General features: G+C 60.0%; 210 protein-coding genes and 3 tRNA genes (2 of these 213 running past the window's edge). 95 read left to right on the plus strand and 118 right to left on the minus strand.

What is annotated here, in order from left to right; all coding sequences use genetic code 11:
• Positions 1–738, minus strand: partial view of a histidinol-phosphatase gene (hisN, locus tag QDY28_RS11040; RefSeq protein ID WP_331381717.1) — the 5' portion only. Its footprint begins 36 nt before the window's first position; the window shows 738 of its 774 coding nt (coding positions 1–738); it begins with the start codon at positions 736–738; the stop codon falls past the left edge of the window.
• Between the two features lie 576 nt (positions 739–1314).
• Positions 1315–2199, minus strand: coding sequence for an N-formylglutamate amidohydrolase (locus tag QDY28_RS11045; RefSeq protein WP_331381718.1), 885 nt, complete (start codon positions 2197–2199; stop codon positions 1315–1317).
• 286 nt (positions 2200–2485) lie between these two features.
• On the opposite strand from QDY28_RS11045, the gene cpdR1 reads away from it, so the two are divergent.
• Together cpdR1 and QDY28_RS11055 are read left to right on the plus strand one after the other, a co-directional pair.
• A complete protein-coding gene (gene cpdR1, locus QDY28_RS11050) occupies positions 2486–2848 on the plus strand; it encodes a response regulator CpdR1 (protein WP_004117561.1) in 363 nt (120 codons plus the stop codon).
• An 84-nt stretch (positions 2849–2932) separates the two neighbouring features.
• Positions 2933–3007 (plus strand) — tRNA-Val (locus QDY28_RS11055).
• A gap of 142 nt (positions 3008–3149) precedes the next feature.
• On the opposite strand, the gene QDY28_RS11060 is transcribed toward QDY28_RS11055, so the two are convergent.
• Entirely contained in the window at positions 3150–3458 is a 309-nt protein-coding gene (locus QDY28_RS11060; protein WP_331381719.1) for a hypothetical protein, read from the minus strand.
• 215 nt (positions 3459–3673) lie between these two features.
• Between QDY28_RS11060 and QDY28_RS11065 the strand changes: the two genes are divergently transcribed.
• Positions 3674–3904 carry a hypothetical protein gene (locus QDY28_RS11065; protein WP_331381720.1) on the plus strand — a complete coding sequence of 77 codons (231 nt, stop codon included), beginning with the start codon at positions 3674–3676 and terminating at the stop codon, positions 3902–3904.
• Between the two features lie 92 nt (positions 3905–3996).
• Positions 3997–4467 carry a hypothetical protein gene (locus QDY28_RS11070; protein WP_331381721.1) on the plus strand — a complete coding sequence of 157 codons (471 nt, stop codon included), beginning with the start codon at positions 3997–3999 and terminating at the stop codon, positions 4465–4467.
• A gap of 63 nt (positions 4468–4530) precedes the next feature.
• Here the strand turns inward: QDY28_RS11070 and QDY28_RS11075 are convergent, their stop codons facing one another.
• Positions 4531–4767 carry a hypothetical protein gene (locus tag QDY28_RS11075; protein ID WP_331381722.1) on the minus strand — a complete coding sequence of 79 codons (237 nt, stop codon included), beginning with the start codon at positions 4765–4767 and terminating at the stop codon, positions 4531–4533.
• 426 nt (positions 4768–5193) lie between these two features.
• On the opposite strand from QDY28_RS11075, the gene QDY28_RS11080 reads away from it, so the two are divergent.
• The 13 genes from QDY28_RS11080 to QDY28_RS11140 all read left to right on the plus strand — a co-directional run bounded on the left by QDY28_RS11080 (position 5194) and on the right by QDY28_RS11140 (position 28339).
• Entirely contained in the window at positions 5194–6291 is a 1098-nt protein-coding gene (locus QDY28_RS11080) for a DUF475 domain-containing protein (protein WP_331381723.1), read from the plus strand.
• A gap of 385 nt (positions 6292–6676) precedes the next feature.
• Positions 6677–8104 (plus strand): mannose-1-phosphate guanylyltransferase/mannose-6-phosphate isomerase, encoded by a 1428-nt coding sequence (locus tag QDY28_RS11085; RefSeq protein ID WP_331381724.1) that lies wholly within the window; start codon positions 6677–6679, stop codon positions 8102–8104.
• A 179-nt stretch (positions 8105–8283) separates the two neighbouring features.
• Complete coding sequence (locus QDY28_RS11090) at positions 8284–11604, plus strand: transglutaminase family protein (RefSeq protein ID WP_331381725.1); 3321 nt, start codon at positions 8284–8286, stop codon at positions 11602–11604.
• 13 nt (positions 11605–11617) lie between these two features.
• Positions 11618–14035: a circularly permuted type 2 ATP-grasp protein gene (locus tag QDY28_RS11095; protein ID WP_331381726.1), complete on the plus strand. Its 2418-nt coding sequence runs from the start codon at positions 11618–11620 to the stop codon at positions 14033–14035.
• Between the two features lie 4 nt (positions 14036–14039).
• A complete protein-coding gene (locus tag QDY28_RS11100; protein ID WP_331381727.1) occupies positions 14040–14921 on the plus strand; it encodes a transglutaminase family protein in 882 nt (293 codons plus the stop codon).
• Positions 14922–15052: 131 nt separating this feature from the next.
• The gene (locus tag QDY28_RS11105; protein ID WP_331381728.1) at positions 15053–16273 is read left to right on the plus strand and encodes a vWA domain-containing protein; all 1221 of its coding nucleotides are present in this window, start codon (positions 15053–15055) and stop codon (positions 16271–16273) included.
• Between the two features lie 299 nt (positions 16274–16572).
• Complete coding sequence (locus QDY28_RS11110) at positions 16573–19035, plus strand: glycogen/starch/alpha-glucan phosphorylase (RefSeq protein WP_331381729.1); 2463 nt, start codon at positions 16573–16575, stop codon at positions 19033–19035.
• Positions 19032–21239 (plus strand): 1,4-alpha-glucan branching protein GlgB, encoded by a 2208-nt coding sequence (glgB, locus tag QDY28_RS11115; RefSeq protein ID WP_331381730.1) that lies wholly within the window; start codon positions 19032–19034, stop codon positions 21237–21239. Before QDY28_RS11110 ends, glgB begins: the two co-directional genes overlap by 4 nt.
• A gap of 23 nt (positions 21240–21262) precedes the next feature.
• The gene (gene glgC, locus QDY28_RS11120) at positions 21263–22525 is read left to right on the plus strand and encodes a glucose-1-phosphate adenylyltransferase (protein ID WP_331381731.1); all 1263 of its coding nucleotides are present in this window, start codon (positions 21263–21265) and stop codon (positions 22523–22525) included.
• 3 nt (positions 22526–22528) lie between these two features.
• Positions 22529–23971, plus strand: a complete 1443-nt coding sequence (glgA, locus tag QDY28_RS11125) for a glycogen synthase GlgA (protein WP_331381732.1) — start codon at positions 22529–22531, stop codon at positions 23969–23971.
• A gap of 4 nt (positions 23972–23975) precedes the next feature.
• Positions 23976–25604 (plus strand): alpha-D-glucose phosphate-specific phosphoglucomutase, encoded by a 1629-nt coding sequence (locus QDY28_RS11130; RefSeq protein ID WP_331381733.1) that lies wholly within the window; start codon positions 23976–23978, stop codon positions 25602–25604.
• Between the two features lie 207 nt (positions 25605–25811).
• Positions 25812–27785, plus strand: a complete 1974-nt coding sequence (gene glgX / locus QDY28_RS11135; protein WP_331381734.1) for a glycogen debranching protein GlgX — start codon at positions 25812–25814, stop codon at positions 27783–27785.
• Positions 27786–27853: 68 nt separating this feature from the next.
• Positions 27854–28339: a MaoC family dehydratase gene (locus tag QDY28_RS11140; protein WP_331381735.1), complete on the plus strand. Its 486-nt coding sequence runs from the start codon at positions 27854–27856 to the stop codon at positions 28337–28339.
• A gap of 103 nt (positions 28340–28442) precedes the next feature.
• Here QDY28_RS11140 and QDY28_RS11145 read toward each other — a convergent pair whose 3' ends face one another.
• The 4 genes from QDY28_RS11145 to QDY28_RS11160 form a co-directional block, all read right to left on the minus strand.
• Entirely contained in the window at positions 28443–29003 is a 561-nt protein-coding gene (locus tag QDY28_RS11145; RefSeq protein WP_331381736.1) for a sarcosine oxidase subunit gamma, read from the minus strand.
• A complete protein-coding gene (locus QDY28_RS11150) occupies positions 28996–31992 on the minus strand; it encodes a sarcosine oxidase subunit alpha (protein WP_331381737.1) in 2997 nt (998 codons plus the stop codon). The genes QDY28_RS11145 and QDY28_RS11150 overlap by 8 nt, the downstream gene beginning before the upstream one ends.
• Entirely contained in the window at positions 31989–32384 is a 396-nt protein-coding gene (locus QDY28_RS11155) for a sarcosine oxidase subunit delta (protein WP_331381738.1), read from the minus strand. The genes QDY28_RS11150 and QDY28_RS11155 overlap by 4 nt, the downstream gene beginning before the upstream one ends.
• Positions 32385–32502: 118 nt before the next feature.
• Entirely contained in the window at positions 32503–33756 is a 1254-nt protein-coding gene (locus QDY28_RS11160; RefSeq protein ID WP_331381739.1) for a sarcosine oxidase subunit beta family protein, read from the minus strand.
• 448 nt (positions 33757–34204) lie between these two features.
• Between QDY28_RS11160 and rpsU the strand changes: the two genes are divergently transcribed.
• The 5 genes from rpsU to QDY28_RS11185 all read left to right on the plus strand — a co-directional run bounded on the left by rpsU (position 34205) and on the right by QDY28_RS11185 (position 39099).
• The gene (gene rpsU, locus QDY28_RS11165; RefSeq protein WP_003585885.1) at positions 34205–34417 is read left to right on the plus strand and encodes a 30S ribosomal protein S21; all 213 of its coding nucleotides are present in this window, start codon (positions 34205–34207) and stop codon (positions 34415–34417) included.
• Positions 34418–34554: 137 nt separating this feature from the next.
• Complete coding sequence (locus QDY28_RS11170) at positions 34555–35430, plus strand: tetratricopeptide repeat protein (RefSeq protein WP_331381740.1); 876 nt, start codon at positions 34555–34557, stop codon at positions 35428–35430.
• A 152-nt stretch (positions 35431–35582) separates the two neighbouring features.
• Positions 35583–36665 carry an NAD(P)/FAD-dependent oxidoreductase gene (locus tag QDY28_RS11175; RefSeq protein ID WP_331381741.1) on the plus strand — a complete coding sequence of 361 codons (1083 nt, stop codon included), beginning with the start codon at positions 35583–35585 and terminating at the stop codon, positions 36663–36665.
• Positions 36666–36879: 214 nt separating this feature from the next.
• Positions 36880–38541: a sensor histidine kinase gene (locus QDY28_RS11180; protein WP_331381742.1), complete on the plus strand. Its 1662-nt coding sequence runs from the start codon at positions 36880–36882 to the stop codon at positions 38539–38541.
• A gap of 75 nt (positions 38542–38616) precedes the next feature.
• Positions 38617–39099: a DUF992 domain-containing protein gene (locus tag QDY28_RS11185; RefSeq protein WP_331381743.1), complete on the plus strand. Its 483-nt coding sequence runs from the start codon at positions 38617–38619 to the stop codon at positions 39097–39099.
• A gap of 8 nt (positions 39100–39107) precedes the next feature.
• On the opposite strand, the gene QDY28_RS11190 is transcribed toward QDY28_RS11185, so the two are convergent.
• The 9 genes from QDY28_RS11190 to QDY28_RS11230 all read right to left on the minus strand — a co-directional run bounded on the left by QDY28_RS11190 (position 39108) and on the right by QDY28_RS11230 (position 48109).
• Complete coding sequence (locus QDY28_RS11190; protein WP_331381744.1) at positions 39108–39551, minus strand: hypothetical protein; 444 nt, start codon at positions 39549–39551, stop codon at positions 39108–39110.
• A complete protein-coding gene (locus QDY28_RS11195) occupies positions 39548–39802 on the minus strand; it encodes a hypothetical protein (RefSeq protein WP_331381745.1) in 255 nt (84 codons plus the stop codon). Before QDY28_RS11195 ends, QDY28_RS11190 begins: the two co-directional genes overlap by 4 nt.
• A gap of 71 nt (positions 39803–39873) precedes the next feature.
• Entirely contained in the window at positions 39874–41268 is a 1395-nt protein-coding gene (locus QDY28_RS11200) for an NAD(P)(+) transhydrogenase (Re/Si-specific) subunit beta (RefSeq protein ID WP_331381943.1), read from the minus strand.
• Between the two features lie 10 nt (positions 41269–41278).
• On the minus strand, positions 41279–41677 hold the full coding sequence (locus QDY28_RS11205) for an NAD(P) transhydrogenase subunit alpha (protein ID WP_331381746.1): 399 nt from the start codon (positions 41675–41677) through the stop codon (positions 41279–41281).
• Positions 41678–42841: a Re/Si-specific NAD(P)(+) transhydrogenase subunit alpha gene (locus tag QDY28_RS11210; protein ID WP_331381747.1), complete on the minus strand. Its 1164-nt coding sequence runs from the start codon at positions 42839–42841 to the stop codon at positions 41678–41680. It lies immediately after the preceding gene.
• 125 nt (positions 42842–42966) lie between these two features.
• A complete protein-coding gene (locus QDY28_RS11215; protein ID WP_331381748.1) occupies positions 42967–43191 on the minus strand; it encodes an aa3-type cytochrome c oxidase subunit IV in 225 nt (74 codons plus the stop codon).
• A 180-nt stretch (positions 43192–43371) separates the two neighbouring features.
• The gene (locus QDY28_RS11220) at positions 43372–44127 is read right to left on the minus strand and encodes an N-acyl amino acid synthase FeeM domain-containing protein (protein ID WP_331381749.1); all 756 of its coding nucleotides are present in this window, start codon (positions 44125–44127) and stop codon (positions 43372–43374) included.
• A gap of 342 nt (positions 44128–44469) precedes the next feature.
• Entirely contained in the window at positions 44470–46773 is a 2304-nt protein-coding gene (locus QDY28_RS11225; RefSeq protein WP_331381750.1) for an EAL domain-containing protein, read from the minus strand.
• A gap of 229 nt (positions 46774–47002) precedes the next feature.
• The gene (locus tag QDY28_RS11230; protein WP_331381751.1) at positions 47003–48109 is read right to left on the minus strand and encodes a TRAP transporter substrate-binding protein; all 1107 of its coding nucleotides are present in this window, start codon (positions 48107–48109) and stop codon (positions 47003–47005) included.
• A gap of 284 nt (positions 48110–48393) precedes the next feature.
• Between QDY28_RS11230 and QDY28_RS11235 the strand changes: the two genes are divergently transcribed.
• Positions 48394–49182 carry a gamma-glutamyl-gamma-aminobutyrate hydrolase family protein gene (locus QDY28_RS11235; RefSeq protein ID WP_331381752.1) on the plus strand — a complete coding sequence of 263 codons (789 nt, stop codon included), beginning with the start codon at positions 48394–48396 and terminating at the stop codon, positions 49180–49182.
• Here QDY28_RS11235 and QDY28_RS11240 read toward each other — a convergent pair whose 3' ends face one another.
• The 3 genes from QDY28_RS11240 to QDY28_RS11250 form a co-directional block, all read right to left on the minus strand.
• Entirely contained in the window at positions 49183–50151 is a 969-nt protein-coding gene (locus tag QDY28_RS11240; RefSeq protein ID WP_331381753.1) for a 2-hydroxyacid dehydrogenase, read from the minus strand. It lies immediately after the preceding gene.
• 30 nt (positions 50152–50181) lie between these two features.
• Positions 50182–51204, minus strand: a complete 1023-nt coding sequence (locus QDY28_RS11245) for a LacI family DNA-binding transcriptional regulator (RefSeq protein WP_331381754.1) — start codon at positions 51202–51204, stop codon at positions 50182–50184.
• 119 nt (positions 51205–51323) lie between these two features.
• Positions 51324–51836 (minus strand): MarR family winged helix-turn-helix transcriptional regulator, encoded by a 513-nt coding sequence (locus QDY28_RS11250; RefSeq protein ID WP_331381755.1) that lies wholly within the window; start codon positions 51834–51836, stop codon positions 51324–51326.
• 86 nt (positions 51837–51922) lie between these two features.
• Here QDY28_RS11250 and QDY28_RS11255 point away from each other — a divergent pair, with 86 nt between their 5' ends.
• From QDY28_RS11255 to QDY28_RS11290, 8 genes are all read left to right on the plus strand, one after another.
• A complete protein-coding gene (locus QDY28_RS11255) occupies positions 51923–52714 on the plus strand; it encodes a creatininase family protein (protein WP_331381756.1) in 792 nt (263 codons plus the stop codon).
• A 71-nt stretch (positions 52715–52785) separates the two neighbouring features.
• A complete protein-coding gene (locus QDY28_RS11260) occupies positions 52786–53046 on the plus strand; it encodes a type II toxin-antitoxin system Phd/YefM family antitoxin (protein WP_331381757.1) in 261 nt (86 codons plus the stop codon).
• Positions 53043–53438: a type II toxin-antitoxin system VapC family toxin gene (locus tag QDY28_RS11265; RefSeq protein WP_331381758.1), complete on the plus strand. Its 396-nt coding sequence runs from the start codon at positions 53043–53045 to the stop codon at positions 53436–53438. Before QDY28_RS11260 ends, QDY28_RS11265 begins: the two co-directional genes overlap by 4 nt.
• Positions 53439–53541: 103 nt before the next feature.
• The gene (locus tag QDY28_RS11270; protein WP_331381759.1) at positions 53542–54645 is read left to right on the plus strand and encodes a CobW family GTP-binding protein; all 1104 of its coding nucleotides are present in this window, start codon (positions 53542–53544) and stop codon (positions 54643–54645) included.
• A complete protein-coding gene (locus QDY28_RS11275; RefSeq protein WP_331381760.1) occupies positions 54645–55634 on the plus strand; it encodes a WD40 repeat domain-containing protein in 990 nt (329 codons plus the stop codon). The genes QDY28_RS11270 and QDY28_RS11275 overlap by 1 nt, the downstream gene beginning before the upstream one ends.
• A 16-nt stretch (positions 55635–55650) precedes the next feature.
• On the plus strand, positions 55651–56466 hold the full coding sequence (gene cysE / locus QDY28_RS11280; protein ID WP_331381761.1) for a serine O-acetyltransferase: 816 nt from the start codon (positions 55651–55653) through the stop codon (positions 56464–56466).
• A 483-nt stretch (positions 56467–56949) separates the two neighbouring features.
• Positions 56950–58578, plus strand: coding sequence for a phospholipase C (locus tag QDY28_RS11285; RefSeq protein ID WP_331381762.1), 1629 nt, complete (start codon positions 56950–56952; stop codon positions 58576–58578).
• Positions 58579–58600: 22 nt separating this feature from the next.
• The gene (locus tag QDY28_RS11290) at positions 58601–59980 is read left to right on the plus strand and encodes a cytochrome-c peroxidase (RefSeq protein ID WP_331381763.1); all 1380 of its coding nucleotides are present in this window, start codon (positions 58601–58603) and stop codon (positions 59978–59980) included.
• A gap of 90 nt (positions 59981–60070) precedes the next feature.
• On the opposite strand, the gene QDY28_RS11295 is transcribed toward QDY28_RS11290, so the two are convergent.
• Positions 60071–60661: a GNAT family N-acetyltransferase gene (locus tag QDY28_RS11295; RefSeq protein ID WP_331381764.1), complete on the minus strand. Its 591-nt coding sequence runs from the start codon at positions 60659–60661 to the stop codon at positions 60071–60073.
• Positions 60662–60752: 91 nt separating this feature from the next.
• Entirely contained in the window at positions 60753–61886 is a 1134-nt protein-coding gene (odc2, locus tag QDY28_RS11300) for an ornithine/lysine decarboxylase (RefSeq protein WP_331381765.1), read from the minus strand.
• Between the two features lie 529 nt (positions 61887–62415).
• Between odc2 and QDY28_RS11305 the strand changes: the two genes are divergently transcribed.
• The 3 genes from QDY28_RS11305 to QDY28_RS11315 all read left to right on the plus strand — a co-directional run bounded on the left by QDY28_RS11305 (position 62416) and on the right by QDY28_RS11315 (position 65160).
• A complete protein-coding gene (locus QDY28_RS11305; RefSeq protein ID WP_331381766.1) occupies positions 62416–63309 on the plus strand; it encodes a LysR family transcriptional regulator in 894 nt (297 codons plus the stop codon).
• Positions 63310–63397: 88 nt separating this feature from the next.
• The gene (locus QDY28_RS11310; protein WP_331381944.1) at positions 63398–64054 is read left to right on the plus strand and encodes a DUF1007 family protein; all 657 of its coding nucleotides are present in this window, start codon (positions 63398–63400) and stop codon (positions 64052–64054) included.
• Positions 64048–65160 (plus strand): nickel/cobalt transporter, encoded by a 1113-nt coding sequence (locus QDY28_RS11315; protein ID WP_331381767.1) that lies wholly within the window; start codon positions 64048–64050, stop codon positions 65158–65160. The genes QDY28_RS11310 and QDY28_RS11315 overlap by 7 nt, the downstream gene beginning before the upstream one ends.
• Positions 65161–65169: 9 nt before the next feature.
• On the opposite strand, the gene QDY28_RS11320 is transcribed toward QDY28_RS11315, so the two are convergent.
• From QDY28_RS11320 to QDY28_RS11330, 3 genes are all read right to left on the minus strand, one after another.
• A complete protein-coding gene (locus QDY28_RS11320; protein ID WP_331381768.1) occupies positions 65170–65385 on the minus strand; it encodes a hypothetical protein in 216 nt (71 codons plus the stop codon).
• Between the two features lie 93 nt (positions 65386–65478).
• On the minus strand, positions 65479–66174 hold the full coding sequence (locus QDY28_RS11325; protein WP_331381769.1) for a tellurite resistance TerB family protein: 696 nt from the start codon (positions 66172–66174) through the stop codon (positions 65479–65481).
• Positions 66175–66360: 186 nt separating this feature from the next.
• Positions 66361–66999, minus strand: a complete 639-nt coding sequence (locus QDY28_RS11330) for a 2-dehydro-3-deoxy-phosphogluconate aldolase (RefSeq protein WP_331381770.1) — start codon at positions 66997–66999, stop codon at positions 66361–66363.
• A 159-nt stretch (positions 67000–67158) separates the two neighbouring features.
• Between QDY28_RS11330 and QDY28_RS11335 the strand changes: the two genes are divergently transcribed.
• Together QDY28_RS11335 and QDY28_RS11340 are read left to right on the plus strand one after the other, a co-directional pair.
• Complete coding sequence (locus QDY28_RS11335) at positions 67159–67644, plus strand: CYTH domain-containing protein (RefSeq protein WP_331381771.1); 486 nt, start codon at positions 67159–67161, stop codon at positions 67642–67644.
• The gene (locus tag QDY28_RS11340) at positions 67622–68530 is read left to right on the plus strand and encodes a CHAD domain-containing protein (protein WP_331381772.1); all 909 of its coding nucleotides are present in this window, start codon (positions 67622–67624) and stop codon (positions 68528–68530) included. Before QDY28_RS11335 ends, QDY28_RS11340 begins: the two co-directional genes overlap by 23 nt.
• Before the next feature lie 18 nt (positions 68531–68548).
• Here the strand turns inward: QDY28_RS11340 and QDY28_RS11345 are convergent, their stop codons facing one another.
• Positions 68549–69031 (minus strand): GNAT family N-acetyltransferase, encoded by a 483-nt coding sequence (locus QDY28_RS11345; RefSeq protein WP_331381773.1) that lies wholly within the window; start codon positions 69029–69031, stop codon positions 68549–68551.
• Positions 69032–69186: 155 nt separating this feature from the next.
• On the opposite strand from QDY28_RS11345, the gene trhO reads away from it, so the two are divergent.
• Positions 69187–70131 carry an oxygen-dependent tRNA uridine(34) hydroxylase TrhO gene (trhO, locus tag QDY28_RS11350; protein WP_331381774.1) on the plus strand — a complete coding sequence of 315 codons (945 nt, stop codon included), beginning with the start codon at positions 69187–69189 and terminating at the stop codon, positions 70129–70131.
• A gap of 97 nt (positions 70132–70228) precedes the next feature.
• Here the strand turns inward: trhO and QDY28_RS11355 are convergent, their stop codons facing one another.
• The 8 genes from QDY28_RS11355 to QDY28_RS11390 form a co-directional block, all read right to left on the minus strand.
• A complete protein-coding gene (locus QDY28_RS11355) occupies positions 70229–72442 on the minus strand; it encodes a bifunctional diguanylate cyclase/phosphodiesterase (RefSeq protein WP_331381775.1) in 2214 nt (737 codons plus the stop codon).
• A gap of 109 nt (positions 72443–72551) precedes the next feature.
• Positions 72552–73097, minus strand: a complete 546-nt coding sequence (locus QDY28_RS11360) for an NADPH-dependent FMN reductase (protein ID WP_331381945.1) — start codon at positions 73095–73097, stop codon at positions 72552–72554.
• Positions 73098–73152: 55 nt separating this feature from the next.
• On the minus strand, positions 73153–74526 hold the full coding sequence (locus tag QDY28_RS11365) for a GH1 family beta-glucosidase (protein WP_331381776.1): 1374 nt from the start codon (positions 74524–74526) through the stop codon (positions 73153–73155).
• A 188-nt stretch (positions 74527–74714) separates the two neighbouring features.
• Entirely contained in the window at positions 74715–75902 is a 1188-nt protein-coding gene (locus QDY28_RS11370) for a Gfo/Idh/MocA family protein (protein WP_331381777.1), read from the minus strand.
• Between the two features lie 188 nt (positions 75903–76090).
• Complete coding sequence (locus QDY28_RS11375; protein WP_331381778.1) at positions 76091–77146, minus strand: sugar phosphate isomerase/epimerase family protein; 1056 nt, start codon at positions 77144–77146, stop codon at positions 76091–76093.
• A gap of 259 nt (positions 77147–77405) precedes the next feature.
• Complete coding sequence (locus QDY28_RS11380) at positions 77406–78353, minus strand: substrate-binding domain-containing protein (protein ID WP_331381779.1); 948 nt, start codon at positions 78351–78353, stop codon at positions 77406–77408.
• Between the two features lie 69 nt (positions 78354–78422).
• A complete protein-coding gene (locus QDY28_RS11385) occupies positions 78423–79433 on the minus strand; it encodes an ABC transporter permease (RefSeq protein WP_331381946.1) in 1011 nt (336 codons plus the stop codon).
• 63 nt (positions 79434–79496) lie between these two features.
• Positions 79497–81020: a sugar ABC transporter ATP-binding protein gene (locus QDY28_RS11390; RefSeq protein ID WP_331381780.1), complete on the minus strand. Its 1524-nt coding sequence runs from the start codon at positions 81018–81020 to the stop codon at positions 79497–79499.
• A gap of 166 nt (positions 81021–81186) precedes the next feature.
• Here QDY28_RS11390 and QDY28_RS11395 point away from each other — a divergent pair, with 166 nt between their 5' ends.
• Positions 81187–82212 (plus strand): LacI family DNA-binding transcriptional regulator, encoded by a 1026-nt coding sequence (locus tag QDY28_RS11395; RefSeq protein ID WP_331381781.1) that lies wholly within the window; start codon positions 81187–81189, stop codon positions 82210–82212.
• Between the two features lie 12 nt (positions 82213–82224).
• Entirely contained in the window at positions 82225–82632 is a 408-nt protein-coding gene (locus QDY28_RS11400; RefSeq protein ID WP_331381782.1) for a VOC family protein, read from the plus strand.
• Here the strand turns inward: QDY28_RS11400 and xylA are convergent.
• The 5 genes from xylA to QDY28_RS11425 form a co-directional block, all read right to left on the minus strand.
• A complete protein-coding gene (gene xylA / locus QDY28_RS11405; protein ID WP_331381783.1) occupies positions 82623–83933 on the minus strand; it encodes a xylose isomerase in 1311 nt (436 codons plus the stop codon). The genes QDY28_RS11400 and xylA overlap by 10 nt on opposite strands.
• A gap of 161 nt (positions 83934–84094) precedes the next feature.
• Complete coding sequence (gene xylB / locus QDY28_RS11410) at positions 84095–85552, minus strand: xylulokinase (RefSeq protein WP_331381784.1); 1458 nt, start codon at positions 85550–85552, stop codon at positions 84095–84097.
• Positions 85553–85591: 39 nt separating this feature from the next.
• On the minus strand, positions 85592–86617 hold the full coding sequence (locus QDY28_RS11415) for a LacI family DNA-binding transcriptional regulator (protein WP_331381785.1): 1026 nt from the start codon (positions 86615–86617) through the stop codon (positions 85592–85594).
• Positions 86618–86773: 156 nt separating this feature from the next.
• On the minus strand, positions 86774–88372 hold the full coding sequence (locus QDY28_RS11420; protein ID WP_331381786.1) for a DHA2 family efflux MFS transporter permease subunit: 1599 nt from the start codon (positions 88370–88372) through the stop codon (positions 86774–86776).
• A 117-nt stretch (positions 88373–88489) separates the two neighbouring features.
• Positions 88490–89719, minus strand: a complete 1230-nt coding sequence (locus tag QDY28_RS11425; protein WP_331381787.1) for an HlyD family secretion protein — start codon at positions 89717–89719, stop codon at positions 88490–88492.
• A gap of 164 nt (positions 89720–89883) precedes the next feature.
• On the opposite strand from QDY28_RS11425, the gene QDY28_RS11430 reads away from it, so the two are divergent.
• The 7 genes from QDY28_RS11430 to QDY28_RS11460 all read left to right on the plus strand — a co-directional run bounded on the left by QDY28_RS11430 (position 89884) and on the right by QDY28_RS11460 (position 97895).
• Positions 89884–90564 carry a TetR/AcrR family transcriptional regulator gene (locus tag QDY28_RS11430; RefSeq protein WP_331381788.1) on the plus strand — a complete coding sequence of 227 codons (681 nt, stop codon included), beginning with the start codon at positions 89884–89886 and terminating at the stop codon, positions 90562–90564.
• Between the two features lie 104 nt (positions 90565–90668).
• The gene (locus QDY28_RS11435; RefSeq protein ID WP_331381789.1) at positions 90669–91508 is read left to right on the plus strand and encodes an AraC family transcriptional regulator; all 840 of its coding nucleotides are present in this window, start codon (positions 90669–90671) and stop codon (positions 91506–91508) included.
• A 133-nt stretch (positions 91509–91641) separates the two neighbouring features.
• Positions 91642–92385 carry a TerC family protein gene (locus QDY28_RS11440; RefSeq protein ID WP_331381790.1) on the plus strand — a complete coding sequence of 248 codons (744 nt, stop codon included), beginning with the start codon at positions 91642–91644 and terminating at the stop codon, positions 92383–92385.
• Between the two features lie 176 nt (positions 92386–92561).
• Positions 92562–94334 (plus strand): SLC13 family permease, encoded by a 1773-nt coding sequence (locus QDY28_RS11445; protein WP_331381791.1) that lies wholly within the window; start codon positions 92562–92564, stop codon positions 94332–94334.
• A 175-nt stretch (positions 94335–94509) separates the two neighbouring features.
• Entirely contained in the window at positions 94510–95967 is a 1458-nt protein-coding gene (gene gltX, locus QDY28_RS11450; protein WP_331381792.1) for a glutamate--tRNA ligase, read from the plus strand.
• A 15-nt stretch (positions 95968–95982) separates the two neighbouring features.
• Positions 95983–97479: a lysine--tRNA ligase gene (gene lysS, locus QDY28_RS11455; RefSeq protein WP_331381793.1), complete on the plus strand. Its 1497-nt coding sequence runs from the start codon at positions 95983–95985 to the stop codon at positions 97477–97479.
• 131 nt (positions 97480–97610) lie between these two features.
• Positions 97611–97895 (plus strand): hypothetical protein, encoded by a 285-nt coding sequence (locus QDY28_RS11460; RefSeq protein WP_331381794.1) that lies wholly within the window; start codon positions 97611–97613, stop codon positions 97893–97895.
• Between the two features lie 40 nt (positions 97896–97935).
• On the opposite strand, the gene QDY28_RS11465 is transcribed toward QDY28_RS11460, so the two are convergent.
• Positions 97936–98784, minus strand: a complete 849-nt coding sequence (locus QDY28_RS11465) for a hypothetical protein (protein WP_331381795.1) — start codon at positions 98782–98784, stop codon at positions 97936–97938.
• A 193-nt stretch (positions 98785–98977) separates the two neighbouring features.
• On the opposite strand from QDY28_RS11465, the gene QDY28_RS11470 reads away from it, so the two are divergent.
• From QDY28_RS11470 to QDY28_RS11500, 7 genes are all read left to right on the plus strand, one after another.
• Positions 98978–99886: a LysR family transcriptional regulator gene (locus tag QDY28_RS11470; protein WP_104824340.1), complete on the plus strand. Its 909-nt coding sequence runs from the start codon at positions 98978–98980 to the stop codon at positions 99884–99886.
• 138 nt (positions 99887–100024) lie between these two features.
• Entirely contained in the window at positions 100025–101185 is a 1161-nt protein-coding gene (locus QDY28_RS11475) for an ABC transporter substrate-binding protein (RefSeq protein ID WP_331381796.1), read from the plus strand.
• A gap of 167 nt (positions 101186–101352) precedes the next feature.
• Positions 101353–102339, plus strand: a complete 987-nt coding sequence (locus tag QDY28_RS11480; RefSeq protein ID WP_331381797.1) for an ABC transporter ATP-binding protein — start codon at positions 101353–101355, stop codon at positions 102337–102339.
• The gene (locus tag QDY28_RS11485) at positions 102336–103307 is read left to right on the plus strand and encodes an ABC transporter permease (RefSeq protein ID WP_331381798.1); all 972 of its coding nucleotides are present in this window, start codon (positions 102336–102338) and stop codon (positions 103305–103307) included. The genes QDY28_RS11480 and QDY28_RS11485 overlap by 4 nt, the downstream gene beginning before the upstream one ends.
• The gene (locus tag QDY28_RS11490; protein ID WP_331381799.1) at positions 103297–104112 is read left to right on the plus strand and encodes an ABC transporter permease; all 816 of its coding nucleotides are present in this window, start codon (positions 103297–103299) and stop codon (positions 104110–104112) included. The genes QDY28_RS11485 and QDY28_RS11490 overlap by 11 nt, the downstream gene beginning before the upstream one ends.
• A gap of 13 nt (positions 104113–104125) precedes the next feature.
• Positions 104126–105553, plus strand: a complete 1428-nt coding sequence (locus QDY28_RS11495; protein ID WP_331381800.1) for a gamma-aminobutyraldehyde dehydrogenase — start codon at positions 104126–104128, stop codon at positions 105551–105553.
• A 205-nt stretch (positions 105554–105758) separates the two neighbouring features.
• Positions 105759–105932, plus strand: a complete 174-nt coding sequence (locus QDY28_RS11500; RefSeq protein WP_028752766.1) for a DUF1328 domain-containing protein — start codon at positions 105759–105761, stop codon at positions 105930–105932.
• Between the two features lie 37 nt (positions 105933–105969).
• On the opposite strand, the gene QDY28_RS11505 is transcribed toward QDY28_RS11500, so the two are convergent.
• The 11 genes from QDY28_RS11505 to QDY28_RS11555 all read right to left on the minus strand — a co-directional run bounded on the left by QDY28_RS11505 (position 105970) and on the right by QDY28_RS11555 (position 116303).
• Positions 105970–106638, minus strand: coding sequence for a DUF1345 domain-containing protein (locus QDY28_RS11505; RefSeq protein WP_442967506.1), 669 nt, complete (start codon positions 106636–106638; stop codon positions 105970–105972).
• Between the two features lie 116 nt (positions 106639–106754).
• Complete coding sequence (locus tag QDY28_RS11510) at positions 106755–107486, minus strand: SDR family oxidoreductase (protein WP_331381802.1); 732 nt, start codon at positions 107484–107486, stop codon at positions 106755–106757.
• 113 nt (positions 107487–107599) lie between these two features.
• Entirely contained in the window at positions 107600–108733 is a 1134-nt protein-coding gene (locus QDY28_RS11515) for an extracellular solute-binding protein (protein WP_331381803.1), read from the minus strand.
• A 6-nt stretch (positions 108734–108739) separates the two neighbouring features.
• Positions 108740–109192, minus strand: a complete 453-nt coding sequence (locus tag QDY28_RS11520; RefSeq protein ID WP_331381804.1) for a MaoC family dehydratase — start codon at positions 109190–109192, stop codon at positions 108740–108742.
• A 3-nt stretch (positions 109193–109195) separates the two neighbouring features.
• Entirely contained in the window at positions 109196–110269 is a 1074-nt protein-coding gene (locus QDY28_RS11525) for a Gfo/Idh/MocA family protein (RefSeq protein WP_331381805.1), read from the minus strand.
• Between the two features lie 201 nt (positions 110270–110470).
• Positions 110471–110800, minus strand: a complete 330-nt coding sequence (locus QDY28_RS11530; protein ID WP_331381806.1) for an L-rhamnose mutarotase — start codon at positions 110798–110800, stop codon at positions 110471–110473.
• A gap of 14 nt (positions 110801–110814) precedes the next feature.
• Positions 110815–111927, minus strand: a complete 1113-nt coding sequence (locus QDY28_RS11535; RefSeq protein ID WP_331381807.1) for a mandelate racemase/muconate lactonizing enzyme family protein — start codon at positions 111925–111927, stop codon at positions 110815–110817.
• 16 nt (positions 111928–111943) lie between these two features.
• Positions 111944–113041, minus strand: coding sequence for an ABC transporter ATP-binding protein (locus tag QDY28_RS11540; RefSeq protein WP_331381808.1), 1098 nt, complete (start codon positions 113039–113041; stop codon positions 111944–111946).
• Positions 113042–113045: 4 nt separating this feature from the next.
• The gene (locus QDY28_RS11545) at positions 113046–113912 is read right to left on the minus strand and encodes a carbohydrate ABC transporter permease (RefSeq protein WP_331381809.1); all 867 of its coding nucleotides are present in this window, start codon (positions 113910–113912) and stop codon (positions 113046–113048) included.
• A 2-nt stretch (positions 113913–113914) separates the two neighbouring features.
• Positions 113915–114808, minus strand: a complete 894-nt coding sequence (locus tag QDY28_RS11550) for a carbohydrate ABC transporter permease (RefSeq protein WP_331381810.1) — start codon at positions 114806–114808, stop codon at positions 113915–113917.
• A 178-nt stretch (positions 114809–114986) separates the two neighbouring features.
• Positions 114987–116303, minus strand: coding sequence for an ABC transporter substrate-binding protein (locus QDY28_RS11555; protein WP_331381811.1), 1317 nt, complete (start codon positions 116301–116303; stop codon positions 114987–114989).
• Between the two features lie 177 nt (positions 116304–116480).
• Between QDY28_RS11555 and QDY28_RS11560 the strand changes: the two genes are divergently transcribed.
• The 4 genes from QDY28_RS11560 to QDY28_RS11575 all read left to right on the plus strand — a co-directional run bounded on the left by QDY28_RS11560 (position 116481) and on the right by QDY28_RS11575 (position 119914).
• Positions 116481–117272, plus strand: a complete 792-nt coding sequence (locus tag QDY28_RS11560; RefSeq protein WP_331381812.1) for an IclR family transcriptional regulator — start codon at positions 116481–116483, stop codon at positions 117270–117272.
• 63 nt (positions 117273–117335) lie between these two features.
• Complete coding sequence (locus QDY28_RS11565) at positions 117336–118172, plus strand: amidohydrolase family protein (RefSeq protein ID WP_331381813.1); 837 nt, start codon at positions 117336–117338, stop codon at positions 118170–118172.
• 31 nt (positions 118173–118203) lie between these two features.
• Positions 118204–118749: a MaoC family dehydratase gene (locus QDY28_RS11570; protein WP_028752752.1), complete on the plus strand. Its 546-nt coding sequence runs from the start codon at positions 118204–118206 to the stop codon at positions 118747–118749.
• A gap of 1 nt (position 118750) precedes the next feature.
• On the plus strand, positions 118751–119914 hold the full coding sequence (locus tag QDY28_RS11575) for a CaiB/BaiF CoA transferase family protein (RefSeq protein ID WP_331381814.1): 1164 nt from the start codon (positions 118751–118753) through the stop codon (positions 119912–119914).
• A 339-nt stretch (positions 119915–120253) separates the two neighbouring features.
• Here QDY28_RS11575 and tal read toward each other — a convergent pair whose 3' ends face one another.
• Positions 120254–121219: a transaldolase gene (tal, locus tag QDY28_RS11580; protein WP_331381815.1), complete on the minus strand. Its 966-nt coding sequence runs from the start codon at positions 121217–121219 to the stop codon at positions 120254–120256.
• Between the two features lie 495 nt (positions 121220–121714).
• Here tal and QDY28_RS11585 point away from each other — a divergent pair, with 495 nt between their 5' ends.
• A complete protein-coding gene (locus tag QDY28_RS11585; protein ID WP_331381816.1) occupies positions 121715–122704 on the plus strand; it encodes a sugar-binding transcriptional regulator in 990 nt (329 codons plus the stop codon).
• Between the two features lie 144 nt (positions 122705–122848).
• On the opposite strand, the gene QDY28_RS11590 is transcribed toward QDY28_RS11585, so the two are convergent.
• Together QDY28_RS11590 and QDY28_RS11595 are read right to left on the minus strand one after the other, a co-directional pair.
• On the minus strand, positions 122849–123721 hold the full coding sequence (locus QDY28_RS11590) for a bifunctional helix-turn-helix domain-containing protein/methylated-DNA--[protein]-cysteine S-methyltransferase (RefSeq protein WP_331381817.1): 873 nt from the start codon (positions 123719–123721) through the stop codon (positions 122849–122851).
• Between the two features lie 69 nt (positions 123722–123790).
• Positions 123791–124294, minus strand: coding sequence for a DUF2244 domain-containing protein (locus QDY28_RS11595; protein ID WP_331381947.1), 504 nt, complete (start codon positions 124292–124294; stop codon positions 123791–123793).
• A 22-nt stretch (positions 124295–124316) separates the two neighbouring features.
• On the opposite strand from QDY28_RS11595, the gene nth reads away from it, so the two are divergent.
• Positions 124317–125090: an endonuclease III gene (nth, locus tag QDY28_RS11600; protein ID WP_331381818.1), complete on the plus strand. Its 774-nt coding sequence runs from the start codon at positions 124317–124319 to the stop codon at positions 125088–125090.
• 38 nt (positions 125091–125128) lie between these two features.
• Here the strand turns inward: nth and QDY28_RS11605 are convergent, their stop codons facing one another.
• Positions 125129–125842, minus strand: coding sequence for a sulfate transporter family protein (locus QDY28_RS11605; protein WP_331381819.1), 714 nt, complete (start codon positions 125840–125842; stop codon positions 125129–125131).
• A gap of 252 nt (positions 125843–126094) precedes the next feature.
• On the opposite strand from QDY28_RS11605, the gene QDY28_RS11610 reads away from it, so the two are divergent.
• Positions 126095–126946 carry a MurR/RpiR family transcriptional regulator gene (locus QDY28_RS11610; protein WP_331381820.1) on the plus strand — a complete coding sequence of 284 codons (852 nt, stop codon included), beginning with the start codon at positions 126095–126097 and terminating at the stop codon, positions 126944–126946.
• A gap of 46 nt (positions 126947–126992) precedes the next feature.
• On the opposite strand, the gene QDY28_RS11615 is transcribed toward QDY28_RS11610, so the two are convergent.
• From QDY28_RS11615 to QDY28_RS11655, 9 genes are all read right to left on the minus strand, one after another.
• Positions 126993–128576, minus strand: coding sequence for an FGGY-family carbohydrate kinase (locus QDY28_RS11615; protein WP_331381821.1), 1584 nt, complete (start codon positions 128574–128576; stop codon positions 126993–126995).
• A gap of 20 nt (positions 128577–128596) precedes the next feature.
• Positions 128597–129271, minus strand: a complete 675-nt coding sequence (locus QDY28_RS11620) for an HAD family hydrolase (protein WP_331381822.1) — start codon at positions 129269–129271, stop codon at positions 128597–128599.
• 100 nt (positions 129272–129371) lie between these two features.
• A complete protein-coding gene (locus QDY28_RS11625) occupies positions 129372–130853 on the minus strand; it encodes a mannitol dehydrogenase family protein (protein ID WP_331381823.1) in 1482 nt (493 codons plus the stop codon).
• A gap of 146 nt (positions 130854–130999) precedes the next feature.
• Complete coding sequence (locus QDY28_RS11630) at positions 131000–131998, minus strand: ABC transporter ATP-binding protein (RefSeq protein ID WP_331381824.1); 999 nt, start codon at positions 131996–131998, stop codon at positions 131000–131002.
• A gap of 11 nt (positions 131999–132009) precedes the next feature.
• Positions 132010–132852 carry a carbohydrate ABC transporter permease gene (locus QDY28_RS11635; RefSeq protein WP_331381825.1) on the minus strand — a complete coding sequence of 281 codons (843 nt, stop codon included), beginning with the start codon at positions 132850–132852 and terminating at the stop codon, positions 132010–132012.
• A gap of 1 nt (position 132853) precedes the next feature.
• A complete protein-coding gene (locus tag QDY28_RS11640; protein WP_331381826.1) occupies positions 132854–133726 on the minus strand; it encodes a carbohydrate ABC transporter permease in 873 nt (290 codons plus the stop codon).
• A 146-nt stretch (positions 133727–133872) separates the two neighbouring features.
• Positions 133873–135189: an ABC transporter substrate-binding protein gene (locus QDY28_RS11645; protein ID WP_331381827.1), complete on the minus strand. Its 1317-nt coding sequence runs from the start codon at positions 135187–135189 to the stop codon at positions 133873–133875.
• A gap of 149 nt (positions 135190–135338) precedes the next feature.
• Positions 135339–136292 (minus strand): sugar-binding transcriptional regulator, encoded by a 954-nt coding sequence (locus tag QDY28_RS11650; protein WP_331381828.1) that lies wholly within the window; start codon positions 136290–136292, stop codon positions 135339–135341.
• Between the two features lie 56 nt (positions 136293–136348).
• On the minus strand, positions 136349–136804 hold the full coding sequence (locus QDY28_RS11655) for an RbsD/FucU family protein (RefSeq protein WP_331381829.1): 456 nt from the start codon (positions 136802–136804) through the stop codon (positions 136349–136351).
• A gap of 232 nt (positions 136805–137036) precedes the next feature.
• On the opposite strand from QDY28_RS11655, the gene QDY28_RS11660 reads away from it, so the two are divergent.
• The 6 genes from QDY28_RS11660 to QDY28_RS11685 all read left to right on the plus strand — a co-directional run bounded on the left by QDY28_RS11660 (position 137037) and on the right by QDY28_RS11685 (position 143525).
• On the plus strand, positions 137037–137696 hold the full coding sequence (locus QDY28_RS11660; protein ID WP_331381830.1) for a response regulator transcription factor: 660 nt from the start codon (positions 137037–137039) through the stop codon (positions 137694–137696).
• Positions 137693–139045, plus strand: coding sequence for an ATP-binding protein (locus tag QDY28_RS11665; protein WP_331381831.1), 1353 nt, complete (start codon positions 137693–137695; stop codon positions 139043–139045). Before QDY28_RS11660 ends, QDY28_RS11665 begins: the two co-directional genes overlap by 4 nt.
• A 92-nt stretch (positions 139046–139137) precedes the next feature.
• The gene (locus QDY28_RS11670) at positions 139138–140064 is read left to right on the plus strand and encodes an ROK family protein (protein ID WP_331381832.1); all 927 of its coding nucleotides are present in this window, start codon (positions 139138–139140) and stop codon (positions 140062–140064) included.
• Entirely contained in the window at positions 140054–140764 is a 711-nt protein-coding gene (locus QDY28_RS11675; protein WP_331381948.1) for a copper homeostasis protein CutC, read from the plus strand. Before QDY28_RS11670 ends, QDY28_RS11675 begins: the two co-directional genes overlap by 11 nt.
• A gap of 139 nt (positions 140765–140903) precedes the next feature.
• Complete coding sequence (locus QDY28_RS11680; protein ID WP_331381833.1) at positions 140904–141821, plus strand: DUF6030 family protein; 918 nt, start codon at positions 140904–140906, stop codon at positions 141819–141821.
• Between the two features lie 252 nt (positions 141822–142073).
• Entirely contained in the window at positions 142074–143525 is a 1452-nt protein-coding gene (locus tag QDY28_RS11685) for a DHA2 family efflux MFS transporter permease subunit (protein ID WP_331381834.1), read from the plus strand.
• Between the two features lie 12 nt (positions 143526–143537).
• Here the strand turns inward: QDY28_RS11685 and QDY28_RS11690 are convergent, their stop codons facing one another.
• The 13 genes from QDY28_RS11690 to QDY28_RS11750 all read right to left on the minus strand — a co-directional run bounded on the left by QDY28_RS11690 (position 143538) and on the right by QDY28_RS11750 (position 155085).
• On the minus strand, positions 143538–145085 hold the full coding sequence (locus tag QDY28_RS11690; RefSeq protein ID WP_331381835.1) for a SpoVR family protein: 1548 nt from the start codon (positions 145083–145085) through the stop codon (positions 143538–143540).
• Positions 145085–146356: a YeaH/YhbH family protein gene (locus tag QDY28_RS11695; protein ID WP_331381836.1), complete on the minus strand. Its 1272-nt coding sequence runs from the start codon at positions 146354–146356 to the stop codon at positions 145085–145087. Before QDY28_RS11695 ends, QDY28_RS11690 begins: the two co-directional genes overlap by 1 nt.
• Positions 146357–146374: 18 nt before the next feature.
• Positions 146375–148321, minus strand: a complete 1947-nt coding sequence (locus QDY28_RS11700; RefSeq protein WP_331381837.1) for a PrkA family serine protein kinase — start codon at positions 148319–148321, stop codon at positions 146375–146377.
• Between the two features lie 467 nt (positions 148322–148788).
• Positions 148789–148864 (minus strand) — tRNA-Phe (locus QDY28_RS11705).
• 184 nt (positions 148865–149048) lie between these two features.
• Positions 149049–149258 (minus strand): DNA gyrase inhibitor YacG, encoded by a 210-nt coding sequence (gene yacG, locus QDY28_RS11710; protein WP_331381838.1) that lies wholly within the window; start codon positions 149256–149258, stop codon positions 149049–149051.
• Between the two features lie 5 nt (positions 149259–149263).
• On the minus strand, positions 149264–149884 hold the full coding sequence (locus QDY28_RS11715; protein WP_331381839.1) for a Maf-like protein: 621 nt from the start codon (positions 149882–149884) through the stop codon (positions 149264–149266).
• A 57-nt stretch (positions 149885–149941) separates the two neighbouring features.
• The gene (gene infA, locus QDY28_RS11720) at positions 149942–150160 is read right to left on the minus strand and encodes a translation initiation factor IF-1 (protein WP_004117876.1); all 219 of its coding nucleotides are present in this window, start codon (positions 150158–150160) and stop codon (positions 149942–149944) included.
• 143 nt (positions 150161–150303) lie between these two features.
• Positions 150304–150771, minus strand: a complete 468-nt coding sequence (locus QDY28_RS11725; protein ID WP_331381840.1) for an arsenate-mycothiol transferase ArsC — start codon at positions 150769–150771, stop codon at positions 150304–150306.
• A 5-nt stretch (positions 150772–150776) separates the two neighbouring features.
• Positions 150777–151250, minus strand: a complete 474-nt coding sequence (locus QDY28_RS11730; protein ID WP_331381841.1) for a UPF0262 family protein — start codon at positions 151248–151250, stop codon at positions 150777–150779.
• 3 nt (positions 151251–151253) lie between these two features.
• Positions 151254–152552: a histidinol dehydrogenase gene (hisD, locus tag QDY28_RS11735; protein WP_331381842.1), complete on the minus strand. Its 1299-nt coding sequence runs from the start codon at positions 152550–152552 to the stop codon at positions 151254–151256.
• A gap of 253 nt (positions 152553–152805) precedes the next feature.
• Positions 152806–153249, minus strand: coding sequence for a DUF2948 family protein (locus QDY28_RS11740; RefSeq protein ID WP_331381843.1), 444 nt, complete (start codon positions 153247–153249; stop codon positions 152806–152808).
• A 131-nt stretch (positions 153250–153380) separates the two neighbouring features.
• Positions 153381–154673 (minus strand): UDP-N-acetylglucosamine 1-carboxyvinyltransferase, encoded by a 1293-nt coding sequence (murA, locus tag QDY28_RS11745; protein ID WP_331381844.1) that lies wholly within the window; start codon positions 154671–154673, stop codon positions 153381–153383.
• A gap of 142 nt (positions 154674–154815) precedes the next feature.
• On the minus strand, positions 154816–155085 hold the full coding sequence (locus tag QDY28_RS11750) for a hypothetical protein (protein ID WP_331381845.1): 270 nt from the start codon (positions 155083–155085) through the stop codon (positions 154816–154818).
• Positions 155086–155239: 154 nt separating this feature from the next.
• Between QDY28_RS11750 and QDY28_RS11755 the strand changes: the two genes are divergently transcribed.
• The 7 genes from QDY28_RS11755 to QDY28_RS11785 all read left to right on the plus strand — a co-directional run bounded on the left by QDY28_RS11755 (position 155240) and on the right by QDY28_RS11785 (position 166385).
• Positions 155240–155314, plus strand: a tRNA-Thr gene (locus tag QDY28_RS11755).
• An 85-nt stretch (positions 155315–155399) separates the two neighbouring features.
• A complete protein-coding gene (locus tag QDY28_RS11760; RefSeq protein WP_331381846.1) occupies positions 155400–157118 on the plus strand; it encodes a site-specific integrase in 1719 nt (572 codons plus the stop codon).
• Positions 157119–157226: 108 nt separating this feature from the next.
• Positions 157227–158774 (plus strand): type I restriction-modification system subunit M, encoded by a 1548-nt coding sequence (locus QDY28_RS11765; protein ID WP_331381847.1) that lies wholly within the window; start codon positions 157227–157229, stop codon positions 158772–158774.
• A 2-nt stretch (positions 158775–158776) separates the two neighbouring features.
• Complete coding sequence (locus QDY28_RS11770) at positions 158777–160186, plus strand: restriction endonuclease subunit S (protein WP_331381848.1); 1410 nt, start codon at positions 158777–158779, stop codon at positions 160184–160186.
• Positions 160183–160974 (plus strand): DUF6615 family protein, encoded by a 792-nt coding sequence (locus QDY28_RS11775; protein WP_331381849.1) that lies wholly within the window; start codon positions 160183–160185, stop codon positions 160972–160974. The genes QDY28_RS11770 and QDY28_RS11775 overlap by 4 nt, the downstream gene beginning before the upstream one ends.
• 56 nt (positions 160975–161030) lie before the next feature.
• On the plus strand, positions 161031–163163 hold the full coding sequence (locus tag QDY28_RS11780; RefSeq protein WP_331381850.1) for a GmrSD restriction endonuclease domain-containing protein: 2133 nt from the start codon (positions 161031–161033) through the stop codon (positions 163161–163163).
• A 21-nt stretch (positions 163164–163184) separates the two neighbouring features.
• Positions 163185–166385, plus strand: coding sequence for a type I restriction endonuclease subunit R (locus tag QDY28_RS11785; protein ID WP_331381851.1), 3201 nt, complete (start codon positions 163185–163187; stop codon positions 166383–166385).
• Between the two features lie 74 nt (positions 166386–166459).
• Here the strand turns inward: QDY28_RS11785 and QDY28_RS11790 are convergent, their stop codons facing one another.
• The 6 genes from QDY28_RS11790 to QDY28_RS11815 all read right to left on the minus strand — a co-directional run bounded on the left by QDY28_RS11790 (position 166460) and on the right by QDY28_RS11815 (position 173942).
• Positions 166460–166738, minus strand: a complete 279-nt coding sequence (locus QDY28_RS11790; protein ID WP_331381852.1) for a hypothetical protein — start codon at positions 166736–166738, stop codon at positions 166460–166462.
• A gap of 771 nt (positions 166739–167509) precedes the next feature.
• Complete coding sequence (locus tag QDY28_RS11795) at positions 167510–168253, minus strand: hypothetical protein (RefSeq protein WP_331381853.1); 744 nt, start codon at positions 168251–168253, stop codon at positions 167510–167512.
• Between the two features lie 214 nt (positions 168254–168467).
• Positions 168468–169148, minus strand: coding sequence for a hypothetical protein (locus tag QDY28_RS11800; protein ID WP_331381854.1), 681 nt, complete (start codon positions 169146–169148; stop codon positions 168468–168470).
• A 580-nt stretch (positions 169149–169728) separates the two neighbouring features.
• Positions 169729–170427 carry a recombinase family protein gene (locus QDY28_RS11805; protein ID WP_331381855.1) on the minus strand — a complete coding sequence of 233 codons (699 nt, stop codon included), beginning with the start codon at positions 170425–170427 and terminating at the stop codon, positions 169729–169731.
• A gap of 677 nt (positions 170428–171104) precedes the next feature.
• On the minus strand, positions 171105–171929 hold the full coding sequence (locus QDY28_RS11810) for a hypothetical protein (RefSeq protein WP_331381856.1): 825 nt from the start codon (positions 171927–171929) through the stop codon (positions 171105–171107).
• A gap of 486 nt (positions 171930–172415) precedes the next feature.
• Complete coding sequence (locus QDY28_RS11815) at positions 172416–173942, minus strand: hypothetical protein (protein ID WP_331381857.1); 1527 nt, start codon at positions 173940–173942, stop codon at positions 172416–172418.
• Positions 173943–175829: 1887 nt separating this feature from the next.
• Between QDY28_RS11815 and QDY28_RS11820 the strand changes: the two genes are divergently transcribed.
• Positions 175830–176348, plus strand: coding sequence for a class I SAM-dependent methyltransferase (locus QDY28_RS11820; protein ID WP_331381858.1), 519 nt, complete (start codon positions 175830–175832; stop codon positions 176346–176348).
• A gap of 100 nt (positions 176349–176448) precedes the next feature.
• Here the strand turns inward: QDY28_RS11820 and QDY28_RS11825 are convergent, their stop codons facing one another.
• Positions 176449–176796 (minus strand): CAP-Gly domain protein, encoded by a 348-nt coding sequence (locus QDY28_RS11825; RefSeq protein ID WP_331381859.1) that lies wholly within the window; start codon positions 176794–176796, stop codon positions 176449–176451.
• A gap of 67 nt (positions 176797–176863) precedes the next feature.
• On the opposite strand from QDY28_RS11825, the gene QDY28_RS11830 reads away from it, so the two are divergent.
• From QDY28_RS11830 to pdxA, 3 genes are read left to right on the plus strand one after another with little or no spacing between them, the layout of a single operon-like run.
• A complete protein-coding gene (locus QDY28_RS11830; RefSeq protein ID WP_331381860.1) occupies positions 176864–177028 on the plus strand; it encodes a hypothetical protein in 165 nt (54 codons plus the stop codon).
• Positions 177029–177043: 15 nt separating this feature from the next.
• The gene (locus QDY28_RS11835) at positions 177044–178246 is read left to right on the plus strand and encodes a four-carbon acid sugar kinase family protein (RefSeq protein WP_331381861.1); all 1203 of its coding nucleotides are present in this window, start codon (positions 177044–177046) and stop codon (positions 178244–178246) included.
• Positions 178243–179259 carry a 4-hydroxythreonine-4-phosphate dehydrogenase PdxA gene (gene pdxA, locus QDY28_RS11840; protein ID WP_331381862.1) on the plus strand — a complete coding sequence of 339 codons (1017 nt, stop codon included), beginning with the start codon at positions 178243–178245 and terminating at the stop codon, positions 179257–179259. The genes QDY28_RS11835 and pdxA overlap by 4 nt, the downstream gene beginning before the upstream one ends.
• 106 nt (positions 179260–179365) lie before the next feature.
• Here the strand turns inward: pdxA and QDY28_RS11845 are convergent, their stop codons facing one another.
• Complete coding sequence (locus tag QDY28_RS11845; protein ID WP_331381863.1) at positions 179366–180274, minus strand: LysR family transcriptional regulator; 909 nt, start codon at positions 180272–180274, stop codon at positions 179366–179368.
• A 112-nt stretch (positions 180275–180386) separates the two neighbouring features.
• Between QDY28_RS11845 and QDY28_RS11850 the strand changes: the two genes are divergently transcribed.
• Together QDY28_RS11850 and QDY28_RS11855 are read left to right on the plus strand one after the other, a co-directional pair.
• Complete coding sequence (locus QDY28_RS11850) at positions 180387–181133, plus strand: SDR family oxidoreductase (RefSeq protein ID WP_331381864.1); 747 nt, start codon at positions 180387–180389, stop codon at positions 181131–181133.
• A gap of 244 nt (positions 181134–181377) precedes the next feature.
• A complete protein-coding gene (locus tag QDY28_RS11855; protein ID WP_331381865.1) occupies positions 181378–182181 on the plus strand; it encodes a metallophosphoesterase in 804 nt (267 codons plus the stop codon).
• Between the two features lie 55 nt (positions 182182–182236).
• On the opposite strand, the gene QDY28_RS11860 is transcribed toward QDY28_RS11855, so the two are convergent.
• From QDY28_RS11860 to QDY28_RS11880, 5 genes are all read right to left on the minus strand, one after another.
• Positions 182237–185386, minus strand: coding sequence for an efflux RND transporter permease subunit (locus QDY28_RS11860; protein ID WP_442967503.1), 3150 nt, complete (start codon positions 185384–185386; stop codon positions 182237–182239).
• Positions 185387–185406: 20 nt separating this feature from the next.
• Complete coding sequence (locus tag QDY28_RS11865) at positions 185407–186558, minus strand: efflux RND transporter periplasmic adaptor subunit (RefSeq protein WP_331381866.1); 1152 nt, start codon at positions 186556–186558, stop codon at positions 185407–185409.
• Between the two features lie 75 nt (positions 186559–186633).
• A complete protein-coding gene (locus QDY28_RS11870) occupies positions 186634–187242 on the minus strand; it encodes a TetR family transcriptional regulator (protein ID WP_331381867.1) in 609 nt (202 codons plus the stop codon).
• A 129-nt stretch (positions 187243–187371) separates the two neighbouring features.
• Positions 187372–187851, minus strand: coding sequence for a hypothetical protein (locus QDY28_RS11875; RefSeq protein WP_331381868.1), 480 nt, complete (start codon positions 187849–187851; stop codon positions 187372–187374).
• Between the two features lie 182 nt (positions 187852–188033).
• The gene (locus QDY28_RS11880; protein WP_331381951.1) at positions 188034–188606 is read right to left on the minus strand and encodes a TetR/AcrR family transcriptional regulator; all 573 of its coding nucleotides are present in this window, start codon (positions 188604–188606) and stop codon (positions 188034–188036) included.
• 148 nt (positions 188607–188754) lie between these two features.
• Here QDY28_RS11880 and QDY28_RS11885 point away from each other — a divergent pair, with 148 nt between their 5' ends.
• Positions 188755–189105 (plus strand): DoxX family protein, encoded by a 351-nt coding sequence (locus tag QDY28_RS11885; RefSeq protein WP_331381869.1) that lies wholly within the window; start codon positions 188755–188757, stop codon positions 189103–189105.
• 179 nt (positions 189106–189284) lie between these two features.
• Entirely contained in the window at positions 189285–189863 is a 579-nt protein-coding gene (locus tag QDY28_RS11890) for a flavodoxin family protein (protein WP_331381870.1), read from the plus strand.
• 137 nt (positions 189864–190000) lie between these two features.
• Here QDY28_RS11890 and QDY28_RS11895 read toward each other — a convergent pair whose 3' ends face one another.
• The 4 genes from QDY28_RS11895 to QDY28_RS11910 form a co-directional block, all read right to left on the minus strand.
• Complete coding sequence (locus QDY28_RS11895) at positions 190001–190432, minus strand: OsmC family protein (RefSeq protein WP_331381871.1); 432 nt, start codon at positions 190430–190432, stop codon at positions 190001–190003.
• 210 nt (positions 190433–190642) lie between these two features.
• Positions 190643–191608, minus strand: a complete 966-nt coding sequence (gene araH / locus QDY28_RS11900; protein ID WP_331381872.1) for an L-arabinose ABC transporter permease AraH — start codon at positions 191606–191608, stop codon at positions 190643–190645.
• A 17-nt stretch (positions 191609–191625) separates the two neighbouring features.
• A complete protein-coding gene (gene araG, locus QDY28_RS11905; RefSeq protein WP_331381873.1) occupies positions 191626–193131 on the minus strand; it encodes an L-arabinose ABC transporter ATP-binding protein AraG in 1506 nt (501 codons plus the stop codon).
• 69 nt (positions 193132–193200) lie between these two features.
• Positions 193201–194184 carry an arabinose ABC transporter substrate-binding protein gene (locus QDY28_RS11910; protein ID WP_331381874.1) on the minus strand — a complete coding sequence of 328 codons (984 nt, stop codon included), beginning with the start codon at positions 194182–194184 and terminating at the stop codon, positions 193201–193203.
• Between the two features lie 221 nt (positions 194185–194405).
• On the opposite strand from QDY28_RS11910, the gene QDY28_RS11915 reads away from it, so the two are divergent.
• Positions 194406–195173 (plus strand): FadR/GntR family transcriptional regulator, encoded by a 768-nt coding sequence (locus QDY28_RS11915; protein ID WP_331381875.1) that lies wholly within the window; start codon positions 194406–194408, stop codon positions 195171–195173.
• 32 nt (positions 195174–195205) lie between these two features.
• Positions 195206–196384: a galactonate dehydratase gene (gene dgoD, locus QDY28_RS11920; RefSeq protein WP_331381876.1), complete on the plus strand. Its 1179-nt coding sequence runs from the start codon at positions 195206–195208 to the stop codon at positions 196382–196384.
• A gap of 171 nt (positions 196385–196555) precedes the next feature.
• On the opposite strand, the gene QDY28_RS11925 is transcribed toward dgoD, so the two are convergent.
• The 12 genes from QDY28_RS11925 to QDY28_RS11980 form a co-directional block, all read right to left on the minus strand.
• Positions 196556–198211, minus strand: a complete 1656-nt coding sequence (locus QDY28_RS11925; protein ID WP_331381877.1) for a GMC family oxidoreductase — start codon at positions 198209–198211, stop codon at positions 196556–196558.
• A gap of 76 nt (positions 198212–198287) precedes the next feature.
• Entirely contained in the window at positions 198288–199058 is a 771-nt protein-coding gene (locus QDY28_RS11930; RefSeq protein ID WP_331381878.1) for a 3-ketoacyl-ACP reductase, read from the minus strand.
• Positions 199055–200560 carry a GMC family oxidoreductase gene (locus tag QDY28_RS11935; protein ID WP_331381879.1) on the minus strand — a complete coding sequence of 502 codons (1506 nt, stop codon included), beginning with the start codon at positions 200558–200560 and terminating at the stop codon, positions 199055–199057. Before QDY28_RS11935 ends, QDY28_RS11930 begins: the two co-directional genes overlap by 4 nt.
• A gap of 8 nt (positions 200561–200568) precedes the next feature.
• Positions 200569–201687 (minus strand): ABC transporter ATP-binding protein, encoded by a 1119-nt coding sequence (locus tag QDY28_RS11940; RefSeq protein WP_331381880.1) that lies wholly within the window; start codon positions 201685–201687, stop codon positions 200569–200571.
• A 4-nt stretch (positions 201688–201691) separates the two neighbouring features.
• Complete coding sequence (locus tag QDY28_RS11945) at positions 201692–202573, minus strand: carbohydrate ABC transporter permease (protein WP_331381881.1); 882 nt, start codon at positions 202571–202573, stop codon at positions 201692–201694.
• Entirely contained in the window at positions 202570–203451 is an 882-nt protein-coding gene (locus QDY28_RS11950; protein ID WP_331381882.1) for a carbohydrate ABC transporter permease, read from the minus strand. Before QDY28_RS11950 ends, QDY28_RS11945 begins: the two co-directional genes overlap by 4 nt.
• A gap of 255 nt (positions 203452–203706) precedes the next feature.
• Positions 203707–204957: an ABC transporter substrate-binding protein gene (locus QDY28_RS11955; protein WP_331381883.1), complete on the minus strand. Its 1251-nt coding sequence runs from the start codon at positions 204955–204957 to the stop codon at positions 203707–203709.
• Between the two features lie 198 nt (positions 204958–205155).
• A complete protein-coding gene (locus QDY28_RS11960; protein ID WP_331381884.1) occupies positions 205156–206664 on the minus strand; it encodes an aldehyde dehydrogenase family protein in 1509 nt (502 codons plus the stop codon).
• Entirely contained in the window at positions 206664–207437 is a 774-nt protein-coding gene (locus QDY28_RS11965; RefSeq protein WP_331381885.1) for an enoyl-CoA hydratase/isomerase family protein, read from the minus strand. The genes QDY28_RS11960 and QDY28_RS11965 overlap by 1 nt, the downstream gene beginning before the upstream one ends.
• Positions 207430–209043 (minus strand): acyl CoA:acetate/3-ketoacid CoA transferase, encoded by a 1614-nt coding sequence (locus QDY28_RS11970; protein ID WP_331381886.1) that lies wholly within the window; start codon positions 209041–209043, stop codon positions 207430–207432. Before QDY28_RS11970 ends, QDY28_RS11965 begins: the two co-directional genes overlap by 8 nt.
• A gap of 8 nt (positions 209044–209051) precedes the next feature.
• The gene (locus QDY28_RS11975) at positions 209052–210062 is read right to left on the minus strand and encodes a Gfo/Idh/MocA family protein (protein ID WP_331381887.1); all 1011 of its coding nucleotides are present in this window, start codon (positions 210060–210062) and stop codon (positions 209052–209054) included.
• Positions 210059–211102, minus strand: coding sequence for a LacI family DNA-binding transcriptional regulator (locus tag QDY28_RS11980; protein ID WP_331381888.1), 1044 nt, complete (start codon positions 211100–211102; stop codon positions 210059–210061). The genes QDY28_RS11975 and QDY28_RS11980 overlap by 4 nt, the downstream gene beginning before the upstream one ends.
• Here QDY28_RS11980 and QDY28_RS11985 point away from each other — a divergent pair.
• Positions 211077–211385: a hypothetical protein gene (locus QDY28_RS11985; protein WP_331381889.1), complete on the plus strand. Its 309-nt coding sequence runs from the start codon at positions 211077–211079 to the stop codon at positions 211383–211385. The two genes, QDY28_RS11980 and QDY28_RS11985, sit on opposite strands and share 26 nt — an antisense overlap.
• A gap of 11 nt (positions 211386–211396) precedes the next feature.
• Here the strand turns inward: QDY28_RS11985 and QDY28_RS11990 are convergent, their stop codons facing one another.
• From QDY28_RS11990 to QDY28_RS12015, 6 genes are read right to left on the minus strand one after another with little or no spacing between them, the layout of a single operon-like run.
• Positions 211397–212659: an ABC transporter substrate-binding protein gene (locus QDY28_RS11990; protein WP_331381890.1), complete on the minus strand. Its 1263-nt coding sequence runs from the start codon at positions 212657–212659 to the stop codon at positions 211397–211399.
• A 34-nt stretch (positions 212660–212693) separates the two neighbouring features.
• Positions 212694–213140 carry a hypothetical protein gene (locus tag QDY28_RS11995; protein ID WP_331381891.1) on the minus strand — a complete coding sequence of 149 codons (447 nt, stop codon included), beginning with the start codon at positions 213138–213140 and terminating at the stop codon, positions 212694–212696.
• The gene (locus tag QDY28_RS12000; RefSeq protein ID WP_331381892.1) at positions 213137–214192 is read right to left on the minus strand and encodes an aldo/keto reductase; all 1056 of its coding nucleotides are present in this window, start codon (positions 214190–214192) and stop codon (positions 213137–213139) included. Before QDY28_RS12000 ends, QDY28_RS11995 begins: the two co-directional genes overlap by 4 nt.
• Positions 214193–214546 carry a TIGR04076 family protein gene (locus QDY28_RS12005; RefSeq protein ID WP_331381893.1) on the minus strand — a complete coding sequence of 118 codons (354 nt, stop codon included), beginning with the start codon at positions 214544–214546 and terminating at the stop codon, positions 214193–214195. It lies immediately after the preceding gene.
• A 1-nt stretch (position 214547) separates the two neighbouring features.
• On the minus strand, positions 214548–215039 hold the full coding sequence (locus tag QDY28_RS12010) for a DUF3830 family protein (RefSeq protein WP_331381894.1): 492 nt from the start codon (positions 215037–215039) through the stop codon (positions 214548–214550).
• Positions 215036–215773 (minus strand): GntR family transcriptional regulator, encoded by a 738-nt coding sequence (locus QDY28_RS12015; protein WP_331381895.1) that lies wholly within the window; start codon positions 215771–215773, stop codon positions 215036–215038. The genes QDY28_RS12010 and QDY28_RS12015 overlap by 4 nt, the downstream gene beginning before the upstream one ends.
• Positions 215774–215891: 118 nt before the next feature.
• Here QDY28_RS12015 and QDY28_RS12020 point away from each other — a divergent pair, with 118 nt between their 5' ends.
• The 5 genes from QDY28_RS12020 to QDY28_RS12040 all read left to right on the plus strand — a co-directional run bounded on the left by QDY28_RS12020 (position 215892) and on the right by QDY28_RS12040 (position 220828).
• Positions 215892–216692: an ABC transporter ATP-binding protein gene (locus tag QDY28_RS12020; protein WP_331381896.1), complete on the plus strand. Its 801-nt coding sequence runs from the start codon at positions 215892–215894 to the stop codon at positions 216690–216692.
• Positions 216689–217438 (plus strand): ABC transporter ATP-binding protein, encoded by a 750-nt coding sequence (locus tag QDY28_RS12025; protein ID WP_331381897.1) that lies wholly within the window; start codon positions 216689–216691, stop codon positions 217436–217438. Before QDY28_RS12020 ends, QDY28_RS12025 begins: the two co-directional genes overlap by 4 nt.
• Entirely contained in the window at positions 217435–218343 is a 909-nt protein-coding gene (locus tag QDY28_RS12030) for a branched-chain amino acid ABC transporter permease (protein WP_331381898.1), read from the plus strand. Before QDY28_RS12025 ends, QDY28_RS12030 begins: the two co-directional genes overlap by 4 nt.
• Complete coding sequence (locus QDY28_RS12035; protein WP_331381899.1) at positions 218340–219326, plus strand: branched-chain amino acid ABC transporter permease; 987 nt, start codon at positions 218340–218342, stop codon at positions 219324–219326. The genes QDY28_RS12030 and QDY28_RS12035 overlap by 4 nt, the downstream gene beginning before the upstream one ends.
• A 173-nt stretch (positions 219327–219499) precedes the next feature.
• Positions 219500–220828 carry an NAD(P)/FAD-dependent oxidoreductase gene (locus QDY28_RS12040; protein ID WP_331381900.1) on the plus strand — a complete coding sequence of 443 codons (1329 nt, stop codon included), beginning with the start codon at positions 219500–219502 and terminating at the stop codon, positions 220826–220828.
• A gap of 96 nt (positions 220829–220924) precedes the next feature.
• On the opposite strand, the gene QDY28_RS12045 is transcribed toward QDY28_RS12040, so the two are convergent.
• The 4 genes from QDY28_RS12045 to msrA all read right to left on the minus strand — a co-directional run bounded on the left by QDY28_RS12045 (position 220925) and on the right by msrA (position 223821).
• Positions 220925–221641: a Bax inhibitor-1/YccA family protein gene (locus QDY28_RS12045; RefSeq protein WP_104824422.1), complete on the minus strand. Its 717-nt coding sequence runs from the start codon at positions 221639–221641 to the stop codon at positions 220925–220927.
• A 23-nt stretch (positions 221642–221664) separates the two neighbouring features.
• Positions 221665–222435, minus strand: coding sequence for an anti-sigma factor family protein (locus tag QDY28_RS12050; protein WP_331381901.1), 771 nt, complete (start codon positions 222433–222435; stop codon positions 221665–221667).
• Positions 222422–222961 (minus strand): sigma-70 family RNA polymerase sigma factor, encoded by a 540-nt coding sequence (locus QDY28_RS12055; RefSeq protein WP_331381902.1) that lies wholly within the window; start codon positions 222959–222961, stop codon positions 222422–222424. Before QDY28_RS12055 ends, QDY28_RS12050 begins: the two co-directional genes overlap by 14 nt.
• Positions 222962–223068: 107 nt before the next feature.
• On the minus strand, positions 223069–223821 hold the full coding sequence (gene msrA, locus QDY28_RS12060; protein WP_331381903.1) for a peptide-methionine (S)-S-oxide reductase MsrA: 753 nt from the start codon (positions 223819–223821) through the stop codon (positions 223069–223071).
• A 203-nt stretch (positions 223822–224024) separates the two neighbouring features.
• Here msrA and QDY28_RS12065 point away from each other — a divergent pair, with 203 nt between their 5' ends.
• Positions 224025–224807, plus strand: coding sequence for an SDR family oxidoreductase (locus tag QDY28_RS12065; protein ID WP_331381904.1), 783 nt, complete (start codon positions 224025–224027; stop codon positions 224805–224807).
• 16 nt (positions 224808–224823) lie between these two features.
• Here the strand turns inward: QDY28_RS12065 and QDY28_RS12070 are convergent, their stop codons facing one another.
• Positions 224824–225033 (minus strand): SlyX family protein, encoded by a 210-nt coding sequence (locus QDY28_RS12070; RefSeq protein WP_331381905.1) that lies wholly within the window; start codon positions 225031–225033, stop codon positions 224824–224826.
• Between the two features lie 235 nt (positions 225034–225268).
• Here QDY28_RS12070 and QDY28_RS12075 point away from each other — a divergent pair, with 235 nt between their 5' ends.
• From QDY28_RS12075 to QDY28_RS12095, 5 genes are read left to right on the plus strand one after another with little or no spacing between them, the layout of a single operon-like run.
• Positions 225269–226105 carry a metallophosphoesterase family protein gene (locus QDY28_RS12075; protein ID WP_331381906.1) on the plus strand — a complete coding sequence of 279 codons (837 nt, stop codon included), beginning with the start codon at positions 225269–225271 and terminating at the stop codon, positions 226103–226105.
• On the plus strand, positions 226102–227265 hold the full coding sequence (locus tag QDY28_RS12080) for an ABC transporter ATP-binding protein (protein ID WP_331381907.1): 1164 nt from the start codon (positions 226102–226104) through the stop codon (positions 227263–227265). Before QDY28_RS12075 ends, QDY28_RS12080 begins: the two co-directional genes overlap by 4 nt.
• The gene (locus tag QDY28_RS12085) at positions 227258–228181 is read left to right on the plus strand and encodes a carbohydrate ABC transporter permease (RefSeq protein ID WP_331381908.1); all 924 of its coding nucleotides are present in this window, start codon (positions 227258–227260) and stop codon (positions 228179–228181) included. Before QDY28_RS12080 ends, QDY28_RS12085 begins: the two co-directional genes overlap by 8 nt.
• Complete coding sequence (locus QDY28_RS12090) at positions 228178–229014, plus strand: carbohydrate ABC transporter permease (protein WP_331381909.1); 837 nt, start codon at positions 228178–228180, stop codon at positions 229012–229014. The genes QDY28_RS12085 and QDY28_RS12090 overlap by 4 nt, the downstream gene beginning before the upstream one ends.
• A 32-nt stretch (positions 229015–229046) precedes the next feature.
• On the plus strand, positions 229047–230312 hold the full coding sequence (locus tag QDY28_RS12095; RefSeq protein WP_331381910.1) for an ABC transporter substrate-binding protein: 1266 nt from the start codon (positions 229047–229049) through the stop codon (positions 230310–230312).
• 71 nt (positions 230313–230383) lie between these two features.
• Here QDY28_RS12095 and QDY28_RS12100 read toward each other — a convergent pair whose 3' ends face one another.
• Positions 230384–230686, minus strand: the end of a protein-coding gene (locus QDY28_RS12100) for a substrate-binding domain-containing protein (RefSeq protein ID WP_331381911.1). It continues 681 nt past the right edge of the window; only the last 303 of its 984 coding nucleotides appear in the window; its start codon lies beyond the right edge, outside the window — the gene reads right to left on this strand; its stop codon occupies positions 230384–230386.

Genomic DNA, 230686 nt, shown 5'->3' on the forward strand with positions numbered 1-230686 from the left:
GGCGCGGCTACCGGCGGCGATGATGGTGCCACCCATTTCCGGCCGGCCGCCGTCCCAGGTGGTGATGATGCCGCCCGCCTGTTCGATGACGGGGATGATGCCGCCGACATCATACGGCTTGAGCGAACTTTCGACGACGAGATCGACGTGACCGGCCGCGAGCAGCGCATAGGCATAGCAATCCGTGCCGTAGCGGAAGAGGCGCACCTGGCTCTCGATCTCGCGGTATTTCGCCAACTCGTCGCCGACGAAAATATGCGGCGAAGTGGTGAAGAGAACGGCGTTCGACAGGCTGCCGCAGTCGCGGACCTGCAGCCGCTTTTCGCCATCCGGGCCGGAATAGGTCGAGCCATTGCCGTCGGCAAAATAGCGCTCGCCGGTAAACGGCTGATCGATCATGCCCATGACGGCGCGGCCATTCTTCTGCAGGCCGATCAGAGTCCCCCAGACGGGAACGCCGGAAATGAAGGCGCGGGTGCCGTCGATCGGATCGATCACCCAGACATGCTCGCGGTCGAGGCCGACGCTGCCGTGCTCTTCGCCCAGGATACCATGGTCCGGAAATTCCGTCTCGATCAAGGCGCGAATCGCCACTTCGGCGGCGCGGTCTCCTTCGGTCACCGGATCGAACCCCTGAGCCTCCTTGTTGACCACATCAACGCCGGCGCGAAAACGCGGCAGGGTCTCGGCCTTAGCCGCCTCGGCCAGACGGTAGAAGAAAGCGCGATCAGGAAGCATGGTCGATCCGGATTAAATGACGGGGCGGCGAAGTCATAGCGCATAAACTCGACGAAGCAAACCAGATGCCGATGCGAGAGGCTGATTGCGCGGAGATCAGGCAGAAATCCGGCGACCGCCTAAATATTTTGCAGCGCAATAAACTGCTTGACATTTGTGCAATGCAATAGCAATATCTCCTTGCAGTCTTCCGACTGTAAATACCCTCCTTGGGTGTTTCCTCCCTAGACTTAGCCGCGCCACAAGCGCGGTTCTTTTTTGAGGGGCTATTTGTCTCATGGGAGTGGCGCAGTAGATGCGCTCTATCTCGCCCTTGGCGGGCGAGAAAGCAATTTCATTGGTTTAGGAATTGCGATAGGGAACATGCCGCATATTCAAAAGCCTAGCGCAATTTCTAAGCCATTGAAATTGCCAGAGCGGGGTCCATTTCTTGCTGACCCTATTCGGAGATTGGGTGCGCCCTGACCTACCCCTCTCTTGCAAAATCTAGCACTTAGCCAAAGCTAACATGCTGATTTTGCTTTCTCGCCCGCCCCTTCGACAAGCTCAGGGGGCGAGATAGCCTCGGGCTTTGCCCTATTCCGCCGCCAGCGCCGGATCGCCTGCATAGGACTCCACATGCTCGGCCATACGCTTCATGAACAGGGTGATGGCCGCGGCGACTGCACCGAAATCCGACCGTTTCTCCAATGTCGCTTCATCGACATAGAGTGAGCGGTTGACCTCGATCTGCAGGGCATGAAGTCCGCGGGAGGGCCGGCCGTAATGCTCGGTGATGAAGCCGCCCGCATAGGGCTTGTTGCGCACGGCGTTGAAGCCGAGTTCGTCGAGGATTTGCATGGCCGCGCGCGACAGGTCCGCCGAGGCGCTGGTTCCGTAACGGTCGCCAAGGATGAAATCGGGCCGCATGTTGCTGCCGGCGATGCGGATGTTGCCCGGCATGGAATGGCAGTCGACCAGGACGCCGAAGCCGAATTTGACATGGGTGCGGGCAATCAGCCGCCGCAGAGTCGCGTGATAAGGCTTGTAGATCGTCTCGATGCGCTGCAGCGCGTCTTCGACCGGCACCCGGCGGGCATAGATTTCCATGTTTTCGGCGACGATGCGCGGAATGGTACCCAAGCCGCCGGCGACTCGCAGCGAATTGATGTTGGCATAGGGCGGCAGCACGCCGTCGAACATACGTGGGTCGAGCTCATAGGGCTCGCGGTTGACGTCGATATAGGCGCGCGGGAAATTGGCAAGCAGCAGCGGCGCACCGAGAGCGCTTGCCGCCGAAAACAGCTCATCGACGTAATGATCTTCCGAGCGGCGGATGGCGATGCCTTGCAAGCGGGACTGGGCGATGAAATCCGGGGGATAGATGCGGCCGCTATGGGGCGAACTGTAGACAAAGGGAATTGTCTGAGAGACGGGCTCCGATACCTCAAAAATCTCGAAATTACGCATTTCTGCGGACATAAACGTCTTTACCATGTCAACAACTTGTCGCAGCATCCATGTTGCCAGTTGCTCGCCCGCAAGTCCATACTAACTTAAGCAAAATGGCCTTATACAAAGGGCCGCAACGGAAATGCCCGAAAGCACGATCCCGAGATAGGCCATGCGGTCTTCGGGTGCGTTCGTGCTGCAACGGACGAACAGAACGGCTTTGTCCTTAACGATCATTCACCGCTTGTTTACGGCCAACGACTAAGTTGGACGCTGGACAAGTCCAACACGACAAAAGTTGATTAGCGAACAGATGATGACCCAGAAGATACTCCTTGCCGAAGATGACAACGACATGCGTCGCTTCCTTGTGAAGGCGCTCGAAAAGGCCGGCTACAAGGTCTTGTCCTTTGACAATGGAGCAAGCGCCTATGACCGGCTGCGCGAGGAGCCCTTTTCGCTCCTGCTCACCGACATCGTCATGCCGGAGATGGATGGCATCGAACTGGCGCGCCGCGCCACCGAACTCGATCCCGACCTGAAGGTGATGTTCATCACTGGCTTCGCCGCCGTAGCGCTGAACCCCGATTCGAAAGCGCCGAAGGATGCCAAGGTGCTTTCCAAGCCTTTCCACCTGCGCGAGCTGGTCGATGAGGTCAACAAACTCCTTGCCGCCTAAGGCTTCCGGCGGCAACGTCATAAAACCGAAAAAAAGCCTATTGACGGCCACCAAGGTTTTGTGATCTATGCGCCGCCATCGGATGGGCGTGTAGCTCAGCGGGAGAGCACTACGTTGACATCGTAGGGGTCACAAGTTCGATCCTTGTCACGCCCACCATCCAGTTTCGGAAAAAGGCCTTTCGAGAAATCGAGAGGCCTTTTCTCATAATTGGCTTGCCGAGTCGCTCCATTCCCAGACGAGAAAAGCGCCTTCCCCAGCTAGGAAAAGGCGCTCCGGATGCAGAGATGACGGTCGGCCTTCAGCGATCCAGGAAATGCTGGAATACGGCCGACGTCGGATAGGCGTAGGCGCCGCGGTCGACAAAGCTGTGCCGATACAGACACGCTCTCAATGCCAGGATGTACATGCTGCTGTTGGGATCGGGTGATCCCCGATACCAGGAATACGCCTCGGGTTCGCAGTAGTGCAGAGCCCTGTCGTATCTCGCTAACAGCACGGGATCGCTATCGGCGCGAATACCCTGGTATGACTGGTAGTTTGAGGGCGCTTCGCCTGCAGAGACGCAAGCGAGGCTTAGGAGAGCCCCTAACGCTAACATCATTCTCATTGCTTTGACCTCTCGCTCATGGCGTGTCGATTTTCGAACGCACGAGTTGAGGATAATGGTCTTTTCGCCGATATCCAATCACATGCTGCTGTCCAGCGCTTGAACGCCGCACGGGGTGGGCGGGTTAGCCCAACTTCTGCTACATGCCGCTTGACTTCCGGTCGCGCTGTCACACTACTGTCATGCTAAAGCATTGATCGTACGGGAGGACGAGAATGGCGATCGTGAAGAAGCAGTTCTATAAAAATCATAAGCCCAATGGCGACGAATATATGTTTCACCTCGCCCGGGACACCGACAGCGGCGAAGTCTTCGTCATCCGCCAATCCGACTACCTCGTCGACGGCGGCAGCGAAAAGAAGATGACGCTTTACGAGTTCCTGGCCGGCGGCGGCAACCGGCAGAATGCGCTGCTGGAGCTGATCGGCACACTCGTACCGGGGTGACGGGCGCTTGGCCGGACCGCGCATTGGCGCTCCGGGATTGACTGCCACATTTCCATCGGCGAACCTGCGAAGGCTTTGAAAGGACTCCATTCATGCGATTCGCAGGCCTTGCTATTGGATTGACAGTGATGACCGTTGCGGCTAGTGCCGCCGCGCAGAATTTTCCGGCACCGGGTGCGGTGGTGGTCAGCGGCACATGCTCCAAGCTGGTCGTCGGCAAGCTGGACGCTTCGAAAGGCTGCAAGGCTGAGATCGCCAGCGTGACAGGGCCGGATGGCTCCGTGACGTTCATCTTTTCGTCCGGCGGCAAGATGCTCGGTTTCCAGGGCAACGGCCGCGGAATCAAGCCCGGCGCCAAGAAGGGTACCGCGCAATTGCCGATCGAGGTCATCTCCACGGGCGCGGGCAACAAGATGACTGGTCAGGTCGAGGCCAAGGGCACCTGCACCTTCGCCAATCCTTATGCGGGTAAACCGGCCGCCATCGAATGCTCGGCAAAATCGACGGAATTGAGCTTCACCGGCAGTTTCCTGTCGAATGGCAAACCGCCCCGCGGCAAATAGGCAAGCTCCTGCGCCCGAGACCATTGGGCCTCTGGCCTTCGAAAAACGTCCGGCTTTCAGCTTCTATTTCGAGCGGCCTTTGTTTTTCCCGCCGTGATTGGCATCGCCGGGTGCTTCCCGCGACAGGTCCGCGCCGCTGACATGAGCCGGCACATGAACATCTTCATGGGTCGCCGGCTGCAGCGTCAGATCGACATTATGCGGCGGCAATACCTGTGCCTGACGCAGGACGTTCGAACGCGTCCGTTTCTGACCGGGTTTCTGTTCTTTTGGTCTATGATGAATAGGATGGGGGCTCATGAGAGGTCCTCCTTGTCCGCTGCTCTCTATCCGACAATCAAATCCGCTCTGGGATCTGCCTTGCAACGGACATCGCCCTGCCCGCGTGGAGGCCAAACGCGTCTCTTTCCGGTTTGGTTCCGGAAATTCCTATCCTGGTGATGACGGCGGCATCGAACCAGCGCGGCTCTTGACGGGCGCCGCAATTTCACTAACTAATGGTGGCATCTCCGCGCCTTCTGACATCGGCTGCGGATTGAACTTTGGTGCCGGGCCCCTCTGGCGAGAGTTTTAACGGCGCTCTCGCGATGTCGGTACCGCCTGCAGATGAGCCGGCGGATTTCTTTTCATGAATACCCTGACCATGCCTCGCACGCATGCCGTCTCTGGCATGCGGCTATGCCTCGAGTCCGAATACATTTTCTCCGCTTTTGAGAAGGTGCGTTCATGACGTCCTCCTCCTCCAAATCAATGCTCGGCTATTTCGGCTGGGCTTTCATCGTGACCATCGGCGGCCTCATCCTTGGGGGACTGCTCGGCTGGAACATGAGCGGCACCTTCGGCGGCTTGGCGACGGCCTTTTTCATCTGCCTGGTGCTGGCCGTATTGGAGATATCGCTTTCGTTCGACAACGCCATCGTCAATGCCAACAAGCTGAAAGAGATGACGCCCGTCTGGCAGCATCGCTTTCTGACCTGGGGCATCATCATTGCCGTTTTCGGCATGCGCATCGTCTTTCCGCTGGCGATCGTCGCAATTGCCGCCCACATCAACCCCTGGGAAGCGCTGAAGCTCGCTGCCGCCGAGCCGGAGCAGTATGCCGCGATCATGCACGACGCACATCTGCCCATTGCCGCTTTCGGCGGCACCTTCCTGATGATGGTCGGCCTCACCTATTTCTTCGATCGCGAGAAGGATGTGCATTGGATCGCCTTCGTCGAGAAGGCGATGGCGCATTTCGCCACCGTCAAGGGCATCGAGATCGCCTTCGTGCTGATCATCGTTCTGGTCTTCACTTCCCTTCTCGATGGTGAGGATGCGACGACATTCCTCTATGCCTCCGTCTACGGTCTCCTGACCTTTCTTCTGGTGGAGGTTCTGAGCGGTTTTCTGGATGCTTCTCAAAAGACGATGAGCGCGGCGGCCAGGGGCGGCCTCGGAGCCTTCCTTTATCTGGAAATTCTCGATGCCAGCTTCTCCTTCGACGGCGTCATCGGCGCTTTCGCCCTTACTCAGAACCTCTTCATCATCGCCATCGGTCTCGGCATCGGTGCCATGTATGTTCGCTCGATGACGATCATGCTGGTGGAAAAAGGCACGCTCGCCCACTATCGCTACCTGGAACACGGGGCCTTCTACGCCATCCTGATTCTTTCGGTGATCATGTATGTCCAAACGCTCATGCATATTCCCGAGGTCATTACCGGTCTCGGCGGCGCGGCTTTGATCGGCATCTCGCTCGTGTCGTCGATCCGCTATAACAAACGCAACGGTGCGGGGCATGATCCGGCCGATGAAGAGCCGCGCGACAGGGCGGAAGCCTGACGAATGATCGAAGCATGTCGCGCAAAACTGCGTCGCAGGTTTGCGACAACGACATGCGAAAGCCAAGGACCCGAAGCGCAAGGGGCGAATCCCAGAGATCGCCCTGCGCTTTTGGGCGTTGCCGCGCCCGAAATGGCGGCAGCGCCTACGTCTTTCGGTGAAAATCCCCGCAACACGGACTTGGTCTCTCGACCGAAGCATGACTGTGTCTATTAGAATTTCCCAACTAAGATCGGCGAATGTTCGCAATCTCTGGCATTTCGCACTGGTGTTTTTCTAAAAAATATCGCAATGGCGAAGTCCAGTTGTTCAAAGGACGAACGCGGCGATCGCATATGTTGCAGATGTTCGCGTTCTTGAATGGGTGTGTAAAAGAGAGGCAGATATGGCAGCCAAAATCGTCCCAGTGATCATGGCCGGAGGCAAGGGAACACGGTTGTGGCCGCTGTCGCGCGCTTCCGCGCCGAAGCAGTTCATCCAGTTCATCGGCGACAAGACGCTCTTTCAGAGCACGCTGACGCGCGTCTCCGATCCCGAGCTATACGAAGCCCCGATCGTACTCACCAACGAAGAATTCCGCTTCCTCGTTGCCGAACAGGCGCGTGAGCTTGGTCTAAAGCTGACTGCCGTGCTGCTGGAGCCGGTTGCCCGCAATACCGCCGCCGCCGTTGCCGCCGCCGCCACGCTCGTCGCTGAGCTCTTCGGCAAGGACGCGACGATGCACGTCCTTGGATCCGACTACGAGATCGACGCCAACGCCACCTATTTCGATTGCGTTCGCATCGCCCGCGATACCGCACTGGAAGGCAAGCTCGTAACCTTCGGCATTGCGCCGACCGAACCGGCGACTGGCTACGGCTATATCGAGAGCGGCAAGGAACTGTCGACCGGCGCGCATGCCGTCCAGCGTTTCGTCGAAAAGCCCGCCCTGGAAAAGGCGGAGGCGATGGTCGCCAGCGGCGGGTTCTACTGGAACTCCGGCATGTTCATGTTCTCCGCCGGCCAGCTTCTCGCGGAAATGAATGAATACGCACCCGAAGTCGAAAAGGCCGCCGCCAAGGCCGTTTCGAAGTCGACGCGAGACCTTGATTTCACCCGCCTCGACACCGACTCCTTCGTCAAGAGCCCCGATATCTCCATCGACTACGCATTGATGGAAAAGACCGAAAATGCCGCGGTTGTCCCATCGCCCTTCACCTGGTCGGATCTCGGAAGCTGGGATTCGGTCTGGAAGGTCGGCAAGCGCGACGAAAACGGCAACGTGGCTGCCGGTGATGCGACGCTGGTCAACACCAAGAATTCGCTTGTCATGACGCATGGCGTCCATCTCGCCGTGCAGGGAATGGAAGACGTCGCCGTCATCGCCAGCGAAGATGCCGTCTATGTCGGTCATCTCAAGGACAGCCAGGAGGTCGGCAAGCTGGTCAAGCTGCTGGCGAGTGAAAAGAAGACCGCCAAGCTCACCGAGACGCATCCGACCTCCTATCGTCCTTGGGGCGGCTACACGTCCGTGCTGAACGGCGAGCGCTTCCAGGTGAAGCGCATCTTCGTGCTTCCCGGCAAGAAGCTGTCGCTGCAGAAGCATCACCATCGCTCCGAGCATTGGATCGTCGTCAAGGGCACGGCTGAAGTCACGGTCGGCGAACACGTGCAGATGTTGCGCGAAAACGAGTCTGTTTATATCCCGCTCGGCGAAGTGCACCGCCTTTCCAACCCCGGCAAGATCCTGCTGGAGCTCATCGAAGTGCAGACGGGCTCCTACCTCGGCGAAGACGACATCATTCGCCTGGTCGATGAATTCGGCAGAAGCTGAGATCTTCGACGGGATCGATTTCAGAGCGGTGGGCGAAAGCCCGCCGCTTTTACTTTGCCACCCTATGGAATGGCTCTTGATAGAGCGCCGAGACGCCTTGCTTTCTTCCGCTGCATTGCACACACTGCCGGGGGAACAGCAAATGCCGCACAACGATGCGAGCTAGGCAAAGAGAAAATATGGCGATCAAGGCAAGCATTTATCATCTCACCCATTACACATACGACAATCCGGTCCGCCTCGGCCCCCAAATCATTCGCCTGAAACCCGCTCCACATTCCAAGACGCGCGTCCTCAGCCACTCGCTGAAGGTGACGCCATCCAATCATTTCGTGAATCTGCAGCAGGACCCCTACGGCAACTACCTCGCCCGATTCGTCTTTCCCGATCCGGTGACCGAGTTGAAGATCGAGGTCGATCTCGTTGCCGACATGACGGTCTACAATCCCTTCGACTTCTTCGTCGAAGAGGAAGCCACCAAATGGCCCTTTGACTATCCCGAGACCATCCGTGAGGACCTTTCCATCTATATAAAGCCGGAAGAACCCGGCCCCAGGCTGAAAGCCTTCCTCGCCACGCTCGACCGCTCCGAGCAGCCGACCGTCGACATGATCGTCGGCCTTAATACGCGTCTGCAGAAAGAGATCGGCTACGTCATCCGCATGGAAACCGGCGTGCAGACGCCCGAAGAGACGTTGGAAAAGGCCAAGGGTTCCTGCCGCGACACGAGCTGGCTGCTGGTCCAGATTCTCCGCCATCTCGGCCTCGCCGCCCGTTTCGTCTCCGGCTACCTTATCCAGCTCACGCCGGATCTGAAGGCGCTGGACGGCCCTTCCGGCACGGAATACGACTTTACCGATCTGCATGCCTGGGCGGAGGTCTATCTCCCCGGCGCCGGCTGGGTCGGCCTCGACCCAACCTCGGGCCTGTTGACCGGCGAAAGCCATATCCCGCTCGCCGCCACACCACATTTCCGCAACGCAGCGCCGATTTCCGGCGGCTATTTCGGCGAGGCCAAGACCAAATTCGACTTCGACATGAAGGTCGCCCGCGTCGCCGAGCATCCACGCATTACCAAGCCCTTCTCCGACGAAAGCTGGGAGGCGCTGAACGCGCTCGGGGAAAAGGTGGACACCATCCTCAAGCAGGACGACGTGCGCCTGACCATGGGCGGAGAGCCGACCTTCGTTTCGATCGATGACCTCCAGTCCGATGAATGGAACACTGCGGCCGTCGGCCCGACCAAGCGCGAAAAGGCCGATACGCTGATCCGCCGCCTGCGCGAACGCTTCGCACCCAACGGCTTCCTGCATTACGGCCAGGGCAAATGGTATCCCGGCGAAAGCCTGCCACGCTGGACCTTCTCCCTCTATTGGCGCCGCGACGGTCTGCCGATCTGGTCGAACCCGGACCTCATCGCCAACGAGGGCCGCAACTACAGCGTCAACGAGGACGATGCCGGCCGTCTGCTGACGGCCATCGCCGGCGAACTCGACATCGAACCGGACTATGTGGCGCCCGCCTTCGAAGATCCGGCCGAATGGCTGGTCAAGGAAGCGAACCTGCCGGACAATGTCGACCCTTCCAACTCGAAGCTGAAGGATCCGGAGGAACGCTCGCGCATGGCCCGCGTCTTCGAACGCGGACTGACGCGCCCCACGGGCTATATCCTGCCCGTACAGGCCTGGAATGCGCGCGCCAGCGGCAGCCGCTGGGTCAGCGAGAAGTGGCGCACGCGCCGCGGCCGCATCTTCCTCGTGCCCGGCGACAGCCCGGTCGGCTATCGCCTGCCCCTGAATTCGCTCGGCTGGATACCGCCATCTCAATACCCCTACATCAATCCGCTCGACCCCACGATCGCGCGCGAGGCACTGCCGAACTACAGTGAGGACAAGGGCCGGCCGCTGCAGGCCGCTCACTTCCAGCCCTTCGCCGGCCAGCAGCCGACCGTGCCGCAATCGATCGATGAGATCGGCGGCTATGTGCGCACCGCCATCAGCGTCGAGCCACGCGACGGTCGCCTTTGCATCTTCATGCCGCCGACGGTCAGCGTCGAAGATTACCTCGATCTGGTCGCCTCCGCCGAGCGCGCTGCCGCAGCCCTGAACCTGCCTGTTCATATCGAAGGTTATCCGCCGCCGCAGGACGAGCGCATCAACGTCATCCGCGTCGCTCCGGATCCCGGCGTCATCGAGGTGAACATCCATCCGGCGTCGAGCTGGAAGGAAGCCGTCGATATCACTACCGCGATCTACGAGGAGGCGCGGGCCAGCCGGCTTGGCACCGACAAATTCATGATCGACGGCCGCCACACCGGCACCGGCGGCGGCAACCACGTTGTCGTCGGCGGCCGCAACACCATGGACAGCCCCTTCCTGCGCCGTCCCGACCTGTTGAAGAGCCTGGTGCTGCACTGGCAGCGCCATCCCTCGCTCTCCTATCTTTTCTCCGGCATGTTCATCGGGCCGACCAGCCAGGCGCCGCGCATTGACGAAGCCCGTCACGACAGCCTCTACGAACTGGAAATCGCGTTGGCGCAGGTGCCGGCGCCCGGCCGCGGCATCCCGCCGCTGCCCTGGCTCGTCGACCGCCTGTTCCGCAACCTTCTGACCGATGTGACCGGCAATACCCACCGCTCGGAAATCTGCATCGACAAGCTGTTCTCACCGGATGGCCCGACGGGACGCCTTGGCCTCGTCGAATTCCGCGGCTTCGAAATGCCGCCGAATGCCCGCATGAGCCTTGCCCAGCAATTGCTGGTCCGCGCCCTCATTGCCCGCTTCTGGCGCAATCCGATCGATGGGAGGTTCGTGCGCTGGGGCACGGCGCTGCACGACCGGTTCATGCTGCCGCATCACATCTGGCAGGATTTCCTCGATGTGCTCGCGGATCTGCAGGAAAACGGCTTCGATCTTCGCCCGGAATGGTTCCAGGCGCAGCTCGAATTCCGATTCCCCTTCTGCGGCGAAGTCGAATACGAAGGCAGCAAGCTGGAACTGCGCCAAGCTCTGGAGCCTTGGCATGTCATGGGCGAAGAAGGCGCAATCGGCGGCACCGTCCGTTATGTCGATTCATCGGTGGAGCGGCTGCAGGTACGGTTCGAAACCAATAATCCATCGCGCTACAAGGTTACCTGCAACGGCCGCGCCGTGCCGCTGGCGCCGACGGGCATGTCAGGCGTTTCCGTTGCCGGCGTCCGTTACAAGGCCTGGCATCCGGCTTCGGGCCTGCATCCCGTTCTGCCGATCGACACGCCGCTGACCTTCGATATTTATGATACATGGTCGAAGCGTTCGATCGGCGGCTGCATCTACCATGTTGCCCATCCGGGCGGCCGCAACTATGACACCTTCCCTGTCAACGGCAATGAGGCCGAAGCGCGGCGCCTGGCGCGATTCGAACCTTGGGGACATACGGCAGGCGGCTATAATCTGCGCACGGAATCGGTGTCGGGAGAATTTCCGTTGACGCTCGATCTCAGGCGCCCGATCGGAGTTTGAAACAGGCATACGCATGGGCAAGACACCAGCGACGGAACGGCGGGACGAGGTAAGGGCTGGCATCGGCAACGATCCGGCATTTGCCTATTCCGCTTTGCCCGGCATCGCCGACGAGATGGTCGACAATACCGGTGCGGTTCGGCCGGTCTGGCAAAATCTGCTCGCCGCACTCAGCCGCATGCCGGAAAAGGAGCTCCTGGAGCGTTTCGCGCGAGCCGATCGCTATCTGCGCGACGCCGGTGTTTTCTATCGCGCCTATGGAGCGACGGGCGTCAGCGAACGCAACTGGCCGATCTCGCATATTCCCGTTCTGATCGACGAGCGCGAATGGCAGACGCTGTCGGCCGGCTTGCAGCAGCGCGCCGACCTGCTCGAAGAGGTCATCGCCGATATCTACGGCGACAACAGGCTGATCAACGAAGGCTTGCTGCCGCCGGCGCTGATTGCCGCCAATCCGGAATTCCTGCGGCCGCTCGCCGGCGTCAAACCGGCAAACGGACACTATCTCCACTTCCTCGCCTTCGAGATCGGCCGTGGTCCGGACGGCAATTGGTGGGTGCTGGCCGACCGCGCCCAGGCACCATCGGGCGCCGGTTTCGCGCTGGAAACCCGCGTCGCCACCACGCGCGCTTTCTCTGATATCTATGCCGAGACCAAAGTACATCGCCTCGCATCCTTCTTCGGCGCCTTTCGCGATGCCTTGCAGGGCGTAAAACGCGGCGCTGCCGACCGCATCGCCGTCCTGACGCCGGGGCCGGCCAACGAGACCTATTACGAACACGCCTATATCGCCCGCTACCTCGGCTTCATGCTGCTCGAAGGCGAGGACATCACAGTCGTCAACGATCAACTGATGGTGCGCACCGTCGCGGGCCTCAGGCCGATCAGCGTGCTCTGGCGCCGCCTCGATGCATCCTATGCGGACCCTCTGGAGCTCAACCAGCAATCCCATATCGGCACGCCCGGCATGGTCGAGGCGCTGAGGGCACAGACGGTCACGATCGTCAACGCGCTCGGTTCGGGCATTCTCGAAACCCGCGCGCTTCTCGCTTTCATGCCCACCATCTGCCGACATCTGCGGGGCGAGGATCTGAAGCTGCCATCGATCGCCACCTGGTGGTGCGGACAGAAGGCCGAGCGTGAGCATGTGGCCGCCCATATCGAAAAAATGGTGATCGGCCCGGCCTATTCCTGCATGCCCTTCTTCGACGACAATGGTCAGTCGGTGCTGGGTTCGACGCTGCGCACCACCGCCAAGGAATCGATTGCCGACTGGCTGACAAGAGACGGAAACAAGCTGGTCGGCCAAGAGGTCGTCACGCTTTCGACCACTCCCGCCTGGGTAAACGGCAAGCTGCTGCCGCGGCCGATGAGCTTGCGCGTCTTTGCCGCCCGCACCGAAAAAGGCTGGCAGATCATGCCGGGCGGCTTTGCCCGCATCGGCAGCGGCGACGATGTTGCCGCCATAGCCATGCAGGCCGGCGGTTCGGCAGCCGATGTCTGGATCGTCTCCGACAAGCCGGTGGAGCGCCACACGCTATTGCCGACCGAGGAGACCTTCACCCGCAACATGCCCGGCAGCCTGCCTAGCCGCGCCGCCGACAACCTTTTTTGGCTCGGGCGCTATATCGAGCGCGCCGAAGGGGCGTTGCGCATCCTGCGAGCCTGGCATGGGCGTTTTGCGGAAGCTGCCGATCCCACCCAGCCGCTGCTCGCCGACGTCAGCGCCTATCTCGCAGCCATCGATATCGACACCAGGGAAGCCGTGCCGGAAAGTCTGCTGCGCAATATCGACAGCGCCGTCTATTCCGCGAGCAACATTCGCGACCGCTTTTCGCCGGACGGCTGGCTGGCGCTGAACGACCTCGCCAAGACCGCCCGCCGCTTCAAGGAAAGGGTCAAATCCGGTGACGACGCCAGCCACGCCATGACGATTCTTCTGCGTAAGCTCGCGGGCTTTGCGGGTCTTGTGCATGAAAACATGTATCGTTTCACCGGCTGGCGCTTCCTGTCGCTCGGCCGCTATATCGAACGCGGATTGCATATGACGCGCCTGCTTGGTCACATGTCCGGCCCGGAAGCGCCCGATGGCGCGCTCGACATGCTGCTCGAAATCGGCGACAGCGTCATGACCCATCGCCGTCGCTACAACGTCAATACTGCCCGCCTGACGGTGACCGATCTTTTGGCGCTCGATCCGCTCAACCCGCGCTCGATTCTCTTCCAGATGAACGAGATCCACCGGGAAGTGGAGCAATTGCCGAACGCCTTCGTCAACGGCCAGATGTCGCCCTTCTATCGCGAAGCCATGCGGCTGCATTCGGGCCTGGCCGTCATGACGCCGGAGACGATGAACGACGAGGTCTATAAGCGGCTGGAACGCGAGCTGGAGCGCCTCTCCGATCTCCTCGCCCAGACCTATCTCGGATGATGTGATGCTCTACGACCTGTCGCTGCACATGGGCTATATCTACGACGTGCCGGCGAGCGGCGCCCGTCATATCGTGCGCGTGCTGCCGCTGTCGCTCACCAACCGCCAGCGCCTGATTGCCGGCTCGCTGAAGGTCACCCCCCATCCGGACGAACAGTCGAACTTCACCGACTTTTTCCAGCATCCCGCAACCTCGATCCTGGTGCGCAATCCGCATGAAAAGCTTGACATTCGCATGCAGGCCCGGGTCCAGGTGGAGAGCCAGCCGGTTTCCGCCGACTTTTCACCCGTGCTTGCCAAACTGCCGGATGAGTTAAGCGACTGCTGGTCGATCGAGCCCTCCGCGCCGCATCATTTCATCGGCACCAGCCCGCGCCTGCCGGAGCCGCCGGAGATCGCCGACTACGCCCGGCAATGGGCAGCGACCGGTCTGACGGTCATGCAGATCGCCCACGCCGTCTGCGCGCAGATCCACAAGGACTTCGTCTACGATCCCAAGGCGACGACGGTCGACACCACGCCGAAGGAGGCATTCCGCCTGAAACGCGGCGTCTGTCAGGATTTTGCGCATGTGATGATCCTCGCATTGCGCAGCCTCGGTATTCCGGCAGGTTATGTCAGCGGCTTCCTGCGCACCATTCCGCCGCCCGGAAGGGAACGGCTGGAAGGAGCCGATGCCATGCATGCCTGGGTGCGCATCTGGTGCGGTGAAACGGCGGGCTGGATCGAACTCGATCCGACCAACAATATCGCCGCCGGAACCGACCACATCGTCGTCGCCTACGGCCGCGACTATTCCGATGTGGCCCCTGTCATCGGCGTGCTGAAGAGCTATGGAAGCCAGAAGACGGTCCAAGCCGTCGATGTTATCCCGTTAAAGCAGTAATTTCCAATACAACTTTAAATTATGAATATTCGCGTCATTCGCTAAAAATCGAATGATCATCTCAACGGCCCACTCAGAGTTTTCGCGGATAGTCACGTTCATCTGGGGCTTATATATTTTGGGCGGACGTGATGATCACTTGTTCGAGCAAATTCCGTGTCATTCAACACCTGTTGCGTGATCGCGCAGGCAATTTCGGCATATTAACCGCGCTCGCCATTCCCGTGGTGGCCGCGGCTGCAGGCGTTGCGGTCGATGTTTCCAATATGGCGGTTTCCGACAGCCAATTGCAGGAAGCAACCGATGCCGCGGCCCTTGCCACGGCAACGGCGCTTGCCAATGGCAGCGCGACGACTTCCAACGCTCAGCAATTGGCCACCGACTTCGTGACCGGGCAAATGTCGAACTATCTTGCCGGCGATACGAGTGCCATCAGCGCGTTGAAGGCCGGCACCACGGCAACGGTGACGAAAACGACCGATTCTTCGGGCAATGCCAGCTATTCCGTCGTCGTGAACGCATCCTACGCAATGCAGGTGAACGGCATGACCCGCATGCTCGGCCTCACCACGATGAACGTCGGCGCATCGAGCACCTCGGTCAGCGGCAACGACACATCCGCGCAAGCTCAAAAGAGCCCGCTGTCCATGTATTTTGTTCTCGACCGTTCCGGCTCGATGGATGAGGCAACGGATACGGTCAATGCCGAGCAGCCGACCACGACGACCCCCTGCGGTAACAACAACAAAAAAACCTGCACAGTCACCAATTACTATACGAAGATCCAATCGCTGAAGATCGCCACCGCGAACCTGGCGGCGCAACTGAACACCGCTGACCCGAACAGCATGTATGTTCGCACTGGCGCCGACTCCTATAATTCCAACGCCCAGACGCCGACGGCGCTGGCCTGGGGCACCAGCGGCGTCACCAGCTACGTCAACAACTTGACGGCAAGCGGCACGACGAACTCGGCGCCCGCGTTCACGGCTGCGGTGACCGCTCTCACGATGGCATCGACAACGCCGGGGCTTACGAACGAACAGTTGCAGCATAAGAATAAGAATGGCCAAACAAACCCGGCCACATACATCGTCTTCATGACCGACGGCGACAACAACGTGGCAAGCGCCGATACGAACACCAAAGCTCAGTGCGACATCGCACGCAACGCCGGCATCCACGTCTATACAATCGCCTTCATGGCACCTGCAAACGGCCAAGCTCTGCTGAAGTATTGCGCGACGTCAGCCGCCGACTACTTCACACCTCAAAACGCCTCAGACTTATTCAAGGCATTTTCGTCGATCGCTACGCAGGCGCAGAAGAAAATGACGCTCCTGACCAAATAACAACCGGAGCGCGACCTGTCGAAAACTACGAACAGATCGTAAAAAACGAAAGCCGCCCCAGAATAATTGGATGCGGCTTTCGCTCGTTAACTAATCGGCTGATAAAAGCCGGAAAAACAATTGGAATCAAGTCTTTTTAGCGCTTTGAGGGGGTTTGCCCGGTATTTTCGCGTCTGCCTAATTCACTTGTTGCAACGCCTTTACATCGGTGCATAAACTGCTAGGTAAAGGCGATGGCAAATTGATTTAATCAGGCGTAACGCCCTGAATATAAATCACAAATGGCGAGACTTGATAGTATGAATAACTTGACCAAGGCCAATCTCCCCGTTCCGGCCCCCCGCAGTTCCCGCCCCGAAATCCTTGCGGAAGAAATCATCGAGCGCCTGACCTATCGCATCGGCAAAGATGCGAAAGTGGCCAAGCCGCACGATTGGCTGACGGCGACCATCCTTGTCATTCGAGACCGCGTCATCGACAAATGGATGGAATCGACCCGCAAGGCGTACGAGACCGGTGCCAAGCGCGTCTACTATCTCTCGCTCGAATTCCTCATCGGCCGCCTGATGCGTGATGCCGTATCGAATCTCGGCCTTATCGAGGAGATCACCAATGCGCTCTCCTCGCTCGGCGTCGACATCCGCGTCATCGCCGGCCTCGAGCCCGACGCAGCGCTCGGCAATGGCGGCCTTGGCCGTCTCGCCGCCTGTTTCATGGAATCGATGGCAACGGTTGACGTGCCGGCCTACGGCTACGGCATCCGTTATGTCCACGGCCTGTTCCGCCAGCAGATGGCCGATGGCTGGCAGGTGGAACTGCCGGAAACCTGGCTTGCCCACGGCAACCCTTGGGAATTCGAACGGCAGGAAAGCGCCTATGAAATCGGTTTCGGCGGCGCCGTCGAATTCGTCAGCGGCCATGACGACCAGCCGCGCTATGTCTGGAAGCCGGCCGAGCGCGTCATTGCCGCTGCCTTCGACACGCCCGTCGTCGGCTGGCGCGCCAAGCGCGTCAATACGCTGCGCCTCTGGTCGGCGCAGCCGATCGACCCGATCCTGCTCGACGCCTTCAATGCCGGCGACCATATCGGCGCGCTGCGCGAAAGCAACAAGGCCGAAAGCCTGACCCGCGTTCTTTATCCGGCCGATGCGACGCCCGCCGGCCAGGAACTGCGCCTGCGTCAGGAGTTCTTCTTCTCGTCGGCCTCGCTGCAGGACATCCTGCGCCGTCATCTGCAGCAGTATGACGATCTCACCAATCTTGCCGACAAGGTTGCGATCCAACTGAACGACACCCATCCGGCTGTCTCCGTTGCCGAAATGATGCGCCTTCTGGTGGATGTTCACGGTCTCGACTTCGACGCCGCCTGGGACATCACGCGCAACACCTTCGGCTACACCAACCACACGCTTCTCCCCGAAGCGCTGGAAAGCTGGCCCGTGCCGTTGTTCGAACGGCTGCTGCCCCGCCACATGCAGATCGTCTATGCGATCAATGCCAAGATCCTGGTCGAAGCCCGCAAGGCCCGCAATTTCAGCGACGCTGAAATCCGCTCCATCTCGCTGATCGATGAAAACGGCGATCGCCGCCTGCGCATGGGCAATCTCGCCTTCGTCGGCTCTCACTCGATCAATGGCGTCTCGGCGCTCCATACCGATCTGATGAAGGTCACCGTCTTCGCTGACCTTCACAAGCTTTATCCCGACCGCATCAACAATAAGACCAACGGCATCACGCCGCGCCGCTGGCTGATGCAGTGCAATCCCGGCCTGACCGGTCTCATTCGCGAAACCATCGGCGATGCGTTTCTCGACGATGCGGAGAAGCTGAAGCCGCTCGACCAATTCGCCCGCGACAGCGCCTTCCAGGAAAAGTTCGCCGCCGTCAAACGCTCCAACAAGGTGCAGCTTTCCAACTTGGTCGCCAGCCGCATGGGCATCAAGCTCGATCCCGATGCGATGTTCGACATCCAGATCAAGCGTATCCATGAATACAAGCGCCAGCTTCTGAACATCATCGAAGCCATCGCGCTTTACGATCAGATCCGCTCGCACCCGGAACTCGACTGGCAGCCGCGCGTAAAACTGTTCGCCGGCAAGGCGGCGCCGAGCTATCACAACGCCAAGCTTATCATCAAGCTGATCAACGACGTCGCCCGCGTCATCAATCACGACCCGTCGGTGCGCGGCCTGCTGAAGGTCGTCTTCGTTCCGAACTACAATGTTTCGCTGGCCGAAGTCATGGTTCCGGCCGCCGACCTCTCCGAGCAGATTTCGACTGCCGGCATGGAGGCATCCGGCACCGGCAACATGAAATTCGGCCTCAATGGCGCCCTCACCATCGGCACGCTGGACGGCGCCAATGTCGAAATGCGGGACAATGTCGGTGAAGACAACATCGTCATCTTCGGTCTGAAGGCCGACGAGGTCGCCAATCTGCGCAGCGACGGCCACGACCCACGCGCCGTCATCGAACGTTCGCGCGAATTGGCGCAGGCGCTTTCGGCCATCGCCTCGGGCGTCTTCTCTCCAGACGACCGGGGCCGTTATGCCAGCCTGATCGACGGCATTTACGCTCATGACTGGTTCATGGTCGCGGCCGATTTCGACGCTTATGCCGCCGCCCAGCGCGAGGTCGATGCCCTCTGGGCCAAGCCCTCCGAGTGGTATGCGAAAACAATCAACAACACTGCTCGGATGGGCTGGTTCTCCTCCGATCGGACGATCCGTCAATATGCCAAGGAAATCTGGAGAGCCGGATGAAAAAGCCGAAAAGACCCGCTGACGGCATCGCCTTGAGGGACATTTCGGCAGACGAGATTGCTGCAATTCTCGCAGGCACACATTCCGATCCATTCGCCGTTCTCGGCGTACATCGCACGGACGACGGGTTCATCGCCCGCTGCTTCATTCTCGGCGCAGAAGCCGTCACCGCCACCGCGCTGGACGGCTCCGTCATCGGTGAACTGGATTGTCTCGATCCAGCCGGGTTCTTTTCCGGAAATATCACGGTCACCAAACAACAGCCGGTGCGCTACCGCGCCCGGCGCGGCGATGCCGAATGGGCGGTGACCGATCCCTACAGCTTCGGCCCGGTCCTCGGCCCGATGGACGACTATTTCGTCCGCGAGGGCACGCATCTGCGTCTGTTCGATAAGATGGGCGCACACCCATTGAAGCATGAGGGCGTGCAGGGCTTTCACTTCGCCGTATGGGCGCCGAATGCCCAGCGCGTGTCAGTGGTCGGCGACTTCAACGGTTGGGACGGCCGGCGGCATGTCATGCGCTTTCGCTCGGACTCCGGCATCTGGGAAATTTTCGCGCCGGACGTTCCGGCCGGCGTCGCCTATAAGTTCGAAATCCGCGGCCATGATGGCGTGCTTTTGCCGCTGAAGGCCGATCCCTTCGCCCGGCGCAGCGAACTGCGGCCGAAAACCGCCTCGGTCACCGCCAACGAAATGGACCAGGTCTGGGAAGACGCGGCGCACCTCGACCATTGGGCCAGCGTCGATAAGCGCCGGCAGCCGATTTCGATCTACGAAGTGCATGCCAGCTCCTGGCAGCGCCGCGACGATGGCTCGATGCTCTCCTGGGACGAGCTTGCCTCGCGCCTTATTCCCTATTGCGCCGATATGGGCTTCACCCATATCGAATTCCTGCCGATCACCGAGCACCCCTACGATCCGTCCTGGGGCTATCAGACCACCGGGCTTTATGCGCCGACCGCCCGCTTCGGCGAACCGGAAGGCTTTGCCCGCTTCGTAAACGGCTGTCACAAGGTCGGCATCGGCGTCATCCTCGATTGGGTGCCAGCCCATTTCCCGACCGACGAACACGGCCTGGGATGGTTCGACGGCACCGCGCTTTACGAGCACGAAGATCCGCGCAAGGGCTTTCATCCAGACTGGAATACGGCGATCTACAATTTCGGCCGCACCGAAGTTCTCGCCTACCTGCAGAACAACGCACTTTATTGGGCCGAGAAGTTTCATCTCGACGGCCTGCGCGTCGATGCCGTCGCCTCGATGCTTTATCTCGACTATTCCCGCAAGCACGGCGAATGGATCCCGAACGAATATGGCGGCAACGAGAATCTCGAGGCGGTCCGCTTCCTGCAGTCGATGAATACCAGGCTCTATGGATCGCACCCGGGCGTGATGACGATCGCCGAGGAATCGACCTCCTGGCCGAAAGTCTCGCAGCCGGTCCACGAAGGCGGTCTCGGCTTCGGCTTCAAGTGGAATATGGGCTTCATGCACGATACGCTGAGCTATCTTGCCCGCGAGCCAGTGCACCGCAAATATCACCACAACGAGCTGACATTCGGCCTGATCTACGCTTTTTCCGAAAATTTCGTTCTGCCGCTCTCCCATGACGAAGTCGTGCACGGAAAAGGTTCGCTGATCGCTAAAATGGGGGGCGATGACTGGCAGAAGTTCGCCAACCTGCGCGCCTACTACGCTTTCATGTGGGGCTATCCGGGCAAGAAGCTGTTGTTCATGGGCCAGGAATTCGCGCAATGGAGCGAGTGGAGCGAAGCCCGTGCGCTGGACTGGAATCTCCTGCAATATCGCATGCATGAGGGCATGCGGCGCCTCGTGCGTGATCTCAACTTCACCTATCGCAGCAAACCGGCATTGCATGCCCGGGACTGCGAAGGCGAAGGTTTCGAGTGGCTGATCGTCGATGACTTCGAGAATTCGGTCTTTGCCTGGCTGCGCAAGGCGCCCGGCGAGAAGCCGGTTGCGGTCATCACCAATTTCACGCCGGTTTACCGTGAGAATTACACCTTGCGCCTGCCAGCAGAGGGGCGGTGGCGCGAGATACTGAATACCGATGCCGACATTTACGGCGGCAGCGGCAAGGGCAATGGCGGGCGCGTGCAGGCCGTCAGTGCGGGCGGGGGCATACAAGCGACGATAACGCTACCTCCCCTGGCGACGATCATGCTTGAGCCGGAATTCTGACATCACAGACAGGGAGGACTGAAATGGTAGAAAAACGTATCCAGCCACTGGCCCGCGACGCCATGGCTTACGTTCTTGCCGGTGGCCGAGGCAGCCGCCTGAAAGAGCTGACCGACCGCCGCGCCAAACCTGCCGTCTATTTCGGCGGTAAGGCTCGCATCATCGATTTCGCGCTCTCCAACGCGTTGAACTCCGGTATCCGCCGCATTGGCGTCGCCACGCAATACAAGGCGCACTCCCTCATTCGCCACCTGCAACGCGGCTGGAACTTCCTGCGACCGGAGCGTAATGAAAGCTTCGACATTCTGCCGGCCAGCCAGCGCGTTTCCGAAACGCAATGGTACGAAGGCACGGCCGACGCCGTCTACCAGAACATCGACATCATCGAGCCCTACGGTCCGGAATACATGGTCATCCTCGCCGGCGACCATATCTACAAGATGGACTATGAATGGATGCTGCAGCAGCACGTCGATTCCGGCGCCGACGTCACTATCGGCTGCCTCGAAGTGCCGCGCATGGAGGCCGTCGGCTTCGGCGTCATGCATGTTGACGAGAAGGACCGGATCATCGATTTCGTCGAGAAGCCAGCCGATCCGCCGGGTATTCCGGGCAACCCCGATTTCGCGCTGGCGTCGATGGGCATCTACGTCTTCCACACGAAATTCCTGATCGAATGCCTGCGCCGCGATGCGGCCGACCCGAATTCCAGCCGCGATTTCGGCAAGGACATCATTCCCTACATCGTCAAGAACGGCAAAGCCGTCGCCCACCGCTTCACGCAATCCTGCGTTCGCTCCGATTTCGAGCGCGAAGCCTATTGGCGCGATGTCGGTACCGTCGACGCCTATTGGCAGGCCAACATCGACCTCACCGCCGTGGTGCCGGAACTTGACATCTACGATAAGTCCTGGCCGATCTGGACCTATGCCGAGATCACTCCGCCGGCCAAGTTCGTCCACGACGACGAGGACCGCCGCGGTTCGGCCGTCTCTTCCGTCGTCGCCGGCGACTGCATCATTTCGGGTGCCAGCCTGTCGAACAGCCTGCTGTTTACCGGCGTGCGTGCCAATTCCTACTCCAAGCTGGAAGGGGCCGTGGTGCTGCCAAGCGTCAAGATCGGCCGCCGCGCCCAGCTAAAGAATGTCGTCATCGACCATGGCGTCACCATTCCGGAAGGCCTGGTGGTCGGCGAGGATCCCGAGCTGGACGGCAAACGCTTCCGACGGACGGAAAGTGGTATCTGCCTGATCACCCAGACGATGATCGACAAGCTGGATATCTGACATATGAAAGTTCTTTCGGTTTCGTCCGAAGTCTTCCCTTTGATTAAGACAGGGGGCTTGGCCGATGTGGCCGGCGCCCTGCCCATCGCCCTCAAGCCCTATGGTGTCGACACGAAAACCCTGATCCCGGGTTATCCCGCGGTCATGAAGGCCATTCGCAATCCGGTGGCCTGTCTCGAGTTTTCCGATCTGCTTGGCGAGAAAGCCACTGTCTTCGAAGCCGAGCAGGACGGGATTTCCCTCCTCGTGCTCGACGCGCCGGCCTACTACAACCGCAGCGGCGGTCCCTATGTCGACGCCACCGGCAAGGACTATCCCGACAACTGGCAGCGTTTCGCCGCCCTGTCGCTCGCCGGCGCGGAAATTGCCGCCGGCCTGCTGCCCGGCTGGCGGCCAGATCTGGTGCATGTGCATGACTGGCAATCGGCCATGGTGCCGGTCTACATGCGTTATTATCCGACGCCGGAACTGCCGAGCGTACTCACCGTTCACAACATCGCCTTCCAGGGCCAATTCGGCTCCGATATCTTTCCCGGGCTGCGCCTGCCTCCGCACGCCTTTTCGATCGAAGGTGTCGAGTATTACGGCGATGTCGGCTTCCTGAAAGGCGGGCTTCAGACCGCCCATGCGCTTACCACAGTCAGCCCTTCCTATGCGGAGGAAATCCTGACGCCGGAATTCGGCATGGGTCTGGAAGGCGTCATCGCCAGCCGCGCGGACAGCCTGCACGGAATTGTGAACGGTATCGACGATGGCATTTGGAATCCCGAAACCGATCCGATGATTGCGCAGACCTATGGAACCGCGACGCTGAAAGATCGCGCCGCGAACCGCAAACTCGTGGTCGAGCATTTTGGTCTGGACGACGATGACGGCCCGATTTTCTGCGTCGTCAGCCGTCTGACCTGGCAGAAGGGCATGGACCTGCTTGCCCGCATTTCCAGCGATATCGTCCGCATGGGCGGCAAGCTCGCCATCCTCGGGGCTGGCGACGCCGCCCTCGAAGGCGCGCTTTTTTCCGCCGCCGGCCGCCATCGCGGCCGCGTCGGTGTTTCCGCCGGCTATAACGAACCGATGTCGCATCTGATGCAGGCCGGTTGCGACGCCATCATCATTCCATCCCGCTTCGAACCCTGTGGCCTCACGCAGCTTTATGGCTTACGCTATGGCTGCTTGCCGATCGTTGCGCGTACGGGTGGCCTCAACGACACCATCATAGATGCCAACCACGCCGCGCTGCAGGCAAAAGTCGCGACCGGCATTCAGTTTTCGCCCATCACTGCCGAAGGGCTGCTGCAAGCCGTACGCCGCGCCATGCACCTTTTCCAGGATCGAAAGGTCTGGACGCAGATGCAAAAGCAGGGCATGAAATCCGACGTATCCTGGGGCAAGAGCGCAGAACGCTATGCAGCCCTCTACTCCAGCCTTGTCTCGAGAGGCGCTTAATCAAATGATTAAAACCATTCCCACCAAACCCTATGCGGATCAGAAGCCTGGCACGTCCGGCCTCCGGAAGAAAGTTCCCGTATTTCAGCAGCCGAACTACGCCGAGAACTTCATCCAGTCGATTTTCGATTCGCTTGAAGGCTATCAGGGCAAGTGCCTGGTTATCGGCGGCGATGGCCGCTTCTACAATCGCGAAGTCATCCAGAAGGCTATCAAAATGGCCGCCGCCAATGGCTTCGGCAAAGTGATGGTCGGCAAGGGCGGCATTCTCTCCACGCCCGCCGCCTCGAATATCATCCGCAAATACAAGGCGTTCGGCGGTATCGTGCTGTCGGCGAGCCACAATCCCGGCGGCCCGACCGAGGATTTCGGCATCAAGTACAATATCGGCAATGGCGGCCCCGCGCCGGAAAAGATCACCGATGCGATCTATGAGCGCACCAAGGTCATCGAAAGCTATAAGATCGCCGATTTCGCCGACATCAATCTCGATCGCATCGGCCGCGAAGACGTTGGCGGCATGATCGTCTCGGTCATCGACCCGGTCGAAGACTATGCCGCTCTGATGGAAGAGCTGTTCGATTTCGGGGCCATCCGCAACCTCGTCAGCCTCGGCTTCCGCCTCTGCTTCGACGCAATGAGCGCCGTGACCGGCCCCTATGCCAAGGAAATCTTTGAAATCCGTCTCGGCGCGCCGGGCGGTTCGGTCCGCAATTTCCTGCCGCTGCCGGATTTCGGCGGCCATCACCCCGATCCGAATCTCGTCTACTGCAAAGAACTCTACGACGAGATGATGGGCGACGATGCACCCGATTTCGGCGCGGCATCCGATGGCGACGGCGACCGCAACCTGATTATCGGTAAGGGCATCTACGTCACGCCGTCGGACAGCCTGGCGATCCTGGCCGCCAATGCCAATCTGGCGCCCGGCTATTCGCACGGCATTGCCGGCATCGCCCGCTCCATGCCGACCAGCGGTGCCGCCGACCGCGTTGCAGAAAAGCGCGGCATCGGCATTTACGAGACACCGACCGGCTGGAAATTCTTCGGCAATCTGCTCGACGCCGGCATGGCCACGATCTGCGGCGAGGAAAGCTCCGGCACGGGTTCCAACCACGTCCGCGAAAAGGACGGCCTCTGGGCCGTGCTGCTCTGGCTCAACATCCTCGCAGTGCGCGGCGAAAGCGTCATCGATATCGTCACCCAGCATTGGGCGACCTACGGCCGCAACTATTATTCGCGCCATGACTACGAAGGCGTCGATACCGATGCCGCCAATGGCCTAATCGACGCTCTGCGCGAAAAGCTGCCGACCCTGCCGGGCACGAAGTTCGGCGATCTCACCGTTTCCGCCGCCGACGACTTTGCCTATCACGATCCGGTCGACAAATCGGTCAGCCAGCATCAGGGCATTCGCATCCTGTTCGAAGGCGGCTCCCGCGTCGTATTCCGCCTGTCCGGCACCGGCACGACGGGAGCGACGCTCCGCGTCTATATCGAGCGCTACGAGCCGGATTCGACCCGCCATAACATCGAGACACAGGAAGCGCTCGCTGACCTCATCGCTGCCGCGCAGGATATCGCCGATATCAAGGGCCGCACCGGCCGCGATGCGCCGACAGTGATTACCTGATTGCCGCCAGGCGCCTTCGCCCCGCGATGCGGGGGAGAAGGTGGCCAGGAGCTGCCCAAACGAAGTTTGGCGGCGACTGGTCGGATGAGGGGCCTTCTCGAAATTTACCGCGACTGCGCAATTGCCGGACGCGCCGCCCCTCACCCTAGCCCTCTCCCCGCGTGCGGGGAGAGGGGACGACCTCTAGCCATCCGGAAAGCCCGAGAGATGTCCGAGCCGACAACCCGCCGCCTGGGCGCAACCCTGACCGAGACGGGCGTCGAATTTATTGTCCTGTCCAAACATGCCGAGCGCATAGAGCTCTGCCTGTTCGACGCCGAAGGCCACAAGGAGATCGCGCGTCTGCCGCTCACCCGCGAGGGCGACGAGCATCGTCTTTTTATGAAGGAGGCCAAGGAAGGCACGCGTTACGGCTTTCGCGCTTTTGGTTCATACGATCCGGATCAGGGCCTGTGGTTCGATCCGTCGAAGCTGCTTGTCGATCCCTATGCCAAAGAAATCGACAGGCCCTTCCGCTACGATCCACGCCTTGGCACATTCGGCGAGGATACGAAGGATCTGGTGCCGAAGGCGATCGTCTCGCGCGACATACCAGTGAAGCCGGCCAAACCATTGTTCAAGCCGGGCGGCCTGATTTACGAAATCGCCGTCAAACCTTTCACCATACTGCATCCGGACGTGCCGGCAAAGCAGCGCGGCACGCTGGGCGCCCTCGCCCATCCGGCCATCATCGCCCATCTCAAGCGGCTGCATGTCGACGCCGTAGAGCTGATGCCGATCGCCGCATGGATTGACGAACGGCACCTGCCGCCACTCGGCCTCACCAATGGCTGGGGCTACAATCCCGTCGCCTTCATGGCCCTCGATCCCCGCCTCGCGCCCGGTGGTGTCAAGGAATTGCGCGAGACGGTGGCAGCGCTGCATGCGGAGGGCATCGGCGTCATCCTCGATCTCGTCTTCAATCACACCGGCGAGAGCGACCGCTATGGCTCGACGCTGTCATTGCGTGGCTTCGACAATCCCGTATATTTCCACCATGACCCGAACCAGCCAGTTATGCTGATCAACGACACCGGCACCGGCAATACGGTTGCCTGCGATCAGCCGGCGACACGCCAGCTCATCATCGACAGCCTGCGCCATTTCGTGCTCCACGCCGGCATTGACGGCTTCCGTTTCGATCTGGCCACCGTGCTCGGCCGCACCGCCAAGGGTTTCGACCCAGAAAGCCTCACGCTGCGCTCCCTCTTTGCCGATGAGGTCCTTCAGGATCGCATCATGATTGCCGAACCCTGGGACATCGGTCCTGGCGGCTACCAACTCGGCAATTTTCCGGCGCCCTTCCTCGAATGGAACGATCGCGCCCGCGACGATCTGCGCTGCTTCTGGCGCGGCGATGACCACAAGATCGGCGATATCGCCACCATCTTTGCCGGCTCTTCCTCCGCTTTCGGCCGCGACGGCCGCACCCAGACCCGCAGCGTCAATTTCCTCGCGGCCCATGACGGCTTTACCCTGATGGACATCGTCTCCTACGCACACAAGCACAATGAGGCGAACGGCGAACACAATCGCGATGGCCATAACGAAAATTTCTCCTGGAACAACGGCGTCGAGGGCAAGACGGACGATCCGAACATCCTCGGCAAACGCCGCACCGACATCGAAGCGCTGCTGTCGACGCTCTTTTCCACGCGCGGCACGATCATGCTGACGGCCGGCGACGAAGGCGGACGCACCCAGCGCGGCAACAACAACGCCTATTGCCAGGACAACGACATCACGTGGATGGACTGGGCGACGCTGGACGAAGAGCTGATTGGCCATACCGCCTGGCTCGCAAGCCTCCGCCGCCGCTTTAGCGCCTTCAGCGAGATGGAATTTTTCAACGGCAACGGCGATGTCCTCTGGTTCTCTGCGAAGGGCACGGCAATGACCGTACCCGACTGGGAGACGCCGGATGCGAGCGTGCTCGGTATGGCGATCGGCACGCAGGACCGCGGCAGCGGCAAAAAGACCCGTCTCGCCGTGCTGCTGAACCGCACGAGAGAGGAACAACGCATCAAGCTGCCGGACTCAGGCAAAGCCGGCTGGTCGCTGCTGAACCCGAAGGAAACGACGACGGTTCAAGACGAGATCACCGTGCCGGCGCGTTCGGTCTGTTTCCTCATCGAAAACTGAGCCCGTTGACTTTCCGGTTTTATTCACCAGAAAGGTCGCAAGAAGCAGCAAAACCTGACGAGGATGAAATGCCCGGCGATATTTCGCTTGTTGAGATCATGAAGCTTGTCGGAACCGAGATCGGCGTTTCCGACTGGATCACGGTCGACCAGACGATGATTGATACTTTCGCCGACGCGACGCTCGACCACCAGTTCATCCATGTCGATCCCGAGCGCGCCAGGGCGGAAACGCCCTATGGCGGCACCATCGCCCACGGCTTTCTGACGCTCTCCCTGCTTTCGGCGATGAACTACAGCGGCCTGCCGAAAATTCGCGAGCAGACGATGGGCATCAACTACGGCTTCGAAAAGGTCCGCTTCATGTCGCCGGTCAAATGCGGCGCACGGGTGCGCGGCCATTTCGTGCTCGCCGAAACCCGGCTGCGCGGCGCCAACATGCTGATGCTGACCTATGACATCAGCGTCGAAATCGAGAACGAGCGCAAACCGGCCCTGACCGCGACCTGGACAACCATTTCACAGTTCGACCCGAAGGATCGGCCGGAAGCGTAAAGCCTCTTTCCACCTTCACCCCAACAGGGTCCGAAGGTCTTCCGCTTGCTGCGCTCGAAGCTATCGCTTTTCGCCCCTCGTCCCGCCTATTGGCGCCTTCTCCTCAAGGAGAAAAGGTATTTTGCGCATCCTCCGCGCCTTCGGCCAACAAACCGAAGGCGTAGTCGGAGAAGGAACGCCAGACTTCGAGGCGGAACGTCTCGTCATCAAGGCGGAGCAGCACGACTTCCGCCTTGCCGAACAGCGTGCGCGAGCAGCCCCCAACCGGGAAAACCTGCAGCGACAGATCCTGCGGGCAACCGGCGGCGAGGGTCGCTTCCGCGCCCGGGCCGGAAACGATGATCGCCGTGTTTCGGTGAGAGACATCGGCAGCCGAATGTAGAACGCCGGCGGAAGCGGCGAGGCGGACAAGGTCCGTGCCGTTCTCGTCGATGACCAGCCATTCGTCCGGTCCCAGCCACAAAGCATAGCGGCTATCGCTGCGGGCCGATGTCTTCGGCCGGCGCGGCAGGCTGAAACCGAGCACTGACGAGAGACCGTCGAGCGACTCCGCCGGTGCGCGCAGCGAAATACGGCTTGCGGGTACCGCGGGCGTCAGCCGGACTGTGGAGGAGCCGCCGTGGCGGCCGGCGAGCGGCAGTTTACGGGTTGCAACATCAGCCATTGATCCGGCCTCCTTCCTTGTCAAAGAACACCAGATCCGTCACTTCGACGGCAATTGTCTTATCGGGCATCGGCACGTAAAGCGTCTTGCCCATGCGCTCGCGCCCGCCGGCGACCAGCGCGAAGGCTATGGAGCGGCCAAGATTTTCCGACCAATAGGCCGAGGTGACATGGCCGAGCATGGTCATCGGCTTCGGCTCGTTCGGATCGGCGACGATCTGCGCGCCTTCCTCCAGCACCACCTTCGGATCGCGGGTAACGAGACCAACGAGCTGCTTGCGGCCTTCCTTGACGAGATCCGGCCGCTTCAGGCCGCGAATGCCGACAAAGTCCGTCTTCTTCTTCGAAACCGCCCAGGAAAGCCCGGCGTCATCAGGCGTCACCGTGCCGTCGGTATCCTGGCCGACAATGATGTAGCCCTTTTCTGCGCGCAGCACGTGCATGGTCTCGGTGCCGTAGGCGCAGGCGCCCATCGGCTCGGCCCGGGCCCAGACGGCTTCGAGCACCGACTGCCCGTAGTCCGCAGGCACGTTGATTTCGTAGCCGACTTCGCCCGTGAAGGAGACGCGGAACAGCCGGGCGGGCACGCCGCAGACCTTGCACTCGGCCACGCTCATATGCGGGAAGGCCTCGTCGGAAAGATCCTGCCCCTCGACCAGCGGCTCGACGATTTCACGCGCCTTCGGTCCCTGCACGGCGATAACAGCCCACTGCTCGGTGGTGGACGTCAGCCATACTTTGAGATGCGGGAACTCCGTCTGCAGATAGTCTTCCATGTGTTGCAGCACGCGCGGCGCACCACCGGTGGTGGTCGTCACATGGAACCGGTCGTCCGCCAGACGGCCGACGACGCCGTCGTCATAAACGAAGCCGTCCTCGCGCGTCATGATGCCGTAGCGGCAGCGGCCGGGCTTCAGCGTATCCCAGGCATTGGTGTAGAGCAGGTTCAGGAACTGCGCCGCATCCGGCCCGACCACTTCGATCTTGCCGAGCGTCGAGGCGTCGAATACGCCAGCCACTTCGCGTGCCGTTTTGCATTCGCGATTGACAGCCTGGTGCATCGTCTCACCGGCGCGCGGATAGAACCAGGCGCGTTTCCAGTTGCCGACATCCTCGAATATGGCGCCATGCGCCTCTTCCCAGGCATGCATCGGCGTCTTGCGGGCGGGGTCGAAGAGCGATCCGCGCGAATGGCTGATCAGCGTGCCGTAGGTCACCGGCGTATAAGGCGCGCGGAACGTTGTAAGGCCGACCTTCGGGATGTCTTTGTTGAGCATTTCCGCGGCAATTGCCAGGCCATGCATGTTGGAGAGCTTGCCCTGGTCGGAGGCCATACCGTTGGTGGTGAAGCGCTTGATATGTTCGATGGAATGCATGCCCTCGCGCACGGCAAGGCGAATATCCTTGGCGCAGACGTCGTGCTGGAAATCGACGAAAGCCTTGGCATTGGTATCGGGTCCCGCCCCCTCGGCCGCACCGATCATGCCGCCGGTCCATTCGAAGTCCTGTTCGGCCTGCAGCAGGATCTTCCCGCCCTCGCCGCTTGCTCCCGCAGCCCGCGCCATTAATTCGCCGGCGGCAAGCGATTCCTCGATCGCCGCCTGCAGCCCGTCCGTGCCATTGCAAGCACCGACGGAAAGACAATCCTGAACATAGGTGCCCGGCAGGAAACGCTGCTTCTCCGTATCGAATTTCAGCTTGCCGCGCGATTGCGAGAACAGATGCACCGAGGGCGTCCAGCCGGCGGATACGAGCAGCGCATCGATCGCGATCTTGCGCGAGCCCCTGCTGCCATTGCGCGCCACCGTCATCGAGGCGATGCGGAGCTTGCCGGAGGTGTCGATAACGGCATAGTCGGTCAGCACCTCGATGCCGAGCCGCTTCGCCTCGGCAAGCACAGCCTCACCGGGACGCGCGCGGCTGTCGACGATCGCCGCGACGGAGACGCCGGCGCGCTTCAGGTCGAAGGCGGCTTCATAAGCAGAGTCATGGGCCGTGTAGACGCCGATCCTGGCACCGACGGCAACACCGTAATGATTGAGATAGGTGCGCGCCGCAGATGCCAGCATGATGCCCGGGCGGTCATTGTTCGGGAACACCATGTGCCGTTCGATCGCACCCGTCGCCATGATGACGCGCTTGGCGCGGACCTGCCACAGGCGCTCGCGCGGCAGATGCCGGCCTGGCCTTGCGAGATGATCGGTGACACGCTCGGCGAGACCGATGAAATTGTGGTTGTAATAGCCGAACGCCGTCGTGCGGGTCAGCACTTCGACATTGTCCATCGACTTGAGCTTGGCGGCGACATCCTGAGCCCAGTCATAGCCCTGGACACCGTCGATCTTGACGCTGGCATCGAAGCGCAGCGCCCCGCCCGCTTCCGACTGTTCGTCGCAGAGGATGACTTTGGCGCCTGTCTCGGCTGCTGCGAGTGCGGCGGAAAGACCGGCAATGCCGGCTCCGACCACTAGCACGTCGCAATGCGCGTAGCGGCCGGCATAGTGATCCGGATCCTCCTCCGTCGGCGCAACGCCGAGACCGGCGGCGCGGCGAATGAAAGGCTCGTAGATGCTCTTCCAGGCGGCCTTCGGCCACATGAAGGTCTTGTAGTAGAAACCCGCGGCGAAGAAGGGCGACATGAGATTGTTGACGCCGCCGACATCGAAGGCGAGAGACGGCCAGCGATTCTGCGACTGCGCCTTCATGCCGTCGAAGACCTCCTGGACGCTGGCGCGCACGTTCGGCTGGCGGCGCGCGGAATCGCGGGAGATGTCGAGCAGTGCATTCGGCTCTTCCGCGCCGGCCGACAGGATGCCGCGCGGACGGTGATACTTGAACGAGCGGCCGACGAGATGAATGCCGTTGGCTAACAGCGCCGAAGCGACGGTGTCGCCCTCGAGCGCCGTGTAGCTTTTGCCGTCGAAGGTGAAGCGAGCGGTTCTGGCCGGCGTCAGACGGCCCTTGCCCGCAATACGGTTGGCGCCGCTCATTTCGCAAATCCCTCTTCTTGTGGTGCTTGTTCTTGTGGTGCTTGTTCTTGTGCCGGTTGTTCTTGCAGTTTGTGCTCTTGCACCACCGGCTCAGGGGCCGCGGGCAGCAGCGTCGAAATATCCGGCTTCGGCTCGCCGGCCTTGTAAGTCTTGTAAAAGCGGTCGCTCACCGTGTCGCGCGCAGCGTTGAAGAAGCGCCCGCAACCGTGGATATGCCGCCAGCGCTCGAAGATCAGACCCTTCGGATTGTCGCGCAGGAAGAAATATTCCTCGAATTCCTCATCCGAGATTTGGGCAATATTGGCCGGCCGCACAATATGCGCGTCGCCGGCGTTGCGGAATTCGAGTTCCGAACGCTCTTCCTCGCAATAGGGGCAGTAAATCAGCAGCATCGTTTTCTACCTGTGTTAAAGCTCGGAGCCGGAGATATTTGTCCCGGCAGGCTGGGCGCAGAACCGGCCCGGAAACGGGACCCTGTCACAACAGCTATCCCGAGAACCGTTGCCAGCATCAATGCGCCACGGCGGCCGCTGCCGCCTCGTCGATCAAACGACCGGTGCGGAAGCGTTCCAGATTCAGCCCGGCATTGAACCGATGCGGCTCATCGCGGGCGATGAGATGGGCGAAGAGATTGGCCGAACCCGGCGTCGCCTTGAAACCGCCCGTGCCCCAGCCGCAATTGACATAGAGCCCCGGCACCGGCGTCTTCGACTGGATCGCCGAACGATCCGGCGTGTTGTCGACGATACCGCCCCAGGAGCGCATCATCTTGACGCGACGGAACATCGGGAAGAGCTCGCAGATCGCATCCAGCGTATGGGTGATGATCTGCAGGCCGCCGGTCTGGCTATAGGAATTATACTGGTCGGTACCGGCGCCGATCACGAGTTCGCCCTTGTCGGACTGTGAAATATAGGCATGCACCGTGTTCGACATGACGACGCAGGGGAAGATCGGCTTCAGCGGCTCGGAAACCAGCGCCTGCAGCGGGCTCGACTGCAGCGGCACGCGGACGCCGGCCATCTGCATGACGACCGTCGTGTGCCCGGCGGCGGAAACACCGATCTTCTTGGCGGCAATAAAGCCCTTGGTCGTGTCGACACCGGTGACGCGGCCATCCGGTCCGCGACGAATGCCGGTCACTTCGCAATTCTGGATGATGTGCACGCCACGATCCGAGGCAGCACGGGCAAAGCCCCAGGCGACCGCATCGTGACGGGCCGTGCCGCCGCGCCGCTGCAGGGCGGCACCATTGATCGGGTAGCGCGCCGTCTTCGAAATATCGAGCGGCGGACAGTAGGCCTTGGCCTGCTCCGGCGTCAGCCATTCATTGTCGATGCCATAGAGGCGGTTGGCATGGATATGCCGCTTGAAGGACTGCTGATCGTGGATATTGTGCGACAGCATCATCACGCCGCGCGGCGAATACATGACATTGTAATTGAGATCCTGAGAAAGCCCCTCCCAGAGCTTCATGGAATGCTCATAGATGTGCATGCTCTCTTCGTAGAGATAGTTCGAGCGGATGATCGTCGTGTTGCGGCCCGTATTGCCGCCGCCGAGCCAGCCCTTCTCGATAACGGCGACATTGGTGATGCCGTGCTCCTTGGCAAGATAGTAGGCTGCACCGAGGCCATGACCGCCAGCGCCGACGATGATGACGTCATACTCCTTGCGCGGCTCAGGCGAGGTCCATTGAGCCTCCCAGCCCTTGTGAGCCCGCATCGCTTCCCTTGCCACGGCAAAAACCGAGTATTTACGCATTCGCCCTCAACTCCTTCAGGCAAGACGCCCTTTTCTGGGCCATACAAATCGCAAATCAAAAACCGACACAACGGCTCTTTTGCGACGCATTCACGACCGGCTTTCGACACGGTTAAAAAGAATAATAAAACCGCCGCCGCATTCCATAGGATTCTCGGATGATTTCGCCGTCAGCTATGGATGTGGAGGAACAAGCGCCGGGTCTCCGAGGGGACATTCTTGCCGGCTCGCGTCCCCGCCTGCTACGCGGGTGCGGCGGCGCCGTCTCAATTCACGCTCGACAAACTGCTTTTTCCTCTGCAAACTCACGATCTGGCTAGACTTTGACAAACCGATCTGCTATCCCGCCTTACCAATCGCAAGGCTGCGGCCGCGCGAACGTTATTGTTTTGCCTCCTGGCGCTGCAGTCGCCGCTGGCATCAACCAAACCAAAGGAACGTGATTCTCGTGCAGGTACTTGTCCGCGATAACAATGTCGATCAGGCTCTCCGCGCTCTCAAGAAGAAGATGCAGCGCGAAGGTATTTTCCGCGAAATGAAGATGCGCGACTATTACGAAAAGCCGTCGCAGAAGCGTGCTCGCGAGAAGGCAGAAGCTGTTCGCCGTGTTCGCAAGCTGGCGCGCAAGCGTGCACAGCGCGAAGGTCTGGTCGCACGCTAATCGTCGTTTTTTCGACGTTTTCAGATGCATGTCTGGCGGGGGCGAGTCGTTCGCCGCCGCCTTTTTGATTTATTGTCCGGGCAAACGGAATTAATCAAAACAGCCTGATATAACGCATGGGGAAAGCGAACCCGATAATGGCAATCACGACGTCCAAACAGTTCCGCTCTTCGAAACTGTCTGTTTTTGTTTTGAAGCGCGCTACTGCCTTGCCCGCTTTGGCTCTTCTCACTGCAATCGGCCTTTCCGGCTGCCAGACCGCCTCCACCGATACGGTGATCCGCATCGACAAGGCGCAGGGCTCTTCGGAAAACATCGCCTCGCTGACTTCGGTCATCAATGCCAATCCACAGGATCCGGAAGGCTATAACGTCCGCGGCACGGCCTATGGCCGCGGTGGCGAATTCAGCCGTGCCCTTGCGGACTTCAACCAGGCAATCCAGCTCAATCCGAAGTTCTATCAGGCCTACGCCAACCGCGCGCTCATCTATCGCAATATGGGCAAGCTGCCGGAAGCGGTCGCCGACTATAACGCCGCGCTGCAGATCAATCCCAATTATGATGTCGCCTATATCGGCCGCGGCAATCTCTACCGCCAGTCCGGCCGTGACAACGATGCTTTCAGCGACTACTCCAAGGCAATCAGCCTCGGCACGACGGACGGCCGCGCCTATAACGGCCGCGGCGTAATCTATCAGAAGCGTAATCAGCAGGATAAGGCGATCGACGACTTCTCCAAGGCAATCTCGCTGTCGCCGAACTCGCCCGAGCCCTATAACAGCCGCGGCATCTCCTATCTCGCGCAGAACGACGACGACAACGCGTTTGCCGATTTCAACCACGCGATCGACCTTAACAACAAGGTCGCCGAATCCTGGGCCAACCAGGCTTTCGTGTATGAGCGTCGGGGCGACAAGGCGAAAGCCCGCCGTTCCTATCAGCACGCCGTTAATCTCGATCCGAGCTACCAGCCGGCCAAGGATGGCCTGGCGCGTGTCGGAGCCGGCGCCTAAAATATTTGCAGGAAAAGCGCATGGCGCTTTTTCTGCCACAATTGCCAGAGAACAACAGTGGGCTGCCGCGCGATCACACGCCCGGCGGCTTTTCTTTGCGCTGTTGAACGCTTAGTCTCCCTCCGGCCCAACCTTCGGATAAGAGACACCGCATGCCTTCTCCCCAAGACATTATCGTCGTCGGCGCCGGCATCATCGGCGCTTCCATCGCCTGGCATTTGACGCGCAAGGGCGCATCCGTCACCGTGATCGCGGCAAAGGCCGGAGGCGAGGCAACGCCGAGTTCTTTCGCCTGGATCAATGCCAGTTGGGGCAATCCGGAATTCTATTTCCATTTCCGACGCCGCTCGATGGCAGAATGGTCGCGGCTGGCGACTGATCTTCCCGGCCTGCCGCTTTCCTGGTGCGGCGGGCTCTGCTGGGATCTACCGGAAGCCGAATTGGAGGCCTATGCCGCGCGGCAGCGCGGCTGGGGCTATGGCATAAAGCGGATCGATCGCGAAACAAGCGCTGCCCTCGAGCCCAATCTCGCCAATCCGCCCGCTTTTGCGCTTCACGTTGCCGAAGAAGGCGCCGTCGAACCGGTTGCCGCCGCCAATTTGCTGTTGGAGGACGCCGCCCGCCATGGCGCGACCCTGTCCTATGGCACGGCGGTCAAACGGCTCCTGCGGGAAAATGGCAGGATTACGGGCGTCGAAACGACGGGCGGAGTGCTGCTTTCCGATCATGTCGTTCTTGCCGCCGGCGCCGGCACCGCGGCACTCGCCGCATCCGTCGGCACCGATGTGCCCATCGAAACGCCGCCGGGCCTGATCGTTCATTCCCGTCCCAGCCTCCGATTGCTGAATGGCCTCGTTATGGCGCCTGAGTTGCACATGCGCCAGACGATGGAAGGCAGGGTCATTGCCGGCAGTGATTTCGGCGGTACCGATCCGGGCGAAAAGCCGCAAGAAGCCGCGGACGAACTTTTTGCCAAGGTCAAAGCCACGCTGCGTGGCGGCGACAAGCTCGAACTCGATTTTTATACGATCGGCTATCGTCCCACGCCGAAAGATGGCTTCCCGATCATCGGCGGCGTCGATGGCGCGCCCGGCCTTTATCTCGCGGTCCTGCATTCCGGCGTTACATTGGCGCCGCTCGTCGGATCGGTTGCGGCGGCGGAGATTGTCGGAGGCGATCCCGACCCTCAGCTTGCGCCATTTCGCCTGTCGCGATTCGCGCCCACAAGCGAATGACTGCTCAGCTTCAAAGTGTCTGGTATCACTTACGATTTAACGGCGGTGACTTTTCATATGTTGCAACGCAATTTACCGAGCCCTAACATGGCACTTTCGAGAGCATGCTGCTCGGGTAAAAGCATGGGGGCGCTCGACATGATGATCAAGACCGTTATTCCCCTTTCGGTGGACGCTTTTTATTCCTGTGGTGGTCCGATCGGTTGATCGCACCATGAGAAAGCCACGTTTCCCAAAGGCTTCCATTGGGGCTTATCTGATCGCCATAGCACTGGCGATTGCTTTGCCGATTCTCGCTTTCGTGGCATTGCTGCTGGTGCAGCTCGAGAACAACGAACGCGATGTTCTGAAGCGCGATACGGTTCAGGACGCCCAGGCTCTGGCGCGTACCATCGACCGGCAATTGCAGGACATGGCGACGACCCTGCGTCTGCTCTCATCCTCGCCGGAATTGGAGCGCAATGATATCGTCACTTTCTTCGACCGAACAGAGACGGTGCTGCGTACCGATTCGTTGTTCGTCCTGCTTTTGGACAAGGACGGTCAGATGCGGCTAAATACACGCTGGCCGCTCAGCAAGCCGCTCGGTAAGACCGGCAACCCGGCCGCCCTGCAATCGGCGCTGAATTCGGGCCGCATCGAGGCGTCGGACGTCTTTGTCGGATCGATCGTCCGCCGCTGGGTCTACAATGTCACCCTGCCGCTCGATCATTCGCCGGCCGGTGCGGCCCTCGCCATGACCCAGGATGCCGATGAACTCGCCAAGCTCGTGACGACCGATGCCCTCGCGCCGGGCTGGTCGGCGGCCGTCATCGATAGTTCCGGCCACATCGTTGCCGGCAGCGGCCCGGCCAATCATTCCCCCGGCGATCCGTTCAACAAGGATATTCTCCCGAAACTGATTGCCTCAAGCGGCGTCTATCAGGATGAGAAGGTCCTGCCGCACTCCCTGCTTGGTTATGCGCAAATTCCCGGCTGGTCGTGGAAAGCCGTTGTGTGGGGTCCTATTGCCCCGGCGCAGGCTTCGCTGATGAGCACTTGGCGCTTTCTGATCTATGGTGGCGTAACCCTGTTGTTGATCGCGCTGATCGCGGTCTACGCGCTGGCGCGCCAGGTGCGCACCACTATCCAGAACATCGCCGATATGGCAGACCGCATGGGGCGGGGCGAAATCGTCTCGCCGATCGAGACCAGTGTCATCGAGGCCAATCAGATGGCGATGGCACTTTCCAACGCATCCTTCGATCGCAGCGAAACGGAAGACCGGCTGCATTTCGTCATGCACGAGCTTGTTCACCGCACCAAGAATCTGCTTGCGCTCGCCCAGGCAATGACCCGCCAGCTCGCCCGGCAAACCGACAGTGTCGACACTTTTCAACGCGCCGTCGCCGACCGGCTGGAAGGGCTGGCACGCTCGATAGAGGTGCTGACCAGCGAACAATGGTCCGGCGTGTCGCTGCGCCGGGTGATCGATATTCATCTCGCCACCTTCCTTCAGGGACCGCAGCAACTCGACATAAGGGGCCGAGATTTCCTGCTGAAGCCGGAAGCCGTGCAGAACCTCGGCTTGATTCTGCACGAGCTGGCGACGAATTCGGTGAAATACGGCGCGCTCTCCGCTCCCGAAGGCAAGATCACCATCGAATGGACCGCCGCCGACGGCGAAATCGGGCAAATGCTTCGCTTCACCTGGACGGAAAGCGGCGGCCCGACTGTCAAGACGCCGACAATCACCGGCTTCGGCACGACCGTCACCAAGGCGCACGCGGCCGCCGCTTTCAGCGGCAGCGTCGAGATCGATTTCCGTGCGACAGGGCTCGTCTGGGTGCTGAACGCGCTGCGCAGCACCATGGAACGCGAGCGCGAGCGGACATAACTCGCCGCGCCCGGAACATTCAACCGATAGCAACCGTTCCAGCTTCGTCATTGGTCAATCCAGAGGAGAAAGACCATGCTGAAGCACGTTCTACTGGCCTCCGCAGCACTATCCGCCGCGGTATGGGCTGCCCCTGCAAATTCAGCGGACTACGCTACCCTCGGCACGCTCACCTGCACGTCGGAAGGTTCCACCGGTATGATCATCATGTCGCAGAAGAACCTGATGTGCACGTTTGAACCGAGCGGCGGCGGGCCGATTGCGCGTTATGCCGGCATGATCCAGAAATACGGCGTCGATCTCGGCATTACCGGCCGCAGCGTTATGATCTGGGCCGTACTTGCCAAAACCGGCACGCCATTCACCGACATCGCACTGGCCGGCGAATATTACGGCGTCGGCGCCGATGCCAGCGTCGCAGCCGGTGGCGGCGCCAAGGTCATTGCCGGCGGCACCAACAGGGCCTTTATGCTGCAACCTCTCAACGTTCAGGCCCAGGAAGGCGTAAATGTCGCCATTGGCGTTGAGAAGATGACGCTGGCACCTGCTTCCATTTGAGCAGCTTTCTATTGATCTCTTGGCGTGAATCGCAGTCTCAGCATTTTGCTTCTCGCCACGATGGCCGACCTTATCTGCTCGAAAAAAGCTTCGGGCAGAAATCCGTAGTCAACACGGCCGGATGCGTCCGGCCGTTCACGGAGATCATATCCCGGCCAGACAAATCGATTAAGCTCGGTGAGACGCACCCAGTGCCTCTCTCCATCGAGACCGAGTTTTTTGCAGATTTCCCTCGGAATTTCTAGGGATGCCGTTGGATCACCATCAGCAGGTTTGGAATGGGTTATTGGAACAACGACGGTTTGAACGAGAAAGCTATCTTTGATTTTCGCAGCTAATACGATCGCGCAAGGCCGATCCTTTGCTGCTTCGTAGATAGCTTGCTCGTGCTCACTGCTCCAGAGAAACGCATAACGGATGACAAGGCCCGGCGCCGGATCGGGATATTTCACTTCGGAACGACACCATATTGAGCATTCTCAATATCGGATATCGTTTCATCATCCAGTTCGCCGACGATCAGAACTTCACGCTCCCTGCGCTTCAGCAGCTCATAATGAGCGAGTTCACTGGCAGAGAGATAGCCACCAACCACACGGCCATGACTAGTGATCTCGATGACCTTGGCGGCAATCGCTTCATCTTGATATTTTGCGAAACTTCTCGAAAAATCTGTTGCGGAAACTCTCAAAACCTCAGCCATGCCAGTATCCTTCCTCTAATGTGTAAAATACGAATTTTACACATTTCGTCAAGGTTTGGCGAGCTGGATCACTACTCATTCATCGCCTTGACGATCTCCTCGGTGACCTTTTTGGCGTCACCGAGCAGCATCATCGTGCCGTCCTTGTAGAACAGCGTGTTGTCGATACCGGCATAGCCGGAGCCGAGCGAACGTTTGACGAAGAGGCAGGTCTTGGCCTTGTCGACGTCAAGGATCGGCATGCCGTAGATCGGCGACGTCTTGTCGTCGCGTGCAGCCGGATTGGTGACGTCGTTGGCGCCGATGACATAGGCGACATCGGCCTGGGCAAATTCAGAATTGATGTCTTCCAGCTCGAAGACTTCGTCATAGGGAACATTCGCCTCGGCCAGCAGCACGTTCATATGGCCCGGCATGCGGCCGGCGACGGGATGAATAGCGTATTTCACGTCGACGCCATTCGCCTTCAGCTTGTCCGCCATTTCGCGCAACGCATGCTGCGCCTGCGCCACTGCCATGCCATAGCCCGGCACGATGATGACTTTTGATGCATTGGCCATCAGATAAGCGGCATCTTCCGCCGAACCGAGTTTCACCGTCTTGTCGCTGTTATCGACGCCGCTAGAAGCCGTCTCCCCGCCGAAACCGCCGAGAATGACGGAGATGAAGGAGCGGTTCATGCCCTTGCACATGATATAGCTGAGGATCGCGCCCGATGAGCCGACCAAAGCGCCGGTGATGATCAGCGCCAGATTGCCGAGTGTGAAACCAATGCCAGCCGCGGCCCAGCCGGAATAGGAGTTCAGCATCGAGACAACGACCGGCATGTCAGCGCCGCCGATCGGCACGATCAGCAACACGCCAAGCGCCAGAGCTAGGGCGACGATTGCCCAAAAATGGAAGTGGCTTTCGCTGATTGCCAAGCCGACGATAAAGAACAGGATCAGCGCCAGCAGCACGGCGTTGATGATATGCCGGTTCGGCAGCAGGATCGGCTTGCCGGACATGCGGCCGTCGAGCTTCAGGAATGCGATGATCGAGCCGGTGAAGGTCAGCGCGCCGATCGCAACGCCGATCGCCATCTCGACGCGTGCCTCATGGTGGATCGAACCGATCGCGCCGATGCCAAAGGAGGACGGCGTATAGAGCGCCGCGGCGGCGACCAGCACGGCCGCCAGACCGACCAGCGAATGGAAACCGGCGACGAGTTGCGGCATCGAGGTCATCGGGATGACGCGGGCAATATAGGCCCCTGCCCCGCCGCCGATGGCGAGGCCGAGGATAATCAGCACGAAGCCGCCGAAGGAGGGTGTCGCGAGAACCAGCGTCGTCGCAATGGCGATACCCATGCCGATCATGCCGTAGAGATTGCCACGGCGGCTGGTGGCCGGATGCGACAGGCCGCGCAACGCCAGGATGAACAACACGCCGGAGACGAGATAGAGGAAGGCCGCGATATTGCTCAGCATGCCGCCCTCACTTGTCTTTCTTCTTGTACATCGCCAGCATGCGCTGGGTGACAAGGAAGCCGCCGACGATGTTGACCGAGACGAGCACCAGCGCCACGAAGCCGAAACCGGTGGCAAGCCCGCTGGCGGAAATGCCGACCGCCAGAAGCGCCCCGACGACGATGACCGAAGAAATCGCATTCGTCACGGCCATCAGCGGCGTATGCAAGGCGGGAGTGACCGACCACACGACGTAATAACCGACGAAGATTGCCAATGCGAAGATCGCCAGCTCGAATACGAAGGGATCGATCGCACCGCCCGAGGCAGCGCTGACGGATTCCGGCGCCTGCGCAGCAGCGGTCGTCACGGCGGTGACGGCGTCATTCAATTGCTGGAGCGCTTGATCCATTGCTTGGCTGGCCATCTACAGATCTCCCTTGTTGACCGTCGGCTGATCCGGGTCGACGAAATTCGGGTGTACGACTTCGCCGCCATCGGTCAGCATCGTCGCCTTGATCAGCTCATCGGCCCGGTTAAGCCCGAGGCTCTTGCTGTTCTTGTCGACCATCGTTTCCAGAAAGGTGACGAGGTTCTTGGCATAGAGAGCGGACGCGCTTGCCGGAATGCGGCCGGCCAGGTTGGGATATCCGATCACCTTGACCCCCTCTACATCGGCGACGGACCCGAATTCGACGCCTTCAATATTGCCGCCGCGTTCGACGGCGAGGTCGACGGCAACGGCACCGGGGCGCATCGCCTTCAGCATCTCGTGGCTGACAAGCCGCGGCGCCGGTCGTCCGGGAATCAAGGCCGTGGTGATGACGATATCCTGCTTGGAGATATGTTCGGCCACCAGCGCAGCCTGCTTGGCCTGATAGTCTTTCGACATCTCCTTGGCATAGCCGCCGGCCGTTTCCGCCGCCTTGAACTCTTCATCCTCGACGGCAATGAATTTGGCGCCGAGCGAGGCGACCTGCTCCTTGGCGGCAGGACGAACGTCCGTCGCCGACACCTGCGCGCCCAATCGTCTCGCTGTTGCGATCGCCTGCAGCCCGGCGACGCCGGCACCCATGACGAAGACCTTTGCCGCCGGCACGGTACCGGCTGCCGTCATCATCATCGGCAAGGCCCGGTCATAAACCGCGGCTGCCTCGATCACCGCCTGATAGCCGGCAAGATTGGCCTGCGATGACAATACGTCCATCGACTGCGCACGGGTGATGCGCGGCATCAGCTCCATGGCAAAGCCCGTCAGCCCGGCGCGCGCCATGTCGGCAAGCGCTGCTTCGTTGCCGTAGGGATCCATGATGGCGATAACGATCGCGCCACTCCTGTAACCGGCGATCTCTTCGCTGGTCGGCCGGCGCACTTTGAGAATGACATCGGCCCGGGCGGCATCCTGAGCGAAGCCGATACGCGCGCCGACAGCTTCGTATTCGCTATCCGGAATGCGCGACAGAACGCCGGCGCCGGCTTCGACCACGATGTCAAAGCCAAGGCCCTTCATTTTTTTCACCGTTTCGATGGACGCCGCGACACGCGCCTCATCAGCCACCGTCTCCTTGGCGACGAAAACCAGATTGCCCAACGATACCACCTCGCGTCAAACGACAGCGCCACTGGATGCAGCGGCGCAATAGCCTGCAGAATCAGGCTGGGATTCCGGGAAAGGCGCGGGCCGAATGGCCCTGCATCGATCAGCGCGCTGGAAAATCAGCGCACAAGTATGGTGCCGACGACTGAAAGAACGATGAAAATAAGCAGGCCGCCGAGGAAGCCGGCATGACCGAAGAAACCGGCTGCCATTGCGATCAAAAGCGCGGCGATGATCGCAGATCCGACCCTGGCGACGAGAAGAAACCCATGATAGGTCTTGTCATGCTCCCTGTAATCCATCGGAGCACCGGTTTCGACCGGTCCGGCTTGATGTTCGGCCATTTAAAATCTCCCCTCAATGCACTCCCCGACCGGCCTTGCAATCGCCCGTCGGCTGGAGTTCGGCCTCGAAAGCTGCGGTGATTCTCGAAGAAGCACCGCAGCCAAATTTCCTCAATCGAGGCGTTACACAAAGCGGCGAAAAATGCAATGCACGAGAACGCCGCAGAGGCCCGATAAGGCTCAGCCGAATTGCTGCCGGCCAACGGTGCGGCCGCCCGCGGCCAATCGCGCCGTTGGCAAGATCGTCAACGGGTGCGTGCCGCCGTCGGCGCCGCGGGAGAACATCATCCGCCGCTCATAGGGTTCCGAATTGAAAAAGGCATATCGTTGCATCAGCTTGCCGCGAATTTCCTTCGACCGCGAAGCAAGCAACGTCAGTTCGAAACCATAGGTTTCCGTCATGCGCGGCGGCACGATGGTATCGGCATAAAAGACACGCTTGTAGAAGGCGGCATGCGCCGGGCGGATGTGCTGCATGACGCGATCTGTGTCGAAATAGATCGCGCCGACGATTGCCGGTCTCAGCGTCAAATAAGGCAAAGCGGGCATTTCGAGCTCGAAATCAGGATCGATGGCGAAGCGCGCCGGATCGATCAACGTCATGCCGGCATCGAGAAAGGCATGGATTTCATCGGGAAAAATGCCGGTCGACTGGCAAACGCGATGATCCGGCGTGACATGGTGTATCCGCACCGTACTCACCAGCTCTTCGTAATAATAGACGCCGAAAACGTAGGCCTGCTCGTCGAAATCGATGTCGTCGATCATGCTCTTGGCAGCAACCGGCAAAACCGCACGCGCTTTATAGGCTTTGTAACGCAGGCGGGCGACATCCTCCATGTCCTCGCTGCTCTCAATCCGGCGGTATTCAACATGATCAAGCACCTCCATTAGCTTGCCGGCGAAGCTATTTTGCAAAGTACTCATATAAGACATGATCCGTTATCCATTAACTTTAACGGATCATTATTGGTATTAACTGAAAAATTGATCAATATTAGATTTAATTTTTATTAATTATTTGTTCGTTAAGGTTAATTTTTCATCTAATGATACCGGTATAGATTCGAATATTCAAAGGTTCTTATTTATTAATTATTGCAGCTAAACTGGCCGTTCTATTCGCGGCGCAGCGAAGAACCTGACGTTACGTGAAGCAAAGAAGTATCGGTCACAGAACATCTACCCGCGGTCAAAACTGCGGAGTTCTACTAAGAGCTTGAGTTCGGTTGAAAGGCCGCGGCGAGCACGAAGAATGCGGACGCCCCCTGACGAAGTCTAGGCCACATTATCCTGCCGCATGGCCGGCTGGTGGCGGCGGAGATTATCCACCATCTCGGCGATGCTATCCCGCGGCACGGGGACTGAAAACACGTAGCCTTGGATGATGTCGGCTAAATCATACTGTTCAATGAGCGATAGTTGCTCCGGCGTTTCCACGCCCTCGATGACGATTTCCAGACTGAGAGCCCGTGAAAGATCGGCAATGCCGCACAGGAGCTTGAAACGGCGGCTGTCCGTGGTGATGTCCCGTACGAAGGAGCGGTCGATCTTGACGATATCCACAGGCAGCGTATCGAGGTAGCTGAGGCTGGAGAAGCCGGTACCGAAGTCATCGATGGCGATAGTGATGCCTTTGGCGCGCAGATCGGTAAGGATGGATCGCACGGTCGCAAGTTCGTCCATCAAGCAGCTTTCGGTGACTTCCAGATGCAGCCGCGAGGGGTCCAGTCCCGATGCATCGAGCGCTTCCATGACCATGGTGACGATTTCGTTGCTGCGCAGGTCCTGCGCCGAGAGGTTGACGGAAACCGAGATCGACTGCGGCCAGGTGGCGCAGTCACGGCATGCCTGGTTGAGCATGAAGCGGGTGATGCCGGTCACGATGCCCATTTCCTCTGCGATCTGCACGAACACATTAGGCGGAATCGAGCCCTTTTCCGGATGCACCCACCGCGACAGGGCTTCGCAGCAATCGATGCGACTGCCATCCGGCTTGAACATCGGCTGATAGACGGCATGCAGCTTGCCGCCCTCGATTGCCTCGCGCAGATCCTCTTTCAGTTTCTGCCGCTCGACGTAGCGGGCATCCATCTCCTGCTCAAAGGCCGAGCAGCCACCCTTCATCCGCGACTTGGTCTCGAACAGCGCCAGGTCGGCCTTGATCTGCCATTCCTCCGGACGGAACTCGCGGCTGGACATGGTCACATAGCCGCCGCTGAAGGAAACGCGGAGACTATTGCGGTCGACATCGTAGAGACCGGCCATGGCGGCGTGCAGCGCCCGCATGCGGCTGTCCAGATCCGGCTCGCCATCTTCGTTCGGGAAAAACAATACAAATTGATCCCCGACGAGGCGAGCGGAAAGCGCCATGTCTCCCGCCCTCTCCTTCAGCCGCGCGGCGATGGCGACCAGCAGCCGATCGCCAATAAAATGTCCCTTGGTATCATTGACGTGCTTGAAGTCGTCCACATCGAGAACCATAAGGCCGATCTGGCCCTCTTGGGCGCGAGTGGCCAGCTTTTCTTTCACCATATCGACGAAATATTCGCGGTTGGGCAAACCGGTCAGCGGGTCGAAGCGCACCATATGCAGGATCTTGCGCTCGGCGCGAATACGTGGCGTCACATCTTCGAAAATCAGAATGACAATGCCATCTGCGCGACGGCTTGCCGAAAATTCCAAAAACAGATCCTCATTGAACTGAATGAGGGTGCGCGATAGCGAGCCGCTGACGAGCTGCGCCATCTGCCGTTGGATCAGGCCGGGCAGCGAGCCGTCGATGAAGGCATGGCGGGCGCCGTAGCGCAGCACGACATCGAACTCGCAATCCCGGAGCTGCTCCTGATGCGCAAGGTTCAAGAGCTCGCAAGCCTTGCGGTTCACGACCAGGATGCGATTGTCGGCATCCAGCATGAACAGACCATGCGTCATATTGTTGAGCGCCGTGTCGAACCGGTCGGCAATCAACGATATCTCGCGCGAAGCGATGACATTCTTGTAAAGGAATTCGCGCACGCCATTGGCCATTGAGCGCGTGGTCAACCCGAAGGGCACGAGCATGATCGAGACGATGGACTTGTAGAGCTGTTCCGACATCAGGCAGGCGACGATAATCGGCAGGCAGCAGGCCATGGTCTGCAAATCGATCGCCTTTTGCGAACCATAATTGCGGCCGACGATCGACACCATCGATGCCATGGTAACCGCGATGCAGATGAACTCTGCCAATGGGTCCTGGACGATCAGGATCGCATAGCCGCTGCCAATGCCGAGAATACCTGCCGTTGCGGCGGCACCGAGCACATAGCGCGTTTCCCAATGAGCGATATCGGCGCGCGAAAAGGCGTGTTTATTGGCAGCGTCGAACTGCCAGAACGAATGCATGCGGAAAGCGAAAACGGCGGCAAAGGCGAGACAAAGACCGAGATAGATGCCGGCACCCGTGCTCAGAAACACGATGACATAAGTCAGGATGTGAACGAACACACCCGTAAACAGCGTTTTACGGTTTCCGAAAAGCGAACTTACGAACGACAGATAAACATCTGTCGGCACGGTGTCCGGGCTTTGAGGCTTCATTCAGAGTTCCCCTGATGCGGCAGGCACTCTAGTTGAAACTTTTTAAAATTTGATTGCCCAAATAGGGGCTATCTGGACGGATTTTCTAATCATCTCGGTTACTTACACTTATTTTGAGTGAGATTTTGCATCGTATTCGTGCAATCAGCTAAAACTGATTCTACTCAGGCTATATTTCTTCAATCATTAATTACTAAAACAACAGGTAGTGAAGTAAGGACGCGGACGACTAGAGTTTGCCCGCTCTCTGCTGGATCATCATAAAAGTATCGAAAGTGTATTCCGAAAGTTGCATCCAAAGATAGGCGTCCTTCTTGTAAGCAACTTGATCGTCATAGATCCGCTTGAAATAATTGTTCGATTTCGAAAGATCACTATAGATTCCCATCGCCGCCTGGAAGCAGGCCTCGAGAATTTCCTGGCTGAACGGCCGCAGCGTCACGCCCTGTTTGACGATCTCCTTCAATGCCTGCGGATTTTTCAGATCATACTTGGCCAGCATGTTGGTATTGGCGAAGGCGCAGGCGTCCGCAAGGATCGTCTGATAGGTCTTCGGCAGCGCGTTCCATTTTTCCAGATTGAAGAAGGCGTGCACGACAGCGCCTCCCTCCCACCATCCCGGGTAGTAATAATATTTGGCGATCTTCTGAAAGCCGAGTTTCAGATCGTCATAAGGGCCGACCCACTCAACCACGTCGATCGTACCCTTCTCGAGTGCGGCATAGATGTCATTGATGGGAATATCCTGTTGCGGCACGACGCCGATCTTTTCGATGACCTTTCCGGCAAGGCCGGCAATACGCATCTTCAGGCCCTTGAGATCATCAAGCGTATTGATCTCCTTGCGAAACCAGCCGCCCATCTGCACCCCGGTATTGCCCGCCGGCAGGCCGAAAATGCCTTGCGTGGCGTAAAACTCGTTCATCAGCTTGTTGCCGTTGCCCTGGTAGAACCAGGCATTGGTGAGCCGGGCATTGAGGCCGAAGGGAAGAGCGGTGCCGATGGCATAGGTCGGGTCCTTGGTCCAGAAATAATAGGAACAGGTGTGCGCCGCATCGACCGTCCCGGCGCTCACCGCGTCGGCCGCCTGCGCGCCGGGCACGATCTCACCGGCTTCAAAGGTCTGGATGACGAAATTGCCGCCGGTCGCGTCCGAAACATGCGTCGCAATGTCCTCCGCACCGCCATAGATCGTATCGAGGCTCTTCGGAAAGGAGGAGGTCATCTTCCAGTTGATCTTCGGATATTCCTGCGCCACGGCGGGACTGGCAAGCGCCGAGGCTGCCGCGCCCGCGCCAAGCGCTCCGGCCTGCCTGATGAACGAACGGCGATCCATCGAAACCTCCCGTACAGATGGCGTTGCGGGAAAGATGCTCTCCCGATCATGGCGCAAGCGATGGAGCTAATCACGCCATGCCTTGTCTTTCAAGGTTGCTTTTGCACTGCATTATGGCGATTCCTGTACATCGTCATGACGAACGGAAACAAAGCCTGCCCGCAACCAATCCGCGTTGCCGAAGGATGGCCTTTTGCGTAGATTTGACCGCCCTCGGCATTGACACCATATTCATGCTTGGGGTTCAACGATCCCCACAGTTTCGCATTTCTCCGGAGCCTTTCATGCCCAGACCGATCGTCGCCATTCCTGCCGATTTCCGCGAATTCGATGGAGTGACTTGGCATGCGGTGCAACAGCAGTACATCCGGGCGGCCATGAAAGCTGCGGAAGTGACGGTACTGATCGTCCCGGCGCTGGAAGACGGCAATGACATCGACGCCATTCTCGACCGCGTCGACGGCCTGCTTGTCTCCGGATCTGCTAGTAACGTCCATCCCTCGCTTTATGGCAAGGAAGCGCGGGAGAGCGACGGCCCCTTCGATCAGGCCCGTGACGCCACGTCGCTGCCGCTCATTCGCCGCGCCATCGATCGTGCCATTCCGATGCTCGCAATCTGTCGCGGCATTCAGGAATTAAATGTTGCGCTGGGCGGCACGCTCGCCAGCGAAATCCAGGAGCAGCCGGGCATCTGGGATCACCGCAAGCTACAGAATGTCGATCGCGACACGATGTATTCGATCCGCCAAAGCGTGTTCGTCAAGGAAGGCTCCTGCATCGCTGGCGTCATCGGCCCCGGCGAAGTGCGCGTAAACTCGCTGCACCGCCAGGCAATTGCCGAAACGGCGCCGCGGCTGCAAGTGGAAGCCATCGCCGAGGACGGCACGATCGAAGCCGTCTCGGTCATCGCCGCCAAGGCCTTCGCGGTTGGCGTCCAGTGGCATCCGGAATATTGGGCGGAAACGGATTCGTCCTCACGCAAGCTGTTCGCCGCCTTCGGTGATGCGGTGCGCGATTATGCGGCGCGCAAGGAGCAGTGTTTAGCTGCCCCTCTCCACCACCAGGCCGTTTAATCAGCCTCTTGCCTTCACGGGGGTTTCCGGCACCGGCGTCGGGACGTTGCCGTTGCCGAACCATGCAATGATATTCTCCGTCACGAGATCTGCCATGGCGTTGCGCGTCGGCACGGAGGCGGACGCAACATGCGGCAGCAGCGAGACATGCGGCAGAGAAAGATAGGCTGCAGGGACGTGCGGCTCATCGTAGAAAACATCGAGGCCGGCGGCACCAAGCGTGCCGTTCCGAAGAGCTGCGATCAGCGCGTCGTCATCCACCGACCAGCCCCGGCCGACATTGATGAACACGCCCTGGGGTCCCAGCGCCGACAGGATCTCCGCGTTGATGACCTTGTGCGTTTCCGGCGTCCTCGGAACGATGGAGATCAGCGTATCCACCGATTGCGCCATCTCCTTGAGGGTCGGATAATAGTCGTAAGGCAACGAGTCGCGCGGCGAGCGCGTGTGATAGCCGATCTTCACCTTGAAAGGCTCCAGCCGTCTGGCAATCTCCAGACCGATGCGGCCGAGACCGTAGATGCCGACGCGACGCCCCTTCAGGGAGAAGGGCGAGAGCGGAAAGGCCCCCTCCTTCGCCCAGCGTCCCTCGCGCAGCCAGGTTTCCGCATTCGGAAACTGCCGCAGTGTGTTCAGCAGCAAGGCGATGGCCGTATCGGCCACCTCATCGTTGAGCACGTCGGGCGTGTTCGTGACCACGATGCCTTTCGAGGCCGCATGCCTGACGTCGATGCCATCGTAGCCAACCCCGAAATTGGCGATGACCTCGATATTCGGGAAGGCATCCATCCAAACGGCATTGAAACCGCCAGCCACCGCCACACCACGCACACGCGCCGCCGTTTCGGCATCGATCTTTGGGCTCTCGTCCTGGTCGAGCGCGATGATATCGAAGCGGCCTTTGAGGGTTTCGAGAACGCGCGGATGTATCTTCCCCGGAACGAGGACGGCGATTCGATTATCGGGCATGATCTTTCCTCTTGAAGATGCGGTTCGGCGCTATTGGCGCGCCTGGTAGGGAGATGTCGATTGACGAATGCGCATTTCCGGCTTGATGAGATGAATACCGTCCGGCTCGTGGCTGCCCGCCAGCCTATCCAAAAGCGCGCGCGCCGCAAGCCTTCCGACTTCCGCCTGGCCGTTCCACACCGTCGTCAGCGCCGGCGTCGCGATCGCGGCTTCCTCCAGATCGTCATAGCCGGTCACCGAAATATCCTTGCCGGGGACAAGGCCGGCGCGGGAAATGCCGTTCATCAAGCCGATGGCCACGAGATCGTTCCAGCAGACGGCGGCCGTCGGCTTCTGCGGCAATGACAGGAGATTAACCGCGGCCTCGAACCCGCCCTGTTTCGAGCGGGCACCGGGAATGCGCAGGTCGGGATCGACCTCGATACCCGCCTTGCGCAGAGCGTTCACATAGCCTTGATAGCGGTCGCGGCCGGTCGAGGTCTGATCCGTGCCGCCGATCATCGCGATGGTGCGGTGACCGAGGCTGATCAGGTGATTCGTCGCCAATGAAATGCCGTAGCTGTCGTCGCCGCGAAAGGTTGGCAGGTCTAGCCCTTCCATCGAACGGGCGACGAGAATGGCGGGCATGCCATTTTCCTCCGCCATATCGAAATCCTCCGGCGGCGTGCCGATTGCCGGCGACATGATGATGCCATCGCCGCCGAGCTGCAGCAGGGTTTCGACGAAGGTCCGCTGCTTCTCGACGGAATCGTAATGGTTGGAAAGGATAAAGGTGTGACGGCTGCGGTCGAGCTCGCTCTCGATCGCCTTCAGGATCTCGCCGTAGAACGGGTTCATGATGTCGTGAACGACGACGCCGATGATCCCAGACCGCGATGTCCTCAGACTCGCAGCGCGGCGGTTATAGATATAACCGAGCGTGCGCGCCTGGTCCTTGATCTTCTCGCGCGTGTTCACCGCCACCAGCGGACTGTCGCGTAAGGCAAGGGATACGGTCGCCGTTGAAATACCCAGCGTTTCTGCAATGGTTGAAAGCTTTATCTTTTGCGCCATGCGCTCCTCCCCTCGTGAAACGCAGCAAATATGCAATCCCGACATCTCACGATATCGAAATTTAAAAACTTTAATTAAAAGCTTAAATCGCGCCGCGCAACTCGAATCCTCAAGGATTCTCAGAATTCCCCATCATCTTCGTTATGATCGCCGGCCTGAAGATTGCCGTCGATCGCCTTTAATAGGCGCACGAGCGAACGGACATCCTTCTCTGAAAAACCGCGGGTAGCGAGCTCGTCGCAAGCCGCCGCCGAGCTGGTGATCTCCGTGACGCTGTTGCGTCCGGTCTCGGTCAGATAGACTTTTGTCAACCGGGCATCCCCTGCATCGGGTCGGCGCTCGACGAAGCCCTGCGCTTCCATGCGCCCGATCGTGCGGGTCATGGTCGGCGCCTTGACTCCGAGCTTCTGCGCCAAAGTCCCCGCTGGCAGGCCATCGCTCTCCGCCAACGCGAGGATCACGCCATCCTGGCCCGCATAAAGACCGCTTGCCGTCAGGTTGCGCGTCAGAACCGTACGCATCGACCGTGCCGCCTGCGTCAATGCCGGCGACAGATCGGCAAGCGAATAGTCGCCATGATCCTTCTTCTTACCCGACTTACCTTTTTTTCCGTCCTTGTTCTTCTTACCCATTGTGTTTCCGTTGATCTTTCCGCCGCTGCAGCATCAGGGTATGACATTGCGCAGCTAATTGACATAAACAAGAGGCACATCCGCAGATGGCACAGCCTATGCCGCGTTTCGATGACAATGATAGGACGCTGACGCCTGCGGACCGGGCAAACTGGATCGCCGTCCTGCCGCTTGGCGCCCATGAACAGCACGGGCCCCACCTTCCTTTCGAAACCGACACTTTGATTGCGGCAGGCATTGTCGCCCGCCTGCAGACGGCGCTGCCTGCCGATTTGCCGGTCACCTTTTTACCCGTGGAGCCAATCGGTTATTCCATCGAGCATATGGATATCGCCGGCACCAAGACACTCGCCTTCGACGAAGCTGTCAACCGATGGCTCGGCATTGCCGAGCACATGCACCATCTCGGCATCCGCAAATTCGTCATGTTGAACGCCCATGGCGGCAATTCGCCCCTGATGACCATCGTCGCGACGGAAGCGCGCGTGCGCTTCGACATGCTGGCGATCGCGACCAGTTGGACACGTTTCGGCGTACCGGAAGGGGTGATCGCGCAGGAGGACAAGGCTATCGATATCCACGGCGGCGATATCGAGACGTCGGTGATGCTGGCGCTCCACCCGGAGAAAGTCGACATGACGAAGGCTGCGGATTTTCCCTCCCGGCAATCCGATTTCATCAGACGCTTCAAACATCTGCGCGCCTATGGACCCCATGCCTTTGGCTGGAAGATGTCGGATCTCAGCGCACAAGGGGTTACGGGCAATGCGGCGGCTGCAACGGCGGAGAAGGGCGAGCGGCTAATTTCCCATGCGGTGAAGGGATTGGTGGAACTGTTGAAGGATGTCGATGAATTTGATGTCGGAGCGCTTAAATAGGCTGAGACTTGTAGGCAGCCGAGGAATACACCATAATATTCGAGTATTGATTGTCCCTCGGGAAACAGAGCATGCGTATTTCTATGGCAGATGCAGCAGGACAGTTGGCTGAGCTGTCACGCCTTGCCAATCAAGGAGAAGAAATCGTTTTGACGCAGGACGGTTATCCCGAAGTGCGCTTACAGCCGATGCGCAGGATTCTCACCCCGGAAGAGCGGGACGAGGCCATCAAGGAGATTCAACGCCGGGTGAAGGAAAAAAATCTTCCGCCAGGACCTGACGCGGCTCGAAGCCAAGATTTTCTCTATGATGAATATGGTCTTCCGAAGTGATCGTTGTCGATACGTCGGCTCTGATGGCGCTAGTACAGGACGAACCCGCTGCCAAGCAGTGCCACGCAGCAATGCGAAGCCAGGATCGAATAATCATTTCCGCTGGCACATACGCCGAGGCCCTGATCGTGGCAACCATGCGTGGTCTCAGAAAAGACATGGATGATCTGCTCCAGGTCTTCAGCATCGAAATCATTCCGGTCACTCCGGAACGCGCCCGTCTTACGGCCCAAGCCTACAGTATCTGGGGTAAGGGCATCCACCCGGCCAAGCTGAACTACGGCGATTGTTTCGCCTATGCGACCGCCAAGGAATATGGCTGTCCTCTTCTCTTCATTGGCAACGATTTCTCCCAGACCGACATCGAACCTGCCGCCCCGAACCTAATGTGATCTTATAACATACAAAAGCCTTTGAACTGACGCCGCCAACTCCTTATATGGAACCCGATCACTTTCCGCTCTCCGGGGCAAACTCCCGTATTTCGAGGCTCCCATGACCGAAACAGCCACGCAGAAGCCCATTCCCGTCACCGTTCTGACCGGCTATCTCGGCGCCGGCAAGACGACGCTGCTGAACCGTATCCTCTCCGAAAACCACGGCAAGAAATACGCCGTCATCGTCAATGAGTTCGGCGAGATCGGCATCGACAACGATCTGATCGTGGAATCCGACGAGGAAATCTACGAGATGAACAATGGCTGCGTCTGTTGCACGGTGCGCGGCGACCTTATCCGCGTCGTCGAGGGCCTGATGCGCCGTCCCGGCCGTTTCGACGGCATCATCGTCGAGACCACCGGCCTTGCCGATCCGGTTCCCGTCGCTCAAACCTTCTTCATGGATGACGATGTCCGTGCCAAGACCGAACTCGACGCTGTCGTAGCACTTGTCGATGCCAAGCACCTACCACTGCGGCTGAAGGACAGCCGCGAGGCGGAAGACCAGATCGCCTTTGCCGACGTCGTCGTCATCAACAAGTCCGACCTCGTTTCTCCGGACGAGCTGGCTCAGATCGAAGACATCGTCCGCGCCATCAATCCGGCCGCCCGCGTCTATAAGACCACGCGCTCCGGCGTCGATCTCGCTCGCGTTCTGAACCAGGGCGCTTTCAACCTCGAGCGCGCGTTGGAAAACGATCCGCATTTTCTCGAGCACGGCCATGAAGATCATGTCTGCGGCCCGGATTGCGACCATCACGACCATGATCACCATCATCATGACCACGATCACGATCATCACCACCATGATCATGATCATGATCACGACCACCATCACCACGCCCCGTCGCCGATTCACGACGTGACCGTGCAGTCGGTTTCGTTGCGCGGCGGCGAAATGAATCCGGAGCGTTTCTTCCCGTGGATCCAGAAGGTCACGCAGACAGACGGCCCGAATATTCTGCGCCTCAAGGGCATCATCGCCTTCAAGGGTGACGCGGAGCGCTATGTCGTCCAGGGCGTCCACATGATCATCGAAGGCGATCATCAGCGTCCCTGGAAAGACGGCGAAAAGCATGAGAGCCGCCTGGTCTTCATCGGCCGCGAGCTCGACCGCGAAAAGCTGGAAAAGAGCTTCAAGGCCTGCGAGGCGGCCGCCTGATGCCGACTGTTGCTCCGCTTGATATCGACGGCCACGTTCTGGCCGTCGAATTTTTAGGTGAGACCCCCTTCTTCGCCAGCGCCGCCGGCGCGATCCATCGTCTGGAAGGCGGCGAGAAGGTGACCGAAGCCCATCAGGGCATGCTCACCTGCATTCGGGATCCGCACAGCGACAGCCTGATTTCCGGCGGCGAGGACGGCAAGGTTCTCCGGATCACTGCGGATGGCGGCGTCACCATGCTTGCCGAAGCGCCGCGCAAATGGATCACCCAGGTCGCCGCCGGCCCGCAGGGCGCAGTTGCTTACGCCTATGGGAAAAGCAGCTTCGTGCGGCTGGCGGACGGCTCGGTCAAGGAATTTGCCGAGGAGCGCACCGTCGAAGGCATCGCGTTTGCGCCGAAGGGCCTGCGCATCGCGGTCGCCCGCTATAACGGCGTGTCGCTGCATTGGGTCGGCATGGCCGCGCAGCCGATCAATCTGGAATGGAAGGGCGCCCATACCGGCGTCACCTTCTCGCCCGACGGTCAGTTCGTCGTCACCACCATGCAGGAAAACGCACTGCACGGCTGGAAGATGGACTCAAAGCCCGGCGCCGAGGCCAGGCATATGCGTATGACCGGCTACCCCGCCAAGGTGAAATCGCTCTCCTGGTCCAACAAGGGCAAGTGGCTCGCCTCCTCCGGCGCACCGGCGGCGATCGTCTGGCCGTTTCAAAGCAAGGATGGTCCGATGGGCAAGGCGCCGCTGGAACTCGGCACCCGCGGCAACATCATGGCGACCTCGGTCAAGTTTCATCCGGTGGAAGAGATCCTGGCGATCGGCTTTATTGACGGCATGATCCTGGCGGTGCGCATCGGCGACGCCAAGGAAGCGCTCTTGCGCCGTCCTGGCAAGGGTGCGATCACCTCAATGAGCTGGAGCAAATCCGGCAAGCTGCTCGCCTTTGCCTCCGAGGCCGGCGATTGCGGCGTGGTTGACGTTTCCGCTTGAAGAGAAAGATAGGCCCATGTCCCAGACAGGAACGGCAATCGCCGGACATTCCCCTGCCGCAGCCGGCAGCGTCTGGGACGTGATCCGCCATGACGCGGCCGATCTCGCCGGCCGCGAACCGACGCTGCGCCCGCTGCTCGCGGCGCAGATCATCGCGGCGCAATCGAATGCCGAAAGCCTCGCTAATGTGCTGGTCGCCCGGCTTTCTGTCGCAAAGATCGAAACCGGGGATCTCTTCGCCCTGTTTCATGACGTACTGACGCGACACGCGGCAATCTTGCAGGCGACCGAGGCAGACCTCGTCGCTGTCCGTACTCGTGACCCCGCCTGCACGACCTATCTGCACGCGCTGTTGAACCTGAAGGGCTTCCACGCCCTGCAGACCCATCGCATCGCCCATGCGCTCTGGACGGAAGGCCGGCCGGAAATTGCCAGTTGGCTTTCCAATCTGGCCTCCCTCGTCTTCGGCCCGGATATTCATCCGGCGGCAAGGATCGGCTCGTCCATCATGCTCGATCACGGCTCCGGTATCGTCATCGGCGAAACTGCCGTTATCGAGGATGAAGTCTCGATCCTGCAGAACGTCACGCTCGGCGGCACCGGCAAGGAAACCGGCGATCGCCATCCGAAGATCCGACACGGCGTGATGATCGGCGCAGGCGCAAAAATCCTCGGCAACATTGAAGTCGGCGCCTTCAGCAAGGTAGCGGCGGGCAGCGTCGTCGTGAAGCCGGTCCCGGCCCACTGCACCGTCGCCGGCGTTCCCGCCACGGTTGTCCGCATCCACCGCGCCGATGAGATTCCGGCCGAGACGATGGATCAGAATATTTAATTGAAGTGCCGCAGCCCTGTGGCCGACCCTCGTCCTTCGAGGCTCCGCCGCGATCGCTGCGCTCAGGCGTCAGCGCACCTCACCATGAGGGCGGAACGAGCGCCAGTATTCGAAAATCAAATTGTTTTCTCCGCCTCAAGCAGGGAACTACTTGGGCGGCGGAGCGAGAGGAACAGCCCTCATGGTGAGGAGGTCCGCAGCCGTCTCGAACCACGAGGGCGGGTGATGAAAATACCATTTGCCTCGAAAGCCGTGACATAAGGTAGCAGACCACATGCCTCCGCCGCATCTGCCTGCGAGCCCCTCCTTCACGTCAGTAAAATCAATAACTTGACTGCGTCTTTCATAGGCAACGCCTTCCTCTTCCGACGCGACCTTCACAGAACTGTCATGGACGCTTGATAGCTCGAAATGGTTCTTTCCGCCTCGGCGCGGCGCATTTTAAGCGTCGGGGCGCAGCCCCCCACTCGAGAGGATATGACAATGATCTGTCTTTCGCGTCGCGCCGCCCTCGCCGCCGGCAGCGCGCTTACCCTTATTTCGCTCAGTTCCACCGCCGGTGCCGCTGACAACGCGCCGCCGACCAATACCGCGACGCCGATCAAGCATCTGGTCGTCATCTTCCAGGAAAACGTTTCCTTCGACCATTATTTCGCGACCTACCCCAAGGCCGCAAATCTCGACGGTGAGCCCGCATTCAAGCCCGCCGACAACACGCCGAGCGATATCAACACCCTCGCCCATGCCGGTTTCCTCGACAATAATCCCAACAAGACCAACACCGCGAACGGTGCCGATGCCGCCGCTCCCTTCCGGCTCGACCGCACACAGGCGGCGACCCAATCGCAAAACCATGGCTATACCGCCGAACAGGCCGCCTATAACAACTTCGCGATGGACCTTTTCCCGGCCAACACCGGGAAGGGCACCAAGGGTGCTGCCGGCGCTTTCGGCACCAAGGGCCAGGTCATGGGCTATTATGACGGCAACACCGTCACGGCGCTCTGGAATTATGCCCAGCACTATGCGCTGAACGACAACTCTTTCTCCACCAATTTCGGCCCTTCGACTCCCGGTGCCCTGAATCTCATCTCCGGCCAAACCAACGGCGCTATCCTGCCGCCCGGCTACACGCTGGAAAGCGACGGCACCTACTCCAAGGGCCGCATCGTGCCCGACGGCAACGGCGGCTGGACTGTCATCAGCGACTTCGATCCGACCGGCGACGTCTGCTCGGTTGGCCAGACGGCGCTGATGTACGGCAAGAACATCGGCGACATGCTGAACGAACACAAGATCACCTGGGGCTTCTTCGAAGGCGGTTTCGATCTGACGGCGACCAATGCGGACGGCACGACGGGCTGCAAGCGCGCGACCACCTCGGCCATCACCAAGGTCAATTACGGCGACTACATCCCCCATCACCAGCCGTTCCAGTACTACGCCTCGACCGCCAATCCGACGCATGCACGCCCATCTTCCGTTGCAGCGATCGGCACCACGGACGCAGCAAACCACCAGTATGACATGACCGACTTCTATGCGGCCCTGAAAAACGGCAACATGCCGACCGTCAGCTTCCTGAAGGCATCAGCCTATCAGGACGGTCATGCCGGCTATTCCGATCCGCTCGATGAGCAGGAATTCGTGACGCAAGTGGTCAATACCGTCCAGGATTCGCCGGACTGGAAGGACACCGCCATCATCATCCTCTATGACGATTCCGACGGCTGGTACGACCATGCGCACGCCGTCGTCAATCCGTCCAAGCTCGGGGTCAAAGGCTACGACGTACTGAACGGGGACGGCTGCTCCACCGGCACACCGCTGCCGGGCGTCAACGGCCAGCCGGCCCAGGGCCGTTGCGGCTACGGCACGCGCCAGCCGCTGCTGGTCATCTCGCCCTATGCCAAGGTCAACTTCGTCGACCATACTTTGACAGACCAGACCTCCGTCATGCGCTTCATCGAAGACAATTGGATGGGCGGCGAACGCCTCGGCGGCGGCTCGTTCGATGCCATCTCCGGCCCGCTGAACAACATGTTCGACTGGTCGAAGGGCGATGCGCCAAAGCTGATCCTCGACACGAAGACCGGTAACAGCGCTTCCTAAGCTAAGAAAGAGGGGATGGACAATGTCCTTGAAGAAGCAGCATTTCCTTCCCCCGATCGCACTCGCGGGCATCTCGCTCGCGGGGGCGACCATCGGCTTGGCAAACGAACCCGCTGCCAATGCCGTCGCCGCAAATACCTATGACAATACGGCTTCGCTGAGCGCCGTCGCGCAGCTCGGCAAGAAACTGTTCTTCGATCCGTCGCTCTCAGGCGGCGGCCAGATGTCCTGCGCAACCTGCCATGATCCCGCAAATCACTATGCGCCGGCTAATGACCGCGCCGTGCAGCTTGGCGGCCCGCATCTCGACCAGCCGGGCATCCGCGCTGTCCCGAGCCTAGCCTACAAGATGTCGACGCCTTCCTTCTCCGTCGGCGCGGAAAGTGCCGCCGACGAAGCGGCCGAAGCAGCACCGATGACCGAAGCCTCGGGCGTGGCGCTCGCCAACGCCCCGACGCCCGTCGCTGGGCCGCTGACCGCGCAGGCGGTCGTCAAGGCCGATTCGAACGCGCCCGATCTGGTGCCACAAGGCGGCATGTTTTGGGACGGCCGCGTCGATTCGCTGGAAGAACAAGCGCTGCAGCCGATGATCTCGCCCTTCGAGATGGCCAATGCCGATGCCGCCGGCGTCTATGTCAAGCTGAAGCAGAACTACTGCAAGGACATCGGCACCCTCTTCGGCAACAATGTCCTCGACGATCAGGATATGACGATCGCCGAAGCCGGTTTTGCGATCGCGCGTTATCAGATCGAAGAGCCCTCATTCCATCCCTATTCGAGCAAATACGACTACTATCTGCGCGGCAAGGCGCTGCTCTCCGACGCCGAAATGCGCGGGCTGAAACTGTTCGACGACCCGAACAAAGGCAACTGCGCCTCCTGCCACCTCGACAAGGTGACCGGCGACGGCCAGATGCCGAACTTCACCGATTTTGAATTCGAGGCGCTTGGAGCGCCCCGCAACCCTGATATCCCGGCCAATGCCGATCCGCATTATTACGACACCGGCATCTGCGGTCCGCTGCGCAACGACACCTACTCCGCCCAGCCGCAGAATTGCGGGCTCTTCAAGACCCCGACGCTGCGCAACGTCGCCGCCCGCCACGTCTTCTTCCACAATGGCGTCTACCGCTCGCTGGAGGACGTCACCCGCTTCTACGTCAAGCGAGACACCAATCCGGCCGAAATCTATCCGAAGGATGCGAGTGGCAAGGTGCTGAAATACACCGACCTGCCGGCGCAATATCAGGCCAATATCGACATCATCGACGCGCCGATGAACCGCAAGCTCGGCGATGCGCCGGCTCTGAACGATACGGAAATCGCCGATGTCGTCGCGTTTCTGAAGACGCTGACGGATGGCTACGACCCGGCGAAGGACAGCGTAAAGGCAGCCAAATAGAAAGGCCTTCGCCTGGATGGGCGAAGGCGGATCGAAACCTTGGAGCGGTTTGGCGTTTCACAGAGCGGCCAAACCGCTTTATTCGTTTGTTTATGCAGCCTTGGCGATCGGCGGCTGAGCGAGCTTGCGGCCGCTGGCAACGATCATACCGGCAGCGCCGTCGAGCCAGCCTTCCTTGAGCTCGAGAGCAAGGAAACGCTCGCGCTGGAACGGGCCCGGCATCACCAGATGGCGGGTCTTTGCGGCAAAGAAGCCGAAACGCTCGTAATATGGCGCGTCGCCGACGAGCAGGATCGCGCCATGACCGCGCTTCTTGGCTTCGAGAATGGCGGCGCGCATCAGCGCCGAGCCCATACCCTTGCCTTCATAGGCGGGATCGACGGCCAGTGGGCCGAGCAGCAGCGCATCGACCGGACGAGTCTCACGATTGACACCGGCTTCGACGTTCCACAAGCGTACCGTGCCGATGACATGGCCGGAACGATCGCGGGCGACGAGCGCCAAGCCTTCAGCCGGAACACGGCCGCGGCGGAGCTTCTCGGACGACTTCTTGCGGCGGTCGGCGCCCATGGCGCGATCCAGCAGATTTTCGCGCGCAACGACATCGCCTGCATTTTCCAGGTCGAGGGTGAAAGTGGAAGGCGCAAAAAATGCGCGGACAGAATCAAGAACAGCGGCCATCTCGGCCTCCCGTGCCCAATACCGTTATCAGCGGTGCTAAAGGGAATTGTGAGTGTGCCGCCCCGGCTGATTACGGGGCAGGCATTGGCTTTTAAATGATGTAGGCCTTCAGCGGATCGAAACCGTTGAACGCTACAGCCGAGTAGGTCGTCGTATAGGCCCCGGTGCCTTCGATCAGGACCTCGTCGCCAATGGTGAGCGTCACCGGCAGCGGATAGAGGTTCTTCTCATAAAGAACGTCGGCCGAATCGCAGGTCGGACCGGCAATGACGCAGGGCTCCATGTCGTCGCCGTCCCGCTCGGTGCGGATCGGGTAGCGAATCGCCTCGTCCATGGTTTCAGCCAGACCGCCGAACTTGCCGATGTCGAGGAAGACCCAGCGGGCGGCATCGTTGTCCGACTTCTTCGAAATCAGGACGACTTCAGCCTTGATCACGCCGGCATTGCCGACCATGCCGCGGCCCGGCTCGATGATCGTGTGCGGGATCTGGTTGCCGAAATGAGCGCGCAGAGCCGCAAAGATCGCCTTGCCATAGGCTTCCGCCGACGGAACATCGCGCAGGTACTTGGTCGGGAAACCACCGCCCATGTTGACCATCTGCAGGTGGATGCCCTGCTTGGCGAGCGAGACGAAAACGCGCTTGGCATCGGCAAGAGCCGCATCCCAGGCATCGACCTTGGTCATCTGCGAGCCGACATGGAAAGACACGCCGTAGGATTGCAGGCCAAGCTGATGGGCATAGACGAGAACGTCGACAGCCATCTGCGGGACACAGCCGAACTTGCGCGACAGCGGCCATTCGGCGCCTTCGCCGTCCGTCAGGACGCGGCAGAACACGCGAGCGCCGGGAGCGGCACGCGAGATCTTCTCGACTTCCTCGTGGCTGTCGACGGCGAAGAGGTTGATACCGAGCGCATGCGCGCGGGCGATATCGCGCTCCTTCTTGATCGTGTTGCCATAGGAGATGCGGGCAGCGGTCGCACCGGCATCGAGCGCCATTTCGATTTCTGCGACGGACGCGCAATCGAAGTTGGAACCGAGGCTTGCGAGCAGGCGCAGCACTTCCGGAGCCGGGTTGGCCTTGACGGCATAATAGATGGCGCTGTCGGGCATGGCATGACGGAAGGCGTGAAAATTGTCGCGAACGACATCGAGATCGACGACGAGGCAGGGACCGTCCGGACGTCGGGTAGCGAGGAAGTCGCGAATACGTTGCGTGGTCATGTCAAATCCCTTTCAATTCCAAAAGCTCCGGGAGAAAGACCCAGAGGACAAAGGGCGACGCTCATTCGCTCAGGTACCAGCCGGTGGAGACCCCGGAACCATGCAAATGCGCGAAGCGCGGATGATGAACCAGTGCCGCAAGCGGCGCTAATTCGCTTTGTCTGCCATGGATTGGAGGGAAGATCCCAACCGCACTTCCGGCAATGAAGGTGTGCCTCTTCAGTAACCCCGGCTGATGGAAAGCCGGGAGAGAACAAAAAGGCCCGCACCGTCGTTGCTTCAGATGTCCTCGCATTTTCCGGTTGGCCGGAATAGCGACTGGAGGGGTTAATTCCAGGTACCTTACCGATTTTCTCACCACATCGAGGATCGGCGGACACCCACGGGCACGTGCGACTTTGGGCTGAACCCGAAATAGGAATATTCGCCGTAATAATCAAGAATTTTTTTGGCCTATGCCCGAAAAAAATAATTGAACAAATCAACGCATTTTGTTCAATAACTTGCGACAGTTAACGAGGGCTTCGGTATGGACACTTTGACCCGGATTCGCGCCTTCATCGACGTGGTCGAAGCTGAAGGTTTCTCCGCGGCTGCCAGGAAAACCGGGCGCTCCAAGGCGCTGCTGTCCAAATATGTCCGAGAACTCGAGGACGAGCTTGGCGCTCTCTTGCTCAATCGCACGACCCGGCAATTCTCAATGACCGAAGCCGGCCATACCTATTATCGCACGGCTTCCGACATATTGAAGGAAATCGATAACCTCGCCGACCTCGTGCGCGAGAGCAATCAGCAGCTCAAGGGCCGCCTGCGCGTATCTGTACCGCGTACCTTCGTCGACGCCGATGTCGGGCAATCGCTGATCGACTTCGCCAAGGAGAATCCCGACCTCTCGCTGGAAATCGCCGCCGACGACCGTTTCGTCGACCTGATCGAAGAAGGCTTCGATGTCGCCGTGCGCATCACCAAGCTCGAAGATTCCGGCATGATCGCCCGCAAGATCTCGGACTTCCGCGTCCATCTTTGCGCAACGCAGGAATTCCTCGACCGCCACCCCGCCTTGGAACGTCCAGCCGATCTTACGCACGTGCCTTTCATCATTGACTCCAATAACCGCTCGCAGGGGAGTATTCGTTTCGTCGACGCAGACAGCACCGCCTTCAACGTTGCCATCAACGGCACACTCGAAGTCAACAGCCCGCACGCGACGCTACGCGCTGCCCTCGCCGGCCTCGGCATCGCCGTTGTTCCGGATTTCATCGGCCGCAAGGCGATCGAAAGCGGGCAACTGCTGACGCTGTTCAACGACTATCTTCCGACCGACCGCGGAATCTACGCTGTTTATCCGCACCGCCGCTATCTTCCGGCCAAGGTGCGCATCTTCGTCGACTACCTGCATAACTGGTTCCGCAAGCACGGCTGAGCATTTCGGCTCTGCCGCCGGTCCCAATTCCGTCTCATTTCCTGACCAGAAACGCGGCGAATCAATGCTCACGAAACACATCGGACGCATGAGAAAATTCACGACCGCCTATGCCATTGCCCTGATCGGCGGCCTGTTGCTTGTGCCGGCCGCAGCATCCGCGCATCCGCATATCTTCGTGGAGGCCCGCCTGGAAGTACTCGCGGGCTCGGACGGCAGCGTGCAGGAACTGCGCAATGTCTGGCGCTTCGACGAGGTCTTCTCCTCCTCTGTCCTGATGGATTTCGACAAGAACACCAATCTGAAGCTCGATCCCGATGAGCTCAAGGAAGTCGGAAAAACCGTCCGCGATTCGCTTGCCGACTATGACTACTACACAAATCTGACGTTCAACGGCAAAGCCATCAAGGTGAACAAGCCCGACGTCATCAATGTCGACTACAGGGACGGCCAGCTCCTGATGTTCTTCGCCGTGAAACCGTCCGAGCCGATGCCGCTGAAGGGCAACAAGCTGAGCTTCGGCATCTACGATCCCACGCTCTACACCTCAATCGATTTCCCCAGTGACAACGAGCTGGTGACGGAGGGCGATGCCTTCAAAAGCTGCACGCAGAAGGTCGTGCGCCCCAATCCGGACGAGGTCATCGCCGAAAACAAGGCGACCTTAACGGATGCCTTCTTCAACGATCCGACGGGAACGACCATGTCGAAGCTCTTTGCAACGCGGATAGACGTCCAATGCTGACGTTCCGGACGGCGAAGCTGCTTCCGGTAATGGCTCTCGCCTTCCTGGCGACGGCAAGCCTTGCCCATGCCACCGGATCGCCGCTTGGCATCGGCACTGCGGAGCCGAGCTTTCAGCCGGTCGGCGGGCCGCTGGCGCCGGTCTTCCTCTATGTGAATTACGAGCAGCAGGCCTTCTATCGGGCGCTGACCAAATCCATCGAGGCTATGCGCGGGGATCCCTGGCAGCTCTGGACGCTGATCGGCCTTTCCTTTGCCTACGGCATCTTCCATGCCGCCGGCCCCGGCCATGGCAAGGCCGTCATCTCCTCTTACATGGTCGCAAACGAGATCGAGCTGAAGCGCGGCATCGTTATCTCGTTCATCTCGGCTTTCATCCAGGGCCTTGTTGCCGTCCTCGTCGTCGGTGCGGCCTATTTCGTGTTGCGCGGCTCGGGCATCACCATGACGATGGCCACCAATGCGATGGAGATCACCAGCTTCGTCATGGTGATCATCTTCGGCGGCTGGCTGTTGTTTCGCAAGCTGCGCTCGATGCTCCAAAACCGGCCACGGCGTGGAGAAGTGCAGCTCGCGACATCGGCCGGCCCGATCAGCATGTCGCTGTTCGAAGATGCGTCGAACGGTTCCGCTCCCGCCCAAAGGCTCTCCCACTTCCGCGCCGCACCGCAAACGGGCAACCGGTATAATTGCGACGATCCGACCCACGATGCAGGCAATGGCATGGTCTGCGAGACCTGCGGCCATTCGCACCTGCCCGACCCGAAAATGCTGTCGAACGAGAAATTCAGCGTCCGAGAAGCCTGGTCGGCCATCATCACCGTCGGTCTGCGCCCCTGCTCGGGCGCGCTGCTCGTTATGACCTTCTCGATGCTGAATGGGCTCTATCTCGGCGGCCTCCTCTCCGTCATTGCCATGTCTGTCGGCACCGCGCTCACCGTATCGCTGCTCGCCACTATCGCCGTCTTCGCCAAGGGCACTGCCGTGCATTTCACCGGTCGCGGCTCAACGCTCTCGACATGGGTCGGCAATGGCATCGAGATTCTCGGCGCACTGCTGGTCATCTGCACCGGCATTGTGCTGCTCGGCGCGTCGCTACAGACCTGATCTCGGGGATTACCGGCTCTTGCGCCTCTGGTAGCGGGCTCTCAGCCAGAAGACCAGGAAGAAGGCCAGAATAACAAGAACGCCGAAACCGGTGCCGAGCCAGGGCGAAATATTGCCGAGCCAAACGATCGCGTTGGGCATCAGGTACAGCAGCACCATCGCGGCCAGCAGAATGATGGCGGCGGCGATCGCAGTAGAGCGGGTTTCACTGTTTTTATCCGTCAAGATGGGCATTCCTTCGCGCGCCGCTACTCGTTGTCCGGCGAAGGCTTAGGCCAGCCGCCCGCGAAAGGCAACCGGCCCTTTTCTGGGCGAGGGTCAGACCTTAGCGCTCGCGACCGTTGCCTCGATATGGTCGACCAGCGCATCAGCTAGACCAAGCCGGCCGGCGAGAAGATCGAGATAACCGCGTTCCGCCCGCGAATCCGGTTCGATCGCCAGGCGCGAAGCGGTGTAGACCTGTACGCGCTGCTCTTCCGTTTGCGCCGATGCGACGATAGCGTCGAGATCGACGGGGTTGGCAAGCTCGCGCGCGAAAAAGGCTTCTGCTTCCGCGCCGACGCCCGCTTCCTGCACCTTGCCAAGAATATGCCGCCGCTCCGCATCATCGATATGTCCATCGGCTCGGGCTGCTGCGATCATGGCGCGGACAAGAGAAAGCGCGAAATCATTGCTGGCAATCGCGGGCGCAGTGCTGAAGCCGGAGTTGGACGGCGGCGGCAGAAATTGCGGCTCCGCCTGCTGGGCGGGCTGCGGCGCATTGCCGGCCTGATAGTTCTTGTAGGCCTGGTAGCCGAGCCCGGCGATGGCGGCGAGACCGCCAAGCGTCAGAACGTTCCCGGCAATGTCGCGGCCTGTCTTCGTGCCCAATAGCACGCCGGCAATGGCGCTGGTCGCCAGCGGATTGTCTCTGGCGAGATTGATGGCCTCGCTCGCCTTGTCTCTCACGCTTCCCTGCATTCCTGGAACTTGCGATCCGAGGAACTGGTCCAGAAGCTTGCGGGCGTCGATCATGTCGATGGTCCTCCGTCCTTTCTGAAGCATGATCCCAAAAACTACGCAGCGGTTTTTGGACGAGATCATGCGCAAACAAAATTGCGGAATGGAGATAGGAAGGTGTGACCGCAAATACAAATCCGCTGAAAAGCAAAAGGGCGCGCATGAGACCATGCGCGCCCCTTGATCGACTTTGCGGAAGGCTCAGCCCTTCAGCGCAGCGGCTTCAGCAGCAAGCTTGGTAATCCCTGCCCAATCGCCGGCCGCGACCAGTTCCTTCGGCGCAACCCAAGAGCCGCCGACGCAGATAACGTTCGGCAGCGACAGGTAATCATGGGCATTCTTCAACGAGATGCCGCCGGTCGGGCAGAACAGCGTACCTGCCAGCGGTGAAGACAGCGCCTTCAGATAGGCAGCGCCGCCAGCCTGTTCGGCCGGGAAAAACTTCAGCACCTTGTAGCCCTCCTCGCGCAGCGCCATGACTTCGCTCGCCGTCGCAGCACCCGGCAGCAGCGGCACGTCGGAGGTGCGGGCAACGTCCAGCAGCTCCTGCGTCGTGCCGGGGCTGACGATGAACTTGGAGCCTGCCTGAACGGCCGCTTCCCATTGCGCAACATTCAAGATGGTGCCGGCGCCGACTTCGGCGCCTTCGACTTCCTCGGCAACGGCGCGAACGGCATCGAGCGCGCCGGCAGTCCGCAGCGTGATCTCGATAGCCTTCAAGCCGCCGGCGACGAGCGCCCGGGCGAGCGGCACGGCCGACTTGGCATCTTCGACGATGAGGACGGGGACGACGGGCTGCAATTTCAGGATGGAAAGAAGCTTTTCGGTTTTCTCGCCCATATCGGCGTGCTCCCTTAAAACGATTGAAATCCGGTCTCGGAATAGCCTCCCGGAGGGTCCTTGTCGAGACAAAAGCTAAGTTTGAACATGACGGGTAGGAAATGCCAAAAACTTCCGTTAGTCTACCTCGATATGATGCTGGCGGAGCATGTCGGGCACATGGCAAAAGAGATCGAGCGAAAGTTTCTGGTCCGGGGGGATCATTGGCGCGACCTCGTTTCCGAGAAACTCATCTTACGGCAGGCCTATGTCGCCTCCATGGACGACCGTTCCGTTCGCGTTCGCCTGACGAACCACACGGTCGCGACCCTGACGATGAAGATCGGCAGGGCGATGACGCGGGATGAATTCGAATATGAAATCCCCGTCGCCGATGCCGAAGAGCTGCTCGGCAACGCCATCGGCCTAGTCATAGAAAAAATTCGCCACAAGATTCCCTACAAGGGCTTCGTCTGGGAAGTCGACGTTTTTCGAGGCGTGCATCGCGGCCTGGTAATCGCTGAGGTCGAAATGGAGGACGAAAGCGACGATCCGGAATTGCCGGATTGGGTCGGCCGCGAGGTGACCGGCGAATACCGCTACTCCAACCAGGCGCTCGCGACGCAATTCGAACAGGAATACGATGAGTTATCGCATTCGGCCTGACAGGGCCCTTGATGACGAGGTGCAAGCCGCCGCCGCGAAGCAGCTCGGTAAGGCTATTGCGGCTCTCACCGACCGGCCGGATGGATTGCATGAGGCGGTGCATACGGCACGCAAGCATATCAAACGCGCCCGCGCGCTCTATCGGCTGGTTGCCCTGCGGGCGCCGGAGTTCCAGCAACAGGAAAACGACAGGCTGCGGGAGATGGCGCGAACGCTCTCTGGCGTTCGCGACGCCACGGCCTTGATCGAGGCCGGCCGCTATCTACAGGAAACGGCGACATCCGAGGACGAGGCCCAGGCGCTTGCCCGGATCATCGATGTGCTAACGGCCCGGCGTGACCGGCTATCGGCGGAGGAAACCGATCTCGAAGAGAAGGCGGAAAAAGCTGTCGCCACCTGCCGCGAAGCATTGGATGCGCTGAACGCCACCTCCTTCGGCAGCGGCCGGCGCGCGACCGCGCGTATCTTCCAGGAGAGTTGGCGCAAGACTGGGCGCAAGGCGACGAAGGCGCTCTCCGAATGCCACGCCGAAGGCCATACCGACCAGTTTCACGAGTTGCGCAAACGCAGCCAGGATTGCTGGATGCATCATGCGCTGCTGCGCGACATCTGGCCGGCGGCCATGCGCGCAAAACAGCTCGAAGCCAAGGAACTGGTCGACATACTCGGACGCTATCTCGACCTGTCGATGCTATCCGAGGTCACCGATCGCGAGCCGCATCTCTTCAACGGCAGCGACGACCGCGCCCGCCTACTGGAGGCAATCATCTCCCGCCAACAATCCGCCCGCCAGGAAGCACTCACCAAAGCCCGCTGGGTTTTCGCCGACGAGCCGCAGCGTGAAGCGCGGACGATCAAGCGGCTTTGGCTGGAAGCAGGAGAGTGAAGTAAATCGCGATGACTTTCAGCTTGTTGCGGCCGTCTCTCCGAGAAATTTCTCCATCTTGAAATTTTCGAGCGTCTGCCCGCGCTTTTCCACTGTCTGCGATGCCAGGACGCGAAAGCCTCTTCGTTCGAAGAACGGTCTGGCGGTAAGGCTCGCCTCTGTGAAAATGCGCTGGATTCCTTGCTTTCTTGCCTCTGCCTCGATCGTCGCCAGGAGCAAACTGGCTGCGCCGATACCTTGATAATCGGGATGAACGAACATCATATCCAGGAGCCCGTCGGGCACCAGATCCGCAAATCCGATTGACACATTCCCGTACTGAACGATCCAGGCCGGCCTGCTTGACCGTCGTTTCGCCCAGGCTTCTCTGTCTTCCACCCTGGCCCAAGCGTCGACTTGAGCTTGAGTGTAGTCCTTCGACGCCACCTCTCGGATTGCTCTCAGGAATATGTGTATGGTCAGATCGGCATCCGCCGGGACATATTGTCTTACGGTCAGCATGTTTCTCGGCACCTCATCGCGGCGTCGCTTTTGCGCGCATTCTTATAGGCTCGTGCAGAACAGGGAACTCCCCGCTGGCGAGGGTGAACCGATAGCGCCACGTCAAAATACGAATCCCGATTGCTTGCCGGCGCGCAAAATTGTATTTCCGCGGCATGACCGACATCCTTTCTACTCCACGGCATGAGGCAGGAGGCGCGTTCCTCGTTGCCGCCCTCTATCATTTCGCTTCCTTCCCGCGCTTCAAGGCCCTGCGGGAACCGCTGCTTGCGCTCTGCGAGGCAAGCGAGGTCAAGGGTACGCTGCTCCTCGCTCAGGAAGGCATCAACGGCACGATCGCCGGGACGGATGACGGCATTGGCGCAGTCCTCTCTTTTCTGCGCGCTCAGGCGAAGTTTTCGAGCCTGGAGCATAAGGAAAGCCGGGCATCGAAAATGCCATTCGTACGCATGAAGGTGAAGCTGAAGAAAGAGATTGTCACCATGGGCGTCGAGAACATTGACCCCAACAGGATCGTCGGCACCTATGTCGCGCCGAAGGACTGGAATGCGCTGATCTCCGATCCCGATACGATCGTCATCGACACCCGCAACGACTATGAGACCGCCATCGGCGTCTTTAAGGGCGCAGTCGATCCGAAGACCAAAACGTTCCGCGAATTTCCGGAATGGGTGCGCCAGAACGAGGGCCTGCACAACAAGCCGAAGATCGCCATGTATTGCACCGGCGGCATCCGCTGCGAAAAGGCGACCGCCTTCATGAAGGAGCAGGGTTTCGACGAGGTTTACCACCTCAAGGGCGGCATCCTGAAATATCTCGAGGAAGTGCCCGCCGAGGAAAGCCTGTGGGAAGGCGCCTGCTTCGTCTTCGACGAGCGCGTCTCCATCGAACATGGTCTGAAGGAAGGCAATCACAAGCTCTGCCACGCCTGCCGCAACCCGATCACCGCAGAAGAGGTCACCTCGCCCTTCTACGAAGCCGGCGTCTCCTGCAGCCATTGCTACCACGAGCGAACCGAGGCAGACCGCGAGCGTTACCGCGAACGGCAGCGTCAGATCTCGCTCGCCCGCAAGCGCGGCCAGGAGCATATTGGCGGCTGAATTGAGAGCAATTCCAGGAAAGTGCGAAGCGGTTTCCGTCCGCAATTGCGTAAAACAAAGGGATAGAGCGGGAAAGCGACGGAAACGCTGAACCGCTCTAGGCGGCGGCGTCACGCTCGACATCGAGTACCCGGGCCATCTGTGCCTTCAGCCGCTTGCTGATCTCGGCTTCCGGCAGCGGCTTGCCGAAGAAATAACCCTGCAGCTCGTCGCAGCCGAAGAGCTCCAGGGCATTCCCCTGCTCTTCCGTTTCGATGCCTTCCGCTGTCACTGGAATGTCGAGCGAACGCGCCAAAGCGACCGTCGCCTGCAGCATCTCGCGGGCGCGGTTATCCTCCAGCACATCCATGGTCAGCGACCGGTCGATCTTGATACGGTCGAAGCCGAACTGGCGGAGATAGCCGATCGAGGAGAAACCAGAGCCGAAATCATCCAGCGCCACCTTGACGCCGAGCCGCTTCAGCCGCTCGATCGACTGACGGGTACGCTCGGGATTCTGGATAATGTAGCCTTCGGTGATCTCCAGCGTGACGCGCTCGGCTTCGATCTCGGTATGGTTCAGGACATGCCGGACATAATCGGCAAAGGCAGGATTGCGGAATTGTCCGGGCGAAACGTTGACGGCAATCCGCAGGTCCGGCCATTGCCGCGCCGCCTCGCAGGCCTTGCGCAACACGAACAGCCCAAGCGCCTCGATCAAGCCGCTCGTTTCGGCAATGGGAATGAAGGTTTCGGGCGAAATCGGCCCATGGCCGGGCCTGTTCCAGCGCACCAAAGCCTCGACGCCGGTGATCTCATGGCTCGTGGCGTCGACCAGCGGCTGATAGGCGAGCGTCAGCTCTTCCTTTTCGATCGCATTGCGCAGATCGAGTTCCAGCGCGTTGCGCTCTTCGCGGTCGGCATCCATCGCTGTCTCGTAGCAGGCCATACGGGCGCGTCCGGCTTCCTTGGCCTTGTACATGGCAAGATCGGCGCGGCGCACCAGCTCCTCGCGGCCAATGCGGCCCTCCGGCGAGCTGGCAATGCCGATACTGGCGCCGACGACCACCACGCGGCGCCCGATCTCCAGCGGCTCGGCAAAGAAATCCAGCACCTGCTCGGCAAGTCTGAGCGCCGGCGCATCGTTCAGTTCCTTGGTCGGAAAGGCGACGGCGAATTCATCGCCGCCCAGCCGCGCAAGGATGGCCTTCGGCGGAATAAGCACATTCAGCCCGGCCGCGACAGCGCGGATCAATTGGTCGCCGGTGCCGTGCCCGTAGGAGTCGTTGATCTCCTTGAAACCGTCGAGGTCGAGATAGAGCAACAGCACATTGCTGCCGTCGGCCCGGGCATTCTCGACCAAGCGGTCGACATCGAGACGAAGGCCCTCGCGATTGAGAAGGCCGCTGAGCCGGTCTCTGAGCGAGCCCTGCCGTGCCAGCGCCTCTTCCGCCCTCAGCCGCCGTCCCGCCAGCGACCCGAGGATCAGCAACACGACGAAGAACATGCCGACCAGGCCGAGTGCACCGAGCACCAGCGGGCGGGCCCGCTGATAGCTTACGTCACCCGGACCGCGTGAGTTCCAGACCAGCCGTCCGACCGGCTTGCCGAGCGGATCGACGATCGAAACGGCATAACGCGCAACGGTGTCGGGCGGCACCAGCCTGAGGCCACTGATAACATAAGTAGTGGAAAGCATTTTGATCTTGGCTGCATCGAGGTGCCGGACGAAGATCAGATAGCGGCGCTTGCCTTCCGGCACGGGGATATGGCCGGAGCTTTCGCGGATTGTCCCGACGCCAACAGCGGCGATCCCCTTACTGGTCATCACGTAACCGCTCGCCTCGGGAACGCCGGTCACCCGGGTCTTGCGCACCTGATCCACCAAGGCCCAGAGCGACGGACCGAAGACATCCTCGATCCTGTCGGTCATCGGCTTGCCGTCCTGATAGGCAATGATCGGCTTATTGTTGTCGTCGACGACCAGTGCCATGTCGAACAGCGCGCCGTCGGAGGACATCTCGCCGTAGTTGCCGGCGATCCAATCCTGGTCGTTTTCGTCATAGACATTCCTGGCGGCGGCGTTGCGCGCTGCATAGTCATGCAGCGTGGCATCGAGCAGACCTTCAAAGGTCTTCAGCGCACCGGCGGTGGTTTCCCAGGAGCGCTCGTCGTCCAATTTGTTGGAATAGTCTGCGACCCGGCCGATCGCCGTCAGCACCATCAATGTAACGACAGTGACCACCAGGGCGAACGAAAACAAAACGGCCGTCACGATAGAATGACGACCGAATTGCGTATTCCGCCGAATTGACCCGAAAACTGCTCCCAACGCACTTCTCCTTGCCTGGGAAGTCTGCCGTCAGGTCTTCAAGAAACGGTTAAAGCGAGCCTATGATTATTGCAGTAAAGGGTTGTATTTTTGACACTGTTGCAGCTGTTCACATGTGTGCGCGGATCGCCTGCACGAAACGATCGAGGCTCGCTTGCAAGGCGCCGGTCCGTTGGGCCTCCGCCAGGGTCGTCCCCTGGGCTTCATCGCTCTTGCCGGCGAGCGGCACGCGCAGAAAAGCTTCCGGCACGATCCGCAGCGACATCGTCTTCAGGACCTCGATCAGTTGTTCCAGAACAAGATCGCCGCGATGCGAGGCATGCGCAAACATCAGCGGCTTGAACGGCACTTCGTCGCGCGATACAAGCCAGTCCAATGCGTTCTTGAACCCGCCGGGAATGCCGTGGGCATATTCCGGGCAGGAGACGATCAGCCCATCCGCATCGCGGATCTTCGCCGCAAAGCTTTGGACGACCGGCGGCGTCCTGTCGCCCTCATGATCCGGATTGAAGATCGGCAGACTGCCGATCAAATCGCAGACTTCGATGGAAACTCCGTCAGGCGATATCAGCCGCAGGGCTTCCAGCAGCCGAAGGCTAGTCGAAGCCTGCCTTTGGCTGCCGCAGAGTGCGTAAAGGGAGAGCGGGCGCTGGATCATGTGCGAAACCTATCAAGCGCCGACGATTCGGGCGACCCATCGTCTCCCTAAATCAAACCGCCTTATGGTTCCCCTTTGGGAACTGGGCGGCGAGTTCGCGGTACCACTTACCGCTCTTCTTCACGGTACGCACCTGCGTCTCGTAATCGACATGTACGAGGCCGAAGCGCATGCGGTAGCCTTCCGCCCATTCGAAATTATCCATCAGGCTCCAGGCGAAATAGCCGCGCATGGGATAGCCATCCTTGATCAGGTCCCCAACCATACCAAGATGATCGATGTAGTAATCGAGGCGCGGCTGGTCGTCGACTTCACCATTGACGACCCCCATATTGTAGCAGGCGCCGTTTTCCGTGATGTAGCATTCCGGCAGCTCGTAGCGCTTGTAGAGGTCTTGCACGACGTGCTTCAGGCCCGGCGCGTAGATTTCCCAGCCGATGTCGGTCTTGGCAGTGCCGACCGGTGGCGCTTCCCTCGTCCAAGGAAAATCGCCGCTCTTGGACGGGTCATCGAAGACGCGCATCGGCATATAGTAGTTCAGACCCCACCAGTCGAGCTTCTGATTGATGATCTTCAGATCGCCATCCTCGACAACAGGCATGCGGTCGCCCAGCGCCTCGATGAATTCCTTCGGATATTGACCCTTGAAGATCGGATCGAAGAAGGCGCCGTTGTGGAACTGATGAGCGCGCTCGACGGCAGCCTGATCTTCGGCGCTATCGGAGCCGGGAAGGATCGATGCGGCATTGAGCACGATGCCGACCGGCACCTTCGGCGCTTCCGCGCGGATCGCCTCGACACCGAGACCATGCGCAAGGTTCATATAATGCATGGCATGAAGTGCTGCCTGCATGTTACGTTCGCCGGGCGCATGGATGCCATAGAGGTGGCTAAGCCAGACGATGCACCACGGCTCGTTGAAGGTGGCGACCGAATCCAGCCGATCGCCGAGGCGCGCCATGACGGTCTTGGCATAACGCTGATAGGCATAAGCCGTTGAACGCGCCGTCCAGCCGCCGTCGCCCGCAAGCGTCAGCGGCAGATCCCAGTGATAGAGCGTCGCGAAAGTCTTGATGCCGCGCGCCTTGCAGCCATCGACGAGACGATCGTAGAAATCGAGACCGGCCTCGTTCACCGGACCAATGCCATCGGGAATGATGCGCGGCCAGGCGATCGAGAAACGATAGGCCTCGACACCCATCTCCTTGATCAGATCGAGATCCTGTTCCAGCCGGTTGTAGTGATCGCATGCGACATCGCCGTTGTGGCGGTGATAGACGCGGCCCGGCATGTTGGCGAAGGCATCCCAGATCGACGGCTTGCGGCCATCCGCCTTGGTGGCGCCTTCGATCTGAAAGGCGGCCGTGGCGACGCCGAACGTGAAATCGCCCGGGAAACGGGCGGCGAAGCTCTTTGGATCAATCATGACTAATCTCGTTTCTTTCAAACGGCGGGACGGTCGAATAGCAGCGAACCGCGCTCACGAATTAGGCCCGAGCGCGGTGTAAACCAACGAAAACGTCCTTGTACAGTCCTGAAATGACAAGTCTGCAACGTTGCAGCCAGAAGTCGAAAAGGATGGGGCAGCAGACAACCCGCCGCCCCGCACCTAGATCAGACCTTCACCCAGGCACCATTGCGCTTCGAAGAGGCAACGCAGGCTTCGACAAAAGCCACACCCTTTACACCGTCATCGACGGTCGGATAGACCACGGCCGGATCGATCGCCACGCCCTTCTTCTGGGCATTGATGGCACGCGCAGCCTCGGTGTAGATCGTGGCGAAGGCTTCAAGATAGCCTTCTGGATGACCCGACGGAATGCGCGAGACGCGGGCCGCGGCCGCACCGGAACCGGCGCCGTTGCGGGTGATCAGGCGCTTCGGCTCGCCGAACGGCGTGTACCACAGATAGTTCGGATCGGCCTGCGTCCACTCGATGCCGCCCTTGGTGCCGTAGACGCGAACCTTAAGGCCGTTCTCATGGCCCGGCGCCACCTGGCTGCACCACAGCATGCCCTTGGCCGGCTTCTCCTTGCCCTTTGCCTTGAAGCGCAGCAGCAGATGACCATTGTCATCGAGACGGCGGCCTTCCACGAAACTGTCGAGATCGGCGGCGAGGCTATCGAGTTCCAGGCCGCTGACGAAGCAGGCGAGATTATAGGCATGGGTGCCGATATCACCCGTGGAGCCGCCGGCGCCGGATTGCGCCGGATCGGTGCGCCAGGCGGCCTGCTTCTGGCCGGATTGCTCGATATTTTCAGTCAGCCAATCCTGCGGATATTCCGCATGCACGAGGCGGATATCGCCGAGCTCGCCGTTGGCGATCATCTCGCGCGCCTGGCGGACCATCGGGTAACCAGTGTAATTGTGCGTCAGGATGAACAGCGCACCACTTTCGTCGGCCACCTTCTTCAGCTTCTTGGCATCGGCAAGATTGGAGGTCAGCGGCTTGTCGCAGATGACATGAATGCCGCGCTTCAGGAATTCCTTGGCGGCGTCATAGTGAACATGGTTCGGCGTGACGATCGAAACCGCTTCGATGCCGTTCTTCAGCTTGGCTTCACGGATCGCCATATCGCGATAGCTGGAATAGGTGCGGGCGGGATCGAGGCCGAGATCGCGGCCCGAAGCGACAGCCTTGTCCGGTGAAGCCGACAGCGCGCCAGCGACGAGATCGAACTGGTCGTCAATGCGCGCGGCGATACGGTGCACCGCGCCGATAAAGGCTCCCGCGCCGCCGCCCACCATGCCAAGCCGAATGCGCGGCTCCCGCGTCTGCTCCGATGATCCTTCAATTGCCATATGGTCCTCCTGAGAAACTAATTTGAACTTCCTTCTCCCCAGCGGGGAGAAGGTGGCCCGAAGGGTCGGATGAGGGGGATTTCAGCGAACATAGCCTTTCGCTTGCCGCTCAAGGCACTCGTCGCGACGCTCCTCGTCCCCCTCATCTGTCCTTCGGACATCTTCTCCCCGCTGGGGAGAAGAGGAGATTATGACAGCCCCAGCATGCGGCGGTTGGCAGCCTGATCCGTGCCGCCGGCAGCGAAATCGTCGAAGGCCTTCTCCGTCACGCGGATAATGTGAGCCTTGACGAACTCGGCGCCTTCGCGGGCACCGTCTTCGGGATGCTTCAGTGCGCATTCCCATTCGACCACGGCCCAGCCGTCGAAATTATTGGCGGTCATCTTCGAGAATACGGCACCGAAATCGACCTGGCCATCGCCCAGCGAACGGAAGCGGCCGGCGCGCTCGACCCAGCCCTGATAGCCGCCATAAACGCCCTGGCGCCCGGTCGGATTGAACTCCGCATCCTTGACGTGAAACATCTTGATGCGGTCCTTGTAGATGTCGATGTTCTGCAGATAGTCGAGGCACTGCAGCACGTAGTGCGAGGGATCGTAGAGCATGTTGGCGCGCGGATGGTTCTTCACCCGTTCCAGGAACATCTCGAAGGTGATGCCGTCATGCAGGTCTTCGCCCGGATGGATTTCGTAGCAGACGTCGACGCCGTTTTCGTCGGCATGGTTGAGGATCGGCGTCCAGCGGCGGGCAAGTTCCTCAAAGGCGGTTTCGACGAGGCCGGCCGGACGCTGCGGCCAGGGATAGACGAAGGGCCAGGCGAGCGCGCCGGAGAAGGTCGCATGCGCCTTAATGCCGAGATGCTTCGAAGCCGTCAGTGCCATTTTTACCTGCTCGACGGCCCATTCCTGCCGCGCCTTCGGGTTGCCGCGCACTTCCGGCGCCGCAAATCCGTCGAAGGCTTCGTCATAGGCCGGATGCACGGCAACGAGCTGGCCCTGCAGATGCGTCGAAAGCTCGGTGACTTCGACGCCGTTTTCGCGGGCGACGCCGGCAAATTCGTCGCAATAGTCCTTGGAGGTAGCGGCCTTCTTCAGATCGATGAGCTGGCTCGCCCAAGTCGGAACCTGCACGCCGATATAGCCGGCATTGGCAGCCCATTTGGTGATCGAATCCCACGAGTTGAACGGTGCCGCATCACCGGCGAACTGGCCAAGAAACAGACCCGGACCCTTGATCGTCTTCATCAGTAATTCCTCCCTAATCGCGTTCTGTAAACGTTTCCGATACCCTTCCAACCCTTATGAGAGGCGGCTGGGATTGCCGTAGCCTCAAAAAATTATAGGGTCGTCGGGCTGAAAGTCGAATGCCTCGTGACCTAATCACGGCCCGCCGCGGACGGCAAGAGGTACGTGCCGCAAAAAATGCCGGGGACTGCGAACGGAACGGCAGCCGCATAAAAAACGCCCGCCGGCACCGGCGGGCGCATCTGTCTAAATCAACCGATCAGAAGGGTGAATCGGGGAAGTAGAAATCCTTGGCATTGTCCTTGGTGACCAAGGTCGCATCCAGGATATAGTTGCCGCGAACCGGAACCTGATCGTAGAAATTGGCAGCGGTCAGCTCCATGGCCGTCCCGACCATGGCCGGCGGATAGAGCACATCGACCGGGATCAGTTTGTCGCCGTCCATGACCTTCTTGACCATGTCCTTGGAACCGGCGCCGGCGATGACATACTGGATGTCGGTGCGCTTGGCCTGATCGATCGCCTGCAGCACGCCAACGGCCATGTCGTCATCCTGACACCATACGACGTCGATCTTCGGGAACTTCGTCAGATAATCCTGCATGACCTTGAAAGCGTCGTCGCGGTTCCAGTTGCCGTATTGCCGGTCGAGAACCTTGACGTTGGAGCCAGCGATACCCTTGTCGAAACCATCCTGACGCTGCTGGTCGATCGGAATCGGCAAGCCGCGGATGACGACGACCTGAGCATTCGGCGTATGGGCCTTGATGTATTCGCCCGCCGTTTGGCCGAGAGCAGGATTGTTGCCGGCGACATAGAGATCACGGACGGAATTGTCGTTGTTGCTCGGCGCGCGGTCGACGAGAGCGACGAACTTGCCCTTGTCCTTGACTTCCTTGATCGCATTGACCAGCGGATCGGGATCCGACGGCAGGATCACGAGAGCGTCGATGCCCTGGGTCTCAAGGTCCTGTACCGCATTTGCCTGGCTTGCCGCGTCCGGCGAGGTCTTGACGATGACATTCAGCCCCGGATGTTCCGCCATCAAGAGTTTGGCGACGCGTTCGGCATGGAAGACGACGCCCGAGGTCCAGCCATGGTCCGCCGCCGGAATGGAAACGCCAATCGTGACCTTTTTGTCCTCGGCATGAACCGTCCCGGCGAGAGCCGCCAGCACGACAGCCAGACCAATTAGTCTTTTACGCATATTTCATCCTCCCAGATAGAAGCAGGGCATTGTCATAAAGACCGGGCGCCCCCTAGACCCGGTTATTCGCTATCTGCGAGCAAGCGAGCGCTGAACCAGCATGGCGATGATGATGATCGCGCCCTGGATAGCACTGAGCAGATACTCGCTGATGAAATTGGAAAGCAGCATGATATTGCCGACCAGTTCCAGGATGAAGGCACCGCAAATGGTCCCCCATACCCTGCCCGCTCCACCCTTCAGGGCAGTGCCGCCAACGACGACGGCCGTGATCGCCTGCAATTCCCAGAGGTTACCGGTCGTTGCCGATGTCGAACCAAGCCGCGGCACATAGAGAAGCACGGCGATCGCCACACACAGACCTTGAATGACGAAGGCGATGGTACGCACACGATTGACCGCCACGCCGGAATAACGCGCAACATCGCGATTGGAACCGACCGCGATGACATGCCGTCCGTAGCGGGTGCGATAAAGAATGAAGGCGGCGACGCAGGTCACGAGAAGGATGACCGCGATCGGCACCGGCACGCCGAGCACGGAGCCATAATAGGCGGGCTTGTAGAGCGTCTGTATATCCGCCGCGCGCAAGGTGATGGCGCCGCCCTGCGACAACCAGGTCGTCAAGCCGCGATAGACGCCCATCGTGCCCAGGGTCGCAATGAACGGCTCGATCTTGCCCATGGTCGTGATCAGACCATTGGCGAGGCCGCATAGCAGACCGGCGACGATCGAGAACAACACCGCCGCCACCAGCATCAGGGCAGGATCGGCGATGACGCCTGAATTCAGCAGGAGGATCATCAGGCTTGCGACGAAGGCCACCATGGCGCCAACGGACAAATCGAGATCGCCCGCCGAGATGACGAAGGTGGCGCCGACCGCGATGATCGCAATATAGGCACATCTCGTCGCGACATTGGTGAGATTGGTCATGCCGATGAAGTTCGGATTGACCAACGCCCCGACGATGAGAAGCAGCACCAACGCCGCAAACGGCGCAACGGCCCTGAGATCGACATCCCGCCAGGACCGGCCTCGCCGGCCTGCCTTCCCGCTGCTGTCTTCGCCCACGCTCATATCCAAAACCAACCTCCCGTTCCCATCATGGCTGGGAATTCGCCTTGCTCTCGTGCCGCCCGTTCAGGCCGCCGTCTTTTTCTTCAGGCCCGCCGCATAACGCATGATTTCCTGCTCGGAGATCTCGTCTCCTTCGAGCACGCCGACGATCCGGCCTTCGCGCATCACGGCGATCCGCGTGCAAAGCCCGATGACCTCGGGCATCTCCGACGAGACCACGATGATCGAATGACCGTCGCGCGCCAGTGCCGAAATGAAATGGTAGATCTGCTGCTTCGTGCCGACATCGATACCGCGGGTCGGCTCGTCGATGATGATGATCTGCGGCTCGGTCTCCATGACCTTCGCGAGTAGCAATTTCTGCTGATTGCCGCCGGACATGCGGCCAGCGATGATATTTCCGTCGCGCACGCGAATGTCGAAACGGCGGCGTGCCCGCGCCAACGCGCTGGCTTCGCTAGAGGCGCTGAGATAGCCGAACTTGCCGTGCCGATCCAGGGACTGGAGGGTCAGGTTGACGGCCATGCCCGAATTCAGAAGCAGACCTTTGGACTTGCGGTCCTTGGTCATATAGGCAAGACCGGCGTCGATAGCGGCATGCACATCATGCGGCGGCACGGGCTGTCCGTTGGCGATGACCTCGCCGCCAGCGCGCGAGCGCAGGCCGACGACCGCTTCCATCAGTTCGGTGCGGCCCGATCCGATCATGCCGGAAAAGCCCAATATCTCGCCCTTGCGCAGTTCAAAACTCGCATCGCGGACGTAACCTGTCGAAATAGCACTGACGCTGAGCACCACCTTTTCATCGACATCGGGTTCGTTCTTGGCGGGATAGAGGCTCGAAAGCTCACGCCCGACCATCAACTGCGCAATCGATTCGCCATCGAGCAGCGAGGTCTGCGACGTCTTCACCCATTGGCCGTCACGCAGGACCGTGACCCGGTCTGTCAGTTCCATGACCTCGTCGAGCTTGTGAGACACGAATACGAAGCTTGTCCCCTGATCGCGGAGCTTGCGCACCTGTTTGAACAGGAAGTTTGTTTCCTCCCGCGACAGAACGGCGGTCGGCTCGTCCATGAAAACGATTCTTGCGTCCCGGCTGATCGCCTTGGCGATCTCCACCATCTGCTTGTCGGCGATGGAAAGCGTACCGATCAACGCATTCACGTCGACATGCGACCCGAGGAGATCGAGGACACGCCGTGTCTCCGCTCTCATATATTTGCGGTCGAGCACGCCGAAGCGCGTGACTTCTCGGCCGAGAAACAGGCTCTCGGTAACCGTCAGATGTTCGGCTAGATTGAATTCCTGATGGATGATGACAATGCCAAGCGCCTCGGCAGCGCCATTGGGCGGCAGCTTTACCGGCTGACCATCCAGCAGGATCTCGCCCGAGCTTGGCTGCTCAAAACCGGAGAGAATCTTGACGAGCGTCGACTTGCCGGCGCCGTTCTCGCCCATGAGCGCATGGATTTCCCCGGCCCGAAGATCGAAATTGACGCTGAACAGCACCTGCACGCCGCTGAAGGACTTGGAAATTCGCCTCGCGGACAGCACCACCGCACCGTCGACGGCCTCCGAACTCATTGCCTTCCTCCCTGTGGCCCCACACCACTTCTATGTTGTGTAAACCTTTACATATCGTGTGTAAAGGTTTACATGGTGGTATGTTGCAGAATTTATCGCGGTCGCCTTTGATCTCCGCGGAAGTCTGTGTAGTGTCCGGTCCGAGACGAGACCAAGGCAGAGCGCAGTGTCTAATTCCACGCCCGCAACTATCGAAGACGTCGCCCGAATTGCCAATGTTTCGATCGCAACGGTCTCTCGTGCAATCCATATGCCTGAAAAGGTCGCGAACTCGACGCGGCTGAAAGTCAACCAGGCGATTGCCATCACCGGTTATACCACCAATGCCATGGCGCGCAGCCTGCGGCTCGGTCGGTCGAACATGATTCTCGTCGTCGCACCTGACATCGGCGATCCGAATTTCTCCAATATTCTGATAGGATTGGAGAACGAGGCGCGCTCGCATGGATATGGCATTCTGATCGGCCACACGCAGAACGATGCGCAACGCGGCTTGGAATATCTGAAGTTCCTCAACTCCAACCAGGCGGCCGGGTTGATCCTATTCACCGGCATCCTGCCCTTCGGACACCAAACGATGACGGCGCGGCTTCCCCCGAGCGTCGGCGTCTTTGAGCCCGTCTTCAACGGCGGCATTCCCTATGTCGGCGTGGACGATATCGCCGGAGCGCGCAAAGCCGTCGACCTCCTCATCGCCGAGGGTCATCGGAAGATCGCGTTCATCGGCGATTCGCGCACCCGCCTCGCCTATAGCCGACGGCGCATGGGCTACGAAGCCGGACTGGATGCCGCCCATATCGGTGCCGACCTCCGCATCGTATTCGAGGGCGACGGCACCATCGAGAGCGGCAGGCTCGCCGTCGAGCAGCTTTTCATGCGCGACACGCTGCCGACAGCCTTCATGTGCGTCAACGACCAGACGGCCATCGGCGTGATGATCGGGCTAAAAGCGCGGGGCTACGACATTCCAGGGGATTTTTCAGTGACCGGCTTCGACGATGTGCCGCAAGCCGTTTTCATGTCGCCCTCGCTGACGACCATCAGGCAGCCGCGCACCGCGATCGGCAAGCATGCGATGTCGCTCCTGCTGGAGCTCTTATCGGATGGCCAGCCGGCTGAGACGGAAATCCTGCTGCGGCCGGATCTCGTGGTGCGCAACTCGGTCTCGGCACCGTCGCGCGCCCGGCGATAGGGACGCTTTGCCATGCCGCTCGGCAGACTCGTCCTTTACGCCCGCGATGTGGAAGAGACGATCGGCTTTTACGAGAGACATTTTGGCTTCAAGCCGCTCCAGCAGGCGGGCGATCGGATTGTCGAGCTGCTGGCACCGGATGGCGGCGCCAATCTGATGATCCATCCGGCGGGAAAGGCTCAGAAGATGGGCCAAGTGCTGATAAAGTTGGTCTTCGATATCGAGCATGTCGAAGCTTTCCGCGCCAAATGCGCGAGCGAGGGGCTTGAATTCGGACCGTTGCATCAAGCCGATGGCTATGTGTTCGCCAATGCCAAGGACCCCTGCGGAAATTCCATATCCATTTCGAGCCGCGCATTTCGGCGACAGTCGCGGGAGGCGATGGATCACCGCCTCCCGCCTTCTCGTGATCAAACGTAACGATTGACGATGTTTTCCAGGAGTTCCTGCTTGCCGGACTTCGGCTGCGGGTTGATGTCCTTGCTTTCGACCCACTGGGCGATCTGGTCGAGCGAATATTCGCCGCGCAGCAGCTTCTGTCCCTCAGCAGAATCCCAGCCGGCGTAACGATCGGCGAGCGGCTTGGAGAGCGCCTTGTCTTCGATCATCTTGGCAGCGGCCTTCAGGCCACGAGCGCAGCAGTCCATCCCGCCGATATGGCCGATCAAGAGGTCTTCCGCATCGAGCGACTGACGGCGCAGCTTGGCGTCGAAGTTGGTGCCGCCGGTCTTGAAGCCGCCGCCGGCCAGAACGTGGTAGTAGGCCAGGGACATTTCCGGAACGTTGTTCGGGAACTGGTCGGTATCCCAACCGGACTGATAGTCGTTGCGGTTCATATCGATGGAACCGAAGATGCCAAGCGCATTGGCAAGCGCCAGTTCATGTTCGAAGGAATGGCCGGCAAGGATCGCGTGACCCTGCTCGATGTTGACCTTCACTTCGTTTTCGAGGCCGTTCTTCTTCAGGAAACCGTAGACCGTCGCGACGTCGTAGTCGTACTGATGCTTGGTCGGCTCCTGCGGCTTCGGCTCGATCAGGATCGTGCCCTTGAAGCCGATCTTGTGCTTGTACTCGACCACAAGGTTGAGGAAGCGGCCCATCTGGTCGAGCTCACGCTTCAGATCGGTGTTTAGCAGGGTTTCGTAACCTTCGCGGCCGCCCCAAAGCACGTAGTTTTCACCGCCGAGCTTATGCGTTGCGTCCATGCAGGTCTTCACGGTCGCGGCCGAAAACGCGAAGACATCCGGATCCGGGTTGGTCGCGGCACCCGACATGAAGCGGCGGTTGGAGAAGAGGTTCGCCGTGCCCCACAGCAGCTTGACGCCCGTTTCGGCCTGCTTTTCAGCAAAGTAATCGACGATCTCGTTGAGGTTCCTGGTATTCTCGGCAAAATTCTTGCCTTCGGGACGCACGTCGGCGTCATGGAAACAGTAATAGGGCGAACCGAGCAGGGTGAAGAACTCGAAGGCAACATCGGCCTTCAGCTTGGCCGCTTCCATCGTGTCCTGGAACCAGGGACGGAGAAAGGTCTGGCCGCCGAAGGGGTCACCGCCCGGCCACGTGAAGGTGTGCCAATAGGCAACGGCAAAACGCAGATGGTCTTCCATGCGCTTGCCGAGAATCACCTCGTCCTTGTTATAGTGCCGGAACGCCAGCGGATTGGTGCTGTCGGGGCCTTCGTATTTCACTTTCTTGATGTCACCAAAAAATCCGGTGCCCATAACTCATCTCCTTGCGTTTGGTATTCGGTATTGTGGTTCGTGCCGGTAACGCCCCCTCATCCGCCCCTTCGGGGCACCTTCTCCTCGTTGGGGCGAAGGTAGAGCGGCATCCTCCGTCTCCCCTCTTCCCTCGGGGAGAGGGCAGGGTGAGGGGGTTCCCCTCAACCTGTGCTCAGCGACTTGAGCGCCGGATAAAGCGCGCGGTAGCGCTTGTAGGCATCCTCATAAGCGCCGGTCAGCGCTGCTACCGGTTCGATCGTGCCGGCCGTTTTCGGCGGCGTGCAGATCTCGATCGGGTCGGCGCCGGTTGCCGCGATCAAGCCGAGACGGGCAGCGCCGAAAGCAGCCCCGAAATCGCCCTCGGCCGGCACATCGACGGGAACGCCGAGCGCGGTCGCGATCGAGGCCAGCCAGTAGCGCGAGCGCGAGCCTCCGCCGATGGCGGTGACACGGGCGATATCGGTCCCTGCCGAGCGCAGCGCTTCGAGATTGTCGCGAATGGCGAAGCTAACGCCTTCGAGTACGGCCTGCGTCAGCACGGCACGGCCACTCTCATGGCCAAGACCGATGAAAGCGCCGCGGATGGTCGCATCGTTATGGGGCGTGCGTTCGCCGGAAAGATAGGGAAGAAAGGTGACGCTCGATGGTGCCTTCAGCGCATCCCCCAATTCGCCGGTAAGTTCGGCCGCGGATTTGCCGGTGGCGTTCGAATGCCAGTTCAAAGCGTCGGTCGCCGAGAGGATGACGCCCATCTGATGCCAGGTGTTCGGCAGCGCATGACAGAACGCATGAACGGCGCTTTCCGGCTTCGGCAGGTATGAGCCGTTGGCGGCAAAGAGCACGCCCGAAGTCCCGAGCGACACGAAGGCGGAGCCATCGCTGACCGTACCCATGCCGCAAGCCGAGGCCGCGTTGTCCCCTGCCCCACCGGCGACGACGACGTCGCCGGCAATACCCCACTTCGAGGCGAGTTCGCCGCGCAGCCTGCCGGCGGCTTCCGTCCCTTCCACCAGCGTCGGCATCTGCTTTTCGTCGAGCTTGGTGGCGGCGAGCAGCTCGGAAGACCATTTGCGCTTGCCGGTGTCCAGCCAGGACGTTCCGGCCGAATCGGACATTTCAGACATATGTTCGCCCGTCAGCCATAGGCGCAGATAGTCCTTCGGCAACAGCACCCAGCGCACCCTGGCGAAGATATCCGGCTCGTGCTTCGCGACCCAGGCGAGCTTCGGTGCGGTGAAACCGGGGAAAACGATGTTGCCCGTCAGAGCGCGGAAGCGCGGATCGGCGTCGAGAGCGGCAGCTTCCTGATGGCTGCGCGTATCATTCCAGAGAATGCAGGGACGCAGCACCTTGTCGTCGGCATCGAGCAGCGTCGCGCCATGCATCTGGCCGGAGAGGCCGATGCCACGCACCCCCGCCAACTCCTTCGGATGAGCCGCCTGCAGGTCAGCGACCGCCTCCTCCGTGGCGCGAATCCAGTGCGCCGGCTCCTGTTCCGACCAGCCCGGATGCGGACGCGATACGTCGAGCCCGCCATTGGCCGATCCGATGATCTTCTGGTTGCCGTCGATCAGCATCGCTTTGACGCCGGACGTTCCGAGATCAAGACCCAAATACATCAGATGGTACTCCTCATGCTCCGCCGCAGGTTTTGATGCTCAGGGCAGATTGTCCTTCAAGAAAATGTCGAGGCGGATGCGCTCCTGGCCGGCGATGACCTCCTGGCCGTCCGCCGTCGCCTTCATGACGCGTATGGCGCTGCGCACCTCATGACCGGCGTCCTGGTTGAGAACGGCATCGATGGTGCCGTCCTGCAGCGCCGCGCGGGTGTGTTCGGTCAGCTCGTGCACGACGACCGTCAGCTCGCGCCCCTGCCCGGTCTCCTTCAGCGCCTTGAGCAGGCCGCGATTGCCGGCACCGAGGCTATAGATGCCGATGATGCTGTTGCTGCCGGAAAGCGCTTCGGAGATCAGTCCATTGGCGATTTCCGGATCATCGCGGCCTTCGAGCACCGGCAGCAGGCGCAGTTGCGGAAACTCCGCCGCCATGACCGAGGAAAATCCTTCCAGGCGCTCACGATGGTCGCGCACCAGCATGGATCCGGCGAGAATGGTGATATCGCCTTTGCAGCCGCCGAGGAAACGGCCAAGCAGGCGAGCGGCCGTCCGGCCAGCGCCAATATTGTCGACACCGGCATAGTGGTGCCGGGTCGAGCCGGTGAGATCGGACACGAGCGTGACCACGGGAATCCCTGCCGTTACCAGCCGGTCGACGGCGGCGCGTACCTCCGGCGCGTCGGTTGCCACCAGGGCCACACCGGCGAGGTCCAGCCCCTGCAGCGCATCGAGCGCGGCAACCAGCGCCGGCGCGTCGAAGGCGGGCACTTCCACGATGCGAATTTCAGTGCGATCGAAGGTCGAGCGCGTCATCGCCTGGCGCACCTCGGCATAGAGGCCATGCATGAAGGAATTGTCGCCCGTCGGCAGAATGAAGACGAGCGGATAGATGCGGCCCTTGGCAAGATTGGCCGCCGCCACATCCCGGACATAGCCGATATCGCGGATTGCTGCTTCCACCTTCTCGCGCGTTACGAGGCGCACGCCAGGGCGCCGGTTCAGCACCCTGTCAACGGTCGCAAGGCTGACGCCCGCGGCAGCGGCGATATCGTAAACGGTGGGTCTCATCAGCTCCTCCTGACGAAATCCTTACTGCGAATTCTGATGTACGTAAATCAAGAATTTTCGAAGCCTGAAATTTCCTGTCGATCGGCACAAAAAGAAAAAGGCCTCCCGAGCCGAGAAGCCTTTAATAACAGACGGATAATGGAAAAACGGTTAAGCCTAGTGACCGCCGCCGCCCGCACCCCTGGGTGGAGCATTCGGCTTACTGAGCATCAACACGCCAAAGATCATCGCCAGGAACAATACCGTCAGCATCAGGAACACGTCGCCGAAGGACATGATGATCGCCTGTTGCTCCGCCATGTTGACCAACTGCTTTAATGCCGCCTGCGGACCGTCCAGGCCATTGGCATTGAAATTCGCCGTCATATTGTTCATCTGATCGACGGCGGCGGGACTCCCCCAGTGCACATGATCGCGCAGATGCATGTAGTGGGCGTCCTGACGGGTGGTGAGGACCGTGTTGATGATGGCAAGCCCGACGGCACCGCCGAGATTGCGGGTCAGGTTGAACAGGCCGGACGCGCCGCGCATGCGGGCAGGAGGCATGGTTCCGAGCGCGATGTTATTGATCGGCACCATGCACAACATAAGCCCGAAACCGCGAAGAATCTGCGGAATGAAAAGCTCCCAGAAATCCCAGTCCGTCGTCAAGCCGGTCATGATCCAGGTACCGGTCGCAAAACTGCAGAAGCCGATGATCATCATGATCCGAAGATCCATCTTGCCGGAAAGGAAACCGGCGAGAGGGGCGGTGAAGAACATCGCCAGACCCGAGACGAACATCGTCTCGCCAATCATCAGCGAATCATATCCGCGGATACGGCCGAGATAGACGGGATAGATATAGGTCAAACCATAAAGCCCGATGCCCATGACGAAAGAGAACATCGAACCGAACGCGAAATTCTTATTGGCGAAGGCCCTCAGATCGACGACGGGGAAATCGACGGTAAATGCCCGATAAAAGAAGATGATCGCGCCAATGGCCGAAGCGATTGCGGCGATCACAATATAGTTGTCGTTGAACCAGTCGTTGGTGTTGCCTTCTTCGAGCACATATTCCAGCGCGCCGAGAAACAGCCCCATGGAAAACAATCCCCACCAGTCGAACTTCTTCATCAACGACAGCTCCGGCTTGTCGAAGTCGATGAAATTCCAGGTGACGATGGTGACGATGACACCGGGGCCAATGTTGACGAGGAACAGCCAGTGCCAGGAAAACGCGTGGCTGAGATAGCCGCCGACCGTCGGGCCGATGGTCGGGGCAAGCGTTGCGATCAGACCAATGATCGGCGACACCACGTTGCGTTTCGACGGCGGGAAAATGGTGAAGGCAGCCGCGAAAACCGAGGGAATCATGCCGCCGCCGATAAAGCCCTGCAGCGCACGATAAACGATCATCTGATCAATGTTGGTCGCCGTCGCGCAAAGGCCGCTGGCGATGGTGAAACCGGCAGCCGAAGCCGCGAAAAGATATCGCGTGGAGATGATGCGGGCCAGCGTTCCCGAAAGCGGAATCATGATCACTTCCGCGATCAGATAGGCCGTCTGCACCCAGGGAATTTCATCCGAGCCGGCACTAAGGCCCGCCTGGATTTCGCTGAGGGAGGCGGAAACCACCTGAATGTCCAGGATCGACATGAACATGCCAAGCACCATCGCGAAGAATGCGATGAGCTTACGGGGGTCCATGTGGTCCGCCGCTGGCACGACGGGACCGGCTGTCGAACCTGCGGTCGCGGCTGTCGAGGCCATCGGCGCTCTCCGAACTTAGAGCAATTCCAGGAAAAGTGCGAAGCGGTTTTCCGTCCGGAATTGCGTAAAAACAAAGGGATAGAGCGGGAGAGCGCTTCCTTGAAACGCTGAACCGCTCTAGTTGCTGGCCAATCCGGCGCGATCGGGCGCGGTGCGGGTATCGACATCGACGACGACACTCAGACCGGCACGCAGACGACCGCTGTCAAGCGCTTCCTGCGGCAACGCGATACGAACCGGCACGCGCTGGACCACCTTGGTGAAATTGCCCGTCGCATTTTCAGGCGGCAGCAGCGAGAACACGGAACCCGAGGCCGGCGAAATCGACGCGACCGTGCCGACGATCGGATGATCGCTGTAGGCGTCGACATGCACGTTGACCTTGGAACCGGCAACCAGATGCTGGATCTGCGTTTCCTTGAAGTTGGCATCGATATAGAGCTGGCGGGTCGGAACGATCGCCATCAGCTTCTGGCCGGGCGAAACGAGATCGCCTTCCTGAACCGAGCGATTGCCGACGACACCGTCATAAGGCGCCTTCAGCACCGTGAAGGAGAGATCGCGGGCAGCCTTGTCGCGAGCGGCTTCCAGGCCCTTGATCGTGCTTTCGGCCTGACGGCGCTGCGCCTGCAGCAGGTTGATATTGGCCTGAGCCGACGCGATGGCGGCATCGCCGCCGACGAGATTGGCTTTGGCCTGATCGAGGGCGATATTGGCGCTGTCCAGCGAAGCCGTGGTGCCGACCGACTTCGATTGAAGTTCGGCAGCACGCGTCTGGGTGATCTGCGCGCCGCGGACCGTCGCTTCCAAAGCGACCTTCTGTGCCTGCGACTGGGCAAGCGCAGCCTGGCCGGCGGCAATCTGCGCATCGATGGTGTGCAGCGACAATTGCTCGGTATCGAGCGAAGCCTGGGCCTGCTGCAATGCCAGCTTGTAATCGCCGTCATCGAGCGTGGCGAGTACATCGCCCGCCTTGACCAACTGGTTGGCAACGACGTTCACCTTGGCGACATAGCCCGTCACCTTCGGCTGGATGGTCGCGATGTCGCCTTCGATATAGGCGTCGTCCGTCGAGACCATGAAACGGCCGTTCGTCCACCAGTCATAGCCGTACCAGCCGCCCCCAACCAGCGCCAGAACGACAATGATGGGCAGTACCAGGCTGCGCCGCTTCTTCTCGGCCGGCGGTGGGGCCGCTTGGACCGAGTGAGCAGGCGCAGCCTGGGCGGGGGGCGGGGCGTTAGGCTTTTCCGCGGCAGGAGCCTCGGCGGATGCGCCGGCGTGCGGAGCCTCCACTTCGACATCATCAACGATGCGCGCTACATTGTTACTGTGACCTGACGACATAGTCCTACCATTTGGAAATTTGAATAATATAATCGAACCGAACGGTTCAGTTCAGTTGACATAGATCGTTTTTCATTCCATATCAAGTCATATCGAACCACCCGGTTCGATTTAATTAACGAATCTGATTAAGATTCTGAAAAAGTGATCGAGCGAAGGAGACGATGAAACACGAACCGCAAAATACCGCCGTCCTGAACGCACCTGCTTCAGGGGGGCGTTGGGCCGCTGGAGAAGACCCCGTCAAGCGCCAGCAGATTCTGGATGGTGCCACACGTGTCTTCATGAAAATGGGGTTCGATGCCGCGAGCATGAACGACGTCACGCGCGAAGCGGGCGTCTCCAAGGGCACGCTCTATGTCTATTTCGCCAATAAGGAAGACCTGTTCTCCGCCATGATCGACAGCGAGCGGGCGCGTTTCGTCGAGACCGTACGCACCGCGCTTGCCGACGACGTCGATGTGGCCACCAGTCTTTATGAATTCGGCATGGTCTTCGTAACCCATGTCACATCGGACAAGACCATCAGCGCCATGCGCACCGTCATCGGTGTGCGCGAACGCATGCCATCGCTCTGTCAACGCTTCTTCACCGGCCCGGAAAACCTGCGCACCGTTCTGCGCAGCTTCCTCCAACGTCAGGTCGCCGCCGGTCGCCTCAGCATCGAGGACTTCGACCTGGCCGCGCGCCATTTCCTCGACATGGCCAGCGGCAGCTACTTCAAGCTCAGACTGTTCGGTGACATGGATTTCGCCCCCTCGAAAGAGGAGATCGACTATGTCGTGCGCGGTGCCGTTCGCGTCTTCATGGCCGCTTATGGTATCAATCGGAAAGATCAGGCCTGACCGCCTTCCGATAGGCAGCGGATATCCATCTCAATCCCGCAATTGCGATCAAACCCGATAGCCGGTCGGCGCCTAACAATGGGCGGGCAACCAGGGAATCGAACATGAGCGCGATCGGAAAAGCGATATGGTTCATAGAAAGCCATTTCTCGTCCGATATCTCGCTTGACGAGATTGCAGATACTGCCGGCCTGTCGCGCTATCATCTGTCGCGCGTCTTTGGCCTCACCACCGGCCATTCGATCAGCGGCTATATTAGAGGCCGACGCCTCAGCGGGGCGGCTCTTGCGCTGATCAACAGCTCATCGACCATTCTCGAGGTTGCCCTCGATGCGGGCTACGGCTCGCATGAGGCTTTCACTCGTGCCTTTCGCGAGCAATTCGGCATGACGCCGGACAGTGTGCGCAAACAGGGGCACGCCCGAAACCTTGTTTTACTGGAGCCGATCAGAATGGACGACACCCGCCTTCCCAAACTCGACGCGCCGCGTTTCGAGACCCGCCCCGCAATGCTGCTCGCCGGCCTTGCGGAAACCTATGCCTATGAAGCCACGCAGGGGATTCCCTCGCTCTGGCAGAAATTCAACCAGTATTTCGGCCATATTCCCGGGCAAGTGGGCAACGTCGCCTATGGCGTCTGCACCCAGACCGAAGGCGAGAGCGAGAGCTTCCGCTATATGTCCGCCGCCGAAGTCACCGCGGCCGACGATCTGCCGGAAGGCTTTACGACCCTGAAACTGCCGCAGCAGCGCTATGCCGTCTTTACCCATCCCGGTCATGTTTCCGGCATCTCCGCGACCGTGCATCAGATCTTCGGTGACTGGCTGCCGCAATCCGGCCACCAGCACGGTGGTGTGCCCGATATGATGGAACGCTACGATGACCGCTTCGATCCCCACACCGGCATGGGGGTGACGGAGATCTGGATTCCGCTGAAGGCCTAGAAATTTGCGCGCCAGCCGCGAAAATACTTCTGGCGCTTGCACCTGCGATTTCGCTCCTTACATAACCGACACTATTGAGGAGCCGGAGCTGGGGGTCAGCGTCGGCAGACGCTGACCAGAGGAAATTTCGGCGATGGACATTGTTGGTTTGATGCAGGATCCGAGCGCATGGATTGCGCTCGTCACGCTCGTCGTCATGGAGGTGGTCCTCGGTATCGACAACCTCATCTTCATTTCGATCCTGACCAACAAGCTGCCGGTCGAACACCGTGAAAAAGCACGCAAGATCGGCATCGGCCTTGCCTTGCTCATGCGTCTTGCCCTGCTCGGCACCGTCGCCTGGATCGTGCAGCTCACACAGCCGGTCTTCGAAGTCTTCGGTCAGGGCTTCTCCTGGAAGGATATGATCCTGATCGGCGGCGGCCTGTTCCTGGTCTGGAAGGCGACCAAGGAAATCCATCACAATGTCGATCCGCAGGAACATGGCCAAGATTTCATTGCGAAATCGACCACGACAGGCTTTGCCTCGGCCATTGGCCAGATCCTGTTGCTCGATCTCGTCTTTTCGATCGACAGCATCATCACGGCCGTCGGCATGACGCCGCATCTGCCGATCATGTTCATCGCCGTCATCGCCGCAGTTACGGTCATGTTGGTAGCCGCCACGCCGCTTGCCAACTTCATCGAAAAGAACCCGACCATCGTCATGCTGGCCCTGGCCTTCCTGCTGATGATCGGCACGACGCTGATCGCCGAAGGCATGGGCTTCCATGTGCCCAAGGGCTACGTCTACGCCGCCATGGCCTTCTCGGCTGTCGTCGAGGTGCTCAACATGCTGGCGCGGAACCGGCGAAAAAAGGCGGCCGCCGGGCACTGAAAACGTGGGCCATCCGTCATCATGTTTATGGCTGGATAGGCCTATCGCCGGCGGGCGTTATATCAGGGGAACTTTGCGGCGAACGCCGCATTGATTCACCTCGGTGATATCTATCGGCAAAAGCTGGCGGCCACGATCCGATCTCGGGTCCTCGGCAACAACATCATCGGAGCGGCATGTCCACTCAGCAAGCACTTGCATTTGGTGTTATTGCCCTGATGATGGCGGCCTTCATCTGGGGCAGGATCCGTTACGATATTGTCGCGTGTTCGGTGCTCGTCCTTGCCGTAGCGCTCGGCCTTGTCCCTGCGGAAAACGCCTTCTCCGGCTTCAGCGATGATATCGTCATTATCGTCGGCAGCGCGCTGGTAGTCAGCGCCGGGGTCGCGCGATCCGGCATAATCGATTCGGCCATCAGACGCTTCTTTCCTAAGCTTGAATCCCCTCATCTGCAGCTCGCGCTGCTGACTGTCGTGGTCGCCGTGCTTTCAGCTTTCATCAAGAACATTGGCGCGTTGGCGATCATGATGCCGGTTGCCTTTCAGTTTTCGAAAAAAACGGGGGTTTCACCCTCGCGCTACCTGATGCCGATGAGCTTCGCCGCGCTTCTCGGCGGCCTGATGACGCAAATCGGCACTTCACCGAACATCGTGGTATCGCGGCTCCGGCAGGAAATTAACGGAACATCCTTCTCCATGTTCGACTTCACGCCGACAGGCGCGCTTCTGACCGTCGTCGGTGTTCTCTTCCTGATTTTCTTCCACCGCCTCGTGCCCGAACGCAGCAAGCAAAATCCTACCTTGGAAGACGCACTGGACATCAAGGCCTATTTCTCGGAAGCGACGGTGCCCAAAGGGTCAGGTGCCGTCGGCAAAACTCTGCACGAAGTTCTCCGCAGCGGAGATGGAGAGGTTGTAGCGACCGCGATCTTGCGCGGTGACCTGCGTCTTTCACCGGTTCCCGACGTCGTGCTCCAGGCAGAGGACACTATCCTGCTGGAAGGCGGCCCAAAGGCCTTGGATCTGGTTGTCTCCGGCGCCAGCTTGAAGCTTTCCGGCAAGCCGATGACCGAGGTGCATGAGGAGAACGAGGACATTATCGCGGTTGAGGCCGTCATCGCGCAGGATTCCAGCTTGGACGGCGTATCGGCCCGCGATCTTTCGCTGTTCCACACCCGCGGTATCAACCTGCTGGCGGTCAGCCGCAAAGGCGAGCGCCTCGGCGAAAGGCTCGCCGGCATCTCGTTGCAGGCAGGCGACGTCGTGGTCCTGCAGGGCAGCCGCAACGCCATGCCAGCCTTCTTGCAGGAAAATGGTTGTCTGCCGCTAGCCGAACGGGAGATCATGCTCGGAACGAGACGGCGTGCCTATATACCGCTTCTGATCCTGGTCGCAGCCATGGGGACGACTGCCACCGGCCTGGCTCCCGTATCGGTTGGTTTCTTTGCCGCGGCTCTGGCCATGCTGCTTTTTAGGGTCATTCCATTGGCCGACGTCTACAAAGCCGTCGACGGGCCGATCCTTGTCATGCTTGCGGCATTGATCCCTGTCTCGGATACGCTTCGCACAACTGGCGGCAGCGAACTGATTGCCCACTGGCTTGGACACTTTGCCACTCAGTTGCCACCCTATGGCGCGCTTGCCCTGATCCTCGTCACTGCCATGGCGGTTACGCCTTTTCTCAACAACGCTGCCACGGTGTTGGTCATGGCGCCGATCACCATCAGCTTTGCCCAGACGCTGGGTTACCGCCCGGAGGCATTTCTCATGGCGGTTGCCATCGGCGCCGGTTGCGATTTCCTCACGCCGATCGGCCATCAATGCAATACGCTGGTGATGGGACCCGGCGGCTATAAATTCAGCGATTATCCGCGTCTCGGACTGCCGCTGTCGTTTATCATCATCCTCGTCAGCGTGCCGGCCCTGCTTTATATCTGGCCAGTCGGCTGAGCAGTTTCCCTTGACGTTATCCGTTGAATATGGCCTAAGGCCTGCCAAACGGAAAACGCGGGATTGAAGCGGCAAGGCGCCCTTTTCCGGCCGGTTTCCTGATCCAGATAAACATCTCCGGCCGGGCAGCGCTTATCCCAAGCAGCGGCCTGGCTTTTTCTGACGGGCAAACAAGATGACAACATCAGGCGTTCGCGTCCGCATCGCACCCTCCCCGACCGGCGAGCCGCATGTCGGCACCGCTTATATCGCGCTGTTCAACTATCTCTTCGCCAAGAAGCATGGCGGCGAGTTCATCCTGCGCATCGAAGACACGGACGCGACGCGCTCCACTCTAGAATTCGAGACCAAGGTGCTCGATGCATTGAAGTGGTGCGGCCTGAAGTGGTCCGAAGGCCCCGACATCGGTGGCCCCTATGGCCCCTATCGCCAGAGCGACCGCAAGGACATCTACAGGCCCTTCGTCGAAAAGATCGTCGACGCCGGCCATGGCTTTCGCTGTTTCTGCACGCCCGAGCGCCTGGAAAAGATGCGCGAAGCCCAGCGTGCCGCCGGCCTGCCGCCGAAATATGACGGCCACTGTTTGAACCTTTCGGCAGAGGAAGTCTCCACGCGCGTTGCCGCCGGCGAGCCGCATGTCGTGCGCATGAAGATCCCGACCGAAGGCTCCTGCAAGTTCCATGACGGCGTCTACGGCGATGTCGAAATCCCGTGGGATGCGGTCGACATGCAGGTCCTGCTCAAGGCCGACGGCATGCCGACCTATCACATGGCCAACGTCGTCGACGACCATCTGATGAAGATCACCCATGTGGCGCGCGGCGAGGAATGGCTCGCCTCCGTGCCGAAGCACATTCTGATCTATCAGTATCTCGGCCTCGAACCGCCGCAGTTCCTGCATCTGTCGCTGATGCGCAACGCCGACAAGTCGAAGCTGTCGAAGCGCAAGAACCCGACGTCGATCTCTTACTATACGGCACTCGGCTATATCCCCGAAGCGCTGATGAACTTCCTCGGCCTGTTCTTCATCCAGATCGCCGAAGGCGAAGAACTGTTGACCATGGACGAGCTTGCCGAAAAGTTCGATCCGGAAAACCTCTCCAAGGCCGGCGCGATCTTCGATATTCAGAAGCTCGACTGGCTGAACGGCCGCTGGATCCGCGAGAAGCTGTCGGAGGAAGAATTCCAGCATCGGGTGCTGACCTGGGCGATGGAAAATAACCGCCTGAAGGAAGGCCTGAAGCTGTCGCAGTCGCGCATTTCAAAGCTTGGCGAGCTGGCCGACCTTACCGGTTTCCTCTTCAAGTCCGACCTCAACCTCGATCCCTCGGCTTTTGCCAAGATCAAGTCGACGCCGGAAGAGCTGCTGGAAATCCTGAACACGGTGCAGCCTGATCTCGAAAAGATCCTCGAATGGAATGTCGAGACAATCGAAGCCGAGCTGCGCGCCATCGCCGACCGCATGGGCAAGAAGCTGAAGGTCGTGGTCGCTCCGCTCTTCGTCGCCGTCTCGGGCTCGTCGCGCTCTCTGCCGCTCTTCGACAGCATGGCAATCCTTGGCCGCTCCGTCGTGCGCCAGCGGCTGAAACTTGCCGCCCAGACCGTTGCGACCCTCGTCGGCCCGAAGAATTGAACCGGACTTAGAACCATGAACGACAAGACCGAAGCATCCGCCCTCTCCTCCGACGCAACGGAGGTCCGCCGCCAAAAGCTGAAGCTGCTGCGCGAGCAGATCGGCGACGTCTATCCGGCCCACTTTCACCGGACGCTGACCAATGCCGAGCTGGCAGCGAAATACGAGGGTCTGGAGCCGGATACCGAGACAGGCGACGTCGTTATCGTCGCCGGCCGCGTCTATTCCTCGCGCAATTCGGGCATGTTCATGGATATCCATGATGCGTCGGGCAAGATCCAGATCTTCAGCCACAAGGACGTGACCGGCGAAGAGGCTCGCGCTTTGCTGCCGATGATCGATATTGGCGACATCATCGGCGTCACCGGTATCGTGCGCCGCACCAAGCGCGGTGAGCTGACGATCAATGCCCAGCAGATCACGATGCTCACCAAATCGCTGCTGCCGATGCCGGAAAAGTGGCATGGCCTATCCGATATCGAGCTGCGCTACCGCAAGCGCCATCTCGACATCATGACCAACGAAGAATCGAAGCTTCGTTTCCAGCAGCGCAGCCGCATCGTCTCCGGCATCCGCCGCTTCATGGAAAATGACGGCTTCATGGAAGTCGAGACGCCGATGCTGCATTCGGTCTATGGCGGCGCCACCGCCGAGCCCTTCAAGACGCATCACAACACGCTGAAGCTCGACATGTATCTGCGCATCGCGCCGGAACTGTTCCTGAAGCGCACGCTGGTTTCGGCCCTTGCAGACAAGGTGTTCGAGATCAACCGCAACTTCCGCAACGAAGGCGTCTCCACCCGGCACAATCCGGAATTCACCATGATGGAGTGCTACTGGGCCTATGCCGACTACGAGGACATGATGGATCTCGTGGAACGGCTGTTCTCGACGCTGGCGATGTCCATCCACGGCACCACCGAATTCGCTTTCGGCGACAAGCAGATCTCCTTCAAAGGCCCGTTCCGCCGCGTGCCGATGCCCGATGCCGTCAAGGAAGCGACCGGCATCGATTTCCTGGCGATCAAGACCGATGAGGAAGCCCGCGCCGCCGCCAAAGCCGCAGGCTTTGCCGTCGAGAAGGATGCCACCTGGGGCGAATGCCTCGCCTTCATCTTCGAAGAGAAGGTCGAGGGTACGCTGATCCAGCCGGCACACGTCACGCATTTCCCGAAGGACATCTCGCCCTTCGCCAAGGAAGTGCCGGGCGAACCGCGCCTTGTCGAACGCTTCGAGACCTATTGCAACACCTGGGAACTCGGCAACGCCTTCTCGGAGCTCAACGATCCGGAAGAGCAGCGCGCCCGCATGGTCGAACAGCTCGAACAGGCCCATGCCCGCGGCGAGAAGCAGAAGGAACTGGACGAGGAATTCCTCGACGCCATCGACCAGGGCATGCCCCCCGCCGGCGGCCTCGGTATCGGCGTCGACCGCCTGATCATGTTGCTTACCAACTCCGCATCGATCCGCGACATCATCCTGTTCCCGGCGCGGCGCAGCAAGGCGGACTGAAACGGTTTCGCATCAACGACGGGCCGCGGATTAAACCCCGCGGCCTTTTTCGTTGGGCCATTGCTTGCGGATTGCGTATAAGTGCCGCCAACGCGGCGAATCCTCGCCCGCCGGAACCAAGAGGCACGAAAATGACCGAGAAAGAAAACCCGACCACGGATGCCGATCACGAGCAGCAGCGTCTCGCCGATCTTGCCGAAATGGGCGATGTCGATCTGACGCAATTCGCGCCGGGTACATTCGGTTGCCACGAGGCGATGCATACGACCTCGCTCATGCTCGACATGACCGACGATCATCTCCTGCAACACCCCGCCATCCTCGCCGATCCGGAATTCTACCGTCTCGCCGGTGAGGTCCACGAGGCAATATTCGCGCTTTATCAGGCTATCGGCGAGAAACATCTGGCGGATTGAGACAATCCCTTGGTCCCTTTAAGGCCAAGGACCCCTGCCCTCAATTCGTAACCGGCGACCGCCGGTTGCTGGCGCCTGTCATGGTCGGGTCCAGACCCGGCGATGGTGCCGCATGCGGTTCAGCGGCATCGGCGCCAATGAAGCTGCCGGTATTGTTGCCCTCTGGCGGGAGATTGCGCGTGGACGCCGGAGGATTCTGTTCCGGCGGCGTCGCGGGCGCTTCCTCTTTTTCCTCGCGGGCGACGGCTTTCTGTTCTGCCGCTTCGGCCGCCTTCTGTTTGTCCTTTTTGGCGCTGCCGCCGGCCCCGTTCTCCGCCGCCAGAGGATCATCGCAATCGCTGTGATCGTTCAGCGCCGCCAGCGCGTCATCGATATCTTTCGGCAGCATGTTGATCTGCTCGCCATAAAACAGGCCTTCCGCGCTCGCGCCGCCATTGTAGTAACGCGCCGTCACCGGTGCCTCGGCCGCACCGTCGGCAACCTTGTCCGGATGCGGCACGTAGACGACATCGGCTCCCAGCGCTCGGCCGCGAATGTCCGAGCGCAGTGTCGGGCCGTTCTGATCGAGAACGACCACCTGGACGAGATCGGGCCTTTGCTCATCATAAACTGCCTTTGCAACGCGAAGCGCCGTTCTGACACGCGTCAGGCCGTCGGTCGGATCGGTGCGGATATATTTGCGCACCCAGAACCGGTTGTCCTTGCGGATGGTAACGAGGTTGACGTCGCTGCATTTCAGGCCGTTCGGAGAGGCTGCGGCAAAGCCCAAAAGCCGCTCTTTGCCGATATAAAGCGCGAAGACGCCGGAGCAGCCTATCAACAAGGCCACTCCGCCGATGATGGCGACAAGCTTCCGGGACGGCCGGAAAATGTGCAGTAAGGCGCTCACCCTAACTGCTCCACCATAAAGCACTCCAACGCGACAAAATGATCAACTCTCACGTTAGGGATATCGCGTTTCGGAATACTTAAAGAAGAGATGAATCTTGTCTCGCTCGCATTTCCGTTACCAAAAAAGGTCCAAGCCTTTCAGAACGATGCCGGTTCTTGCCTTGAACGGCATAGCCATGCTCTAACCGGGCATGGCCTTCACTTTGAGACAGCTTCAATATTTCGTCGCCGTGGCGGAACAGGGCTCCATTACCCGTGCGGCGCAGAACCTGTCGATCTCGCAATCCTCGGTCACCGAAGCCCTGAAGGAGCTGGAAAGCGACCTTGGCGTCGAGCTTTTCGACCGCCATCCCCGCGGCCTCTCCATCACCCATAACGGTCATCAGTTCCTGCGCCACGCCACAAAAATCCTCGCGACCGTTTCTGACGCGCGCACCAGTTTTTCCAGCCAGCAGAACGCGGCCGGCGGCACGTTGAACATAGGGGTCACCTCGCTCGTCGCCGGTTATGTGCTGTCCGACCTGCTGGCCCGCTACCGCCGCGCCTGCCCGGGCGTCGAAGTCAGCGCCATCGAAGACAATGGCGGCTATCTCGAACACCTTTTGGTCGGCGGCGAACTCGATGTCGCAGTCATGGTCATTTCCAATCTGCGCGACCGCATGGCACTGCAGGCCGAAATCCTTGAGACATCCCCCTATCGCCTGTGGCTGCCCATGGGTCATCCCCTGGTCTCCGCCGATATTATCAGCGTTGCCGACATCACCCGCGAACCGCTGATCATGCTGACCATCGACGAAATCGAGGAGAATACCGGCAAGCTGCTGACGGCGCTCGGTGCCCGCCCGCATGTCGCCTTCCGCACCCGCTCTGTCGAAGCTGTGCGCAGCTTGGTCGCCACCGGTGCCGGCGTTGCGCTGCTGCCGGACCTCGTCTACCGCCCCTGGTCGCTGGAAGGTGACCGGATTGAAAGCCGCGACGTTTCAGGCTCGCTCCCGGTCGTGCAAGTTGGCATGGTCTGGCGCAAGGGTTCCAGCCTGCCGCAGGCCGCCCGCGATTTCGTTGGCATCGCCGAAGCCATGCGATCGGGGCGCCAAAGGTAGCTTCTATCGGAAATTCCGATACCGTCTTTCTGATAAATGAATTTGCGAATACGGCAAAATAGCGTCACCTTTTTCTCCGGGAACAAAACGCCAGAAACTGGCTCCAACACCAACTGGCTCAAGAACCGGGAGAGTTTGATGAAGCATCTGCTGAAATCATGCACGGCTGCGCTCGCATGCTTAAGTTTCGCCACGCAGGGCATCGCCGCTGAGCCGCTGAAGGCGCTCGGTAAAGGCGAAGGCGCCGTCAGCATCGTTGCTTGGGCCGGCTATATCGAACGCGGCGAGAGCGACAAGAATTACGATTGGGTGACCCAATTCGAGAAGGACACGGGTTGCAAGGTCAGCGTCAAGACCGCCGCCACTTCCGATGAAATGGTGGCGCTGATGAACGAAGGCGGCTTCGATCTCGTCACGGCCTCAGGCGACGCGTCGCTGCGCCTCGTTGCCGGCAAGCGCGTCCAGCCGATCAACGTCGATCTGATCCCGAGCTGGAAAAATCTCGATGAACGTCTGAAAAATGCCCCGTGGCATACGGTCAACGGCGTCCACTACGGCGTGCCCTATCTCTGGGGACCGAACGTGCTGATGTACAACACCGACGCCTTCAAGGATCAGGCACCGAAGAGCTGGAAAGTCGTTTTCGAGGAAATGACCCTGCCGGATGGCAAGTCCAACAAGGGGCGTGTTCAGGCCTATGACGGCCCGATCTATATCGCCGATGCTGCGCTTTACCTGATGGCGCACAAGCCGGAACTCGGCATCAAGGACCCCTACGAACTCAATGAAGACCAATACAAGGCCGCCCTCGACCTTCTGCGTGGCCAGCGAAAGCTCGTCAGCCGCTATTGGCACGACGCGATGATCCAGACGGATGACTTCAAGAACGAAGGCGTCGTCGCCTCCGGCTCCTGGCCGTTCCAGGTCAACCTGTTGCAGGCGGACAAGCAAAAGATCGGCTCGACCTTCCCGGACGAAGGCACGACCGGATGGGCCGATACCACCATGCTGCATGCCGACAGCGAGCATCCGAACTGCGCCTATATGTGGATGGAACATTCGCTGCAGGCCAAGGTACAGGGTGATGCCGCCGCCTGGTTCGGCGCCGTGCCCTCGGTTCCGGCCGCCTGCAAGGGCGACGAGCTTCTGACCGACAGCGGCTGCGCCACCAACGGCTACGACCATTTCGACAAGATCAAGTTCTGGAAAACCCCGGTCGCCAAGTGCACGACCGAGAGCGAATGCGTGCCCTACCACCGCTGGGTTTCCGACTATATCGGCGTGATTGGGGGCAGATAGTTCACGCCGATCGTGGCGACCGCCTCTTTATCCGAATGAGCGCGATCGCATCGGGACGATGGGGGGCCTGATATTTGAAGCCCCTCATCGCCTCACCAAGCCCTCTTCCAAACGAAGAGGGCGACGGAACAATATGCCCTTCACCTCTGCATGCCCGGGAGCATCCCATGACCGCCGTTCGTTTCCAGCAGGTGTCCCGCCATTTCGGCCAGGTCCGCGCCGTAGACCGCGTCGATCTGGAGATCGCGTCCGGTGAATTCTTCGCCATGCTCGGTCCCTCCGGCTCCGGCAAGACCACATGCCTCCGGCTGATCGCCGGTTTCGAGCAGCCGACCGGCGGCCATATCGAGATCTTCGGCGAAACCGCCGAGGGCGTGCCGCCCTATCGTCGCAACGTCAACACGGTCTTTCAGGACTATGCGCTCTTCCCGCATCTCAATATTCTCGACAACGTCGCCTATGGGCTGATGGTGAAGGGCATCGGCAAGACAGAAAGGCTAAGAGCCGCTGAGCAGGCGCTCGAACTGGTGAAATTGCCTGGTTATGGCATCCGCCGCCCCGGCCAACTCTCCGGCGGCCAGCGCCAGCGCGTGGCACTCGCCCGCGCCCTCGTCAACAAGCCGAAAGTGCTGCTGCTCGACGAACCGCTTGGCGCGCTGGACCTGAAACTGCGCGAGCAGATGCAAGAGGAACTCAAGAGCCTGCAGCGAGCGCTCGGCATCACCTTCGTCTTCGTCACCCACGATCAAGGCGAAGCACTCTCCATGGCCGACCGCGTCGCCGTCTTCAACAATGGCCGGATCGTGCAGGAGGGCACGCCGCACGACATTTACCAGCGGCCAAAGACCCGGTTCGTCGCCGATTTCGTCGGCTCTTCCAATGTGATCGCCCCCGAGACGATGTCATCGCTCGGCGGCGAACGACGCTGGGCGAGCCTGCGGCCGGAGGCGATACGCCTGACTGAGGATGCCGGCGTTCCGGCGACGGTGCAAGCGACCAGCTTCCTCGGCGCCGCCACCCGGCTTTCGGTCGAAGCGCAGGGCACGCGCATGCATGTCACCGTGCCGGCCGGCCAGCCTATTCCCGACACCGGCGCCTCGGTGCGCATCGCCTGGCTGCCTGCCGACATCCATTACATGGACGACGCCGCATGATGTCAGCCGCCATCTCGACGGCCGCACCTGCGGCCACCTCGATCCTTCCACGTCGCGGCGGCTTCTTCGGTCGCCTCTCCGATCTCTTCTGGCGCCGCCCGAAACTGCTGCTCTTCCTGATGCTGACGCCGCCGCTGCTCTGGCTTGGCATCATTTATATCGGCTCACTGATCGCCCTGCTGCTGCAGAGCTTCTTCTCGATCGACGACTTCTCCGGAATGGTGAATTACGAATTCACGCTCGCGACCTATGCGCAGCTTTTGAATTCCGCCAATTTCGACATCATCATCCGCACGGTCGTCATGGCGGCGCTGGTCACCATCGCGTCCTCCTTCGTCGCCTTTCCGATCGCCTATTATGCGGCGCGCTATGCCAAGGGGAAATGGAAGGCGCTGTTCTATCTCGGCGTCATGCTGCCGCTCTGGTCGAGCTATCTGGTCAAGGTCTATGCCTGGAAGCTGATCCTCGCCAAGGAAGGCATTTTGACCTGGCTTTTCGAGAAGCTCTATCTCGGCTGGTTGCTCGACGGCGTGCTCAATCTGCCCATTGTCGGCGGCAATTCGCTGTCGGTGAGCTACATCGGCACCTTCCTGGTCTTCGTCTATATCTGGCTGCCCTATATGATCCTGCCGACGCAGGCGGCTCTCGAGCGCGTGCCCGCCAATCTCCTCGAAGCCTCAGCCGATCTCGGCGCGACCCCGAACCAGACCTTCCGCACCGTGCTGCTGCCGCTGGCATTGCCCGGCGTCGTCGCCGGCTCGATCTTCACCTTCTCGCTGACGCTTGGCGACTACATCATCCCGCAGATCATCGGCTCGTCGCGCCTCTTCATCGGCCAGGCCGTCTATGCGCAGCAGGGCACTGCCGGCAACGTGCCGCTCGCCGCCGCTTTCTCGGTCGTGCCGATCGTCATCATGGCCATCTATCTCTGGATCGCCAAGAAACAGGGGGCTTTCGATGCGCTCTGATCGCAGCCAACAAGCTTCCCTGCCCTTGAAGATCGCCGCCGCCTGCGGGCTGCTCTTCCTGCATCTGCCGATCCTGCTGATCTTCGTCTATGCCTTCACGACCGAGGAAAAAAGCTATCAATGGCCGCCGCCGGGCCTCACGCTGCAGTGGTTCGGCATTGCCTGGAACCGGCCGGATGTCTGGTCGTCGCTCGCGCTATCGGTGCAGGTGGCGACTATCGCAACGGCAACTGCCCTCGTGCTCGGCACACTCTGCGCCGCCGCCGTCAGCCAGACGAAATTCTTTGGCCGCGAGGCGATCTCGCTGCTGGTGATCCTGCCGATCGCCCTTCCCGGCATCATCACCGGCATAGCGCTGCGCTCCGCCTTCAGCCTGTTCGATATTCCCTTCTCCGTCTGGACGATCGTTCTCGGCCACGCCACCTTCTGCGTCGTCGTGGTCTATAACAACGCCGTCGCCCGCTTCCGCCGCACCTCCGGCTCGCTGATCGAAGCCTCGATGGACCTCGGCGCCGACGGTTTCCAGACCTTCCGCCATATCATCCTGCCGAATATCGGCACGGCGCTGCTTGCCGGCGGCATGCTCGCTTTTGCGCTTTCCTTCGACGAAGTCATCGTCACCACCTTCACCGGCGGCCAGCAGATGACCTTGCCGATCTGGATGCTTGAGGAACTGATCCGCCCGCGCCAGCGCCCCGTTACCAATGTCGTCGCCATGGTCGTGGTGCTCGTCACCTTCCTGCCGATCCTGGCGGCCTACTATCTTACCCGCGACGGCGACCAGATCGCCGGCGGCGGCAAATGAAAGGGAGATTATTATGGATACCCAAATGCTGATCGGCTCGCGCTTCGAAGCCGGCACGGAAACGGAAGAGCACATCCTCAACCCGAAGACGGGCGAGACGGTGCTCAACCTGCCGGAGGCCTCGCTCAGCCAGATCGACATTGCCGTCGACGCCGCCGAAAAGGCCTTCACGAGCTGGTCGCAAACGACACCGGCCCAGCGCTCCACCTATCTCCTGAAGATTGCCGATGCCATCGAGAAGGATGCCGAGGGCTTTGCAACGCTGGAAGCGCTGAATTGCGGCAAGCCGATCAATGCCGTGCTCAACGACGAAATCCCGGCCATCGTCGATTGCTACCGCTTCTTCGCCGGCGCGGTGCGCAATCTGCACGGCCCGGTCGCCGGCGAATACCTGCCTGGCCACACGTCGATGATCCGCCGCGATCCGATCGGCATCGTCGGTTCCATCGCGCCATGGAATTATCCGCTGATGATGATGGCCTGGAAGCTGGCACCGGCGATTGCCGGCGGCAACACCGTCGTCTTCAAGCCCTCGGAGCAGACGCCGCTGACGGCGCTGAAGATGGCGAAGCTGCTTTCGGACATCCTGCCCGAAGGCGTCGTCAACGTCATTCTCGGCCGCGGCGAAAGCGTCGGCAATGCGCTGATCAACCATCCGAAAATCAACATGGTGTCGATCACCGGCGATGTCGCCACCGGCAAAAAAGTGCTGCAGGCGGCCGCGAAAACGGTGAAGCGCACTCATCTCGAACTCGGCGGCAAGGCCCCGGTCATCGTCTTCGACGATGCCGACATCGATGCCGTCGTCGCCGGCATCCGGACCTTCGGCTATTACAATGCCGGCCAGGACTGCACCGCCGCCTGCCGCATCTATGCCGATGCCAAGGTCTATGACAATTTCGTCGCCGACCTCACCTCAGCCGTCTCCAGCATCAAGTTCAATCTGAGCGATGACACGGAGAACGAGATCGGTCCGCTGATCTCCAAGCGCCAGCGCGATAGGGTCGAAAGCTTCGTCACCCGCGCCGCCGAACACAAACACATGGAAATCACCACCGGCGGCAACACCTCGGGCGATCGCGGCTTCTTCTATGCCCCGACCGTGGTTGCCGGCGCCACGCAGGATGATGAGATCGTCCGGCGCGAAGTGTTCGGCCCGGTCGTTTCCGTCACCCGCTTCACCAACACCGACGATGCGGTCGCCTGGGCCAACGACAGCGATTACGGCCTTGCCTCCTCGGTCTGGACCAGGGACATCAGCCGCGGCATGCAGACCGCCGCCCGCCTGCAATATGGCTGCACCTGGATCAACACCCACTTCATGCTGGTCAACGAAATGCCGCATGGCGGTCTGAAGCAATCCGGCTATGGCAAGGACATGTCCGTCTACGCTATCGAAGACTACACGGCCGTCCGGCATGTCATGATCAATCATGGGTGAGGAAGGGCCGGCTTAGCCGAGCAATCGATCCGGTGGGTCGATTGCAGCGCCGGCTGACGCAGGATATTCGAACTCCATTTTTTCCTTTTGGATGAGATGGACTCTCTTAAAGCGATAGGTCCATCACTGCCGGCAATCAAAACGGCATCGGAACAATTTCCCATTTTCTGCGTCTTCATTAGGCGCAACGCAGAGGAGATTTCTAATGCTGAAATGGGCTCTCATATTCTTCGTGATTTCCCTGATCGCGGGCTTTTTCGGCTTTTCCGGCGTCTCGGCCGCGACAGCGACGATTGCCCGCGTGCTGTTCGCGATCTTCCTGATCATCTTCATAGTATTCTTGATCATGGCGGTAATGGCCGGCAACGCCGTGCTCTAGGTAGGGGACACCTCGACGAGGTTTTACAAGGGGCGAGCTACACTAGGCTCGCCCCGACATTGATGGCAAGCGCCAGGATCGTAGTGTTGAAGAGGAACGAGAGGATGGCATGCAGCAGCACCAGCTTGCGCATGCTGACGGTAGATACCCCGATATCGGCGGTCTGGGCGGCGACGCCGATGGTGAAGGAGAAATAGAGGAAATCCCAATAGATGGGTTCATCGAGCGGCTCGGCGAATTTCAATCCCTGTCCCTTGCCCGAACCGCGGTAGAAGCGGTGTGCATAGTGGACAGTGAATAGGATGTGCAGGAACACCCAGGAAACCAAGATCGTCACGATCGCCATTGCCACGCGGAACAGCGCCACCTGCGCCGGCGCTTCCTTGACGTCGAGCAGGTTGAGGGCGATGCCGCCGATACTGGCAAGGGCAGCGGCGATGGACAGGAACAGCAGAACCGCATCCGAAAAATCGAGATCAGCCGAACGCTTTCGGATGCGACGCACATCGGAGGTCAGCATTCGGTAGAGGCTGAACCCGATATAGACGATGGCGGTGGCATTCCAGCCGATGAGCACGTTGTTCGCATTGAAGGCACGCGAGGTCACAAGCAGGAAGAACACGATGCCGGCCGCAACGCTGACCAGAATTACCTGATGCTTGTGCAACAGCATGGCGGCCCCGGAACGATGGTGGTGTTCGTCCATGCGCATGCCGCACTCCCATTCGCTAAATATCCATCAGATATAGATTCTCTGGCGAAACAGGCAAACGAAAAGAGGCCCCGCAATGCGGGGCCTCTGCTCTTGGAAAAGACGCTAAGTCAAGCTGTCCAGCCGCCGTCGATGACATGGATCTGACCGGTGGTGAAGCCCGCCTCGTCGCCGGCGAGATAGGTCACGAGCGCCGCGATCTCCTTGGCGTCGGCGATACGGCCCATCGGCTGGCGGGCGATGAAGTCGGTCATGGCCTTCTCATAATCGCCAGTGGCGCGCAGACGCTCATGCAGCGACGGGCTGTCGACTGTGCCGGGGCAAATGGCATTGGCGCGAATACCCTTGGCGACGAAATCGGCGGCGATCGCCTTGGTGAGGCCGATCACGGCTGCCTTGGAGGCGCAATAGGCGAAGCGATTCGGCACGCCTTTCACGCTGGAGGCGACCGAGGACATATTGACGATCGAGCCCTTGCCCTTCTCGAGCATGCCCGGCAGGAAGGTGCGGCAGGTCGTGTACATCGCCTTGGCGTTGAGGTTGAAAGAGAAATCCCAATCCTTCTCTTCGCAGTCGAGGATGGTGCCGGCATGCACGAAGCCGGCGCAATTGAAAAGCACGTCGATCGGTCCGAGTTCGTCGGCGTAAGCCTTCACTGCGGCGCTGTCGAGTACGTTCAGCACATGCTTGCTGGCGCCTTCCAGCGTCGAAAGCGTCTGCTCGTTGATGTCGGTGGCGAATACATGCGCCCCGAGCGAGATGAAGCGCTCCGCCGTTGCACGGCCGATACCCTGTCCTGCCGCTGTGATGACGACCTTTTTGCCTTCCAATCCGTGACTCATAATCCTGATCCTTTCCTCCAGGGCATGATCCCCGAACCGAAAGGCCACGAAGCTGAAATGCGTGGTTGCTTGCGGATAAGGCCATGCGAAAACAAACAGCTAGAGCCGCTGCCCTAGCTTTCGAACGATTGTGCGAAGAGCCGGTTGAGCTTGTCGACGAGGACTGTATGCCGCTCGGCCGTGCGCAGTCCATTGCTAATAATGTCAGACGCTTCGCTCTGGAAAGCCATGTAGCCGTCATGGCGCGGCCGGACGTAGGCGCCCTCCAGCGTGGCGCGCGTATTGCGGTAGAAATCGAGTGCCGGCGCGTTGACGGCATCGCTAATCCAGGCGTCGGCGTGGCCGGGCTGGCCATTGCCGCCTGCATAAGCGCCCGCCTGCACCGGCCCGCTGGCAATCCAGCGCGCAAAGGCCTTGGCTTCCTCCGGCGTCTGCGTCCGGGCCGAAACGGCAATACCTGTGCCGCCAAGGGCCGAGCCAATCGGCGGACGGCCGTCGATCACCGGCATGTCGGCAAAGGCTATGCGCGCCGGTCGGAATCCGGCGAAGGAATAGCTGACATAGCCATAGGCGAAAGGAACGACGTCATAGGGGCAATCCGGCCGGCCGAGGAGATCGAAAACGGCGATCGGGTCCATCTCGTAGCATTTAGCATCCATGCCGCCGACAATCCGCGCCATCCAGTCGAGCACGGCTTCCCCATCTGCCCTGGCGATACACTCCGGCCCTTCGACGCTGCAGGGCGTGCCGAGATGCGCCGCAAGCGTGAAAAACGTCATCAGCGAATGCGGCGGCCGCATCGGCAGGATCGCCCTGCCCTTGGCCGCCAGCGATACGATCTCGGTAAGATCGGTGATCGGGCCACGCAACCGGTCGGGCCGGTAAGCCTGAACCTGCGTTGCCGCGTCGATCGGGAATCCCCATTGCCGGCCCTGCCAATTGTAACTCGGATAGGAGCGCCCGACCGTGCCGGCGGCGATTGCAGCGAGCTCATCCGCGTGCGCGGCATCGTCAAGCGGCAGCAGGCAGTTCTCGCGGGTGATCTGGCCGACATGCGGATGATCGATAACGATAAGGTCATAGGCGGCCGCCAGCTCTTCGACAGGAAAGGATTCGAAATCCTGCAGCGAGCGCTTTTCCCAGACCACCTCGATGCCGGTCTTTTCCTTCCAGATAGCCGAGCAAGCCATCATCGGATCGTAGCCGCGCGGATGCGACCAGGTCATTCCCTTGAGTTTCACCATCATTCTCTCTCAGTTTGCCGCTTTGCGCTCGACGATCAGGATGTGATCGGCGGCGAGCACGACCTCGCCGCGCTGGTTCAGCACTTCGCATCGCTCGACAACGCGACCGGACGCCGGGCGCTTCGGATCGTCCTCTTTCGCCGAAATCGTCACCCGCGTGCGGATCGTGTCGCCGATATGGACTGGGCGGATGAAGCGCAGCCGGTCGTAGCCATAGGAAAAGGCGACGGGATTGATGAGTGACGCGGTCAGCCCGACGCCGATCGAAAAGATCATGGTGCCATGGGCGATGCGTTGACCGCCCGGCAAGGTCTTGGCGAATTCCGCATCCATATGATGCGGAAAGAAATCGCCGGTATGGCCGGCATGGACGACGAAATCGGTCTCGGTGATCGTCCGCCCGGTCGTCGTGCGGACGTGGCCGAGCTCATAGTCTTCGAAATAGATGGTTTGTTCTGCCATTCCTCAAGCCTTCGGAAGTTCTGCAATCGGCGTTGCCGGAGCGGCGCTCGATTGATAGGCGGCCTCGACCAGCGCCATGGTCTGCCATGCATCCTCGACGGAGCCGACCAATGTCTCGTCCTCGCCAGAGGCAAAGCGCTGCAAGTTGGCCATGCGATTGAGGAAGGCATCCGGGAACCAGGCGCCTTCGAGCTTCACCTCGACCCACTCACTGCCGCCGGCCGGCCGAATCCACAGCTCATCCGGCTCGCCGCGCGGATAGTCGAGATTGACGCCGAGCTTGATATAGGCCGCCCCCTTGGTACCGGAGATGCGGAATTCGCACGCCTGGAACTTGCGGCCGAAATCATGGTCATGATTGACCGAGAGTACGCAGCGCACCTTGTTGCCATAATCCAAGATCGCCGCGGTTCGCGTCTGGGCGACGTCATGGTTGGGATGGCCGATAGTCTTGGCATGTACGCCCTTAGGATTGCCAAGCAGGCCGCGGATGAAGTCGAGATAATGGATCGAGTGCATGGCAATCTCGATGCGCGGCAGGCCCTTGAGAAATGGCCAGAGGCCCCAGGGCGTTGCGAGCGCCAGCCATGCGTCGAAATCGACGACCTCGCCGAGATACCCCTTATCGACGGCATCATAGAGTGCCAGCATCATCGGCGCGAATCGAAGCTGGAAATTGACCGCCGCCTTGATGTCGCGTTCGCGGCACACCCGCAGAATTTCCGTCGCCCCGGCAAGATCGCTGCCCATCGGCTTCTGGATCAGCGCGAAAGAGCCGCGCGGCAGCTTGCCGAGGATAGAGGCGTGGGCAGCGGGTGGTGTCGCCAGATCGAAGATCGCACCTTCGACGGCCAACGCCTCGGCCTCCGACGCGAAGGCGCGAATGCCCCATTGATCCGCCAAGGCCTTCGCCTTTTCTGCGTTCGGATCATAGAGGCCGGCGACCGGAAAGCCTGCCTTGTTGTAGGCGGGCGAGTGCGCGTCGCCGACAATGCTGCCTGCGCCGAAGATGACGATCGGGCGCGGATGGCTGGGTTTCGGCCACCATTGGCGAAGGGATGTGGGATCGAAGGTCATTGGGTGTCTCCGGCGTTTGCGGCAACCTTCCCTTCTCCCCTCGGGGAGAAGGTGGCCCGAAGGGTCGGATGAGGGGGTGGCGCGGCATATTTGGAGCTGCAGTGAGCGGAGAGCAAAAGGCGAGGTTCTCCTGGTAACGCCCCCTCAACCCGCGCTCCGCGCGTCCTTCTCCCCGACGGGGAGAAGGTGAGAACTTCCACCTCAGTCATGATGAAACACCTCTTCCATCATGGCCCACCATTCGCCTTCCTTGCGCGTGTCGAGCGGTTTCTGGCAGGGCATGCAGACGGACCACCATTCCTGGTTTTTCGGGCTTGCAGCCATCTTGGCCATATCCGCCTCAAAATCCGTGCCGACATATTCCCAATAGCCGAACAGCAGATTTTCCGGTTCCTTCAGGAAGATGGAATAGTTGGTGATGTTGCACTCGGAAATGAGTGCCAGGATCTCGGGCCAGACGGCCGCATGCAGGCGCTTGTATTCCTCGATCTTCGACGGCTCCAGGCCGATCACCATCCCCATCCGCTGCATGACCCGATCCTCCTTCAGCCGTGGATCTCTTTCGTGAATTCGCCGATCGAGCGCGCCTTCACCGCTTCCCAGTCCCAGGCGATGCCGATGCCGGGCTCGGAAGGCGCGATTGCCTTGCCGTCGACGATCTCCATGCCCTTGGTGGTGAGATCGTCAAGCTGCGGGATATATTCGACATATTTGCCGTTGGGCACCGCGCAGACGAGGCTGACATGCAGTTCCATCAGGAAATGCGGGCAGACGGGAATGTCGAAGGCTTCAGCCGCGTGCGCCACCTTCAGCCAGGGCGTGATGCCGCCGATGCGGGCAACGTCCACTTGGACGATCGAACAGGCGCCTTTCTGCATATATTCGCGGAAATGCCGGATCGAATAGATGGACTCGCCGACCGCGATCGGCGTCGGCGTCGAGCGCGTCAGCCGGATATGGCCGTCGAGATCATCGGCCGGCAACGGCTCCTCGATCCAGGCGAGATCGAGCTCCTTCAGGCGCGCGGCCCGGCGGATGACCTCATCGACCGTAAAGCCCTGGTTGCAGTCCGTCATGATCTCGAAGCCGGAGCCGAGCGCCAAGCGCATAGCCGAAAGCCGGTCGTAATCCTCCGATCCGTGCGGCTTACCGATCTTCACCTTCGAGCCGGAGAAACCCTTTGCTTTTGCCTGCAAAGCATCCTCGACCAGCGCTTCCTTTTCGATGTGCAGCCAGCCGCCTTCGGTCGTATAGAGCGGGCAGCGATCCTTGGCACCGCCCGCAAGCTTCCACAGCGGCAGGCCCTGTTTCTTGGCGCGCAGGTCCCAAAGCGCGGTATCGATGGCAGCAAGCGCCAGGGCCGTAATGGCGCCGATGGTCGTCGCATGCGTCGCGAATTCCATTTTATGCCAGATCGCCTCGATGCAATCGGCATCTTCCCCGATCAGCAGCGGCACGAGATGGTCCGATAGCAGCCGCATGACGGAGGAACCGCCGGTGCCGATCGTGTAGCTATAGCCGGTACCGACGGCGCCGTCGGAATCGGTAATGGTGACGATCGGCGTCTCCTGGCTGACAAAGCTCTGGATCGCATCCGTCCGCTTCACCTTCGGCGGCAGGTCCACCATGCGCAATTCAATTTTCTCGATGCGGGCCATGTGTGGTCTTCCTCCCTCAGACCGCCAGGCTCTTGCCCGTCTCGGCCGAAAAGAGATGCGCCTGACTGAGATCGAAGCTCATTTTCAGTTGTTCGCCGCTCTTCAATCCGCGCGGATTGAGCATGCGCGACACCCATTCGCGGCCGGCGAATTCAACGAAGACCAGCGTTTCATTGCCGAGCGGCTCGGTAATGGCGACGGGCAGCGTCACCTCGTGCACCGCTGCCTCCGCGCCCGAGTGCAGGCCATGGCCGCTTGGGAAAATATCGTCCGGACGCAGGCCGAAGGCGACCTTTTCGCCATCCCTCACCCTGCCAACAAATTGCCCAGGCAACGGCAGCTTGTCGCCATTCTTGAACACCAGCGCGCCCGCCGAGACCGTTGCCTCCTCGATATTCATCGGCGGCGAGCCGATGAAGCCGGCGACGAAGCGTGTGGCCGGGCGCTTGAACACTTCATCAGGCGTGCCGACCTGCTCGATATAGCCATCGCGCATGATGACGATGCGGTCGGCAAGCGTCATTGCTTCCACCTGGTCATGGGTGACGTAGATCACCGTCGACTGCACCTTGGCATGCAGCTTCTTGATCTCGGTGCGCATCTGAGTGCGGAGCTTCGCGTCGAGGTTCGACAGCGGCTCGTCGAAGAGGAAGACCTCCGGCTGGCGAACGATGGCACGACCCATGGCGACGCGCTGGCGCTGGCCGCCGGAAAGCTGCGCCGGGCGGCGGTCCATGAGCGCTTCGAGGCTGAGAATCGCGGCCGCCTCATTGACGCGCTGGTCGATCTCCTCTTGCCGTTGCTTGGCGATCTTCAGTGAGAAGCCCATGTTTTCGCGCACGGTCATATGCGGATAAAGCGCGTAGGACTGGAACACCATGGAGATGTTGCGATCACGCGGCGGCAGGTCGTTGACGATGATGTCTCCGATCATGATGGCGCCCTCGGAAATGTCCTCGAGGCCAGCGATCATACGCAGCGTCGTCGACTTGCCGCAGCCGGAAGGCCCGACCAAGGCGATGAATTCCTTGTCCCTGATATCAAGATCGATCCCATGGACGATTTCCAGGGCGCCGTAGCGCTTGACGAGTTTTTTGAGCGTAACCTGAGCCATGGGTTCAACCTTTGACCGCACCAAATGTCAGACCGGACACCAGGTGTTTCTGAATGATGAAGGTGAGAGCGAGCGCCGGAACGATCATCACCACCGCAAGAGCGCACATGCCGCGCCAGTCGATGGTGAACTCGGCCGTATAGTCGAGAAGCCCGACCGGCAACGTCTTGGAATCGACGGAGCGCGTGAGCTGCGAAGCCAGCGCATATTCGTTCCAGCAGGTGAGGAAGGCGAAGATGCCCGCCGATGCGATGCCCGGACCGGCAAGCGGAAACTCCACCTGCCAGAAGGCCTGCCAGCGCGTGCAGCCGTCGATTTGCGCCGCTTCCGCAAGGTCTTTCGGCACCTGTCGGAAGAAGCCGTCGATCAGCCAGATGGTGAAGGGCACGTTCAGCGCGACATAGGTGATGATCAGGCCGAAATGCGTGTCGATGATGCCGAGCCGCGCATAGACCATGAACAGAGGCAGCGACAGCGCCACGCCCGGGACGGATCGCGTCAGCATCAGGCCAAGGAACACCGCCGATTTGCCTTTGAAACGGAAGCGGGCGAAGGCGTAGCCGCCGGACATGCCGATGATGAGCGCAATGACGGTAGAGGTGACGGAGATCACCAGCGAATTGCGGAAATAATCCCAGACGGGAATACCGCCCTGCCCCGCGCCACCGAACATGGCGCGATAGGCTTCGAGCGATAGCTCCTGCGGGATCCAGACCGGCGGCTTTGCCATGATCTCGACCGTCGGGCGCAGCGAGCTGAGGATGATCCAGAAACCCGGCAGGCAGATGATAAGCATCGCGATGAAAAGGCCGATGAGGTAGGCCACTTTTCCGATGCGGCGACGCATGCGTTGTTCGGCGTTGCGATCCATGATTACCACTCCGCTCCGATCTGGGTGCGGGCAAGCGCCAGCTTACGGAAGAAATAGACTGTGAAGGCGATCGACAGGATGATCGAGACATAGGCCATGGCGTTGGCGAGCCCCATCTGCGCGTCCGCATAGGCCGTGCGCCCGACCAGCGTCCAGATGAGCTCCGTACGCCGCGCCGGGCCGCCATCCGTCATGATCTTGACGATGTCATAGGCGCGGGCGACATCGAGCGAACGGATGGTCATGGCGATGAAGGCGAAAGGCATCAGGAACGGCCAGGTGACATAACGAAAGGTCTGCCAGCTCGTGCAGCCATCCACTTTCGCGGCCTCCACCGGCTCCTGCGGCATGGCGAGCAGGCCGGCGAGGATGAGGATGGCGAAGACTGATGTCGACGACCAGATTTCCGCGACGACGATCGAAAGCAGCGCCAGATTGCCGTCGATCAGCCAGGGAATGGCACTATTGGTGATGCCGAGCGACTGCAGGGCATTGTTGATGATGCCGACATTGTCGTTGAACATGAATTTGAACTGGAAGCCGACGAGCACCGGCGAAAACATCATCGGAAACATCATCAGCGTTCGCAGCACGCGCTTGCCGTAGGTTGCCTTGTTGACCAACAGCGCCAGGCCGAGGCCGAGCAGCATTTCCAGATTAAGCGCGATGGTCAGCAGCACGACGGTGCGCACGAAGGCGGCGAGGAAGACCGGATCGGTGAGGATGCGGGTATAGTTCCGCAGGCCGATGAAGGTGAAGAGCGTCGCCGGCCGTGTCAGGCGGAATGGCGTGAAGCTGGAGTAAAAGGACAGAAGCAACGGAAACAGCACCACCGCCACAAGCACGATGATCGCCGGAAGAAGCAGCAGGACCGGTGGAGATATTTTCTTATACATGGTTTGCACCTGTCGGCACTCCTCAGCAGCGTGGCCCGGACTGCGTGGAATGCTTATTGCATGGGGCCGAGAGGCCGGCGTCTACCGGCCGGACAGACCGGCCCCTAAAGGCGCAGTCATAAGTATTTTTGAGGAAGTCCCGCACCCTCTGCCGGATGCGGGACTTTGATTGCGGCGATCAGAGCGCGCCGGCATCCTTCAGAACGTCGGTTGCCTTCTGCGCGGCCGTGTCGAGCGCTTCCTTGGAGCTCTTGTCGCCGAGGATGGCGGCCTGAAGCTCAGGATAGACCACGTTGGAAATCTCGATCCATTGCGGCGTGCGCGGAACCGGGAAAGCGTATTTCATCGATTCCTGGAACGTGCTCAGCACTTCCTTCTTGTAGGGATCGGATGCAGCCTGCTGGATGTCCCATTCCCAAACGGCCTTGCGGGTCGGCAGCGTGCCGTTGGCGGCTTCAAGCTTCTGCGAATCGTCGTTGGTCAGGAACCAGACGAGCGAGGCGGCAGCATCCTTGTTCTTGCAGGCTTCCGTCACCGAGAAGCCGTGATGTCCGGACCAGCCGGTGTGCTTGCCGGACGAGCCGACCGGCTGCACGACGACGCCGACATTGCCGGCGATCTTCGAAGACTTCGGATCGTTGAAATAGGTTGCCCAGCCCGGCCAATCGAGATCGAGCGCGACGGTGCCCGACGCAAAGCCGGCGCCGAGGTCGTCCCAAAGATAGTTGGTCGTGCCGGCCGGAACAGCTTTGGCCTTGTACATGTTCACGAACCAATCGAGAGCGCGCACGCCGGCTTCCGAATTGAAGGCCGGCTTGCCGTCCTTGTCGAGATATTCGCCGCCTTCGGCGACCAGCATTTCATAGAAGCGGCCGTTGATCGCCTCTTCCTTGCCCGGGAACTGCGTGCCGAAGAAGTTCGGCGGATTGGCGAAGAACGTCGCCTGGTCAGATACTTCCTTCCAGGTCTTCGGCGGCGCCAGATCGTAGCCGTACTTGGTCTTGAATGCCGTCTTCTTGGCCTCGTCATTGTAGAGGCTCTTCTGATAGTAGAGAGCCGAAACGTCGAACTGGGCGCGCGGCAGCATGATCAGCCGCCCGTCGATGGTCGATGCGTCGATCGTCGAATCGACGAACTTGGCAATCTCTTCCTTCGGCAAGAGCTTGCCGAGATCGGTGTAGAGGTCGGGATATTGAGGCGCGAAAGATGAGTGGTTCGAACCGACGCACCAGGAAATATCGCCCGACGCCATGTCCGACTTGATTTCCTTGTCGAGCTCGAAGTGGTTCTTCTTGGAGAGGATGTTGACCTTGGCGCCGGTCTCCTTCTCCCACTCGGAAATGCGCGCGTAAAGCGGCTCATATTGCTGGCCGCCGATTAGCTTGGCGTCGATCGTCACGCCCGGGAACTTGCCGGGCAGGTCGGCAGCAGAGACCGCGGAACTGGCGAGCAATGCCAATATGCCGGCGGCAAGACCGGCCTTCAAATTCCTCATTGAATTTCCTCCCTAAAGGACCGGACACCCGCCGATCGCCCTCAACGATCCAAATATGGATCAATGATTTATATGTAAACACCTTATTCACTGACCGTCAAGCCGCGATCGCGGGCGCTTGCAAATCGCTTTCATTCATATATGAATGATGAATCATCTTTCCCCAACGAGGCGTCCATGAGTGTAGAAGACGACAGCGATCGATACCGCGCACCGGCGCTGGACAAAGGCCTCGATATCCTGGAACTGCTGGCGCGGATCGACGGCGGGCTAACGCAGGCGGAAATCGCCAAGGCGCTCGGCAAAAGCCCGAACGAGTTCTACCGCATGCTCGATCGCCTGGTCCGGCGTGGCTATGTGCAGCGGCAGGATGGCGACCGCTTCTATCTGACGCTGAAGCTCTTTGGTCTGGCGCATTACCATGCGCCGGTGCGCCGGCTCGTTTCCTTCGCCACGCCGCTGATGCGTGAGTTCTCCAATCGCGCCGAGCAGGCCTGCCATCTGGCGATTTTCGACCGCGGCTCCGTCATAGTCATTGCCCAGCAGGATTCGCCGACCTATTGGGGCATCTCCATCCGCGTCGGCGCCCAGATCAACCTGTTCAACACCGGCTCCGGCCACGTCCTGCTCGCCTTCCGCGACGAAAAACATCGCAAGATGATGATCAACGAGCAGCAGCGCCAACAGGACGACGATGTGCCGATGCCGGCCGATCTCGATAAACGCCTTCAATTGATCAAGGAGCAGGGTTTCGAGACGATGGACAGCCTGCAGACCAATGGGGTCCGCAACATCTCGGCACCTGTGCTGGCATTGGATGGCTATGCGCTGGCCGCGCTCACCTGTCCCTATATCCAGCCCGTCAATCCGAATGCGCCGAGCTACGAGCAGGTGATCCAGTATGTTCGCGAAGCAGCCAGGGACGTGTCGGAGACCGTCGCCGGCACGTTGGAGAATGCCGAGATATAATTTCTATTTGAATAAACTATTCTTATGTGAGTATATATTGATCAGCATGATGGGAGGATCGCCATGCTTTTCGATAGCCACCTGCACATCGTCGATCGTAAGAACCTTCGCTATCCCTGGCTTGAAGGGGCAGGCGCGCTGAACCGCGACAGCCTCTATGAGGACTACGCACGCGAAGCCCAGCGCGTGGGGATCACCGATACGCTGCATATGGAAGTGGATGTCGCAGAAGACGATATCGAGAAGGAGACGGACTACGTCAAAGACGTGAGCCGACAGGCCGGCAGCCTGATCCGCGGCGCCATTGCCGCCTGCCGCCCGGAGCATCCCGGCTTCCCCGCCTATCTCGAACACGTGCTTGCCGATCCCTTCGTCAAAGGCTTCCGCCGCGTGCTGCATGTCGTGCCCGACGACGTTTCCGAAGGCGCACTTTTCCGCGAAAATCTGAAGCGGCTCGCCGGCACGCGCCTCACCTTCGATTTCTGCGTGCTGCCGCATCAGATATCCAAGGCGATCGCGTTGGCCGATCTCAATCCCGATGTTCAGTTCATTCTCGATCATTGCGGCGTGCCCGCCGTCAAGGATGGCTTCAGCGCGGTTTGGACCGCCGGAATATCCGAGATCGCCAAGCGGCCAAACGTCGTCGTCAAGATTTCCGGCGTGGTCGCCTATGCCGATCCCGATAGCTGGACCGTCGATACGCTGCGCCCCTTCGTCGAACATTCGATTACAAGCTTCGGCTGGAATCGCGTCATCTGGGGCAGCGACTGGCCGGTCTGCACGCTGGGCGGCGGTCTCTCCACCTGGGTCGCTGCCACACATGCACTGACGCAAGGCGCGAGCGCAGACGAACGTGCTGCCCTTTATCGCCTCAACGCCAAGCGCCTCTGGTTGCTTTGAGCGCCCTGGAATTTTCTCGAAAGCCAATGCCATGACTGCGACCGTCGGCATCTCCAGCACCCATCCGAAGACCATGCCAGCGGATCATGCCGATATCCCCGTCTGGAACTCGGAAAACTGGTTCTATGAGGATTTCGAAATCGGCCATAAGATCCGCTCGCTGCGGCGGACGATCTCCGAAGGCGAATCCCAGCAGTTCAACGCCCTTGTGCTCGATATGCACCCTTACGTCAGCGACCAGATCTTCGCAGAGACGGAGGGCCTGTTCGGCAAGCGCCTCGTCGCCGGCGCCTTCGTCTTCTCCGCCGGCCTCGGTCTCGTTGCCACCAACTGCATCAACGCCTTTTCCTATGGCTACGACAAGCTGCGCTTCATCAAGCCCACCTTTATCGGCGACACGATCTACACCATCCGCACCAATCTCGATAAACAGCCGAAATACAAGGATCTCGGCCTGATCCGCTCTTCCTACGAAGTCTTCAAGGGCGAAGGCGAGTTGGTGCTCTATTGCGAGCATATCCAGACGGTGCGTTACAAGAACGGCCGCCCCGCAGACGCTCCGGAACTGAAGAGCTGAGATGGCTGAAACAAACAATGACGGCCTGCTCGCGGGCATCACGGTGCTCGATATGAGCCAGTTCCTCGCCGGGCCGATGGCCGCCCTCCGGCTTGGCGATCTCGGCGCGCGGGTGATCAAGATCGAGCGTCCCGATGGCGGCGATCTCTGCCGCCGGCTTTATCTCAGCGACACCGAGATCGGCGGCGACTCGACGCTGTTCCACGCGATCAACCGCGGCAAGGAAAGCTTTGCCATTAACATGAAGGATGAAGGCGATCTGCAGGAGCTGCGCGCGCTGGTCGCAAAGGCCGATGTTATCATCCAGAATTTCCGGCCTGGGATCATCGAGCGCCTGGGTCTCGATTATGCTTCGGTGGCCGCGATCAATCCGCGGATCGTCTATGGCAGCATCACCGGCTATGGCCCCGACAACGAGTGGCGGCACTTTCCCGGCCAGGACCTGCTCGCCCAGGCCCGCTCCGGCGCCATGTGGCTGAACGGCGAAGCCGATGACGGCCCCGTACCTTTCGGGCTTGCGATCGCCGACATGCTGGCCGGCAACCTCATTGTCCAGGGCATTCTTGCCGGCCTCGTGCGGCGCGGCGTCACCGGTCAGGGTGTCCATGTCGAAACCAGCCTACTGGAAGCGATGGTTGATTTCCAGTTCGAGGTGCTGACCACCCATCTGAACGATGGCGGGCGGCTGCCGAAGAAATCCTCCGTGCGCAATGCCCACGCCTATCTCGCGGCTCCTTATGGCGTCTACCGTTGCGCCGACGGTTGGCTGGCGCTCGCCATGATGCCGCTGCCAAAGCTGGCGCCGCTCTTCGAACTTCCGGCGCTTGCCGAGTTTACGCCGGACGAGGCCTTCACCCGCCGCGACCAGATCAAGACCCTGATCGCCAGCCGCCTGCATCAGAAAACGGTCAAGGAATGGCTAGCCATCCTGGAGCCCGCCGATATCTGGGCCGCGGAAGTGCTCGACTGGCCGAAACTCCTGCAAACCGCCGCTTTCCGCCAGCTCGACATGCTGCAGACGGTAACCCGTGACGACGGCGTCTCCGTGCGCACGACGGCAAATCCGATCCGCGTCAATGGCATCCGCAGCAAGAACGACTTGGCGGCGCCGACGATCGGCGGTCAGTCGGGGAAGATCAGGGCGGAGTTTATTGGTGATCGGTAGATCATTGCGCACTTCGTATCTGCCGCACCCGTGATACCCCCTCTGTCACTATCGTGACATCTCCCCCACAAGGGGGGAGATTGGTAACCCGCTGCGCTGTCATCCCCGAACAGTAAGCATCGCATCTGCTGAGCTATCGTGCTTCATTTTGTGGAGCTGAGTGCTGCGCGCCAACGATCTCCCCCCTTGTGGGGGAGATGTCACGAAGTGACAGAGGGGGGTTCGTAGGTGCGGCAAACTCGAAATTTCGGCTTGCCTTCCGAAACGGAAAAAGGGCGCCGCATCCCTGCGGCACCCTCTCAAATAACAGCTTCCTTTCAAGGAAGAAGCGAAGTCGCATTAGGCAGCAGCGAGCTGCAGTTCCTTGCCGACCATGGTGCGCAGGGCGATCAGGTCCTTGGCGAATGCGCGAATGCCTTCGGCGAGCTTTTCGGTCGCCATCGCATCCTCGTTCATCATCCAGCGGAAGGTTCTTTCGTCGACGGCGATCTTGGAGACCGAGGTCTTGTTTTCCGGCGAGAGCTTGCGCTCCAGCTTGCCTTCATCCTTGGCGAGTTCGTCAAGCAGGTTCGGGCTGATCGTCAGGCGATCGCAGCCAGCCAGCGCTTCGACTTCGCCGGCACTGCGGAAGGAAGCGCCCATGACGATCGTCTTGATGTCATTGGCCTTATAGTAGTTGTAGATCTCACGCACCGAGAGGACGCCCGGATCTTCTTCCGGAGCGTACTCCTTGCCGGTCGACTTCTTGTACCAGTCGAGAATACGGCCGACGAAGGGCGAAATCAGGAAAACCTTCGCGTCGGCGCAGGCAACGGCCTGGGCCTTGCTGAAGAGCAGCGTCAGGTTGCAGTCGATGCCTTCCTTCTGCAGCACTTCGGCGGCGCGGATGCCTTCCCAGGTGGAAGCAAGTTTGATGAGAATGCGATCATGGCTGATACCGCGTTCTTTGTAGGCGGCGATGATCGCCCGAGCCTTGGCGATCGAACCTTCGGTGTTGAAGGAGAGGTCGGCATCGACTTCGGTCGAGACGCGGCCGGGAACGAGGCCGGAGAGAGCGGCGCCGACAGAGATGGCCAGACGATCGGCGACGGCAGAGGCAACGGCGTCCGGCGTACCACCCTGCTTCTTGCCCCAGGCGATCGCTTCCTTGATCGCATCGGCGAACATCGGCGTGCCGAGCGCCTTCAGGACGATGGTCGGATTGGTCGTGCAGTCGACCGGCTTCAGGCGGGCGACCGCCTCGATATCGCCGGAGTCGGCCACGACCGTCGTCATAGCGCGAAGTTGGTCAAGCTTGGATGTCATGATTACGTATCCTTGTTGAATTGGCCCATTTTTGGGGATTATGGACCGGCGCGAATCCCGTCCGGTTCGGTAGACGACACGAAACTGCAGGCGGATTGCGCCTTTTCTCCCTTATTCATGTAACGGGAAAAAAAGCGCGAAAGTTCCATTTCCGGCAAGCAGTCTAAGCAGTGGAGAAACCGTGGCGGCCGAGACTTTTCGCCGAAACCGAGCGCCCTATATGGCTCCCTGCTTGGCGAGATACGTCCACGGCGCAGCACTCGCACATTGTCCTCCTCGACTGGACAAAGACCGACTTCCTCACGGCGACTATCATCAATCTCGCGGCGAAAAGTCAAGGACATTTGTGCATTTCAATTGACATAAGTTTCAGGCCATAGAATATCGGCAGTAGAAGAGCTGGTCTTGCCGCCCCTGTCCTGCGCAATCGTCGCAACCTTTGTCATTTGCGATCATCAAGACAAAAGGGCGTGCAAAAATCTTGCCGGAGGACCTGTGGCCAAACTTAGACGCGGGACACACACCGCCTATTCAGAGACGGCGTCCTTGAGGCTGCGCGCTGCGTGGCTCTATTACAATCAGGGCCTGACGCAGAAGGATGTCGCCGAACAGCTCGGCATCAGCCGTACCACAGTGATCCGTCTGCTGGACGAGGCGATGCGTCGCAGCGAAGTGCAGATCTGGATCAACGAAGGCATCGACGATTGCGTCGAACTGGCGATCAAGCTGGAGCGCGCCTACGGGCTGGATGAGGCGATCGTCGTCCCCTCGCCTGCTGGCGGAGACGTCGACGCTCAAGCGAAAAGCGTCGGCCTGGCGCTTGGCCAGTTTCTGACCGAAGCGATCCCCGACAACTATACGATCGGCGTCGGCTGGGGGCGGACGATGACGGCCTCGCTCGGCAGCTTCCGCCCGCCGCGACGCGACAATTGCAAAGTCGTCTCCCTGCTCGGCGGCATCGTCGCCGTCCAACAGACCAATCCCATCGATTATACCTGGCGTTTGGCGAGCCAGCTCGGCGCCGAATGCTATATGTTTCTGGCGCCGCTCCTGGTCGATTCCATCGAGACCAAGCGCAATCTCATTGAAAAATGCGGTCTGGAGGCGATCTATCGGCTGGCCGAAAGCCTGGATCTTGCCATCGTGAGCTGTGGCGACATCGGCCCCCGCTCCACCTCGCTGTCGGAAGGCTTCATATCGAAGCAGGTGCTGGATCAATTGGTCGACGCGGGCTGCGTCTGCGACACCATGTTCAACTTTCTCGATGCCGAAGGCAATTCCATCGATCATCCGATCAACAAGCGCGTCATGTCCGTCGATCTCGACACGCTGAAGAAGGCCAAGCACATCGTGCTGTCTTCCGGCGGCGCGCACCGAGCCCTTGCGATCCGCGCCACCATCAAGCGTATCGGCTGCAATACGCTGATTACGGATGAAGGTGCGGCAAAGGCGCTGCTGCAGATGGCGATGGCGAAGGCGGCTTGAGACATTCCTTCTCCCCCGCGGAGAGAAGGTCGCGCGGTACGCGCGGGTTGAGGGGGCGTTACCGGCATAATTCGCCTTATCGACCTGTGACAAATCAAGGAGTTCTTCCTGTAACCCCCCTCCGCGGGGGAGAAGGTAAGTATCTCAAGCCTTCCCCGCTTCCCAGCCCAGCATCGCCCGCTTGCGCGTCAGGCCCCAATGATAGCCGGTGAGGTCGCCGTTCTTGCCGAGCGCGCGGTGACAGGGGACGACGAAGGAAATGGGGTTGCGGCCGACCGCAGCGCCGACCGCGCGCATCGCTGTCGGTTGGCCGATATCTTTGGCGATGTCAGAATAGGTAACCGCCCGCCCCATCGGGATCTTCAACAGGCTTTCCCAGACCCGCACCTGGAAATCCGTGCCGATCAGCACGACCCGCAGCGGCTGGTCGCTCGACCATTTCGATGGTTCGAAAATCCGCGCCGCATAGGGCACCGTCGCCTGCAGGTCCTCGACATATTGCGCGTTCGGCCAACGGCAGGTCATGTCTTCCAGGCACGCCTTCTCGTCGCCGGAATCGCTGAAGGCAAGGCCGGCAAGGCCGCGGTCGGTGACCATGATCAGCGCCAGGCCAAAGGGCGAGATATGGAACCCATAGCGGATGACCAGCCCGCCGCCCTTCGCTTTCCATTCGCCGGGCGACATTGCCTCATGCGTGACGAAGAGATCGTGCAGCCGGCTTGGACCGGAGAGACCCACTTCGAACGAGGTTTCCAGCAAGGGCAGGTCTTCTTCGCGCAGCAACCGCTTGGCATGGTCAAGCGTTACCGCCTGCAGGAAGGCCTTCGGCGACAATCCGGCCCAACGGGTAAAAGTCTTCTGCAATTGAGTCGGCGATTGTCCGAGCCGATCGGCGATCGCTTCCAATGACGGCTGATCTCGATAGTCCTCGGTGATGAGTTCGATCACCCGGCGGACGGTGTCGTAATCCGGTCCTTCCGGCGTGATGTCTGTCTTCAACTGTGCGATAGCATTCATAATCTTTCTCCTTGTGGGCCAGAACACCACGAAGAAGGCGAAGAAACCACCCGTTTCTTGCGTAAGCGCTTATATCCGTTGCGTCACCGTGGCCAAAGCCCGCTTGAAGGCTTTGGCAAAGCTCTCCCGATCCTCCGGATTGAGGAAGGAGCCGACATCCGTGTCATGGCTTCTGTCGCGAACATGCATTGAAACGACGCCGATTTCGCTGTGCCGGCGGACGAGGAAGCGCGTCCAGAACGGATTGAAGCGATGCTCGACCACGCGGCCCGAGGGGGAGAATTTGCGGATCGAGACATTGCTGCGCGACACCGTCACCTCCTCACGCACCCTGCCCGAGCGATAGTTCAGCCAGAAAGCGCCGTAAAGCAGGATGAAATCCGCGCCGAAGAAGATACCGATCGGCCATGCGCCGCGAATGACGAACACGATGCCATAGACCAGGCAGAACGCTCCCGTCAGCATCAGCATCACCTTGAATCCCCTTCGCCCCAATGAGCGATGGGGAAACAATTCGGCGGCGAAGACCGGCCTGTTGCCATCGATGTCGGTATCGGCGTTGCGTTCGGTCATAGGACTTGAGTATAGGTCGTTCATGGCAAACCCCAAGATCAAATCCAGCGCGCAAAACGCGAAAAAGTCAAATGCGACGGCGAGCCGCAAGCCCGCTCGCAAGAACCCCTATTCCAAGGCGGATCTGGAAGAGATATTTCGCCGTTTTTCCGTCCAGCGGCCGGAGCCGAAGGGGGAGCTGGAGCATGTCAATCCCTTCACGCTTGTGGTTGCCGTGGCCTTGTCGGCACAGGCAACGGACGCCGGCGTCAACAAAGCGACCCGCGCCCTCTTCGCGGTCGCCGATACGCCGCAGAAGATGCTCGATCTCGGCGAAGAGCGTATCCGCGACTACATCAAGACCATCGGACTTTACCGCAACAAAGCGAAGAATGTCGTCGCACTTTCGGAGAAGCTGATCCGGGATTTCGACGGCGAGGTGCCGCAGACGCGCGAGGAGCTGATGACGCTGCCGGGCGTCGGCCGCAAGACCGCCAATGTCGTGCTCTCCATGGCCTTCGGCCAGGCAACGCTCGCCGTCGACACCCATATTTTCCGCATCGCCAATCGCCTCTTGCTGGCCCCCGGCAAGACGCCGGACGAAGTCGAGCAGCGGCTGATGAAGGTGATCCCGGACAAATACCTTTATCATGCCCATCATTGGCTGATCCTGCATGGGCGTTATGTCTGTAAGGCGCGCAAGCCGGAATGCGAACGCTGCGTCATTGCCGATCTCTGTCGCTCGCCGGAAAAGACCTGCGATATCCCCGCGCCGTTGGTGGAACTGCCGCCGCAACTGGTCGGCGCCGCCAATTAGAGCTGCGATCGCGCTCGCCCAAATAGCACCGGCAACCCTCAGCCGCGACGAGCCGCTTCCTTCTGGGAAATCAGCTTGTGCAAGTGGACCATCATTCCCGCCGCAAACAGTGGCGTCAAAAGATTGACCAAGGGAATGGCAAGGAAGGCGGCGATCACCAGACCGGCAAGGAAAACGGTGAAGGCATATTGGGAGCGAAACCGCCGCGCCTCTTCCGGCGAACGGAAGCGCATGGCGGCGAATTCAAAAAATTCCCGCCCGAGCAGATAGCCGTTGACCAGGAAAAAAGCGACGAGATTGACACCGGGAATGAAAAGCAGAAGCAGCGCGATAATGTTTCCGACAACAACAATGCCGAGGAATTTCAGCGAACTCTTCATGGCCGCAGCGAACGGCAGCGCTTTTCCAGGCGCATCGGCCGGATAATCCCTCTTCTCCACCACATCAGCGACGTCGTCGAGAAAGAGCCCTGCGATCAAAGCCGTTACCGGTGAGATCAGCAGCGCCAGGACCAGCGCCAGACCGAGACCGGCCAGAACAGCGAGGAGAAAGGTAAGCCAGCTCGTCCAATCCGGTACGGGTGGCATGACGCTTTGTAACCACGGCAATACAAAGGCAACGAAGGTGCCGCGCAGCACGAACCAGAGAGCGACGAGCGCCAGCAAGGTCAGCCCGAGAACTTTCCAGAAAACCTTGCGCGTCTCGGCTGCAAAGAGATTGGCGATGGAAAGACGCGCGGCATGGATGATCATTCGTCCGATATCCCGTTAGTCGTGGCCGGATATGTAAGTAGTAATTGCAGATATATCAATATATTCCCGCACCCCGCGTAATAACCCTCACCCATTTGAATTGTTGTAATCAAGTACGCACTAATATATTGTTTGTTTCATATGAAAAACAACAACCTAACATGATTAGCGGTCATCCAAAATCTGCAAGCACTCCGATTGTTTCCCCATTCGGCGCGATCACACGGATAGACCCGCAACGAGGCGCAACATTTGGAAGACCTTGGCCAGAAGCTTAGACAATATATCAAAACAGGCACGCCTGCCGAGCGTCGAATCGCCAAGTATTTCTCCGAACACTTGAACGAGCTGCCTTTTGAAACGGCCTCTTCCGTCGCCGACAGGCTGGAACTGAGCCCGATGACTGTCGGGCGCTTTCTGCGGTCACTCGGCTATCAGGGCCTGGACGGCATCAAGGTGCATCTGCGGGAAAATGTGGCGCCGGTGGCGCTGCAACTGCCGAACATTCTGGAACAATTGCAGAAGGACGCCAACGAGGGCCGCCCGATTGCCGGGCAGATCGCCGAGCAGGTCGAGATGCTGCAGTATATCTACAATCTCACCAGCCAGCCGCAATGGCTGGACGCGGTCGCGACGATATTGTCGGCCAGCGAGGTTTTCGTCACCGCACATGTCAGCCTCGCAAGCCTCGGCCGCCATCTCTGCAACCGCCTCGCATTCGCCCGAGACCATGTGCAATTTCTCGACGGCGCCAATGGCAGCTACATCGAGCTGCTCGGCCATCAATCGACCGATGCATTGGTGGTGATCGTCGATTCGCCGCGCTTCGTCGCCTCGCGGCTGCTTGCGCGCTCTGCCCGCCGCTCCGGCTACAAGGTGCTGCTGATCACCAGCCAATATACCGAATGGGCGCATGAATTCGCCAACATGACGCTGTCGCTGCCGCCGCTTCGCGCCGGCAACCATGAAAACCTGTCGGCAATGATGGCGCTGCTGGAGTTTCTGGCCGTTGCGGTCATTCATGCAGCCGGCGAAGAGGCCGAGAGCCGCATCCACAGGATCGAAGAACTGGAGGGCATGTTCGCCCATACGCCGCTTCGATAGCGATCGGCGAACGATGGCTTAGACCCCGGAGCCCTTCCCGCGTTTCCTATTCCATGGACTCCAACTCGGCACGGTGGCGATACATGGCGAGAAAGCGCCGATAATCGCGATCATAAATCGTCTTCTTACGCTTGTCCGGCAGGCGCTCGTGACCGCCGGGATACATCGCGGCGCCGGCTGCACCGAGGCTATCGTAAAGGCCGCAGGAGACGGAAGCCGCAATCGCCGTTCCCAGGAGCACCGCCTCATTCATCTTCGGCACGACCACCTTGCAGCCGGTAATGTCGGAATAAAGCTCCATCAGAACCGCATTCTTCACATGGCCGCCGGCGACATGCAGCGTGTCCGGCACATAGCCGTAGTCATGCATCTTCTCAAGAATATGGCGGATGCCGAGCGCAACGCCGATACTGGTGCGCCAATAGAGACGGCAGAGACCGTCGAAGGATGCATCCAGCGTCAGGCCGCTGACGACGCCGACCGCATGGGGATCGGCAAGCGGCGATCGGTTGCCGTGAAAATCGGGGAGAACATGGATGCGCTCGGCAAAGGCGTCGCCTTCGACGGCGCGAAGTTCGGCGATGCGCTTGACGATGCGGTCGTGCAATGCCGCTGTCGGTTCACCGCCGGCCGCATGCATGCCGACGATATAGTCGAGCAGCGCACCGGTCGCCGATTGCCCGGCTTCGACCAGCCAGGCGTCGGGAAACACCGCTTCGTAATAGGGTCCCCACATGCCGGTGCTGCGCTTGCGTTCGCGCGAGAAGGAGACGATGCAGCTCGAGGTTCCGGCAATCAGCGCCAGTTGGTGCTCCAGCGCGTCGAGGTCGCCGGCATGCCCGCCGAGCGTGCCGAGCGCGCCTGCATAGGCATCGATCATGCCAGCGCCGACGTGGCACTCGCGGTCGAGCCCCAAGGCCTCCGCCGCTTGCGCCGTCAGGGTGCCGACGCTTTCCCCGACCGGGGTTGTCTCTTCCGGCAGATTGCCGCGCTCGCGCAAATCGCCAAGACCGATGACGTTGAGGAAATCGGTCTGCCAGCCGGGCTGGCGATGGGCAAGATAATTCCATTTCGCCGTCAACGTGCAGCGCGAGCGTGCCAGCGAACCGGTCGCCTTCCAGGTCATGAAATCGGCAAGGTCGAAGAAATAGCCCGCCTTTGCCCAGCTCTGCGGCAGATGTTTCTTCAGCCACATCAGCTTCGGCATCTCCATCTCCGGCGACATGAAGTGGCCGGAATGTTCGAGAACCTGATGCTTGGTCGCCGTGCAGAAATCCGCTTCAGCAAGCGCCCGATGATCGAGCCAGACGATAGTGTCGAACCGGTCTTCGCCGCCGGTCGAAACCGTCAGCGGCTTGCCCTCCGTGTCGCGGACCACCAGAGAACAGGTGGCGTCGAAGCCGATGGCACCGATGACGGCCACATCGACGCCGGAGGCCGTGACGGCGGCGCGCACCGCCGTGCAGACAGCGGCCCAGATGTTTTCGGAATCGTGCTCGGCGTGATTTTCACGCGGGCGGTTCATGATGATCGGATGTTCGCCCTTGCCCAGCAGGGCGCCGCGTGATGTGAACACGCCGGCGCGCGCGCTGCCAGTGCCGATATCGACCGCAACCACGTGATCACGCATACAGCAGAGGCCCCATCCACTTACGTCTTGCTGCGGACAAGGTGTATCAAATCCGACATTGCGTCAAACACGACTTCTGGAGAAAGCCGCTCCAGTTCCGCCCGATAACTTGGCGAATGGGCATGCGAGCCGCCGGTGAAGGCGAAAACCGTCATGCCTGCCGCTCTCGCCGCCGTAATGCCGGCCGGGCTGTCTTCGATGACGATACAGTCTTGCGGAGCGACCTGCATCTGCTTGGCGGCATAAAGGAAGAGATCGGGCGCCGGTTTGCCGCGCTTGACCATGCTGGCGCTGAAAATATTCGGCTCCAACCGCGGCAGCAGGCCGGTAACGCCGAGCGACAATCGAATGCGCTCTATCTGGCTGGAGGAAGCGACGCAACGCCGAGTTGTCAGCGCATCCAGCGTCTCGGCAACGCCATCGATCGGCTTCAATTCCTGCCGGAAGCGGTCATAAAGGTCGTTGCGGATACGATCGAGAAAATCCTGATCGATGAAAACGTCGAACTCGGTCTCCAGCGTGTCGACGAGCGTGGCAAGGCTCTTGCCGAGGAAGCGGCTATAGATGTCTTCCTCGCTCATATCCACGCCGACGTCGTGCATGGCCTGGATGAGCACGCTGACGGACAGCGGCTCACTGTCGACGAGTACGCCATCGCAGTCGAAGATTACGAGTCCCTTCTCCGCACCAGTCATCGCAGATCCAACCCGAACCCTGTTTTTGAGCCGCGTCTCTCAAACGCAGGCTTGGCCATAAAAATTCGGCCGGGACTAGGGCGCCCCGGCCGGTGGACAGTTATTCCGCGAGTTTGTTATCGAGATAAAGCTGCAAGGTGGCGCGGGTACCCTTTTCCCACAGCGTTTTTAATGCGTGGGCAAAGCGCCTGCGGAAGAGATCCGATTTGGCAACGTTGCCGAAGATATCGTCGAAGACGAGAAAGGCGTTCGGATCGTCCTTGGCCTTCAGCGCTGCAGCATGCAGCCGGTCGGCACTGGCATCGTTGAAGACGATATCCTTGCCGCTATCGGTCGTGCCGGCGAAGTAACGGCACCACAGCGCCGAAACCAGCGCCAGGCCCACGACATCCTCCTTGCGGCGGAGACGATCGGCCGTCGACGGCAGAATGAACTTCGGCTGCCGGTTCGAACCGTCCTGCGCCAGGCGCGGGATGGTGTCGGCAATCTTCGGATTGGAGAAGCGGCGCTCGATCAGCTTGAAATAACCGGCAAGCACGGTGTTCGGCACCGGCGGGATCACGGGAATGATCTCTTCGTTCTCGAGCTTTGCGAGATAAGCGCGGATCAGAGGCTCTTCCATGGCCTCGTGCACGAAATGCACATCCATCAGCGCCGCCGGATAGGCAATTGCCGCATGGCCGCCATTGAGGATGCGGATCTTCATGTGCTCGTAAGGCGTAACATCCGGGACGAAGGTGACGCCGACCTTTTCCAGTGCCGGACGGCCCGCTGGGAAATTATCCTCCAGCACCCATTGCTTGAACTCTTCGCAATAGACCGGCCAGTTATCCTCGATATCGAAGGCTTCCTTCAGCAGATCGATCTCGCGTGCGCCGGTTGCCGGGGTAATGCGATCGACCATGCCGTTCGGGAAGGCGACATTGGCGGCGATCCAATCGGCAAAGGCCGGATCCGAAAGCTTCGCCGTGCCGACGACGGCGGCTTTGGTGACGCCGCCATTGTGAGGAATATTGTCGCAGGACATGACGGTGAAGGGCTGCAGCCCGGCGGCGCTGCGGGCCTGGAGGCCGGCAACGATCAGGCCGAAGACCGTCTTCGGCTCGTCCGGGTGCTGGCCGTCGGCAACGATCGCCGGATGGCCCGGATTGAATTTACCGGAGGCATCGATGAAATAGCCACCTTCGGTGATCGTCATCGAGACGATGCGGGTCGAAGGATCGGCAAGCTTGGCGATGATGACCTTGGCATCGCCAACCGGCAGGATGTCGATCATTGGCGCCGTGATACGTGCGGCGGTGCGATTATTGTCCTGCTCGACCACCGTCGTCAGGAAATTCTGAGCCGCGAGTTTCTCGCGCATGGCGGCGTCCGAAGGCAGGACGCCCGCGCCGATGATCGCCCAATCATGATCCTGGCCGGCATTGAAGAGGTCATCGAGGTAGATTGCTTGGTGAGCGCGATGGAAATTGCCGACGCCGAAATGAACGATGCCCGCCGACAGTGACTTTGGATCATAGGTCGGGATGGCAGCCGTTGCAGCCGCCTCCTGAAGGGTCGCGAGCGATAATTTGCACGTCATGTCTCAAGTCCTTCTGAAAGGTCTTCTGCTCCGGATGGATCGGGGATGGCTCATCCGGCTAGGATGACCTGGGCCCGCCCGATGCGGGCTCAGGTTTGAATAGTATTCGCCATGCCGCGTGAGGCCGGGCGTGGCGGGGCTTTCGATTAGATCGACTGGCCCCTTTCGTTGAACCGGTGGATGCGGGATTTGTCCGGCGTCAGATAGACGGTATCGCCGGCGCGCGCCGGGAAGTCGCCGGTTCCGCGGGCCGTGATGGTGCCGATCCCATCGGCATCGATATGCAGGAACGTATCGGAGCCGAGATGTTCGGCGACGTTCACCTTGCCCTGCCAGTCGCCTTCGGTGGTCGACAGAAGCACGTGTTCCGGACGGACGCCGATCGTTTGCGCGCCGAGGTTCTGAGCATAGGCCCCGGTGACGAAGTTCATCTTCGGCGAGCCGATGAAGCCCGCTACAAAGAGGTTCTGCGGGTTGCGGTAGAGTTCGAGCGGTGAACCGACCTGCTCGATATTGCCGCGGTTCAGGACCACGATCTTGTCCGCCATGGTCATGGCTTCGACCTGGTCGTGCGTCACATAGACCATCGTCGTCTTGAGTTGCTGGTGCAGTTCGCTGATTTCGAGGCGCATGTTGACGCGCAATGCCGCATCGAGATTCGACAAGGGCTCATCGAACAGGAAGGCTGCGGGCTGGCGCACGATGGCGCGGCCGATGGCGACGCGCTGGCGCTGGCCGCCGGAGAGCTGGCGCGGCTTGCGTTCCAGATAATCCGTCAGGTTCAGCACACGCGCCGCTTCCGCCACCTTCTTGTCGATCTCCGCCTGCGGCATGTTCGCCATCTTCAGCGGAAAAGCGATGTTCTTGCGAACGCTCATGTGCGGATAGAGTGCGTAGGACTGGAACACCATGGCAAGGCCGCGCTCGGCTGGCGCCAGATTGGTGCCGTCCTTGCCGTCGATCAGGATCTGGCCGCTGGATACATCCTCGAGGCCAGCGATCAGGCGCAGCAGCGTGGACTTGCCGCAACCGGAGGGGCCGACGAACACGACGAACTCGCCGTTGTTGATTTCGAGGTCGATGGAAGGGATGACCTTGGCTTCGCCGAAGACCTTAGAAACCTTCTTAAGGACAATGCTACCCATGTTTCTCTTCCTTACTTAACCGCGCCGAAGGTGAGGCCGCGAACGAGTTGTTTTTGCGAAAACCAGCCGAGGATCAGGATCGGGGCGATCGCCATGGTCGATGCCGCCGAAAGCTTGGCGTAGAACAAGCCTTCCGGGCTGGAATAGGAGGCGATGAAGGTGCTGAGCGGCGCCGCGTCCACTGCGGAGAGGTTCAGCGTCCAGAAGGCCTCGTTCCACGCGAGGATGATGTTGAGCAGCATCGTCGAGGCAAGGCCCGGGATCGCCATCGGCGTCAGCACATAGATGATCTCCTTGGCCAGCGACGCACCGTCCATGCGGGCCGCTTCCAGGATCTCGCCGGGGATTTCCTTGAAGTAGGTGTAGAGCATCCAGACGATGATCGGCAGGTTGATCAGCATCAGCACGACGACCATCCCGAACCGGCTGGCAAACTGATTGTTGAGCAGGCCGAAAGCCTGGAACAGCAGGTAGATCGGGATGAAGGCGCCGACCGGCGGCATCATCTTGGTGGACAGCATCCACATCAACACGTCCTTGGTGCGCTTGGTCGGCGAAAAGGCCATCGCCCAGGCGGCCGGAACGGCGACGAGCAAACCGAGGATCGTCGAGCCGAAGGCGATGAGGACCGAATTGCCGAAGTGAAGGAAATAGTTCGAGCGCGATTGCACCTCGAAATAGTTCTCCAGCGTCCAATGGAAGAATAGGAATTGCGGAGGCGAGGCGATGGCATCGCCTTCCGTCTTGAAGCTCGTCAGGAACGTCCAGAGGATCGGGAAGAAGATCAGGATCGCGACCACCCATGCGGCGACGGATACGACCACCTTGCGTTTGGTTGAGACAGTGCGAGCCATCTTAAGCCTCCAGATTCTTGCCGACCGCGCGCATCAGGAAGATCGCGACGATATTGGCGAGGATGACGGCGATGATGCCGCCCGCCGATGCGCCGCCGACGTCCTGCTGCAGAACGAGCTGCGAATAGACCAGGTAAGTGAGGTTGGTCGTTGCCGTGCCCGGACCGCCATTGGTGGTGACCAGGATTTCGGCGAAGGCCGAGAGCAGGAAGATCGTCTCGATGAGGATGACGACCGTGATCGCACGTGCGAGATGCGGCAGGATGATATAGAGGAACTTCGAGACCGCGCCGGCGCCGTCCATTTCGGCGGCTTCCTTCTGCTCCTCGTCGAGCGACTGCAAAGCGGTCAGCAGGATGAGCGTTGCGAAGGGCAGCCACTGCCAGGCAATAATGATGATGATCGAGAACAGCGGAATCGTTTCCAGCCAGGTCAGCGGAGAGAGCCCGAAAAGCTTGAACACATACGCGAAAAGCCCGTTCACCGGGTTCATGAACATATGTTTCCAAATGAGGGCAGCGACCGTCGGCATGACGAAGAAGGGCGCCAGCACCAGCATGCGCACGATGCCTTGGCCGAAGATCGGCTGATCGAGAAGAAGCGCGAGAGCAATGCCGCCGACCACCGTAATGATCAAGGCGCCGGCCACGAGCAGGATCGTGACGATCAGCGAATTCCAGAAGGCCGGGTCGGTGACGAAATATTCGTAGTTCAAGAACCCGATGAAGTCATGCGCACCGGGGGACATGAGGTTGTAATTCAGCGTCGAGAAATAGATCGTCATGACCAGCGGGACGATCATCCACGCGAAGAGAAGCAAAACCGAGGGCGCCATCATGACGCGTGCGGTAGAACGGGTGTGTAACGTTGCCATGGCAAGTACCGACCTATCTTTTAGCAAGGAGAGTGGCCGCGACCGGCTGAAATAAAAGAGGCCGCCGAAGAGCAGTTCGGACACTCGGCGACCTGAAGGAAGGGGAGCGGCTGCGAGACGCGCCCCTTCATACCTTGGGAGGTTTTTTATTTCGGATAGCCAGCCTTGGTCATTTCACGGCTGGTCAGTTGCTGTGCCGACTTAAGCGCAGTATCGACCGGGACCTGGCCGGCAAGGGCAGCAGAGAACTGCTGGCCGACGGCGGTGCCGATACCCTGGAACTCAGGGATAGCGACGAACTGCACGCCGACATACGGGACCGGCTTAACGGTCGGATGGGTCGGATCGGCCGAGTTGATCGAGTCGAGCGTCATCTTCGCGAAAGGTGCTGCCTTCTGGTAATCCGCATTCGCATAGAGCGATGCGCGGGTGCCGGGAGGTGCATTCAGCCAGCCTTCCTTCTGAGCAACAAGGTTGATGTAGTCCTTGCCGGTTGCCCAGGAGATGAACTTCTCAGCAGCTTCGGTCTTCTTCGAGGAGGCCGGGATCGCCAGGCTCCATGCCCAGAGCCAGTTGCCGCGCTTGCCAAGGCCCTTGTCCGGCGCCAGAGCGAAACCAACCTTGTCGGCAACTTTCGATTGCTTCGGGTCGGAAACGAAGGAAGCTGCGACCGTTGCATCGATCCACATGCCGCACTTGCCGGACTGGAACAGAGCCAGGTTTTCGTTGAAGCCGTTGGACGAAGCGCCCGGAGGGCCGGCGTCCTTCATCAGCTTGACGTAGAAGTCGAGCGTGTCCTTCCATTCCGGCTGATCGAACTGTGCCTTCCACTTCTCGTCGAACCAGCGAGCGCCGAACGAGTTCGACATCGCCGTCAGGAAAGCCATGTTTTCGCCCCAGCCGGCCTTGCCGCGAAGGCAGATGCCGTAGACTTCGTGATCCTTGTCGGTGATCTTGCGGGCTGCATCCGCGATGAAATCCCAAGTCGGCGCATCCGGCATCTTCAAGCCGGCCTTGTCGAAGAGGTCCTTGCGGTACATCACCATCGAGCTTTCGCCGTAGAACGGAGCGGCATAGAGCTTGCCGTCTACCGTCAGGCCGCTGCGGATAGCCGGGAGAAGGTCATCCACATCGTAGTTCTTGTCGGAAGAAAGCTTGTCAAGCGGCGCGAGCCAGCCGAGCTTACTCCAGATCGGTACTTCATAGGTGCCGATCGTCAGCACGTCGTATTGGCCGCCCTTGGTAGCGATGTCGGTCGTCACCTTCTGGCGCAATACGTTTTCCTCGAGCGTGACCCACTGCAGGTCGATGTCGGGGTTTTTAGCTTTGAAATCGTCCGTAAGCTTCTGCATACGGACCATGTCGCCGTTGTTCACGGTGGCAATCGTGAGGGTTTCGGCGGACGCCATTCCAGCAAACATCAGTGCGGAGCACGCGCCCAGCAGGAAAGTTTTCAATTTCATATCTTCCTCCCAGAAGATCAGCTAGCTATGAGCATTCGCTTTGCTCGTGAGCAATTACTCACCCCTTGCGACAAAATGTCAATGCGGATTCATTGCTGCGGTGCCGAACACGCAGTTCATCGCTTTGTTTTTATAAGGTTATTTTTTGCTCAGTCTTTGAGCAGAAATTCGGCCACCGCTTCGTCAGTGATCAAACCGTTGATCTGATGGCCGGTAACAGCCGCTTTGATCGCTTCGAACTTGCGTTTGCCCTTGGCAATCCCGATGACGGAAGAGGCTTCGCGCGGCGGAAGCGGCGCGCTGGCGACCCGGTCGTTGATGGCATCCGACATCAACTTGCCGTCGCCGTCGAACACCCAGCCGCAGATTTCGCCGGCCGCTCCCCGCTTCATCAGCGCCAGCATCTCGTCCCTCTCGAGAAAGCCGTCGAGACAAAGCGGCGCCTCGATGCCCATCTCACCAATGCCGACGAAAGTCACGTCGGCCTGCGCACTGATATCGAGCGTCGAGCGTACGAGTGCCTGCGCATGCAGAAGTTCGCGCTCCTCGGCCGAGGAGACGAGCACCGGCAGCGGCATGGGATAGTGCCGCGCCTTAATCGCGTCGGCCATGCTGAAGATGACATTGTAATAGGCCGCCGAGCCATCCGGACCGATATTGCCGGTCAGCGAGACGATCCGGTGCTGCGGACATTCAATAGCCGGTAGCTGATCGACCGCCGCCTTCAGCGTGCGGCCGGTGCCGATCGCCAGCACGATCGGATCGCTGCGCTTCAGCCAGCGCTCGATTTCGGCGGCCCCCGCTTCGGCGATGCCGACCGTAGAGGATGTTCCGTCCGGATCGCTCGGCACCACTTCGACATGCCGGAGCTTGAACTTTTCCCGCAGCGCCACCGCATATTCGAGGCAGGCGGCGATCGGATGGTCCAGCCGTACCTTGATCAGCCTTTCGGCAACCGCGAGCGAGACCAACCGCTGCGCCGATTGCCGGGAGATTCCCATGGCAATGGCGATCTCGTCCTGCGTTCGCCCGGCAACGTAATACAGCCAGCCGGCTCGCGCCGCATCGTCAAGCCGCCCCTGGGAATCCAACTTCCTGACCATCACATTCCTCTGCGAAAGCAGCACCCATTAACCCGACACGGCGCCAGTGCGGTACGTCACTCAGTTTCCGGCGGGATGACGCCTTTGGTCAAGGTGAAACAGCCATAGAAGCGGCGTTCGCCGGTCTGGATCACGCAATAGGCGGCTTTTGCCCGTTCATAGAAAGCAAAACGCTCGACCGGCGTCAGAGGCCAGTGCTTGCCTTCAACGCGATCGATCGCAGCCTGTACTTCCTGCTGGACCTGCGGCACCTCATTGGCCGCCCCGACCACTTCCATGCGCGCCGCCGCATCGGTGATGAACGTATCGAGCGGCATCAGCGAAAGTACCGCCGCAATAGCCTCGGCCGCCGAGACATTGTCGATCCGCAGAAGGTGTCCGAGCCTGGTTTGGCGCGCAATCGCATCGGCCGGAAAATTCGTGTCGACGATCGCCAGCATGTCGCCATGCCCCATCGATTTCAACGCATGCAGCACATCCGCATTCAATAGCGGTGAAATTCCCTTCAGCATGAACGAGTCTCCTCCAGCTCTTCGATCAGCGGCAGTTCCGACAGCCGCGCTCCTTATTGGGAGCAAAGAAGTAATCGCGGCTCCGATCTCTGTCCATAGCTGTCGTGAACGTTATCGGCCGGAGAGGTCAGGGATAAGAGCTGTGCTTCCCATTGTGGCTTATTTCGGCCTTTATTGACCAGATAGGTTCGTCGGCATTAACTGATGCGCCGGCGATGGTTGCGAGGGACAGGTGAGGATTCTTCTGGTCGAAGACGACGATATGATCGGGGGCGCGGTTCGCGACCATATCGCTGCGACCCCGCATGCCATCGACTGGGTGAAAAACCTTGCCGATGCGGCAGAGGCGACCAGCGCCGTGCATTATGGTCTCATCCTGCTCGACCTTCAGCTTCCCGACGGCATCGGCATCGACTTCCTGAAGAAGCTGCGCCGCAAGCCCGATGAGACGCCCGTCATCATTCTGACCGCCCGCGACCAGATCTCCGACCGCATCGAAGGCCTGAACAGCGGGGCCGACGATTATCTCGTCAAGCCTTTCAATCTCGGCGAGCTTACGGCCCGCATCATGGCCGTGGCCCGCCGTTATAGCGGCAGCCCGCAGCCGACCGTTCGTTTTGCCGATCTCGAAATCGACCTGCCGCAACGGCGCATCACGCTCTCCGGCAAGGATATCGTGCTGACCGGGCGGGAATGGGCCGTCCTCGATTTGCTTGTGGCGCGGCCGGGCGCCATCGTCTCGAAGGACCAAATCGAAGAGGCGCTTTATGCTTTCGGTTCGGAAATCGAAAGCAACACCGTCGAGGTCTATGTCAGCCGCCTGCGCAAGAAGATCGGCAAGGATCGCATCCGCACGGCCCGCGGCGTCGGCTATTGCCTGGGTGAAAGATGACGCGCAAAAGCCTCAACCGCACCAGCATCACCCGCCGCCTGATCGCAGCGCTGACCGGTACGGTCGTCCTGTTTTGGCTGATGGCCGTCGGCATCGGCGTCTATGTGGTCAACAAGGAGCTCTCCGAGACCTTCGACGGAGCCTTGCAGGAAACCGCACAGCGGCTGATGCCGCTGGTGGTCGACGATCTTGCCGATCGCGATCCCGCCGCCGATCCGCAAATCCTTGAAAACATGGAGAGGGGACTGAACAAGGAATACCTGACCTACCAGGTGCTCGACGCGACAGGCAAGCTCATACTGCATTCACACGATGCGCCGAAAACACCCTACGATGTGCCCTTGAAGATCGGTTTCCACAACACGCCGCAATACCGCATCTACACCGAATCCTCTTCCAACGGCTCGCTCTTCCTGCACGTCGCTGACGCCTTCAAGAACCGCCGGGAAGCGTCGCGCGAGAGTGGTGTTGCCCTGCTCTGGCCGCTGCTTGTCCTCATTCCGGGCAGCATCGTCGCCATCTGGTTCATCGTCGGCCGCTCACTTCGGCCGATCGACCGGCTGCGATCGGAAATTGCCACCAAGGACGGCGGCAATATGGCGCCGTTGGAGAGCGAGACGCTGCCGCGCGAACTCCGCCCGATAGGCCGTTCCGTCAATTTGCTCCTCGGCCGGCTGCGCTCCGCGCTCGAGGCCGAGCGCGAATTCACCGCCAACAGCGCCCATGAACTGCGCACCCCGATTGCCGGCGCACTCGCGCAGACCCAGCGGCTGATCGCCGAGCTGCCGAAAGGACCGCTCACCGAACGCGCCGCACGGATCGAGATTTCGCTTTCCAATCTCGGGCGCCTCGCGGAAAAGCTGCTGCAGCTCTCTCGTGCCCAGGCCGGCATTGGCACCGGCGACAAGCCCGCCGATCTGATTGCCATCATCGAAACCGTCATCGGCGACTACGATCGGGATTCGGGCACGGCGGGCCGCATTCTCCTGGAGAACCAGGCCGACGGAAAGCTCATCCGCAACGTCGATATCGATGCCTTCGCCATCGCGATGCGCAACCTCATCGAAAACGCGTTGATTCATGGTCCGACCGATGACGAGGTAACCGTCAGGATCGACCGGGCAGGAACGATCCGTATCCTGAATGGGGGCCATGTTCTGTCGCAAGAGGAACTGGCCGATCTGAAAAAACGCTTCTGGCGCGGCAAGACGAAAGCCGCCGGCTCCGGCCTCGGCCTTGCCATCGCCGAGCGCATTGTCGCGCAGATCGGCGGCCGCCTCGATCTCCTGTCCCCCGCAACCGATCAGGTGGACGGATTTGAGGCGAGGATCACCCCGCCCGAAGCTTGAACAAGGCGAGACCGGAAGAACCGCGGAATGGTCTTGCAAAGACCGGCAAAGGGTGCGAGCAAGCGCAGGACGTTTCCTGCAGGCCACTCTTTATGATCGTTTCTTTCGACATCGGGGGCACCGCCATCAAGGGCGGCATTGCCCATGCCATGACGGACATCACGCCGCTCGCTCGCCGCCCGACTCCGAAGCATGATTTCGGCGCATTCGTCGCCGCCTTGCGCGCCGTTATCGCCGAGACCGGCGAGAAGCCGGATTGCATCTCCTTTTCCATTGCCGGCGTTGTGGACCCCGATACGCAGGCGCTCACCTGCGCCAACATTCCCTGCATCCACGGCCGGCGCCTTGCCGCCGAACTGGAGGCGGAACTCGGCTACCCCGTCCTGATCGCCAACGATGCCGATTGCTTCGCCATGGCAGAGGCCATGTCCGGCGCCGGGCGCGGGCACCGCATTGTCTTCGGAGCCATTCTCGGCACCGGCGTCGGCGGCGGCCTGGTGGCTGATGGCCGCCTCGTCAACGCCGCCGGCGGCTTTGCCGGCGAGTGGGGCCACGGCCCGATCATCGCCTCCTTCGCCGGCCATCCGCCGGCTGTCATTCCCGCCTATCCCTGCGGCTGCGGCCAAAACGGCTGCGTCGATACGATCGGCGGCGCCCGCGGGGTCGAGCGCCTGCACAAGACCCTGCATGGTTTGGAATTTTCCAGCGAAGAAATTATCGGGCAGTGGCTTGATGGCGACGCCAAGGCGGAGCGGACGATCGATGTCCTCGTCGATCTCGTCGCTTCGCCGCTAGCGCTGACCATCAACATCACCGGTGCGACCATCGTCCCGGTCGGCGGTGGTCTTTCGAATGTCGAGCCCCTGCTGGCGCGATTGGACACGGCGGTTCGCGCCCGCACTCTCCGCAAGTTCGACCGCCCGCTCGTCGTTCCGAGCGAATGCAAGGTTGAGCCCGGCCTGATCGGCGCGGCCTTGCTAGGACTGAAATTTGCCGAAGAACGAAGCCATGCTGCTTGAGGTCTGTGTCGAGGATATTGCCGGCCTCAACGCCGCTGTTGCCGGCGGCGCGGATCGCATCGAGCTTTGCAGCGCTCTTGCCGTTGGCGGCCTGACACCGAGTGCCGGCCTGATGCTGGCAGCGGCGCGCGCACCCGTCCCCGCCTATGCCATGATCCGCCCCCGCGCCGGTAGCTTCGTCTACTCAGCCGATGAAGTGGCGGTCATGAAGAGCGACATCGATGCCGCCAGGCATGCCGGCCTGCCGGGCGTCGTCCTCGGCGCCTCCTTGCCAGACGGCCGGCTGGACAGCGATACGCTCCGCGCGCTCGTCGCGCATGCGGGAAGCCTCGGCAAGACATTGCATCGCGCCTTCGATCTTGTTCCCGATATCGAGGAGGCGGTGGAACTCGCCATCTCGCTGGGCTTCGAACGCATCCTGACCTCGGGCCGCGAGAAGACGGCCGTCGAGGGGCTCGCCGGATTGGAACAGGCGATCGCCAGTGCCGCCGGCCGCATTTCCATCATGCCTGGCTCGGGCGTCAACATCGGCACAGTCGGCAAGCTGTGGCCGCGACTGCCGATCAGCGAAATCCATGCCTCCTGCTCTATTGCCGAGCCGGAGATGAATGAAGGCCTGCTCGCCTTCGGATTTTCGCCATCGACGGTGCGCCGCACAGACGCTGCGACCGTCAGGGCGCTGAAGGCGCATTTCGCCTGAACAAGCGCGGCGATTTGACAAGAATTGGTAGAGTGATCAATCGTTCATAAACGCATATTCTGTAGCTATGGATCGGCTGCAGAATGCCAACCCGTTGCAGTTAAGCAGGTTTCCTCTGGAGTAGCTGTAGATCTGAACCATGTCGGTCGCGCCACCTCGCAAGAAAAGCAGGGCTGTCTTCTGGATTGCGACGATCGTCATCGGCTCGATCATTTTAGTCACGGCATTGCTTGCCAACGACATGCGCAATCTGAGAGCGCTCGATCTGCGCTATCATCTCGATCTGTTCAACGGCTCGGCACAGCAGCCCGCACCCCCTGCCGTGACAGCAGCCGCCCCGCAAACCGCCACCCAACCTTCGACTTCCAAACCAGCCGAAGTCGCCGTCGAGAAGAATGCGACGGCCAATCCTGCAACGACGGCCGCGCCTGCGCAGAAGCAGGCCGCACCCGCCAAAAGCCCGACAACGGCGAAACCGGCTCCGGCCCGGCGCTCCCACATATTCGACCCGCCTGTCGATGCCTTGCGCGGCGCATTCGTGCGGAGCTGGCGAATAACGGGCCAGGCGCTCTGTGCCGACCTTGCGAAATCGGGCCTGCCCGTCGGCGAATGGAAGCAGAGCGCGGTTGGCGCGGAAACTTTCGAATGCAGCTACCAGATCCAGAAAGGCGGCAACGGTGACCCCCGTGCCGCGTCATTCTTCATCATCGTCCGCGGCGCGCCGGGCGGGGAGCTCGACAATATCCGTATCAAGGTGATCATGCCCGACAATGCGGACGGCCGGGCCATCGGCGCGACATTCATCGACGCCGTCGTCCTGCTGCTGACAGAAACCCGCTGGCTCGACTTCCAGACAGCGCTCGACGCGATCGGCAAACTGCAGGACGTAACGCTGGAAGCTTTCGGCGCAAAACTCAGCTTCTTCCGGGAGTTCAGGAACGACCGAAGCTTCAATCTGCAGCTTGGACTACAGAGAAAGGCGCCGGAACAAATCCGTACCGCCATCGTCTTCGACAAGGCCCGATGGACGCTCCGATCGCCACCACCTGCCAGATAGCAAACCGCTCGCGAAAATTTTACATCGCTTTTGCTGCTAACTATCGCTGTTCGCCCGCTTTTTGTTGCACCGCGCCATCCATAGTGGTCAAATATCGCCGATCCGATGGCCGGTGAATCGCCGGCCGCTCATTTGCATGATTCCCAGACTGCGTGATTTCCCAGAAAGTGCGAAGCGGTTCTTGGGTGAGATCATGCGCCAGCATTGACGCGCCGGTCCTCCCACCCGGCCGTGGAAAGCATTTGCATTCTGATGGATTCGACAGATACCGCCCTGGAAGGCCAGACCTTCGCGATCGACCGTGACCCCCGCCTGCGCTACATCATCCCGGCCGTAGTCGCCGTCGCGTTCCTGATGGAACAGCTCGATGCGACCATCCTCGTCACCGCCATCCCCGATATCGCCAGAAGCCTCGCTACGACGCCCGTGCGAATGAACCTCGCGGTCACGACCTATATCCTGACGCTCGCCATGTTCATCCCGGTCAGCGGCTGGTTCGCCGACCGCTTTGGCGCGCGACGGATCTTTGCGCTGTCGCTCTTCACCTTCACCCTCGGCTCGATCCTGTGCGGCCTGGCGACAAGCCTGCCGATGCTGATTGTGACCCGCGCCTTGCAGGGTTTCGGCGGCGCGATGATGACGCCGGTCGGGCGCCTCATCCTCATCCGCAGCTTTCCCCGCAGTCAGTTGATCACCGCGATGACCTACATGACCTTGCCGGCCATTATCGGCCCGGTGATCGGCCCCGTGCTCGGCGGTTTTCTCACGACCTATCTCTCCTGGCGATGGATCTTCTGGGTCAACCTGCCTTTCGGCATCATCGGCATGGCGATGGCGCTGCGTTATGTCCAGGACACCGTGCGCGACACCTCGATCAAATTCGATTTTCCGGGCTTCATCATGGTCGGCGTCGGCTGCGTGCTGCTGCAATACGGCATCGAGAATGTCGGCCGGCCGACCATTCCCGTCTGGGCCATAGTCGTCGTACTTGCCGCTGCCGGTCTGCTTCTCCTCGGCTTCATCCGCTATGCGAAGACGGCGGAATCGCCGGCCGTCGATTTGACGCTATTCAAGCAGCGCACGTTCCGCGTCGGCACCTTGGCCGGCGGCATCTGTCGCGTCGGCCTCAATGGAACGCCCTTCCTGCTTCCGCTGATGCTGCAGGTCGGCTTCGGCTTGAGCCCCATCATTTCGGGCACGCTCACCTTCGTCAGCGCCTTGAGCGCTCTCGCCGTACGCCCGGTTTCATCGCTTATGCTGCGCCGTTTCGGCTTTGATCGCGTGCTGATCTGGAGCGCCGTCTTCGGCGCTGCCATCGTCGCCGGCTTCGCCCTTATCGGGCCGACGACGCCGCATTGGTTCATCATCACCTATGTCTTCGTCTTCGGCCTTGCGCGGGCAGCGCAGTTCATGACGTCGAACACCCTCTCCTATTCCGAAACGCCTGCCGCCCAGCTCAGCCGCGCCACCAGCCTCGGCGGCGTGCTGCAGCAGTTGAGCGTCAGCTTCGGCGTCTCCATCGCCGCCATGCTGCTTGGCCTCGTCACACTGGACGGATCGCCGCTGACGCCGGAAAAATTTCATCTGGCATTTCTGCTGATGGCCGCGATCCCGCTTCTCGGCCTGCCCGGCTTTTTCATGCTGCGGCCGGAAGACGGCAGGCAGGTGAGCGGCCATTATCGCCAGTCGAAGGAAGCAGCCTGAAATTTTGCGCCGTCAAGCGGCAATGGCCGAGGGGCGCGGATGGACGAGGTGGTCGCGAAGGACTGAACCGGAGCGGTCGACCTCCTGCAGGAGCACATCGTAGCTCCAGAGATCGGCAAGATGCTGCAGCACGCGCTTGGCATCAATATCCTCAAGCAGGCGGCCGTTCAGCACCGTATGCTTGAGCATGAGCCGCCGGTCGCCGGCAAGATCGACATCAACGATCTCGATGTGCGGATCGATCCAACCGACATCATATTGCCGCGCCAGCTCGCGCCGAATGCGCTTGTAGCCGCGCTCGTCATGGATTGCCGCCACCAGCAATCCCTCTTCCTCTTCCGGATCGTCCGTGAGGTGAAACATGCGCATCTTGCGCATCAGATGCGGGCTGAGGAATTGCGATACAAAGCTTTCGTCGCGATAATTGGCCCAAAGATCGCGCAGCACCGCCATGGCATCGCCGGTGCCGGCAATATCCGGGAACCATTGCCGATCCTCATCCTTCGGCTTCGTCACGATCCGCTCGATATCCTGCATCATGGCGAAACCGAGCGCGTAGGGATTGAAGCCGGAGAAACGCGGATCGTTGAAGGACGGCTGGAAGACGACATTGGTATGCGACTTCAGGAATTCGAGGAAATCGCCGTCGCCGATGCCCCCAAGTTCGTGCAGCCGCGTCATGATGCGGTAATGCACATAGGTCGCCGTGCCCTCGTTCATGACCTTGGTCTGGCTTTGTGGATAGAAATACTGCGCCACATGCCGGACGATGCGCAGGATCTCTCGCTGCCAGGGCTTCATCCGCGGCGCCATCTTCTCCAGGAAATAGAGGATATTTTCCTGCGGCAGGCCGGTGAGCGAACGCCGGTGCTCGAGATCGAGGTCGGGCGCCTTCTTGCCTTTTGCGACCGGAACCGTGCGCCAGAGATCGTTGAAGATCCGCTCGTCATATTCTCGCCGCTCGCGTTCGCGCCGCTCCTCGTCGCGAAGATCGAGCGTCTTTTTACCGGCATAGCGATGGACGCCGTGCGACATCAGGGCATGCGCCGCATCCAGCGTCCGCTCCACGGCGGCATGGCCGTAGCGCTCCTCACAACGGGCGATATAGCCCTTGGCGAAGTTGAGGTAATCGAGAATACCCTCCGCATCCGTCCAGAGCTTGAACAGGTAATTGTTCTTGAAAAAATGATTGTGCCCGAAGGCGGCGTGGGCGACCACCAGCGCCTGCATCGTCGCGGTATTCTCCTCCATCAGATAGGAGATGCAGGGCGAACTGTTGATGACGATCTCATAGGCAAGGCCGCGCAGACCCTTGCGATAAAAAGCCTCGTGATGCGCGAAATGCTTTCCGAAGGACCAATGCTTGTAGAACAGCGGCATGCCGATCGAGGAATAGACATCGAGCATCTGTTCGGCCGTGATGATCTCGATCTGATTGGGATAGACATTGAGGCCGAGTTCGTCGATGGCGATCCGCTCGCAGGCATTGTGGATCCGCTGGATGGTGGCGAAATCCCAGTCCGCACCGTCAAAAAGCCGCTCCATCGATGCCTTTGCCATTATCCGCTCCTGGTTTCCGCCGCCCGGCGCTGAAAGAGATCATGGAAGACTGGATAGATCTGGCTGCGATCGCTGACGCGGCGCATCGACAGCACCGGCCAGCCCACCTGAATGCGCTCATAGAGCGACCAGAGCGCCGAACCGGACGAGATCGCGACGCTCCGCGCCTCCCCCACCTCCAGATAGGCAAAATATTGGCTGACCGGCAGGATGGCGTTGGTGAGCAGCGCCGCCGCGGTCGCATTGTCCGAATAGGCATTGTCGCCATCCGATGCCTGCGCCGCGTAGATGTTCCAGTCCGATGGCGGAAAACGATCATGAACGATCCGCCGCATGGCTTCGAGAGCGCTCGACACCTGCGTCCCGCCGGTCGCCGGGCTGCGGAAGAACGTTTCCTCATCCACCTCTTCGGCCACGTCCGTGTGACGGATGAAGACGATCTCGACGCGGCGATATTGCCTCGTCAGGAAGATGTAGAGCAGCATGTAGAAGCGCTTGGCGAGATCCTTCATGTGCTCCGACATCGAGCCGGAAACATCCATCAGGCAGAACATTACGGCCTGCGCCACGGGCTTCGGCTCGTTCTCGAAACGGCGGTAGCGGATATCGATCGGGTCAATATAGGGAATACGCCGGACCTTCGATTCCAGCACCTTGATCTCCGCCTCGAGCGCGGCGCGGCGTTCCTCATCCTTGCATTCGGCCGCCTCGGCAATAAGCTCGGCGACAGTTTCGGGCTTCGGACGGTGCAGCGCCACGCGCCGCATCATCGCCAGCCGCATGGTGCGGTTGATGGCAAGATTGGCCGGCGATCCCGTTACCGAATAGCCCGATCGCACCGGATTGGGCTGATCGGTGGTCGTCAATCGCTTCTTGGCAAGATCGGGAAGTTCAAGATCGTCGAGGAAAAGGTCGAGGAATTCGTCGCGGGTGAGAATGAAGCGGAAGGCGTCTTCGCCGCTGCCCTCGCCGCCGGCCCGCCCCCTTCCGCCGCCGCTCTCCGGCCGCGGAAGAATGTCGCCTTCAAGGAAGTCCTTATTACCGGGAAGTATATGCTCATGGAGGCCATCCGGGCCGCGATGGAACCGGGGCTCCTCGGTTCCATCGATGGGAATGCTGATCTCACCGCCCTTCAGAATGTCCTGAATGTCGCGATTTTGAGAGGATTCATAGACCGCTCTCTGCACCAGCGCTTTTGCTCTCCGCAAAAACCGTTGACGATTTTCTAGACTTTTGCCGCCTGGATTCAGGCGTCGGTCAACAATGTGCATTCCTTCTTCCTTGGTGGCTCATCCTGCCTGTTTCACACGCATGTACCATTCCACAAGCCGTCGAACCTGACGCTCGGTATAGCCCCGCGCCATCATGCGTTCGACGAATTCGCCATGTTTCTTTTCCGTCTCGCCATCCTTCTTGGACCCGAACGAGATCACCGGCAGGAGGTCCTCGACCTGGGAGAACATTCGCTTTTCGATGACCTCGCGAATCTTCTCGTAACTGGTCCAGGACGGATTCTTACCGCCGTGGCTTGCCCGCGCCCGCAGGCAGAATTTCACAATCTCGTTGCGGAAGTCCTTGGGATTGGCGATACCCGCCGGCTTTTCGATTTTGGTCAGTTCCTGGTTGAGAAGCTCTCGGTCCAGAAGCTGGCCGGTATCCGGATCCTTGAAATCGACATCCTCGATCCAGGCATCGGCGTAATCGACATATCGGTCAAAGAGATTCTGGCCGTAATCCGCATAGGATTCCAGATAGGCTTTTTGAATCTCATGTCCAATAAATTCCGCATAGCGCGGGCCAAGTTCGCTCTTGATGAACTCGATGTAGAGCTTTTCCGTTTCGAGCGGCAGTTGCTCGCGGCGGATCGCCTGCTCCAGCATATACATCAGATGCACCGGATCGGCGCCGATCTCCGTCGTATCGTAGTTGAAGGTCGCCGCCAGCACCTTGAAGGCGAAGCGGGTGGAAGCCCCATCCATGCCTTCGTCGACACCGGCCGCATCGCGATACTCCTGCACGCTGCGCGCCCTCGGATCGGTCTCCTTCAGGCTTTCGCCGTCGTAGACCCGAAGTTTCGAGAAGGCCGTCGAGTTCTCGTGCTTGGCAAGCCTTGTCAGAACCGTGAAGCGAGCAAGCGTCTCCAGCGTCGACGGCGCGCAGGGCGCGTCGCTAAGTTCGGACTCCTCGATCAGCTTCTCGTAGATTTTCTGCTCTTCGGTGACCCGCAGGCAATAAGGTACTTTCACGACGCAGATGCGGTCGATGAAAGCCTCGTTGTTCTTGTTGGACTTGAATGTCTGCCATTCCGACTCGTTCGAGTGAGCGAGAATGATGCCGGAGAAGGGAATGGCGCCGATGTTCTCGGTGCCGATATAATTGCCCTCCTGCGTCGCCGTCAGCAGAGGATGCAGCATCTTGATCGGCGCCTTGAACATTTCCACGAATTCGAGAATGCCCTGGTTGGCGCGATTGAGCGCACCGGAATAGCTGTAGGCATCCGGATCGTTCTGCGCCAGGCTTTCGAGCTTGCGGATATCGACCTTGCCGACTAGCGAGGAAATATCCTGGTTGTTCTCGTCACCCGGTTCGGTCTTAGCGACGGCGATTTGCCGCAGCCTGGATGGCTGTATCCTGACCACACGGAAGCGGGAAATATCGCCCTCGAACTCTTCCAGCCGCTTCAGGCACCACGGGCTCATCAGCCCGGTTAGCCGCCGGCGCGGGATGCCGTAGCGCTCCTCGACCATCGGCCCCATAGACACCGGATCGAACACGCTGAGCGGGCTTTCGAACACCGGACTGAGCTCGTTGCCGGCCTTCAGCACATAGATGGGATGAACCTCCATCAGCGACTTCAGCCGCTCGGCAAGCGAGGATTTACCGCCGCCGACAGGCCCGAGCAGATAGAGGATCTGCTTGCGCTCCTCCAGCCCCTGCGCCGCATGGCGGAAGAAGGCGACGATGCGTTCGATCGTCTCTTCCATGCCGAAGAAGCCCGAAAAAGCCGGATAGGTCCGGATGGTTCGGTTCATGAAGATACGCCCGAGGCGGGTATCCTTGGCCGTATCGATCAGCAGCGGTTCACCCATCGCGGCCAGCAGGCGCTCCGACGCATTGGCGTACATGAGCGGATCATCCCGGCACGCATCCAGGTATTCAGAGAATGACATCTCGACTTCGCGCCGTGCTTCGAAAGAACGGGCGAACGTGTTAAATAGCACATCGTTGTTTAACATGGCGCCTCGATAGCTTGCTATTTGCAATAAACGCCGGACTTAGCGAGATCGTTTCCCGCCAGTATCTAAGGTGCGGTAATACTCGCTTCGAATCAATAGGTGACCCTTCAATAATTCGTACGCTTGATTGCATTAGCCATCAATATCTTGAAAGGTTCTTTCACCGGAATTAATAATTAATACCTCTAAAGTTGCGAAGTTTGGCCACGCCTCCACCATTAGACGCGCTTGACAGCCCGGGCGAAAACGCGAAGCGGATTCGCTCTTCTTCAGACAGCCTTGAGCCGCGATATCGCGATTAAAACAAAGGGAAATCCAGGATCGGACTCTGGAGCAGAATCAACCTCCCGCCGCTGACCACTTGCCTGGGTGGACATGCAACAGGCAACTGCCGTGCTGCACTTTAGGCGCGTCATTGCTTACAGCCGATAAGGCCTCCGCGGGCACCGATGATCGTGAAGATAGAATGGTGCCCAGGACCGGAATCGAACCAGTGACACGCGGATTTTCAATCCGCTGCTCTACCAACTGAGCTACCTGGGCATCCTTGCTTCACGCTGATCGAAAGGTCTTGGAAGACCCTGGGCGGTTGGTTCGCCCCGGAAGCGAGCGGGGTTATAGCATCTTGTTCGCCCATGTCCAGCCGCAAATGACTCTTTTTTGACAGGAAATGGATTTTTGGCGATTCATAAATAAAATGAAGGGCTTCGTCGAAATGGCAAAGCGCCTATTCCTCGTCGGACGCCTTGGTCTCGTCCTCGGCCACGGGAATGCCATAGGTGCCGTTCAGCCAGCGAGACAGATCGAGCGAGCGGCAGCGATCCGAGCAGAAGGGATAATGTTCGCGCACAGAGGGCCGCCCGCATTCCGCGCAAGGCCGTGTCTTGCGTAGCGGCTCGATCTTTGCGCCCACTCCGATTTTGCCATCGTCCGCCATGACGATCATCCTTCCTGCCATTCCGCGTAGACGTCGAATCCCTCGCCCGCGAGAAGCAGCATGGTTTCATAAAGTGGCAATCCAACGACATTCGTGTAGGAGCCGATCAGCTTCTGCACAAAGGAGCCGGCAAGCCCCTGTATGCCGTAGGCACCCGCCTTGCCCCGCCACTGGCCGGAGGCGAGATACATGTCGATGTCCTTGCTGGACAGCCGTTTGAAGCGGACCTTGGTCTCGACCACCTTCTGACGCAGTTTGCGATCCGGCGTGATCAAGGAGATGCCGGTATAGACGACATGGCTGCGGCCGGAGAGCAGATGCAGCGCCGAAGACGCCTCGTCGACGAATTCCGCTTTCGGCAGGATCCGCCGACCGACGGCAACGACGGTGTCGGCGGCAAGGATATAGCTTCCCTGCCATGCGACATCGCCCTTCACCGCCGCAAAGGCCGCCTCGCTCTTTTCCGCCGAAAGCCGGCGTGCCAGCGAGCGCGGGTGCTCCGACTTCTTCGCAGCCTCGTCGATATCCATGGGCATCAGGCGCGCCGGTTCAATTCCCGCCTGATGCAGGAGGTCGACGCGGCGCGGCGATCCGGAGGCCAGTATCAGCTTGTGTTTCAGCGCCATAAAACCTCGACCGTGACAGGCGGCAGACGGAGGGCCGGCTCGGATGCGAGCTGCGGACTACTTGAAACGATAGGTGATGCGGCCCTTGGTCAGGTCGTAGGGTGTCATTTCCACGAGCACCTTGTCGCCGGCGAGAACACGGATGCGGTTCTTGCGCATGCGGCCGGCGGTGTGAGCGATGATCTCATGCTCGTTTTCCAGCTTCACGCGGAAGGTCGCATTCGGCAGCAGTTCGGTGACGACACCGGGAAATTCAAGGACTTCTTCTTTCGGCATTAAAGCTTCTTTTCCTGTGGGGTTGATGCCGGCGCCCATGACCAAAAAGTAAGGCCGCCGGAAATTTGCGCGGAAACTACACAATCGCCGCGGTTTTGTGAACCTCGTTGATAAGGCTTTCTGCATTTGTTTAACGCGGCACTCTAAAGAGAGCCGCGATGCTCGACCAGCCGGCTTTCGATCATGCCGAGAAGATGGTCTCTCACCTCGCGATAAGCATTGAGAATCTGCTCGCGCGTGCCGCCCGCAACAGAGGGATCGATGGTCGGCCAATAGATGACATCGATGGCATTGGCGCGCGTCAGCTCCAGCGCCGCATGATGCGCTTCAGGAGAAAGCGTGATGATGACATCGAAGAAATCATCCTCCAGTTCCTCCAGCGTCTGCGGCTGCCGCCGCCCGAGCGAGAGGCCGATTTCGTTGAGGACGACATCCACGAAAGGATTGCGTTCGCCGGCGCGGACCCCCGCCGAGGCAACATAGGTGCCCTGCGGCAGCATCCCGCGCGCGATCGCCTCGGCCATGGGGGAGCGGATGGTGTTGAGCCCGCACATGAAGAGAATGGCGCCCGGCGGCTTTCCGTTATGCTCGATAGCCTTCGGCTGTTCCATCGCCGTCACCCGCGCCAGTAGAGCACGCAGACGAGTGTGAAAAGCCGTCGGGCCGTATCGAAATCCACGATGATCTTGCCCTTCAGCCGCTCCATCAGCGTCCGCGAGCCTTCATTGTGAATGCCGCGACGACCCATGTCGATCGCTTCGATGCGGCTGGGGGTGGCCGAGCGGATGGCTTCGTAATAGCTTTCGCAGATCATGAAGTAGTCCTTCACGATCCGGCGAAACGGCGTCAGCGACAGGATATGGGTGGCGACGACGCCCCCCGTTTCCATGCGGATATCGAAGACCAGCTTCTGGTCGACCAAAGATAGATTGAGCCGGTAAGGGCCGCCGTCATGGCCGACGGGCTCGAAACTATTTTCCTCGATCAGATCGAAGATGGCGACAGCGCGCTCGTGTTCGACGTCGGGCGTCGAACGGCCGATCGTGTCGTCCAGGACCACGTCGCTCAGCCGGAACACGCTGTCAGCCATGCTTTACCCTTCGAGATTGAGGCGGATCGCAACGGATCGCGCATGAGCATCGAGCCCTTCGGAATTGGCGAGCGCGATCGCCGCCGGTCCAAGCGTGCGCAACTGCTCGGGGCCGAGCCTCAGGATCGAGGTGCGCTTGACGAAATCAAGCACCGAGAGCCCGGACGAGAAGCGCGCGGAGCGGGCCGTCGGCAGCACGTGATTGGAGCCGCCGACATAATCGCCGATCACTTCCGGCGTATGACGGCCGACGAAGATCGCGCCGGCATTGCGAATGCCGGCAAGCAGCGCGTCCGGATCGTCGACGGCGAGCTCGACATGTTCGGCGGCGATGCGGTTGGCGAGCGGAACGGCCTGCTTCAGGTCGGAAACCAGAATGATGGCGCCGAAATCCCGCCAGCTCGCGGCCGCCGTCTGCGATCGGCCGAGCTGCTTGAGCTGCCGCTCGACCGCGTCTTCGACGGCCTTGCCGAATGCGGCATCATCGGTGATCAGGATCGCCTGCGCACCCTCGTCATGCTCCGCCTGCGCCAGAAGATCGGCGGCAAGCCAATCCGGATCATTATGTTTGTCGGCGATGACGAGCACTTCCGAAGGACCGGCGATCATGTCAATGCCGACGGTGCCGAAAACCTGCCGCTTGGCGGCGGCGACATAGGCATTGCCGGGGCCGGTGATCTTGGCGACCGGGGCAATCGTCTCGGTGCCGTAGGCAAGTGCCGCAATCGCCTGCGCGCCGCCAACGCGGTAAATCTCCTCGACGCCGGCCATGCGGGCCGCCGCCAGAACCGCCGGATTGACCGCGCCCTTCATGGTCGGCACGGCGATGACGACGCGGTCGACGCCGGCGACTTTGGCCGGCACGGCATTCATCAGCACCGAGCTCGGGTAGCTCGCCGTGCCACCGGGCACATAGAGGCCGACGGCTTCGATCGCCGTCCAGCGCGAGCCGAGACCGACGCCGAGATCGTCCTCATAGATATCGTCCTTCGGCAATTGCCGGCGATGATGCGATTCGATACGGGTGGCGGCGACCTTCAGTGCGCCCAGCACTTCGGCGGGTACGGCGGCAATTGCCGCATCGATCTCCGCTTCACTGACGCGCATCGGGGTCGTGGCGAAATCGATGCCTTCGAATTTCCTGGAATAATCGGCAAGAGCCGCATCGCCCCGCGCCCGCACATCGTCGATGATCGCGCGTACGACGGCGTTCACATCCTCGGACACTTCCCGCTTGGTCGTCAGAAAAGCGGCAAACTGCTCATCGAAACCTTCCGATGCCTGATCCAGCCAGATAGCCAACGCTGATAATCCCTTCCCTGAAGCCGCCGCACACGGCCGAAACTCATTCGCCTAAAGCTCGTCGCGATCTTTCAGATTCGCTCCCACGCTTTAGCTCCTTGTTTGTGCATGTCGTTTTCGCAAAACCGCCGCACACTTTTGCGCGACATGCATTAGAGCGGTTCAGCGTTTCACGGAATCGCTTTCCCGCTCTACCCTTTTGTCTTTACGCATTCCGGACGGAAAACCGCTTCGCACTTTTCCTGGAAGTGCTCTAAGTGGCCTCGTCCGGATGACTGGGCTTGTTAGCCGTTTCCCACGCGCCGCCGATATCTGCAAGCTGAACTTCGATACATTCGACATCGAGGGCGATCGTCGCCTTGCCGGCGAGCGTCAGCTCGATCGTGCCATCCGGTCCCTCGCCCTTCGGATCGAAGCGGATAGCGAGCAGAGACAGCACCTCGTCCCGACGGCGCCGGTCGACCCCGCTGGAGCGCACCGCCAGCACCCGCTTGAACACCAGCGCCGAGCGATGGCGCTCGAACGGCTTGTCCTTCTGATCCGACAATTCCCAGACGAAACGGTTGGCGGCTATGGAAAACTGCCCGAGTCGCGGCGCATAGGACATGTCGGAAACCTTGAAGACGCTGTCCTGCATATGCGCGGAGATCACGCCCAGGTCTTCGTTGTCGAGTGCCATTAGCTTGAGATTGGTCATTCGCCTGATATCCCCGATCGCCACGGAAATGCCGATACCGGCATTTCCCCGTGATGGAAATAGGATGCGGGCGCTGAAGACGCAACCGGAGAAAACGGGCTTCTCCCGCCTCTTCTCATGAACGACCGGATTTAGTCGCTGATGCGCTCGACGACGGCGCCGCAGCGCGTCAGTTTTTCTTCCAGCCGCTCGAAGCCGCGATCGAGATGGTAGACGCGTGAGACCAGCGTTTCGCCCTCGGCGGCAAGGCCGGCGATGACCAGCGAGACGGAGGCGCGCAGGTCCGTCGCCATGACCGGCGCCCCCTTCAGCCGCTCGACGCCTTCGATCTTGGCGGTCTGGCCGGAGAGCGAGATCTTCGCGCCGAGGCGGGCGAGCTCCTGCACATGCATGAAGCGGTTTTCGAAGATCGTCTCGGTGATATGCGAGGTGCCGGTCGAACGGGTCATCAGCGCCATGAACTGCGCCTGCAGGTCGGTCGGGAAACCCGGGAAGGGATCGGTGACGATATCGACTGGCTTGATGCCGACGCCGTTGCGCCGGACCCGAATGCCGGTGTCGGTCGCCGAAATATCGGCCCCGGCGCGGCGCAGGCTTTCCAACGCCGTGTCGAGCAACGCCATGTCGGTGTTTTCCAGGCGAACATCGCCGCCGGCCATAGCAACGGCCATGGCATAGGTGCCGGTCTCGATGCGATCCGGCAGGACGCGATGGCGCGCGCCGGAAAGCGAGGTGACGCCTTCGATGGTGATCGTGCTGGTGCCGGCACCGGAAATCTTGGCGCCCATGGCGATGAGGCAATTGGCGAGATCGGCGACTTCCGGCTCGCGGGCCGCATTGCCGATGACCGTCGTGCCGCGGGCGAGCGTCGCCGCCATCATCATCACATGCGTCGCGCCGACCGAAACCTTCGGGAAGACATAACGAGCGCCGATCAGGCCGCCCTTCGGCGCGGTGGCGTTGATATAGCCGCCATCGATTTCCATGGTGGCGCCAAGCGCCGTCAGGCCTTCGATAAAGAGATCGACCGGACGCGTGCCGATGGCGCAGCCGCCCGGCAGCGACACGCGCGCCTGGCCCTCGCGGGCAAGCAGCGGCCCGATGACCCAGAAGCTGGCGCGCATCTTGGCGACCAGCTCATAGGGCGCCGTCGTGTCGGCGATGGTGCGGCAGGTGAAATGGATGGTACGGGAATAGCCGTCTTCCTGGCGCTCGCGCCGGCCATTGACGGCGACATCGACGCCGTGATTGCCGAGGATGCGCATCAGAAGCTCGACATCGGCGAGATGCGGCACGTTTTCGAGCGTGAGCGTATCGCTGGTGAGCAGCGAGGCGATCATCAGAGGCAGAGCTGCATTCTTGGCGCCGGAGATCGGAATGATACCGTTGAGCTCGTTGCCGCCGACAATCCTGATACGATCCATATATGACTACGGGCGAGGCCCGCCTTTCCTGAAGTTCCGTGCGCCAAATTCCACGCGTATGGGGAGAGAGCGCTGTTTAGACGAAATAGTTTAACGCATCAATTCGTTTGATGGCTCTTTGATGATGACCAACATCAAATCATTACGATTCGTCCATTTTTGCGGCGGCATCCTTCGCATCGGACGAATTTGCAGCGGGAAGTCCATCCGTCTCATCCGCCTGGCCCGCACGGCGCGCCCGGACCTGCTGTTTGCGGCGGGCAAGATTTTCGCGCAGCTTCTGAGCCGCCCGCTCGCGGCGCCGCTCCGCCTCGATATTCACCTTCGCGCCCGCGCCTTCCCCCGCCCCGCCGGCCGTCAAACCGCCCTGCGAGCGCTGCTCATCACCAGTTTTCGTCTTATCCGCACACATCCCCTTCCCATAGCCGAAATCCCCAGCCTTCAAAAGACCGACATCATTTTTCCAGCGATCTTTCACCGAACTTGAAATTTGCGGCTTGCACTTACCTCTCACCTATGGCAATAGCCGCCTCGCCCAATACGGCGCACGCAACGCGCCACGGTTTGCTGCTATAGCTCAGGGGTAGAGCACTCCCTTGGTAAGGGAGAGGCCGAGAGTTCAAATCTCTCTAGCAGCACCAGTTTTCCTTGTTATTTTGCAAGGACTTACCAGAAAATCAATGGGTTACAGTTTCGTTTGCTCCAGCATACTGCTACAGCGGAGCCATGAACGACATGCCCTTACCCTCTCGCCTCATTAAACGCGGAAACGTCTACTGGTTGAGGTGTTCGATCCCGCGCGACATCAAAGATTCCTACCCCAAGACAGAAGAAACGTTCTCACTGGGGACCCGCGACTACCAGGACGCGCTGAAAAGACATCGGAAGGCCTCTGCGGAAGTTGATGAACGGTTCGCAGAACACAGGCTGCGTCAAAAGCAGCCGTCGCTTGCCGAGCTATCTGACGCTCAGATCAAACATGTCGAGGAGGTCTACTACACGCATCTCCTAGAAGAGGACGAAGAACTCCGGCTTTCAGGGCTCGCCGAACGCGACTTCGACGAATACGCCGAGCTGATCGAAGACATGGAAGGGGTGAATCGGTACGATCTAGCCCGAGGCAGGCTCTCAGCCTTTGCTCGTGCTGAAGCGATGGAGGTCCTCACCTGGGACAATGTTGAACTAAAGCTGTCCCCGGATTCCCTTAGTTGGGCAAAGCTGACAAGGGCAATCCTCAGCGCTAGTGTCAGAGCCGCAGTGGCCAAGCACCAGCGCAACGAGGGGTCACCTATTGAAACTCCGGTGATGCCTAAAGCCAACCCAATCGATACGCGTCCTGATGCGTCAAAGATCATGGGCGCCTGGGTTGCCGAGAAGACCCGAGCCAACGGTGGCTGGACACCAAAGACTGCTGAGGCGAACCGTCTATGGACGGAGCGCTTCATTGAGATGGCAGGTGACAAGCCACTGAGCGATTATGTGAAGGCGGATGCCCGTGAGTTCAAGGCAGCACTACTGTCGCTGCCACCTAATTGGACGAAGACGAAGGGCTTTGAGAAGCTTCCCATGAACGAGGCGGCAAAGCGAGCCACCGAACTGAGCCTTGAGCCCATGTCAGGGAAGAACGTCAACAAGGTTCTCGGGTTCGTACGAGCATTCTGGAACTGGGCTGAGGCGAACTATGACGATGTCCCGAGCAACCCCTTCGGTGGGCTGAACGTTAAGATCAGTGGCAAGGCACGTGATGAGCGCCACCCATTCACACCGGCCGAGCTATCGACGATCTTCCGCTCTCCGATTTACACGGGCTGCCTGAGCGTCCGCTACCACAACACACCCGGCGACCTTATTCCGAGTGACCAAGGCGTCTATTGGGTCCCATTGGTCGGCTTATTCACCGGCTGTCGCTCTGGTGAAATCATCCAGCTCCGCGCGGAGGATGTGAAGGAAGAAGGCGGCATCGCCTACATCGAGGTCACCGACGAAGGTGAGGACCTCAGCCTCAAGAACAGCGGATCGCGTCGGCGCATACCTGTCCATCAAACGCTCAAGGACATCGGCTTCCTGCGTTTCGTCGAGCGGCAGCGAAAGCAGAAGCACAAGCGACTGTTCCCCGACCTTCCGAAGGCGGCGGACGGCACTTATTCAACAGCCTACTCCACTAAGTTCGGCAACACGTTGAAGGCTCTGGACATCAAGCATGACAGGATTTCCTTTCACAGCTTTCGCCACGGCTTCGAGGACGCCTGCCGCAACAGCCGCATCCCGCTCGATTTTGTGAATGCTTTGCAGGGTCACGTTCAACAAGGCATGGCAGGGCGCTATGGAAATGGCCTCTATGGGCTACAGTTGCTCCGAGACGAAATGGAGAAGCTTTCTTATCTAGGGCTTGACCTGAGCCACCTAAAAGTGGGCCCGCGATCGACATCTGAAATTTTATCTTAAGCCGCCGTTAGAAGCGGCTGCAATTTAACGAGCATTTAAGCCACACTTCTTTACAGCTAGAACGTGCTTGCCTATCGTCACGCCAAATCATTTTGGGAGATAGCCCTCGTGGCAAAAGAGAATAATGGTGACCTCGGCTTCACAGCCGAGCTTTTTAAGGCTGCGGACAAGCTCAGGGGCAATCTAGAGCCGTCGGAATACAAGCATGTGGCGCTCGGCCTCATCTTTCTGAAATACATCTCCGACGCCTTCGACGGGCTTCATGCCAAACTCGAGGCGGATCAATATGCGGATGCGGAAGATCCAGAGGAGTACCTAGCGGAAAACGTTTTCTGGGTGCCAAAGGAAGCTCGGTGGAGCCATCTCCAGGCCAATGCTAAGCAGCCGGAGGTCGGGAAACTGATCGATGACGCGATGGAGGCCATCGAGCGCTTCCCGTCGAACGAAGGGCTGAAGGGCGTTCTGCCGAAGAATTACGCCCGCCCAACGCTCAACAAGACCATGCTCGGCGAGCTGATCGATCTCTTCTCCAACATCGGGCTACATGACTCATCCGACAAGGCGAAGGATCTGCTCGGCCGCGTCTATGAATATTTCCTCTCCAGCTTTGCCAGTTCGGAAGGCAAGCGTGGCGGCGAGTTCTTCACACCCCGTTCCGTGGTGCGCACACTGGTCGAGATGCTGGAGCCCTACAAGGGTCGCGTCTATGACCCCTGCTGTGGCTCGGGCGGCATGTTCGTGCAGTCGGAAAAGTTCATCGAGGAGCATGGCGGGCGGCGCAATGACATTGCCGTGTATGGCCAGGAGATCAACCACACCACCTGGCGTCTGGCCAAGATGAACCTTGCCGTTCAGGGGATTGATGCCGATATCCGCTGGAACAACGAGGGCAGTTTCCACCGCGATGAGCTGTCGGACCTGAAGGCCGACTTCATCCTTGCCAATCCGCCCTTCAACATCTCCGACTGGGGCGGCGAGCGGCTGACGGAAGATGCCCGCTGGAAGTTCGGCACGCCGCCCAAGGGCAATGCCAATTTCGGTTGGCTGCAGCATATCATCCACCATCTCGCCCCACGTGGTACCGCTGGTGTAGTGCTGGCCAATGGCTCCATGTCCTCCCAGCAATCCGGCGAAGGCGATATCCGCAAGGCGATGATCGAGGCGGACGTAGTGGATTGCATGGTGGCTCTGCCGGGTCAGCTCTTCTATTCCACGCCGATTCCTGCGTGCCTCTGGATCCTCGCCCGCGACAAGAGCTCCAATGGTCACCGGGACCGACGCGGCGAAATGCTCTTCATTGATGCCCGCAAGGTCGGTTTCATGGTAGATCGTGTTCGTCGCGAGTTCACGGCTGATGACATCGAGAAGATCGCCGGCGCCTATCACAGATGGCGCTCGAAGCCGGAAACTCGAGCCAAGAATGGCTGGTCGGACTATGAGGATGAACTGGGTTTTTGTAAGTCGTCTTCAATTGGCGAAGTGCGAGATAAAGGCCACGTTCTGGCGCCAGGCAGATACGTAGGATCAGAAGGGCGAGAAGATGACGAGCTTTCTTTCGCCGACCGCTTCAATCTCTTAAAACAGACACTTGACGCGAATTTCGATGAAGCAAGAAAAATTGAGCAGCGCATCCGACATAATCTGGACCGAATCTGATCATGGAGAAAACTGCGAAACGGAAATTAGGCGGCAGAGAAGCAACGTCGGCGCGGATCGACGGTGACGTTGCCTTAGCAGTAGGCAAGCCGGATCGCGCTCCACCAAAGGGTTGGAGATGGCGTTTGCTAACTGATTTGGCACGGCTCGAAAGCGGGCACACGCCCAGTCGAAAAAGACCCGAATACTGGGGCGGGGAGATACCATGGATCGGCATTCGCGACGCGACTGGTAACCATGGACGGACGATTTCCCAAACCAACGAATACACCAACCAGCTTGGCATCGCCAACTCGGCCGCCAGGATTTTACCGGCTGGGACAGTATGTTTGTCTCGTACCGCGTCAGTCGGGTATGTCGTGGTGATGGGATGCCCGATGGCGACCAGTCAGGATTTCGTGAATTGGTCTTGCGGCCCTGATCTATCCGCCAACTTCCTAAAGTATGCGTTGATGGCCGAAGGTGAAGCGCTTCTTAGATTTGCTAGCGGCTCAGTTCATCAGACAATTTATTTTCCAGAGGTGAAATCTTTCTATCTGGCTACTCCTCCAATTTCCGAGCAGATCGGAATTGCCGAGATCCTCGGCTCCCTCGATGCTAAGATCGAGCTGAACCGGCAAATGAACGAGACGCTGGAGGCAATGGCACAAGCGCTCTTCCGTGACTGGTTCGTGGAATTCGGCCCGACCGGCCGTAAACTGCGAGGCGTCACCGATCCGGTCGAGGTCATGGGCGGACTCGTGCAGAACGTCGAGCGAGCGCTAGCTCTCGCTGCCCTTTTCCCCGCCAAACTTGACCAAGACGGGCTGCCGGAGGGGTGGAAGGGCGGTACGCTCGGTGATCTAGCAAAGTCTGCTGGGATTACCGTCGATCCGAACTCGATTGAGCCGCAAACTCCTTACATCGGACTCGAGCACATGCCGCGAAAGTCAATCGCCCTGAACGAATGGGAGGCGGCATCAAAGGTAACGTCGACAAAGGCGAAGTTTGAAGCCGGACAGATTCTGTTCGGAAAGCTTCGTCCTTACTTCCACAAGGTCGGCGTGGCACCAGTGGATGGAGTTTGCTCTACGGACATAGTGGTACTCGATGCAAAGACCGCGATGGACCGGCCTCTGCTAACTTCACTAGCTTCAAGCGACGAGTTTGTGAGGTTCACGGATCGAGGCTCGACAGGCACCAAGATGCCTCGGACTGGCTGGGCCAACATGAAAAGCTATCCACTTGTCAAGGCGTCGGAAGCCGTCCGCCAATCCTATAGCGATCTTATCGGGCCAATGCTGGATAGGATTGTCGCCAATGTCCATGAGAACCAGGCGCTCGCCGCCACCCGTGATCTTCTCCTTCCGAAGCTCATGTCGGGCGAAATCCGACTGTCTGATGCTGAGGATCTGATGGAGGCGGCGCAGTGAATGGGGCGAATCTGAACCTCTGCCAGACATTCCTCGAACTCGGGGATGCCATTTCCCGCAACCTCGAACTGGCTTATGGCAGTCATATTTCGTATGGCGAAGAAACAATCACAGAAGGCAGCCTGCTGCAAATCTGGAATCGCCACTCCGCGATCATTGATATTCAGACCTTCTCCAAGCCTAGGGAGGCCATGAATGGGGCGGATTGGGAGTGGCATCTCATTGGTCGAAAATACACGCTGAAAATGCGGGTTCAGGCTAAGCGCTTGGCGAAGAACGGACTGCAGATCAAAAGGCTTTATTCGCAGAAAGCCAAGACTGCGCCGCACCCTCAGATTGATATGTTAATTGCCGATGCAACGCTGCAGGGACTGCTTCCGGTTTATTGCTTCTATAGCGCGGAAGCGGCCAGAAGCACCTGGACCACCGCAACAATGCCGCCCCGCTACCAGGCCGGATGTCTAGCAGGTCGGGCCAGCGATATCAAAGTCCGAGGAAGCAAATACCTCTATTCGATCGAACAGGTCTGTGTTCCGTGGCACTTTTTAGTTTGTCCAAAATTAGATCAAAGATCTCCATTTCCGAGTATCGCCTTCCTGAACGGGTATGGTGAGATGGGCGAAACGGCACTCAAGGTGCGTGAGCCTTATATTGTGAGCACAGAGGCCTTGGAGCACCCAGAGGCCTACCGTAAACATGCTATTCGAGAGTTGCTCGACGTTCCGCAGTACTACCAACCGGTTCCAGTCGTTGGCCGAGTCTCCATTGATTGCAGGCAGATTGAATAGCATTGAATCCGGATTGACCGCATAACATCTAGTTAAATTCCCTGTTGAGAGATTTCATGAAAATCAGAAGCATTTTGGAGAAGATCGACGAACGACAGCTCTTCGTTCCCGCCTTCCAGCGCGAATATGTCTGGAAGAAGAAGGACGCCAAGCTGCTGATCGACTCGATGATCAAAGGCTATCCGACAGGGACTATTCTGACCTGGGACACGAATCATCCACCGGAACTAAAAGGCGATCATGTCTATGACTCTTTGCAGGGGGCTATCAAGATCCTACTTGATGGCCAGCAGCGTGTCACGACGCTCTACATGCTGATCCGTGGTGAACTCCCGCCCTACTATACGCTTGGCGAGATTACAGAGGATACACGCGGCCTTCATGTCAATGTCGAGACGCAAGAAATCGAATATTACCAGAGGCGTATGGAGAATGATCCGCGCTGGCTGAATATAACGGATATCTTTAAACGCAGCGTTCGAACAAGAGACATAATTCGAGCTCTGGAGTCGAACGGGCGCGAGATACGGCGAGAGGATGAAGACAGGATAGATGACACGTTTTCAGCGATTCAAGGCATTCTCGATCGCGAATTCCCGGAACAAATCATTCCTATCAAGGCGTCGCTGCGCGAGGCAATTGACATCTTCTACATCGTCAATGCCGGTGGCGTGGCGCTGACGGACGCCGAACTCGCGCTTGCTCAGATCTCGGGTTACTGGCCTCAAGCTCGTGAAGCATTCAAGAAGAAGCTGGACGCGCTGAAGACGAAGGGCTTTATCTTCAAGCTCGATTTCATCGTTTATGCACTGCTTGCCATCTTACATCAAGGTGGGTCCGACATGCGCAAGCTGCATTCGGCCGATAACAACGATGCCATACGCCAAGTCTGGGACGCGTTAGACAACAAGGTTCTGGATTACGTCGCGAACCTGCTACGCAGCCATGCCTTTGTCGATCATACCGACGAGATCAACTCGATCTACGCGGTTATCCCAATCGTCGCTTACAGCCACCGCATGAATTGCAAGCTCAGCCATACAGATATTCTTAAAGCAGTGAAGTGGTTCTACTACTCCCAGGTTCGGCGGCGATACGCTAGCCAGATGCCTCAGAAGCTTGATCACGACCTAAAGATTGTTAAGGAGTCGGCTACCCCATTTGATCGCTTGCTCGACGTTATCCGGGAAGAGCGTGGCGGCAACATTGCCATTACGCCCGATGAATTTGTCGGTAGCGCTATTCAGCATCCACTGTTTGGGCTCGTCCGTTGGCACCTGAAAAGTCGCGGCGCAAAATGCCTAACCACGGGTGTCTCGATCCACCACCCGATGGGTGAGAAATATAGGCTAGAATACGACCATATCTTCGCATTTGCCAAACTCAGGGCGGCGGGATACGGACAGGGCAACCGGCTTCGCTACCAATTAGCACAAGAACTAACTAACCGGGCCATTCTGACCCAGATCGCAAATCGCTCCAAGGGTGCAAAGGAGACTGAAGCCTATCTCTCCGGCGTAGCGCAAAACCAACCTCACGCGCTTCGGTTGCAGCTCATCCCGGAAGACCCTGAGCTTTGGCAGATCGAGAACTATGAGCTTTTCCTCAAAACGCGCCGCAATATCCTTGCCGACAGTCTGAATGCCTGGCTTGAGGGCTTAGCTGAGACCCACGCTGTCGCTGAGGGCATCTCGCTTGAAGATCTGATTGCAGAGGGCGAAAACGAGGAAGTGGAGTTCAAGCAAACCCTGCGTTGGGACCTAAAGCAGGGCACCGTGAACAAGGAATTGGAAGGCGTCATCATGAAGACGATTGCCGCCTTCACGAATGCGCACGGGGGCACTCTTCTGATCGGTGTCGCCGACGACGGGGAGATTGCAGGTCTGGACAGCGACTACAAGTCTCTCAGCGGCGGCAATCGTGACAAGTTCGAGCTGCACCTCAAGAATTTGATCATCAACATGTTCGGTGAAGCTTTCGCAGCTACCAAGGCGAAGCTTTCCTTCCACGAATTCGATGAGACGGAAATCTGCCGAGTCGAGATCTTGCCTGCGAATAAGCCGACCTACATCAAACTGGCGGACAAGGGCGGTGCCGCACAGGATCGCTTCTATGTCCGGAATGGTAACTCCTCACGCGAGATGACGGGCGATCAGGCTATCACCTACATTAGGGAGCGTTTCGTCTGAGACGAGCGGAAGGGGAGCCTCATGGAAGATGTCTTGTATCAGCAAACGGCAACATCCCCTTCAGGCTTCTCCGAAGGGCTTGTCGAAGAAGTCGTCATCTCCACCTTCCAAGAACTCGGTTACATCTACCAACCATCAGCAGTGATCTCTCCCGATGGCCCGACACCCGCCCGTCTAGCCTATGGTGACGTGCTCCTCTCGGATGTTCTCGCTGGAGTGGTCGAGCGGCTGAACCCCGCCATCCCGCCTGACGCCCGCGAACAGGCGACTCGCCAGCTCTCGATCACGGAAACCCCTTCTCTGGTCGAGGAAAACCGTCGCATCCATCGCCTGATCACCGAGGGTATCGATGTCGAATTCCGTATCGGCGATGGCGAAGTCAAGGGCGACAAGCTCTGGCTGATCGATTTTGAGCATCCGGAAAACAACGACTTCCTAGTGACAAATCAGTTCACGGTCGCCGAGGGCAAACACACCCGGAGGCCTGATGTGATGGTCTTCGTTAACGGTCTTCCGCTCGGCATCATCGAGTTAAAGAACGCGGCGAGCGAGAGCGCCACAATCGACCAGGCCTACAGCCAGCTTCAGACCTACAAGGAACAGGTCCCGTCGCTATTCCGATCCAACGCCGTGATGGTGGCCTCCGACGGGATGCTGGCCCGGATCGGTTCCCTGACGGCGGATTCCGAACGCTTCATGCCATGGCGATCTGTGACCGGGGCGGACGGTGATTTCACACCACACGGCCCTTACGAGATGGACACGTTGCTACGTGGTGTCTTCGAGAAGGAACGCTTCCTCGCTTTGATCCGGGACTTCACCGTGTTCGGAGATCGGGGCGAAGGTCCCTTCAAGATCATCGCCGGATACCACCAGTTCCACGGTGCGCGGAAGGCGATCACCAGCGCCATCGAAGCCGTCAAGCCGGATGGCGACCGCAAGATTGGTGTGATCTGGCATACGCAGGGTTCCGGCAAGAGCCTTCTGATGGCTTTCCTTGGTGGCCTGATGGTCCGCTCCCGTCAACTGGAAAACCCGACGTTGATCGTGCTGACAGATCGTAACGATCTGGACGACCAGCTCTTCGGCACCTTCGGTCTCTGCAAGGATCTGATCCGACAGACGCCGGAACAGGCGAACAGCCGTGATGACTTGCGCAAACTTCTCAATCGTGCGTCCGGCGGTGTTATCTTCACCACAGTGCAGAAGTTTATGCCCGATGCCGGGGAGGAGAACTTCCCCATGCTCACCGATCGCAGAAACGTGATCGTCATGGCGGATGAGGCGCACCGCAGCCAGTATGGCTTCGATGCAAAGCTGAATCGTGAGACCGGCCAACGACGGTATGGCTATGCGCACTACATCCGCCAGGCTCTGCCCAACGCCTCGTTCATGGGTTTCACGGGTACGCCCATCGAGGCGGAGGACGTCAACACGCCAGCCATCTTCGGCGAATACATTGACATCTACGACATCAGCCGGGCTGTCGAGGATGGCGCGACGGTGCCCATCTACTACGAGAGCCGCCTCGCCAGGATCGAACTGAACGAGGAGGAGAAGCCCAAGATCGATGCCGAGATCGAGGCGATGCTCGAAGACGAGACCCTGACCGAGCAGGAAAAGCAGAAGGCACAGTGGGCGACCGTGGAGCGCCTGGTGGGCTCCAAGAAGCGGCTAGCACAGGTGGCCGCCGATCTTGTGGCCCATCTGGAGAAGCGCATTGAAGGCTTACCTGGCAAGGCCATGGCGGTCTGCATGAGCCGCCGCATCTGCGTCGATCTCTACAACGAAATCGTGCGGTTGCGCCCTGACTGGCATTCGGACGATGACGACAAGGGGGCTGTGAAGATCGTGATGACCGGGTCGGCATCCGATCCGCTCGACTGGCAACCGCATATCGGAAACAAGAAGCGCCGAGACGACCTCGCAAAACGGGCCAGAAAGGTGGATGACGCACTGAAGCTGGTGATTGTTCGTGATATGTGGCTGACAGGCTTCGACGCCCCTTGCATGCACACCATGTACATCGACAAGCCCATGCGCGGCCATGGTTTGATGCAAGCCATCGCTCGTGTGAACCGTGTTTTCAAGGACAAGCCCGGTGGACTGGTTGTCGATTACATCGGCATAGCCACCAACCTGAAAAAGGCCCTGGCTCAGTATTCCCAGTCTGACCGCGACAAAACGGGAATCGACGAGGAAGAGGCTGTTGCGGTCCTTCTGGAAAAATATGAGATCGTCAGGGGGATGTTCGCGGGCCACGATTATAGCCTCGGCATCATCGGCAAACCTGTCGAGCGATTGAAGGCACTTGCCAACGGAATTGACTGGATCCTGAAGTGGCAACAGGCGGAAGCTACCAAGGTAGAGAGCCAGGAAGCCAAGAAACAGGCTCATCGGCGATATCAGGATGCCGTGCTGGAACTGAGCAAGGCTTACGCGCTGGCGTCAGCCAGTGACGACGCAGCCGAAATTCGGGATGAAGTCGGTTTCTTCCAAGCCGTGCGGGCCGCTCTGGTCAAGACAACGGCCACAGGCAAGATGTCTGACAAGGCCAAATCGCTTATGGTCGAGCAGCTTCTCAACCAGGCCGTGGCCAATGCGGAGATCGTCGACATTCTCAAGGCGGCAGGTCTCCAATCGCCGGACATATCGGTGCTGTCCGATCAGTTTCTGATGGACGTCCAGAAGATGGAGAAGAAAAACCTCGCTCTGGAGGCCCTGAAAAAGCTCCTGAACGGCGAGATTAAAAGCCGATCGAAGACCAACGTCGTCGAGTCCAAGGCTTTCTCCCGGCGGCTGGAGGAAGCCGTTGCCCGCTACCATGCCAACGCGATTTCGACAGTCGAGATGATTCAGGAACTGATCGCGCTTGCGAAAGAAATGCAGGCAGCCTCTGCACGAGGTGATGAACTTGGCCTCTCTCCGGAAGAGATCGCCTTCTATGACGCCCTTGCAGGGAACGAGACGGCTGTCCAGGTCATGGGTAGCGTGCAGCTACGCGTGATTGCTCATGAACTCGTCGAGCAGATGCGTAAGTCCGTAACCGTTGACTGGGAGCACAAGGCAAGTGCGAGAGCGAGGATGCGCGTTCTGGTGAAGCGTATCCTCAAGAAGTTTGGCTATCCGCCCGATCTAGAGCAGGAAGCGGTTCAGACTGTACTAGCTCAGGCTGAGTTGCTCCTAAGAGAGGTCACTGGGTCGGGCAAGGCGGCACAATAGCGGCACAAACCGCATATCGGCCATTTACTTTGGCTGGTGTTGGACATTGGTTCCGGGTCCTATGCGGATGCGTATCAAGCGACCTCGATCTCGTAAATGGTTGCTTTCCGTTCCGTGCCGGCTAACCAACCGGTTGCCAACGTGATCAGCATTAAAGCATCGGTATCGCTGTTGCACCCCGGCCTGCCATTCTCGATGCCTCGCAAGAAAAATGTCGCGAGCATAATCGCTTCGAGGGCATCGGTGGTGGTCTCAAATATAATGCTGTAGTCGCCCGAGATAGTTGCGCTTCCCTGAACGATGTCGCGCACTCGGTAGACCAGCTTCTTCGGCGGCTCGGTAGCGGTGCTCATCACTTTCTTCTTGGAACGATCGAACGAGAGGACCGTAGCGGTCGCTGGAGTTGAAGTCAGGTCGAGTTTGTTAGATCCAGTCATACAAAGTTCCTTTTGAAATGCCCAAGGTCGGGCGTTGCCCGGAGAAAGAATGTCGGCCGGGCCTGAGGCGGTTTGGCAAATGTGGATGTTGGCTAAAGCGATGGTCTTTTTGGGCGCTCCCCGGTCAGGTCGGTGATCTGGGCGTTAACCCTGCGGAGTGCGTGAAGAGCTCGATTGTAAGCGCTTGGTGTCTTGGCGAGAATTGTTGCTCGATACCAGATCAACTGTTTTTCCAGCAGGGCTTCGTGGGCCGTCATAGCTGGAAGGGCAGATTTATCCATGTCGTTTCGAATTTCCTATTTTTGCCCATGACTGGGCGTTGTCCGAAAGCGGGATTGCTGTCGAATTGGGTGGAACGCTGATTGGCTGAGGTCGCACTCTGTCGAGTTGCCCTCAGTGGATGCAGCGCCGATGTTCAGGTGTTCACTGCGTGGGAGACCACCCCGATCAGAACGGGCGAAGCCCTTCACTTGCGACCGACCAAGGGCTCAGAGGACCTACGTTGCAGTGGATGTAGGCGTTGCCTCTGCATCCTTGGTCGATGTTCAAGGGATTGGTCTTCATGGCCGGGGGCCTTCTCCACGTCGGTCATCGTTACGATGGCGTTGCGGAGTTGTTGAGGTCTGACCGGATGGGATTGGTCTCAGTCCCGTTCCGGGCTGTCCATCGTTAGGATGGTGTCCGGTTCTATGTTTCGAAGGTGTTCAGGCCACCTGTGTCGACTATGGTATATATGGCGGAAGGACGGTTCGATGTTACCTTTTTGCCTAGAAGGCGGAGGTTTCGATGCACGGTCATCTTCGACAACCCTGTCAACCGAACGATGTCCACCTGCCGCAACGTGGGATCATCCGCAAGTAACTGGCCGATGACCTCGATTGCCTTAGGTTCCTTCTTCGGTGGCTTCCTCAGCACCGCACTCATGGCAAGCATCTTGTCGATATAGGCCCAGCCTGTCGGAGTAATCCAATCCAGGTCATAGCCCTTGACAGCCGTCACTCTCCGACCGTAGCGCATCTTCACGGCCCATTCTGACAGCCTTAGACGACTTGAATACTCAGGCTTCGTCTGCATCGGATCGGAGACCATTGGCACCATCTTGACCTCGCTCTCCCCATGGAGAATGCCAAGGTCTACGAGGGCGGCTCTGGTTTTCCTTGGTCCCATCTCAAGTCGTTTGGCTAGTTGCCCTACCGTAAGGTCACCGCCTCGGTACGAGAGGGGTTCAGGCACGACGGTGACTTCGCCGGTTGCCGGATTGACGATCTGTGTCCCTGGTCGCACACGCCAGTCGTGATCGAGGCTACATGGCTCGTGCCAAGCATCCCTGAGCAAGGTGTAGGCCGGTGCATCATCATCGTTGCTCCAGGCGGGGTGTCTGGCAATCAGCGCCTGATCGCTCCCCGCATCTGTGATCTCAGCGGCGATCACAGTGTAACGCCTCCGCCGCGTCCTCTAGGGGCTTGGGAGCTTACCACGAGCGCCTGGGCCGCTTCTTGCAACCGCCGCGCGGCGCGTTCCTCCCTCCGCTCTTCTTTATCGAGCGCGGCTCGTACCGCCTTGTCGATCCTGTTTGCTTGCTTCCTCCACGTTACCGCCGCAGCTTTGCGCATCCGGGCATATTCAGCGCGTGTCCGGTGCGGCTTCATACTGCACCTCCGGTCTGCTCCGGTCCAAGTATGGCGTCACGTTCGGTTCTGGCTTTCTGCCGTGCCACCTCCAAGGCTCGCGCCTTGCGACGGGCGATCTCTACACCGTAGCCGGTAAGCTTGGTGTCCTCGATGATCGACCACAGCACCCTTATGGTCCTCGGCGGTATCTCCCGGTAAACCGTGCGGGTAAGCCCGTTCACCGACCACTTGTACGTCGCCTCTCGCGGGTTCAGCCGAAGCAGCATTCGAACCGTCTGGAAGCGGAAGCCTTCGTCGTACTTCCAGCGGCGCTGATCGTCTTCGTACCAGAACCCCATGGCCATCAGGAGTTTGCATACAGTGCCGCTGTCGGTCTCCTTGGACAGCGAAACGATTGCCTTGGATGCCTGAAGTTCATGCACGTTGACCGGAACCCCACGATCTGAACCGTCAATGTGGGCCTGAGCCTTGGCTACTGTGCGGCTCCAGATGTCGTTCATGATGTCATTGGAATTGGCCGCCGATACGGTGGTCAAGTAGCTGTCGATCTCCTTGAGGTATGGTTTGAGGTCTGCTTTCGTCACGCCGGTCTGGTGAGGATGTCCATGGCGGGCTTTGGTTCTCTTATGGCGCTCGCAAAGGGAGCTGAAGCCGTTGGTCTGCGTCGAGCAGCCCTGGGCCTTGCAGGTTTTCATGTGTGTTGGTGATCTCGTCTGGGAATTAGGTCGTGGCAGAGCAGCGATCTATCACTCTGTTCATGCAGCATACTGCATGGCCGAAACCGTACCTGGACCCTGAGGCACGGGGGCGGGACTTATTTGAGCAGTCTGGATAATCTATGAGGTCATGTCGTGGGCTATGGTTGTCTGTCGGTGCATCTCAGGGGGCTCGGGGTCGTTGTCCCTGCCAGTCCCTCACCGCTCGGTTCATCGTTCCGGCCACCTGCCGTCCCGCCTTGCCACTGCTTACGATCATTCGACCGTTCCCGATTTGGTGCTTTGTTTCCGCTCTACGGGGCCGCTGTCCGACCCCTGCGCTGGGGTGGTGTCCCCAGACCGTCAGGCGAGAACGGTTATGCCCCATTCAGCGAGTTTCCGTCAAGCGGATTTCGCGAGAAAATTAAATGAAAACAGCTATTTAATGAAATCAGCAGACACGCTAGATCTTTAATCTGGTGCGCACCCAAGCAGGTCAGGCGCTCTACGGTGTGCATGGGAAAATCGTTGACCCCAAAATGGGAAAATGTGACAGCCAGAAAATGAGACCAAAGCAGCCTCACGCCTGCTTCCGGCCTCGTTCGATCACCCGGGAGACCTGCGTTGCCGTCCATGTGCCGCCACGGGAGGTCGCCACGCCCATACTGTTCAGCGTTTCGGCTATGGCGCTTAGGGTCTGCCCCGACGACCGCAGCGGCCCAACAATCTTCATGACCTTGGCGGCTTCGGCATCCGCCTTCTGCTGGATCGCTTCGTTGCGCTTCATCGTCTTGTCGCGGAGCCCCCCAATCCGCTTTGAGTACGTCGGGTCCGCCTTCCGCTTTGCCGCGTGGGTGACCTTCGCCGCCGCCAATGCTGCCTTCGTCCGCGCCGAGATAAATTCCCGTTCCTGCTCGGCCAACGCCGCGTAAATATGAAGTTGGAACTTGTCGGCCTGCGGCATCTGAGCCACCCGAAGCTTCACCTTCCTGTCATCCATGAGGGTTGCAATGAAGGCGACCTTACGGCTGAGGCGGTCAAGCTTCGCCACCAGCAACTCCGCGCCGGTCTTCCGAACGAGGTCCAGTGCCTTCGCCAACTCGGGCCTGTCATTTTCGGAGCCGGATTGAATATCCTGAAACTCTCCCGCCACCTCGAAGGGGACGTCGGAGAACTGCTCAAGGAAGATATCAATGTCTCGCTGCTGAGCATCTAGGCCGTGGCCGCTCTTGCCTTGGTCCTCGGTGCTGACGCGCTTGTATATGACGTACTGTTTCACGACGTGTTCTCCTGTCCAAAGAGAGCATGTCAGGCGAATTATCTAATGTCAACGTTCATTGTGCACGTAAAACACAATAACTTCAGATGCTCTGCGCTAGCAGGCTACGCAACGAAGCACCGGTCGCCTACTCGGGCCACCCTGGTTCGATAGGCGGCGACGGGGCCACGGGGGGGTGATGCCGCGCGGCTATCCCTCATGATGCCACCTAAAATTTCTGCAATGAAAACGAACGCGCCCTTAAGCACCTTACACGCTTCGGACCCATGCGGCCCCGAGTGGGTTTCACGCCGTAGTCGGCACGCGTTGTCAGAATAAGATTGGATATGGGTGCCACGAGTTGCGGTCGAGAGGAGGCGATTTCGTGACGTCACGGCGTTCGTTTGTCATGGTTAAGGTGTTTCGATACCGTCGATGGGAGAGATATGTGAAACGCCGTCAACCTTAAGCGGACTAATGCATCTCCGAGGTCTACAATTTGCGACAGCGCTATCTTGCTGTGCTAGCGGGCATGAAACACGGACTGCGCATTGACCCCTGTACCCCTCGGTCTGCCTAAGTTGGGATGTGGTCCGCTTTGACGTTCTTGGTCGCCATTCAATATCCAACCCTGTGTGCCCCGCATGGCTACGACGCTGGCTTCGATTGACTCACCAGTCACGGTGTATTCTTCAGCGTCAGAAGCCAACCCGGATAGTAAGGTCGTATGAAGTCTTGGGGATCGTCGTATTCAGATCATCGAACCTGGAATTGAACTCAATAGACGGGCCATTGGTTTTGAGCGGATAGTTCGCGTCGACGCCAATATGGATCGAATTCAATTGAGTCCAGTTCTGAAAACCGAGCGAAACCTCAGCTGAGATAGCGGATCCCATTTGAAGGGGAATTGCCGGAAAAGAGAAGTTACCTGTGGAGGCAATCCGATCGATTAAAACGGGCGCAACAGCAATAAAGACCGCCCCAGTCAGATCCGGCCTATTCGCAAAAAAGCTCCTAATATCAGCCGGCGCCAGTCTTTCTCCCAAACGCATTTCCTCACCAACGTTGGTCGGGCGTGAGCGGGCCGCATTCAAAATATCCGTGGGAATGCTGTCGACATAACCGTGATCAAAATATTTCTCGATTTCTGGAGCCAAGTCGCCGAACGAATTGAAATGTCGGGTCGGATCTCCCAAACCGTAATTTCGCGCGAGCCGATCCTCGTCGCTTTGTGAATTGACCGCCGACGCCTGCATTGGGTCAAGCCAGAACAATCCAGGAATACGACCATCTAAGTTTGGGGTGCCCCCGTCCCTCCAGCTACCATTTTTTGAAGCGGATTCGGCAAACACGGCATCTGCATCATTATTTTTAACTGTCTCATTGTAGTATGAAATCTCCTGATCCGCATATAACTCGGAGTCGTCGTCAGCCTTGGCAACTGACCCGAGAAAAGAACCCGAGCGAGCTATCGCGGTAGATGTAAGCAGAAGCTTAATCAATGCTCGTCGGCTAATCTCCATTGGGTACATCCCCTGCCATTTAACCGTTGAACGGGATCTCAAGTTAGTTGTGGGATGGCGTATATTACTCTTACTTGAAAAGCTGTTTGTCAATTTTGCTCCCTACGGTCCCTCCATCACTGTGCAATCAAGGGTAATTTGTTGATCACTTTCGGGATAGGTGTTTTCACGAGCTGGACCGTTGCCGCAGACGTATCGGATATAACAATACTTACTAACTCTACGATCAACGTCGCTGAATTCTCCATTGTTGCATCTAAATACGCACATTGATCTTCCGTTGCATTTTCCAATCATCCTTGGCGTGAAGTTGCCGGATTTGTTCTGCCCACCGTATCTAAGCTCAAGCACCTGCAGCGCGTTGCTCGCTGCTAAGGTTACGTCGTTGGATAGCAGTAATGCGAGACCGGCAATGTACAAACAACACAAAGGTAAACCGTCGAACCTGGGTTGCATAACGCTCTCTCCGAAAGTTTAATAGTTTTACTAAAGCTCAGCTAACCAAAGATGCATTATGATGTGGTCTATTGACCCAGCGCTTTGATTAAACAAGCCAGCAATTTGCCACTCGCCCATCGCGGACCCGTTCCACAAAACGTCGGAGTGTTGCGGCTTCAAGTCCAGGGATGCGGTGACTGCGAATATTCGTCCAAACTGGAGGGTGTCGGGTTGACCGTCAGATCGGACGGCGGCGACGTATGCGCCGGCAGGAGGGAGCACGGAAAGGGAAATGGGCTGTTGTTGCTGGCCTAGGTATTCGAATGACACCCCTCTTAGCAACGACGTTTGGGAGGGTATACTTGTGCTATCGACAACGAATCGAGTTTGCAGCATATCGAGCGATCCGTTGGGCCCCCCCTTGCCAGAGACGCTAATCGCGTCGCTCCATACTGAACGCACGAGAGATCGCTGTTGCCTTCTGTATTTCGTGACAGCATTCTGAACGTCAACAAGCCAAATGGAGACCTTATCAAGTATCTTTCCTCGCGCAGGGTCCTTAAGATCTATTTTTATATTATAGCTGTCGTGCAATCCATCGCGTAAAGCAAACACGCGCTCGATAAGGCATTTCAAATTGGCCCTGAATAAATCACCCTGCTGAATTAGCCTCTCGTTGTAGTTTATAGCAGATGTCTTGCGGGCGAATTCACTAGCCTGAAGTATAGCAAGATATTTGCTTATCGCTGCCCTGTGCGTTCTAAATATTTCGTCCTTTTTTAGGTAAATATTTTTGCGCTTAGCTGTGTCGAGCCTGCCTTTTAGTTGCGCAGCGCTCGCCTTCGCGGATGCAAGGGCCGTATACCAAGTGGCAGCATCGAACCCCGCCCGATAGGTTATTGTTTGGGTAGTGCCGCCGTGAATTTCAGGTTGATTGAAGCTCGCGGAATCTTGCGCCAACTGTGCTGCAGCTGTGATATATCCAGTTACGCTTCCTGATGACAGAATACCGGAATACCCAGGACCACTGCCGTTGTTGTTTATCATGTCTTCGACGATCTTCTGTTGCGCCAAAGTCTGCGCTGAGGCGTCGGTCAAGGCAACAACATCATCCTGCGCTTCCTGCCAAGGAAGCTTATATACACCTGCAGTGACCTCTCTCTTATGCACTTTATCGAGGCGAAAGAACTCCTCAAGCTTAAATTTCGTGTCGTTGCGAAGCCTGGCGAGCTCCATATAAGACTGACGAAGTTGTAGGCACATTTGTGAAAGTCGCAGTGCTTCGTCGAGATTTTGCTCAATACGCCGCGGATAAAGATTTGGGTCTGGTGCAATGTCGCCGATTGAGAAGGTCTCAAGGTTGGGTACAAATCCAGTGAAGCTGTCGAATGTATAACTGCTGCCATCGTCGTAAATCTTGCGAGGGTCGTCGTCAGATACTTCTGAATCATCTTGCTGTATATCAGACGCCAGCTTATTTTTGGCAATGTCATCATCATTAATATTTTCAAATTTAATATCGTACGCATCACCAATATTCTTAATAATTGAGGCAATATCGGCAGGGCTCGGCATGGCTTACCTCCATGTTGCTTTGAGTCTTTAAGAATATACTTGCATCAATGCCATGCGATGGCTTGCAATTTTGCGATGTATATTATATCGTAAGTTTTGCAACAAAGATAGATGTTAAGGGGAAAGTTGCAAGATTGCGTGAGGTAGGGATTCTCTTGGCTTGTGTTCCGTGTGTTTCTTACCAGAACACTAATACGCCAGATAATTCTGTCGGATTACTCAGTTTTAGCAGTAAGAGGAGGTTCCCATGCAAGTCAAGTTAGTCGCGTTGAGCCTTTCAAGCGTTTTGTTTTTTGCAGCAAATTCTTGTTGGGCACAGCAGGTGTATACGGTGTGCCTTGGCGAGCACGAAGGCGCTTGCAAGCCCCACGACGTGTATAAATACTGCTATACCAACCTCGAGCCTCTTGCGACTGGCCTTTGCAAGAGTTCCGGGATGTCGGGCCGACACGATATGGTTGAGACGAATTCATATGGCGGTCACAAGTGCGGGTACTCCATGATTAGGGTCATTTGCCGTTGAACCAATCGAGGACTAGCGCTAGGCAGTCTCTGGCAAATTGCCGCCAGGTCCCTTCACTGCGTCAGTATCTGGCAAACTTTTGGTTAAGCCGCCGCTGCGAACAAATGCGTTAGTATCGCATTGACAGACAGTTTATTGCATTACCTATCGAGCCTCGTAACGCTTCCTGGGTCCCCCATCAAATCGCGCATGGGTCGCTTGAGTACGAAACCGCAAACGTTCGGACTTAGCTCTCGTCGCCGCGCCACTGAACTTGCCCATTCAGTGAGGTGAAGCTTTTAGAAGCCCAGCTCGGCCATAAAGATTGCCTCAAGGGCTGTTGATCCACGTGCGTCGGTGCCTGCTTTGTTGGCGTGATGGACGATCAATGGCGGTCTTGCTTCCCGGCTCATCATCAATGTTATCAGCTCAATCAAATTCGACCGATTGAGTAGCGAGGCAGCCTCTGGACCTCTCGATAAGGGGCTTCATGGTATTTTCGCCGTATTCGGTGCTTCCTCGTCCGTCCGCATGGCCCTATATCGCGTCCATGTAAACTGGCCGGATATCGACGTCACGCGCGAGGGTTTTGAACCTATGCCGACACCCGGCTGTATGCGGGGATCGGTGTCAACGGCGGCGTAAAATCAGGCCAATTGGCAGCGTAAATGTCGGCCCGCTTTCGGCCCACCGATGCTTCTTCCCGATACCTTGAAAGGTGCCCAGTCGGTATTGAACCAACCAGCCGGATGCTTTGCTGTTGGCGCAGCAGCTTTGATGGCGTCGCCCCTGTCTTCCTCGATGGTTTCTGCCACTACTTGCCATACCGGGTCGCTGAATATTGGAACCAGTTTCCCTCCGGTACCATAGATTTTGCCAGCATGCGCGCAACGCCAGACATCGCTTGACTCTGTTACAGCACTCTAGTACATTGCGCCTCCGACAAACGAGCATAAACAATTGATTTTTCTGGATTTGTTGGATGGCTTGAGAAAATTCAAATCTCTCTAGCAGCACCATTCTATCCCCCGGAAAACATTTTTTTCTGAGCTTTAAGGCTTTTTGCACCGCGCTTTTGATACACCTGAGCGGTACACTGAGCATGCTTCTGAGAATGGCCGAACCTATTCGACATGACGACATCTGCTGGTTCCGGAAGAAAGTTCCCGACGATCTTCGACCAATCTCGGCAAGCGCGAAGAGAAATTCAGTCTCAACATCCGCGAGCCGCCGAAGCCGAGATTCTGTTTTGCCAAGTTGCCGAGATCGAGGAGCGCGGGCGAAGCTTCGCCGCGGATGACGGAAGCCCAGCAAGAACTCGCCGCCCACGATGCTACGGCGGTTCTCAATTATAACGATTGTCGAAATGGTAAACGAGGATTTGCATGACAGAAATTAGATTGAACGTCGGCGCAGGCTCAAAAAAGCGCCCTGGATTTTTGAGCGTAGATGTCCGCCCGGCGGAAGGCGTAGATATCGTTTCGAACGCGTGGGAGATTCCTACGGTGCCAGATGGCACCGTAGCGGAAATTTATACGCGACATATGCTGGAGCACCTTGATCCAAACGACGCACAAGCGGCTATCGCCCGATGGTCCAATCTACTCATGCCAGGTGGATTACTGAATGTCGTCGTGCCCGATCTGGAATTCCATGCCCGACAACTTTTAGGCACGGCGCAAAGCCAATTCGCCGACCAGCAAGTTCATGCTTTTGCCGGGTTCTTTGGCTGGCGGGATGAAAGTCGTGGTGGAAATCGTGAAGACGCGCATCGATGGGGCTACACTGAAAGAACGCTTGCTGAGTTGCTTGGTCGATGCGGTTTCGTTGGTATCACGCGGCAATTTTCGGGTGTGGATAGCGAACCTTGGCATCTTAATATGACGGCGGTAAAGCAGGGCTGATAGCTCAGAGCGGTCGGCCACTTCGCTATGCGGATCGGGAGGCTTCGACCTCCCTTTCTGGTTTGCGGAACCGGAACCTCCGAAAATCGCGGTTTGCCCCTCAAACCTTCTCCGTCTTCCTAACCTTCTTCCCCTTCTCCCCCTGCCCCCCCGGCGTCGGCGCCAGCAGCTTTCGGAGAGAGGCAATCTTGTCCTTCACCAGCGGGCGGAAGCGGCTGGCGCGGTAGGGCATGTCAGCGGCGCCGTAGCCTTCGGGGCCGTCGTCGTTGCCGCGATGGATCTCTTCCAGCTTCACACCGATGAACGTGCCGTCCACATAATGCGTGTATTCGCCGACCCAGCGGATCGTGTAGATCGTTCCCTTACGGATCAATTGGTCGATGCTGACATGCTTGAACGTGTCATTGATGCAGACGACCTTTTGGCCCACATGGAAATCGTAGCTCACTCTGTTCTCCCTAGGGCGCGCGATGGGAACAACTCAGGCCCGTCATTGAGCACAAGCATAGCCGCACATGCGCAGCCAAGTAAACGCGGCTGATATCGCAGCCCGGATCAATGATACGGTGACAAAGCAACCCGTTGACAAGCCCTGGTGGAAGGCTGAAGACTGCGTGCTATCCGAGCAGCCGCAAGGCTTGGCTTCCATGTTCCTATCCGATACCCGCAAGGCCCTCTGAAGGCATCTTAAGTTCATGCCCACCCTCCGCCTCATCGCTGACGATCTGACCGGCGCGCTCGACACGGCGGTCGAATTCGTCGGCGTCTATGGGCCGATCGAGGTGCAGCGGGAAGATGCGCTGCCAGTAAGCCTGCCGGATTGCCTTGCGATTGACACTGGCACCCGCGAGAAATCGGCAGCCGTTGCGGCTGATATCGTTGGCGGCGTCGCGCCGCTGCTGCAGGGGGCCGATCTTGCGTTCAAGAAGGTGGATAGCCTGTTTCGCGGGCCTTGGGCTGCGGAGCTTGCGGCCTGCTTTCGGCTCGGCCACTGGCGGCATTGCATTCTGGCGCCGGCCTTTCCGCATCACGGGCGGCACACGCGGGGCGGCAGGCAGGTGCTGTTTGCCGGGAAAGATGCCTGGCGCGATATCAGCGGCGATCTCGTCGCCCAATTGAGAGCGGAGGGACTGCCGGCCTTCAACACGGCGCTCAGTTGCCACCATGTCGACGCCGGAGAATCCATTCCGGATGGCATCCATGTCTTCGACGCCCATTCGGATGAGGATCTCGACGCCGTCATCGCATGGGTCTCCGCTGAGCTACAGGGACCGGTCCTTTGGAGCGGCACCGGCGGGCTGGCGCGAGCCCTGGCGCGCAACATCGATCTGGCGACGCATCATCTCCCCGATCCCGGAAAAGATGCAGGTGAAGGGCACTCCTTGCAGCCCGCGCCAAGCGTTCCCATCTCCCGCCGGCTGCAAAGACCGGTGCTCGGCCTGTTCGGCTCGGATCAGCCGATCACGCTGGCGCAGCTCCAGGCCTGCGGCCCCAATTGGCTGAAGGTTTCGGAAGGCGCGGATGCTAACGCCGTCGACAGACAAATCCAGCAAAGCGGCGTCGCCATGGTCAGTCTCGATCTGCCGACAGGACTCGAACGCGACGATGCGGCAAGGCGGATCGCGGCGACCTTTGGCCATATCGCCAAAGCTCTGCCGGCGCCGGCCGCATTGATCGTCGCCGGCGGCGAAACCTTGCGAAATCTCTGCGCGACGCTCGATGTCGCAGCCCTCAGCCTCACCGGCCAGGCAGCACCTGGCCTTCCCCGCTCCACCATCGTCGGCGGCCCCTGGGAGGGGACCACGGTCATTTCCAAATCCGGCGCATTCGGAGGCCCTACCCTGTGGCGCGATCTCTTAAGTGAAAACGCGCTGATTGCCGGAGGAGAGGAACCATGACGCGGCACCTGGCGATCACCATGGGCGATCCCGCCGGCATCGGCCCGGAAATCATCGTCAAGGCCGCCGCCCGGTTGAAGGACACGCTCGAGAAAGGTAAGCTAAAACTTACAATAATCGGCAGCGGCCCAGCTCTGCGGCTCGCCGAACAGCAGCTCGGCCTCGATATCGAGATCCCCGAAGCGCAGATGAAAGACGACTGGCCGAACCTCTGCTTCATCCAGGCCGATGCGGAGGGGGAGCCGATTCAGCCGGGCCGGCTTTCCGCCGATGCCGGCCGCATGGCTTTCAAGGCGATCGAGAAGAGCGTTCAACTCGCCATGGCAGGCAAGGTCGGCGGCATCGTCACGGCGCCGCTCAACAAGGAAGCGCTGAACAAGGCCGGCTTCCACTATGCCGGCCATACCGAGCTGCTCGCCGAACTCACCGGCGCCCGCGGCTCGGTGATGATGCTCGCCCACGGCAATATGCGCGTCAGCCACGTCACCACCCATGTCGCGCTGGAGGACGTGCCGAAGCGCCTGACGCCCGAGCGGCTGCGCCTCGTCATCGACTTGACCAACAAGGCATTGCGCAGCCTCGGCATCGCCAGGCCGAAGATTGCGGTGGCCGGGCTCAATCCGCATGCCGGCGAAGGCGGTCTTTTCGGCCGGCAGGACATCGACATCTCCGCGCCGACGATCGCCAAGGCGGTCGAAGACGGACTCGACATTGTCGGCCCGGTTCCCGGCGACACCGTCTTCGTCAAGCTGCGCGCCGGCCAATATGATGCCGTCGTCGCCATGTATCACGATCAGGGGCATATCCCCGTCAAGCTGCTCGGTTTCGAAATCGATCCGGCAACGGGCAAATGGATGGATCTCTCCGGCGTCAACATCACCCTCGGTCTGCCGATCGTCCGCACCTCCGTCGACCACGGCACGGCTTTCGATATCGCCGGCAAGGGGATTGCCAATGAGCGCAGCCTGATCGAGGCGATCGAATTTGCCGAGCGGCTGGCGGCCGGGCGATAGAGCAGTTCAGCTTTTCACGGAATTTCCGAACCGCTCCATATCTTTGTTTTCGCGCAATTCCGGACGGAAAACCGCCGCGTACTTTTCCTGGAATTGCTTGGGATCCTCAAGGGGGTGTCTCGCCAAAGAGCAGATCGGTCCGTTCGGAGAGCAGGGCAAGGAAGGCCTTCGTCCTAGCCCCAGGGCGCGGCCCCGGTGGATAGATGGGATGAACATCCACGCGCCTGAACTCATAGGAGGGCAGGACGGAAACGAGCCTTCCTCCGGCGATTTCGCGGCCGCAGACGGCAGCAAACAAGGAGCCTATTCCCCTTTCCGCCAGCACCGCCTCCATGAGCGGCCGCCAGTGGTTGACGCGCCATGCGGTACGGATGGGGACTTCCACCGGCCCGCCGTTGGGACCGATCAGATGCAGCCGCTCATCCGCCGCGAAACCGGCGAAACGGATAAAGGGGTGTGCCACAAGCTCAGCCGGTTTACGCGGCAGCCCTTGCCGTTCGATATAGCCGGGCGCAGCCAGCAGGAGCCGCCGCATTGTGCCCATCCGGCGGGCGATGAAATTGCCGCTGCCGATCTCACCGATGCGGATGGAGAGATCCACACCTTCAGTCGTCGGATCGACGAAGCGGTCATTCAGGGTCACATCGATGGCCAGAGTCGGATGCAATCTCTGGAATTCGATCAGCAGCCGCGGCAATGTCATCTCTCCAAGCCCATGCGGCGCCGCGATCCGGAACGTTCCGGTTAGTGATGTCTCAGCCGAGGCGACGGAAGCCTCCGCCTCTTCGGCCGCTTCAATGGCGCGTTTGGCATATTCGTAGAAGCGAGCACCGGCGTCGGTCGCCTGTACCGAGCGGGTCGTCCGGTAGAGGAGCCGCGCGCTTAAATGTTTTTCCAGCTTCTCGATCCGTTCGCTGACAGTGGGCTGGCCGAGACCGAGATCCCGCGCCGCGGCCGAAAGGCTGCCGCGTTCGACGACACGGGTGAAGATGCGCATGGCAGAAAGCATATCCATGACCATCGTCTATCGTGTTTTACGATAAATGACATCGTCATTCGCTTCCTTCTCAAGCACATGCCGATCAACGATCTTCAGGCCGGTCAACAATCCAATCGGAGAATCAGTCTTGCAGATCAGTACCATTCAAGCGGGCAATACAGAGGCTCAATCGTTCCAGGGCCAGAACGTCGTCATCATCGGCGGCTCTTCAGGGATCGGCTTGGCAACCGCGAGGCAGGCCAAAGATGCCGGCGCGAATCTCTTTCTGATATCCCGCAACCCACAACGTCTTCGGGACGCTGCCGAAGCGATCGGCGGCGCAACACAGATCGTCGCAGACATTGCCGCCCCACAGCCGACCATATTTACAGGAATCAACAGGATCGATCATCTGCTGATCACGGCCGGAACGGTGCACCTGCAGCCGCTAAAGGATCAGTCGGAAGCGGATCTCTCAAAGGTCATCAGCGAACGCCTGATCGGGCCTTTGCTCGCCATCAAGGCTGCTCTTCCCCATCTGCATAGCGCAAGCTCGATCACTATGACCTCCGGGCAGTTCGCCACCCGTCCGGCCGCCATCGGAGCGGTCGTGGCGGCCGCTGTCTCCGCAGTCGAAAGCATCGTTCGCGCTCTTGCCATTGAATTGTCGCCGATGCGCATCAATGCGGTTTCGCCGGGATGGGTGGATACCCCGCTGCTCGATGGCCTGATGGGCGAGGCTAAGCGGCAGGTGCTCGAACAGACCGCCTCGGCCCTGCCCAGCCGCAATATCGGTCGGCCGGAAGATATCGCCCAGGCCATTCTCTTCCTGATGGCCAACCGCTTCGTCACGGGAGAGGTGCTGCATGTGGATGGCGGTGGCCGCTTGGTATAGCAGCCGGCATGAGTTCGAGAAAATTTTCGCAACCCCGCCGGCGTTGATCAAATTCCATATCGCGGCTGAACATCGTGACCATTCGGGAGGCTGCGCCCAGCATGCAATCTCCCGAAGACGATGCTGAAATTCCCTGTAATTTCATTGGTTCAGACCAATGCCGGTGCCCGTAAGACTTGCGACAAGTCGACGCTTGGAATACCGTCCAAGATTGTGCCGTTTGTGTTGGCGTATGCGGATGTCCATGACCGGACTAATTGATCAACTTTTCGGCAGAAGAGCGGGGAAATTCGCAGAACCGCGACCCCGCATCGATCTGACGGCGGAAAGCTACACGGCCATCTATGCGCTGAGCGACATCCATGGCTGCTACGACGCGTTGATCGAAGCGGAAAGGCACATCGTCGCGGATGCCTGTACCATCCCTGGCCGCAAACTCCTGATGTTCCTCGGCGACTACGTCGATCGTGGCCCGCGATCGAGCGACGTGCTGCAGCATCTGTGCGAGCCGCCGCCCGCGGGCTTTGACCGCTACATCCTTTGCGGCAATCACGACGATGTCTTCCTGAAATTCCTGGAGGATCCGCGCGCCAACGCCCATTGGCTCGAGTTCGGCGCCCTTCAGACACTCGCCTCCTATGGCGTCGACGCGGAATACCTGCTGCTCCAGGAAGGCAGGAGCATCGAAGAACTCCGCGAAACCGTGCTAAGGGCAATCCCGTCGGCGCATATCGATTTGCTGCGCTCCCTGCCGATCGCCATCATCCTCGGCCCCCTCCTCTTCGTCCATGCCGGCATTCGGCCTGCCATACCGCTCGACCAGCAGACCGACGAGGACCTGATCTGGATCCGCGATCCCTTCCTCTCCGAGGGCCCGCAATTGCCAATGCTGGTGGTCCATGGTCATACGCCGGTCGCCCAGCCCGTCTTTGGCAACCATCGCATCGGCATCGACACCGCCGCCGCGATGGGTGGAAGCCTGACGGTTCTCAAGATCGCGGGGGGCGAGTACACGATCCTGACGCAGGCCTTCGAGCGATCCCGCTGAAAATAAAAAAGGCCCCGGCGCAGGCCGGGACCCCTTTCACGCTTTGCCCGCGCTTTTATTCCGCTGCCATAGCCGGTGGCAGATGATCCATATCGTCGTTGTTCTGCTGCTCTTCGACGGGCTGTTGTCCCTTCTTCTTCGGCTCACGGCCGAAGAAGAGCGCGTAGCCGGCCGGCAGCACGAAGATGGTCAGCACCGTGGCCACCAGGATGCCGCCCATCATGGCGTAGGCAAGCGGACCCCAGAAAACGCCGCGCGAGATCGGGATCAACGCCAGCACCGCCGTCAGCGCCGTCAGCATGATCGGCCGGAAACGACGAACGGCCGAGCCGATGATCGCTTCCTTCCGGTCCATGCCCGCCGCAATATCCTGATCGATCTGGTCGACGAGGATGATCGAGTTGCGGATGATGATGCCGAGCAGCGCGATGACGCCGAGGATCGCCACGAAGCCGAAGGGCGCGCCGCTGATTAAGAGGGCGCCAGCCGCACCGATGATGCCGAGCGGACCGGTGGCAAGTACCAGCATCGCCTTGCCGAAATGCTGGAGCTGCGCCATCAGCAGCACAACGATGACGACCAGCATGATCGGCGCCTTGGCAGCGATTGAGGCCTGGCTTTCGGCGCTGTCTTCGGCACCGCCCTGGATCTCTATCTTGTAACCCGCCGGCAGGCTGTTCCTGAGATCGGCCATGTCGTTATAGAGCTTGGCGGTCACGTCATTCGACTGCACGTTGTCGGGCAAGGTCGCCCGCACGGTGATCGTCGGCAGGCGGTCGCGGCGCCACTCGATGCTCTGCTCCATCACAGGCTCGACCTTTGCGACTTGCGACAGCGGCACGAAACCGCCGGAGTCGGTCGGAATATAGATGGAGTTGACCGAGGTCAGCAGGTGGCGGCTGGCTTCCGGTTCCCGCGCGACGATGCCTACGGTCTCCTCGCCCTCGCGATAATTGTCGAGGGTGACGCCGGACATCGAGGCCTGCAGCATCTGGCGGATGCGCTGCGAAGTGACGCCGAGTGCGCGCGCGCGGTCCTGATCAATCACCAGCTTCATGGCCGGCACCGGCTCCAGCCAGTCGTCATGGATGGCGCCGAGCAGCGGGTTCTGCATGAAGCGTTGTTTTACCTGATCGGCGATATGGCGAACCTCCTGCCGGTCCGGACCCATGACGCGCAATTGCACCGGCCAGCCGGTCGGCGGACCCAGAAACAGGCGGTCGACCTTGGCGCGAACGGAGGGGAAGTCGGCGGCAAGCATGCTGCGCAGCTTGACGATCAACCGTTCGCGCGCCGGCTCGTCCTTGGCCATGATCAGCAACTGGGCATAGTTCGGGTTGGTGAGCTGCTGGTCGAGCGGCAGGAAGAAGCGCGGGGCGCCCTGGCCGACATAGGTGGCGATAAACCGCTTGTCGGGATCATCGGCCATGCGGGCCTGCAACGTCTGCGCCTGGCGTTCGACTTCCTTGATGCTGGTGCCTTCCGGCAGCCAGAGATCGACCAGAATTTCCGGACGCGAAGACTGCGGGAAGAAATTCTGCGGAATGAACTGGAAGGACCACAGGCTGCCGACGAAAGTGGCAAGGGTGAGAAGCAGCACGATGACGCGATGGCGAACTGCCCAGCTCACCGAGGACCTTAGGCGGCGGTAGAAACGCGTGTCGAAGACGTCATGGTGCTCACCGGCATGATGGCGCTGCTTCAGGATCATATAGCCGAGCCAGGGGGTGAAGTAGACCGCCACGAACCAGGAAATCACCAGCGCGATACCGACGACATAGAAGAGCGTGCGGACATATTCGCCGGCCGTCGATGCCGCAAAGCCGACCGGGATGAAGCCCGCCGTCGTGATCAGCGTGCCGGTCAGCATCGGAAAGGCGGTCGAGGAATAGGCGAAGCTCGCCGCATCGAGCTTGACCAGTCCCTCCTCCAGCTTGCGTTCCATCAGCTCCACCACGATCATCGCATCGTCGACCAGGAGGCCGAGCGCAATGATGAGGGCGCCGAGCGAGATGCGCTGCAGGTCGATGCCGAGCTCGTACATGATGGCGAAGGTCGCCGCCAACACCAGCGGAATGGCGATAGCGATCACCAGGCCGGAGCGCCAGCCGATCGACAGGAAGGAAACGATCAGCACGATCACCAGCGCTTCGCCGAGCGCATGCATGAATTCGCTGATCGCGTCGGTCACCACTTCCGGCTGGTTGGAGATCTGATCGACCTGCACGCCGACGGGCAGTGACGCCTCGAAACGCTTGTAGGTCTCTTCCACCGCCTTGCCGACGTCGGTCACCTTGTTGCCATTGGCCATGACGACGCCGAGCTGGACGCTCTCGTGACCGTTGTAAAGGAACTTGGCGGTGTAAGGATCCTGCAGCCCGGCGCTGACCGTTGCGATGTCGCCGAGACGCGTCACCTGACCGCCGGCGGTCAGCCGGAGATTCTTGATATCCTCGATCTTGTTGACGTCACCTTCGACCGAAATGCGCACGGAGCGCGTGCTGGTATCGACGGAGCCGGCCGGATCGACTTTGTTCTGGCCAACGATGGCGTTCTGCAGGGCGGTCAGCGTCAGGCCGCGCTCGGCCAGCACCTTGGAGGAGACATCGATATAGATCTGCTCGGGCTGGTCACCGATGATCACAGCCTTCTCGACACCAGGCGTCGAAAGCAGCATGTCGCGGGCCTGGATGGCGAATTTCTTCAACTCAGGATAGCTGTAGCCGTTGCCGCTGATCGAATGCAGGGTGATGAAAGTATCGCCGAACTCATCGTTGAAATAGGGTCCCTGCAGGCCGGCCGGCAGCGTATTGGCGATATCGCCGACTTTCTTGCGCACCTGATAGAAGGCATCCTTCACCTGCTCGGTGTTGGTATCGCCCTTGATCTGAACGGTGGTGATGGCAAAGCCGGCGCGGGTATAGGATTTGACCCAATCGAGATGCGGCGTCTCCTGCAGCTTGCGCTCGATCTTGTTGACGACCTGGTCTTCCATGTCCTGCAGGGAGGCGCCGGGCCAGATGGTCTGTACGACCATGACGCGGAAGGTGAAATCCGGATCTTCCTTCTGGCCCATATGCGTGAGCCCGAAAGCGCCGGCGATGATGATCAGCGCAAATAGGAAGCGCGCGATGCTCGGATGGGCGATTGCCCATCGCGACAGATTGAAACGCTTCTTCTCGTCGGAGGTGCTGTTCATGGTCATTGTCCCGCCCCTCGATCGGTTTAGCGCACGATATCGGCAGCCGCGGCGCTGCCGGTTGTTTCTGCCGAAGCCTGCTGCGCATTCGGCACTTTGACCTTCATATTCTCGGTCATGAACTGCGTACCGGCAGCAACGACGACATCGCCGGCCTTGAGACCATCGGCAACGCGCACGCCGTCATCGGCAAAATCGGCAACCTTGACACTGCGGGCATGCACCGTGCCGGCGCTCCGATCGACCAGCCAGACGATTTGCTGACCATCCTTCTCAGTAAGCGCGCTCAGAGGAATGGCGACGTAGGGCTGGGTATTGTCAGCCTGCGCTTCGATTGTCGCCGTCATGCCGAGCAGCACGCGCTGATCGTTGGGCAGGCTGACGCGGACAGCAAAGGTGCGCGACTGCGCGTCGGCGCTTCCCGATACCTCACGTACCTTACCATCCAGCACCAGCGCATCGTCGGACCAGAAGCGCGCCTTGACGTCCTTGCCGACCTTGAATTGCGCGATATCCATTTCCGGGACGGCGATCTGCACTTCCTTCTCGCCATCGACGGCGACGGTGATCACAGGCGTGCCGGAGCCGACCACCTGCCCGACATCGGCATTGATGGTCGTCACGATGCCGTTCATATCCGAGGTCAGATCGGTATAGGCGACCTGGTTCTTCGCTTCCGCCAGCGCCGACACGGCGGAATCCCGAGTCGAGACGGCCTGGTCATAGGAAAGTTCGGCCTGTTCAAGCTGCGATTTCGGCGCAACGTTCTTGTCGAAAAGCTGCTGGGCGCGATTACGGGCAAGCTCCGTGGTCTGCACCTGCTTCTCGGCCGCGTCGAGATCGGCCTGCGAGCGGCGCACGGCCAGAACGTAGTCGGTGGAATCGATGCGGGCGAGCACGTCGCCCGGCTTGACCTTCTCGCCGATATCCACTTTGCGCTCGACGATCTTGCCGTTGACCCGGAAGCCGAGGTTCATATCCGTCCGCGCCCTGACCGAGCCGGAATAGTCGAGCTTGCGCGTCGTATCCGCTTTGGCGATCTCGACCACCTTCACCGGCCGGATCACTTCCGCAACTTCCTCTTTCTTTTCATTGCAGCCCGAAAGCGCGAGCGCAATGGCGGCGAGGAATGCAGCGCCCGTAACGGATCGTATAGTGGTGGTCGTCAGCGAAACCATGTCGCTCTCCTTGATCAAACGGCTTTAGTCAAATGGCAATGCAAAGGCGCGCAGGATCATCCAACGCGCGTACTGCTATTTCTTTAACGCTCTGATAGCAAATTCAATGAGGTCGTCGGGCTCGGCCCGATTCGTCTTCGAAAGACATTGCGCGACCATTTGCGGATGGCACAAAATAACCGTTGCCGCGCCGAAGCATTTCGAGGCAGCGACCGGATCCTGTTCGACAAATTCGCCAGCGGCGATGCCTTCGGCAATGATTTCCGCCATGAGATCGTGGATGCGGTCGAGGTGTTTTTCGATGACATGCCAATCGCGCTCAATGGCAACGACCACCATCTCATGCACCTTCTGTTCGTCGAGCATCGTCTCGAGCGTCATCTTGTGTTGGGCAAGGGTATAGGCACGCAGCCGCTCCGAAGCGCTGATCGGCTGGTGGCGGATGTCGTAGGCGAGCTGATAGCTCTGCGCGAGCATGCGGCCGCAGATGGCCTGGTGGATTTCCGTCTTTGACGCGAAGAAGCGGTAGATATTCGCGGTCGACATGCCGAGATCGCGGGCGATGTCGGCCACCGTCGTCTTGCTGTAGCCGTAGTGGCGAAACAGCTTCTCGGCGGAATCGAGAATCCGCGTTACGTTTTCCTGACGCGCAGGATCAGCGTTGGCCGCAGAAAGATCGAGCATTAGGTTGCTTCCGAATTACGAGTGACGATTTTCAATTTTCGTCAGTCGTAATTCATCAAAGCACAAATGTCAAGAAACCGCTCCGCGAAGCGCGCGGTGGAAAATTGCCATGGAGTCAGTCTTCAGGGATCAGATACGGAGAAGCGACGGCCGGAAGCGGCGGACGCTGAGGAATCCGACGATGAGAAAGGCGACCAGCAATACGGTCTGTACGGCAAGGATCGGCGGCTCGTTCCCGGTTGGCGCCAGCGCGTTGAGCGATGGAATTTTCTGGAAGGACTGAACGATCAGCACGACACAGTTGAGATAAAGCATCAGCAGGCTGCCGACGATGAAGACGAGGCGCCAGACACCAACCATCTGCGACTTGTAGCGCGCAATTGCCGTCGGGATAAAAAGCAGCACGGTGATGATGCCGAATACGATGCCGGGCGTAATCCCGTTGAAGGGGAAGAGGAAACCGGTCAAGCTCGTGAGCAGAATGGTAACCATATAGACCAAAGTGGAGCGCTCATGGCGCTTCACGGAAATCAACCCCTCTGCGACGATGATACCGGCAACGATGGCGATCAGACTGATAATGACGTGAATCAATGTAAGTCCGGACATGCGGCAATCCCCTCTGCAATGCATTTTCCGCGAAAAGGATAGTCGGGCGCCTAAATGGGGATTGTACGTTTCCGGCGGAATATGTGGGATTTGGCCGGCCGGTCGTGCGGCGGTGAAGCGCAGACTTATCCCGCATCTCGCCCGCCACTTATGCGGGATCAGATTAATCGTAAAACCCGCTCTCAGAGTTGACCCGACACCATCTGCATGATGAGCGTGATGCGTTGAGCCCGGAAAGCGGGCCTTATCCTGCCGTGACGCTCAAGCTCCGCGAGACCGTGAAGTGCCGCCCAGAAAGTTTCGGTAGCGGTATCCACATCCTTGGAGAACGGCGCAATCACCGTTGCCATGGCTCCGAAACCATCGCGAAGTTGGGCCGGCGTGTCGGATCTGGCAAAGCGGAGACCAGTCGGCAGGATGAACATCGCCTCGTACATCGCAGGGCGGGCGAAAGCGAAATCGAGATAAGCGGCTGCGACATCTTCCACTCGCTCCTTTGACGTCGACGATGGCCGGATGGCGGCGCGGAGCATCGCAGCCAACTCGCCGAAGCCTTCGAGCGCAACCGCTCCGACGATCTGATCGCGATTTTCGAAATGCGAATAGATCACTGGTTGACTGTATTCTATCTCCTCGGCGAGACGCCGGATCGTGACGGAAGCCCAGCCGTCGCGTTCCGCGATCGTCCGCGCAGCGACGACGATCCTGCGTTCCCGTTCGCCCCGTTCTCGAGTTTTGCGTTCGCTAATACCCACCCGTGCCTCAATCTTCACGCGCGCGATTTTCCTGATGTCGAAGCTATCAAAAGGAACGTCGGTTGACAAACTAGCGACGCTAGATTACGTACCATCGATATGGAAGCTTCATGCGCCAGGCTCATGATCGAAGACAATGGGACATCCAATGGAAATTTTCACAGGCACAACATCACTCGATGCCGTTCTCATTTGGCTGGCCGCCGGGGCGTTTCTCGTCGGCGCTATCGTCAACGCGAGCGGACATCCGAAAATCCGCGCGAGCTTCGTGCGGCTTGGATTTCCTTTCTGGTGGTGCTGGGTCACAGCCGCCTTTGAGTTCGTGACTGGGGTGCTTTTGATCACAGCCGGCACCCGATATATCGGGGTCGCGTTGGGCGCCTGCATTATGCTCGCCGCGATTGCTGCCATTGTGCGTATCCGGAACTATCGAGAACTCCCGCCGCCTCTCGTGTTCCTGTTGCTGCTGGCACTGGCGAGTGTCGGCAGCCAAGTCTGAATACCTCGCGGCAAACAATACCATCCAAATGAGAACCTACGCGTAACTGGCCGGAAAGATCTCCATCGCCAGGCCGTCGGGGGCACCCCGGTCATCAACTCACCTAGAAGAAGACGTCAGTCGGAGCGAATTCGCTTCCGGATAGCGTCAAGCAATGCCAGAAGGAGGCCAAAATCACCATGTCAAATCGCACAGCAAAGACAGTCGTCGTCTATTATTCCGGCTACGGCCACACCCAGCGGATGGCGGAAGCCGTAGCCGAGGGTGCGGGCGGAGTACTTTGCGCCATCAATGCGGATGGCAACCTCTCCGATGCCGGATGGGTTGCGTTGGATGCCGCCGACGCCATCATCTTCGGATCGCCAACCTACATGGGTGGCCCGAGTTGGCAATTTAAGAAGTTCGCCGATACGTCCTCGAAGGCTTGGTTCACCAAGAAATGGCAGGATAAGGTCTTCGGGGGCTTCACCAACAGCGCCAGTTTGAACGGCGATAAGCTCAATACCCTCGAATACTTCGTTCTTCTGGCGGGACAGCACGGAGGTCTGTGGGTCAGTTTGGGGTTGAAGCCAGCAAACGTAAAGGCTTCCAAGCGCGACGATGCAAACAGGATGGGATCGTACATCGCGCCAATGGCGCAAAGCGATGCCGACGCAGCCCCGAGCGAAATGTCGATCGGCGACCTGGAAACTGCTCGCGCTTACGGCGAGCGCGTAGCACGAGTTGCGCAGCGGTTCGCATCGGCGGAGCGTGCCTGACCGTCAGCATCTTTGCGAAGTCCCCCGTTGGCGCGATGCGAACTATGAGTTTGGAGGCGCTTGCTACTGAATTCTGCAGACTTGCAAACGAAAAGCGCCGCACCATCGGCACGGCGCTCTTTATCGAAAGAAGCCACTTAGGCGGTGCGTACTTCCAGAGAAATCGGAACGGAAGCGAGCGCCTTCGAGACCGGGCAACCGGCCTTGGCCTTGTTGGCGAGTTCGGTGAAGGTGGCTTCGTCGGCGCCGGGAACTTTGCCGGTCAGCGTCAGGTGGATGGCGCTAATGGCAAAACCGCCTTCGACGCTTTCGAGCGTGACCTTGGCCGTCGTTTCCATGCTTTCGGCGGTAAAACCGGCCTCATTGAGGATCAGCGACAAAGCCATGGTGAAGCAGCCGGCATGGGCCGCACCGATCAGTTCTTCCGGATTTGTGCCGGGAACGCCTTCGAAGCGGCTGGCAAAACCATAGGGATAGTGATTGAGCGCACCGCTTTGGGTCGAGATCTGACCCTTGCCATCCTTCAGACCGCCGGACCACTGGGCCGAACCTGTACGATTGATCTGCATGCCGTCCTCCTTGTCGTTGATTGAACGTGGGGAGAGAGCCCCTTGCCCTTCCCGCAATGGCCGATAAGAAGCAGCGCCAGAGCGCCCTGCGTTCATTTGAACGCATAGTCGCTTGAAAGCCGGATACTCGAGAGCTGCCTCGACCGGCAATATAACGCTCTATCCGCCGAAGACGACAGCACCGTAACAATTAACGTGCGAACTCTTTTGCTATCCCCTCCCACGCCCTGCAGCAGCAGAGCGGATGTTGTCCAGCGTCACGGCGATCAGCAAGATCGAGCCGAGGACGAGATACTGATAAAAGGCCGGAATATTAAGCAGATTCATCACGTTCTGGGCAATGCCCATGATCAGCACGCCGACAATGACGCCGCTCATCGAGGCCCGACCGCCCGCAAGCGATACGCCGCCGAGCACGCAGGCCGAAATGACCAGCAGCTCCAGTCCGATTGCCGCGTTCGGCTGACCGGAGGTGATGCGCGACGACAGGAGGATGCCGGCGATGGCGCAGATGAAGCCCTGCAGCGTGAATATCCAGATCCGCATCGTGGCGACGTTGACGCCGGCCAGCCGCGAAGCCTCGGGATTGCCGCCGATCGCCAGCGTGTTCTTGCCGAAGATGGTGCGGTTCAGCACGAAGCCGAACAGGATGAACAGGATCACCATGATCCAGATCGGCGTTGGAATGCCGAGGAAGGTCGAAAGCGCCAGTTGATAGAAATTCGGATCGTTGATGCCGACCGCACGCCCGTCCGAGGCGATCAGCGCCAGGCCGCGGACGATCTGCATGGTGGCGAGCGTCGCGATCAGCGCATTGATGCGCAGCTTGGCGATGAGCGCGCCGTTGACGAGGCCGACGATAGCACCGCAGACGAGCGCCGCCAGCAGGCCGAGAATGATGGAGCCGGTGACGTTCGACGCCATGACCGCGATCATGCCGCAGAAGGCGACGGTCGAGCCGACGGAAAGATCGAAATCGCGTGAGGCTAGGCAAAACATCATTGTGCAGGCGACGATGCCGATCGTGACCACCGATTGCAGCAGGCCGATCATGTTGCGCTCGGTCAGGAAATTCGGAACCGTGAGCGACACGATGACAAAGGCCACCGCGAAGATGACGACGAGACCCTGTTCGCCGAGGAGGATTTTTTTCAAAGAAGACTTCAAGGAAGACATCGTCGCGATTTCCCTAGTCAGAATGCGCTTGCGGCATTTTTATCCGGCAGTGCGGCGGTTAGAATCTGGTGTTCATTGAAATTCGCCCGCGCCACATCGGCGGCGACCTTGCCGCCGCACATCACCATGATCCGGTCGGAAATGCCCATGACCTCCGGCAGTTCGCTGGAGATGACGACGATTGCCATGCCGCCGGCGGCTAGCTCATAGAGGATTTCATAGATTTCCGACTTCGCTCCGACATCGATGCCGCGCGTCGGCTCGTCGATCACTAGCACCTTGACGCCCTGTTCGGACAGCCAGCGGCCGAGAATGACCTTCTGCTGGTTTCCGCCGGAAAGATTGATGATGTCCTGCTTGCGCGACGGCGTGCGCACTCGCAGCCTGGCGATGAATTGATCGGCAAGGGCCGCTTCCTTGCCAGGGCTCAATATGCCGAACGGCGAGAAATGCCGCCGCGAGGAAATGGCGATATTCTCCTGGATCGAACGGCCCTGAATGATGCCATCGAGCTTGCGGTCTTCCGGGCAAAGCACCATGCCGGCATGGATAGTCGCCTTGGGATTGTTCGGAGCGACCGTGACCCCATCGATGGCGACCGTGCCCTGGTGACGATGATCCGCGCCGAACAACAGCCGCGCCATCTCGCTGCGCCCAGCGCCGATCAGGCCGAAGAAACCGAGGATTTCACCCCTGCGGACAGAGAAATTGATCGGCGTCGGAAGTCTCGACCCCGAAAGCCCCTTGACCTCCAGCCGGACAGGCCCGAGCGGCCGCTCGCGCCAGCCCCAGATATTGCTGATCTCGCGGCCGACCATTTCGGCAATGATCTGCTCGCGCGTCACCTGCTTGATATCGGGATGGTGTGCCGCGAGCTTGCCGTCGCGCAACACCGTCAGGCTGTCGCAGAGCCGGAAGATTTCATCCAGCCGATGCGAAACATAGAGGATGACGGTGCCGTTCGATTTCAGCCGTTCGATCAGCGAAAACAGGATTTCGCTCTCGCGCGACGACAGCGACGACGTCGGCTCGTCCAGCGCAATGACACGGGCATCGACCATGACGGCCTTGGCGATTTCCACCATCTGCCGCGCGCCGATCGACAGCGACGATACCTTGGCCGCCGGATCGACATCGATGCCGATCTCCCGGAGCTTGGCGCGGACGGTATCGGTGAGCGTCTTGCCGTTGATAATGCCGGCTTTGGCCGGAAAGCGGCCGAGCCAAAGGTTTTCTGCGACCGTCAGTTCCGGCACCAGTTGCAGTTCCTGATGGATGACGGTGACGCCGGCGTGAAAGGCATCCCGCACCGAATGATAGTGCTGCTCCTCACCGTCGATGGAGATGGTCCCCGCATCCGCCGCTTGGTCGCCAGAGAGGATGCGGATGAGCGTCGACTTGCCGGCGCCGTTTTCGCCCATCAGCCCATGCACCGCGCCTTTGATGACGGGGAACGTGATGTTCGACAGCGCCTGGACACCCGGATAGCTCTTGGAAATGCCGTTGAATTCGAGAAAGGCCATGCTTCTCTCACTGGTAAAAGGACCCGGCGGCAAGATTGCCACCGGGCCATGATCATCCGGAGGGGATGATTATTCGAGGCCAAGATCCTTGCGGACCGTCTGATAGTCGTCGCGCAGGGCCAGCGAACCGGAGGTCAGCGTCAGCTTTGGCGGCTCCTTGGCGTTGGCGATCCAGTCGTACATGTTGATCGCGGTCTCGTAACCGTGACGCTTCGGCGAGATGATGACCGTGCCGAAGAAGCCCGTCGGCTGCGGCTTCTTGAACTCGTTGATCGCAGAATCCGCGCCGCCGATGCCGACACCGATGACGTTGGCGGCGGGAATGCCAACCGATTCCGTCGCACGCACCGCGCCGAGCACCGCTTCGTCGTTAAGACCGAAGGCCACCCAATATTTCACGTCTGCATGCTTGTTGAGCACGGTGGTTGCGGCATTCAGCGCTGCTTCCGTATCGGTCTTGGCCTGCGGCGCGTCATAAATGTTTTCGGCGGGGAAACCGGCACCCTTCAGCACCGAGATGGCGCCTTCGACGCGATCGACGGCGGTCGGAAGCGCATCGTAGGAAACGCGGATTGCGCCGACATTCTTCATGTCCCAGCCGCGCTTCTTGATTTCATCGACGATCGCCTGGCCAACGGTCTCGCCGATCTTGGTGGCGGAGATACCCATATGCGGCACCTCTTCCAGCGGCTTGCCGTCGGCGCCGACTAGGCGGTCGTCGACCGTCATCAGCTTGAGCTGGTTGGCGGCCGCCTTGGCGACAATGCCGGGGCCGAGTTTGACATCAGGCGTGCAGATGATGAAGCCCTCCACACCCTGGGCTCCGAGATTATCGATCGCGGCCTGAACCTTTTCGCCGTCCTGCGCCCCGATCTTGACAAGCGTGAAGCCCTTCTCCTTCGCGGCGATGTCGGCGAACTTCCATTCGTCCTGGAACCACGGTTCTTCCGGTTGCTTGACCACGAAGCCGATTTTCACATCTGCGGCGAAGGCGGAGGTAGCGGCGATGACCGCAACCGTACCAGCCAGAATAGCTGCTTTGAAAAAGCGCATGATTCTCTCCCAAAATCCGAAACGAAGAACCTGCCCTCCCAGGCAGTGCTCTTGAATTATGATAAATCATCATACCAGTCAATTGCCAATGTATGATGATTATAATAGTGTGATTTTTGGAAGGGATGGTCCGCCAAACGCGCTGATGCTTATCGCCATGCGGAATGAATTCCGCTAAGCAGAGGCTCGGCCGCGCGGGAGAGCGACTGCGGAGAAGGCAATTGGATTCGTTTGAACGGCAAGAGCATAGGCTGAACGAGGCGCCGGAGCGCCGTCCGCGCGTGCGCAAGAACGTTACCGCCGCGATCGCCCAGGATATCTGTTCGGAACGCTATCCTTCCGGCTCGCCGCTGCCGCGCGAAAACGATCTCTGCGATATCTACGGCGTCAGCCGCACCGTCATCCGTGAATCCCTGAAGATCCTGGAATCGAAAGGGCTCGTGCGCGGCAAGCCGCGCATCGGCACCACCGTCTGCGACAAGGACGACTGGAATATTCTCGATCAGGACGTGCTGGAGTGGATGGGTCCCTATATCGCCGAATTCGATATTCTCGGCTGCATCCTCGAGGCGCGGCGCACCATTGAGCCGGTCGCCGCCGAATACGCCGCCGAGCGCGCTACCGCCCAGGAGATTGCCGATCTCGAAAAGGCCTGGCGGCAGATGCGCGATTCCGGCGACGATCCTGAACGCTTTACTGAAGCCGACGTGATGTTCCACACGGTGCTCCTGAGCGCCAGCCACAACCAGGTGTTCCGCCGCCTGTCGAGCGCCATCCACGCCGGCCTGAAATATGCGCTGCATGCCTCGAATGTCGCCGTCGACAGCCGCGATGAGGCCATCGCCGTTCATGGCGACCTGGTGGAGGCGCTGCGCCTGCGCAACCGCACCGGCGCGCGCGACTGTGCCCATCGCATGCTCGATCTTGCCGCCCGCGACCTCGCCGCCGCCGAAAAAGCGATCGGGCGGGCGGAGAAAAATAACACCTGAAACCCCGAAATCCGCGGCTCGCCGCCGCTGATATGATCCAAAAGCCGAAACGGAAGCTTCCCATGAAAATCACCAAATTGACGACCTACATCGTGCCGCCGCGCTGGATGTTCCTGAAGATCGAAACCGATGAAGGCATTGTCGGTTGGGGCGAGCCAGTGGTCGAAGGCCGGGCTTTGACTGTCCAGGCCGCCGTGCATGAACTGGAAGACTATCTGATCGGCAAGGACCCGTTCCTGATCGAGGATCACTGGAACGTCATGTACCGCGCCGGCTTCTATCGCGGCGGCGCCGTCCACATGAGCGCCATCGCCGGCATCGACCAGGCGCTGTGGGACATCAAGGGCAAGGCGCTGGGTCAGCCGATCCATTCGCTGCTGGGCGGCCAAGTGCGCGACAAGATCAAGGTCTATTCCTGGATCGGCGGCGACCGCCCCTCCGACGTCGCCAACAATGCCAAGGACGTCGTTGCCCGCGGCTTCAAGGCGATCAAGCTCAACGGCTGCGAAGAGATGCAGATCGTCGATACCTATGACAAGGTGGAAAAGGCGGTCGAAACCATCGCCACCATCCGCGAGGCGATCGGCCCCTATATCGGCATCGGCGTCGACTTCCACGGCCGTGTCCATCGTCCGATGGCCAAGGTTCTGGCGAAGGAACTCGAGCCCTACAAGCTGCTCTTCATCGAAGAGCCGGTGCTCTCCGAAAATCGCGAGGCGCTGAAGGAAATCGCCAACCACGCTTCCACTCCGATCGCACTCGGCGAACGCCTCTATTCGCGCTGGGACTTCAAGTCGGTTCTATCCGACGGCTATGTCGACATCCTGCAGCCCGACCTCTCCCATGCCGGCGGCATCACCGAATGCCGAAAGATCGCGGCGATGGCGGAAGCCTATGACGTGGCGCTGGCGCCGCATTGCCCGCTCGGCCCCATCGCGCTTGCCGCCTGCCTGCAGGTCGACGCGGTCAGCTATAACGCCTTCATTCAGGAACAGAGCCTCGGCATCCACTACAACAAGGGCAATGACATCCTCGACTACATCTCCAACAAGGAGGTGTTCAAATATGCCGACGGTTTCGTCAGCATCCCGCAGGGGCCCGGCCTCGGCATCGAAGTGGACGAAGCCTACGTCATCGAACGCGCCAAGGAAGGCCACCGCTGGCGCAACCCGGTCTGGCGTCATGAAGATGGCAGCGTAGCCGAGTGGTAACAATTTACCCTCGCCCCATCGGGGAGAGGGTCGCGCGGCACGCGCGGGGTGAGGGGGCGTTGCACCGATAAAGCATCGGTTCCCTTACCTAAAAGCTCCCTATATTGCCGGTCACTCCCCCTCACCCGGCGCTTTGCGCCACCCTCTCCCCGCCGGGGCGAGGGTAAATCATTACCTCACATCCGCCCGCGCCCGCGGCCGCGTGTCATTCCTCTCCCAGGAGAAAATTGCCGGCGGCAACGGATCGAGATTGCGGATGATATCCGCGCCTTTCTCGCCGACCATGATCGTCGGGCCGTTGGTGTTGCAGGAGGGCACGCGCGGCATGACGGAGCTGTCGCAGACGCGCAAGCCCTCCAGCCCCCGCACCTTCAGCTCGAGATCGACGACCGCCATGGCGTCCGTGCCCATCTTGCAGGTGCCGACGGGATGATGGTCGGTCTTGGCATTGGCGCAGCCATAGTCAAACAATTGCTCCTCCGTCTTCAGCTTGCCGCCTGGCAACCGCTCCGCCAGCACGAAGGGTTTCAGCGCATCCTGGCTCATGATTTCGCGGGCAATCCGCAGGCCTTCGAGCGACATCTTCACGTCATGCGGATCGCTCCAATAATTCGGATCAATCAGCGGCGCGGCTGATGGATCGGACGAGGAGAGCCGCACCGTGCCACGTGAGCGCGGGTGCAAATAGGCCGAATTCAATGTCACGCCGGCATTCTTCAGCCGCGCGACACCGGCCTCGATGCCGGAGCCGAGGCCGAGATGGAACTGGATATCCGGCGAGCGGGCATCGGGATCGGCGTACCAGAAGCCGCCGGTCTCAAAGAGCGACGAGGCGACGGGGCCGGAGCGGAACAGCAGATATTGCAGCCCGGCCCAGAGGGTGCGATGTGGCTTGGCGACATTGTCGTAAGTGTGGTCGCCGGTGCATTCCGAAATGACGAAAAGATCGAGGTGATCCTGCAGATTGCCGCCGACACCGGGCAGATCATGCGCCACGGGGACACCGACCGAGGTCAGATGATCGGCCGGGCCGATGCCCGACTGCAGCAACAGCTTTGGCGAACCGATGGCGCCGGAGGAGACCAGCACCTCCCGCTCTACCCGTATGATCTCGACACCCTTGTCCGTTACCACCTCGACGCCGACAGCGCTGCGGCCTTCTAGCACGATGCGCGCCACCCGCGCACCGGTCCGGATCGTCAGGTTCTTCCGGTCCTTGATCGGCGAAAGATAGGCAAGCGAGGCCGACGACCGACGGCGGTTGCGCTGCGTCAACTGATAGAAACCGACGCCCGCCTGCTGTCTGCCGTTGAAATCGTGGTTATAGGGAATGCCGAGCTCCTGGCCGGCGCGGATATAGGCGTCGCAGATCGGCAGTGCCGATACCGGCATGGAAACGCCGAGCGGCCCGCCATAGGAATGATAGTCATCGGCAAAACGCTGATTGTCTTCGGCGCGCTTGAAGTAAGGCAGCACGCTGCGATAATCCCAGCCCTCGCAACCATCCTCGCGTGCCCAGAGATCGTAGTCGGCGGCGTTGCCGCGCGTATAAAGCTGCGCATTGATCGAGGAGCCACCGCCAATCACCTTCGCCTGCGTATAGCGCAGCACGCGGCCTTTCATATGCTTTTGCGGAACCGTCTCCCAGCCCCAGCTCGCCACGCCCTTGGTCATCTTGGCGAAGCCGGCAGGCATATGAAACAAGGGATTCCAATCACCGCCGCCGGCTTCCAGCAACAGGACTTTCACCGAAGGGTCCTCGCTCAGCCGGTTGGCGAGCACACAGCCCGCGGGTCCGGCGCCGGTGATGATATAGTCGTAGTTCATGTCATGTCCTTAGATTGAATATGTTCCACGCTACGGAGTCGCGCCACCCTCTCCCCGCTGAGGCGAGGGTAAGTTCTCACAGTCGTCCGATACCCAACCCGCCATCCGCAGACATCACCGATCCCGTGGCAAAACCGAAACCGCCTTTGGCCAGCGCCGCAACGATGCTGCCGACATCGCCCGTCTCGCCCCAACGTCTCATCGGCACCAGCCCGCCGTCGATCAATGGGTCGTATTTCTCCGAAACCTGCGCCGTCATGTCGGTGCGGATGATACCGGGGCGGACCTCGAAGACGGCAATCCCGGTCTCCGCCAGCCGCAGCGCCAGCCCTTGCGAGAAGGCGGAAAGGCCGGCCTTGCTGATGCAATAATCCAGCCGTTCGGGCGAACTGAGGGCTGCCGAGACCGAGGTGATGTTGATCACCGAATGCGGCGTTGGCGACATCTTCGCCGCCAGCATCGAACGAACGACCGCCTGGGTGAAGAACACGGTGCCGCGCAGATTGACGTCGATGAGCCGGTCGAAATTCTCAGGCGCCAACTCCAGGAAGTCGCCGCGCACGACAGCGCCGATGCCGGCATTGTTGACCAGGCAATCGATCTCGCCCAAAGCCGCCCAGATCGCCTCGACGGTTGCCGCGTGTCCTGAGAGATCGGCAAGATCAGACCGCAAATAGAGTGCTCGCCCACCGCTTGCCTTCAATTCCGCGAGCTCCGCCAGCGGCGGCTCGTTCTCGATACCGGTGATCGCCAGATCGAAACCACTCCTGGCCAGTGCCCGCGCAATACCGAAACCGATCCCCTTGCGGCCGCCGGTGACGACGGCAACCGGGCGCCTTGCCTTCATGACCGCAGCTCCTCCCGCGCGATATGATCGGCGACGCGCAGCGCCTGGGCAGCTACCGTCAGGGCTGGATTCACCGCAGCCGACGTCGGCAGGAAGCTCGCGTCGACCACGAAAAGATTGGGATGATCGAAGGCCCGGCAGAAGATATCGAGCGGCGCGCTCGAACCGTCATTGCCGATCTTGACCGTGCCGCACTGATGCGACGGCGTGCGCTTGTCGAAGGGACGTGACAGCACGATCGGGAAGCCGGCCTTGCGAAGCACGCCCTTCAGCTTCTTCACCAGATCGAGATGTGCCTGCCAATTGGTGCGCACCCACTGCAGTACGATACGGTCGCCTTCGACCGTGATCCGGCTTTCCGGCGACGGCAGGTCCTCGCTCATGGCGTAGAAATCGATGGCATGGGCCGAAATGCTGTTCAGCAGCCATTCCGGCACAGTCGGCATATTCGCCTTGAGGATCGTGCCGGAAACACGCCCCAAAAGCTGCACATTGCCGAGAGGCGGCCCACCTTCGCCATCCGAGAGATAGAAATCATTGAAACCGAAGGTCTTCTGATAGACCGCATCGTTCCGGTACCAGGGCGAAATCGCCAGTACGGCAGAGGAATTGTGGTTCATGAAGTTGCGGCCGACCTGATCCGAGCGATTGGCAAGTCCGCGTGGATTGGCCTCGTCAGCCGATCGCAGCAGCAGCACCGCCGACTGCACCGCTCCGGCCGAAAGAATGACCAGTTTCGGCCGAACAACATGCGCCTGCCCATAGGCGGAATAATGCACCGCGGCAATCATTCGCCCATCGGCGGCGGCCTGAAGCCGTGTAACGCGCGCGCCGGTCTTCAGCTTGACGTTCGGATATTGCAGAGCCTTGGCAAGGGCCACCGTCTCGGCATCCATCTTGCCGTCGGCGCTGTGCGGATGCGCATCCCAGGGCGTGCGGCCCTTGGCGAGCCAGCTATCGATGTCGACGCCGAGCGGCAGCGGATGCGGATGCATGCCGTTATCCTTCAGCCGCTTGCGGACACTGGCGATCGCCGGCTCCTCGGGCACTGGCGGAAATGGATAGGGCCGCGAATGCGGCGGCTCCGATGGGTCGTCGCCGAGGCTGCCACGCACCTGATAGAGCTGTTCCGCCTCGCTATACCAGGGCTCCAGCTCCTCATAGGGAAAGGGCCAGGCCGGTGATACGCCGTCGAGATGCCGCATCTCCTCGAAATCCTCGCGCCGGTAGCGGATCAGCACCGCGCCGTAGAATTTCGAATTGCCGCCGACATTGTAATAGTTGCCGGGATTGAACCCCTTGCCGCCCTTCTCGTACCAGGTCTCCTTCGGACGAAAATGGCCGCGCAGGAAGATCGCCCGCTGGTCGCGATTTTCCGGCCGGTCCTCCAGTCTCTCGCCGGCTTCGAGGATCAGAATATTGGCGCCCGAGGCGGCAAGGCCGGACGCGACGGTCGAACCTCCTATTCCTGAGCCGATGATGACGATATCCGGTTCTTCCATGCTATCGCTCACGCTATCCGGACCTGGCTCTGCGGATCGAAGAACACCGCCTTGTCGAGGTTGAAGGCAAGCCGCGCCGTCTGGCCGGGAGCAATGCGGGCATCGGCGCGCAGCCGCGCCACGACGGATTTGCCGCCGAGGCGCGCGATCGCAAAGGTATCCGAACCCGCCGGCTCGACCACCTCGATCAGGCAGTCACCCTCGGCGAGCGAATGGGCATTGCGATCCGCGCCGTCAAGGTCGGTCAGCGCCTCCGGCCGTATGCCGAAGATCACGTCCTTGCCGGCATGGGCGCCAAGGCCACCGGCGCTCCCGTTGACCGGCAGTTTCAAGGGGGCTGCGCCGTTCGGCCGGTCAAGCGAGACCTGCAATCCCGTCGGCCCGCTCTCCACAGTCGCGGTCAGCAGGTTCATGGCGGGCGAGCCCATGAAGTCCGCGACGAACATGTTGGCAGGGTGATTGTAGATTTCCGCCGGTGTACCGAATTGCTGCAGCACGCCGTCCTTCAGCACCGCGATCTTCGTCGCCAGCGTCATCGCCTCGATCTGGTCATGCGTGACATAGACGATCGTCGTCTTCATGCGCTGGTGCAGGCGCTTGATCTCGGTGCGCATGTCGACGCGCAGCTTGGCGTCGAGGTTGGATAGCGGCTCATCGAAGAGGAAGACCTGCGGATCGCGCACCAACGCCCGTCCCATGGCGACGCGCTGGCGCTGGCCGCCGGAAAGCTGGCTAGGCTTGCGATCGAGCAGGTGCCCGATCTGCAGCATGTCGGCCACCTGCTTGATCGCCTTTTCGCGTTCCTCCTTCGGAACCTTGCGGATTTCCATGCCGAAGGCGATGTTGCCGGCAACCGTCATGTTCGGATAGAGCGCATAGGACTGGAACACCATGGCGATATCGCGTTGTGATGGCGCCAGGCCATTGACCGACCGGCCGGCAATGGCGATGTCGCCGGAGGTGATCGGCTCCAGCCCGGCAATGGTATTGAGCAGGGTGGACTTGCCGCAGCCCGACGGGCCAACGAGCACCAGAAACCCGCCCTTTTCGATCTCGATATTGATGTCCTTCAGGATCTCTAGCGATCCGTAGGACTTGCGCAGATTGGTGATTTTCAGGAAGGACATGAGCTTATCCCTTGACGGCGCCGGACATCAGGCCGCGGACGAAGAACCGGCCGGAGACGATGTAGACGATGAGGGTTGGCAGGGCCGCGAGGATCGCGCCCGCGAAGTGGACATTGTATTCCTTGACGCCTGTTGACGACGACACGAGGTTGTTGAGCGCAACCGTCATGGGCGTCGAATAGGGTCCGGAGAACGAAGCTCCAAACAGGAAGTCGTTCCAGATATTGGTGAACTGCCAAATGACGGAGACGACGATGATCGGCCCAGAGGACGGCAGCAGGATACGCCGGAAAATCTGGAAGAAGCTCGCCCCGTCGATTTGCGCAGCGCGCACCAGCTCGGTCGGAAACGCCTCGTAATAATTGCGGAAATAAAGCGTGGTGAAGCCGAGGCCGTAGACGATATGGACGAGGATAAGCCCCCAAATGGTGCCGGCAATGCCGAAGAAACCGAGAATGCGCGCCATCGGGATCAGTACGATCTGGAACGGGATGAAGCAGGAAAGCAGCAGCATTCCGAAGAAGATTTCCGCGCCGCGGAAGCGCCACTTCGTCAGCACATAGCCGTTCAGCGCGCCGACCAGGGTGGAGATCGCAACGGCGGGCACGACCATGAGGATCGAGTTGATGAAGAAGGGCCTGAGTCCCGTCGGCTGCACGCCGATCTGCGCCGTTGACCAGGCCGAGATCCAGGGCTCGATCGTCCAGGTCTGCGGCAGATTCAGCATGCCGCCCTGGCGGATCTCTGCGAGCGGCTTGAAGGAATTGACCAGCATCACATAGAGCGGCAGCAGGTAGTAAACGGCAAACAGGATCAGCGCCGCATAGATCAAGCCACGGGTCAGCCTGCCGTGCCAGATGGCATTTTGCGGATTGGGGCTGCTCATCTGCGTTTCCCTCCGCCGATTTCCGAATAGAGATAGGGGATGATGATGGCAAAGATCATCGCCAGCATGATGATCGCCGACGAGGCGCCGATGCCCATCAGGTTGCGGGTGAAGGTATAGGAATACATGAAGGTGGCCGGCAATTCGGTCGCCTGCCCCGGACCGCCGCCGGTCAGCGCGATGATCAGATCATAGGCCTTGATGGCGAGATGGGCGAGCACCACGAAAGCCGAGAGAAACACGGGCCGCATCAGCGGAATGATGATGCGGCGGTAGGTGGTGATCGCAGACGCGCCATCGATCTGCGCCGCCTTGATGATCTCGTTGTCGACGCCGCGAAGACCGGCGAGGAACATTGCCATGACGAAGCCTGATGACTGCCAGACGGCGGCAATGACGACGCAGTAGATCGCCATTTTAGAATCCTTGATCCAGGTGAAGGAAAAGCTGTCCCAGCCCCAGAGATGCATGGTGTTCTCGAGACCTATGCCGGGATCGAGAAACCATTTCCACGCCGTTCCCGTGACGATGAAGGACAGCGCCATCGGATAGAGATAGATCGGTCTCAGCAGCCCTTCGGCGCGGATCTTCTGATCGAGCAGGATCGCCAAAGCGAGGCCGAGCACCGAGCAGATGACGATATAGAAGGAGGCGAAGATGCCGAGATTGGTGATCGCCCGCCACCAATGCGGCAGCGCCCAGAGCTTATCGTAGTTGGTGAAGCCGATAAGGTTGTAGGACGGCAGCATCTTGCTGTCGGTCAGCGACAGATAGCCGGTATAGGCGATGAAGCCATATACGAAGATCAGAATGACGACGAAGCTCGGGGCCAGCACCAGCTTTGGCAACAGCTCCTGCATTCGGCTGCGACTGTTCATGGGTCGAACACCAGTTTTTACGCGTCCCAAAGGGACGCGGGTTCCAAATATGCGAACTGCGAGCGGAACGGCCCCCTCACCCTAACCCTCTCCCCGAGGGGAGAGGGGACGACCTCGCGTAGCGCTTGTTCTCGACTCCCTCAAAGTCAAGAGGCGACGGATGGTGCGTCTTTCCCCTTCTCCCCTCGGGGAGAAGGTGGCCGCCCTTCGACAAGCTCAGGGGGCGGATGAGGGGGATCCTTGCTCCGAACTACCCTACTTCGCAGCCGCAACCGCCGAGACGAGTTCCTTGACCGCATCATCCGACGAGAGATCGCCGTTGAATTCGCGAGTCACGACGTCGTAGATCGCGTTCTTGACGGCGGCTGGATTGGCATGGCCATGGGCCATGGAACCAAACAGCGTGCCGTTCTTGTTGGCTTCGGCCAGATCCTTGATCGCCTTCTTGCCGCAATCGTCGAAGGCGGTATCCGGAACGTCGGTGCGCGCCGGAACCGAGCCCTTGACGACGTTGAAGGCCGACTGGAAGGTCGGGCTTTCGATAGAGGAAGCCATCTGCATCTGAGCCGGAATCTTGTCGGCGGACACCTTGAACATCGCGAACTGATCGGAGTTGAAGGTCACCGAGCCCTGCGTTCCGGGGAAGCGGATGCAGACGAAATCCTTACCCGGCACCTTCTTCGCCTTCAGGAACTCGCCCTTTGCCCAGTCGCCCATGAACTGCAGGCCGGCCTTGCCTTCGATGACCATGCCGGAAGCAAGATTCCAGTCGCGGCCGGAGAAGTTGTCGTCGACATAGGAGCGCAGCTTCGTCATGCGGTCAAAGGCTTCCTTCATCTTCGGGCTGCCGAGCGTATCGGGATCGAGATCGATGAAGGCCTTCTTGTAGAAGTCGTTGCCGAACGAGAGCACGACGGCGTCGAAGATTGTCGCATCCTGCCACGCCTGGCCGCCATGGGCGATCGGCGTGATGCCCTGCTTCTTGAAGTTGTCGAGCAGCGCGATCAGTTCGTCCCAATTCGTCGGCACCTTGCCGCCGGCCTTGTCCAGCGCTTCCTTGTTGATCCACACCCAGTTGGTGGAGTGGACGTTCACAGGAGCGGCGATCCAATGGCCGTCATATTTGGAAAACCTCTGCAGGGCGGTCGGGACGACCTTGTCCCAGCCTTCCTTGTTCGCGACCGCATCGAGATTGCCGAGCGAACCTTCCTTGGCCCAGTCGAGAATGTCGAAGCCGAGCATCTGTACGGCGGTCGGCGGGTTGCCGCCGGTGACGCGGGCGCGCAGCACGGTCATCGCCTCGGTGCCGCCACCGCCTGCGACCGGCATGTCGACCCAGCCGATGCCCTTCGATTCCAGGTCCTTCTTCAGGACTTCCAGTGCCGCCGCTTCGCCGCCGGACGTCCACCAATGCAGGACTTCGACATTTTCGGCGGCATGCGCCACGGTTACGGTGCCCGTCATCAAAAGGGCGGCCGCAGCCACTGATGTCATCAATTTACGCATATTCTCTCCTCCCAGTTTAGATAGACGAGCAGCAAGACCTCCTCCCGCTGCCCCATGCCCTTCACTCCCCGTAAAGAACAATTCCGCCGCGGCCTCCCAGCCGGGGCACACATTAGAGACGTCACAACCCACACGGCGTCAAGCGTTCACAACCATTCCTGGTTAACTCCGTCGGTTGTCCCCGCTGGCGCATTCATCTCACCTCGGCATCCACCAGCCGGTGCGCCGGCCGATATGCATGTTGAGCGTCTTTGTCTCCGTATAATCCTCGACCGCATGTCGTCCGAGCTCGCGTCCGAGCCCCGACTGTCGATAGCCGCCGAAGGGCAGTTCCGCCGCGCCGTCCATGAAGGTGTTCATCCAGATCGTGCCGGCCCGCACCCGCCGCCCGATCGTCAGGCACGTATCGAAATCGCGACTCCAGACACCGGCGGAAAGGCCGTAATCGATGGAATTGGCGATGCGGATCGCATCCTCGGTCGTGTCAAACGTCAGCACGGAAAGGACGGGGCCGAACACCTCCTCTTTCGCCACCGCCATCTCCGGTTTGACGTCGGCGAGGATGGTTGGCGCCATATATTGGCCGAAACCGAAATCGATCTGGCTGCCGCCATGCGCAACAGTCGCGCCGCTCTTTGCCGCGCCGGAGACATAGCCTTGAATCTTCTGCAGGTGCTGCGGGGTGATGATTGCTCCGACCTGCGTTGACGGGTCGAGCGGATCGCCGACCTTCACTTTTTCCGAAAGGCTGGCGATGCGCGCCGTGACATCCTTGGCGATCTCGCGATGAACGATCAGCCGCGAGCCGGCATTGCAGCATTCGCCGGCATTGAAATAGGCACCGAACACCGCGGCATCGATGAACTCATCGAGATTGGCGTCGGGAAAGACGATCTGCGGGTTCTTGCCGCCGAGTTCGAGCGAAACCTTCTTCAGCGTTTGCGCCGCACTCGCCATGGTCAGCCGTCCAACGCCCGTCGAACCGGTAAAGGAGATCATGTCGACATCCGGGTGGCTGGTCATCGGCGCACCGACATCGGCGCCCGTGCCGACGAGAATGTTGACGACGCCGGCCGGTACGCCAGCTTCCAGCAGGATTTCCCCGAGCACCAGCGTCGAACCCGACGTCAGTTCCGACGGCTTGATCACTGCCGTGCAGCCCGCGGCAAGCGCAAACGGTAACTTCTGGCTTACGATCAAGAATGGGAAGTTCCAGGGCGTGATGATCGAGACAACCCCGACCGCCTCGCGCAGCACCACACCCATCGTACCGTCGCCAAGCGTGTTGTAGCTCTCACCATGTAGGTCGCGCGCAAGGGCGGCCGCGTAGCGCCAGATATCGGCGGAACCGGCGATCTCGCTTCGCACCTGGGTAATCGGCTTGCCGGCCTCGATCGCATCGAGGTAGGCGAGCTCTTCGGCCCGTGCCAAGATCATGTCGGCAGCCTTTAGCAGGATGTTGGAGCGTTCTGCCGCGGTCATGCGCGGCCAGGGGCCATGGTCGAACCCCTTGCGTGCGGCGGCGATAGCCTGGTGCACATCGTCCTTGGTCGCGGATTTATAACGGCTGACGGTGACGCCGTGGCTCGGCGCCACACGCTCGATGGTGCCGGTCTCGACGCCTTCGACCCATTTTCCATCGATCAGCATCTTGAAATCACGCACTTTCACGTCGGGAAGCGCCTGCGGCTTCACAAGGACCGTCATCACCATTCTCCCTTGAATTCGGCAGCGCGTTTGCCGGCAAAGGCCGCAACGCCCTCCTTGAGGTCGCCGGTCTTGGCGACCAGGATCGATCCCAGCGCCTCGACGGCCGACCCATTATCCTCGCCATTGGCCGAAGCGATCATCAGCTTTGCGATCTCCAGCGCCGCCGGCCCGCGCGCAGCAATGCGCGCCGCATAATCCCTGGCGGCGGCAAGCACAGTTCCCGTTTCCACAACGGCATCCACAAGACCGTGGCCGCGCGCCTCTTCGGCGGAAAACATCTCGCCGCCCAGCACCATGCGCCGCACGATCTGCGCGCCAAATCGCTTGGTAAGCCGCTGCGTACCAGACCAACCGGGCACCATGCCAAGGCTGGTCTCCGGCAGGCCAATCCTGATCTGGCTTTCCGCGATGCGGATATCGGCCGCCGCCGCCAGCTCCAGCCCTCCGCCAAGCGCATGACCGTTCAATGCCGCGATCACGGGCATGCGGAGTGTTGCCAGCCGCTCGAAGACACGATGCCCGAAACGCACCCAGGCATGACCGAACTCGTTGGCCGCCATGCCGCCCCAGGCCTTGACGTCGCCGCCGGCTGAAAAAGCCTTGCCTTCGCCGGTCAGAATCGCGACGCGCACGGAAGCGTTCGCTTCCACTTCGTCGCAGGCGCCCGCCAGCGCCTTCAGCATGTCGATATCGAAGGCGTTAAGCTTCTCTGGCCGCGAAACCGTCATCGTCGCGACAGAACGTTCAACGGAAACCTTGACCTCACCCATGGCGTGCTCCTTCCAGAACACGGCTAGCCTTGGCCGGCAGCGTCAGACCAATCGGCGCCTCATGGAACAGGGCCGCATCCATGACCTTCAAGCGGTCGGAGACGAGCAGCGGAAATTCCGACTGAGCAAGAATATGCCCCTCCAAATCGACGCCCGGCGCGATCTCCGTCAGCAACAAGCCGTCCGGCGTCAGCTTCATCACGCAGCGTTCGGTGACATAGGTGATATCCTGCCCCTGCGCGATGCCGCGCGGGCCGGAGAAGGTGACGTGTTCAACCGCATTCACCAGCTTCTTCAGCTTGCCTTCTCTCTCGATGATCAGCCGGCCGCCCTCGACGCCGAGCTTCGCGCCGGCATTGAACATGCCGGAGAAGACGATCTTCTTCGCCCGCGCCGTGATATCGACGAAGCCGCCGGCGCCCGCCGTCACGTGCGGCCGGAAACTGAGCCGGGAAACATTGACGGAGCCGTCGCGGCCGATCTCCAGGAAGGAGAGAAGCGAAGCGTCGAAACCGGCGCCTTGGAAATAGGTGAACTGATAGGGCGAGGGCATGAAGGCATCGGCATTAGAGGCGCAGCCGAAGGCGAAATCGAGCAGCGGCACGCCGCCGACCGCCCCCTGCTCGATCACCCAAGTGACCGCGCCATGCAATCCTTCTTCCATCAGGATACGCGGCACATTGGCGGAAATGCCGAAACCGAGATTGACGGCGCTGCCGGATTGCAGCTCCTGCGCCACCCGCCGGGCAATGACCTTCTGAATATTGAATTCCGGCACGCGGAAACTGTCGAGCGGCCGAAAGATTTCGCCCGAGATCGCCGGATCGTAAAGCGTCTGCGTGGTCTGTTTCTGATCCGGATCGACGACGATATAGTCGACGAGAACGCCGGGAACGCGCACGTCGTGCGGTTTCAATGAGCCTTCCTTGGCAAGCCGCTTGACCTGGGCGATGACGACGCCGCCATTGTTACGGGCCGCAAGCGCCTGGTCGAGACCACCGAGATAGGCGCCCTCATGTTCATAGGTGAGATTGCCGCGCTCATCGGCGGTCGTTGCCCGGATGATCGCCACCTGCGGCGCGATCGCCTTGAAATAAAGCCAGTCTTCGTCTTCAAACGAGATTCGCTTCACTACCGGCTCAGCCCCGGCTGCCGCATTCATGGCGCAGCCCTCGCGCTCCGGGTCAACGAAGGTATCAAGGCCGACCTTGGTCAAAACGCCGGGACGCTTGGCGGCGGCCTCGCGATGCATGTCGAAGAGAATACCGGAGGGAATGTTGTAGGCGGCCACATCGTTGTTGCCGATCATCTGCCAGATCAACGGCGGTTCCGAACTGGACGGCCCGGACGGATAGGAGCCGCCGATGATCGTCTTCAGCAGACCTTTCTTGGCGATGTGATCGACACCCTTGATGCCGCTCATGTCGCCCGCCGCGATCGGATGCAGCGTCGTCAGATCACGCGGATGGCCCGTTGCGTCAAAACGCTCGCCGATCGCCTTCAGCATGAGATCCGGGCAGCCGAGACCGCTCGAAGACGAGACGGAAACGATGGCGCCATCGGGGATCAGGGCGGCCGCTTCGGCGGGAGTGATATGCTTGTTCATCGCAACGCTCAAAGTCCTGTATCAATCTTGACGGCTTCGCGGGTTGCGGCCGATTTGACCACGGCAAGACCCGTTGCCAGCGACCACACGCCGTCCTCGCCGGTGGCCGACGGCTTTCCCCGACCCTCGATTGCGGCATGAAAGGCGGCAAGCGCCGTCTCGTAGAGATTGTGGTGATGGAGCGGCAGCTCCGTTTCGCCATTGCGGTCACGCAGAAAGACATGGCCGACAGGCCGCTGCGTCATGACATTGCGGCCGATCAGCGAGCCGTCCGTACCGTGCACCTCGAAACCGGTCTCCGCATACCTCGTGGTAAAGCCATCATGGAACTGCGCGATGACGCCGGATTTGAACCGCAAAGCCCCCATGACGGCGTCCTCGAGCCCCGCCTTGCCCATGCCGCCGCTCTGGCCGAAGGCGATCGCTTCCACCGGATCGTCGTTCAGTACGAAGCGCAGCGTGTCCGCATCGTGAACGGTGATATCGAGAATGACGCCGCCGCCCGCCTGCGGCTTGTCCAGCCGCCAGCCCTGCAAATGCGGCGGCAGGTAGACGGCGTGGAAAACGCGGGCGCTCAGCGGCTTGCCGATCCGGCCGGCGGCGATTGCCTCCCGCATCGCCCGGTGGCTAGCGGCATTGCGCAGATGATGGTTGGTGCCCATGACCACGCCGGCCGCCTTCGCAGCCTGCGCCATGAGCCGCGCATCCTCCAGCGTCAGCGCCAGCGGCTTTTCGCAAAGCACATGCTTGCCGGCCTTGACCGCCGCCAAGGTCTGGTCGCGGTGCAATTCGTTGGTCGTCGAGATATAGACGGCATCGACATCGGGATCGCTGACAAGGTCTGCGACATCTGTCACCGATTTGGCAATGGCATTTTCAGCCGCATAGGCCCGGCCGCGCTCCGCGTCCGTACTCATCACGGAGACGACCTCACCGCCGGTTGCGCGAATTGCGCCGATCATCCATTCGCGGGCGATCGTGCTTGCGCCGATCAAGCCCCATTTTACACCTCCGCTCATGACACGACCCTCCTTGCCGTTATGTCCAGCCCGGCTCCGCAGCTCTGACGCACCACCAGCCGCACGGCGCTGACGATCGCCTCCGCCTCCACCTTGCCGGAATTGATCTGCTTCAGAAGCAACTGCGCGGCGCGGCGCCCCATACCCTGCGGATCGACGGAAACCGTCGTCAGCGCCGGCACCGCACTTTCCGCCTCGATCACATCGTCAAAACCGACCACCGCAAAATCGACACCCGGCTCCAGCCGCCGCGCCCTCAGGCCATCGCAGACTCCAAAGGCGACCGCATCGTTGAAACACACGGCTGCCGTCGGCTTGTGGGCGAGCAACATGGCGCGGCCGACCGCTTCGACGCCGCCGGCGCGCGAAGGCGCAGTGGCAACGACGAGATCATCGTCGAAAGCTATTCCCGCCTTGGCCAGCGCATCGCGATAGCCGCCGAGCCGCTCGGCAAAAACGGCGGTGTTGGCGAACCCGCCCATGAAAGCGATGCGGCGGTGACCAAGACCGGCCAGATGCTCGACCGCCGCCGACGCGCCGCCAAAATTGTCCGACACCAGCGACGAGACCTTTGCGCCGGGAATATTGCGCACGACGATAACCACGGGAATGCCGGCAGTGGTGAGCGACTTGAAGTCGGCCGCTTCTGTGCCCCGCGCCGGCGAAACGATCAGGCCGGAAATGCCGTGCTCGCGCATGGAGGCGACGACCTCGCGCTGACGGTCTATGCTTTCGCCCGTATTGGACAGGAACTGCACATAACCGGCCGACTGCACGACCATATCGACGCCGACGGCGAGCTCGGCAAAGAAGCTGTTGGTGAGATCGTTGACCACGATGCCGACGATCTTCGACTTCGCCTGCCGCAGATTGGCGGCGCCGCGATTGTAGACGTAGCCGAGCTCGCGGATCACCGCGTTGACCTTGGCTCGCGTCGCCTCATTGACCAGCGAACTGCCCTGCAGAACGAGAGACACGGTCGACTTCGACACGCCAGCGGCATGCGCAATATCGATGACCGTGACGCGTCCCTTGCTCATCCGTCTCCCCGCGGGCTTTCATCTTTTTGTTGCGACGATTATTTGGAACGTTCCAAATTTTGTCAATGGGAAAATAGGAAATGGCAACGACAATATTCGGAAACTGCGGACAATTGCGCCTTTCACGGCATATTCCGCAAAATGGGCAAGGACATTAGATTCCAAGAAAGGATCTTATTTCATCTGGAACGATCTAAATTATAAACCTAGCAATACGGCGGCAGCAACAGAACGCCCGGCAACCGAAGAGGCTACCGGGCGTCTTAGGGAAACGAAAATCTAAGAGCCGCAGCCCTATTTATTCAACTGCGCCTGCAGCTTGTTGACGTCGTCGGTCGACATCTCTCCGTCTGTCGTCACCTTGCCGTCCGTGATCTTCCAGAGACGGAACGGGCCGGTGATGTCGCCGTATTTGTCGAAGGCAACCGGGCCGATGACTCCTTCGTAGCGGATTGGCTTGCCGTCCTTTATGAGGCCGAGCGCCTTGGCAAACTCCTCCTTGCCGGCGTGAATCGGCGTGCCCTGTGGATCAACCGCTCTATACATCGCATCCTTGATCTTGTCGGGATCGTCCGAGCCGGCAATCGCTATGGCGAGGCCGACGATAGCGCCGGCGTCGTAGGAACGATCGGCCGCCGGATTGGACGGTTCGATGCCCGAAAAATCCTTATAGTTCTTCATGAAATAGTCGGTCGAGGCGGTCGGGCTGGTGCCCGAGGATGTGCCATAAGCATCCTTAAGGTAGTCGGCGCCGACAGACTCGATGAAATCGGGGCTGTTCATGCCGTCGTTCAGCAGGAATTTTTGCACGCCGCCCTGCGAAATCCAGGTGCGGGCGATGGTCGCGCCGTCGACCGGCGTGCTGACGAGGTAAAGACCGTCCGGATTGCCGGCCATGGCGGCGGTGACTTCCGAGGCATAGCTCGACTGCTTTTCGTTATAAGGCGTGTCGGACACGATGGTGCCGCCAAGCGCCTTATAGGCGCGGGAGAATTCCGCCACCATGTTGACGCCGAAATCGTTGTTGACATGGATGACCGACAGCTTCTTGAAACCCTTGTCGATGGCGTATTTCGCAGCCGCCACGCCCTGCAGCGCGTCCGAGGTAATGGTGCGGAAGAAGATGCCATTGGTCTTCCCGTCGCGGCCAAGCGCCGTCAATGTCGGCGAGGACGAGGCGGGCGACACCTGCACGATCTTGGCGGGTGCGGTGACCGAAGTCAGGATCGGAATCGACACCGATGAAATGATGCCGCCGATAATGACGGGCACCTTCTTGACCTGTACGAGTTGCGTCGCGGCGTCGACCGCGACATTGCCTTGGCTCTGGCTGTCGCGCGTGTCGGTCACCAGATCGCAGCCGCGCACGCCGCCGGCGGCGTTGATGTCGCGGAAAGCCATTTCGACCGATTTCGCGCCGGCCTGACCATATTCGCCAGCGGGCCCCGTCAGCTCCATCACCAGTCCGACAGTGATCTTGCAGTCAGCAGCATTGGCAACACCGGCCGCTGCAAGGAGCGCCAGAGCGGTGGTGAATTGAAATATCGTCTTTTTCATCTTTGTTCCCCTTGTTAGGTACACGACTTCTATTTCAGTGGTTGGCCTGTTTCGTCTCCGGCGTCTGCAGCCAGGTTTCATGCAGATGCCGCCATTCGACGCCGTTCGGCATCGATGAATTTTCGGTAAAAAGCGCGCTCGCCCGCCGCCAGGTCCAGACACCGGCCCGACATTGTGCCTCGACATAGGTCACGACGATGATGCCGGCCGCCTCCCAGCCGGGCTTGACGTCCTTGATCTCGATGATGAAATCACCATGAAAGCAGCTATGATTGCCCCGGACATGGCTGATAACGGAATCGCGTTCGATAACGCGCCCGTCGTCGGGCGTGACGATGCGAAAGCCCTCGCCCAAGACACTCTCGACCCGGCTGAAATCCGACGGCGTCGGGTCGTCGGAATTATACCAATTGGTGAAACAGCGATGCAGATCGATGATCTCGGCCTTGGCGCGCTCGAAGAGAGATAGGCTCCTGCTCATTTTTTCCCCGCGTTCAGATTGTAATGCATGATGGAGCCATGCCGCCCGGTGCGGTCGCGCTCCAATGTGTAGACGTCGCCTTGCGGGCCGCTGCTCTGCCCGATGACCGAGGCAATTTGGGAGCGATCCTCGGCGGTGAGCTTGACATCCATGATCTTCGCATTGGCGAGTGCATGCGCCTGGTTGCGGGCGCCGACTATGACGGCAGCCACTTGCGGCTGCTCCAGCACCCAGGCGCTGGCAATGGTGGCAATATCGATGCCATGGCGGTCGCCGACGGCCTTCAGCGCCCGAAGCAGCGACTGGAACAGCTCCCAACCGCCGAAATCGTCGATGATCAGCTTGTATTTGATCAGCGAGCGGTTCTCGAGCGGCATCTCGGGCTCCGGCTGTCCCAGCCATCTGTCGCTGAGAAAGCCGCCGGCAACGGAGCCGTAGCAGAGGAAGCGGAGGTCGTTGTCTGCCGCGAGCGCCGCCAGGCTGTTCGCCGGCCTCTGGTCGAGCACGGAATATTGCAGTTGTTGGCTGACCAGCGGAATGCCGGCCTTCAGGATTTCGGCAATGTGCGGCGTATCGAAATTCGTCGTGCCGACGTTGCGGACCTTGCCTTCCCGCCGCATCTCGTCCAGCCAGCCGAGCGCATCGAGATAGCCGGGCAGGTCATAGTCCCACCAGTGAAACTGCACGAGATCCAGCCGCTCGGCCTTCAGCCGCCGCAACGATTGCTCGACAATTCCCCTGATGTAATCGCGGCTGATGCGCGACAGTACTTCGAGATCGGGCACGAGCTTGGTGTGCACCTTCATCTTGGCGGCGACGTCGAGCCCGCGCTCCCTGGCAAGCCGCAGACGGGCAGCGCCGATCAGTTCTTCGACGCCGGTATAGATGTCGGCGCAGTCATAGGTGATGATGCCGGCGTCGAAAGCAGCGATGAGATCGGTCACGGCCTGCTCTCGGTCGATCGCGCCATGACCGCCGGCCAACTGCCAGCCGCCGCGGATGACGCGGGAGATCTGATAGCCTGGACTGAGTTCGAATGTCTTGGCATTCATCTATTTGGTCTCCTCAGGCAGCGGCACCGCCGTTGTCTCGGCATGGCTGAACCGTCGCTTGCCCGTTCTGACGATCCGAAGGCGGCTGGCGCAGTTCGGATCCGGACAGGCGATCTCAGCGTCCGATGTCATCCAGTCGTTCTTGTGAGTGGGCCGCTGCTTGGCCGCCAGCAGCGGCAGAACGGCGGAAATCGAATAGATGGAAAACCCCTGCCCCTGCGGCAGCGACAGCATTTCGCCCTTAAGCTCGAAATAATCGCCCTCCTTGGCGCCGCAATAGATCGGCTTGCCCTTAGGAATAACGGCTTCGACGCGCAGGTCGAACAGCTCGAAGGAATCGTCTGCCGCGCTCATCTCAGACCTCCGAAATGCCGGTGAATGTCACGTCGCAGGCGCCGTTGCGCCTGATAACGCCGCAGGCGGCCGCGAAATGCTCCCGCTCTTCGGGCCGCACCTGCGCCACAACACTGCCCGGCAGCCAGCCGATCGGGAAGAGCAACCGGGCACCTTGCCCATAGAACAGGCCGATATCGAAGATCGGATTGGGGCTGCCGCCCCAGACACGCGCCGGCACATAGCTCAGCACGATATCGCCCGGCTGGGGCGTCAGCGTCGCGTTTTCCGCCGGCAGGGAATTTGCCCATTCGCAGCCGATGAGATGATCCGGCGGGATCGGGCAGGAGATTTCCGGCCCCGTCCACATCGCGTGGGTGCCGGGCACGATGCGCGGCTCGGCCAGATAGGCGCGGAAAAATTCCACATTGTCCGGCGCCTTGCCGTCGAGCAGCACTGCGGTGACGGAAAGCCCGGAGCGAGGTTCGGTGATGCGGATGGCGCGCGTGCTCATGACTTGCCTTTGCTTGCAGCCTCGGATTGCAGCTTGTTGCGGAGAAAATTGAAGGGCCTGCTGATATCGGCGACGAGCGCTTCGCGCGCAGCGGTCGGATCCTGAACCGAAAGTGCCGCGACGATGCCGCGATGGAAATGGGCGGTATCGACCTCGCCGGCTTCGGAGAACGCATAAATCGCCACGCGGATGCAAGGCCCGGATTGCAGCCATAGGCTTTCGATCATGGGGATCAGCACGGCCGAGCCGCAGGCACGGTAGATTTCGAAATGGAAGCGCTGGTTCAGGGTGACCTCGCGGTCGACATCCTTTTTGTGCCTCAACGCCCGCATCTCGTCCCACTCGCCGAGCATGCTCTCGATCACGGAGACTTGGCGCGGGCTCATCCGTGTCGCCGCAAGCGCGATCGCCTCGCCCTCGATCAGGATGCGGGCACGTAAAAGATCGTCCATGCGCTCGAGCGTGATCGGCGGAACGCGGACGGAACGGTTCGGCAGCGCCTCCAGCGCCTTCTCGGTGATCAGCCGGCCCAGCGCCTCGCGCACCGGCATGGTGCTGGTCATCAGCGCATCGGCAAGACCGCGAATGGTGAGCACCTGGCTTGGCTCGAACAGGCCGCCGATCAGCGCCCGGCGAAGCTCCAGATAGACGCGATCCTGCACGGTCTCGCGGCCAACAGGCGCAAGCTGAGCGGCAATGGGATCGTTGCTTTTCTCGACGGCGGTCTTTTGCATAGCCTCCCCGCTTTTGACTTGCAGAGGCGATTAAAGCCGATTAGCGTGATCAATACAAGTGTGATCACAAATCAAAAAATCAGAGGACGGCGACGACCGTCTTCGGCCAGAGGGATCCATGAGTGCACTGAGCGAACGGCGGGGCGAGGATACCCGGACACCCGTTCTGACGGCGAAAAACGTGGTGCGGCGCTTCGGCGGCGTTACTGCGGTCAACGACGTGTCCTTCGATGTCCGGCGGGGTGAAATCCTCGGCCTGATCGGGCCAAACGGCGCTGGAAAGACCACCATGTTCGATCTGCTGGCCGGCAGCGTTCGGCCGACCAGCGGCGAGATCGTGCTGAACGGCGTGGCTGTATCCGGCGAAGCTGCCCATCACCGCATCGGGCGTGGTCTCGGTCGCACCTTCCAGATCCCCCGTCCCTTTCCCAACCTGTCGCTGGTCGACAATGTGATGCTGGCGGCACAGGCCCAAGCCGGTGAAGGACTGCTCGCAAACTTCCTGAAACCCTGGCACGTCAGGGCCGAGGAGAAAGCCGCGCATGATAAAGCGATGGAGCGGCTGGAGCTCGTCAACCTGACGCGGCTTGCCAACGAACCCGCCCGCGTGCTCTCCGGCGGTCAGCGCAAACTGCTGGAGCTTGCCCGCGTCATGATGGCCGATCCCGCCATCATCCTGCTCGACGAACCGGCAGCCGGCGTCAACGCCACGCTGCTCGAAGTCATCATCGACCGCATCCGGGACATCAACGCGCGCGGCATCACCTTCCTGCTGATCGAGCACAATATCGACATGGTGACCCGCCTCTGCCACCGCGTCCTCGTCATGGCGGGCGGCCAATTGCTCTGCGAAGGCACGGCCGATGAAGTCGCCCGCGATCCGAGGGTCATCGAAGCCTATCTCGGAGGCGCGGCATGAGCGAAGCCGTCCTCCTCGTCCGCGATCTCATTGCCGGTTATGAGCCCGGCGTGCCGATCGTTCGCGGCGCATCGATCACGGTCCATCAAGGCGAGATCGTCGTCGTCCTCGGCCCGAACGGCGCCGGCAAATCGAGTTTCATCAAGGCGATCGCCGGCCTCGTGCCGGTTTCCGGCGGCACGGTCCTGCTTGACGGCAAGGACATCACCGCCGCCCCCGCCCATAGCATGGTCCGCCTCGGCCTGGCCTTCGTACCGCAGACGGAAAATGTCTTTCCGCTGATGTCGGTCGAGGACAATTTGAAAGTGGCGGGCGGCATCCTGAAGCCCCGCGAAATCCCCGATCGTATAGCGGAGATGTACGCGACCTTCCCCGATCTCGCCCGCCACCGCCGGATTGCCGCCGGCAATCTCTCCGGCGGTCAGCGGCAGATGCTGGCGGTCGCCCGCGCTCTGATCGTGCATCCGAAGGTGCTGGTGCTGGACGAACCTTCGGCGGGTCTATCGCCGAAATTCGTGTCAATGGTTTTCGAGATGCTGACCGAGATCCGCAAAGCGCGCGTCACCATCCTGCTGGTCGAGCAAAACGCCAGGGCGGCGCTGGCGATCGGCGACCGCGCCTACGTCCTCGTCGAAGGCAAGGACCGGCATGAGGGCGTCGCCTCCGAACTCTGGAACGACCCCGTGGTCGCCGAACTCTATCTCGGCCAGCGCCCATCGCACACTAGGTCGGGAGGCGCGGCATGAACCTGCAATTCATAGTCGACGGCCTGCTGACCGGCTCGATGATCGGTCTTGGCGCTATCGGCGTCACACTCACCTATTCGATCCTGCGCTTCTCCAACTTCGCCCATGGCGACTTCATGGCCTGGGGCACCTATGCGACGCTCGCCGTCGTCAGTGCCATCGGGGCCATGTTCGGCAAAATTGCCCCGATCGGCCCGCTTTCCTTCGGCTGGCCGCTGATTGCAGCGGTCATCATCGCCATGGGTCTGACCGGCCTGCTGGCCCTCGTTCTTGACATGGTTCTCTTCGCGCGGCTGCGCGCCAAGGGCCAGGCGATCATCGTGGTCATGGCAAGTTTCGGCGCCTCGATGGCGCTGCGCAGCCTGCTGGAATTCCTCTTCACGTCCCGGCCGACCTATTTCAGCCGCGCCATTCAGATCGCCATGCCCGTCGGTTTCGGCATCCGCATCACCCCCGATCAAATCGTGTTGCTGCTGGTGACCGCGATCCTGGTTCTCGGTGTACATCTGTTGATGACGCGGACACAGACTGGCCGCTCCATGCAGGCGCTGAGCCAGAACCCGGCCCTTGCCCGCGTCGTCGGCATCGATGTCGCCAAGGTTGTGCGCGTCACATGGCTGGTCGGCGGGGCGCTCGCCTGTGTCGCCGGCGTCATGATCGGCATTCTCGTGCAGATTCGGCCGCTGATGGGCTTCGACATGCTGCTGCCGATGTTTGCGGCCGCCATCCTCGGCGGCATCGGCAGCGTGCCCGGCGCCGTCCTAGGCGGACTGATCATCGGCCTCGCCGAAGCCGGCGCCGTGCAGTTGATCGGCGCGGAATGGCGTGCCGCCGTCTCCTTCATCATCCTGATGGCAGTGTTATTCGTCCGGCCGATCGGCCTCTTCGGAGTGAAGGAACGATGATGGATCTTGTCGGCTATGGCGCATTTTTCCTGACGACGGCGCTGATCTTTTCGCTGATCACCCTCGGGCTGAACCTGCAATGGGGATTGACCGGGCTCTTCAACGTCGGCCTTGCCGGCTTCGTCGCCATCGGCGCCTATACGTCGGCGCTGCTGACGACGCCGGAGACGGCCGGCCGCTTCGGCGGCTTCGACATGCCGATCCTCATTGGCTGGCTCGGCGCGATGATCCTCGCCGGCCTCGCCGCCGCCATGACCGGCATCGCCACCCTGCGGCTGAAATCCGACTATCTCGCCATCACCACCTTCGGTGTCGCCGTCGTCGTGCAACTCGTGGCGCTGAATGCGCAGAGCCTGACCGGCGGCCCCTTCGGCGTCGGCTTCATTCCGCGCCCCTTTGCCGCCCTTGCAGAAACGCCGCTGCTCTTCAACCTCTCCAATCTCGCCATCGTCGCCGTGGTGACGCTGGTCGTCTTCCTCGCCCTGGAGCATCTGTCGCGCAGCCCCTGGGGGCGCGTGCTGAAAGCGCTGCGTGAGGACGAACGTGCCGCGATTTCGCTCGGCAAGAGCGCACGTTTCTATCGGGTACAGGCCTTTGCGGTCGGCGGGGCGATCATGGGGCTGGCGGGCGCCGTGCAGGCGCATTTCATCGGCTTCATCGCACCGGACAACTACGTGCCGACGCTGACATTTCAGGTCTGGGTGATGCTGATCGTCGGCGGCTCCGGCAGCAACAAGGGCGCGGTCGTCGGTAGCATTCTCGTCTGGGCGATCTGGGCCGGCTCCGGCGCACTGACCAGCGTGCTCTTCACGCCGGAACAGCAGGCCCGCGCCGCCGCCCTGCAGATCGTCGCCATCGGCGTCATGCTATGCGTCATCCTGCTCGTCCGCCCGAACGGTCTCCTCGGCGATATGCCCCGCCGTCCACGCTTCGGCAAGCGGGAGCGAAAGGTCGTTGCCGATGAAAGCGGCGCGACGCCATGAGCTATGGGTCTTGTCATGCGGGTGTGATTGTGCCGCGCTCTCGAGGTTGGCCCCTCACCCTAGCCCTCTCCCCGCAATGCGGGGAGAGGGGACGACGGAGCGAAATAGCCACGTCTGCAGTCGCAGCGCCCCCTCTCCCCGCATTGGCGGGGAGAGGGTGGGGGTGAGGGGCCATGCACACAGCCTCCTCACCGGCGAACAAGCCTGACCATCCAGAACAACCACTCTCCCTCTGGCACGCCACCAGCCGCAACCGCAAAGACCGCCCTCGTCTCGAAACCGAACTCGATGCCGACATCGCCATTATCGGCGGCGGCTTCTCTGGCCTGTCGACCGCACTCCATGCCGCAGAAAAGGGACTTTCGGTCGTTGTGCTCGAGGCCGAAATCATTGCCTGGGGGGCGAGCGGCCGCAATGCCGGTTTCGTCGTGCCGAACTTCGCCAAGATGGATCCGGACAATGTCATCGCTCATCTCGGCCCCGAACGTGGCGAGCGCCTGATCCAGATGGCCGCCGGCAGCGCCGATCTGGTCTTCGATCTAATCCGGCGCCACCATATTGATTGCGACGCGCAACAGAGCGGTTGGATCCAACCTGCCCATTCGCCCGCCGCCTTCGAGAAGGCTAGATCTCGCGCCGAACAATGGGCTGAGCGCGGACGCCCGGCCGTGATCCTCGATGGGCAGGCGGTCCGGGACATGACTGGCGCGAATGACTATTTCGGCGGCTGGATGGACAAGTCCGGCGGGGTGCTGAACCCGGTCAGCTATGCCCGAGGCCTCGCGATCGCGGCCGAAGCGGCGGGCGCTCGCATCTTCGAACATTCACCTGTTCGCGCGATCGAGCGGACGGCCGATGGCTGGGTGCTTGTGACCCCAAGCGGAAAAGTGCGGGCCGGCAAAATCCTGATCGCCACAAACGCCTATGGCGGCCATCTCGATCCTATACTGGCGCGCACCTACTTCCCGCTGAAAGTTTTCCAGATCGCCACCGAACCGCTGCCGATATCTGCCCGGAAGCGTCTGTTGCCGGGCGGCCAATGCGTTTCCGATACGCGGCGCAATCTCTTCACCTTCCGCTTCGATGCCGAAAACCGGCTGCTCACCGGCGGCATGCATGTCGTCGGCCCCGGTGCGGATGAACGGGTGCCCCGCGCCATCCACACTCGCCTTGCCCGTCATCTGAATATCAGGCATATCCCACCGCTCGCCTATAGCTGGTCGGGCATCGCCGCCGTCGAGCCGGATTTTCTGCCGCATCTGGTGGATCTCGGTCCGGACCTGATAGCGGGTTTTGCCTGCAATGGCCGCGGCATAGCGATGACGACGGTCATGGGCCGAGTACTCGCCGATTGGGCCGCCGGCTCTGACCCGCGCGATCTGCCGATCCCCTTCGCGCCGCCCGCACCGATCCCGTTCCACGGGCTGCTCAAGCACGCGCCGAACATGCTGCTCCCATGGAGCATGCTGCGCGACCGGCTGGATGAGCGCGCCGCTTCCTGATCCCCAAAAAAGTTGCGCCTGCGGTATCGGCGCAGATACCGCAGGCGCGTCATGCGTCCCTTTACACCCCCAGGGGGACGCAATCTTTTGTCAGTGTTACTCCCGCTCGCCGGTGAAATTCAGCAGGAGCTGGAAGATATTGACGAAGTTCAGATAGAGCGACAGCGCACCGAAGACGGCCAGCTTCTGCGACGACTCCTGATCGTAGTTTTCGGCATACTGTTCCTTGATGTTCTGCGTGTCCCAGGCGGTCAGGCCGACGAAGACGACGATGCCGATGACCGAGATCGCGAACTGCAACGCGCTCGAACCCAGGAAGATATTGACGACGCTGGCGATGATCACACCGAACAGGCCCATCATCAGGAACGAGCCGATATTGGAAAGATCACGTTTGGTCGTGTAGCCGTAAAGGCTGGTCGCGCCGAACATCGTTGCGGCAATGAAGAAGGTCCGCGCGATACTGGTGCCGGTGAACACCAGGAAGATCGAAGCGAGCGACAGGCCCATGACAGCGCAGAAGGCCCAGAACATCGTCTGCGCTGTGCTTGCCGACATCGATTGGATGCGGAACGAGAAGAACAGCACGAAGGCAAGCGGCGCCAGCATGACGACCCACTTCAAGGGCGTCTGGAAGATCGGGACATAGAGCGCCGGCGTCGTGCCGACGATCAGCGCGACGATGCCGGTCACGACAAGGCCGATACCCATGTAATTATAGACGCGCAGCATATGCTTGCGCAGGCCTTCGTCGAAGAGCGCCTGCGAGCCGGCGGCGGCTCCATAGCCGTATCGCGGATTGGTCGGGTTCATGGTCGTTCTCCTTTGATTCAAAACTAATACAGACTGCGGGCCAGCTTTTCGGCCTCGCCATCGAGTTCGGCCGCCTTGCCGCCGCCGATCAGTGCGTAAGCGACCTCGCCGATCTGCCAATAGGCAGCCTGAACATCGTCACGCTTGACATGGCTGACCTTCTGGACACCGAAATTGCCCGGACGGACGGCAAACAGCGACAATTGACCGCCTTGGCCGGCGTCGATCGTCATTTCAACGCTCGGGCCGAAATCGGACGGATAGATCTGGGTATCGGTGACGCGCCAGCCTTGCGGCAGTTCCGGCAGGACGATCGCCGTCGATGCGCGGATTTCGTCCGGATTGTAGGCCGCATGCGCCGGCTGCGACGTCATTGCGCCGCGCAAGACTGTCGCCTGATAGGCCCGCACCGCATCGTCGACGAAAGCCGGTGCCGGAACGGAGGCGTTGACTTCGCTCGCGCTAAAGGCGCCGAACGATGTATGCGCGACCCAGCCGGCTCCCATCAGCATCGCGACGGCGGCAACCCGCTGGAACGAGCTCAGCACCCGGCCATAAGACAGCCCGCGCTCCAGCCGCCGTGCGGCTTCGCGGGTTTCGGCTTTCACCGCCAGTCCTTCGCAGGCGAGCGCCATACGCAGCTCGCCGCGGATACTCATGTCGGCCATGACCTTGGCGGCGATCGCGGGATGTTCCGAGAGATAGGATTCCACCTCGACTCGCCGCGCGACCGTCAGCTCACCGTCGACATAGGCATCGAGATCGGCGTCGATGACGGGATCAATTGTTTTCATTGCCGCCTCCTTCGATGAGCCGAAGATGCGAAACCGCAGGTGAAGTATTCTCGAAATTTCTCAGGCTGGCGCGGGCGCGGGCAATGCGCGACATCAACGTGCCGACGGGAATGCCGAGCGCGGACGCTGCCTCTTGGTAAGAAAGATCCTCGATCGCCACGAGGTGCAGCGCTTCGCGCTGTTCCTCCGGCAGGTTGAAGAAGGCATTGCGAACCTGTTTCAGACGCACGGCATGATCCTGCGAGGCAGGCAGAGCCTGGTCGAATTCGACGGCAGCCTCTTCATGGCGGCGATTGAGCGAGCGCTTCTGGCGCAGCCGGTCGATATGAGCATTGTGCAGGATCGAGAGCAGCCAGGTGCGCAGGTTCGCGCCGCGCCGGAAAGAGGATTTTCGCTCATAGGCCTTGACCAGCGCATCATGCACCAGGTCTTCCGCTTCATCCGCATTGCGCACGAGCGAACGGGCATATCGTCTCAGCGAACCGAGCTGCCCCAAAACATCGAATGTCCGTCCTTTGCGTTCCATACCCCAATATACGGAAGCCAGGCCGATCCTATTCCATCGACCGGCAAATATTTTTGCCGGCCTTGTATTATCATGGGAGTCTTCCGCTCAGGTGGCAGCGGTCTTTCTCAATTCGCCGAGGCGCTCGCTTCGACCAAAACCGGATCGGCGCGATAGTCTTTCGGGAAAATGCGCTGCAGATTTTTGATCTTCGGCAGGTCGTTGATGACGATGTAGGGATAGTTCGGGTGGGTCGTCAGGAAATCCTGATGATAAGCCTCGGCCGCGTAGAATTGCCGGGCCGGCTCGATCTTGGTGACGACGGCACCGTCGAACACCTTGGCGCGATTGAGCTGGTCGATATAGGCCTTGGCGACGCTGGCCTGCTCGGCATTGGTCGGGAAGATTGCCGAACGATACTGCGTGCCGCTGTCCGGCCCCTGATAGTTGAGCTCCGTCGGATCATGGGCGACGGAGAAGTAGATTTGCAGGAGATGCCCGTAGCTGATCTTGTGCGGATCGAAGACGATGCGCACGGATTCGGCATGGCCGGTATCGCCGGTGCTCACCATTTCATAATGAGCCGCGTCCTTGTTGCCGCCGGCATAACCGGACGTAGCGCTGATGACGCCGTTGACATGCTGGAACACGCCCTGCACGCCCCAGAAGCAACCGCCAGCGAGAACGGCGGTCTCGTTACCGCCGGAACCCGGCTTTTCATCCACGGCCGGCGTCGGAATGACGCGAGCGTCTTCCGCCGAAGCACTGCTGATGAATTGGAAGGCAACGCCGGCTAGCAAGACCGCACCGGCTGCAAAGGCCACCGGACGGGCAACACGCGGCAAGCGCCTGCGGATCGTATCTGTCGATGCACCGTTCATGATGATCTCCTTTCGGCAGAGATTATAAAATCTATCGTCGCCAGGGGATACGGGAGGAAGGGCCATTTTGTTACGCACGGGCGCGTGAAACACCGAAACGTGATGATGCGCCACCGCCTGAATCCCTGCCGAACGGATTGAAGCGTGGGAACGATCATGAGGATCGCAAGTTAGCTGTCGGCAGCAGCCTAGGGGAGAATGGAATGGAACTATCTGGAAAAGTGGCGCTGATCACCGGGGCAACGTCGGGCATCGGCCGGGCGTCGGCCTTTCGGCTGGCTTCGAAAGGCGCTTCCATCGGCGTCCTCGGCCACAGCAGGAACGATGTCGACGACACCGTCACCGCCCTTATTGCGGCCGGCGGCAAAGCTTTGGGCCTGATGGCCGATGTCGCGGACGAAGCGGCCATGAAAACCGCACTCGATAGGCTGACCGCTCATTTCGGCCGGCTCGATATCGTGCTCGCCAATGCCGGCATCAACGGCGTCTGGGCGCCGATCGACGATCTGAAGCCTGCGGAATGGGACCGAACGATCGCCGTCAATCTACGCGGCACTTATCTGACGCTGCATTACGCTGTACCGCATATGAAGAAGCAAGGGGCCGGCTCCATCGTGATCGTCTCGTCGATCAACGGCACGCGCACCTTCACCAATGCGGGCGCAACCGCTTATAGCGCCACAAAGGCGGCGCAGATCGCCGTTGTCCAGCAGCTTGCGCTGGAACTCGCCAAACACCGCATCCGCGTCAATGCCGTCTGTCCCGGCGGAGTCGTTACTCACATTTCCGAAAGCACGGTCAAGCGCAATCAGCAAGAAGCTGCCGTTCCCATCGTTTGGCCGGAAGGCAGTGTTCCCTTGAACAATGGCCAGCCCGGCAGCGCCGAAGATATCGCGGAAACCATCTTGTTTCTTGCCTCCGAACGCGCCCGTCACATCACTGGCACATCGATCTTTATCGACGGCGGTCAGGGCCTGTTGACCTAGCTGGCAAGGGTACCGCTCAATAATGCGGCGGCTTGGTGATGGCCGGTGCGTCCAGCGTCTGTTCTTCCAGCGTCAGGAAGCGCTCGGTCAGCCGGTCAAGCTTCTGACGCGTCTGCTCGATCACTTTCCATTGCTCCGCCACCTGATCGGACAGTTCCTCGATCGTCTTTGCCTGATAGGCCACCTGCTCTTCGAGTGCGGTGATAAGGCTTTGTTCGTCTGACATTTCTGTTTCCCTTCGGCTGCGATCTATAGCATCCCAAAAGCAGCCGTATAGCGTTTCAATCTGACATATGGTGGGCGCCGGCGTCATTTGACGGTGATGTGACAAAACTGAAAAACAGATGAAAAGACCCGTTACCTAACTGACATCAGGGCCTTCTAAAGAGAGCGCGGAGACGCGCCGGTTTGAAGACAATCCTTTGCTGGCGCACCCCTTCTGAAGACTTCGGAGACGCGCCTTGAAGATCATCCAGATCACCGACACCCATTTGAGCCCCAGCAAGCCGCATTTCAACGGCAATTGGGAGCCGCTGGCGAAATGGATCGAGGCGACCGGCGCCGATCTCATCGTTCACACAGGCGATCTCAGTGTCGATGGCGCCGACAAGGACGAAGATCTGATCTTTTCCATGGAAATGATGCGGCAGGTTTCCATGCCGATGCTGATCGTCCCCGGCAACCACGATGTCGGCCACCTGCCCGGCTCCTATCAGCCTGTCAATGCCGAACGCCTGGAGCGCTGGCGCCGCCTCGTCGGCCCGGATTATTGGGCAAAGGATGTCGGCAACTGGCGGCTGATCGGCCTCAACAGCCTGTTGATGGGTGTCGAGGACAGCGAGGAGCAGAAGCAGTTCGACTGGCTGCAGGATAAGCTCGAAAGCCGTGGCGACCGCCGCGTTGCCCTCTTCGCGCATAAGCCGCTGTTCGTCGATGCGCCCGATGAAGGCGATACCGGCTACTGGAGCGTGCGCCCGGCGCAACGGCGCCGGCTCTACGATCTGATCTCGGCCCATGACGTCGCCCTGTTCGGCAGCGGCCACCTGCATTGGACCTGGGAAGGCCGCCTCAACGGCACGAACCTTGTATGGGCACCGCCCGGCGCCTTCATCCTCGACAAGATGGAACGTGAAATGCCCGGCGAGCGCCTGATCGGCGCCGCAATCCACGAGCTTGGCGAAAGCGTATCGACCGAGCTCGTCGCGGTCCCGGGCATGACCGCTTACTTCCTCGATGACGTCGTCATGGAAGTCTATCCGCAGGCCGCCCCGAAGGCACAGAAGGAGCCGACCGAATGAGCGCACTCTCGCTTCGCGGCATCGCCAAATCCTTCGGCGGCAACGCCATCCTCAAGGGCGTCAATCTCGACGTCCAGCCCGGCGAATTCATCGCCCTCGTCGGCCCCTCCGGCTGCGGCAAAAGCACGCTGCTGCGCATTCTCGCCGGTCTCGACCATGCCGATAGCGGCGAGATCATCCTTGGCGGCAGCGATGTCTCCGGTGTTGCCGCGGCGGACCGCAACATCGCCATGGTCTTCCAATCCTACGCGCTCTATCCGCACCTGACGGCCTCGGAAAACATCGCCGTGCCGCTCGCCATGCGCCGCCTGACGCGCGCGCAGCGCCTGCCCTTCATCGGCGCGCTGATCCCTGGCCAGCGCGCAACCCGCTCCGGCATCATCCGCGATGTCCGCGAAATGGCGACATCGCTGAAGATCGACCACCTGCTCGATCGCAAGCCCGGCCAGATGTCCGGCGGCCAGCGTCAGCGCGTGGCGCTCGCCCGCGCCATGGTGCGCCGCCCCAGCGTCTTTCTCATGGACGAGCCACTCTCCAATCTCGACGCCAACCTGCGCGTCCATGCCCGCGGCGAGATCGTCGATCTGCATCGCCGCGCCGGTGTGCCCACGGTCTACGTCACCCACGATCAGGCCGAGGCGCTGTCGATGGCCGACCGCGTCGCCGTGATGATCGGCGGGCAACTGCTGCAGCTCGCCTCTCCGCAGACGATCTATGACGATCCGGCCCATGTGGAAGTCGCCTGCTTCGTCGGCCAGCCGCGCATCAACCTGCTGCCGGCGCTCGCCGAAAACGGCATCGTTGCCTTCGGCGGCATCCGCCTTGCGCTGGAAGACGGCAACGTTGCCGGCAGCAACGTTACGCTCGGCATCCGCCCGGAATTCGTGCGCCTCACCCAAGAGCGTCAGGATGCGCTCGCCGCCCATATCGAACGCCTGGAATTCCTCGGCTCCGAAGTCATCCTCTACGCCAAGCTCGACGCCATCGGCGAGACCATGGTCGTCAAGCTCGCTCCGGCCGAAGTCGCCGGCCTTTCCGCCGGGATGGCCGTTGCACTGACCTTGACGGCTGAACAGGCGATGGTCTTCGCCGAAGATGGCCGCCGCCTGCGCGCGAGGTCCACGACCGTCGACGCCACCCGGGAGAAGGCGCATGGCTAGCATTGCCGCCACGTCCCTGCCCACGCAGTCGGTAGCGGCACGCGAGCGCAGCGAAGCGCGCACCGCCCTGCTGCTGGCGTTGCCCGCCATCGTCCTGATCGTGATCTTCATTCTCCTGCCGATCGTCGCCGTCGTCTTCCTCGGCTTCACCGATTTCCAGCTTGGCGACAAAAGCTTCCGCTTCGTCGCCTTCGAGAATTTCGCGCATCTGCTCCGCGACCGCGCCTTCACGAAATCGCTCTGGAATACGGCGGTCTATACAGCCATCGTCGCGCCCGTCTCGATCGTGCTCGGCCTTGGCGTCGCGCTGCTGATCGAGAGCGAAGGCATCGGCCGCAGCTTTTTCCGCACAGCCTACTTTCTGCCCGTCGCCTCGCTGATCGTTGCGATGGCGACCGTCTGGCAATATCTCTTTCACCCGACCATCGGCCCGATCAACGCGCTGCTCGCCGAGATCGGCCTGCGCGGGCCGAACTGGCTCGGCTCCTCGGCGACTGCGCTCTACAGCCTGTCGATCATCGGCGTCTGGCAGTCGGTCGGCTTCAACATGGTGCTGTTTCTCGCCGGCCTCACCGCCATCCCGCGCGAACTCTATGCGGCCGCCGAAGTTGACGGCGCGAAATCGGCCTGGGACCGCTTCTGGCTCGTCACCTGGCCAATGCTCGGACCGACGACGCTGTTCGTTACGACCATCAGCATCATCAACGCCGTCAAGGTCTTCGATACCGTCAAGACGCTGACCGATGGCGGCCCGAACCATGCCTCGGAAGTGCTGCTCTTCACCATCTATCAGGAAGGTTTTGTCTATCTCCGGGTCGGCTATGCCTCAGCGATGACGACTGTTTTCCTCGCCATTCTCGTGGTGCTGACCTTCCTGCAATATCGCGTCCAAGACCGGCAGGTGCATTACACATGACCTCCACAGGCTTCACCCCCGGCCGCATCCTGCGCCTCTCTCTGCTGATCCTCGGCTCGCTCATCTTCCTCGCGCCCTATATCTTCATGATCTCGACCGCCGGCAAGGCGCAGGACGATATCTTCACCTCCGCCCTGAAGCTCATCCCGACGCACCTCTTCTACGTCGAGAACATCACGCATGCGCTGAACAAGGTGCCGATGGGCACGCTGCTGCTCAACGGCGTACTCGTTTGCGGGCTGATCTTCTTCTTCCAGGTGCTGATCGCCATCCCCTGCGCCTACGCAATGGCGAAGCTGAAATTTCCGGCGGCGCGCACGATGATGGTGCTGGTCATGCTCGGGCTGCTGATCCCGATCCACGCGACCGCACTGCCGCTCTATGTCGGTTTCAACAGCCTGTCGCTGCTGAACAGCTATACCGCCCTGGTCGCGCCCTTCTCGATCTCGGTCTTTGCGATCTTCATGTTCCTGCAGTTCTTCCGCGCCATGCCGGACGATCTGATCCATGCCGCCCGGCTCGACGGCATGTCGGAACTCGGCATCGTTGCCCGCGTCATCGTGCCGAATGCCTGGCCGGCCGTCACGGCCTTCGCGATCTTCTCGGTCGTCGCGCACTGGAACGACCTCTACTGGCCGCTGATCGTCATCAGCAAGCAGGATTACGCCACACCGCCGCTGGGCCTCATGTATTTCCGCGCCGCCGAAGCCGGCGACGACTACGGCGCGCTCATGGCGGCAACCCTGATCATCACCCTTCCCCTCGTCGCGGCATTCCTTCTCGCACAGAAGCGTTTCGTCGAGGGCATCACCATGACCGGTCTCAAAGGCTGACCGGTTCGAAATTCGACAACGGAGAACGAGCGATGAAGCATATCACCCAGATTCTCGCCGCCGCGGCCATTTCGATGGTCGTGTCGGTCCCGGCCTACGCCGAAACCACCCTGACCGTTCACTATCCCATGCCCGGCTTCTTCAAGAACGTGATGGACACGATCTCGAAGAAGTTCATGGAAGAAAATCCCGACATCAAGATCCAGTTCGCCGCGCCTTCGGCCACCTATGAGGAAGGTATCCAAACCATCCTGCGCCAGGCCGGCACGAGCGAAATGCCCGATGTCACCTTCATCGGCCTCAACCGCCTGCGCATGATGGACGAGCGCAACGTCGCCGTCGATCTCGGCCCCCTCGTCAAGAAAGAGGGCAACATGGCCGAGCAGGGCTTCTCGGACACGATCCTGAAGCTCGCCCAGGTCAAGGGCAAGCAGGTCGGCCTCGCCTTCGCGACGTCGAACCCGATCATGTACTACAACGCCGATCTGGTGAAGGCTGCCGGCGGCGATCCGGACAACCCGCCGAAGACCTGGGATGAAGTCATTGCGCTCGCCGGCAAGATCAAGGCGCTCGGCAACGGCGTCGACGGCATGGACTTCCGCTGGCAGGGCGACGACTGGATGTTCTCCGCCCTCCTCTTCGGCGCCGGCGGCAAGATGCTGAGCGACGATGAAACCAAGGTCGCCTTCAATGGTCCCGAAGGTCAGAAGGCCGTCGATCTGATCGAGCGCTTCGTCAAGGAAGGTGGCATGCCGGTCTTCACCAAGCCTGCCGGCGAACAGGCCTTCGCTGCCGGCAAGGTCGGCTTCGAATTCCAGACCACCGGTGCTCTCGTCAACACCATCAAGAATGTCGGCACCAAGTTCGACCTGCGCACTGCCAAGATCCCGCTGATCGACCCGGTCAACGGCCGCCTGCCGACCGGCGGCAACGCCGTCGTCATCCTGACTCATGATCCGGTCAAGGAAGAAGCTGCCTGGAAGTTCGCCAAGTTCGCCGCCGGCCCTTATGGCGCGTCCGTCGTCGTTCCCGGCACCGGCTATGTTCCGAACAATGAACTCGCTGCCAAGTCTCCCGAATATCTCGGCGACTTCTACAAGAAGAACCCGCTGTTCCAGGCAGGCCTCAGCCAGATGTCGGTCATGATCCCTTGGTATGCCTTCCCGGGCGCCAATGGCGTCAAGTTCACGCAGACCATCGTCGACAATCTGTCGCGCATCGTCGACGGTTCGGCCACGCCGAAGGAAGCGCTTGACGACGCCGCCTCCGACGTCGAAGGCATGCTGCCGCGTAGCTGATATTGAATTGATCCGCAAAAGCCGCGCCGCTTCTCTTCGGAGAGGCGGCGTTTTCATTTGTTGAGGCTGCATCACGACTGAATGGTCAGATCACGCACTGTTCCGCCGGGTCGCAGCCGATAGGCCACGGTCAGATGGCGCGGCGGCGCGGCGTTTTCCGCCATATCGAGCAGCAGCGAGGCGGCAGCCGCTCCCATCGTTCCGTCCGGAATTTCGACCGTCGTCAGGGAAACCTCCCCTAGAAAGCCGAGAGATATCCCGTCGAAGCCGGCGACCGACATGTCGCGCGGGATCGAAAGACCCTGACGGCGAAGAGCCCCCATGACACCGAGCGCCAGCAGATCGTTGGAGGCGATGATCGCCGTCGGGCCAAA

Origin of the sequence: Rhizobium sp. BR 362 (assembly GCF_036528765.1) — a bacterium.
Taxonomy (GTDB): Bacteria; Pseudomonadota; Alphaproteobacteria; order Rhizobiales; family Rhizobiaceae; genus Rhizobium.

Excerpts from the sequence above, each read along its gene's own strand:
- QDY28_RS11045 (WP_331381718.1), bottom strand. The coding sequence starts at position 2,199 with ATGTCCGCAGAAATGCGTAATTTCGAGATTTTTGAGGTATCGGAGCCC.
- cpdR1 (WP_004117561.1), top strand. The coding sequence starts at position 2,486 with ATGACCCAGAAGATACTCCTTGCCGAAGATGACAACGACATGCGTCGC.
- QDY28_RS11060 (WP_331381719.1), bottom strand. The coding sequence starts at position 3,458 with ATGAGAATGATGTTAGCGTTAGGGGCTCTCCTAAGCCTCGCTTGCGTC.
- QDY28_RS11065 (WP_331381720.1), top strand. The coding sequence starts at position 3,674 with ATGGCGATCGTGAAGAAGCAGTTCTATAAAAATCATAAGCCCAATGGC.
- QDY28_RS11070 (WP_331381721.1), top strand. The coding sequence starts at position 3,997 with ATGCGATTCGCAGGCCTTGCTATTGGATTGACAGTGATGACCGTTGCG.
- QDY28_RS11075 (WP_331381722.1), bottom strand. The coding sequence starts at position 4,767 with ATGAGCCCCCATCCTATTCATCATAGACCAAAAGAACAGAAACCCGGT.
- QDY28_RS11080 (WP_331381723.1), top strand. The coding sequence starts at position 5,194 with ATGACGTCCTCCTCCTCCAAATCAATGCTCGGCTATTTCGGCTGGGCT.
- QDY28_RS11085 (WP_331381724.1), top strand. The coding sequence starts at position 6,677 with ATGGCAGCCAAAATCGTCCCAGTGATCATGGCCGGAGGCAAGGGAACA.
- QDY28_RS11090 (WP_331381725.1), top strand. The coding sequence starts at position 8,284 with ATGGCGATCAAGGCAAGCATTTATCATCTCACCCATTACACATACGAC.
- QDY28_RS11095 (WP_331381726.1), top strand. The coding sequence starts at position 11,618 with ATGGGCAAGACACCAGCGACGGAACGGCGGGACGAGGTAAGGGCTGGC.
- QDY28_RS11100 (WP_331381727.1), top strand. The coding sequence starts at position 14,040 with ATGCTCTACGACCTGTCGCTGCACATGGGCTATATCTACGACGTGCCG.
- QDY28_RS11105 (WP_331381728.1), top strand. The coding sequence starts at position 15,053 with ATGATCACTTGTTCGAGCAAATTCCGTGTCATTCAACACCTGTTGCGT.
- QDY28_RS11110 (WP_331381729.1), top strand. The coding sequence starts at position 16,573 with ATGAATAACTTGACCAAGGCCAATCTCCCCGTTCCGGCCCCCCGCAGT.
- glgB (WP_331381730.1), top strand. The coding sequence starts at position 19,032 with ATGAAAAAGCCGAAAAGACCCGCTGACGGCATCGCCTTGAGGGACATT.
- glgC (WP_331381731.1), top strand. The coding sequence starts at position 21,263 with ATGGTAGAAAAACGTATCCAGCCACTGGCCCGCGACGCCATGGCTTAC.
- glgA (WP_331381732.1), top strand. The coding sequence starts at position 22,529 with ATGAAAGTTCTTTCGGTTTCGTCCGAAGTCTTCCCTTTGATTAAGACA.
- QDY28_RS11130 (WP_331381733.1), top strand. The coding sequence starts at position 23,976 with ATGATTAAAACCATTCCCACCAAACCCTATGCGGATCAGAAGCCTGGC.
- glgX (WP_331381734.1), top strand. The coding sequence starts at position 25,812 with ATGTCCGAGCCGACAACCCGCCGCCTGGGCGCAACCCTGACCGAGACG.
- QDY28_RS11140 (WP_331381735.1), top strand. The coding sequence starts at position 27,854 with ATGCCCGGCGATATTTCGCTTGTTGAGATCATGAAGCTTGTCGGAACC.
- QDY28_RS11145 (WP_331381736.1), bottom strand. The coding sequence starts at position 29,003 with ATGGCTGATGTTGCAACCCGTAAACTGCCGCTCGCCGGCCGCCACGGC.
- QDY28_RS11150 (WP_331381737.1), bottom strand. The coding sequence starts at position 31,992 with ATGAGCGGCGCCAACCGTATTGCGGGCAAGGGCCGTCTGACGCCGGCC.
- QDY28_RS11155 (WP_331381738.1), bottom strand. The coding sequence starts at position 32,384 with ATGCTGCTGATTTACTGCCCCTATTGCGAGGAAGAGCGTTCGGAACTC.
- QDY28_RS11160 (WP_331381739.1), bottom strand. The coding sequence starts at position 33,756 with ATGCGTAAATACTCGGTTTTTGCCGTGGCAAGGGAAGCGATGCGGGCT.
- QDY28_RS11170 (WP_331381740.1), top strand. The coding sequence starts at position 34,555 with ATGGCAATCACGACGTCCAAACAGTTCCGCTCTTCGAAACTGTCTGTT.
- QDY28_RS11175 (WP_331381741.1), top strand. The coding sequence starts at position 35,583 with ATGCCTTCTCCCCAAGACATTATCGTCGTCGGCGCCGGCATCATCGGC.
- QDY28_RS11180 (WP_331381742.1), top strand. The coding sequence starts at position 36,880 with ATGAGAAAGCCACGTTTCCCAAAGGCTTCCATTGGGGCTTATCTGATC.
- QDY28_RS11185 (WP_331381743.1), top strand. The coding sequence starts at position 38,617 with ATGCTGAAGCACGTTCTACTGGCCTCCGCAGCACTATCCGCCGCGGTA.
- QDY28_RS11195 (WP_331381745.1), bottom strand. The coding sequence starts at position 39,802 with ATGGCTGAGGTTTTGAGAGTTTCCGCAACAGATTTTTCGAGAAGTTTC.
- QDY28_RS11205 (WP_331381746.1), bottom strand. The coding sequence starts at position 41,677 with ATGGCCAGCCAAGCAATGGATCAAGCGCTCCAGCAATTGAATGACGCC.
- QDY28_RS11215 (WP_331381748.1), bottom strand. The coding sequence starts at position 43,191 with ATGGCCGAACATCAAGCCGGACCGGTCGAAACCGGTGCTCCGATGGAT.
- QDY28_RS11220 (WP_331381749.1), bottom strand. The coding sequence starts at position 44,127 with ATGTCTTATATGAGTACTTTGCAAAATAGCTTCGCCGGCAAGCTAATG.
- QDY28_RS11225 (WP_331381750.1), bottom strand. The coding sequence starts at position 46,773 with ATGAAGCCTCAAAGCCCGGACACCGTGCCGACAGATGTTTATCTGTCG.
- QDY28_RS11230 (WP_331381751.1), bottom strand. The coding sequence starts at position 48,109 with ATGGATCGCCGTTCGTTCATCAGGCAGGCCGGAGCGCTTGGCGCGGGC.
- QDY28_RS11235 (WP_331381752.1), top strand. The coding sequence starts at position 48,394 with ATGCCCAGACCGATCGTCGCCATTCCTGCCGATTTCCGCGAATTCGAT.
- QDY28_RS11240 (WP_331381753.1), bottom strand. The coding sequence starts at position 50,151 with ATGCCCGATAATCGAATCGCCGTCCTCGTTCCGGGGAAGATACATCCG.
- QDY28_RS11245 (WP_331381754.1), bottom strand. The coding sequence starts at position 51,204 with ATGGCGCAAAAGATAAAGCTTTCAACCATTGCAGAAACGCTGGGTATT.
- QDY28_RS11250 (WP_331381755.1), bottom strand. The coding sequence starts at position 51,836 with ATGGGTAAGAAGAACAAGGACGGAAAAAAAGGTAAGTCGGGTAAGAAG.
- QDY28_RS11255 (WP_331381756.1), top strand. The coding sequence starts at position 51,923 with ATGGCACAGCCTATGCCGCGTTTCGATGACAATGATAGGACGCTGACG.
- QDY28_RS11260 (WP_331381757.1), top strand. The coding sequence starts at position 52,786 with ATGCGTATTTCTATGGCAGATGCAGCAGGACAGTTGGCTGAGCTGTCA.
- QDY28_RS11270 (WP_331381759.1), top strand. The coding sequence starts at position 53,542 with ATGACCGAAACAGCCACGCAGAAGCCCATTCCCGTCACCGTTCTGACC.
- QDY28_RS11275 (WP_331381760.1), top strand. The coding sequence starts at position 54,645 with ATGCCGACTGTTGCTCCGCTTGATATCGACGGCCACGTTCTGGCCGTC.
- cysE (WP_331381761.1), top strand. The coding sequence starts at position 55,651 with ATGTCCCAGACAGGAACGGCAATCGCCGGACATTCCCCTGCCGCAGCC.
- QDY28_RS11285 (WP_331381762.1), top strand. The coding sequence starts at position 56,950 with ATGATCTGTCTTTCGCGTCGCGCCGCCCTCGCCGCCGGCAGCGCGCTT.
- QDY28_RS11290 (WP_331381763.1), top strand. The coding sequence starts at position 58,601 with ATGTCCTTGAAGAAGCAGCATTTCCTTCCCCCGATCGCACTCGCGGGC.
- QDY28_RS11295 (WP_331381764.1), bottom strand. The coding sequence starts at position 60,661 with ATGGCCGCTGTTCTTGATTCTGTCCGCGCATTTTTTGCGCCTTCCACT.
- odc2 (WP_331381765.1), bottom strand. The coding sequence starts at position 61,886 with ATGACCACGCAACGTATTCGCGACTTCCTCGCTACCCGACGTCCGGAC.
- QDY28_RS11305 (WP_331381766.1), top strand. The coding sequence starts at position 62,416 with ATGGACACTTTGACCCGGATTCGCGCCTTCATCGACGTGGTCGAAGCT.
- QDY28_RS11310 (WP_331381944.1), top strand. The coding sequence starts at position 63,398 with ATGAGAAAATTCACGACCGCCTATGCCATTGCCCTGATCGGCGGCCTG.
- QDY28_RS11315 (WP_331381767.1), top strand. The coding sequence starts at position 64,048 with ATGCTGACGTTCCGGACGGCGAAGCTGCTTCCGGTAATGGCTCTCGCC.
- QDY28_RS11325 (WP_331381769.1), bottom strand. The coding sequence starts at position 66,174 with ATGATCGACGCCCGCAAGCTTCTGGACCAGTTCCTCGGATCGCAAGTT.
- QDY28_RS11330 (WP_331381770.1), bottom strand. The coding sequence starts at position 66,999 with ATGGGCGAGAAAACCGAAAAGCTTCTTTCCATCCTGAAATTGCAGCCC.
- QDY28_RS11335 (WP_331381771.1), top strand. The coding sequence starts at position 67,159 with ATGGCAAAAGAGATCGAGCGAAAGTTTCTGGTCCGGGGGGATCATTGG.
- QDY28_RS11340 (WP_331381772.1), top strand. The coding sequence starts at position 67,622 with ATGAGTTATCGCATTCGGCCTGACAGGGCCCTTGATGACGAGGTGCAA.
- QDY28_RS11345 (WP_331381773.1), bottom strand. The coding sequence starts at position 69,031 with ATGCTGACCGTAAGACAATATGTCCCGGCGGATGCCGATCTGACCATA.
- trhO (WP_331381774.1), top strand. The coding sequence starts at position 69,187 with ATGACCGACATCCTTTCTACTCCACGGCATGAGGCAGGAGGCGCGTTC.
- QDY28_RS11365 (WP_331381776.1), bottom strand. The coding sequence starts at position 74,526 with ATGATTGATCCAAAGAGCTTCGCCGCCCGTTTCCCGGGCGATTTCACG.
- QDY28_RS11370 (WP_331381777.1), bottom strand. The coding sequence starts at position 75,902 with ATGGCAATTGAAGGATCATCGGAGCAGACGCGGGAGCCGCGCATTCGG.
- QDY28_RS11375 (WP_331381778.1), bottom strand. The coding sequence starts at position 77,146 with ATGAAGACGATCAAGGGTCCGGGTCTGTTTCTTGGCCAGTTCGCCGGT.
- QDY28_RS11380 (WP_331381779.1), bottom strand. The coding sequence starts at position 78,353 with ATGCGTAAAAGACTAATTGGTCTGGCTGTCGTGCTGGCGGCTCTCGCC.
- QDY28_RS11385 (WP_331381946.1), bottom strand. The coding sequence starts at position 79,433 with ATGAGCGTGGGCGAAGACAGCAGCGGGAAGGCAGGCCGGCGAGGCCGG.
- QDY28_RS11390 (WP_331381780.1), bottom strand. The coding sequence starts at position 81,020 with ATGAGTTCGGAGGCCGTCGACGGTGCGGTGGTGCTGTCCGCGAGGCGA.
- QDY28_RS11400 (WP_331381782.1), top strand. The coding sequence starts at position 82,225 with ATGCCGCTCGGCAGACTCGTCCTTTACGCCCGCGATGTGGAAGAGACG.
- xylA (WP_331381783.1), bottom strand. The coding sequence starts at position 83,933 with ATGGGCACCGGATTTTTTGGTGACATCAAGAAAGTGAAATACGAAGGC.
- xylB (WP_331381784.1), bottom strand. The coding sequence starts at position 85,552 with ATGTATTTGGGTCTTGATCTCGGAACGTCCGGCGTCAAAGCGATGCTG.
- QDY28_RS11415 (WP_331381785.1), bottom strand. The coding sequence starts at position 86,617 with ATGAGACCCACCGTTTACGATATCGCCGCTGCCGCGGGCGTCAGCCTT.
- QDY28_RS11420 (WP_331381786.1), bottom strand. The coding sequence starts at position 88,372 with ATGGCCTCGACAGCCGCGACCGCAGGTTCGACAGCCGGTCCCGTCGTG.
- QDY28_RS11425 (WP_331381787.1), bottom strand. The coding sequence starts at position 89,719 with ATGTCGTCAGGTCACAGTAACAATGTAGCGCGCATCGTTGATGATGTC.
- QDY28_RS11430 (WP_331381788.1), top strand. The coding sequence starts at position 89,884 with ATGAAACACGAACCGCAAAATACCGCCGTCCTGAACGCACCTGCTTCA.
- QDY28_RS11435 (WP_331381789.1), top strand. The coding sequence starts at position 90,669 with ATGAGCGCGATCGGAAAAGCGATATGGTTCATAGAAAGCCATTTCTCG.
- QDY28_RS11440 (WP_331381790.1), top strand. The coding sequence starts at position 91,642 with ATGGACATTGTTGGTTTGATGCAGGATCCGAGCGCATGGATTGCGCTC.
- QDY28_RS11445 (WP_331381791.1), top strand. The coding sequence starts at position 92,562 with ATGTCCACTCAGCAAGCACTTGCATTTGGTGTTATTGCCCTGATGATG.
- gltX (WP_331381792.1), top strand. The coding sequence starts at position 94,510 with ATGACAACATCAGGCGTTCGCGTCCGCATCGCACCCTCCCCGACCGGC.
- lysS (WP_331381793.1), top strand. The coding sequence starts at position 95,983 with ATGAACGACAAGACCGAAGCATCCGCCCTCTCCTCCGACGCAACGGAG.
- QDY28_RS11460 (WP_331381794.1), top strand. The coding sequence starts at position 97,611 with ATGACCGAGAAAGAAAACCCGACCACGGATGCCGATCACGAGCAGCAG.
- QDY28_RS11470 (WP_104824340.1), top strand. The coding sequence starts at position 98,978 with ATGGCCTTCACTTTGAGACAGCTTCAATATTTCGTCGCCGTGGCGGAA.
- QDY28_RS11475 (WP_331381796.1), top strand. The coding sequence starts at position 100,025 with ATGAAGCATCTGCTGAAATCATGCACGGCTGCGCTCGCATGCTTAAGT.
- QDY28_RS11480 (WP_331381797.1), top strand. The coding sequence starts at position 101,353 with ATGACCGCCGTTCGTTTCCAGCAGGTGTCCCGCCATTTCGGCCAGGTC.
- QDY28_RS11485 (WP_331381798.1), top strand. The coding sequence starts at position 102,336 with ATGATGTCAGCCGCCATCTCGACGGCCGCACCTGCGGCCACCTCGATC.
- QDY28_RS11490 (WP_331381799.1), top strand. The coding sequence starts at position 103,297 with ATGCGCTCTGATCGCAGCCAACAAGCTTCCCTGCCCTTGAAGATCGCC.
- QDY28_RS11495 (WP_331381800.1), top strand. The coding sequence starts at position 104,126 with ATGGATACCCAAATGCTGATCGGCTCGCGCTTCGAAGCCGGCACGGAA.
- QDY28_RS11500 (WP_028752766.1), top strand. The coding sequence starts at position 105,759 with ATGCTGAAATGGGCTCTCATATTCTTCGTGATTTCCCTGATCGCGGGC.
- QDY28_RS11505 (WP_442967506.1), bottom strand. The coding sequence starts at position 106,638 with ATGGACGAACACCACCATCGTTCCGGGGCCGCCATGCTGTTGCACAAG.
- QDY28_RS11510 (WP_331381802.1), bottom strand. The coding sequence starts at position 107,486 with ATGAGTCACGGATTGGAAGGCAAAAAGGTCGTCATCACAGCGGCAGGA.
- QDY28_RS11515 (WP_331381803.1), bottom strand. The coding sequence starts at position 108,733 with ATGATGGTGAAACTCAAGGGAATGACCTGGTCGCATCCGCGCGGCTAC.
- QDY28_RS11520 (WP_331381804.1), bottom strand. The coding sequence starts at position 109,192 with ATGGCAGAACAAACCATCTATTTCGAAGACTATGAGCTCGGCCACGTC.
- QDY28_RS11525 (WP_331381805.1), bottom strand. The coding sequence starts at position 110,269 with ATGACCTTCGATCCCACATCCCTTCGCCAATGGTGGCCGAAACCCAGC.
- QDY28_RS11530 (WP_331381806.1), bottom strand. The coding sequence starts at position 110,800 with ATGCAGCGGATGGGGATGGTGATCGGCCTGGAGCCGTCGAAGATCGAG.
- QDY28_RS11535 (WP_331381807.1), bottom strand. The coding sequence starts at position 111,927 with ATGGCCCGCATCGAGAAAATTGAATTGCGCATGGTGGACCTGCCGCCG.
- QDY28_RS11540 (WP_331381808.1), bottom strand. The coding sequence starts at position 113,041 with ATGGCTCAGGTTACGCTCAAAAAACTCGTCAAGCGCTACGGCGCCCTG.
- QDY28_RS11545 (WP_331381809.1), bottom strand. The coding sequence starts at position 113,912 with ATGGATCGCAACGCCGAACAACGCATGCGTCGCCGCATCGGAAAAGTG.
- QDY28_RS11550 (WP_331381810.1), bottom strand. The coding sequence starts at position 114,808 with ATGTATAAGAAAATATCTCCACCGGTCCTGCTGCTTCTTCCGGCGATC.
- QDY28_RS11555 (WP_331381811.1), bottom strand. The coding sequence starts at position 116,303 with ATGAGGAATTTGAAGGCCGGTCTTGCCGCCGGCATATTGGCATTGCTC.
- QDY28_RS11560 (WP_331381812.1), top strand. The coding sequence starts at position 116,481 with ATGAGTGTAGAAGACGACAGCGATCGATACCGCGCACCGGCGCTGGAC.
- QDY28_RS11565 (WP_331381813.1), top strand. The coding sequence starts at position 117,336 with ATGCTTTTCGATAGCCACCTGCACATCGTCGATCGTAAGAACCTTCGC.
- QDY28_RS11570 (WP_028752752.1), top strand. The coding sequence starts at position 118,204 with ATGACTGCGACCGTCGGCATCTCCAGCACCCATCCGAAGACCATGCCA.
- QDY28_RS11575 (WP_331381814.1), top strand. The coding sequence starts at position 118,751 with ATGGCTGAAACAAACAATGACGGCCTGCTCGCGGGCATCACGGTGCTC.
- tal (WP_331381815.1), bottom strand. The coding sequence starts at position 121,219 with ATGACATCCAAGCTTGACCAACTTCGCGCTATGACGACGGTCGTGGCC.
- QDY28_RS11590 (WP_331381817.1), bottom strand. The coding sequence starts at position 123,721 with ATGAATGCTATCGCACAGTTGAAGACAGACATCACGCCGGAAGGACCG.
- QDY28_RS11595 (WP_331381947.1), bottom strand. The coding sequence starts at position 124,294 with ATGACCGAACGCAACGCCGATACCGACATCGATGGCAACAGGCCGGTC.
- nth (WP_331381818.1), top strand. The coding sequence starts at position 124,317 with ATGGCAAACCCCAAGATCAAATCCAGCGCGCAAAACGCGAAAAAGTCA.
- QDY28_RS11605 (WP_331381819.1), bottom strand. The coding sequence starts at position 125,842 with ATGATCATCCATGCCGCGCGTCTTTCCATCGCCAATCTCTTTGCAGCC.
- QDY28_RS11615 (WP_331381821.1), bottom strand. The coding sequence starts at position 128,576 with ATGCGTGATCACGTGGTTGCGGTCGATATCGGCACTGGCAGCGCGCGC.
- QDY28_RS11620 (WP_331381822.1), bottom strand. The coding sequence starts at position 129,271 with ATGACTGGTGCGGAGAAGGGACTCGTAATCTTCGACTGCGATGGCGTA.
- QDY28_RS11625 (WP_331381823.1), bottom strand. The coding sequence starts at position 130,853 with ATGACGTGCAAATTATCGCTCGCGACCCTTCAGGAGGCGGCTGCAACG.
- QDY28_RS11630 (WP_331381824.1), bottom strand. The coding sequence starts at position 131,998 with ATGGGTAGCATTGTCCTTAAGAAGGTTTCTAAGGTCTTCGGCGAAGCC.
- QDY28_RS11635 (WP_331381825.1), bottom strand. The coding sequence starts at position 132,852 with ATGGCTCGCACTGTCTCAACCAAACGCAAGGTGGTCGTATCCGTCGCC.
- QDY28_RS11640 (WP_331381826.1), bottom strand. The coding sequence starts at position 133,726 with ATGGCAACGTTACACACCCGTTCTACCGCACGCGTCATGATGGCGCCC.
- QDY28_RS11645 (WP_331381827.1), bottom strand. The coding sequence starts at position 135,189 with ATGAAATTGAAAACTTTCCTGCTGGGCGCGTGCTCCGCACTGATGTTT.
- QDY28_RS11650 (WP_331381828.1), bottom strand. The coding sequence starts at position 136,292 with ATGGTCAGGAAGTTGGATTCCCAGGGGCGGCTTGACGATGCGGCGCGA.
- QDY28_RS11655 (WP_331381829.1), bottom strand. The coding sequence starts at position 136,804 with ATGCTGAAGGGAATTTCACCGCTATTGAATGCGGATGTGCTGCATGCG.
- QDY28_RS11665 (WP_331381831.1), top strand. The coding sequence starts at position 137,693 with ATGACGCGCAAAAGCCTCAACCGCACCAGCATCACCCGCCGCCTGATC.
- QDY28_RS11670 (WP_331381832.1), top strand. The coding sequence starts at position 139,138 with ATGATCGTTTCTTTCGACATCGGGGGCACCGCCATCAAGGGCGGCATT.
- QDY28_RS11675 (WP_331381948.1), top strand. The coding sequence starts at position 140,054 with ATGCTGCTTGAGGTCTGTGTCGAGGATATTGCCGGCCTCAACGCCGCT.
- QDY28_RS11680 (WP_331381833.1), top strand. The coding sequence starts at position 140,904 with ATGTCGGTCGCGCCACCTCGCAAGAAAAGCAGGGCTGTCTTCTGGATT.
- QDY28_RS11685 (WP_331381834.1), top strand. The coding sequence starts at position 142,074 with ATGGATTCGACAGATACCGCCCTGGAAGGCCAGACCTTCGCGATCGAC.
- QDY28_RS11690 (WP_331381835.1), bottom strand. The coding sequence starts at position 145,085 with ATGGCAAAGGCATCGATGGAGCGGCTTTTTGACGGTGCGGACTGGGAT.
- QDY28_RS11695 (WP_331381836.1), bottom strand. The coding sequence starts at position 146,356 with ATGCACATTGTTGACCGACGCCTGAATCCAGGCGGCAAAAGTCTAGAA.
- QDY28_RS11700 (WP_331381837.1), bottom strand. The coding sequence starts at position 148,321 with ATGTTAAACAACGATGTGCTATTTAACACGTTCGCCCGTTCTTTCGAA.
- yacG (WP_331381838.1), bottom strand. The coding sequence starts at position 149,258 with ATGGCGGACGATGGCAAAATCGGAGTGGGCGCAAAGATCGAGCCGCTA.
- QDY28_RS11715 (WP_331381839.1), bottom strand. The coding sequence starts at position 149,884 with ATGGCGCTGAAACACAAGCTGATACTGGCCTCCGGATCGCCGCGCCGC.
- infA (WP_004117876.1), bottom strand. The coding sequence starts at position 150,160 with ATGCCGAAAGAAGAAGTCCTTGAATTTCCCGGTGTCGTCACCGAACTG.
- QDY28_RS11725 (WP_331381840.1), bottom strand. The coding sequence starts at position 150,771 with ATGGAACAGCCGAAGGCTATCGAGCATAACGGAAAGCCGCCGGGCGCC.
- QDY28_RS11730 (WP_331381841.1), bottom strand. The coding sequence starts at position 151,250 with ATGGCTGACAGCGTGTTCCGGCTGAGCGACGTGGTCCTGGACGACACG.
- QDY28_RS11740 (WP_331381843.1), bottom strand. The coding sequence starts at position 153,249 with ATGACCAATCTCAAGCTAATGGCACTCGACAACGAAGACCTGGGCGTG.
- murA (WP_331381844.1), bottom strand. The coding sequence starts at position 154,673 with ATGGATCGTATCAGGATTGTCGGCGGCAACGAGCTCAACGGTATCATT.
- QDY28_RS11750 (WP_331381845.1), bottom strand. The coding sequence starts at position 155,085 with ATGTGTGCGGATAAGACGAAAACTGGTGATGAGCAGCGCTCGCAGGGC.
- QDY28_RS11760 (WP_331381846.1), top strand. The coding sequence starts at position 155,400 with ATGAACGACATGCCCTTACCCTCTCGCCTCATTAAACGCGGAAACGTC.
- QDY28_RS11770 (WP_331381848.1), top strand. The coding sequence starts at position 158,777 with ATGGAGAAAACTGCGAAACGGAAATTAGGCGGCAGAGAAGCAACGTCG.
- QDY28_RS11780 (WP_331381850.1), top strand. The coding sequence starts at position 161,031 with ATGAAAATCAGAAGCATTTTGGAGAAGATCGACGAACGACAGCTCTTC.
- QDY28_RS11785 (WP_331381851.1), top strand. The coding sequence starts at position 163,185 with ATGGAAGATGTCTTGTATCAGCAAACGGCAACATCCCCTTCAGGCTTC.
- QDY28_RS11790 (WP_331381852.1), bottom strand. The coding sequence starts at position 166,738 with ATGAGCACCGCTACCGAGCCGCCGAAGAAGCTGGTCTACCGAGTGCGC.
- QDY28_RS11800 (WP_331381854.1), bottom strand. The coding sequence starts at position 169,148 with ATGAAAACCTGCAAGGCCCAGGGCTGCTCGACGCAGACCAACGGCTTC.
- QDY28_RS11810 (WP_331381856.1), bottom strand. The coding sequence starts at position 171,929 with ATGGAGATTAGCCGACGAGCATTGATTAAGCTTCTGCTTACATCTACC.
- QDY28_RS11815 (WP_331381857.1), bottom strand. The coding sequence starts at position 173,942 with ATGCCGAGCCCTGCCGATATTGCCTCAATTATTAAGAATATTGGTGAT.
- QDY28_RS11820 (WP_331381858.1), top strand. The coding sequence starts at position 175,830 with ATGACAGAAATTAGATTGAACGTCGGCGCAGGCTCAAAAAAGCGCCCT.
- QDY28_RS11830 (WP_331381860.1), top strand. The coding sequence starts at position 176,864 with ATGCGCAGCCAAGTAAACGCGGCTGATATCGCAGCCCGGATCAATGAT.
- QDY28_RS11835 (WP_331381861.1), top strand. The coding sequence starts at position 177,044 with ATGCCCACCCTCCGCCTCATCGCTGACGATCTGACCGGCGCGCTCGAC.
- pdxA (WP_331381862.1), top strand. The coding sequence starts at position 178,243 with ATGACGCGGCACCTGGCGATCACCATGGGCGATCCCGCCGGCATCGGC.
- QDY28_RS11845 (WP_331381863.1), bottom strand. The coding sequence starts at position 180,274 with ATGGATATGCTTTCTGCCATGCGCATCTTCACCCGTGTCGTCGAACGC.
- QDY28_RS11855 (WP_331381865.1), top strand. The coding sequence starts at position 181,378 with ATGACCGGACTAATTGATCAACTTTTCGGCAGAAGAGCGGGGAAATTC.
- QDY28_RS11860 (WP_442967503.1), bottom strand. The coding sequence starts at position 185,386 with ATGACCATGAACAGCACCTCCGACGAGAAGAAGCGTTTCAATCTGTCG.
- QDY28_RS11865 (WP_331381866.1), bottom strand. The coding sequence starts at position 186,558 with ATGGTTTCGCTGACGACCACCACTATACGATCCGTTACGGGCGCTGCA.
- QDY28_RS11870 (WP_331381867.1), bottom strand. The coding sequence starts at position 187,242 with ATGCTCGATCTTTCTGCGGCCAACGCTGATCCTGCGCGTCAGGAAAAC.
- QDY28_RS11875 (WP_331381868.1), bottom strand. The coding sequence starts at position 187,851 with ATGTCCGGACTTACATTGATTCACGTCATTATCAGTCTGATCGCCATC.
- QDY28_RS11885 (WP_331381869.1), top strand. The coding sequence starts at position 188,755 with ATGGAAATTTTCACAGGCACAACATCACTCGATGCCGTTCTCATTTGG.
- QDY28_RS11890 (WP_331381870.1), top strand. The coding sequence starts at position 189,285 with ATGTCAAATCGCACAGCAAAGACAGTCGTCGTCTATTATTCCGGCTAC.
- QDY28_RS11895 (WP_331381871.1), bottom strand. The coding sequence starts at position 190,432 with ATGCAGATCAATCGTACAGGTTCGGCCCAGTGGTCCGGCGGTCTGAAG.
- araH (WP_331381872.1), bottom strand. The coding sequence starts at position 191,608 with ATGTCTTCCTTGAAGTCTTCTTTGAAAAAAATCCTCCTCGGCGAACAG.
- araG (WP_331381873.1), bottom strand. The coding sequence starts at position 193,131 with ATGGCCTTTCTCGAATTCAACGGCATTTCCAAGAGCTATCCGGGTGTC.
- QDY28_RS11910 (WP_331381874.1), bottom strand. The coding sequence starts at position 194,184 with ATGCGCTTTTTCAAAGCAGCTATTCTGGCTGGTACGGTTGCGGTCATC.
- dgoD (WP_331381876.1), top strand. The coding sequence starts at position 195,206 with ATGATCCAAAAGCCGAAACGGAAGCTTCCCATGAAAATCACCAAATTG.
- QDY28_RS11925 (WP_331381877.1), bottom strand. The coding sequence starts at position 198,211 with ATGAACTACGACTATATCATCACCGGCGCCGGACCCGCGGGCTGTGTG.
- QDY28_RS11930 (WP_331381878.1), bottom strand. The coding sequence starts at position 199,058 with ATGAAGGCAAGGCGCCCGGTTGCCGTCGTCACCGGCGGCCGCAAGGGG.
- QDY28_RS11935 (WP_331381879.1), bottom strand. The coding sequence starts at position 200,560 with ATGGAAGAACCGGATATCGTCATCATCGGCTCAGGAATAGGAGGTTCG.
- QDY28_RS11940 (WP_331381880.1), bottom strand. The coding sequence starts at position 201,687 with ATGTCCTTCCTGAAAATCACCAATCTGCGCAAGTCCTACGGATCGCTA.
- QDY28_RS11945 (WP_331381881.1), bottom strand. The coding sequence starts at position 202,573 with ATGAGCAGCCCCAATCCGCAAAATGCCATCTGGCACGGCAGGCTGACC.
- QDY28_RS11950 (WP_331381882.1), bottom strand. The coding sequence starts at position 203,451 with ATGAACAGTCGCAGCCGAATGCAGGAGCTGTTGCCAAAGCTGGTGCTG.
- QDY28_RS11955 (WP_331381883.1), bottom strand. The coding sequence starts at position 204,957 with ATGCGTAAATTGATGACATCAGTGGCTGCGGCCGCCCTTTTGATGACG.
- QDY28_RS11960 (WP_331381884.1), bottom strand. The coding sequence starts at position 206,664 with ATGACGGTCCTTGTGAAGCCGCAGGCGCTTCCCGACGTGAAAGTGCGT.
- QDY28_RS11965 (WP_331381885.1), bottom strand. The coding sequence starts at position 207,437 with ATGGGTGAGGTCAAGGTTTCCGTTGAACGTTCTGTCGCGACGATGACG.
- QDY28_RS11970 (WP_331381886.1), bottom strand. The coding sequence starts at position 209,043 with ATGAACAAGCATATCACTCCCGCCGAAGCGGCCGCCCTGATCCCCGAT.
- QDY28_RS11975 (WP_331381887.1), bottom strand. The coding sequence starts at position 210,062 with ATGAGCGGAGGTGTAAAATGGGGCTTGATCGGCGCAAGCACGATCGCC.
- QDY28_RS11985 (WP_331381889.1), top strand. The coding sequence starts at position 211,077 with ATGACCGTGACGCGTCCCTTGCTCATCCGTCTCCCCGCGGGCTTTCAT.
- QDY28_RS11980 (WP_331381888.1), bottom strand. The coding sequence starts at position 211,102 with ATGAGCAAGGGACGCGTCACGGTCATCGATATTGCGCATGCCGCTGGC.
- QDY28_RS11990 (WP_331381890.1), bottom strand. The coding sequence starts at position 212,659 with ATGAAAAAGACGATATTTCAATTCACCACCGCTCTGGCGCTCCTTGCA.
- QDY28_RS11995 (WP_331381891.1), bottom strand. The coding sequence starts at position 213,140 with ATGAGCAGGAGCCTATCTCTCTTCGAGCGCGCCAAGGCCGAGATCATC.
- QDY28_RS12000 (WP_331381892.1), bottom strand. The coding sequence starts at position 214,192 with ATGAATGCCAAGACATTCGAACTCAGTCCAGGCTATCAGATCTCCCGC.
- QDY28_RS12005 (WP_331381893.1), bottom strand. The coding sequence starts at position 214,546 with ATGAGCGCGGCAGACGATTCCTTCGAGCTGTTCGACCTGCGCGTCGAA.
- QDY28_RS12010 (WP_331381894.1), bottom strand. The coding sequence starts at position 215,039 with ATGAGCACGCGCGCCATCCGCATCACCGAACCTCGCTCCGGGCTTTCC.
- QDY28_RS12015 (WP_331381895.1), bottom strand. The coding sequence starts at position 215,773 with ATGCAAAAGACCGCCGTCGAGAAAAGCAACGATCCCATTGCCGCTCAG.
- QDY28_RS12020 (WP_331381896.1), top strand. The coding sequence starts at position 215,892 with ATGAGTGCACTGAGCGAACGGCGGGGCGAGGATACCCGGACACCCGTT.
- QDY28_RS12025 (WP_331381897.1), top strand. The coding sequence starts at position 216,689 with ATGAGCGAAGCCGTCCTCCTCGTCCGCGATCTCATTGCCGGTTATGAG.
- QDY28_RS12030 (WP_331381898.1), top strand. The coding sequence starts at position 217,435 with ATGAACCTGCAATTCATAGTCGACGGCCTGCTGACCGGCTCGATGATC.
- QDY28_RS12035 (WP_331381899.1), top strand. The coding sequence starts at position 218,340 with ATGATGGATCTTGTCGGCTATGGCGCATTTTTCCTGACGACGGCGCTG.
- QDY28_RS12040 (WP_331381900.1), top strand. The coding sequence starts at position 219,500 with ATGCACACAGCCTCCTCACCGGCGAACAAGCCTGACCATCCAGAACAA.
- QDY28_RS12045 (WP_104824422.1), bottom strand. The coding sequence starts at position 221,641 with ATGAACCCGACCAATCCGCGATACGGCTATGGAGCCGCCGCCGGCTCG.
- QDY28_RS12050 (WP_331381901.1), bottom strand. The coding sequence starts at position 222,435 with ATGAAAACAATTGATCCCGTCATCGACGCCGATCTCGATGCCTATGTC.
- QDY28_RS12055 (WP_331381902.1), bottom strand. The coding sequence starts at position 222,961 with ATGGAACGCAAAGGACGGACATTCGATGTTTTGGGGCAGCTCGGTTCG.
- msrA (WP_331381903.1), bottom strand. The coding sequence starts at position 223,821 with ATGAACGGTGCATCGACAGATACGATCCGCAGGCGCTTGCCGCGTGTT.
- QDY28_RS12065 (WP_331381904.1), top strand. The coding sequence starts at position 224,025 with ATGGAACTATCTGGAAAAGTGGCGCTGATCACCGGGGCAACGTCGGGC.
- QDY28_RS12070 (WP_331381905.1), bottom strand. The coding sequence starts at position 225,033 with ATGTCAGACGAACAAAGCCTTATCACCGCACTCGAAGAGCAGGTGGCC.
- QDY28_RS12080 (WP_331381907.1), top strand. The coding sequence starts at position 226,102 with ATGAGCGCACTCTCGCTTCGCGGCATCGCCAAATCCTTCGGCGGCAAC.
- QDY28_RS12085 (WP_331381908.1), top strand. The coding sequence starts at position 227,258 with ATGGCTAGCATTGCCGCCACGTCCCTGCCCACGCAGTCGGTAGCGGCA.
- QDY28_RS12090 (WP_331381909.1), top strand. The coding sequence starts at position 228,178 with ATGACCTCCACAGGCTTCACCCCCGGCCGCATCCTGCGCCTCTCTCTG.
- QDY28_RS12095 (WP_331381910.1), top strand. The coding sequence starts at position 229,047 with ATGAAGCATATCACCCAGATTCTCGCCGCCGCGGCCATTTCGATGGTC.